At 65.0% G+C, this 230,686-nt stretch carries 165 protein-coding genes (2 of these 165 only partly in view); 85 read left to right on the forward strand and 80 right to left on the reverse strand.

Annotation, left to right across the window (positions count from 1 at the left end; translation table 11 throughout):
- Window positions 1-105 carry the 5' portion of a helix-turn-helix domain-containing protein gene (locus JFU57_RS21065; RefSeq protein ID WP_201130663.1) on the reverse strand. It extends 381 nt beyond the left edge of the window, so 105 of the gene's 486 nt are visible here — the first part of the coding sequence; the start codon lies at window positions 103-105; the stop codon falls past the left edge of the window.
- Between the two features lie 263 nt (window positions 106-368).
- Between JFU57_RS21065 and JFU57_RS21070 the strand changes: the two genes are divergently transcribed.
- The 6 genes from JFU57_RS21070 (at window position 369) to ycaC (ending at window position 5,680) form a co-directional block, all read left to right on the forward strand.
- Window positions 369-713 carry a hypothetical protein gene (locus tag JFU57_RS21070; RefSeq protein ID WP_201130664.1) on the forward strand — a complete coding sequence of 115 codons (345 nt, stop codon included), beginning with the start codon at window positions 369-371 and terminating at the stop codon, window positions 711-713.
- An 89-nt stretch (window positions 714-802) separates the two neighbouring features.
- Window positions 803-1,714, forward strand: a complete 912-nt coding sequence (locus JFU57_RS21075; protein ID WP_201130665.1) for a LysR family transcriptional regulator — start codon at window positions 803-805, stop codon at window positions 1,712-1,714.
- Window positions 1,715-2,017: 303 nt separating this feature from the next.
- Window positions 2,018-2,434 carry a DoxX family protein gene (locus tag JFU57_RS21080; protein ID WP_201130666.1) on the forward strand — a complete coding sequence of 139 codons (417 nt, stop codon included), beginning with the start codon at window positions 2,018-2,020 and terminating at the stop codon, window positions 2,432-2,434.
- The gene (locus tag JFU57_RS21085) at window positions 2,427-3,068 is read left to right on the forward strand and encodes an antibiotic biosynthesis monooxygenase (protein ID WP_201130667.1); all 642 of its coding nucleotides are present in this window, start codon (window positions 2,427-2,429) and stop codon (window positions 3,066-3,068) included. The genes JFU57_RS21080 and JFU57_RS21085 overlap by 8 nt, the downstream gene beginning before the upstream one ends.
- 112 nt (window positions 3,069-3,180) lie before the next feature.
- Complete coding sequence (locus JFU57_RS21090) at window positions 3,181-5,019, forward strand: amidohydrolase (RefSeq protein WP_078471400.1); 1,839 nt, start codon at window positions 3,181-3,183, stop codon at window positions 5,017-5,019.
- Window positions 5,020-5,062: 43 nt separating this feature from the next.
- Window positions 5,063-5,680 (forward strand): isochorismate family cysteine hydrolase YcaC, encoded by a 618-nt coding sequence (gene ycaC / locus JFU57_RS21095; protein WP_078471399.1) that lies wholly within the window; start codon window positions 5,063-5,065, stop codon window positions 5,678-5,680.
- Window positions 5,681-5,837: 157 nt separating this feature from the next.
- Here ycaC and JFU57_RS21100 read toward each other — a convergent pair whose 3' ends face one another.
- Both JFU57_RS21100 and JFU57_RS21105 read right to left on the reverse strand, forming a co-directional pair.
- On the reverse strand, window positions 5,838-7,268 hold the full coding sequence (locus tag JFU57_RS21100; RefSeq protein WP_201130668.1) for a mechanosensitive ion channel family protein: 1,431 nt from the start codon (window positions 7,266-7,268) through the stop codon (window positions 5,838-5,840).
- Window positions 7,269-7,351: 83 nt separating this feature from the next.
- Window positions 7,352-8,371, reverse strand: coding sequence for an alpha/beta hydrolase (locus tag JFU57_RS21105; RefSeq protein WP_201130669.1), 1,020 nt, complete (start codon window positions 8,369-8,371; stop codon window positions 7,352-7,354).
- Window positions 8,372-8,530: 159 nt separating this feature from the next.
- Between JFU57_RS21105 and JFU57_RS21110 the strand changes: the two genes are divergently transcribed.
- Both JFU57_RS21110 and JFU57_RS21115 read left to right on the forward strand, forming a co-directional pair.
- A complete protein-coding gene (locus tag JFU57_RS21110) occupies window positions 8,531-9,412 on the forward strand; it encodes a LysR family transcriptional regulator (protein WP_201130670.1) in 882 nt (293 codons plus the stop codon).
- 176 nt (window positions 9,413-9,588) lie between these two features.
- Window positions 9,589-10,236, forward strand: a complete 648-nt coding sequence (locus JFU57_RS21115) for a hypothetical protein (protein ID WP_078471395.1) — start codon at window positions 9,589-9,591, stop codon at window positions 10,234-10,236.
- A 51-nt stretch (window positions 10,237-10,287) separates the two neighbouring features.
- Here the strand turns inward: JFU57_RS21115 and JFU57_RS21120 are convergent, their stop codons facing one another.
- On the reverse strand, window positions 10,288-11,175 hold the full coding sequence (locus tag JFU57_RS21120) for an NAD(P)/FAD-dependent oxidoreductase (protein WP_201130671.1): 888 nt from the start codon (window positions 11,173-11,175) through the stop codon (window positions 10,288-10,290).
- Between the two features lie 152 nt (window positions 11,176-11,327).
- Between JFU57_RS21120 and JFU57_RS21125 the strand changes: the two genes are divergently transcribed.
- Complete coding sequence (locus JFU57_RS21125) at window positions 11,328-11,792, forward strand: Rrf2 family transcriptional regulator (protein WP_201130672.1); 465 nt, start codon at window positions 11,328-11,330, stop codon at window positions 11,790-11,792.
- Window positions 11,793-11,801: 9 nt separating this feature from the next.
- Here JFU57_RS21125 and JFU57_RS21130 read toward each other — a convergent pair whose 3' ends face one another.
- Complete coding sequence (locus JFU57_RS21130) at window positions 11,802-12,422, reverse strand: LysE family translocator (protein WP_078471392.1); 621 nt, start codon at window positions 12,420-12,422, stop codon at window positions 11,802-11,804.
- A gap of 312 nt (window positions 12,423-12,734) precedes the next feature.
- On the opposite strand from JFU57_RS21130, the gene JFU57_RS21135 reads away from it, so the two are divergent.
- Together JFU57_RS21135 and JFU57_RS21140 are read left to right on the forward strand one after the other, a co-directional pair.
- Window positions 12,735-13,211: a GAF domain-containing protein gene (locus tag JFU57_RS21135; protein WP_421547586.1), complete on the forward strand. Its 477-nt coding sequence runs from the start codon at window positions 12,735-12,737 to the stop codon at window positions 13,209-13,211.
- A 168-nt stretch (window positions 13,212-13,379) separates the two neighbouring features.
- Entirely contained in the window at window positions 13,380-14,000 is a 621-nt protein-coding gene (locus JFU57_RS21140) for a LysE family translocator (protein ID WP_201130673.1), read from the forward strand.
- A gap of 21 nt (window positions 14,001-14,021) precedes the next feature.
- On the opposite strand, the gene JFU57_RS21145 is transcribed toward JFU57_RS21140, so the two are convergent.
- Entirely contained in the window at window positions 14,022-14,918 is an 897-nt protein-coding gene (locus JFU57_RS21145) for a DMT family transporter (protein WP_078471389.1), read from the reverse strand.
- 134 nt (window positions 14,919-15,052) lie between these two features.
- Here JFU57_RS21145 and JFU57_RS21150 point away from each other — a divergent pair, with 134 nt between their 5' ends.
- Window positions 15,053-16,384 (forward strand): aminotransferase-like domain-containing protein, encoded by a 1,332-nt coding sequence (locus JFU57_RS21150; protein WP_078471388.1) that lies wholly within the window; start codon window positions 15,053-15,055, stop codon window positions 16,382-16,384.
- 84 nt (window positions 16,385-16,468) lie between these two features.
- Entirely contained in the window at window positions 16,469-17,668 is a 1,200-nt protein-coding gene (locus JFU57_RS21155; protein WP_201130674.1) for a PrpF domain-containing protein, read from the forward strand.
- Window positions 17,669-17,685: 17 nt separating this feature from the next.
- On the opposite strand, the gene JFU57_RS21160 is transcribed toward JFU57_RS21155, so the two are convergent.
- The 6 genes from JFU57_RS21160 to JFU57_RS21185 form a co-directional block, all read right to left on the reverse strand.
- Window positions 17,686-18,135 (reverse strand): WapI family immunity protein, encoded by a 450-nt coding sequence (locus tag JFU57_RS21160; protein WP_178102964.1) that lies wholly within the window; start codon window positions 18,133-18,135, stop codon window positions 17,686-17,688.
- A 30-nt stretch (window positions 18,136-18,165) separates the two neighbouring features.
- Complete coding sequence (locus JFU57_RS21165) at window positions 18,166-18,492, reverse strand: low molecular weight protein tyrosine phosphatase family protein (RefSeq protein WP_020298306.1); 327 nt, start codon at window positions 18,490-18,492, stop codon at window positions 18,166-18,168.
- A gap of 151 nt (window positions 18,493-18,643) precedes the next feature.
- On the reverse strand, window positions 18,644-19,423 hold the full coding sequence (locus JFU57_RS21170; protein WP_201130675.1) for a DUF4272 domain-containing protein: 780 nt from the start codon (window positions 19,421-19,423) through the stop codon (window positions 18,644-18,646).
- 38 nt (window positions 19,424-19,461) lie between these two features.
- Window positions 19,462-19,749, reverse strand: coding sequence for a barstar family protein (locus JFU57_RS21175; RefSeq protein WP_201130676.1), 288 nt, complete (start codon window positions 19,747-19,749; stop codon window positions 19,462-19,464).
- 46 nt (window positions 19,750-19,795) lie between these two features.
- Complete coding sequence (locus tag JFU57_RS21180; protein WP_201132164.1) at window positions 19,796-20,395, reverse strand: helix-turn-helix domain-containing protein; 600 nt, start codon at window positions 20,393-20,395, stop codon at window positions 19,796-19,798.
- Window positions 20,396-20,487: 92 nt separating this feature from the next.
- A complete protein-coding gene (locus JFU57_RS21185; RefSeq protein ID WP_078471382.1) occupies window positions 20,488-22,449 on the reverse strand; it encodes an oxidoreductase in 1,962 nt (653 codons plus the stop codon).
- A 214-nt stretch (window positions 22,450-22,663) separates the two neighbouring features.
- Between JFU57_RS21185 and JFU57_RS21190 the strand changes: the two genes are divergently transcribed.
- Together JFU57_RS21190 and JFU57_RS21195 are read left to right on the forward strand one after the other, a co-directional pair.
- On the forward strand, window positions 22,664-23,713 hold the full coding sequence (locus JFU57_RS21190) for an ABC transporter substrate-binding protein (RefSeq protein WP_078471381.1): 1,050 nt from the start codon (window positions 22,664-22,666) through the stop codon (window positions 23,711-23,713).
- Between the two features lie 72 nt (window positions 23,714-23,785).
- Window positions 23,786-24,598 carry a class II aldolase/adducin family protein gene (locus JFU57_RS21195; protein WP_446739665.1) on the forward strand — a complete coding sequence of 271 codons (813 nt, stop codon included), beginning with the start codon at window positions 23,786-23,788 and terminating at the stop codon, window positions 24,596-24,598.
- Between the two features lie 130 nt (window positions 24,599-24,728).
- On the opposite strand, the gene JFU57_RS21200 is transcribed toward JFU57_RS21195, so the two are convergent.
- From JFU57_RS21200 to JFU57_RS21230, 7 genes are all read right to left on the reverse strand, one after another.
- Window positions 24,729-25,523 carry a hypothetical protein gene (locus JFU57_RS21200; protein WP_078471380.1) on the reverse strand — a complete coding sequence of 265 codons (795 nt, stop codon included), beginning with the start codon at window positions 25,521-25,523 and terminating at the stop codon, window positions 24,729-24,731.
- A 166-nt stretch (window positions 25,524-25,689) separates the two neighbouring features.
- Window positions 25,690-26,043: a DUF2493 domain-containing protein gene (locus tag JFU57_RS21205; protein WP_078471379.1), complete on the reverse strand. Its 354-nt coding sequence runs from the start codon at window positions 26,041-26,043 to the stop codon at window positions 25,690-25,692.
- Complete coding sequence (locus tag JFU57_RS21210; protein WP_078471378.1) at window positions 26,031-27,734, reverse strand: Na/Pi cotransporter family protein; 1,704 nt, start codon at window positions 27,732-27,734, stop codon at window positions 26,031-26,033. Before JFU57_RS21210 ends, JFU57_RS21205 begins: the two co-directional genes overlap by 13 nt.
- 28 nt (window positions 27,735-27,762) lie before the next feature.
- Window positions 27,763-27,969, reverse strand: a complete 207-nt coding sequence (locus tag JFU57_RS21215; protein WP_078471377.1) for a hypothetical protein — start codon at window positions 27,967-27,969, stop codon at window positions 27,763-27,765.
- An 84-nt stretch (window positions 27,970-28,053) separates the two neighbouring features.
- Window positions 28,054-30,771: a magnesium-translocating P-type ATPase gene (gene mgtA, locus JFU57_RS21220; RefSeq protein ID WP_078471376.1), complete on the reverse strand. Its 2,718-nt coding sequence runs from the start codon at window positions 30,769-30,771 to the stop codon at window positions 28,054-28,056.
- A 284-nt stretch (window positions 30,772-31,055) separates the two neighbouring features.
- Entirely contained in the window at window positions 31,056-31,346 is a 291-nt protein-coding gene (locus tag JFU57_RS21225) for a hypothetical protein (RefSeq protein WP_078471375.1), read from the reverse strand.
- Window positions 31,347-31,758: 412 nt separating this feature from the next.
- The gene (locus tag JFU57_RS21230) at window positions 31,759-32,115 is read right to left on the reverse strand and encodes a hypothetical protein (RefSeq protein WP_201130677.1); all 357 of its coding nucleotides are present in this window, start codon (window positions 32,113-32,115) and stop codon (window positions 31,759-31,761) included.
- 396 nt (window positions 32,116-32,511) lie between these two features.
- Between JFU57_RS21230 and JFU57_RS21235 the strand changes: the two genes are divergently transcribed.
- From JFU57_RS21235 to JFU57_RS21265, 7 genes are all read left to right on the forward strand, one after another.
- Window positions 32,512-32,817, forward strand: a complete 306-nt coding sequence (locus tag JFU57_RS21235) for a hypothetical protein (protein WP_078471373.1) — start codon at window positions 32,512-32,514, stop codon at window positions 32,815-32,817.
- A complete protein-coding gene (ltnD, locus tag JFU57_RS21240) occupies window positions 32,810-33,715 on the forward strand; it encodes an L-threonate dehydrogenase (protein ID WP_020298321.1) in 906 nt (301 codons plus the stop codon). The genes JFU57_RS21235 and ltnD overlap by 8 nt, the downstream gene beginning before the upstream one ends.
- A gap of 10 nt (window positions 33,716-33,725) precedes the next feature.
- The gene (gene otnK, locus JFU57_RS21245; RefSeq protein WP_201130678.1) at window positions 33,726-35,018 is read left to right on the forward strand and encodes a 3-oxo-tetronate kinase; all 1,293 of its coding nucleotides are present in this window, start codon (window positions 33,726-33,728) and stop codon (window positions 35,016-35,018) included.
- Between the two features lie 20 nt (window positions 35,019-35,038).
- Window positions 35,039-35,677 (forward strand): 3-oxo-tetronate 4-phosphate decarboxylase, encoded by a 639-nt coding sequence (gene otnC, locus JFU57_RS21250; protein WP_078471552.1) that lies wholly within the window; start codon window positions 35,039-35,041, stop codon window positions 35,675-35,677.
- Between the two features lie 176 nt (window positions 35,678-35,853).
- A complete protein-coding gene (locus tag JFU57_RS21255; RefSeq protein WP_201130679.1) occupies window positions 35,854-37,314 on the forward strand; it encodes a GntT/GntP/DsdX family permease in 1,461 nt (486 codons plus the stop codon).
- A 21-nt stretch (window positions 37,315-37,335) separates the two neighbouring features.
- Window positions 37,336-38,118, forward strand: a complete 783-nt coding sequence (gene otnI / locus JFU57_RS21260; protein ID WP_201130680.1) for a 2-oxo-tetronate isomerase — start codon at window positions 37,336-37,338, stop codon at window positions 38,116-38,118.
- A gap of 69 nt (window positions 38,119-38,187) precedes the next feature.
- On the forward strand, window positions 38,188-39,264 hold the full coding sequence (locus tag JFU57_RS21265) for an alpha/beta fold hydrolase (protein WP_078471370.1): 1,077 nt from the start codon (window positions 38,188-38,190) through the stop codon (window positions 39,262-39,264).
- Between the two features lie 89 nt (window positions 39,265-39,353).
- On the opposite strand, the gene JFU57_RS21270 is transcribed toward JFU57_RS21265, so the two are convergent.
- Window positions 39,354-40,160: a DeoR/GlpR family DNA-binding transcription regulator gene (locus JFU57_RS21270; protein WP_201130681.1), complete on the reverse strand. Its 807-nt coding sequence runs from the start codon at window positions 40,158-40,160 to the stop codon at window positions 39,354-39,356.
- Window positions 40,161-40,319: 159 nt separating this feature from the next.
- On the opposite strand from JFU57_RS21270, the gene JFU57_RS21275 reads away from it, so the two are divergent.
- Window positions 40,320-40,655, forward strand: a complete 336-nt coding sequence (locus tag JFU57_RS21275) for a hypothetical protein (RefSeq protein ID WP_201130682.1) — start codon at window positions 40,320-40,322, stop codon at window positions 40,653-40,655.
- On the opposite strand, the gene JFU57_RS21280 is transcribed toward JFU57_RS21275, so the two are convergent.
- Both JFU57_RS21280 and JFU57_RS21285 read right to left on the reverse strand, forming a co-directional pair.
- Window positions 40,656-40,979, reverse strand: coding sequence for a hypothetical protein (locus JFU57_RS21280; protein ID WP_201130683.1), 324 nt, complete (start codon window positions 40,977-40,979; stop codon window positions 40,656-40,658).
- Between the two features lie 59 nt (window positions 40,980-41,038).
- Complete coding sequence (locus JFU57_RS21285) at window positions 41,039-41,470, reverse strand: SPOR domain-containing protein (protein ID WP_201130684.1); 432 nt, start codon at window positions 41,468-41,470, stop codon at window positions 41,039-41,041.
- Between the two features lie 360 nt (window positions 41,471-41,830).
- Between JFU57_RS21285 and fabV the strand changes: the two genes are divergently transcribed.
- The 6 genes from fabV (at window position 41,831) to JFU57_RS21315 (ending at window position 49,060) form a co-directional block, all read left to right on the forward strand.
- Window positions 41,831-43,027, forward strand: coding sequence for an enoyl-ACP reductase FabV (fabV, locus tag JFU57_RS21290; RefSeq protein WP_020298331.1), 1,197 nt, complete (start codon window positions 41,831-41,833; stop codon window positions 43,025-43,027).
- Window positions 43,028-43,295: 268 nt separating this feature from the next.
- A complete protein-coding gene (locus JFU57_RS21295; RefSeq protein WP_078471365.1) occupies window positions 43,296-43,994 on the forward strand; it encodes an AzlC family ABC transporter permease in 699 nt (232 codons plus the stop codon).
- Window positions 43,994-44,305, forward strand: a complete 312-nt coding sequence (locus tag JFU57_RS21300; RefSeq protein WP_020298333.1) for an AzlD domain-containing protein — start codon at window positions 43,994-43,996, stop codon at window positions 44,303-44,305. Before JFU57_RS21295 ends, JFU57_RS21300 begins: the two co-directional genes overlap by 1 nt.
- A gap of 53 nt (window positions 44,306-44,358) precedes the next feature.
- Window positions 44,359-45,348, forward strand: coding sequence for an SMI1/KNR4 family protein (locus tag JFU57_RS21305; RefSeq protein ID WP_201130685.1), 990 nt, complete (start codon window positions 44,359-44,361; stop codon window positions 45,346-45,348).
- A complete protein-coding gene (locus JFU57_RS21310; protein WP_201130686.1) occupies window positions 45,345-46,304 on the forward strand; it encodes an NUDIX domain-containing protein in 960 nt (319 codons plus the stop codon). Before JFU57_RS21305 ends, JFU57_RS21310 begins: the two co-directional genes overlap by 4 nt.
- A gap of 179 nt (window positions 46,305-46,483) precedes the next feature.
- Window positions 46,484-49,060, forward strand: coding sequence for a bifunctional diguanylate cyclase/phosphodiesterase (locus tag JFU57_RS21315; RefSeq protein WP_201130687.1), 2,577 nt, complete (start codon window positions 46,484-46,486; stop codon window positions 49,058-49,060).
- Window positions 49,061-49,063: 3 nt separating this feature from the next.
- Here JFU57_RS21315 and JFU57_RS21320 read toward each other — a convergent pair whose 3' ends face one another.
- On the reverse strand, window positions 49,064-50,476 hold the full coding sequence (locus tag JFU57_RS21320) for a DUF2252 domain-containing protein (protein ID WP_201130688.1): 1,413 nt from the start codon (window positions 50,474-50,476) through the stop codon (window positions 49,064-49,066).
- Window positions 50,477-50,637: 161 nt separating this feature from the next.
- Window positions 50,638-51,195: a hypothetical protein gene (locus JFU57_RS21325; protein WP_238596156.1), complete on the reverse strand. Its 558-nt coding sequence runs from the start codon at window positions 51,193-51,195 to the stop codon at window positions 50,638-50,640.
- A 215-nt stretch (window positions 51,196-51,410) separates the two neighbouring features.
- On the opposite strand from JFU57_RS21325, the gene JFU57_RS21330 reads away from it, so the two are divergent.
- Window positions 51,411-52,337, forward strand: a complete 927-nt coding sequence (locus JFU57_RS21330) for a pyridoxal-phosphate dependent enzyme (protein ID WP_201130689.1) — start codon at window positions 51,411-51,413, stop codon at window positions 52,335-52,337.
- Here JFU57_RS21330 and JFU57_RS21335 read toward each other — a convergent pair.
- Entirely contained in the window at window positions 52,331-53,146 is an 816-nt protein-coding gene (locus JFU57_RS21335; RefSeq protein ID WP_078471358.1) for an AraC family transcriptional regulator, read from the reverse strand. The two genes, JFU57_RS21330 and JFU57_RS21335, sit on opposite strands and share 7 nt — an antisense overlap.
- Window positions 53,147-53,246: 100 nt before the next feature.
- A complete protein-coding gene (locus JFU57_RS21340) occupies window positions 53,247-53,648 on the reverse strand; it encodes a hypothetical protein (RefSeq protein WP_078471357.1) in 402 nt (133 codons plus the stop codon).
- Between the two features lie 124 nt (window positions 53,649-53,772).
- Between JFU57_RS21340 and JFU57_RS21345 the strand changes: the two genes are divergently transcribed.
- Both JFU57_RS21345 and JFU57_RS21350 read left to right on the forward strand, forming a co-directional pair.
- Window positions 53,773-54,561, forward strand: a complete 789-nt coding sequence (locus tag JFU57_RS21345; RefSeq protein WP_201130690.1) for a DeoR/GlpR family DNA-binding transcription regulator — start codon at window positions 53,773-53,775, stop codon at window positions 54,559-54,561.
- A gap of 71 nt (window positions 54,562-54,632) precedes the next feature.
- The gene (locus JFU57_RS21350) at window positions 54,633-56,753 is read left to right on the forward strand and encodes a hypothetical protein (RefSeq protein ID WP_201130691.1); all 2,121 of its coding nucleotides are present in this window, start codon (window positions 54,633-54,635) and stop codon (window positions 56,751-56,753) included.
- Here the strand turns inward: JFU57_RS21350 and JFU57_RS21355 are convergent.
- Window positions 56,750-57,622, reverse strand: a complete 873-nt coding sequence (locus JFU57_RS21355) for a LysR substrate-binding domain-containing protein (protein WP_201130692.1) — start codon at window positions 57,620-57,622, stop codon at window positions 56,750-56,752. The genes JFU57_RS21350 and JFU57_RS21355 overlap by 4 nt on opposite strands.
- Before the next feature lie 107 nt (window positions 57,623-57,729).
- On the opposite strand from JFU57_RS21355, the gene JFU57_RS21360 reads away from it, so the two are divergent.
- Both JFU57_RS21360 and JFU57_RS21365 read left to right on the forward strand, forming a co-directional pair.
- The gene (locus tag JFU57_RS21360; protein WP_421547043.1) at window positions 57,730-58,089 is read left to right on the forward strand and encodes a carboxymuconolactone decarboxylase family protein; all 360 of its coding nucleotides are present in this window, start codon (window positions 57,730-57,732) and stop codon (window positions 58,087-58,089) included.
- Window positions 58,090-58,094: 5 nt separating this feature from the next.
- Window positions 58,095-58,472, forward strand: a complete 378-nt coding sequence (locus JFU57_RS21365; protein WP_201130693.1) for a tautomerase family protein — start codon at window positions 58,095-58,097, stop codon at window positions 58,470-58,472.
- A gap of 74 nt (window positions 58,473-58,546) precedes the next feature.
- Here JFU57_RS21365 and JFU57_RS33295 read toward each other — a convergent pair whose 3' ends face one another.
- Together JFU57_RS33295 and JFU57_RS21375 are read right to left on the reverse strand one after the other, a co-directional pair.
- Entirely contained in the window at window positions 58,547-59,560 is a 1,014-nt protein-coding gene (locus tag JFU57_RS33295) for a hypothetical protein (protein WP_242487432.1), read from the reverse strand.
- Between the two features lie 34 nt (window positions 59,561-59,594).
- Window positions 59,595-60,377, reverse strand: a complete 783-nt coding sequence (locus JFU57_RS21375) for a fimbrial biogenesis chaperone (RefSeq protein ID WP_201130694.1) — start codon at window positions 60,375-60,377, stop codon at window positions 59,595-59,597.
- A 430-nt stretch (window positions 60,378-60,807) separates the two neighbouring features.
- Here JFU57_RS21375 and JFU57_RS21380 point away from each other — a divergent pair, with 430 nt between their 5' ends.
- The 12 genes from JFU57_RS21380 to lapD all read left to right on the forward strand — a co-directional run bounded on the left by JFU57_RS21380 (window position 60,808) and on the right by lapD (window position 73,021).
- Window positions 60,808-61,893 (forward strand): methyl-accepting chemotaxis protein, encoded by a 1,086-nt coding sequence (locus JFU57_RS21380; RefSeq protein WP_201130695.1) that lies wholly within the window; start codon window positions 60,808-60,810, stop codon window positions 61,891-61,893.
- 42 nt (window positions 61,894-61,935) lie between these two features.
- Complete coding sequence (locus JFU57_RS21385) at window positions 61,936-62,301, forward strand: response regulator (RefSeq protein ID WP_020294535.1); 366 nt, start codon at window positions 61,936-61,938, stop codon at window positions 62,299-62,301.
- A gap of 4 nt (window positions 62,302-62,305) precedes the next feature.
- Window positions 62,306-62,623, forward strand: coding sequence for an STAS domain-containing protein (locus tag JFU57_RS21390; RefSeq protein ID WP_078471350.1), 318 nt, complete (start codon window positions 62,306-62,308; stop codon window positions 62,621-62,623).
- A 3-nt stretch (window positions 62,624-62,626) separates the two neighbouring features.
- Window positions 62,627-64,660 carry a chemotaxis protein CheA gene (locus JFU57_RS21395; RefSeq protein ID WP_201130696.1) on the forward strand — a complete coding sequence of 678 codons (2,034 nt, stop codon included), beginning with the start codon at window positions 62,627-62,629 and terminating at the stop codon, window positions 64,658-64,660.
- Between the two features lie 18 nt (window positions 64,661-64,678).
- On the forward strand, window positions 64,679-66,313 hold the full coding sequence (locus JFU57_RS21400; protein WP_201130697.1) for a methyl-accepting chemotaxis protein: 1,635 nt from the start codon (window positions 64,679-64,681) through the stop codon (window positions 66,311-66,313).
- Between the two features lie 11 nt (window positions 66,314-66,324).
- On the forward strand, window positions 66,325-66,843 hold the full coding sequence (locus JFU57_RS21405; RefSeq protein WP_201130698.1) for a chemotaxis protein CheW: 519 nt from the start codon (window positions 66,325-66,327) through the stop codon (window positions 66,841-66,843).
- Complete coding sequence (locus tag JFU57_RS21410) at window positions 66,833-67,657, forward strand: CheR family methyltransferase (protein ID WP_078471346.1); 825 nt, start codon at window positions 66,833-66,835, stop codon at window positions 67,655-67,657. The genes JFU57_RS21405 and JFU57_RS21410 overlap by 11 nt, the downstream gene beginning before the upstream one ends.
- Window positions 67,654-68,145, forward strand: a complete 492-nt coding sequence (locus JFU57_RS21415) for a chemotaxis protein CheD (RefSeq protein WP_020294529.1) — start codon at window positions 67,654-67,656, stop codon at window positions 68,143-68,145. The genes JFU57_RS21410 and JFU57_RS21415 overlap by 4 nt, the downstream gene beginning before the upstream one ends.
- Window positions 68,142-69,194: a chemotaxis-specific protein-glutamate methyltransferase CheB gene (locus JFU57_RS21420; RefSeq protein WP_201130699.1), complete on the forward strand. Its 1,053-nt coding sequence runs from the start codon at window positions 68,142-68,144 to the stop codon at window positions 69,192-69,194. The genes JFU57_RS21415 and JFU57_RS21420 overlap by 4 nt, the downstream gene beginning before the upstream one ends.
- A gap of 249 nt (window positions 69,195-69,443) precedes the next feature.
- Window positions 69,444-70,100 (forward strand): response regulator transcription factor, encoded by a 657-nt coding sequence (locus JFU57_RS21425; protein WP_043228240.1) that lies wholly within the window; start codon window positions 69,444-69,446, stop codon window positions 70,098-70,100.
- Between the two features lie 246 nt (window positions 70,101-70,346).
- Window positions 70,347-71,063, forward strand: coding sequence for a cysteine protease LapG (lapG, locus tag JFU57_RS21430; RefSeq protein WP_020294526.1), 717 nt, complete (start codon window positions 70,347-70,349; stop codon window positions 71,061-71,063).
- 11 nt (window positions 71,064-71,074) lie between these two features.
- On the forward strand, window positions 71,075-73,021 hold the full coding sequence (gene lapD, locus JFU57_RS21435; protein WP_078471344.1) for a cyclic di-GMP receptor LapD: 1,947 nt from the start codon (window positions 71,075-71,077) through the stop codon (window positions 73,019-73,021).
- 55 nt (window positions 73,022-73,076) lie between these two features.
- Here lapD and JFU57_RS21440 read toward each other — a convergent pair whose 3' ends face one another.
- Window positions 73,077-73,415, reverse strand: coding sequence for a tryptophan synthase subunit beta (locus JFU57_RS21440; protein ID WP_078471343.1), 339 nt, complete (start codon window positions 73,413-73,415; stop codon window positions 73,077-73,079).
- Between the two features lie 124 nt (window positions 73,416-73,539).
- Window positions 73,540-89,439 carry a retention module-containing protein gene (locus JFU57_RS21445; protein WP_201130700.1) on the reverse strand — a complete coding sequence of 5,300 codons (15,900 nt, stop codon included), beginning with the start codon at window positions 89,437-89,439 and terminating at the stop codon, window positions 73,540-73,542.
- A 344-nt stretch (window positions 89,440-89,783) separates the two neighbouring features.
- Here JFU57_RS21445 and JFU57_RS21450 point away from each other — a divergent pair, with 344 nt between their 5' ends.
- From JFU57_RS21450 to JFU57_RS21460, 3 genes are read left to right on the forward strand one after another with little or no spacing between them, the layout of a single operon-like run.
- Window positions 89,784-91,136 carry a TolC family outer membrane protein gene (locus JFU57_RS21450; protein WP_043228256.1) on the forward strand — a complete coding sequence of 451 codons (1,353 nt, stop codon included), beginning with the start codon at window positions 89,784-89,786 and terminating at the stop codon, window positions 91,134-91,136.
- A gap of 52 nt (window positions 91,137-91,188) precedes the next feature.
- Window positions 91,189-93,342 carry a type I secretion system permease/ATPase gene (locus JFU57_RS21455; RefSeq protein WP_078471341.1) on the forward strand — a complete coding sequence of 718 codons (2,154 nt, stop codon included), beginning with the start codon at window positions 91,189-91,191 and terminating at the stop codon, window positions 93,340-93,342.
- Window positions 93,332-94,708, forward strand: a complete 1,377-nt coding sequence (locus JFU57_RS21460) for an HlyD family type I secretion periplasmic adaptor subunit (RefSeq protein WP_201130701.1) — start codon at window positions 93,332-93,334, stop codon at window positions 94,706-94,708. The genes JFU57_RS21455 and JFU57_RS21460 overlap by 11 nt, the downstream gene beginning before the upstream one ends.
- Before the next feature lie 194 nt (window positions 94,709-94,902).
- Here JFU57_RS21460 and JFU57_RS21465 read toward each other — a convergent pair whose 3' ends face one another.
- The 7 genes from JFU57_RS21465 to JFU57_RS21495 all read right to left on the reverse strand — a co-directional run bounded on the left by JFU57_RS21465 (window position 94,903) and on the right by JFU57_RS21495 (window position 100,601).
- Window positions 94,903-95,850, reverse strand: coding sequence for a sensor domain-containing diguanylate cyclase (locus JFU57_RS21465; protein WP_201130702.1), 948 nt, complete (start codon window positions 95,848-95,850; stop codon window positions 94,903-94,905).
- Window positions 95,851-95,984: 134 nt separating this feature from the next.
- Entirely contained in the window at window positions 95,985-96,887 is a 903-nt protein-coding gene (gene dapA, locus JFU57_RS21470; RefSeq protein ID WP_201130703.1) for a 4-hydroxy-tetrahydrodipicolinate synthase, read from the reverse strand.
- Window positions 96,888-97,190: 303 nt separating this feature from the next.
- Window positions 97,191-97,364, reverse strand: a complete 174-nt coding sequence (locus JFU57_RS21475) for a hypothetical protein (protein ID WP_178102963.1) — start codon at window positions 97,362-97,364, stop codon at window positions 97,191-97,193.
- 28 nt (window positions 97,365-97,392) lie between these two features.
- Complete coding sequence (locus tag JFU57_RS21480) at window positions 97,393-98,442, reverse strand: dihydroorotate dehydrogenase (RefSeq protein WP_201130704.1); 1,050 nt, start codon at window positions 98,440-98,442, stop codon at window positions 97,393-97,395.
- 22 nt (window positions 98,443-98,464) lie between these two features.
- The gene (locus JFU57_RS21485) at window positions 98,465-99,397 is read right to left on the reverse strand and encodes a DUF6282 family protein (RefSeq protein WP_201130705.1); all 933 of its coding nucleotides are present in this window, start codon (window positions 99,395-99,397) and stop codon (window positions 98,465-98,467) included.
- Window positions 99,398-99,429: 32 nt separating this feature from the next.
- Window positions 99,430-100,200 carry an HpcH/HpaI aldolase family protein gene (locus JFU57_RS21490; protein WP_201130706.1) on the reverse strand — a complete coding sequence of 257 codons (771 nt, stop codon included), beginning with the start codon at window positions 100,198-100,200 and terminating at the stop codon, window positions 99,430-99,432.
- A complete protein-coding gene (locus tag JFU57_RS21495; protein ID WP_078471334.1) occupies window positions 100,197-100,601 on the reverse strand; it encodes a cupin domain-containing protein in 405 nt (134 codons plus the stop codon). Before JFU57_RS21495 ends, JFU57_RS21490 begins: the two co-directional genes overlap by 4 nt.
- Before the next feature lie 264 nt (window positions 100,602-100,865).
- Here JFU57_RS21495 and JFU57_RS21500 point away from each other — a divergent pair, with 264 nt between their 5' ends.
- From JFU57_RS21500 to JFU57_RS21515, 4 genes are all read left to right on the forward strand, one after another.
- The gene (locus JFU57_RS21500; protein WP_201130707.1) at window positions 100,866-102,296 is read left to right on the forward strand and encodes an NAD-dependent succinate-semialdehyde dehydrogenase; all 1,431 of its coding nucleotides are present in this window, start codon (window positions 100,866-100,868) and stop codon (window positions 102,294-102,296) included.
- A gap of 30 nt (window positions 102,297-102,326) precedes the next feature.
- Entirely contained in the window at window positions 102,327-103,919 is a 1,593-nt protein-coding gene (locus JFU57_RS21505; RefSeq protein WP_201130708.1) for a GMC family oxidoreductase, read from the forward strand.
- Window positions 103,920-103,978: 59 nt separating this feature from the next.
- Window positions 103,979-105,322: an MFS transporter gene (locus JFU57_RS21510; RefSeq protein WP_078471331.1), complete on the forward strand. Its 1,344-nt coding sequence runs from the start codon at window positions 103,979-103,981 to the stop codon at window positions 105,320-105,322.
- A 191-nt stretch (window positions 105,323-105,513) separates the two neighbouring features.
- Window positions 105,514-106,335, forward strand: coding sequence for an IclR family transcriptional regulator (locus JFU57_RS21515; RefSeq protein WP_078471330.1), 822 nt, complete (start codon window positions 105,514-105,516; stop codon window positions 106,333-106,335).
- Between the two features lie 50 nt (window positions 106,336-106,385).
- Here the strand turns inward: JFU57_RS21515 and JFU57_RS21520 are convergent, their stop codons facing one another.
- From JFU57_RS21520 to JFU57_RS21540, 5 genes are all read right to left on the reverse strand, one after another.
- Entirely contained in the window at window positions 106,386-107,201 is an 816-nt protein-coding gene (locus JFU57_RS21520) for an ABC transporter permease (RefSeq protein WP_201130709.1), read from the reverse strand.
- Entirely contained in the window at window positions 107,201-108,409 is a 1,209-nt protein-coding gene (locus tag JFU57_RS21525; RefSeq protein WP_078471549.1) for an ABC transporter permease, read from the reverse strand. Before JFU57_RS21525 ends, JFU57_RS21520 begins: the two co-directional genes overlap by 1 nt.
- A gap of 17 nt (window positions 108,410-108,426) precedes the next feature.
- The gene (locus tag JFU57_RS21530) at window positions 108,427-109,473 is read right to left on the reverse strand and encodes an ABC transporter substrate-binding protein (protein ID WP_078471328.1); all 1,047 of its coding nucleotides are present in this window, start codon (window positions 109,471-109,473) and stop codon (window positions 108,427-108,429) included.
- Between the two features lie 90 nt (window positions 109,474-109,563).
- Window positions 109,564-110,688, reverse strand: a complete 1,125-nt coding sequence (locus JFU57_RS21535) for an ABC transporter ATP-binding protein (protein WP_020296128.1) — start codon at window positions 110,686-110,688, stop codon at window positions 109,564-109,566.
- A gap of 47 nt (window positions 110,689-110,735) precedes the next feature.
- Window positions 110,736-112,106, reverse strand: coding sequence for an aminotransferase (locus JFU57_RS21540; protein ID WP_201130710.1), 1,371 nt, complete (start codon window positions 112,104-112,106; stop codon window positions 110,736-110,738).
- A 396-nt stretch (window positions 112,107-112,502) separates the two neighbouring features.
- On the opposite strand from JFU57_RS21540, the gene JFU57_RS21545 reads away from it, so the two are divergent.
- Complete coding sequence (locus JFU57_RS21545) at window positions 112,503-113,285, forward strand: IclR family transcriptional regulator (RefSeq protein ID WP_020296126.1); 783 nt, start codon at window positions 112,503-112,505, stop codon at window positions 113,283-113,285.
- On the opposite strand, the gene JFU57_RS21550 is transcribed toward JFU57_RS21545, so the two are convergent.
- From JFU57_RS21550 to JFU57_RS21615, 14 genes are all read right to left on the reverse strand, one after another.
- A complete protein-coding gene (locus JFU57_RS21550; protein ID WP_201130711.1) occupies window positions 113,286-114,005 on the reverse strand; it encodes a class I SAM-dependent methyltransferase in 720 nt (239 codons plus the stop codon).
- A gap of 137 nt (window positions 114,006-114,142) precedes the next feature.
- Window positions 114,143-115,300: a glutathionylspermidine synthase family protein gene (locus JFU57_RS21555; RefSeq protein ID WP_078471324.1), complete on the reverse strand. Its 1,158-nt coding sequence runs from the start codon at window positions 115,298-115,300 to the stop codon at window positions 114,143-114,145.
- A 13-nt stretch (window positions 115,301-115,313) separates the two neighbouring features.
- A complete protein-coding gene (locus JFU57_RS21560; protein WP_078471323.1) occupies window positions 115,314-116,030 on the reverse strand; it encodes a DUF1190 domain-containing protein in 717 nt (238 codons plus the stop codon).
- A 20-nt stretch (window positions 116,031-116,050) separates the two neighbouring features.
- Window positions 116,051-116,479 (reverse strand): DUF350 domain-containing protein, encoded by a 429-nt coding sequence (locus JFU57_RS21565; RefSeq protein WP_078471322.1) that lies wholly within the window; start codon window positions 116,477-116,479, stop codon window positions 116,051-116,053.
- Window positions 116,480-116,494: 15 nt separating this feature from the next.
- The gene (locus JFU57_RS21570; RefSeq protein ID WP_201130712.1) at window positions 116,495-117,145 is read right to left on the reverse strand and encodes a DUF2491 family protein; all 651 of its coding nucleotides are present in this window, start codon (window positions 117,143-117,145) and stop codon (window positions 116,495-116,497) included.
- Between the two features lie 80 nt (window positions 117,146-117,225).
- Entirely contained in the window at window positions 117,226-117,789 is a 564-nt protein-coding gene (locus tag JFU57_RS21575; protein WP_078471320.1) for a rhomboid family intramembrane serine protease, read from the reverse strand.
- Window positions 117,790-117,867: 78 nt separating this feature from the next.
- Complete coding sequence (locus JFU57_RS21580; RefSeq protein ID WP_078471319.1) at window positions 117,868-118,566, reverse strand: PspA/IM30 family protein; 699 nt, start codon at window positions 118,564-118,566, stop codon at window positions 117,868-117,870.
- A gap of 25 nt (window positions 118,567-118,591) precedes the next feature.
- Complete coding sequence (locus JFU57_RS21585) at window positions 118,592-119,281, reverse strand: YjfI family protein (RefSeq protein ID WP_078471318.1); 690 nt, start codon at window positions 119,279-119,281, stop codon at window positions 118,592-118,594.
- Between the two features lie 113 nt (window positions 119,282-119,394).
- Entirely contained in the window at window positions 119,395-120,114 is a 720-nt protein-coding gene (locus tag JFU57_RS21590) for an anti-sigma factor (RefSeq protein WP_201130713.1), read from the reverse strand.
- Complete coding sequence (locus JFU57_RS21595; RefSeq protein ID WP_201130714.1) at window positions 120,111-120,665, reverse strand: sigma-70 family RNA polymerase sigma factor; 555 nt, start codon at window positions 120,663-120,665, stop codon at window positions 120,111-120,113. Before JFU57_RS21595 ends, JFU57_RS21590 begins: the two co-directional genes overlap by 4 nt.
- Before the next feature lie 108 nt (window positions 120,666-120,773).
- Window positions 120,774-121,316, reverse strand: a complete 543-nt coding sequence (locus JFU57_RS21600; RefSeq protein WP_201130715.1) for a DUF3455 domain-containing protein — start codon at window positions 121,314-121,316, stop codon at window positions 120,774-120,776.
- Window positions 121,317-121,426: 110 nt separating this feature from the next.
- Window positions 121,427-121,891, reverse strand: a complete 465-nt coding sequence (locus tag JFU57_RS21605) for a hypothetical protein (RefSeq protein ID WP_201130716.1) — start codon at window positions 121,889-121,891, stop codon at window positions 121,427-121,429.
- Between the two features lie 19 nt (window positions 121,892-121,910).
- On the reverse strand, window positions 121,911-122,402 hold the full coding sequence (locus tag JFU57_RS21610) for a GNAT family N-acetyltransferase (protein WP_201130717.1): 492 nt from the start codon (window positions 122,400-122,402) through the stop codon (window positions 121,911-121,913).
- Window positions 122,402-122,962, reverse strand: a complete 561-nt coding sequence (locus tag JFU57_RS21615) for a GNAT family N-acetyltransferase (protein ID WP_201130718.1) — start codon at window positions 122,960-122,962, stop codon at window positions 122,402-122,404. The genes JFU57_RS21610 and JFU57_RS21615 overlap by 1 nt, the downstream gene beginning before the upstream one ends.
- A gap of 111 nt (window positions 122,963-123,073) precedes the next feature.
- On the opposite strand from JFU57_RS21615, the gene JFU57_RS21620 reads away from it, so the two are divergent.
- Window positions 123,074-123,661 carry a LysE family translocator gene (locus JFU57_RS21620; protein WP_201130719.1) on the forward strand — a complete coding sequence of 196 codons (588 nt, stop codon included), beginning with the start codon at window positions 123,074-123,076 and terminating at the stop codon, window positions 123,659-123,661.
- Window position 123,662: 1 nt separating this feature from the next.
- On the opposite strand, the gene JFU57_RS21625 is transcribed toward JFU57_RS21620, so the two are convergent.
- The 4 genes from JFU57_RS21625 to JFU57_RS21640 all read right to left on the reverse strand — a co-directional run bounded on the left by JFU57_RS21625 (window position 123,663) and on the right by JFU57_RS21640 (window position 128,749).
- Window positions 123,663-124,496 carry an AraC family transcriptional regulator gene (locus JFU57_RS21625; RefSeq protein ID WP_201130720.1) on the reverse strand — a complete coding sequence of 278 codons (834 nt, stop codon included), beginning with the start codon at window positions 124,494-124,496 and terminating at the stop codon, window positions 123,663-123,665.
- A gap of 124 nt (window positions 124,497-124,620) precedes the next feature.
- Complete coding sequence (locus tag JFU57_RS21630) at window positions 124,621-127,101, reverse strand: TonB-dependent siderophore receptor (protein WP_201130721.1); 2,481 nt, start codon at window positions 127,099-127,101, stop codon at window positions 124,621-124,623.
- A gap of 106 nt (window positions 127,102-127,207) precedes the next feature.
- Window positions 127,208-128,203 carry a FecR domain-containing protein gene (locus JFU57_RS21635; protein ID WP_201130722.1) on the reverse strand — a complete coding sequence of 332 codons (996 nt, stop codon included), beginning with the start codon at window positions 128,201-128,203 and terminating at the stop codon, window positions 127,208-127,210.
- Between the two features lie 3 nt (window positions 128,204-128,206).
- Entirely contained in the window at window positions 128,207-128,749 is a 543-nt protein-coding gene (locus JFU57_RS21640) for a sigma-70 family RNA polymerase sigma factor (RefSeq protein ID WP_078471307.1), read from the reverse strand.
- Window positions 128,750-128,917: 168 nt separating this feature from the next.
- Here JFU57_RS21640 and JFU57_RS21645 point away from each other — a divergent pair, with 168 nt between their 5' ends.
- The gene (locus JFU57_RS21645) at window positions 128,918-130,276 is read left to right on the forward strand and encodes an XAC2610-related protein (protein ID WP_201130723.1); all 1,359 of its coding nucleotides are present in this window, start codon (window positions 128,918-128,920) and stop codon (window positions 130,274-130,276) included.
- Window positions 130,277-130,389: 113 nt separating this feature from the next.
- Window positions 130,390-132,489: an EAL domain-containing protein gene (locus JFU57_RS21650; RefSeq protein ID WP_201130724.1), complete on the forward strand. Its 2,100-nt coding sequence runs from the start codon at window positions 130,390-130,392 to the stop codon at window positions 132,487-132,489.
- Between the two features lie 10 nt (window positions 132,490-132,499).
- On the opposite strand, the gene JFU57_RS21655 is transcribed toward JFU57_RS21650, so the two are convergent.
- Window positions 132,500-134,965, reverse strand: coding sequence for a hypothetical protein (locus tag JFU57_RS21655; RefSeq protein WP_207202455.1), 2,466 nt, complete (start codon window positions 134,963-134,965; stop codon window positions 132,500-132,502).
- 257 nt (window positions 134,966-135,222) lie between these two features.
- Here JFU57_RS21655 and JFU57_RS21660 point away from each other — a divergent pair, with 257 nt between their 5' ends.
- The 4 genes from JFU57_RS21660 to JFU57_RS21675 all read left to right on the forward strand — a co-directional run bounded on the left by JFU57_RS21660 (window position 135,223) and on the right by JFU57_RS21675 (window position 138,379).
- Entirely contained in the window at window positions 135,223-135,480 is a 258-nt protein-coding gene (locus JFU57_RS21660; RefSeq protein WP_201132166.1) for a transmembrane sensor/regulator PpyR, read from the forward strand.
- Window positions 135,467-136,639, forward strand: coding sequence for an NnrS family protein (locus JFU57_RS21665; protein WP_201130726.1), 1,173 nt, complete (start codon window positions 135,467-135,469; stop codon window positions 136,637-136,639). The genes JFU57_RS21660 and JFU57_RS21665 overlap by 14 nt, the downstream gene beginning before the upstream one ends.
- Window positions 136,640-136,753: 114 nt before the next feature.
- Window positions 136,754-137,722 carry a GGDEF domain-containing protein gene (locus tag JFU57_RS21670; protein WP_078471302.1) on the forward strand — a complete coding sequence of 323 codons (969 nt, stop codon included), beginning with the start codon at window positions 136,754-136,756 and terminating at the stop codon, window positions 137,720-137,722.
- A 57-nt stretch (window positions 137,723-137,779) separates the two neighbouring features.
- The gene (locus tag JFU57_RS21675; RefSeq protein WP_201130727.1) at window positions 137,780-138,379 is read left to right on the forward strand and encodes a SagB/ThcOx family dehydrogenase; all 600 of its coding nucleotides are present in this window, start codon (window positions 137,780-137,782) and stop codon (window positions 138,377-138,379) included.
- A 209-nt stretch (window positions 138,380-138,588) separates the two neighbouring features.
- Here JFU57_RS21675 and JFU57_RS21680 read toward each other — a convergent pair whose 3' ends face one another.
- From JFU57_RS21680 to gloB, 7 genes are all read right to left on the reverse strand, one after another.
- A complete protein-coding gene (locus tag JFU57_RS21680) occupies window positions 138,589-140,199 on the reverse strand; it encodes an ABC transporter ATP-binding protein (protein ID WP_201130728.1) in 1,611 nt (536 codons plus the stop codon).
- Window position 140,200: 1 nt separating this feature from the next.
- Window positions 140,201-141,220 carry an ABC transporter permease gene (locus tag JFU57_RS21685; protein WP_020296098.1) on the reverse strand — a complete coding sequence of 340 codons (1,020 nt, stop codon included), beginning with the start codon at window positions 141,218-141,220 and terminating at the stop codon, window positions 140,201-140,203.
- A 1-nt stretch (window position 141,221) separates the two neighbouring features.
- Window positions 141,222-142,295, reverse strand: a complete 1,074-nt coding sequence (locus JFU57_RS21690) for a microcin C ABC transporter permease YejB (RefSeq protein WP_078471299.1) — start codon at window positions 142,293-142,295, stop codon at window positions 141,222-141,224.
- A gap of 1 nt (window position 142,296) precedes the next feature.
- A complete protein-coding gene (locus JFU57_RS21695) occupies window positions 142,297-144,147 on the reverse strand; it encodes an extracellular solute-binding protein (protein WP_201130729.1) in 1,851 nt (616 codons plus the stop codon).
- Entirely contained in the window at window positions 144,144-145,973 is a 1,830-nt protein-coding gene (locus tag JFU57_RS21700) for an extracellular solute-binding protein (protein ID WP_201130730.1), read from the reverse strand. Before JFU57_RS21700 ends, JFU57_RS21695 begins: the two co-directional genes overlap by 4 nt.
- Before the next feature lie 331 nt (window positions 145,974-146,304).
- Window positions 146,305-147,738, reverse strand: coding sequence for a transglycosylase SLT domain-containing protein (locus JFU57_RS21705; RefSeq protein ID WP_078471296.1), 1,434 nt, complete (start codon window positions 147,736-147,738; stop codon window positions 146,305-146,307).
- A gap of 99 nt (window positions 147,739-147,837) precedes the next feature.
- Entirely contained in the window at window positions 147,838-148,605 is a 768-nt protein-coding gene (gene gloB, locus JFU57_RS21710; protein ID WP_201130731.1) for a hydroxyacylglutathione hydrolase, read from the reverse strand.
- 65 nt (window positions 148,606-148,670) lie between these two features.
- Between gloB and JFU57_RS21715 the strand changes: the two genes are divergently transcribed.
- From JFU57_RS21715 to JFU57_RS21735, 5 genes are all read left to right on the forward strand, one after another.
- Entirely contained in the window at window positions 148,671-149,429 is a 759-nt protein-coding gene (locus tag JFU57_RS21715) for a class I SAM-dependent methyltransferase (RefSeq protein WP_078471294.1), read from the forward strand.
- A gap of 95 nt (window positions 149,430-149,524) precedes the next feature.
- The gene (rnhA, locus tag JFU57_RS21720) at window positions 149,525-149,977 is read left to right on the forward strand and encodes a ribonuclease HI (protein WP_078471293.1); all 453 of its coding nucleotides are present in this window, start codon (window positions 149,525-149,527) and stop codon (window positions 149,975-149,977) included.
- Between the two features lie 72 nt (window positions 149,978-150,049).
- On the forward strand, window positions 150,050-150,811 hold the full coding sequence (gene dnaQ / locus JFU57_RS21725; protein ID WP_020296090.1) for a DNA polymerase III subunit epsilon: 762 nt from the start codon (window positions 150,050-150,052) through the stop codon (window positions 150,809-150,811).
- 119 nt (window positions 150,812-150,930) lie between these two features.
- The gene (locus JFU57_RS21730; RefSeq protein ID WP_201130732.1) at window positions 150,931-153,186 is read left to right on the forward strand and encodes an Orn/Lys/Arg family decarboxylase; all 2,256 of its coding nucleotides are present in this window, start codon (window positions 150,931-150,933) and stop codon (window positions 153,184-153,186) included.
- A gap of 14 nt (window positions 153,187-153,200) precedes the next feature.
- Window positions 153,201-153,785, forward strand: coding sequence for a GNAT family N-acetyltransferase (locus JFU57_RS21735; protein WP_078471291.1), 585 nt, complete (start codon window positions 153,201-153,203; stop codon window positions 153,783-153,785).
- On the opposite strand, the gene JFU57_RS21740 is transcribed toward JFU57_RS21735, so the two are convergent.
- Together JFU57_RS21740 and JFU57_RS21745 are read right to left on the reverse strand one after the other, a co-directional pair.
- Entirely contained in the window at window positions 153,782-154,675 is an 894-nt protein-coding gene (locus tag JFU57_RS21740) for a LysR substrate-binding domain-containing protein (protein WP_201130733.1), read from the reverse strand. The genes JFU57_RS21735 and JFU57_RS21740 overlap by 4 nt on opposite strands.
- Window positions 154,676-154,764: 89 nt before the next feature.
- Window positions 154,765-155,001, reverse strand: a complete 237-nt coding sequence (locus tag JFU57_RS21745; RefSeq protein ID WP_078471289.1) for a hypothetical protein — start codon at window positions 154,999-155,001, stop codon at window positions 154,765-154,767.
- A 229-nt stretch (window positions 155,002-155,230) separates the two neighbouring features.
- Between JFU57_RS21745 and JFU57_RS21750 the strand changes: the two genes are divergently transcribed.
- Window positions 155,231-155,788 (forward strand): NADPH-dependent FMN reductase, encoded by a 558-nt coding sequence (locus JFU57_RS21750; protein WP_078471288.1) that lies wholly within the window; start codon window positions 155,231-155,233, stop codon window positions 155,786-155,788.
- A gap of 133 nt (window positions 155,789-155,921) precedes the next feature.
- The gene (locus JFU57_RS21755) at window positions 155,922-157,208 is read left to right on the forward strand and encodes an arsenic transporter (RefSeq protein ID WP_201130734.1); all 1,287 of its coding nucleotides are present in this window, start codon (window positions 155,922-155,924) and stop codon (window positions 157,206-157,208) included.
- A 1-nt stretch (window position 157,209) separates the two neighbouring features.
- On the opposite strand, the gene JFU57_RS21760 is transcribed toward JFU57_RS21755, so the two are convergent.
- On the reverse strand, window positions 157,210-158,652 hold the full coding sequence (locus JFU57_RS21760; RefSeq protein WP_201132167.1) for an efflux transporter outer membrane subunit: 1,443 nt from the start codon (window positions 158,650-158,652) through the stop codon (window positions 157,210-157,212).
- Window positions 158,653-158,705: 53 nt separating this feature from the next.
- A complete protein-coding gene (locus JFU57_RS21765; protein ID WP_201130735.1) occupies window positions 158,706-159,515 on the reverse strand; it encodes a helix-turn-helix transcriptional regulator in 810 nt (269 codons plus the stop codon).
- Between the two features lie 587 nt (window positions 159,516-160,102).
- Here JFU57_RS21765 and JFU57_RS21770 point away from each other — a divergent pair.
- The 5 genes from JFU57_RS21770 (at window position 160,103) to JFU57_RS21790 (ending at window position 207,515) form a co-directional block, all read left to right on the forward strand.
- Window positions 160,103-166,516 (forward strand): non-ribosomal peptide synthetase, encoded by a 6,414-nt coding sequence (locus JFU57_RS21770; RefSeq protein ID WP_201130736.1) that lies wholly within the window; start codon window positions 160,103-160,105, stop codon window positions 166,514-166,516.
- 292 nt (window positions 166,517-166,808) lie between these two features.
- Window positions 166,809-189,602, forward strand: coding sequence for a non-ribosomal peptide synthase/polyketide synthase (locus JFU57_RS21775; protein ID WP_201130737.1), 22,794 nt, complete (start codon window positions 166,809-166,811; stop codon window positions 189,600-189,602).
- A complete protein-coding gene (locus tag JFU57_RS21780) occupies window positions 189,599-204,286 on the forward strand; it encodes a non-ribosomal peptide synthetase (RefSeq protein ID WP_201130738.1) in 14,688 nt (4,895 codons plus the stop codon). Before JFU57_RS21775 ends, JFU57_RS21780 begins: the two co-directional genes overlap by 4 nt.
- A 120-nt stretch (window positions 204,287-204,406) precedes the next feature.
- The gene (gene macA / locus JFU57_RS21785; RefSeq protein ID WP_201130739.1) at window positions 204,407-205,555 is read left to right on the forward strand and encodes a macrolide transporter subunit MacA; all 1,149 of its coding nucleotides are present in this window, start codon (window positions 204,407-204,409) and stop codon (window positions 205,553-205,555) included.
- A gap of 1 nt (window position 205,556) precedes the next feature.
- Window positions 205,557-207,515 carry a MacB family efflux pump subunit gene (locus JFU57_RS21790; protein ID WP_201130740.1) on the forward strand — a complete coding sequence of 653 codons (1,959 nt, stop codon included), beginning with the start codon at window positions 205,557-205,559 and terminating at the stop codon, window positions 207,513-207,515.
- Between the two features lie 22 nt (window positions 207,516-207,537).
- Here the strand turns inward: JFU57_RS21790 and JFU57_RS21795 are convergent, their stop codons facing one another.
- A complete protein-coding gene (locus tag JFU57_RS21795) occupies window positions 207,538-208,341 on the reverse strand; it encodes a helix-turn-helix transcriptional regulator (protein WP_201130741.1) in 804 nt (267 codons plus the stop codon).
- Window positions 208,342-208,585: 244 nt separating this feature from the next.
- Window positions 208,586-209,536, reverse strand: a complete 951-nt coding sequence (locus JFU57_RS21800; RefSeq protein ID WP_201130742.1) for a DUF1853 family protein — start codon at window positions 209,534-209,536, stop codon at window positions 208,586-208,588.
- A gap of 104 nt (window positions 209,537-209,640) precedes the next feature.
- Between JFU57_RS21800 and JFU57_RS21805 the strand changes: the two genes are divergently transcribed.
- The 12 genes from JFU57_RS21805 (at window position 209,641) to JFU57_RS33445 (ending at window position 222,450) form a co-directional block, all read left to right on the forward strand.
- Entirely contained in the window at window positions 209,641-210,531 is an 891-nt protein-coding gene (locus tag JFU57_RS21805; protein ID WP_020296082.1) for an NAD(+) kinase, read from the forward strand.
- Window positions 210,528-211,502: a metallophosphoesterase gene (locus tag JFU57_RS21810; protein ID WP_178103002.1), complete on the forward strand. Its 975-nt coding sequence runs from the start codon at window positions 210,528-210,530 to the stop codon at window positions 211,500-211,502. Before JFU57_RS21805 ends, JFU57_RS21810 begins: the two co-directional genes overlap by 4 nt.
- A complete protein-coding gene (locus JFU57_RS21815; protein ID WP_078473743.1) occupies window positions 211,499-212,371 on the forward strand; it encodes a rhomboid family intramembrane serine protease in 873 nt (290 codons plus the stop codon). Before JFU57_RS21810 ends, JFU57_RS21815 begins: the two co-directional genes overlap by 4 nt.
- A gap of 16 nt (window positions 212,372-212,387) precedes the next feature.
- On the forward strand, window positions 212,388-212,648 hold the full coding sequence (locus JFU57_RS21820) for a YeaC family protein (protein ID WP_020296079.1): 261 nt from the start codon (window positions 212,388-212,390) through the stop codon (window positions 212,646-212,648).
- Complete coding sequence (locus JFU57_RS21825) at window positions 212,645-213,475, forward strand: DUF2797 domain-containing protein (protein ID WP_201130743.1); 831 nt, start codon at window positions 212,645-212,647, stop codon at window positions 213,473-213,475. Before JFU57_RS21820 ends, JFU57_RS21825 begins: the two co-directional genes overlap by 4 nt.
- A 13-nt stretch (window positions 213,476-213,488) precedes the next feature.
- A complete protein-coding gene (gene pepN / locus JFU57_RS21830; RefSeq protein WP_201130744.1) occupies window positions 213,489-216,152 on the forward strand; it encodes an aminopeptidase N in 2,664 nt (887 codons plus the stop codon).
- A 467-nt stretch (window positions 216,153-216,619) separates the two neighbouring features.
- On the forward strand, window positions 216,620-217,699 hold the full coding sequence (locus JFU57_RS21835) for a WD40/YVTN/BNR-like repeat-containing protein (RefSeq protein ID WP_201130745.1): 1,080 nt from the start codon (window positions 216,620-216,622) through the stop codon (window positions 217,697-217,699).
- A 31-nt stretch (window positions 217,700-217,730) separates the two neighbouring features.
- Window positions 217,731-220,106 carry an efflux RND transporter permease subunit gene (locus JFU57_RS21840; RefSeq protein ID WP_201130746.1) on the forward strand — a complete coding sequence of 792 codons (2,376 nt, stop codon included), beginning with the start codon at window positions 217,731-217,733 and terminating at the stop codon, window positions 220,104-220,106.
- Window positions 220,107-220,304: 198 nt separating this feature from the next.
- Window positions 220,305-220,598 carry a DUF5629 family protein gene (locus JFU57_RS21845; protein ID WP_078473748.1) on the forward strand — a complete coding sequence of 98 codons (294 nt, stop codon included), beginning with the start codon at window positions 220,305-220,307 and terminating at the stop codon, window positions 220,596-220,598.
- Window positions 220,585-221,760, forward strand: a complete 1,176-nt coding sequence (locus JFU57_RS21850) for a lactonase family protein (RefSeq protein WP_201130747.1) — start codon at window positions 220,585-220,587, stop codon at window positions 221,758-221,760. Before JFU57_RS21845 ends, JFU57_RS21850 begins: the two co-directional genes overlap by 14 nt.
- Before the next feature lie 167 nt (window positions 221,761-221,927).
- Window positions 221,928-222,107, forward strand: a complete 180-nt coding sequence (locus JFU57_RS21855) for a hypothetical protein (RefSeq protein ID WP_078473750.1) — start codon at window positions 221,928-221,930, stop codon at window positions 222,105-222,107.
- 217 nt (window positions 222,108-222,324) lie between these two features.
- Complete coding sequence (locus JFU57_RS33445) at window positions 222,325-222,450, forward strand: hypothetical protein (RefSeq protein ID WP_020296071.1); 126 nt, start codon at window positions 222,325-222,327, stop codon at window positions 222,448-222,450.
- Window positions 222,451-222,502: 52 nt separating this feature from the next.
- On the opposite strand, the gene JFU57_RS21860 is transcribed toward JFU57_RS33445, so the two are convergent.
- The 5 genes in view from JFU57_RS21860 to JFU57_RS21880 are tightly spaced (at most 59 nt apart) and all read right to left on the reverse strand, a layout consistent with a single transcriptional unit that may run on beyond the window.
- Entirely contained in the window at window positions 222,503-223,117 is a 615-nt protein-coding gene (locus JFU57_RS21860; protein ID WP_201130748.1) for a glutathione S-transferase, read from the reverse strand.
- A complete protein-coding gene (locus JFU57_RS21865) occupies window positions 223,114-226,758 on the reverse strand; it encodes an AAA family ATPase (RefSeq protein WP_201130749.1) in 3,645 nt (1,214 codons plus the stop codon). The genes JFU57_RS21860 and JFU57_RS21865 overlap by 4 nt, the downstream gene beginning before the upstream one ends.
- Complete coding sequence (locus tag JFU57_RS21870; protein WP_201130750.1) at window positions 226,755-227,999, reverse strand: exonuclease SbcCD subunit D C-terminal domain-containing protein; 1,245 nt, start codon at window positions 227,997-227,999, stop codon at window positions 226,755-226,757. Before JFU57_RS21870 ends, JFU57_RS21865 begins: the two co-directional genes overlap by 4 nt.
- Before the next feature lie 59 nt (window positions 228,000-228,058).
- Window positions 228,059-229,702 (reverse strand): BatD family protein, encoded by a 1,644-nt coding sequence (locus tag JFU57_RS21875; protein WP_201130751.1) that lies wholly within the window; start codon window positions 229,700-229,702, stop codon window positions 228,059-228,061.
- Window positions 229,699-230,686: the 3' portion of a tetratricopeptide repeat protein gene (locus JFU57_RS21880; protein WP_201132168.1), read on the reverse strand. The gene runs 770 nt beyond the window's last position; 988 of the gene's 1,758 nt are visible here — the last part of the coding sequence; the start codon falls outside the window, past its right edge; it ends in the stop codon at window positions 229,699-229,701. Before JFU57_RS21880 ends, JFU57_RS21875 begins: the two co-directional genes overlap by 4 nt.

Genomic DNA, 230,686 nt, shown 5'->3' on the forward strand with positions numbered 1-230,686 from the left:
CTTGATCAGGCGCTCGCGCCGCGCGCACAGGCCTCCGGTGGCGGGCCTTGGGCTGTTCGGCTGGCCATTGTCGAAGCACAAGGCAGGTTGCTCAAGTCGGGCCATGACAAGTATCCGTGGTCGATGGGAACGCACATGCCGGGTCGGTCGCCTTGCTCGAAAACACGTTCCCGGTGCGGTGGAAAAAAACCGGGGTAGACCTGGGTATTTTTCGCCCCGGGGCGCGGGCTGACGAGTTAAACGTTGTTAATTTCAGGGTTGGCGCGGGCTATCCGTTACTGGCCATGGTGGCTATCGAGAGCAGTGATTTCTGCGGCGCCGGGAGGCTGCCCACAATGGCGCCATTCACTGTCCAGGAGCTTCTCGCCATGTCTCGCCACCCTTTATCCCTGCGTTGCGCTGCAATCACTGGCGCCCTCCTGATGCTAGCCGTGCTGGCGGGCTGCGCCAGTTCCCGGCCGGCGTTACTGATGGATAACAGCCAGGCCCGGCAGATCGAATGCCACGGTGTGTTCGGCAGTTGGGCCGGGTGCCGCAGCGAGGCCGTGGCGGTGTGTGGTGGCGGGGCGTATCAGGTGCTGAGCCGCAATCGCGAGGAGGGCGCCTCGGAGGCGCAAGTCGATGCGCACAACGCCGGGGTCGCCTTCCAGGAGCGCAGCATGCTGGTGCGTTGCGGTGTCGAGGGGCCGGTGCGGGTCGCGCTCAACGGATGACGGCGGGCACAACACAGCACAGGCGTCCAAGGCAAAACCGCTGCGCTGTGTTCAGGTGCGGGTTTGCCCTCCTGTGCCCGGACCGATTTATGAACCGCAATGACCTGCGCCGCGTCGACATGAACCTGCTGGTGATTTTCGAAGCCCTGATGTTCGAGAAGAACCTGACCCGGGTGGCGGAAAAGCTGTTTATGGGCCAGCCGGCGGTAAGCGCTGCCCTGAGCCGCTTGCGCGATCTGTTCGATGATCCATTGCTGTTGCGCAACGGCCGGGGCATGGAACCCACCGCCCGGGCGCTGGCGATTCTGCAGGAGCTGCAACCGGCGATGAACACCATTTCCGGCGCGGTCAGCCGAGCCAAGGCGTTCGACCCGTCCAGCAGCTGCGCGGTGTTTCGCATCGGTTTGTCGGATGACGCCGAGTTCGGCCTGTTTCCACCCTTGCTCAGCCAACTGCGCGAAGAGGCCCCGGGGATCGTCGTGGTGGTACGCCGCGCCAACTACCTGCTGATGTCGTCGTTGCTGGCCAGTGGCGAGATCTCGGTGGGGGTCAGCTACACCACCGACCTGCCGGCCAATGCCAAGCGCAAGAAGCTGCGGGATATTCCGTGCAAGGTCTTGCGCGGCGACAACCGCCCCGAGCCCCTGACGCTGGACGACTACTGTGAACGGCCCCATGCCATGGTCTCGTTCTCCGGTGACCTGAGCGGCAATATCGACCTTGATCTGGCGCGGGTCGGACGTGCACGCCGGGTGGTGCTGGCAGTGCCGCAGTTCAGCGGCCTGCGGGCGCTGCTGGCCGGCACCGAAATGCTCGCCACCGTGCCCGATTACGCCGCCTGCGCCCTGACCGAAGGCAGTGCCCTGCGCGCCGAAGATCCGCCGCTGCCGATCGCTGCCGCCGAACTGTCCATGGTCTGGAGCGGCGTCCACGACAACGACCCCGCCGAACGCTGGCTGCGCTCGCGCATCGCCGAGCACATGTCCCAACCCATGGCCTGAAACCCAGCGCCTGTTCACCGACCCACCCCGAGGCAGGTGCCTGTAGCCGCTGCCACCAGGCTCGGGCGGTGTTCGGACGCTGGCCCTCAAGACCGCCTCACTACACCTGACCTTTCACGGTGCTTGTTGCGGCCAGCGCAGCCTCGTGCCTCGGCAGCGGCTACGGAGGGCGAGGTCATCCTTGCTGATTCAGCCCTCGGAAAGAGAGCACGTACATGCAATTTTTCTGCGGCAACGGGTCGCACACTGGGCGCTCGATCAAACAACGCGGCCCGGGGAGGGGTATCCAATGGTGTTCGAGCAATGACGCGCTCAACCGGCGAGGCGCGGGCCCAGGACTTTGGCCTGTTGTTCCTGCGGGTCAGTGCCGCGCTGTTTCTGCTGTGGGTCCACGGCTTGCCCAAGTGGCTGCACTACAGCGCCGAATTGTCGCGCATCGAGGATCCGTTCCACCTCGGCGCCGACCTGACCCTGTCCCTGGCGATTTTCGCCGAAGTGCTGTGCCCGCTGTTGATCGTGGCCGGTGTCCTGGTGCGCCTGGCCTGCCTGCCGGTGTTGCTGCTGTTGGCGGTGGCGCTGCTGCTGGTGCACCCGGACTGGAGCCTGGAACAGGGCCAGTTCGCCTGGCTGTTGCTGATCCTGTTTACCAGCGTGCTGATCGCCGGCCCCGGGCGTCTGGCGCTCAATTCACGTTTCAGTGGAGTACTGCGCCATGTCTGAGCAAATTGCCGAACCCTCTATGCCCCAGCCGCGGCCGGGCCTGGATGAAGTCGTGACCCTGGTGGTCAAGCACCGGATCAAGGCCGGCCACGAGGCGGACTACGAAGCCTGGCTGCGCGGCATTGTGCGGGTGGCCGGGCAATGGCCGGGGCATTTGGGGGTGGATGTGGTTCGCGGCCGGCTGGGCGGGCTGGCGCACTTCACCTGCGTGCTGCGCTTTTGCTCGACCGAAGCCATGCAGCGCTGGCTCGACTCGCCGCAACGCCTGGCACTGATCAACCAGGCCGCACCGATGCTGGCCGATGGCGACCAGACCGAGGTCGCCGCGCTCAATGAATTCTGGTTCGCCCCCCTGGCCGACGCCGCGACACCGCCGCCGCGCTGGAAGCAGGCGGTGGTGACCCTGTGCGTGATCCTGCCGCTGACCCTGCTGATCCCGCTGCTCTGGGGCCCGGTGCTGCGCCTGCATCCCTGGCTTTCCAATTACCTGGTCAGCACCTTTGTGGTGACCCTGACTATCGTGTTGCTGGTGGTCTACCTGTTGATGCCGGCCGCCACCCGGCTGTTCGCGCCCTGGCTGCAGGCTTCCAGCGCCCATGAACACCTGGAGCCCGAGCATGGCCAGCAAGGATGACCCGAGCGATCCACGGCGGCGCCAGCTACTGGCGGCCGGCTCGTTGCTCAGCGCCGCGGCGGCTTTCTGGCCACGGCTGTCTTTTGCCTCATCACCTTTACAAGGAAACCCGATGAACGCCGATCTGATTCTGTTCAATGGCCAATTCCATACCGTGGACCGCGAAAATCCCCGGGCCAGTGCCGTCGCCATCAGCCAGGGGCGCTTTGTCGCCGTGGGCACCGACGCCCAGGCCATGGCCCTGCGCGGCAGTGGCACCCAGGTCATCGACCTCAAGGGCCGCACGGTCATCCCCGGGCTCAACGACTCGCACCTGCACCTGATTCGCGGCGGCCTCAACTACAACCTGGAGCTGCGCTGGGAAGGCGTGCCGTCCCTGGCCGATGCCTTGCGCATGCTCAAGGACCAGGCCGACCGCACGCCGACCCCGCAGTGGGTGCGGGTGGTGGGCGGCTGGAACGAATTCCAGTTCGCCGAAAAGCGCATGCCGACCCTGGAAGAACTGAACCAGGCCGCCCCCGACACCCCGGTGTTCGTCCTGCACCTGTATGACCGGGCCTTGCTCAACCGCGCCGCCCTGCGCGTCGCGGGCTACACCAAAGACACGCCGAACCCGCCCGGCGGCGAGATCGTGCGCGACAGCAACGGCAATCCCACCGGCATGCTGGTGGCGCGGCCCAATGCGATGATCCTGTATTCGACCCTGGCCAAGGGGCCCAAGCTGCCCCTGGAGTACCAGGTCAACTCGACCCGGCAATTCATGCGCGAGCTCAACCGCCTGGGCCTGACCAGCGCCATCGACGCCGGTGGCGGTTTCCAGAACTACCCCGACGACTACGCGGTGATCGAGCAGTTGGCCAAGGACCAGCAACTGACGGTGCGCATCGCCTACAACCTGTTCACCCAGAAGCCCAAGGAAGAGCTCAGCGACTTCAAGAACTGGACCGGCAGCGTCACCCTGCACCAGGGCGACGACTACCTGCGGCACAACGGCGCCGGCGAGATGCTGGTGTTTTCGGCGGCGGATTTCGAAGACTTCCTCGAACCCCGTCCCGACCTGCCGCTGACCATGGAACAGGAGTTGGAGCCGGTGGTGCGCCATCTGGTGGAGCAGCGCTGGCCGTTCCGCCTGCACGCCACCTATGACGAATCGATCTCGCGCATGCTCGACGTGTTCGAGAAGGTCAATCGCGACATCCCGTTCAACGGCCTGCCCTGGTTTTTCGACCATGCCGAGACCATCACCCCGAACAACATCGAGCGCGTGCGGGCCCTGGGCGGCGGCATTGCGATCCAGGACCGCATGGCGTTCCAGGGCGAATACTTCGTCGAGCGCTACGGGGCCAAGGCCGCCGAGGCCACGCCGCCGATCAAGCGCATGCTGGCCGAAGGCGTGCCGGTGGGTGCGGGCACCGACGCCACCCGGGTCTCCAGCTACAACCCCTGGACCTCGCTGTACTGGATGGTCAGCGGGCGCACCGTCGGCGGCCTGGAGCTGCACGCCGAGGGCCTGCCACGCCTGACTGCCCTGGAACTGTTCACCCACGGCAGCGCCTGGTTTTCCTCGGAGCAGGGCAAGAAAGGCCAGATCAAGGTCGGCCAACTGGCGGACGTGGCAGCGCTGTCGGCGGACTTTTTCAGCGTCGACGAAGAGGCCATCAAGTGGATCGAGTCGGTGCTGACCGTGGTCGGCGGCAAGGTGGTGTACGGCGCCGGTGACTTCGAGGACCTGGCGCCGACCCGCGTGCCGGTGCTGCCGGACTGGTCGCCGGTGGTCAAGGTCCCGGGCCACTGGCGCCCGACCTCGCCGTTGCAGGCTCAGGTGCACCAGTGCAGCGGCCCGTGCGGCGTGCATGCCCACAGCCATGAGCGGGCGCGCCTTTCCAATGTGCCGGTCAGCGACTTCCAGGGTTTCTGGGGCGCGTTCGGCTGCTCGTGCTTTGCCTTTTGAATCCGCTATTCCCCGAACCCAAGCACCCCCAAAGGAGTTACCCATGACTTACAAACGCTTGAACAAAGATGAAGCAGTGGTGCTGTTGGTCGATCACCAGACCGGCCTGATCTCGCTGGTGCAGGATTTCTCGCCCAACGAGTTCAAGAACAACGTGCTGGCCCTGGCGGACCTGGCCAAGTTCTTCAAGCTGCCGACCATCCTCACCACCAGCTTCGAGCAGGGCCCCAACGGCCCGATCGTGCCCGAGCTCAAAGAGATGTTCCCGGATGCGCCATACATTCCGCGCCCTGGCCAGATCAATGCCTGGGACAACGAAGACTTCGTCAAGGCAATCAAGGCCACCGGGCGCAAGCAACTGATCATCGCCGGGGTGGTGACGGACGTCTGCGTGGCGTTCCCGACCCTGTCGGCGCTGGCAGAAGGTTTTGATGTGTTCGTGGTGACCGATGCATCCGGCACCTTCAACGAAACCGTGCAGCAAGCGTCCTGGGCGCGCATGACCGCGGCCGGCGCGCAGATGATGAACTGGTTCTCGGTGGCCTGCGAACTGCACCGCGACTGGCGCAACGACATCGAAGGCCTGGGCAACCTGCTGTCCCAGCGCATCCCCAACTACCGCAACCTGATGAACAGCTACACCGCGCTGACCGCCAAGTAAGCGTCGGACCCCAACCGCTTGCCTACCCCAGGCAAGCGGTTTTTTTGTGCCCGCTGTAGCCGCTGCCGCAGGCTCGGGCCGCGTTCGGACGCTGGCCCTGACAGGCGCCGCGTATGGCAGGTGAACTCCGGTGGTGCGCTCAGCCAGAGCCCCATCCTCAATTGCGTTTTTGCAGCCAGCCGAGAAAGCCGCTTTTGCGGGTGTCGACGGGTTTGCCCAGCAGCACCGAGCGGCTGCTTTGCTGGCGTACGGCCTGGAGTTTGTTCAGGGCGCTGTTCACCTCCTTGCGCTGGGCCATGCAATCGCGGGTCAGGGTTTTGTCCAGGCGGTAGACGATGCAGGAAGTCAGCGCAGTAAAGCGGGCCTGGGATGGGGTGTCGGCGAGGATGCTCTGTTCGCCCATGACCTCGCTGGGCCCCATGCGTCCGGCTTCGACCTGGCGGTTGCCCTCGGTCACGGTGGCACTGACCACGCCGGTGGCGATCACCAGCAGGGCCTCGGGCACTTCGCCCAGTTCCAGGATCACTTCGCCAGCGGCGTACTGCCGGGGCGTCATGGCCTGGGCCATCAGGTCCCGTTCATGGCCATCCAGCGAACGAAAGACCTTCACCTCATCCAGCAACACCCTGGCCCTGGAACTGGGCTCGGCGAAACCTTCGGGCTGGCGCGAAATGCCGGCGGCCTCCAGGTGCCGGTGCGCCAGGTCGAACAACTGATTGCGGACCTGACCCTTCTGCCCCAGTTCGGCGATAAACCCGCTGGCGACATATTCCGACAGGCTCTCGCCGGCCTCCTTCAGCAGCACCTTGGGCGGCGGGTCGAGCAGCAGGCTGTTGCTGCCCTGCAAGGCCCGCTCCAGAGCATCCAGCACCCGCCGTGGACGAATGTGATTAGGCACCTTGATGCTGATCGACACCCCGTGCCGGTTGCTCGGCCGGCTGAGGTTGACCAGCTTGGCCTTGGCCGCCACCGAATTGGGAATCACCGCCGTGGTGCCGACGCTGGTCAGCAGGTGGGTGGCGCGCCAGTCGATGTCCAGCACCTTGCCTTCGACGCCGTCGATCATGATCCAGTCATCCACCTGATACGGCTTGGTGGTGTTGAGCACGATGCCGCTGAACACATCGCTCAAGGTGCTTTGCAGGGCCAGGCCGACAATGATCGCCATGGCCCCGGACGTCGCCAGCAAGCCCTTGACCGGCAGCTCCAGGACATACCCGGCCGCCGCGACAATCGCCACCAGGAACACCAGGGCGCCAATCACGTCCTGCAACAGGCGGCCGCTGTGGCCGATACGGCGGATCAGCACCAGGCCGATCAGTTCGGTCAGCACCCGCGCGGCGTACAGCCACCAGATGATTGCCAGCGCCGTGGCGCCCAGTTGCAGCACGTTGTTGTCGGGCCAGCCTTGTGCCTGCAACGGGCTGACGCCGGCATTGATGATCAGCGCGCTGTACCCCAGAAACAGCGCCAGGCGCAGGGCAACCCGCGGCAGGCGCTGCGCGAAGGGCGCGAGGTGCCACAACAGCGCGTCCACCAGCAGCAGGCAGGCACTCCAGAGCAACAGGTGATGAGCGAGAAAAGTCATGGCGGCACCGCATGGAAGGAGGGCAAAAAGGAGAGGAGTCGGGCAGGCGACCGCGAAGTCGACGGCCCGGCGTCAGGTATGGCTCAGTTGAGGTGCGCCTTGAGTTCGGCGGCGGCCTGGCGGACCGCGGCCTGGACTTCGGGAATGCGGCTCAGCGGGTTGAGCAGGCCGAAGTCGTGGATCATGCCGTTGTAGCGCACCGCCGTGACCGCGACCCCGGCACTGTCCAGCTTGCGTGCATAGGCTTCGCCTTCATCGCGCAGCACGTCGAACTCGGCGGTCTGCACCAGGGCCGGCGGCAGGCCGCGCAGCTGTTCGATGCTGGCCTGCAGCGGCGAGGCGTGGATCTCGGCGCGTTGCTGTGGGTCGCTGGTGTAGCTGTCCCAGAACCAGTTCATCATGCCCCTGGTCAGGAAGTGGCCCTCGGCAAACTGCTGGTACGACGGGCTGTCGAAGCGGGCGTTGGTCACCGGCCACAGCAGCAGTTGGAAGCGCACGTCCGGGGTCTTCTGCTCCTTGGCCATCAGCGCCACCACCGCCGCCATATTGCCGCCGACGCTGTTGCCGGCCACCGCCAGGCGACGGCTGTCGACGCCGATTTCCCGGCCGTGCTCGGCGACCCAGCGGGTGGCGGCGTAGGCCTGATTGATCGCCGTCGGGTACCGGGCTTCAGGCGACGCGGTGTAGTCGACGTAGACCGCCACGGCACCGGAGCCCAGCACCAGGTCGTGGATCAGGCGTTCGTGGGTCGGGTAATCCCCCAGCACCCAGCCGCCACCGTGGAAGAACATGAACACCGGCAGCTCGCCCCGGACCTTGGCCGGGCGCACTATTTTCAGCTGCACCGGCTGCCCGGCTACCTGAATGCTGCGTGAACTGACCTCAACCCCGGACAGGTCGACCTTGACCGAAGCCTGGGCCCCGCTGAGCACTGCGCGGGCGTCCTTGGGGCTCAGGTGTTCCAGCGGCTTGCCGCCCCCGGCGGCCAGGGCGTCGAGGAAGGCCTGGGTCTGGTGCTCCACCCCCGGGCTGCCAGCGGCGAAGGCGCTGTTCACGGACAAGGCGAGGAGGCTGGTAGCGAGGACTTTTTGCAGAGTGTTCATGGGCGGCAATCCTTTCGATCAATTGAGTTTTTAGTTGTTTATTCAATGGGTTGCGCTGTGGTGTGAAGGGTCTCAGCGACAACCTGTGCTCAGATTAATCTGATGCCTAATCGTGAAAAAGCCGCTATAAAGCGTTTGACTGTCAACCGAGGCGTGACAATGAACCCGTTTGAAGACATGCGTATTTTTTGCCAGGTGATGGACTCCGGAAGCTTCACCGCGGCGGCCGACAAGCTGGGGTTGTCCAAGCAGTTCGTCAGTCGCCGCCTGATGCAGCTCGAAGAACGCCTGGGGGTGCGCCTGCTCAACCGCTCCACGCGGCGCCTCGACGTCACGCCCCTGGGCCAGAACTACTACGAGTCGGCGCTGCGCCTGCTGGGCGAGGTCGAGGAGGTGGAGCAGGGCATTGCCGGGCAGAACAGCGAACCGCGCGGCACCCTGCGCCTGAGTGCGCCGCTGTCGTTCGCCCTGGCGCACCTGGGGTGCCTGTTGCCGCTGTTTTTGCAGCGCTACCCCCAGGTGTCGGTGGAGGTCGACCTCAGTGACCGTCCGGTGGACCTGCTCAGCGAAGGTTATGACCTGGTGCTGCGCATCGGCGTGCTTGAAGACTCGACCCTGATCGCACGCCGCATCGCCACCATCCAGCGGGTCTACTGCGCCAGCCCGGGCTACCTGGCCAGCCGTGGCGTGCCGCAACACCCCGAGCAACTCAGTGGCCACGATTGCCTGCCCTATGGTCATGGACGCCAGGTGCAGTGGCGCTTCCAGGTCAAGGGCAAGTCCATGAACATCAACGTCGGCGGGCGTATGCGGGTCAACAATGGCGAGTTGCTCAAGGACGCCGCCGTTGCCGACCTGGGCATCACCTACCTGCCGACCTTTATCGTCGGTCAGGCGCTGCAGGATGGGCGCCTGGTGCGGGTGCTGGAAGACTTCGAGCCCGAGCCCCTGACCTTGTCGGCGGTCTACCCCCAGCATCGCCAGGGTTCTCGACCGGTGCAGGCCTTGATCGAGTTCCTGCGCGAACGGCTGATGGATTGAGCGCGGCCCTCAGCGCCGGGGCAAGGTGCCACGTGCGCATGGCGGCGCCCGCACAAGTGGTTTATATTCCGCGCCGCTCACGCCCGGGCTTTTTTCCGCCTGGGGTGTGGAGTCTCCATTCCCAAGGATTCGGGTGCGCAACGGACCCGTTTCGTTCTGACAAAGAAAGGAAATCAATGTCTTCTCAACTTCTGCGTGCCGCGTTCGTTCTGGGCGCTGTCGCCATTTCTTCCCAGGCCAGCGCTGCCCCTGATTTCGCCGCGTGCTTCAGCCTCAAGCCAGGTGTTTCCTTCGGCGCCGAAGGCACCACGGTCAGCATCGAAAAAGCCAAGTTCATGGGTCAGGACGCGATTGCGGTGACCCAGTCCGAAGGGGGCGTCAGCTCCGCCAGTTTCTACGACGCCAGCGGCCGCAAATTGCTGGGCAACGTGCGCTACGGGATCTCGGCCATGGGCGGCGATGCCAAGGCGCCGCTGATGACCGAGTCCTACAGCAAGGCACCGGAGTTTCCGGGCAAGGCGGCGCCGGGCGCCAAGTTCAAGCTCAGCGGCAGCGGCAAGCTGGAAAATCATGCCGACGAGACCAGCACCCCGCTGGAATACGAAGGGTTCAGCGACTACACCTTTGTCGGCTTCGAAGACCTGCCGACCAAGATCGACTACAAGGACCGCACCTTCAGCAACACCTGCCACCTGAGTGCAGAGTTCGAAGGCGGGCGCATGGAAGCGTGGTACGCCCCGGGTTTTGGTCGGGTCAAGTTCGAGCGCTACTCGGGTGATTCGCTGCTGATGGCCGAAGAAATCGATTCGGTGATCCAGGAGTAAACCCCTGCGCCGCCCACGCCTTGCGGTGTCGGGCGGCGTTGCACCTGGGCCTTAGCGCAGCACCAGCGATTGGTGCGTCGCCGCGCCGGCCCGGGCGCCATCCCCCACGGCGATCGCCACCGAGCCGAACGCCAGCGCCGCATCGCCGCAAGCGAACACCCCGCCAACGCTGGTTTCGCGGCTGGCATCGGTCTTGATGAAACTGCCCATCGCCCCGGCTTCAAGCTCGCAGCCCAGGCGCTCGGCCAAAGGGCTGGCCAGGTGGGTGCGCGGTTGGGTGAACAGGCCCTTGAGGCGAATCACCCGCTGGTCGACCAGCACCACATCGGCCTGATCGCCGCTGATATGGCTCAGCCGTTGCTCCTCCAGAGTCACCCCGCGCTTGGCCAGTTGTGCCCGTTGTTCGGCATCGGGCACGAACACGCCATTGGTAAAGAACGTGGTGGGGCCCCATTCGGGCAGCAGCAAGGCGTGATGCATGGCCAATTCGGAGTTGGCCAGCACGCCGATCGGCCCGCCCTCGAGTTCATAGCCATGGCAGTAGGGGCAGTGGAAGACGCTTTGACCCCAGCGCGATGCCAGGCCTTCGACTGCCGGCAGTTCGTCGACCACGCCACTGGCGAGGATCAGCCGCCGGGCGCTGTAGCGCTGGCCATCGAGGGTGTCGACCTCGAACAACCCGGCTTCCTGGCGCCCATGGCTGGCGGTTGCCGAGACCCAGGTCACCGTGGGGTAGGCCAGCAACTGGTCGCGCGCATCGTTGGCGATGTCGGCGGCGGGGCGTCCGTCCTGGCCAAGAAAGCCGTGGGAGTTGCCGGCAAAACGGTTGCGCCGTTGCGCCGAATCCAGCACCAGCAGCGTTCGTCGCGCCCGCGCCAACTGCAAGCCGGCAGACAGCCCGGCATAGCTGCCGCCCACAATAATCACGTCGTACACCATGCAATACACCTTCAGTGGGGTCCCTTGAAGGGCTTCAAGGATTTCACGACACACCGTAAGTTACGTGAAAGTTGCCTGTCAACACTCTCGTAACTTCACTGGTTGCAAGCGATACTCGGTCCGCCCCGATTCAGGCCGACCACGAGGACAGGATGAGAACCGACACCCGACTTTCCCGCATGCTGCATGTGCTGATCCACATGGACCGCCACCAGCAATGCGCGACTTCCGAGACCATCGCCCGCATGCTCGGAACCAACCCGGTGGTGGTGCGCCGGACCATGGGGCTGCTCAAGGAGCAAGGTTATGTGCGTTCCGAAAAGGGCCATCAGGGCGGCTGGACCCTGACCCGCAGCCTCGCCGACATGACCCTGCTGGACATTCACCAGGCGCTGGGCGCGACCTCGATCTTCTCCATCGGCCTGTCCACCGACCACCCGGAGTGCCTGGTGGAGCAGGCGGTGAATGCAGCCCTCACCGACGCCTTCGATGCGGCCCAGGCGCTGCTGCTCGAGCGCCTGGGGCGGGTGACCCTGGCCGAGCTGGCCGAGGATTTCGACCGGCGCTTTCAAACCACTCCGAGCGACGCCGCCGCACCAGACGCCGACCGGGCTTGAGGCCGCGGCTCAGCGTTTGCTGAAGGCCAGGCGCGCGGCGAACAACAGAAACAGCGTGCCGGTGGTGCGGTCCATCCAGCGCATCACCGGCGCTCGTTGCAGGACGGCACTCAGCGGGCGGGTGGCGCCGATCAACAGCAGCGACCAGGCCAACCCCAGCACCACATGGATGGCCACCAGGCCAAAGGTCCACGGCACCAGTGGGCTGCCCTGGGGGATGAATTGCGGCAGGAATGACACATAGAAGATGCCGATCTTGGGGTTGAGCACATTGCCCAGCATGCCCTTGAGAAACCAGTTGGCGCCGCGCTGGCCCGGGGTCTTGGCTGCCGCCATGGTGCTGCGCGGCGCCAGCAGCATGTTCAGCCCGAGCCAGCACAGATAAGCCGCGCCGCAGTACTTGAGGGCGGTGTAGGCCAGTTCGGAAACCATGATCAACGCGCCCAGGCCAAACGCCACCGCCGCGCCCCACAGCAGGCAGCCGGCGTTGATCCCGAGGGCCGCCTGAATCGCCTGGCGCTTGCCTTCGACCGTGGCCGTGCGCAGCACCAGGGCGGTGTCGAGCCCGGGGGTGATAGTCAGGAGCGTGGCGGCCAGGGTGAAGGCCAGGAGGCTGTCGGCAATGGTCATGGCAAGGTTTCGCGGCGGGATGTGGCGGGCAGATTAGCACCTGGCCAGCCTGAACCTTTTCCCTCGGCCGCTTTCTATCCCAAATCACCGCTCCCCGGCGCCCGGGGTCTTGCACGCAGCCGGTCATTCGTCGCAGCAGGCTCAAGCCGAGGGTGCTGTTGCCGATCATTTCATAGCACTGGCCTGCCATGCCTCGAGCGGTTCGGCACAACCCGCAAGCGGCCGATGGCAACCGCAGGATGTTCAGGGGGGCGCTATGGCGTCCATGCCGGGGGGAGGGTGGTTTTTTAATTATTGTCAGGAGTGTTGGTCATAAAAAATCTTACCGCTGAAGAACGGGCTGCGATTGCTGAAATAGAAGTCACCTCAAATATCCTGAGGCTGACCACCCGTTTGACCCGTATGCGATTCGCCGCGATTTCCAAGATGACCGACACCCATTGGGTCGCCTGCGCGGTGCATGACGAATTGCAGTTCGGCGTGAATGTGGGCGATGAACTCTTGATCGAGGCCACCCTGTGCAATCAGCTGCGCCTGGCCCGCAAGCCGATCGTGATCGAACACGCCAGCCTTGACCCGGTGTTCTCCGAGCACCCGCTGCCCAAGCACCATGGTTTTGAAAGCTATATCTCACTGCCGATCGTTTTCGCCGACGGCACGGTTTTCGGCACCTTATGCGCCCTCGATGCGTTGCCCAGAAAACTGGAAAACCCGGAGACCATGGAGTTGCTGAGTATCTTCACCCGACTGATCGGCACCACGCTGGATCTGCAGCGTAAAACGGTTTGAAGCGCGGTTGGTTAAAACCCACAGGGCGGTCAACGAAACCCTGAATGAGTGATGGGGGGGTGGACTATGGAAGGGTGGCTTGCACTGGCGCTTGCATCGCGCCCGGATGCTCTTTAAGTTTTCCGGTCTTGACTAAAAACCGTCACCCCACCTGCACTTGGAGCTCCCATGAACCTGGCCACCCTGGCGCTGTTCCTCCCGGCCTGCTTCGCCCTGAATATGGCCCCCGGGCCGAATAACCTGCTGTCGGTCAGGAATGCCACGACCTACGGCTTTCGCACGTCGTGCCTGGCTGGCGTGGGTCGGCTGCTGGCGTTTTCGCTGATGATCGCCCTGGCGTCGGCCGGGCTGGCGGTGGTGCTGCAAGCCTCGGAGCTGCTGTTCTACGGGATCAAGATCCTCGGTGCGGGCTACCTGTTGTACCTGGCGTATCAGTTATGGCGTGCCGATACCCGGGTCGAGGCCGAGAGCAACACCGCGTCCCTGGGGTTGCTGGCCCTGGCGCGACAGGAGTTCCTGGTGGCCATCGGCAACCCCAAGGCCATCCTGATCTTCACTGCGTTCCTGCCGCAGTTCGTCGATCCGGCTGCACCGATCTCTGCGCAGTTCCTGGTGCTGGGCGGGTTGTTCCTGGTGCTGGAGTGGATCGCCATCAGTGGCTACGCCTTTATGGGGCTGTACATGCGGCGCTGGTTTGCCCAGCCCGCGGGCAAGCGCATCTTCAATCGCTGCTGCGCCGCCTTGTTGTCGGCGGCGGCCTCGGTGCTGTTGCTGGCGCGCCGCGCCTGAGTCTCGCGAAGGTGCGCCGGGCTAGCGGGAAAACCGCTTGGCCCCGGCCACGCAGGCGATCACGGCCACGGTGACCCCGAGCATGCCCAGGCTGACCTGTTCGTGGAGCAGGGTCGCGGCCAGCGCCAGGCCGAAGAAGGGTTGCAGCAACTGCAACTGGCCGACGGCGGCAATGCCGCCCTGGGCCAGGCCGCGATACCAGAACACGAAGCCGATCAGCATGCTGAACAGCGACACGTAGCCCAGGCTCAGCCAGGCCGGCAGGCTGATGCCGGCAAAGCGGGCCGGGGCCAGCAGCCAGGTGGCCCCGGCCATGACCGGCAAGGCCAGCACCAGCGCCCAGCAGATCACCTGCCAGCCGCCCAGGCTGCGCGATAGGCGGGCGCCTTCGGCGTAACCCAGGCCACAGATCAGCACCGCCAACAGCATCAGGATGTCGCCTTCAGGCGCTGCGCTCAGGCCCTGGGACAGGGCGAAACCCATCACCAGCGCGCTGCCCAGGATCGAGAACAGCCAGAACACCGGACGCGGCCGTTCGCCGCCGCGCAACACGCCGAACACCGCCGTCGCCAGGGGCAGCATGCCGAGAAACACGATGGAGTGGGCGGAGGTCACATATTGCAGGGCCAGGGCGGTCAATAGCGGAAAGCCCAGCACCACGCCGATGGCGACAATCAACAACGGCAGCACCTGGCTGCGGGCAGGGCGCGGCTGCTTGAACGCGAGCAGCATGCACAGCGCCAGGAGGCCGGCGATGGTGGCCCGGGCGACGGTCAGAAACACCGGGTCGAACTCCAGCACCGCGACCCGGGTCGCGGGCAGCGAGCCGCTGAAGATAATCACGCCGATCAATCCGTTGAGCCAGCCGCTGGAGGTTTTTTCCAGAGTCGGGTGGGTTGGGGTCGATGTCTGTTCCATCAGGGGCACACTCGATTGCAGGGAGGGAAAGGGCAGGGCCAGGGTCAGAATTGCAGTGGCATGACGGGTGGCATGAAGCGCATGCTATGACCCGCTCCCGATACAATCAAAAAATTGTCATGGATACATTACTCATGCCTCGCGCCCGCTATAAAGCCCTGGTTGATAGCTTCGCCGCCGACATTCGTGCTGGGCGCCTGGCGCCCGGTACGCGCCTGCCGACCCATCGCCAACTGGCGGCCGAGCACCGGCTGGCCCTGGTCACTGCCAGCCGGGTCTACGCCGAACTGGAGGCCATGGGCCTGGTCAGCGGCGAAACCGGGCGCGGCACCTTTGTCCGGGAGACCGCGCTGCCACCGGGTCAGGGTATCGATCAGCCGGATGTGGTGGCGGGCATGCTCGACCTCAACTTCAACTACCCCTCGGTTCCCGGGCAGGCCGACCTGCTGCGCACGGCCCTGCGCCAGTTGGCGTTGTCCGGTGACCTGGAATCCCTGCTGCGCTACCAGCCCCATGCCGGGCGTTTGCATGAGCGGGCTGGCGTCGCACATCACCTGCTGAGCCGCGGGTTGCAGGTGCAGGCCGAGCAGGTGCTGATCGTCAGCGGCGCCCAGCATGGCTTGGCGGTGGCGCTGATGGCGCTGCTGCAACCGGGGGATGTGATCGCCGCCGACGCGCTGACCTACTCGGGGTTCAAGGTGCTGGCCGAATCCCTGCACCTTGAAGTGCTGCCAATCCCTGCAACGGCCGAGGGGCCGGACCTCGACGCCCTCGACCAACTGTGCCGCCAGCGTTCGGTGCGGGCGGTCTACACCATGCCGACCCTGCACAACCCCATGGGCTGGGTGATGGCGCTGGAACAGCGCCGGCAACTGGTGGCGATTGCGCGCGAGCATGGGCTGTCGATCATCGAGGATGGGGCCTATGCGTTTCTGGCCGCCGAGGCGCCGCCGCCGATTGCTGCCCTGGCGCCGGAAAGAACGCTGTATGTGTCCGGGTTTTCCAAGAGTGTCGCCACCGGCCTGCGGGTTGGTTTTATCGCCGCGCCCCTGCCGCAGGTGCCGGCGCTGGAGCGCAGTATCAGGGCCACCACCTGGAACACCGCAGGGATGCTGACGGCGATTGCCTGTGCCTGGATCGACGATGGCACGGTCGCTCGGCTGGAGGCGCAAAAACGCGCCGACGCCGAGGCCCGGCAGGCCCTGGCCGACCAGGTGCTGGCGGGGTTGCCGGTGGTGCGCCACCCCTCTTCGTACTTTTTGTGGCTGCCCCTGGCCGAAGAGGTCCGCGCGGACCAGATCGCCATGGAGTTGCTGCGTGAGCAGGTGTCGGTGTCCACGGCCGAACCGTTCGCCACCTCGGCCCATGTTCCCCATGCGCTGCGCCTGGCCTTGGGCTCGCTGGAGATGGGGGCGCTGCGCGAGGCCTTGCTCAAGGTGCGGCGGGTGGTGGGTGCCTATTCATGAGCGGCGCCAGCGTAGGGCTGGTCAAAGGCCGGGCAACGGCTTTAGGCTTTGCCCCCTGACTTCGCCAATCGCCCCGAGCCGACCATGAACACAGACCCGCAGCGCTGCACGCTTGACGCCGGCATTCTTCAGTTTCCGGTGTTTCACATGCGCGGCGGCACCTCGACCGGGTTGGTCCTGGCCCGGGAGGCGGTTCCCGAAGACGAAGCGCTGCTGGAGGAGTTGCTGCGCCACATGATGGGCGTGCCGCTGGTGGGGGACTGGCCGGGCAACACCCAGATCACCGGGCTGGGCCGGGGCATCCCCACCAGCAACAAGGTGTTTATCGTCGAGCGCAGGCCCGGCGAGACGCGCATGACCAGCACCCTGGCGCAACTGGCGGCCGGCAAGAGCCACATCGACTGGAGCGTCAACTGCGGCAATATGTCGGCCGCCTTGCCGCTCTATGCCCTGGCCCGGGGCTGGCTGGCACCTGAGGAGCCGACGGCGCAGATCGAAATCTTCAATACCAACACCCGGACCACGCTCTATGCGCGCCTGGGGTTTGCCAACGGCCGTCTGCTCAGCGATACCCGGATCCCTGGGGTCAACGGGGTGTTTCCCGGGGTCGATCTGTTTCTGCACGACCCGGTGGGGGCCAAGACCGGGGCGTTGTTTCCCAGCGGCCTGCGCCGCGACAGGCTCAATGGCATTGCCGCGACCTGCATCGACGTCGCAGTGCCGATGATCATCGTCAACGCCGCCGACCTGGGCAAAAGCGGTTATGAAACGCCAGCGCAGCTGGACGCCGATCCGGTGTTCAAGTCGGCCCTGAGCGATCTGCTGGTCGAAGGCGGCCAGCGCATGCAACTGCGCAATCGCAGCGGCGCCCTGATGAGCGCCGATGAACTGCGGCGCAGCGAGACCCTGCCAAAAATCTGCATCGTCAGCCCGGCACAGGCCGGTGGCCATATCAACACCCGCTACTTCACCCCGCAAAGCGCCCATCCGTCCCTGGCGGTTTCCGGTGGCTGCTGCCTGGCGGCGGCGTGCCTGATCGAGGGCACGGTGGCCCATGACGTGCTCAGCGCGCCCCAGGCCCTGGGCGCCAGCGTGGGTGAATTCCCGCTGTCGATCGAAAACCCTGCCGGCGTGCTCGACACCCTGATCACCGCACGTCTGGACGGCGAGCAGGTGCTGATCGACGCGGCGGCCTATCGGCGCAGCGCCCAGGTGCTGTTGCGCGGCAGGATGGCGCTGTACAACGCCTCGGCGGCCTTGAGTGAGGCCTTGCTGGCGCGCTGATGTCGCTCAGCGGTTCATCAAGGCACAACCGGGAAGCGTGCGATCAATCCCTGGACCCTGGCTTGCAGCACCTCGGGCCTGTTGGTGGACAGCGGCACCTGCAACGACACGCCTTCCAGGCGTTGCTCGGCGCTGGCCCAGGGGGGCGCGGCCTCGTGGGACAACACCAGCTCCAGGACCGGGTGCGGCCCGGGGTTGAAGTGAAACGCCAGGCAAGGCTCGGTGAAGTAGCAGGACTGGATGGCCGGCGCGCCGGGATCCAGGGCCCCCAGCCAACGTTCCAGTTTCAGCAGTTCCTGGGTGGTCAGGCAGGGGTCGACAAAGCTCCAGCTGCCGCGCGGGTCTTCGATCCGGCCGCGAACCTGCAGCCAGTTGGCATCCAGGCGATCCGTGTGCCCGGGGAACTGATAGTTCTCGATCTCCAGCAGCACATGGCAGGTCGGCAGGTCGAACAGTTCCAGGGCCATAGCGGCTCGATCCTTGAGTGACGGTGGGATTCAGTCTGGCAAAAACTGCGGCACCTGCTTGCGCAGGATCTCGATCAACTCCGGGGCCATGAACTCGAAATCATCGGGGATGTTCAGGCAGATGATCTTTTTGTCCCGCAGGTGCGGCTTGAATTTGCTCGACAGTTTGCTGCGGTGCCGGGGTTCCATGACCAGGATCAGGTCCGCCCACTCCAGAAGTTCCGGGCACACCGGCACCTGGGCATCGTGGTTGATCCCGGCCGAGGCGGTCTCGACCCCCGGCCAATCGGCAAACACCTGCTCGGCAGTGGGGCTGCGCAGGCGGTTCTGACTGCAGATAAACAACACATTGACCATCCGATGGCTCCTTGAAAAAAACAGGGTCGTGCGTCAGGCCTATCAGTGGGCAGCCAGCGCTTCAGGTGGGGCGAGGGCGCTGGCTGCTGCTGGGCCGGCCGGCGCTGCGCAGCGGCCAAGTAATGAGGCCGTAGCGCAGGCGGTTTTCCTGTCAGGTATCGGTATTGACGTCGTCCCATTCCTGACCCATGTAGCCCATCAACCAGTTGAATGCGTAGTGGCGTTCATAGGTCACGCTGGCGTCGAGGCCGGCCGGGGGCGCGGTGTTTTTCATGCGGGCTTCGACCACATTCCAGTCATAGCGGTAGGTGCGGTCGGTCTGGTCGAGGACTTCTTGCAGCGGGCGCGGCTTGGCGTCGGCGATAAACTCCTCAGGGGTGCGCTTGAGCATGATGGCCGCGGCGCTGTTGACGTCGCAGACGTTCTGCGGCTTGTCCAGGGTGTCGACATAGCCCAGGGCCCAGAGCAGGACCCAGGCCGATTCGTAGCGCCAGGAGAACTTGATGCGCTGCTCTTCTGAGGGCTGGGGGTTGGCGATAAACAGGCTTTCTTCCGGGGTAAAGCGCGGGGTCAGGTTGTAGCCCTCGACCAGTTTGTCCACCGTCGGCTGGTCCAGGCCGCTGCCCTTGGCCGCGACCACCAGCAAGGCCATGGCGCGGTAGGCGACGGCGTCAGTGCTGCGCGGGTGGGCGTTGGCTTGGGTGGCGATCGCCGGCAGGCCCGCCGGCAGCGGCACACCCTCGGCACGCAGCAGGGCTTCGGAGCGCTCCTTGCGGGCGCTGCCCTCGGCCGAGACCTGTTGGTCCATGGCGTGGATCTGCTGCTTGCGCTCTTCGAAGGACTTGGTCTGGGCCTGAGCCAGCGAACCGTGGAGGGTGGCCGCGACCAGCAGCAGGCCAGCCAGGGTGTTGTTGCGGGAGATAAAGGCCATTCGAGGGATCTTCTTCCTTGTTGGATAAGGGGTGTGGCTTAGCGGTAATGGGTTTGGCAGGCCTGTTCGGGATAGAGCTGCTTGAGTCGCTCCAGGCACTCCTGAATCATCCGCGCCTCGCGGGGCAGGCGTTCGGCGAACCCCGGCCAGTGCTCGAAAACCAGCTGTTCGGGCATCTCCACCAGGGCGCTGATGGCGTCCCAGAAGGCGTCCCAGTTGCAGCCATACCAATGCGGGAAACCCAGGGCATCGCGCAGCAGTGCATGCAGCTGCGGTGCGTCCTGGATGTTGGTCAGGTCGATCTGGAGCGAGGGCAGGCGGCTCATGGGGCGTTGTGCCGGATCAAATGGTGCATGACTTATGGCCTGAAAACTAAAAGGTTGGGGGGGTGATGACCCACAGCACCAGCGCATCGACCTGGCCCGGGTTGCCGTAGCGATGGGGTTCCTGGCTGGAAAAACTGAAGCTGTCGCCCTCGTTGAGCTGGAAGTGCCGTTCACCGACCCACAGCTCAAAGCTGCCGGCCAGCAGGTAGCCGGCTTCTTCGCCTTCGTGGCTGTAGCTGAGCTGGCTGTAGGTGCCCGGAGGAAAACGCGAATGCAGGAACTCCAGCTGCCTTGTCGGCTGCGGGGTCAGCAACTGGTCGACGATGCCGTTTTCGTAATGCACGCTCATGCGGTTTTGCCGGCGCACCACGTAACCCTGGTCTTCAGGCGCGGTATTGGTTTCGCTGGCGAAGAACCACTGGATGGTCACGCCCAGGCTGCGGGCGATGTTGAACAGCGCCGGAATCGACGGATACGCCAGGTTGCGTTCCAACTGGCTGATGTAACCCGCAGTCAGCTCGCTGTTTTGCGCCAGCTCGGTCAGGGTCATGCCGCGGCGTTTGCGCAGGCCGCGGATCCGTGTGCCGAGAAACTGCGGGCCCGCCGCGTTGCCGTCGGGCGGGGGCGCGCTGGTGGCAGGCGGCATCTTGCTGCTGTTGCTCATGGCGTGCTCCGAACCGTGGAGGTGGGCGCGCCGGGGCGCCCGATCCTGGAAAAGGTGCGGAGTATAAAACAGCCTTACAGCTCCCAGGCGACTTTCAAGCCTTCGTAGATCGCTTCTTCGGCGGTGCGCGGCGCCAGGCAGTCGCCGATCCGGCGAAACTCCACCAGCCCCTGCAGCTCGTCGCCCAGGGTGTCGACCACTTGGTGACCCTGGCACAGCACCAGGCTGTCGATGTTTTCCAGGAGCATGGGTTCGCCGCTGGCGGTGTGTTGCAGGTACACCGTGTTGTCGTCGCAGCCGTACAGGCGCGCATAGGGAATGATCGGGATGGCCAGTCGATGCAGCTCGCCGGCCAGTTGGTCGCGCACGTAGAGCGGCAGGTTTTCCCCGCAGTGGGTGCCGTTGACCGCCAGTTGCACCTGATGCCCGGCGCGCACCAGGCGTTCGGCGATGCCGGGGCCGATCCAGTCGCAGCGCCAGTCCACCACCACCACCGAGCGCCCCAGTTGCACCTCGTCGCGCAGCACCTGCCAGGCATCCACCACTTGCAGTTCGCCGCCACGCTCAAAGGCCGGCCAATAGGGCTCGGCGCCGGTGGCAATGATCACCAGGTCCGGGCGCTCGCGTTCCACCAGCGCCCGGTCGACCCGGGTATTGCGCACCACCCGCACCCCGGCCAGTTGCATCTCGCGTTGCAGGTTGGTGCTGGCACCGCCGAACTCGCTGCGCCGTGGCAGCAACTGCGCCAGCAGCACCTGGCCGCCCAGTTGCGCACTGGCCTCGTAGAGCGTGACCTCATGCCCCCGTTGCGCGGCCACCGCGGCGGCCTTCATCCCGGCCGGGCCGCCGCCGGCGACCATGATTCGCTTGGGCCGGGCGCTGCTGTGCAAGGTACCGAATTGCAATTCGCGCCCGGTTTCCGGGTGCTGGATGCAGGAAATCGGCAAGCCTTTATGGAAGTGGCCGATGCAGGCCTGGTTGCAGGCGATGCAGGCGCGCACATCTTCAGCGCGCCCGCTGTCGGTCTTGTTGGGCATTTGCGGGTCGCAGATCAGTGCACGGGTCATGCCGCACACGTCGGCCTGGCCACGGGCCAGGATCAGTTCGGCTTCCTGGGGCTGGTTGATGCGCCCGGTGACAAACAGCGGAATCTGCAGGCCGGCCTTGAAGGTCCCGGCCTCACGGGCCAGGTACGCGGCCTCGATCGCCATCGGCGGCACGATATGCACTGCGCCGCCCAGGGATGCCGAGGTGCCGGCGACGATGTGCACGTAATCCAGCTCCCGTTGCAGGGCCTGCACCGCGGCCAGGGAATCGTCCTCGCTCAGGCCCTCGGGGTCGCGTTCATCGGCGCTGATGCGCAGGCCGATGATGAACTGCTCGTCGGTGCTGGCGCGGATCGCGGCGATCACCTCGCGGACAAATCGCAGGCGTTGCTCCAGGTCGCCGTTGTAGCCATCGCTGCGCTGGTTGACCCGGGGGTTGATGAATTGCGCCGGCAGGTAGCCATGGCTGGCCACCACCTCCACGCCATCCAGCCCGGCCTGGTGCAGGCGCCGGGCGGCACTGGCGTAACCGCGGATGATTTCGTCGATCATCCCCTGGTCCAGGGCCCGGGGCATGACCCGGAACCGTTCATTGGGCACCGCCGAGGCCGAATAGGCCACGGCCAGCAGGCCGTCGCTGGACTCCATGATCTCGCGCCCCGGGTGGAAGATCTGCGACAGCACCAGGGTGCCGTGGGCGTGGCAGGTTTCGGCCAGGCGCCGGTAGCCGTCGATGCAGGCGTCATCGGTGGCCATCAGCACGTGGGAGGTGTAGCGCGCACTGTCATGGACCCCGGCCACCTGCAGCACGATCAACCCGACGCCGCCCTCGGCCCGCGCCCGGTGGTAGGCGATCAACTGCTCGTTGACCAGGTTGTCGGTGGGCATGGAGGTGTCGTGACCGCTGGACATGATGCGGTTCTTCAGGCGTTTGCCACGGATCTGCAACGGCTCGAACAGGTGCGTGAAGGCGGAGGACGGCGTCGACATGGGAAAGCTCCAGGCGGGCCGAAGACGCGAAGGCGGGTATTCGGCATTTTTATTATTGGCCTATAGAAATTTACCCTCAGTAAAAAATCAACTTGTTTTTTTACTTGTGGTTGCAGTAGCTTCGTTTTGTGCCCGCTCCTGGGGCCACCCTCACAACAATAAAAAAGGACCCTGGCGGCGATGACCCAAGGGGGACCTGCACGAGGAACCAATGATGAAATCGAACACGCGCAAACAGGGCCTTTATCCGTTGTTCCTGCTGCTGGCTGCCGGGCTGGGCAGCGCCCAGGCAGCGCCGGACATGGTGGTGGTCGGGTACGGCGGAGCCGGACAAAAAGCCCAGGACGTGGCGATCTTCCAGCCCTTCAGCAAGGCCGACGGCAGCAAGCTGATCCAGAGCGAATACAACGGCGAGATGGCGCGGATCAAAGTCATGGTCGACACCGGCAGCGTCGACTGGGATGTGGTGCAGATCGAAGGCCCGGATTTGATGCGCGGCTGCGAGGAGGGCATGTACGAGCGCCTTGACTGGAAGGTCCTGGGGCATGCCGAGCAGTTGATTCCCGATGCCGCGCAAGACTGTGGCTCAGCGGCCCTGGTCTGGAGCGTGGCGATTGCCTATGACCGCCAGAAGCTGGCCCAGGCGCCAACCTCCTGGGCGGATTTCTGGGACGTGAAGAAAATCCCCGGCAAGCGTGGCCTGCGCAAACGCGCGGTGTACAACCTGGAGTTCGCCCTGATGGCGGACGGGGTCAAGGTCGAGGACGTGTACAAGGTCCTGGCGACCCCCGCCGGTGTCGACCGCGCGTTCGCCAAGCTGGGTGAGCTCAAGCCCTACATCCAGTGGTGGGAGGCCGGCGCGCAACCGGCGCAATGGCTGAGCGCCGGCGATGTGGTGATGACCTCGACCTACAGCGGCCGGATCGCTTCGGCGGCCCAGGGTGGCAGCCCCCTGGCGCTGGTCTGGCCGGGCAGCCTGTATGGCATGGATTACTGGGCGATCATCAAGGGCTCGCGGCATGTCGACCAGGCCAAGCGCTTTATCGCCTTCGCCAACCAGCCTGAAGTGCAGGTCAATTACGTGCAGCAGATCCCCTATGGGCCGACCAATACCCAGGCTGCGGCGCAGCTCGATCCGAAGCTGGCGCAATGGGTGCCGACCTCGGCGCAGAACCTGACGGGGGCGTTGTCGATGAACGTCGAGTTCTGGGTCGACCATGGCGAGGAGCTCGAAGAGCGCTTCAACGCCTGGGCCAGCAAGTAGTGGCGGGGCGGGCTGGACGTCCGTTGGCGTCCAGCCCTATTGTTCGCGCAGCCGATCAGCCTGGAGAACCTGATGATGAACACCCTTGCACCGCCGCTTGGCGCCGTCCCTGCAACTGCCGGCCCCGAGCGCAGCGCCACTGAACAGCGCCTGCGCGAAGAGCTGGCGGCCTGTTACCGGTTGGTTGCGCACTTTCGCATGACCGACCTGATCTTTACCCATATCTCGGTGCGCCTGCCGGGGCCGGAACACCATTTCCTGATCAACCCCTATGGCCTGATGTTCGACGAAATCACCGCGTCGAACCTGGTCAAGATCGGCCTCGACGGGCGTGCGGTGGAGGCCTCGCCGTACCCGGTGAACCCGGCGGGGTTCGTGATTCACAGTGCGATCCACGGCGCCCGCGAGGATGCCCAGTGCGTGCTGCACACCCACACCCGCTCTGGTTGCGCGGTGGCGGCGCTCAAGTGCGGCTTGCTGCCGGTGAACCAGATTTCCATGGAGTTTTACGGGCGCGTGGCCTATCACGATTACGAAGGCGTGGCCCTGGACATGGGCGAGCAGCAACGGTTGGTGGCGGACCTGGGAGACAAACCGGTGCTGATGCTGCGCAACCATGGTCTGTTGACCGTGGGCGAGAGCGTCAGCCAGGCGTTTCTGCGCATGTATTACCTGGAGAAAGCCTGCGAAATCCAGCTCGCGGCCCAGGCTGCAGGAGAGCTGGTGTTGCCACCGGCGGATGTGTGCGAATACACCGAACGCCAGTTCAATGACCCCGCAAGGCCCCTGGAAGAGGGTGAGCTCAACGACCCCGACGCGATGCAATTGGCCTGGTCCGCTCTGCTGCGCCTCCTCGACCGCACCGCCCCCGATTACCGCCAATAACCTTGTAGCCGCTGCCGCAGGCTCGGGCCGCATTCGGACGCTGGCCCTGTAAAACGCCGTATTTCTCTCGGGTGGATTACGGCGCCCATGAGGGCCAGCGCAGCCTTGTGCCTCGGCAGCGGCTACAGGGTTAGAAGCGCAGGGTGGCGCCGGTGCTTAGCCAGCGGTCGCGGGTCTGGTTGAGGTTTTGTCCGAGCACGAGGTCGAGGTCGATGCGTTGACCGACATGCAGCCTGGGCCCGGCTTGCCAGGCGTTATCGCCGCCACGCTGGCCGTAGCGTTCGGCGATCAGGGTCAGGCTCTCGGCCAGGTCGTACTCCAGTCCTGTACCCCAGGTCCAGCGGTGATTGCGCTGGCCGTCATCGTAGGCATGGCTCCAGCCGGCGTTGAGGTTCAGGCGCAGGGCCTGGATGGGCGAGTAGGTCAGGGGCAGGTTGAAGTCGGCGCCGTCAAAGGCGTGGCTGCGGTTCAGGGCCACGTGCGCCGAGGTGGCCAGGGCCAGTTGCAGGCCGAGGTCTTCACGGTCCCACAATTGCGCCTTGAGCTGCGGGCTCAGTTGCGTCTCGGAAGCGCCGTCTTCCCGGCCGTGCTGCACTTCGACGCCCAGTTGGGCCCAGGGCAGGGCCTGGAAGGTGCAGGCCGGCGACAGCACGGTCTGCTGGCTGGAATGGTCATGCCGATTGCTCTGGTGCCAGAGGTCGACGTTGCATTCCCCCGGGGCGTTGATCCCGCCATCGTCCACCACATAGGCACCCCCCGCGGCACGTGCGGTGGAGAACAGGGACAGCAGCACGATCAACACCAGGATCAGGCTGATGAACTGCAGGTTACGCCGCAGCATCCGTACCCGGGACGGCGGCAGGCTGTTGCTGATGGAAGTGAATGGGCCCGGGTTGGGGGCGCTATGACGCTTGGGCTTGAGCATGGTGGAACTCCGTCAGGGTCGGGGCGATGCGCCCTGCGTGCTGGCACGCAGGGGGCGTTCGAAAGGGGACGCAGGTGGTGAGCGGATCAAGGCTCGCAAAGGGGGCACAGCGCCTGCTGGGTTCTTCGTTCATGAGGAAGGCTCGTTGTGGGTGGAAAGGGGTGGGTTATTGCCGGTCAGTGACCGACAGGGTCTGAATGCCCTGGGCCTTGGCCCGGGCCAGCAGCTCTTCGGTGTCCTCGCCGCCGGGCAAGGCAATCACCAGGTCCGGGCGACTGTCCTTGAGCATGAAGGCATTGCGCAGGCGCTCGGCGTGCTTGCCGTGGAGCTGCCAGTTGGGCGGATAGCGCACGATGTCGGCACCGATCTCTCGGGCCCAGTCTTCGATTTCCGCCCCCAGGAACTGGCTGCCGCCGTGAATCAGCACCCGCACTTCGTGCATGCGCTGGAAGGCTTCCAGCACCCGCCGGCACAGGTGGGTGTCGGCGTAGTGGCGCCCGGCGCAGATCAGGATGCGCATTGCTCTGGTTCCTTGCGGTCAATGGTGTCGGGAGCGTCTGCCAGGCCGTCACCGGCCAGGCTGCTGTTGATGTCGCGTTCCCCGGCGCGTTCCAGGGCCGGGTACGCCAGGGCGGCGATGTGGTGATGCACGCGGCGGTAGTCGCGCAGCAGGCGCTGGAAAATATCGCCGGACTCGGCCCAGGCGCTCTTGTCTTCGCGCAAGGTCCGGAAGTGCTCGCGACTGGCCATGGCTTCGAGCCTTCTCACCACTTCCTTGCGGCTGACCAGCTGGTGTGCGGTGGGCAGGTCTTCGCGCAGGAACACGGTCACCGCCAGGCTCAGGCTTTCGAGGACTTCACGGTGCAACGGGTACAGGGTGCCGAGTTCGAAGGCCGAGAAGTGCTCGCCCCGACGCAGGCGCCGCGCCGCCAATTGCGCGAGGCTGGTGGAGAGAATGTCGCCGGCGTGTTCCAGGTTGATCACGAACATCAGGATCTCCTGGGAACGGTCGGCATCCTGGTCGCTGATGCCCTCCTTGCCGATATCCGCCAGGTAGGCGCGGATCGCCGCGCTGAGCAGGTCCAGGGACTGGTCGATGCGCCGCACTTCATCGGCGCTGGCCTGCTCCGAAGTGCGCAGCAGTTGCAGCACCCGGCTGAGCATGCTCGACAGCATGTCGGCCATGCGCAGGGCTTCGCGGGCGGCGTTGGCCAGGCCGATGTTGGCCACTTCCAGGCCGGATTCGTCCAGGTACAGCGGCATCCCGGGGTCGACCACCCGCTCGGGCTCCGGCAGCAGCCGGGTGAGCAGGGCGGCAAGGGGCCCGGTGAGGCCGATGAACAGCAGGGCCAGCACCAGGCTGAAGGCGCTGTGCACACCCACCACCAGCAGTGCCGGCGGCAGTTGGCCGAGAAGTTGGGGCTGGGCCAGCAACGGCACCCAGGGCAACAGCATCAGCACCCCGCTCAGGCGCACCAGAAAATTGCCCAGGGGCAGGCGCCGGGCCACGCTGGAGCCGGCGTTGACCAGCGAAGGCAGGGCGCCGCCGATGTTCACCCCCAGCACCAGGGCCATGCTGGTGGAGGGTGAAAGCAGGCCGGCGCCGGCCAGGGACGCAACCAGCAACACCACCGCGACGCTGGAGTGGCAGACCCAGGCCAGCACCGTGGCCACCAGCAGCGCCAGCAGCAGTTCGCCGTCCAGGCTGCGCATCAGCAGTTGGAATATCGCCGAGCCTTCGACGTCGCCCAGGGTGGCGCCGAGCATGCGCAGGGCCAGCAGCATCAGGCCCAGGCCGATCAGGGCGCAGCCCAGGCTTTCGAAGCGTGAGTCGTCCCGCAGGCGGAACACGATAAAGCCGACCAGCAGCACCAGCGGGGTGACGATCGAGATATCGAAACTCAGCAGTTGCACCACCAGGGTCGAGCCGATATTGGCGCCCAGCATCACTGCCAGCGCCGGCGCCAGGCTCAGGGTCCCGGCGGCGGTAAAAGAGGTGGCCATCAGGCTGACGGCGGTGCTGCTCTGCAGCACCCCAGTGATGCCGATGCCACAGGCCAGGGCCATCCAGCGGTTTGTCAGGTTTTGCCCCAGCCACTGACGCAACTGCGTGCCGAAACCGCGCAGCAGGGCCGAGGAAATCATATGGGTGCCCCACAGCAACAGGGCGATGGAACCAGCGAGATTGATTAGCAGAGTAGTTCCCGACATGAGGACTCTCCTTGAACTGTTTCATTGTCTAGCGGGCCGCAACCCGGATCGAGGTGCGGTTGATGGCGCTGCTGAACGCCAGGAGAAATCGGACTTCAACCGCGCTCAGCCAGCCCCTGGCATAGAGCCGGACGCTGAGGGCGGTGAGTAGCCTGGCGCTGTTCGACAGGCCGATCACCAGCAGTGCACGCAGGGCCCGATCAAGTGGTTGCCACAGGTATTGGATCAGTCGCATTGCTGTTCTCCCCAGGGTGTTGGGAGGAGCCGTTGCCGATCCAGGGTGGCCGCCAAACCGGCCGGCCACCCTGGGCTCAGGTGCTTAGAACCACTGCTTGAAGCGGCGGATGTAGATGGTCTTCATGGTCTGGGCCACGACGCAGTAGCAGAGCAGGGTGCCGACCAGCCACGGGAAGTATTCCCACGGCAGCGGTACCAGGCCGACCATCGCGCCCAGCGGCGAGAACGGTACGTAGATCCCCAGCGCCATCACCAGGCCGGTGGCCAGCATTACCGGCAACGCAGCGGTGCTCTGGATGAACGGGATCTTGCGGGTCCGCAGCATGTGCACCACCAGGGTCTGCGACAGCAGGCCTTCGATGAACCAGCCGGATTGGAACAGGGCGGCCATTTCCACGCTGTTGGCGGCGAACACGAACCACATCAGGGCGAAGGTGGAGATGTCGAAGATCGACGAGGTTGGCCCGATCCACAGCATGAAACGGCCAATGTTGTTGGCGTCCCACTTGCGCGGCTTGCTCAGGTATTCCTTGTCCATCTTGTCCCACGGCAGGGCCAGCTGGGAGAAGTCGTACATCAGGTTTTGCAACAGCAGGTGGATCGCCAGCATCGGCAGGAACGGGATGAAGGCACTGGCCACCAGCACCGAGAACACGTTGCCGAAGTTGGAGCTGGCGGTCATGTTCAGGTACTTCATGATGTTGCCGAAGGTCTCGCGACCCTTGATCACCCCTTCCTCCAGCACCATCAGGCTCTTTTCCAGGAGGATGATATCTGCCGATTCCTTGGCGATATCGGTCCCGCTGTCCACCGAGATACCGACGTCGGCATCGCGCAGCGCCGGAGCATCGTTGATACCGTCGCCGAGGAAGCCCACGGTGTGCCCGTTGGCCTGCAGGGCCTTGAGCACCCGGGATTTCTGCAGTGGGGTCAGCTTGGCAAAGACCGTGCGCTCTTCCACCAGGCGGCTGAGGGACACGTCATCCATTTGCTCGATGTCGCGACCCAGTACCGGCACGCCGACTTCCAGGCCGACTTCGCGGCAGATCTTGGCGGTGACGATCGGGTTGTCGCCGGTCAGGACTTTGACCACTACGCCGTTTTCACGCAGGGCGGCAATGGCCGGACCAGCGGTTTCCTTGGGCGGATCGAGGAAGGTCAGCAGGCCTTCGATGACCAGCTCGCGTTCGTCGCTGGCGTTGTACTGCGTACGGATCGCGTCGGGTGCCAGGTCGCGGGTGCCCACCAGCAGCACGCGGAAACCGTCGCGGTTGTATTCCTCGGCCTGCTCCAGCAGTGCGGCGCGGCGCTCGGCGTCGAGTTCGACGACCTTGCCGTCCTGGCGTACCTGGGTGGCGGTTTCGAGCATTTCCTCGACCGCGCCCTTGCACACCATCAGGTGATGGCCGGTGTCGTCCGCGAGGATCACCGAGAGACGGCGACGCACGAAGTCAAACGGCAGTTCGTCGACCTTGGTCCAGGCCTGGGGCGGGCTGAACTTGGGGTTTTCTTCGGCGAAGCGCACCACGGCGCGGTCCATCAGGTTTTTCATGCCGCTCTGGTGGTAGCTGTTGAGCCAGGCCAGTTGCAGCACCTGGTCGCAGCGCCCGCCGGCAATGTCGACGTGACGTTCGAGGATGATCCGGTCCTGGGTCAGGGTGCCGGTCTTGTCGGTGCAGAGCACGTCCATGGCGCCGAAGTTCTGGATCGCATTCAGGCGCTTGACCACCACCTTGCGCTTGGCCATGGCGGCGGCGCCCTTGGCCAGGTTGGCGCTGACGATCATCGGCAGCATTTCCGGGGTCAGGCCGACGGCCACCGCCAGGGCGAACATGAAGGCTTCGGTCCAGTCACCCTTGGTGAAGCCGTTGATCAGCAGCACGATCGGCACCATCACCAGCATGAAGCGGATCAGCAGCCAGCTGACGCTGTTGACCCCACGGTCGAACGCAGTCTGGGTGCGGGTGCCGACAATGGAGCGGGCCAGAGAACCGAAGTAGGTGCGCGAACCGGTGGCCACCACCACGGCCGTGGCGGTGCCGCTGACCACGTTGGTGCCCATGAAGCAGATGTTCGGCAGGTCGAGCAGGTCCTGCTGGTCGGCGGCGACGCTGCTGGCGGACTTTTCCTGGACCGCGCCCAGGGTGTCGTACTTCTCCACCGGCAAGGCTTCGCCGGTCAGCACGGCCTGGCTGATAAACAGATCACGGGATTCGATCAGGCGGATATCGGCCGGGATCATGTCGCCCGCCGACAGGCGCACGATGTCGCCCACGACCAGGTCGCGCATCGGCACTTCGCGCAGTTGGGCCTGCATGCCCATTTGCTCGCGGCGCAGGACTGCGGCGGTGGTCCGCACCATGGCCTTGAGGGCCTCGGCGGCCTTGGCCGAACGGTGTTCCTGCCAGAAGCGCATCAGGCCGCTGGCCAGGACCATGACCAGGACAATGATGACCCCGGTGAGGTCGGTTTCTTCGCCGTCTTGCAGCGGCAGCCAGAAGTCAGTGATGAAGCTGATGCCGGTCAGGGTCATCAGCACATAGATGAAGGGGTTGTTGAAGGCCTGGAGCAATTGCACCAGGGCGTGGGGTGGGTGGTCGTGGGCCACTTCGTTGAAGCCGTCCCGGTGCAGTCGGCCCTCGGCGTCGAGTTCGGTCAGGCCATTGGTGTTGGATTTGACGTTGCCCAGGGTCACGTCAAGGCTGTTCTGGGCTTCCCGGGCCGCACGCATCGACAGCTTGTTTTCGTCGCTGGACGCGTTGCCGTTGTGGGCCTTGGGTTTTTTTACTGCTGTAGTCATTGCGTGTGCTCCTGCCGCAGTCTTGCGGCACGACACACAAACAACTCACCTGATTAAAGACGAGCGAAAGTATGTCGAGCCGCAAGTAAGCGATCGATTCAGGTAGTTGCGTGTTATTGGTTTTAACGTTCGCTGCATACTCCGTGACAATGGATATACAGCGAACCTACTACTGGCCTCTTCCATAACAGGCTCCCATTGATTTGATTTAAAGCGGGCAACAGTAAGTTGCCGAATTCCTTATATAAGGAAAACGCTCGGGAAGAACACGAAGTGTCTTCGGATCAGTGGAAAGTGCGGGTTCCGAGGTACAGGCTGTAGATCATCCCGGCCTGCTGGAACAGCTGCGCGATACTCCGACTCGGTGGGTCCTGGCTGTCATCGACACACCAGCGTTGCTGGAGCTGACCGGTGGCCGGGCAGACGCGCCAATTGGACCGCAGGTGGGCCTGGGTACGGGCGCAGGGGGTGGAGAAGGGCGAGCGTGCCGCGACGCTGCGCTCACGGCACAGCTTGACGCGCATCGTCGAAGCAAAGGCGCGTACGCCTGGCATTACTGTGGATTTGAAGTTCATAACATTACCTCGCGACCGGACTGGCTCCGGTGGAGGCAAGTTACGATGGAGCATCAAGCTCTAGCGCAGCTCACCCGACCGAAGAGTCGAGTCCCGTCATTGCCTGGGTTAGTGCCTGGTTCTGCGCAGAGGCAGCGGCCAGACAGCGTCTAGATACTGTGTCCATTGGCTTCTTTAGTGAGTTGAAAAATGGCCGGTGTTGCCGGCCCGCGCAATTTACTGGCGAGGGGGGTTGAAGTCAACATTAAAACCACCCGGATGAGTGTATTAATTGGCGTCAGACAGGAAATGTACAGGAAGTCGGCTGATTTATGGCAGTGTGCTATTTGTTGTCGTGGTTCATTGCGCCGTTATTACAAGTCAGTGCTCAGGGACTATATCCGTGAGCACTGTTGTAATTAATGAAGGGAGATTATGGCGCGCTCAATTGCCGGGATATATCCCGATAAGTCTGACTGTCGGTGGCAGCCAGTAATTGCCGACCGTCATTGAAGGTGCCGAGAAACGTCACTTCGGTCTGGGTGCCTGCCATCAGGTAACCGGCAATTGCGCCCACCGGCCCCAGGAGCATTGCCCCGGCGATGCCGAAGCCCAGTGCATCCTTGTTGGCGACGGAATCCTGGGTGGCGATTTCCAGGGTCTTGAAGGCCGAGGCCTTGAGCACCACGCCGGGGGAAGTATTGAAGGCGGTCTTCAGCTTGAAGCTGCCGTTGCGGTATTCGCCATCACCTTGCAGGAAGTCACCTGCGAGAACTTGGATCGTTGCCATGTCGAATCATCCTTATCCAAACATTGCGGGACTCAGCATCAGGCACCAGCCCGGCAAGGGGGTCAACGCCAGTGCGATGAGGGGCGCTACCGTCAGTCGGTGGCCCTGTGTCCTGAGCATTGACCCGGCCCTGGGCGCTTGAACTGATCCAGGTCAGGGTTGCAGGCGCTGTTCGGCCGATGATCGAGGCTGGCCGACGCGCGGTAGAACCGTCGCGCCCCTGACGCCGAGCGGGCGGTATCGGTGGTGGCGGTTGCGCAGCGAGGCAGGTTGGGGAGGGTGGGTGTGTGAGTGGCGATGTTAAAAAATGTTAGATTGAAAAATAACTTCACATAATCCGTTCATTGGTGGATTATCTGTTCCAACCTGACAACAAAACCAAGCAGGATGGCCCTCATGTACGACAAGGCCCCGTTGCACCCGCCGAGCGCCAAGGCTCCTCGGTCGACCCACACCCACTCTTTGCATGCCTCGCTGCGCGTTGCCCGCCCCGAACCCGTCGAGCTGCTGGCCGCCGCCTTTGGCGTCAGCCCCGCGGTAATCCGGCACGCCGTATCGCTGCTCGCAGCTCCCGTCGCCGCACAGGCGCTGCCCGGGAGCGCGCTGATCAGCGCCAACCTCTATTCCCTCGACGCGGCCCGCCGCCTGCGCGCTGCCGCGCAGGGTACGCCGTCGCCTATTTCTGGAGTTGCTCATGAATAACAAAAACGTCGGTGTCGTCGGTCTCGGTGCCATGGGCCTGGGTATCGCCCGCTCGCTATTGCGCAGCGGCTTCAATGTGCATGCCTGCGATGTGCGCGCCGCGGTCACCGAGCAATTCGCCAGTGAAGGCGGGGTGGCTTGTGCCAGCGCCGCGCAGATGGCCGCCGAATGTGACGTGATCATCACCGTGGTGGTGAACGCCGAGCAGACTGAAAGCGTGTTGTTCGGCGACGGTGCGGCGGTTGCGGCCCTGCGCCCCGGCAGCCTGGTGATCGGCTGTGCCACCGTGGCCCCGACCTACGCCGTGGACCTCGGGCAGCGCCTGGCCGAGCAAGGCCTGCTGTACCTCGATGCGCCGATCTCCGGTGGTGCGGCCAAGGCTGCGGCCGGCGAAATGACCATGATGACCTCGGGTCCGGCCGAAGCCTACGCCAAGGCCGAGGCGATCCTGGCCGGCATGGCGGGCAAGGTCTACCGCCTGGGCGATGCCCATGGCCTGGGGTCCAAGGTCAAGATCATCAACCAGTTGCTGGCCGGGGTGCACATTGCCGCCTCCGCCGAAGCCATGGCCCTGGGCCTGCGTGAAGGGGTCGACGCCGACGCCCTGTACGAAGTGATCACCCACAGCGCTGGCAACTCGTGGATGTTTGAAAACCGCGTGCCGCACATCCTCAAGGCCGACTACACGCCGCTGTCCGCGGTGGATATTTTCGTCAAGGACCTGGGCCTGGTCCTGGATACCGCCCGCGCCAGCAAATTCCCGCTGCCGCTGTCGGCCACCGCGCACCAGATGTTCATGCAGGCTTCCAGCGCCGGTTTCGGGCGTGAGGATGACTCGGCCGTGATCAAGATTTTCCCGGGCATCGAGTTGCCGACCGCCAAGCCCGAGTCTGTGTGAGGACCGCCCCATGAGCCCGACCCTTTCCCGCCCGTTGCTGGGCTGCATCGCCGATGACTTCACCGGCGCCACCGACCTGGCCAACATGCTGGTTCGCGGCGGCATGCGCACGGTGCAAAGCATCGGCATCCCCAGTCGCGAAGTGGCGGCGGGGCTGGATGCCGACGCCATCGTCATCGCCCTCAAATCCCGCACCACGCCGGTCAATGACGCGGTGGCCGAGTCCCTCGCCGCACTGAACTGGCTGCGCGAGCAAGGTTGCGAGCAGATCTTCTTCAAGTACTGCTCGACTTTCGATTCCACCGCCGCCGGCAATATCGGCCAGGTCAGCGAGGCCTTGCTCAAGGCCCTGGGCAGTGACTTCACCCTGGCCTGCCCGGCATTTCCGGAGAACGGCCGGACCCTTTTCCGTGGCCACCTGTTTGTCCAGGACCAGTTGCTCAGCGAGTCGGGCATGCAGCATCACCCGTTGACGCCGATGACCGACGCCAACCTGGTGCGCGTACTGCAATCCCAGACCACGCAGAAGGTTGGCCTGTTGCGCTACGACAGCATCGCCCAGGGCGTCGAGGCGGTTCGGACGAGGATCGCCGAACTGCGGGCCCAGGGCGTGGGCATGGCCATCGCCGATGCGCTGTCCGACCAGGACCTCTATACCCTGGGCGCCGCCTGCGCCGACCTGCCGTTGCTGACCGGTGGCTCGGGGTTGGCCCTGGGCCTGCCGGAGAACTTCCGCCGTGCCGGCAAGCTGCGAGACTTCGATGTGTCGAGCCTGCCGACCGTTGCCGGTGGCGAAGTGGTCCTGGCCGGCAGTGCCTCGGTAGCGACCATTGGCCAGGTTGCGGCCTGGCTTGAAGCCGATCGCCCGGCCCTGCGTATCAATCCGATGGCCCTGGCGGCCGGCGAACCGGTGGTGGCGCAAGCCCTGGCCTTTGCCCGCGAGCACCAGCACACCGTGTTGATCTACGCCACCAGCACCCCGGACGAGGTCAAGGCGGTGCAGCAGCAACTGGGTGTCGAGCGTGCCGGGGCCCTGGTGGAAAATGCCCTGGGCGAGATCGCCAAGGGGCTGCGCCAGGCTGGCGTGCGGCGCTTTGTGATTGCCGGTGGCGAAACTTCCGGTGCGGTGGTCAAGGCCCTGGGCGTGCAGCTGTTGCAGATCGGCGCGCAGATCGACCCAGGCGTGCCGGCCACTGTCAGCGGGGGCGACGAGCCGCTGGCCCTGGCCTTGAAATCCGGCAACTTCGGCGGTCGGGATTTCTTCGCCAAGGCCCTCAAGCAACTGGCTGGAGATGCCCAATGAGCACGGCAGTCAAAAGCGCCCTGAGCAAGGAAAACGCCCTGCGCGAAGAGATCTGCGACGTCGGTCGCAGCCTCTATCAGCGCGGCTATACCGTGGGCAGCGCGGGCAATATCAGTGCGCGCCTGGACGATGGCTGGCTGATCACCCCGACCGATGTCTGCCTCGGGCGCCTGGACCCGGCGGCCATCGCCAAGGTCAACCTGGCGGGGGAGTGGGTGTCCGGCGACAAGCCGTCCAAGACCCTGGCCCTGCATCGCCAGGTCTACGATCGCAACCCGGGCGTGGGCGGGGTGGTGCACACCCATTCCACGCACCTGGTGGCACTGACCCTGGCCGGTGTCTGGCAGGCGGATGACATCCTGCCGCCGCTGACCCCGTACCAGGTAATGAAGGTCGGGCACATCCCGTTGATCGGTTACCAGCGCCCCGGTTCGCCGAAGGTCGCCGAGCAGGTTGCGCAACTGGCCAACCGGGTGCGTGGCGTGATGCTTGAGCGCCTGGGCCCGGTGGTCTGGGAAAGCTCGGTGTCCAGGGCCAGCTACGCCCTGGAAGAGCTCGAAGAAACCGCGCGCCTGTGGCTGATGACCCAGCCCCGGCCGGAACCGCTGAGCCAGGCGGCCCTGGACGAGCTGCGCGAGACCTTCGGTGCCGCCTGGTAGGGCACCGGTATTCACTTGACCCAACGTAAATGCAGGCAGGCCATGGGAGACGCGTCGCGACTCCGGTGGAGACCGGTCTGCCTGAAAAACAATAACAACAGGACTTCACCCATGACGTATCCCGACTGCAGTCTCGTTAACACACTACCCCAGGTCTGCGACGGAGGGCTGGCATCATGAGCCCGCTGATCCTGATGCTGATCGCCGGCGTGGGCATCGCCATGCTGTTGTTCCTGGTGCTCAAGTACAAGTTCCAGCCCTTTGTCGCGCTGATGCTGGTGAGCATCCTGGTGGCGCTGGTGGCCGGGGTCAAACCGGCAGACCTGGTGGCCACCATTGAAGGCGGCATGGGCAAGACCCTGGGCCACATCGCGATCATCATTGCCCTGGGCGCGATGATCGGACGCATCATCGAGCTTTCCGGTGGTGCCGAGGCCCTGGCCAAGACCCTGATCGAACGCTTCGGCAACCGCCGTACGCCGCTGGCGCTGACCATTGCCGGCTTCATCATCGGCGTGCCGGTGTTCTTCGAGGTCGGGGTCATCATCCTGATGCCGCTGGCCTATGGCCTGGCCCGCAAGGCGCGCAAGCCGCTGCTGATCTTCGCCCTGCCGATGTGTGCGGCGCTGCTCACCGTGCACGCGTTCCTGCCGCCTCATCCGGGCGCCGTGGCCGCCGCCAGCCAACTGGGCGCGGACCTGGGCCGGGTGCTGATGTTCGGCCTGCCGCTGACCGCTTTCCTGTGCTACGTCGGCTACCGTGTGGCCGGGCGCATGACCCGTCGCTTCTACCCGATGACTGACGATATCCGTGCGGAAGTCTATGGCCCCCACGTTACCAACGCCGACCTCGAAGCCTGGAACAACGGCTCCAGCCAAACCAGCGCCCAGGCCACCGCGGCCGTGTCCCACATGGGCCTGGAAGAGTCCACCAGCAGCATCGTATCCAAGCTGCCGCCGGCGCCACCACCGGGTTTCGGCCTGATCGTCAGCCTGATTCTGCTGCCGATCATACTGATTCTCCTGGGCACCCTGGCCACTTCGCTGTTGCCCCCAGAGTCGACCTTGCGCGGGATCATGACCGTGCTCGGCGCGCCCCTGGTGGCGCTGTTGATCGACACCTTGCTCTGTGCCTGGCTGCTGGGTTCGCGTCGCGGCTGGAGCCGTTCCCAGGTGTCGGATGTGATCGGTTCGGCCCTGCCGGGCGTGGCCATGGTGATCCTGATCGCCGGTGCCGGCGGTGTGTTCGGCAAGGTCCTGGTGGACACCGGGATCGGTGCCGTGGTCTCCGACATGTTGCGCACCACCGGCCTGCCGGTGCTGGCCCTGGGCTTTTTGCTGACCATGTTGCTGCGTGCGGTGCAAGGTTCGACCACCGTGGCCCTGGTGACCACCGCCGGGATCATCGCGCCGCTGATCGCGACCCTCAACCTGACCCCCAACCACATGGCCCTGCTGTGCCTGGCCATGGGCGGTGGCGGGTTGGCGATGTCCCACATCAACGACGCCGGCTACTGGATCTTCACCAAGCTGGCCGGGCTTAATGTCGCCGACGGCCTGCGTACCTGGACCGTGATCACCACCTTGCTCGGCACCTTGGGTTTCTTGATTACCCTGTTGATCTGGCCTTTTGTCTGACCCTTTGTCCCAGGAGTTAACATGCCTCGTTTTGCTGCCAACCTCAGCATGCTTTACCCGGAACACGAGTTTCTCGACCGTTTCGCCGCCGCCGCGGCCGATGGTTTCGAAGCGGTGGAGTACCTGTTTCCGTACGACTACAGCGCCCAGGAACTCAAACAGCGCCTGAGCGACAACGGCCTGGTCCAGGCCTTGTTCAACGCGCCACCGGGCGACTGGGCGGCGGGCGAGCGGGGCACCGTGAGCCTGCCCGGGCGCGAGAGCGAATTCCGCGCCGGTTTCGACCGCGCCCTGGAATACGCCGCCGTGCTGGGCAACTCGCGGATCCACGTGATGGCCGGCTTGCTGCCGTCCGAAAGCGACCGCGCGCGGCACCACGGCGTGTACCTGGAAAACCTGGCCTATGCCAGTGCCCAGGCGGCCAAGGTCGGGATCACGGTATTGCTCGAACCGATCAATACCCGTGACATGCCGGGATTTTTCCTCAATCGCCAGGACCAGGCCCAGGCCATCTGCCGGGAAGTCGGGGCCAGCAACCTCAAGGTGCAGTTCGACTGCTACCACTGCCAGATCGTCGAAGGCGACCTGGCGGTCAAGCTGCGTCGGGATTTTGCCGGCATTGGCCATATCCAGATCGCCGGCGTGCCGGACCGTCACGAGCCGGACCTCGGGGAACTGAACTACCCGTACCTGTTCAACCTCATCGACGAGCTGGGGTATGACGGCTGGATCGGCTGCGAATACCGCCCACGGGGCGACACCTCGGCCGGCCTGCAATGGCTGCGCGACTGGAAGGCCCGCTAAACCCTCGATGCCCCCCCTGTGCGCCGCTCGCGCAGGGGCTCCCAGAACAAAAATAACAGGACTCATCCCATGCAGCGCTTCGCTTCCCGGCCCGCTATCGGGCTGCTGTTTTCCCTGCTTTTCGCCGGCTCCACCCTCAGCGCCGCGCCCTTGCCGGCGGCCACCGAAGGAGACTGGGTAGCCCCCGAGTTCACCTTCCATAGCGGTGAAAAGCTGGCCAACCTGAAACTGCACTACATCACCCTCGGCAATCCGAAAAACCCGGCCATCCTCTACCTGCACGGCACCTACCGCCCTGGCAGCGATGTGCTGAGCAAGGATTTTGGCGGCGAACTGTTCGGCCCCGGCCAGCCGCTGGACGCCAGCAAGTACTACATCATTTCCACCGATGGCATCGGCGTCGGCCAGTCGAGCAAACCCTCGGACGGGCTGCGCACCAAATTCCCCGCGTACAACTACGCGGACATGGTCCAGGCCCAATACCGGCTGGTGACCGAGGGCCTGGGGGTCAAGCACCTGCGGCTGGTCATCGGCAATTCCATGGGTGGCATGCAGACCTGGATGTGGGGCCAGACCTGGCCGCAGATGATGGATGCCCTGGTGCCCATGGCTTCGCAGCCGACCGAGATGTCGTCGCGCAACTGGATGATGCGCCGGCTGCTGGTGGAGTCGATCAAGCAGGACCCGGCCTGGAACAACGGCAACTACAGCGCCCAGCCGCCGTCCCTGCGCCTGGCCAATGCGCTGTTCAGCGTCGGCACCAGCGGCGGCACCCTGGCGTATCAGGCGGCTGCACCGACCCGGGCCCTGGCCGACAAACTGGTGGATGAACGCCTCGCCGCGGCGCAAAGCGCCGACGCCAATGACTTTATCTACCAGTGGCAATCGTCCGCCGACTACAACGCGGCCCCGGGCCTCGGCAAAATCCAGGCCCCGGTGCTGGCGATCAACTCGGCTGATGACGAGCGCAACCCGCCGGAAACCGGAACCCTGGAAGCCTCGCTGCGCCAGCTCAAGAACGCGCGGCTAGTGCTGATCCCGGCCAGCGCCGAGACCCGCGGCCACGGCACCACCGGCATGGCCAGGTTCTACGCCAGGGAGCTGGGCCAGTTCATGCAACAAACCGAAAAAGCCCACCCCCTGTAGCCGCTGCCGAGGCATGAGGCTGCGCTGGCCGGGGCTGTCGTCGTGGTGTGTCAGGTGTATGGATGTCGCGTCAGCGGCTGCAGGGTCGTTTACTCGGGGAGCAGCAGCTCGACGCCTTGTTTGCGAATCCCGTCTGCTGCTGCCGGGGCCAGGGCGGCGTCGCTGATGATGACGTCGAACTGCTCCAGGCCGGCGATGCGGTACATGCTGAAGGTGCCGTATTTCGAACTGCTGGCCACCAGCACCACCTGGGACGCCGACTGCATGGCCACCTGCTTGACCTCGACCTTCAGCGCCGAAGGAGTGGTGATGCCACGGCGCGGATCCCAGGAGCTGGTGGACATAAAGGCAATGTCGGTCACCATCTGGCGCAGGGTGGTCACGGCCAGGCCGCCGACGCAGGAATGGTTGGAGTGGTCGAGCTGGCCACCGGTGTGGATCACCGTCACCTGCGGCGCCTCCATCAACGCTTGCACCACCCCGAAGTCATTGGTGACCACGGTCATGCCCGAGAGCGCCTTGATGTAGGGCACGATTTCCAGGGTGCTGGTGCCTGCATCCAGGTACACCGTCATGTCCGGGCGCAACAGGCGGGCGGCCAATTTGGCCATGGCCTGCTTCTGCGGCAGCTCGACCACCGCCTTGGACTGGTGGCTTGGCTCGCTGTGCAACTGGCTGGCGATGCGCACCCCACCGGTTACCGAATAGGCCCGGCCTTCCTGCTCCAGCAGGGCGATATCGCGGCGCACGGTCATGTGCGAGCAATCGAACATTTCCATCAACTGATGCACGCTCAGCACCTGGTGCTTGCGCAACTGACGCAGGATCTGCTCGCGACGTTGCTCCGGAATCATCGGCGCGCCATTGTCGGTGGCGATGTCCTTGGGATTGGGCATTCGGGCTCCAGGGTGGCTTGACTGCACAGGCAGGAAAACGGGAAGACATAGTAGCGAATCCCACACCTACGGACGAGGGATTGTGCCGTGCCGCTGAGGTTTTTTCAGGGGCCAGGTTATGATCCCCAACCCCTGAAATTGTTCCGAGGACCTGCCCCCATGTGCACCCCGCAAAACTACTGCAACGGCCGCCTGCGCGTCAGCCTGGAACCTCGGGAAATGCGCATGAGCCACTGGCTGTATGGGCCCAAGGTCGAGGACCTGAGCCAGGGCCGGGTGCTGCTGGATCTGAGCGCCGGGCAATGGGACTTGCTGGCGGCGGATGAGTCGGCATTGGGCCTCGATCTGCGCCTGCGCAAGTACCCCGGGGATCGCCGGGAAGTGACCCTGAACATTCACCTGGCCGACCTGAGCCTGTGGCTCGATGGCCAGGCGGTCGCCGAGGCTGAGCTGGAGGCGGCGCTGGATGCCGCCCTCGACCGACCCCAGGGCTAGTCAGCCCGTGGCCGCCTCGATCAGTTGCGCATAGGCCTGGGCTTCCAGTTCGCCGCTGCCGCTGATGGCTTCGCCGGTTTCGTTGTACAGCGCAAAGTCATGCTGTTCGTCGCCGATGCTGGCGGCGCCGTCCAGGCCCAGCAACAGGCTGTACAACTGGTCGGTCAAGGCGCCATCAATCACCGCCAGGACCTGGGCCTTCTGGTGCGCTGTCAGCGCGAGGGCCTGCAACTGCTGGCCGACCTGAGTCTGGTCGTCGTGCAGGCTGTGCAGGTAGTGGTCTTTTTGCTTTTTGCAGTTGGCGACCAGGGTCTTGGCATCCATCGGCGAGGGCTCCTTGTGCTAGCAAGTACGAGGCTGAGGTAGGGGGGAGGTGAGCAAGTTCAGGCGTCTTCCCGAGGCAGGGTTCCCAGCAGTTCGCGGGCGCCAAAAATCGCCGGGCCGCTGACGAACACGCGAAACCGCGGGTCGTCGGGGCCGCCGTAGGGAATCCGGTCCTGGGTGGGATTGAGTCCCGCCGCGTGCAGCTCGGCATACAACTGGTCGGCCCGGGCCTGGCTGCGGAAAAAACCGACGCAGTGGTTGTGGGGCAATTCCAGTATCAGTTGCAGAAAGTAGCGACAGGCCTGGTCTTCATCCTTGGACACATACTCGGGCGGCTCCGCCTGGCCGCGTTCGGTGTAGAACACGCGCCATTGCGGGCCGTGCTTGACCAGGCAGAAGGCGTCGGAGGCGCCCCGGTCGGAGCCAATGCTGTACGAGCGTGGGTTGCAGCCGGCGTCATGCAGCAGTTTTGCCAGTACTTGGGTATCCATGACGCGAGTGTTTTCCTTGGGCTTCATTCGGGGCTGACGCGGGCAAGGCGCGTCAGGCGGGCCATTGTGGCCAATCCGCGATCGGCTCGATAGCCCGGCGTGCTTCGGGATTTTCGCGCGCGGCACCCCGTGGGCGCAGGGTAACTGGTAGAGTTTCGCCGCTTGCGGCTACGCAATCCGGGTCCGGGGCACTAGAATCCCCGGGTTGTACCCACCGTGATCAGTTGAATAACGAGTCTAAATTGGCTGCATTGCCAATCTCGCCGTGACGCGAAGGCGTTCCGAGCGTCTATGAACTTGAACTCGTGACACTGCTACAGCCCGTATTGGCTCTTGGCATATTGAATTTGGAGATTGTGTATGGTCATCAAACCCCGCGTTCGCGGCTTTATCTGTGTGACGACCCACCCGGTCGGCTGCGAGGCCAACGTCAAGCAACAGATCGACTACGTCACTGAACAGGGCGCCATCGACGCTGGGCCAAAGAACGTACTGGTGCTCGGCGCATCCACCGGCTACGGCCTGGCGGCGCGGATTACCGCGGCCTTCGGTTGCGGCGCCAACACCCTGGGGGTGTTCTTCGAGCGCGGCAGCGTTGACGGCAAGCTCGGCACCGCCGGCTGGTACAACACCGCCGCTTTCCACAAATTTGCCGAAGAAAAAGGCCTGTACGCCAAGAGCATCAACGGTGATGCGTTCTCCGATGCGGTCAAGGCCGAGACCATCGAGACCATCAAGCGTGACCTGGGCAAGATCGACCTGGTGGTCTACAGCCTGGCTGCGCCGCGCCGTACCCACCCGAAAACCGGCGAAGTCCTGAGCTCGACCCTCAAGCCGCTGGGCAAGTCGGTGACCCTGCGCGGTGTGGACACCGACAAGGAAATCGTCAAGGAAACCACGCTGCAGCCTGCGACCCAGGAAGAAATCGACGGCACTATCGCGGTCATGGGTGGCGAAGACTGGCAGATGTGGATTGACGCGCTGCACGACGCCGGCGTGCTGGCCGAAGGCGCGAAAACCACCGCCTTCACCTACCTGGGCGAGAAGCTGACCCACGACATCTACTGGAACGGTTCCATTGGCGAAGCCAAGAAGGACCTGGACCACAAGGTCATCGGCATGCGCAAGCAACTGGCAGACCTGCACGGCGACGCCCGCGTATCGGTGCTCAAGGCCGTGGTGACCCAGGCCAGCTCGGCGATCCCGATCATGCCGCTGTACCTGTCGCTGCTGTTCAAAGTCATGAAAGAGCAGGGCAGTCACGAAGGTTGCATCGAACAGGTTTACGGTCTGTATAAAAACAGCCTCTACGCCGAGACTCCGGTGATCGACCAGGAAGGCCGCCTGCGTGCCGACTACAAGGAACTGGAGCCGCAAGTCCAGGACCGGGTCAAGGCGCTGTGGGACCAGGTCACCAGCGAAAACCTCTACGAAATGACCGACTTTGTCGGCTACAAGCAAGAGTTCCTGCGCCTGTTCGGGTTCGAGATCCCGGGTGTCGACTACGAAGCCGACGTCGATCCGGACGTGAAGATCGCCAATCTGGTGCAAATGTAAGCCGCACCGTCTTGCGCGTGACCCCCAACGCCCCTCCCTCGTGAGGGGCGTTGTCATTTGTGGCCGTTGCCTTAACCGGGTTGCCCATGACACCCCACGGCGCCCTTGAGGGCCAAGCAGCGACACGCGTTTTTTGTAGCCGCTGCCGCAGGCAGCGCTGGTCCGACACCGGCGGCGTCCGCCATCACGCGTAAATGCGCAAGATTGTTCAAGCCAATAGCCTCCGGGGCTGGCACAGTCGCTGTCCATTTAGGGAATGCAGGGTTCTATGTCCAGCCAGCTTTTGCCGCGCGCCGCCTTTGTGCGCGGTGCCATTGCCATCATTCCGCTGTCCCTGGCGACCGCGCCCTGGGGGCTGCTCGCCGGGTCCATGGCCATCGAGGCCAATCTCACGCCGCTGCAAGGGCAGGGGCTGTCGGGCATCGTGTTTGCCGGTGCCGCGCAATTGGTGGCGATCGGCATGCTCAAGGGCGGTGCGGGGATTTTCTCGATTCTGCTGACCACCTTGCTCCTGACCTCCCAGCACTTGCTCTACGGCATGAGCCTGCGTTCGGTGATTTCGCCCTTGCCGGGGCGCTGGCGCATGGGGCTGGGCTTTTTGCTTACCGACGAGTTGTTCGCCCTGATCAGCGCCCATGACCGGGAGCAGTTCAACCGCTGGTACGCCCTGGGCGTGGGCCTGACCTTTTACGTGGCCTGGAACCTGTTCACCCTGGCCGGCATCGTCCTCGGCAAGAGCATTCCCGGGCTGGAACACCTGGGCCTGGACTTTTCCATCGCCGCGACCTTTATCGCCCTGATCACGCCCCTGGTACGCAACGTGCCGACCGTGGTCTGTGTCGCCGTCTCGCTGTTCTGCTCGGTGCTCTTCAGCTACTGGCAGTGGGGGTCGGCGCTGGTTCTGTCGGGGCTGGCGGGCATGACCGCAGGCTTTATCTGCAACAAGCTGTATCGGGAGCGCACATGATGGTCTGGGCAGTGATTTTCGGCATGGGGTTCCTGGTCTTCCTCAACCGCTACGTGTTTCTCGAACCGCGCCTGCCACTGCGCCTGGGCAGCAACGCCCGGCAGTTTCTCGGCTTTGCCGTACCGGGCATGCTGACCGCGATCTGCGGGCCGATCGTGTTCATGCCCGACCACCAGTTGAACCTGCAATGGCACAACCCGTACCTGCTCAGCTCGCTGGTGGCCATCGCGCTGGTGGTTTTCACTCGCAACACCTTGCTCAGCATGTTGTTGAGCATGGCGTTCTTTTTTCTGCTGCGCTGGTGGATGTGAAGAGCGGTTGAGGTAGCCTTGGCGCCTGCCTTTTACCGCAAGGGATGCACTGGATGAGCGAGCTGCTGCACGATATCGACCTGGCGAGTTTCTGGGAGCCGAACACAAGCGGCGACAGCCATGACCAGCCTCCGGACGATCAGCTGATCGCCGAGCTGGAACAGGCCCTGGGCTACCGCCTGCCGGCGTCCTATATCGCCTTTATGAAACGCCACAATGGCGGCCGGCCCCAACTGAGCTGCTTCCCCACCGAGGAGTGGACGTCCTGGGCCGAGGACCATTGCGCCATCGACAGCTTCCTCAGCATCGGCCGCCGCCAGCGCTCGTCGTTGGGGGGTGAGCACGGCAGCCGGTTCATGATCGAGGAGTGGGGCTACCCGGACCTCGGCGTCTACATCTGCAACTGCCCCTCGGCCGGGCACGACATGATCGCCCTCGACTACCGCGAGTGCGGCCCGCAAGGTGAGCCGCAGGTGGTGCACGTCGATCAGGAAGGCGATTACCAGGTGACGGTCCTCGCCCGCAACTTCGAGGTATTCGTCCGTGGCCTGGTGGCGCCCGAGGTCTATGACACCTCGGAGCAGGACTATCTCGATGACCGGCTGAAGGTCTGCGAGGCGCCGTTTTCCGAGGTGCTGGGCGAATTGATCAGGCATTTCCACGGGCTGCCCGACACCGGCGCGGCGATCCGCCGGGTGGCGTTGCAGATCGTCGAGCAGAAACGTTACTTCGCCCTGCACGCCGACCCCTTGTCGCAGCTGCTGTACGACCTGCAGTTCTGGCTCTACCAGAGTCGGCATCCGGTGCAGACCCAGGAGCAATACCTGGCCATCTACAGCGAGATGATCGCCTTCGGCAAAGGCTTCGGCACCGGCGGTTATGCCCCCGGGTTTATCACCGACTGGTGGGCCGCCCGGGTTGAGGGCGGGCAACTGCGCCAGGGCGATGCAGGTTTTGCCCTGACCCAGGCTCATATCAACCGCATGCTCGAGCAGTTGGCAGAGGTGCCGAGCCATACCGACCTGAACAAGGACCTTGCATGAGTCAGCCCCGGGTACAGATCACCGACGAACAGTTGCTCTCGGACAACTGGTACATCCTCAAGAAGTACAGTTTCAACCTGCAGCGCCGCGACGGCAGCTGGCAGGCGCAGACCCGCGAGGTGTATGACCGCGGCAATGGCGCGACCATCCTCCTGTACAACCTGGCGCAGCGCACCGTGCTCCTGACCCGCCAGTTCCGCATGCCGGCGTTCGTCAATGAGCACAGCGGGTTTCTGATCGAGGCGGCGGCCGGGTTGCTGGACAACGCCAGCCCCGAGCAGCGGATCCGCCAGGAGGCCGAGGAAGAGACCGGCTACCGGGTGCAGGCGGTGGAAAAAATCTTCCAGGCCTTCATGAGCCCGGGCTCGGTCACCGAGCGTATCCACTTCTTCATCGGCCAGTACCAGGCCCGGGACCGCATCGGCGACGGCGGTGGACTGGAGGAGGAGGGCGAGGACATCGAAGTCCTGGAACTGGGCTTCGAGCAGGCCCTTGCCATGGTCAAGTCCGGCGAGATCGTCGATGGCAAGACCATCATGCTCTTGCAGTATCTGGAGCTGCACCTGATGGCGCCGCGCAGCCTGATGATCCTGGTCGCCGGCCCGTACCGCGCCGGCACCGACGATGACCCGGCACGCCTGGCGGCCAACGTCGAGGCCATGGAACAATGCGCCGCCGACCTGCTCAAGGCCGGGCATTTTCCCGTGCTGGGGGAGTGGGTGGCGTTGCCCATGACCCGTTTGGCGGGTTCCCGCGCGGTGGGCGACGAACTGTACAACGCCCATTTCCACGCTTACGCCGAAGGCCTGTTGCAACGCTGCGACGCGGTGCTGCGCATCGGTGGCGCCTCGGCGGGCGCCGACCGTATGGTGGCCCATGGTGAGCAGTTGGGTTTGCCGATCTACCGTGGGCTGGAGCAGGTCCCGCCATTCGTGGCGGCCACCGCAGAGGCCTGACCCTCATCTTCGCCGGGCTCCGGACGCAAGACCGGGCGTCGGCCAGGGTGGGTCGTGGCCGGGTTTCTGCAATTTGCACACTGGCTCGCGGAAAAAACTGTCTATCGTCAAAGGGCAGGTGAGAGCAGCACCGGGGTCGCCGAGGTTGGCGGCGGTGTCGCGCTCGCACCCGGAGGATTATGGACAATCTCAGCGTCGACCCCGAGCAACGACCCGCGACCCGGACCTCCAACCTGTCCCTGACCCGTGCCACGCTGCTGGGCTGTTCGTTACTGTTGCTGGCGATCTTTCTGCTCACCAGCGGCCTGCTGATCTATATCGCCCTGGGCCAGAACCGCGAGGCCGAGGCGCACAACCGTTTCGATATCGACAAGGCGCTGCAGGTTTTCGATAAATCCGCGCGTTCCACGGTCAAGGACTATGCCTTCTGGGGCGACGCCTACCGACACTTGCACCAGAGCGTCGATACCGACTGGGCATTTGGCCGGCAGAACCTGGGGTCGACGCTGTTCAGCGACCTGGGTTTTGACGGCGTGTTCGTGCTCGACCCAAGCAATCGCCCGGTGTATTCGCTGATCGAGGGCCGGTTGCAGACCGCCGCTCCACCGGATTGGCTCCGCGATATCCCACCGCAGTTGCTGGAGCGCGCACGCCAGAGTGCGTCCAGCGATGAAGCGACGAGTCGCTTTGTCGACCTGCAAGGCACCCCGGCCCTGATGGCTGCCGCGGCCCTGACCCCAGGCACCGATCCAACGGTCGAGGCCGACAACGGGCCGGCCTCGGTGCTGGTGTTCGTCGCGCGCCTGGGGCCTGAGCGCCTGGCGGCCCTGGGTCAGGATTTTGGTGTCGAGCAGTTGCATGTCGGCGGTACGCAGGCCGACCTGCCCGCGCTGCGCCTGCCCGACGCCGCCGGGGTGCTGCAATGGGTGCCGGCGCGGCCCGGGCAGCAGTTGCTGGTGCTGGTTTTGCCGCTGCTCGGCATCGCCGGGCTGGTGTTTGCCCTGATGACCGCCTTCATCCTGCGCCGGGCCACGGCGGCGGCCCGGGCCATGGATGCCCACTACAACTCGTTGCAGGCCAGCCGCTGGGCATTGGCGGCCAGCGAGGAGCGCTTTCGCGATGTGGCCGAGGCGGCTTCCGACTGGATCTGGGAACTCGACGGGCAACTGCGTTTTACCTACCTCTCCGAGCGCTTTGAAACCATCACCGGCCTGTCCCGCACCACCTGCCTGGGGCGTCCGGTGGATGAGGTGCTGACCTCCGACCAGGGGCCCTTGTCGCAATGGTTCAAGGACCATGCGCGGCGGGCCAATGCCATCGTCCAGTGCAACTACTTCGCGGGGGATGGCCAGCCACGGATCTGCCGCCTGTCGGTGCGCGAGATGGAGGGCCGGGGCTATCGCGGCACCGCCAGCGACATCACCGAAGAAGTCGAGGCCCGCAGGCGCATCGAATACCTGTCCCAGCACGATGCCTTGACCGGCCTGGCCAACCGCTCGCGGATGCAGGAGTTCATCGAGGGCAAGCTCAAGGCCACGCCGACCCTGGAGGAACCGCTGCTGATGCTGAGCATCGACCTCGATCGCTTCAAACCGGTCAACGACCTGCTCGGGCATGCCGCCGGGGATCTGGTGCTGAACCAGGTCTCCCAGCGCCTGCAACAGTGCCTGCGCAGCGACGACCTGGTGGCACGCATCGGCGGCGACGAGTTTGTGCTGGTGGTGGCCGGCATGCGTTCCCAGGACGAAGTCGAGAGCCTGTGCCGGCGCCTGATCGAACGCATCGAGGAGCCGTTCCAGATCGCCGAGCACGAAGTGTTTATCAGCGCCAGCATCGGCATCGCCATGGCCCCGGCCGACGCCATCCTGGCCGAGGAGCTGCTGCGCTACGCCGATATCGCGCTGTATGAAGCCAAGGACGCCGGGCGCGCCACCTGGCGCTTTTACGCCGGTGACATGAACGCGCGGATCATCGAGCGCCGCCAGCTCGAAAGCGACCTGCGCCACGCGATCAAGCATGGCGAGCTGCGCCTGGACTTCCAACCGCGCTACCGCATCGAGGGCCAGCGGCTGGCCGGGGCCGAGGCGCTGGTGCGCTGGCAGCATCCGCAGCGCGGGCTGCTGGGGCCGGATCGGTTTATCCATATCGCCGAGGAAACCGGCTTGATCCTGCCCCTGAGCAACTGGGTGCTGCAGCACGCCTGCGAGGCGGCGGCGAGTTGGCCGGAAGAGGTGATGATCTCGGTCAACCTGTCGCCCACCGAATTCCAGCGCGGGCACCTGGTGGCGCGGGTCAAGGCGGTGCTGGCCGAGACCGGGCTGAACCCGGCGCGCCTGGAGCTGGAGCTGACCGAAAGCGTGATGCTCGACGATGCCCAGGGTGCGCTGGTCATCATGCAGGGCCTCAAGGCCCTGGGGGTGCGGCTGCTGATGGACGATTTCGGCACTGGCTACTCGTCCCTGAGTTACCTGCGCTCGTTCCCGTTCGATGGCCTGAAGATCGATCGCAGTTTCGTCGGTGGCCTGACCGCCAGCGGCGGCGACCATTCGATCATCCAGGCGATTGTCGGCCTCGGCCGCGCGCTGTCGCTGACGGTCACCGCCGAGGGCGTGGAAACCATCGACCAGTTGCAGGCGCTGGGCGCCATCCGTTGTGACGAGGCCCAGGGGTTCTACCTCAACCAGCCGATGGATGCCCAGGCCATCAAGGCCCTGCTGGGCGCCCGGGACCCGGCCGCAGACACCACACCCAGCTGAGGTTCAAGGCAGATGGTCGGCGGCAAAGTCCGCCTCTGAACGCGCCTGCAAACGGCCCTTGCGACAGGCTTGCTGGAAGCGTTCGAAGTCGCGCTCGTTTTGCGTGGCATAGGCCTTGGCGTACTGCCACAGGGCCTCGGCCAGGGTCTCGCTCTTGCCGATGTAGCCGCTGATCAGCGGCGCCTGCCCCGAGGCCTTGGCGTGGGCCCGAGCCAGGGCCCGGCCGCAGATCCGCGCGTAGGCGCCGAAGGTTTCGGCGTCGAAGGTTTCCAGTTCCGCCGAGACCTTCATGTCGCGCAGTTGGCGCACGTAGAAATGCCGGCCATTGGGCCCGGTGGTCCAGCCCAGGAACAGGTCGCTGGCCGACTGCATCAGGCGCTGGCCCTCGACCACGCGCTGGCCGTTATGACTGGGGCGCGATTTGCCGCGCACGTAGCCGGCCAGCACCGAACGCCGGGCTTCCTTGAATTGCAGGAACAGCGGCCGCTCCTGGTCGTCGGTCAGCAGCGACACCAGGCAGCGGGTGCCGACGCTGCCCACGCCCACCACCTTGAACGCCAGGTCGCGAGCCTTGAAGCGCGCCAGCAGGTCGCGCCGGTCGGCCTGCAAGGTGCCGCGATAGTCGCGCATCAAGGTCTCGTACAGCGGCCGCCAGTCCCCCAGGCGCATCCAGTCATCGTCAGCGTCAAGCAGGGTGGTGTTCTTGTGCAGGTGGAAGATTTCCGGCAGATCGTCGCGAATCCGCAGGCGGCCACGGGCATTGCGCTCGCTGATCTTGGGCAGCAGCTCGGCGTGGGTGCGCCGCTCGGCCTTGTCCATGGCGCGTTGCACGTGCTCCAGGGTGGCGCGGTTGGACTGCGCCTGTTCCAGCAGGTCTTCATAGGTCAGGGCGTCGTACCAGATATCCAGCGCGCTTTCCCCGGCGCAGTTGGCCATGCTGCGCTGGTAGGCGCCCACCAGTTGCCGGCACAGTTCTTCCTCGACCGCTTCGCCGTGGCGCAGGTCGCGGGCGGCGATCAGAAAACTCGCCACCAGGCGCTTGAGGTCCCACTCCCAGGGCCCGGGGTGGACTTCATCGAAGTCGTTGACGCTGAACAGCAGGTTGCGTTCCGGGGTGGCGAAACCGCCGAAATTCATCAGGTGGCAATCGCCGCAGATGGTCGAGGACAGCCCCATGTCGGGGGTGGTGGAAAGGTCATGGGCCTGGAGCAGGGCATTGCCGCGATAAAAGGTGAAGGGCGAGACCAGCATGCGCCCGTAGCGCAACTCCACCAGCGAGCGCACCCGGCCCTGGCTTGAGGCTTCGATCAGTGGCAGCGGGTCGCGCTTGATCTTGCCGGGGGCGGCCTGGCTGCTGCGCGGGCATTGCTTGCGGGCTTGCTTGCCGAGTTTCAGACGGTCGTCGACGCTGCTCATGGGGGCGGGTTTCCGGGGGCGGGGCAGTTGCCGCTTGGCAGCGCGCCGAGGGCCGACGGCCTTCGGCATCGCTGATAACGGCGGGAGGTTGGATGAAACGCTAGCAGGAATCCGCCGCTTGGCCAGGGCCCCGCGTTGCCCCAGGCGCGACGGGCCAGGGCTTAGCGCGATGGCAGGTCGCGGCGGTAAATCGTCAACTCGTTATTGCTGGCCAGGACCAGGATCGTGCCGCAGGGAGAAAAGCCGAAGGCGCGCATTTCCCGTTCGATCGCCAGTTTGTGCATGACGCCAGGCCGGTCGTGGAGGTTGCCGTACAGCCAGGAGCCCGGCTCCACCAGAAGCAGATGCTGTTCCGGCCAGCACAGGGTCACGCTTTCGACCATCCAGCCATCGCTGGTGCCCAGCAACAGGCCACCGCCGTTGATGCCGCTCATGCGCAGGGTCTTGCCGGCCAGCGGGCCGATGCCTGGGGTTTCCAGGTGCAGGTCGCTGTCGAAACCTTCGCGGTAGTCGCGGGCGATTTTCTCCCCGCTGTGGCAGTCGATCACGCTGCGCCCTGCGCTGGACGTCACCAGCAGCAACGGCAGGTCGCGGTCGAAACCCACTTCCAGCAGACTGCCGGCGGCCATCTCGGTGACGAGCTTCCAGGGCAGCGGCGCGGGGCTGAGCGGCATCTGCGCGACCTTGTGGCGTATGGCATCGAGGGAGTCTTGGGGCATATCGAATAGTCCGCTGGGCAAGAGGGCGATGGTGGTGGCCGGCGCCGGGCCGGTTAGGGGAGCCGGCGCGGGTCAGGGCACCCCGGGGGGCGAAAGCAAGGCCGCCCATGCATTTACCAGACTCGGGGCCGGGCCTGCAATTTTTTACAAGCCGGGGGCGGTATCGACTCAGTAGCCTGGGGGTCTATTTCCTGCTGTCAAAAAAGGCTGATCCGATGCTGCATATCCGCACCCCGTTGATTCTTCACCCCGGCCTTTCGAGCCCGACCCGGCGCATCTGGCTCAAGCTGGAAAACCTGCAACCCAGCGGCTCGTTCAAGATGCGCGGCATGGGCCTGATGTGCAGCCAGGCGGCGGAGCAGGGCAAGCGTCGGGTGATCTGTGCCTCGGGTGGCAATGCCGGGCTGGCCACGGCCGTGGCGGCCACCCGCCTGGGCCTGGGCGCCTGCATCGTGGTGCCCGATACCACCTCGCCGATGACCCGGCAACGGATCGCCGCCATCGGCGCCGAAGTGATCGTCCACGGCTCGGTCTGGGACCAGTCCAACCAACTGGCCCTGGAGCTGGCCGAAGACCCGCACAGCCAGTACGTGCCGGCCTTCGATCACCCGATCCTGTGGCAGGGGCACAGCAGCATGGTCGATGAAATCCTCGAAGACTGCCCCCAGGTCGACACCCTGGTCGCCTCGGTGGGCGGTGGTGGCCTGCTTGCCGGGTTGCTCACCGGGCTCAAGCGCCATGGCCGCACCGATTGCCGCATCGTCGCCTGTGAAACCCAAGGCGCGGCGTCCTTTGCCGCAGCGCTCGCGGCCGGGCATCCGGTGCAGCTGGATGAGGTCAAGACTGTCGCCAGCACCCTGGCCGCACGCCAGGTGGCACTCGGGCCGGTGCAGATGATCGCTGAGTTCCAGCACCGCAGCGTGGTGCTGTCGGATGCCGAGGCGATCATGGGCGTGGTGCGCTACGCCGATGATCTGCGGCAATTGGTCGAACCCTCCTGCGGCGTGTCGCTGGCGGTGGCCTACCTCGATCACCCGGCCCTGGCCGAAGCCCGGGATGTGGTGATTGTGGTGTGCGGCGGGGTGAGTATCAGCGCGCAGCAGGTTGTCGACTGGCAGGTGCCTGCCGCCACCCATCAGTAATCCGACGGCGCGACCTTGTAGGCCAGCTTGAACGCCCGGTTGAAGTGGCTCTGGTCGTAAAAACCGACCTCGGCCGCGACCTGGGCGATGCTCTGGCGCCCGCTGGCGAGCAAGCGGCAGGCGCTTTCCAGGCGCAGCCGCAGCAGCCAGGCGTAGGGCGTGATGCCGGTGGTCTTGGAAAACCGCCGCAGAAACTGAAAGCGGCTCAGCCCGCAGAGACCGGCCAGGTCCTCCAGGCTGATCTTCTGCGCCAGGTGCGCGTGGCAGAAATCCAGCAGCGTGGCCCATTGTCGGTGGCCGAGTTTTTCATCGATCGCCTCCGGCTTGACGCTCTGGGAGTGCTCCAGCAGTGACTTGACCAGGTGCAGTAATTGCTCATCGGTGGCCAGGGCCGACATCGATGAGTTGCCCGCCAGGCTCTGGTGCACCAGGGCCAACTGCTGCCACCACTGGGGCGCGCGAATCAGCGCCGGCCGCAGGTGCAGCGGCTGATCGTCGCCACTGATGTCCCGGACCATGGCCGTCATCAACTCGGCGCTGATGCGAAATGTCTTCAGGGTGTGAATCGCGCCACTGGCGGTATCGCCCGCGCCGTCGTGGATTTCGTGGGCCGGCATGAACGACACCGAACCCCGCTCCAGGCACGCCGACGTGCCGCGATAACCAATCTTCTCCATGCCCCGGGTCACCAGGCCGACGTGAAAGTCGAGGTGGAAGTGGCGCTTGAAACAAAAACCGCCGAGGTCGGCTTCACCCAGCACCAGCCCCGGGGTTTGCGTGACCTGATGGTATTGAACGCGGCCTGGCATGGGGGACTCTGGGGTTTTCTCGGGGCGGGGGAGCGATCATAAACCAGCCGGGGCAGGGCGCGACACCAGCAGATTACGGAGTGCAAGGCAGGGTTTGAAATTACGCGTCACGCAGCAAGTCGCGAGAGTTGAGGAGTTCGTAGGCGATTTCCGGGTTTTTTTCCAGGCCGCGGCGAATGGCGGCGGGGATTGACTGGCGGGTCTTGCGGCACAGGCCCGGCAGCTCGTCGATATGGATGCCGATGCCGCGCATGCTGCGCACCTCGTTGAAGCCCGGGGCGATCTCCAGGCGGATGCCCAATTGCTCGTAGAGCCGGCGTTGCAGGAACTCGAGGTCTTGCAGGCTCTTGAGGTTTTCCAGGCGCTCGAGCAGGCGCTTTTCTTCCTGGCGGGTCAGGCCGAGGATGCGCAGGTCCGCCTCGGGTTGGTCGAGCAGGCGCTCGCGCTCGCAGATGCAGGCACCGGGTGGGCAGGGTTGACGGAGCGGGGGAATGGGCGTCATGGGCCCAATCATAGCCACCTGTTATCGGCTTTGCCCATGGGCAGCGGAGAAAGCCCCGACGACGCATTGTGCTCGGCCCCGGGTTTGGCTAATCTCGCGCAAACCCGCATAAGCAGGCACAAACATGCACAGTGAACATTCCCTCGCCGAACTGCCTTCCCTGCGTCGGCAGAAAATCCTGCTGCTGCTCGAACGCGACGGCAAGGTCATGGCCGCGCAGTTGAGCCAGCATTTCGCCGTGTCCGAAGACACCATCCGCCGCGACCTGGCTGAACTGGCCAGCGCCGGCCTGGTGCAGCGGGTGCATGGCGGCGCGCTGCCGCGTCCGCGGGACACCGGCAAGGACTACCTGACGCGCATGGGGGAAGTCAGCGAGATCAAGCGTCAGCTGGCGCAACACGCGGCGCGACGGGTGGAGGATGGGCAGATCGTGCTGTTCGATTCCGGCACCACCACCCTGATGATCGCCCAGTCCCTGGCGCCCCGGCTGACGATCACCGCTGTCACTGCTTCACCGATGATCGCCATGACCCTGGCCGAACATAGCGGGATCAAAGTGATTCTTGCCGGCGGCCAGCTCAACCCGATTACCATGGCGGCCACCGGGCACGAGGCCCTGCGGCTGATCCAGGGCATCAAGGCCGACCTGCTGTTCACCGGGGTCTGCGCGATCCACCCCCAGGTCGGTATCAGCACGTTGCATTTCGATGAGCTGCCGCTCAAGCAGGCCATGCTCGACAGTGCGTCCCAGGTCATCGCGGTCACCACCGCCGACAAACTGGGTGCCGTCGAGCCCTTTGTCGTCGCGCCCTGCAACCGACTGCACAGCATGATCACCGAGCGCTACCTGGCCTCGGGTGATATCGAGGCGTATCGGCAGCAGGGGATCGAGGTGCTGCAGGTGGATGGCTGAGGGCGTGGCGGTGGAGCCTGGCAGGGCGGTACTCGGGGTCAGCGGATCAAACAGGCAGGGAGCGGGTCAACGTGGTGGCTGACGGCAAGAAATACGCAAGTCCCCAGGCAACGGGCGGCGCGGGAAACAGCTTTGAACATCGGGTCCAGGCCTATTACCTGTTGCTGCTGATAAATGGCCATCCGACCGGCCTGGGCCTTGGGCCGCTGGTGCAGATTCAGTTCCAGAGCCAGATGTCCGGTCTGGCCACCGATGACATCATCTGCACCCATCAGCTTGGAGATACCCGGACCCGGGTCTATATGCAGTGCAAGATCACCTTGCATGCCCGGGCCTCCGATAGCGCTTTCTGCAAGGCGCTGACCGGAGCCTGGGGCGACTTCGCGGGGGGCAGTGATAGCGACGGTGGGTCTTTCACCCGCGGCGTCGATCGGCTGGTGGTGGTCTGTGATCCGGCGACCTCGAGCGAGTCCATGAAAGACGCCGCGCACGTGACCGAACTGGCAAGAGCCTCCGTCGGTGCACAGGATTTCGCGCACAAGTGCACGTACAAAAAAACCAGCAAGATGCTGGACACCATCAGGACCGTGGTCATGCCGCAGGCCCAGGGCGGCGAAGAGGAAGCCACGCAGCTCTGGGCGTTCTTGAAGTCGCTGTGGTTTTACCGTCACGACCTGAACGCCGAAGGCTCAGTGGAAAACAGCGCCATTATGGCGATGATTGCCGGCCACTTCGGCACTAAGCCATCGCCCACATTTATCTGGGCGAGGTTGGTGTTGCTGGCGACGCAATTGAATCGCAATGGCGCAACCGTGGACCGACAGACGATCCTGGAGCATCTCGGCCCCGAGCTGGCCACCCGCACCGAGCCTGACCCAGGCCGGGTGAACGTGCGTGCGGCCAGCCCGTTCCTGCTTCCATCCAGCGCTGGTCTGCCGGGGATTGCGCGCTTCCCATTCAATTCGCCGCTCCAGGCTTTCGAGAAAATACCCGAGCTTCAGGGGTTCGATTTCCATGGGGTGACCACCGAGCCGGTGTCGGCCTTGCTGGCATTGCGCGGGCTGAGGGTGCGCGCCTATTTCGAAGAGGACCGCATCAGCGCGTCCCGGGTGTTCCAGGACGCTTTGCGGCGCAGCCTCTGGGCGCTGGACAGCATGGCCGGCAGTTTTGATGACAAAGCCTGCCTGGCGTTGTTTGTGCTGCTCAATGCCGACAATCCGCAGTTGCAGTATCAGGCGGTGTTGTGGGCGCGGGGTTATCGGATCAGCGACCTGAAAGCGTCGAACGAGGTGGTGGAGTCTCTTGAGAAAGTCGATTTCTACTTCAATCGCGGCGTTTTCGGTCGGGAGTGGCGGTTGCAGGATGCCGAAAGAGCCAGGGTGATCCGGTCTGGGGTTCATAGCCTGCGCTTTCCTGATATTGACCGTGAGCTGCAAGCCAAGTTTTTCAGGGCTATGACCGGACAACCCGAGCCACCTGAGTGTGAGGACCCGCAGGAGTTGGACCGCTTCTGGTCCATGCGCTGGAATGCATTCGATCTCGGCTACGACTATCGCCATCCTGAGCACCACACCGCCTCCCAGGCAGGGATTGCCGGGGTCGTCACATTCGAGGCCCTGATGCGGGTGGTGCAGGGTGGTTGCGTCAGTGAAGCCCTGGGGTGTTACGAACTGTGCACGTCGGAACTGACGTTTGATCGCTTGCTCAGTGCCCGGGTCGATCTGGCGGCCCACGTAGCCAGGGGCATGCAGCGTTTGTCGGGCAATGACTCCCTGGTGCTGGCCGAACTGGACAAACTGCTGGGGGCCTGTCTACCCGGTGCCGAAGCGAGCCTGTCCAGGGGCCGCTTGACGGTATTGCCCGTGCCAAGGGAGTTCCGATTGTTAGCCGATGAGGTGTTTGACCTGGACTTCGAAAACATCAGCCTGCTGCCGGCGTTCGAAGAACAAGCCCGGGCCGCCCATGGGGCCACCCGCAGCGAGCAACTGGAGTTCGTGGCGGAGTCGGTCAGGCATCGCCCGCCGTACACCGCGCCCTATACCCTGATGGGCAGCGGCAGCCTGTATGCCGACCTGATCCTGGCCAGGATGTTGCGCAGCAAGTTGTTCGCCAACAGCCGCAGCGAAGGCGAGGCGGCCAATATGCATGGGCTTGGGGTCGAGCAGTTGCGCATCACCAAGGTCTTTGATTAGTCCACGGCCTGGCGTTCCAGGCTGGCGGCAATCAGCGTCGCCAATTGCTCGACCTCCGGCGCCGGCCGTTGCTGCGCGCGGTGCAGCCTGTAGCCCAGGGTCGGCAGCGGCGGCAGGCCGTCGAGAACCTGCAGATGAGCGGGAAGGCCGATGCGGGTGCGCAGGGTGACGCCCAGCCCGGCGCTGACGGCGGCCCACAGGCCGCTGACGCTGGGGCTGGTCAGGGCGATGCGCCAGGGGATGCGGGCCTGGTCCAGGGCCTGGGTCGCGGCGCTGCGCAGCACGCAGGGTGCATCGAACATCACCAGGGGTAATGGCGACTCCTGTGATGCCGGCAGTTCGGGCAGTTCCCGAGTACCGATCCAGTGCATTTGCGCGGCGCCCAGGGGCTGGCAGTGGGCCGTGCGTGCTCCGCTGTCCCAGGCCAGAGCCAGGTCCAGGCGGGCGCTGTCGACCAGGCTCAGCAGTTCGGTGTTGCGGGCGATGCGCACCTCCAGGGTGACCCGAGGATGGACCTTGGCAAAACGCCGCAGTACATCGCTGAGCAGGTGTTCGCCGAAGTCCTCCTGCAACCCCAGGCGCACGCTGCCTTCGATCTGCGTGGCCTGCAGGTCGGCGAAAATATCGTCATTGAGCTGCAACAGATGCCGGGCCTGACCGAGCAGGCTTTCGCCCACCGGTGTCAGCACCAGGCCACGGCCGGATTTCATCAGCACCGGGCTGCCGACCTGCTCTTCGAGTTTTTTCAGTTGGGCGCTGACGGCCGAGGTCGAGCGGCCGAGGCGGTCGGCGGCTTTGGCGAAGCTGTTGAGCTCGGTGCCGGTGACGAAGGTGCGCAATACATCGAGATCAAAGGTCGGGCGGCGCATGGGATAGTCCAGTAAATCGGGATTGTTGATCTTGAGTAATCTGATATTAGGGATGATCCTGGCTTGATAGTTTGCCTTCGTCAAATTCAATTTCAGGAGTGCCAACCATGAGTTTCGCAATGAGCCCGACCTCAACAGATCGACCTGCGCCAACATTCACCGGGAAGTTCGCCGAACTGACCCAGGACCTATTGTTTGGTGATATCTGGCAGCGCCCCGAGCTGTCGCCACGGGAGCGCAGCCTGGTGACGGTGGCGGCGTTGGTGGCGCTGTATCGGCTGGAGCAGTTGCCCTTTCATCTGCAGCGGGCGCGTGACAACGGTGTGAGCACGGCGCAGTTGAGCGAAGTGATCACCCACTTGGCGTTCTACTCCGGTTGGCCAACAGCGGCTTCGGCCTTGATGCTGCTGGAACAGGCCGCTGGCGAGCAGCAGCCTGTCCCGCAACCCGCCGCAGAACAGGAGTAAGGCCCATGCCATTCGCCCGTATCTCCCTGCATCGGGGCAAATCCCGGGACTACCTGCAACGCCTGTCCGAAGGCGTGCATCAGGCCTTGGTGGAGGCGTTCGAGGTGCCGCCAGACGACTGCTTTCAGGTGATCCACCAACATGAAGCAGGCGAGTTGATTTTCAATGCGCACTACCTGGGCGGACCGCGCACTGACGATTACCTGCTGATTGTGATCACCGCTGGCCGGCCTCGCACGGGCGATACCAAGCGGCGTTTTTACCGGGCGTTGGTCGAGCGCCTGGAGCAATCCCTGGGGCTGGACCCGGAGGATGTGATGGTGGTGATCAGCAGCACCGAGGCACAGGATTGGTCCTTTGCCGGTGGGCGTGGCAACGAGTGACATGGCCAAGCCCCTTGAACAAAGGGGTGCTTTCATTGGCCGTAGGTGTGCTGGATAGGCGCATTGCAAACAGCCTAACGATGGAAGAATTCCATGATCACCCCGCCGGTGAACGTACCGATCCTGGGTTTGTCGGTGCGCCAGATCAAGTTGGCTTCCAGGTCCTGACTACGAGATATGTCCTTGCTGGCGTCGAACATGGGTGATTCCCGGTTGAAAGGGATGCGAATGCCGTTTCTGCGCAGTTCGAAGGCTACCGAGTTGAAGGGCTTGTTATTCACGTCATGGGGGATAAGCAGGTCTTCGCCGGGGCTGATGGTGCTGAAGTTGGCAGGCTTCATATAGGTGCTCATGCTGAAGACGGTGTCGTCGTTACAGCGCCTGGTGGCAGTAAGAGTCAGTTTGCGGTGGCTGGCCACTTTGTTGGGAGTGGCTTGCCCACTGTAGAGGGTTCCGAAGTCGATGTTTTGAGTGGAGAAGCTTACCGTGGCCGGGCACAGAATATAGTTGATGAGGTTCATGTTGCGTACAGTCAGGCTGTAACTTTTTCTAGGGTCCGTCATCCCCGGGCTGTCGCCGCTTATCTGGAATGCCTTGTAGTTTATAAGTTGGGTGATGGGGCCGCTGCTATTGGTGCCGGGTGCGCTCTTTTTTACGAGGAACAGACTGTAAGTCATCGGCACATCATATTCGTGGCAGCCATCGCCCCCGGTATTGCAGTTAATTTTTACATTGGTGTTTATCCGGCAGCCTTGTGTCTGGGAACACCGATAGTCCGTCCCGTTGTAGTTGACCCCCATCTCGACATGTGGGCCCAGGCTGCTGTTACTCGTATCGTCAGGGCTAAGCTTGAGCATTACGTACTGCCATGAGTCGTTTGTGTCCAATCTGCACTTAAGGGTCAGCGAAGTACTGGTGGAGCGCCAAAGAATGGTGCCCGCTGCTGCTTCATTGGGCACGCTGATGGTATTGGGTATGTCGGTATATGCCTGGGTAATACCGTTCGAAGCACAATTCATTGTCGCCTGGCTATTCTCTATAAAGCCGAACAGCAACAGTGTGATCAATAGTAGTTTTAATGGGTTCATGTATAAGCGCCGGTTTCCAGGTTTATTCTCTGGCTCAAGGTTTGACCTCGCCATGGCTACTGCTGCTTGACAGCCTTGCTCGCTGTTCCTTGGAGCTGCCGCCGTCGCTGATGGCCTGGTAGTCGACGCTGGTTGGGGGCTGCTTGCAGTCCAGGGCCAGGGTCTGCTCGGAAAAGGGCGCGAGCATCAGGTGGATCGTGGGCGGTGCACAGGGTTGGTGACGAGCATCGAGGGGCTCGATGTCGGTGAAGGTCACGTGATAAGGCGAAGGGTTGGCCAGCAGGGCCTTGGGTGACCCTTGTTCGGTCAGCAGTTTCCAGCTCACTTCGGCCGCAGCCCTGGCCGGATTCCTTTCCAGCGGCGGCCGGTAGAACACCTTGAAGTGATGCAGCGGTGCAATCTGCAATTGGTTGGTCCCGCTCTCCGCAGCGTCGGGCAGTTTGAGTACATCGAGCAGCAGGTAAGTCTCGCGGTCATCGGGCAGCCCGTGGCCCTGATAAAAGATTTCGATGGATTTGCGTTGCCCGGGTTGGATCAGCAGCAAGGGGTTGGAGATCGCCAGCGGGATGTTCCGGGTGTCTCGCTTATCGCCCCAGTTGAGGCTCAGTTGCATCAGTGCCGGCTCCTTGCCCAGGTTGACGATGTTGACCGGCCAGCGCTGTTGGCGGCCATCGAGAATCAGGCGGGTGCGGCCATCGTTGAACGACAGGTCGGCCTGGACGGTGGGGGGCAGCACCAGTGCGCAAACCAATGCGGCAGCCCGTAACAGACTAGCCAGGGTTGGGTTCAGGTGGCGGTTGGTCAATGGGCGCGTCATGGGGGCGGTAGTCTGCGAATTAGGCGTGTGTTTAACCTGATTAAGCGGTTGGCCGCGTCTTACAAGGTGTGTTTGTAGCGGCGGGCAGGCTAGGTTTTCCTTTGCGCGATGGATATAGGAACAGTCCTAATTGCACAGGCGGGCCCGGCTGCTCGTGGGGTGTCGCGCGGCCGAGTGCAGGCCAAAACCTGCGGCGCCCTTAAGGCGATTCCCTAAGCGGCGACAGTTTTTTGTACGCGGTTTTTTTGGCGCGAGCGGCAAGCGCTTTGGGCTGGACCGATCCGGGCATGGGCGGCGGAATTTTTATGCCCTGGAAGCGTCATGTGCCCAGCAGCCGGGCTGCTGAATGGATTAAGGGTTATCCTTATGTTGATCTCAATGTGCCATCGGTACTATCTGCGCACTTCGACGGGTGCAGTGGATGCCGACAATGCGGATTTATCTAGGGGTTTGGTTGGGGCTCGCGCTCAGTGTCACAGGGCTGATCCTGGCCTCGCCTACGCTTACGATAGCTGCTCTTGTCTTCAGCGCCCTGTTGCTGATTGGTCTGCGCCCGGTGCCACGGCCGTTGTCGCCAGCGACCGAACCGCTGATCGAAGTCGTCGCCGATAACGCCGCGTCACCGTTGCAGAACCTGGTGCAGGCCATTGCTCCCAGCTGGCACGAGAGCCTCGGCCGCAGCCGGGAATTATTGCACTCCAATATCACCGAGCTGTTCCACAGCTTCCACAATATCGCCGCACGCCTGGACGGCAGCCTGAGCAGTTCCGAAGGCGTGCTCGGCAGCGGCGGGGTGGGCGAAAGCCTGCGCGACGCTAACCAGCGGCTGCACGAAGTCAGCGCTTCGTTTCAGGCCAGCAGCCAGCGTCAACAGGAACTGCTCGGCACCATCAGCCACCTCGACACCTACACCAGCCAGTTGCAGCAGATGGCCAAGCGGGTCCAGGACATTGCCAGCCAGACCAACCTTCTGGCCCTCAACGCGGCCATCGAAGCCGCCCGCGCCGGGGAATATGGGCGGGGCTTTTCGGTGGTGGCCGATGAGGTGCGCAAGCTGTCCACGCTGTCGGCGGAAACCGGGCAGGGGATGGACGCCAAGGTCGGTGAAATCAACCACGCGATCCAGGACACGATTGCCGCCGCGGCCGAGCTGGGCAACAGCGAGCAGAGCAACCTGGACTTCCTTAACCGCTCGGTAAGCGACGTCATGGCACGCCTGGGCGACAACCTCAATCAGCTGTCCGACGTCTCCGGGGCGTTGCAGCGCGAGGCTAGGGATACCCAGCACGACATCCAGGCGATCATGGTCAACCTGCAGTTCCAGGACCGCACCGACCAGATGCTCGACCACGTACAGCTGGACCTGCGGCAACTGCTGGCGGCCATCGACCAGGATGACCCGAGTCTGCACGACCCCAAGGCCTGGCTCGAACGCCAGCGCCAGCGATTTACCACCCATGAAGAGCGTCACGGCCAGTCCCAGGGCGCGGCTGTGAACGAGGTGACGTTTTTCTAGGGCCCCGACTTTCAAGCGTTTTCATTTCCCAAGGAGCGGCATATGGCCAAGACAATTCTGATCGTCGACGACTCGCTGTCGATGCGCCAACTGGTAAAGATGAGCCTCACCGGGGCCGGGCATGAGGTGATCGAGGCCTGCGATGGGCGCGATGCCCTGAGCAAGCTGGATGGGCGCAAGGTCAACCTGATCATCAGCGACGTGAACATGCCCAACCTCGACGGCATCGGCCTGGTGAAGGCGGTCAAGGCGCGCAATGAATACCGCTTCACGCCGATCATCATGCTCACCACCGAAAGCGAGCAGGCGAAGAAGGCCGAAGGCCAGGCGGCCGGCGCCAGGGCCTGGATCGTCAAGCCGTTCCAGCCCCAGCAGTTGCTGGCGGCGGTCGACAAGTTGCTGGGTTGAGCCGGTGTTCACGCTGACGCCCTCGGCCTTCGACGGCCCGGCCCGGTTACAGGTGGCCGGCGACCTGACTATCTACCAGGTGGCCGAGGCCCGGGAAGCGCTCCTGCAGTTGCTGCCCTTCGACGCCCCGGCCTGGCAGCTGGACCTGAGTGCGATCGAAGAATTCGACAGCGCCGGCGTGCAGTTGCTGCTGGTGCTGCAACGCAACCTGTCGAGCAACGGCAGCCCGGTCAGCGTGGTCGGCTGCGCGCCGCAGGTGCATGAGCTGATCGAGCTGCTGCGCCTGGAAACCCTGTACCCCGCAGCACCAACCGAGGATTGAGCGATGCTCAGTGGCGACCAGTGGAACCAGTTGCTCCAGGGTTTTCTCAGCGAAGGGCGCGACCTGCTCAAGGACGCTGAAGACAGCCTGCTGTGCCTGGAAAGCGCCCCGCAGGATGACGCGGCGATCAACAGCCTGTTTCGCGCCGTGCATACGCTCAAGGGCTCGGCGGGGATCTTCTCGCTGACGCCCCTGGTCAACCTGACCCATCACCTGGAAAGCCTGCTGATGTCGGTGCGTGACGGCCAGCGCCAACTGACGCCGGCCCTGACCTCGCTGATGCTCAGTTGCATGGATGAGCTCACTGCCATGATCGAGCGAGTCGACCCCGACAGCGGCCTGCTCGACACCGACCAGGGGCAGCAGGCGATCCTGCTGGCGGCCTTGGCCGAAGCCCAGGACCTGGCCCCCCACAGCCCTTCGTTGGAGCAAGCCGACGAGCCCGGCATGGCCCTGGCTGAAGCCGAGGGCGACGCGGTGCTGTGGCAGATCTCCATCGGCTTTGCCCAGGACCTGTTGCGCAATGGCTTCGACCCGGCGGCGTTTTTGCGCTACCTCAAGCGCCTGGGGGACATCGTCACCCTGCAGACCCTGACCCGGCAGTTGCCGGACCTGCACAGCTTCGATCCCGAGAGCTGTTACCTGGGCCTGGAGCTGACCTTGCGCAGCACCGCGAGCGAGGCGCAGATCCGCGAGGTGTTCCAGTTTATCGAGGACTTCTGCAGCCTGGGCATCGTGCCCCTCGAACCGCTGCCAGCCGCCGCAGAACCGGCCGTGGCACCTGTCGCGCCGCCACTGGCCGCGCCCGCCATGACCGTGTCCAATCGCGAGCGCCGGCCCCAGGACACCGCCCTGGTAAAGGTTGCGGCGCACAAGCTCGATGAGTTGATCAACCTGGTGGGGGAGCTGGTGATCAGCACTGCCGGCGCGCAGATGCAGGCCCGGCGCAATGGCGACCCGGCCTGCATCGAAAGCACCCAGGCGCTGTTCCAATACGTGGAGCAGATCCGCGACAGCGCGCTGAAGCTGCGCATGGTCGAGGTCGGCGAGACCTTCAATCGGTTTCACCGCGTGGTGCGCGATGTCAGCCAGGAGCTGGAAAAAAAGATCCAGCTGAGCATCCGCGGCGGCGAGACCGAGCTGGACAAGTCGGTGATCGACAAAATCGCCGACCCCCTGACCCATCTGGTGCGCAACGCCATCGACCACGGCATCGAAACCCCCGAGGAACGCCTGGCGCTGGGCAAGCCTGCCGAGGGCAAGTTGAGCCTCAACGCCTATCACGACTCGGGGATGATCGTGCTGGAAATCAGCGACGACGGACGCGGCCTGAACACTGCACGCATCCTCGAAAAAGCCGTGGCCAGGGGCATGGTCGAGGTCGACGCGCAACTGAGCGAGCAGCAGATCCACCTGCTGATTTTCGAAGCCGGATTCTCCACCGCCGAACAGGTGTCCAACCTCTCCGGACGCGGCGTGGGCATGGACGTGGTGCGCAGCGCCATCGACCAGTTGCGCGGGGTCATCGAGATCGACTCCAGCGCCGGCCAGGGCTGCACCTTTCGTGTGCGCCTGCCGCTGACGCTGGCGATCATCGACGGCTTTCTGGTGGGGGTGGGCGACGACAGTTTCGTGATTCCGCTGGACATGGTCACCGAATGCATGGAAGCCAGCGACAGCGCCTTCGAGGGCGGTTACGGCTACCTCGACCTGCGCGGCAAACCCTTGCCCTGTATCGCCCTGGACCGCCATTTCGGCCTGCCCGACAGTGGCGTGCGGCGGCGCAATATCGTGGTGGTCAGCCAGGGCCGGCAACAGGCCGGGCTGATCGTCGACCACCTGCAGGGCGAGCTGCAGACGGTGATCAAGCCCCTGGGCCAGATGTTTCGCCACCTGCGCGGCATCAGCGGCTCGACCATTCTCGGCTCCGGTCATGTGGCGCTGATTCTTGATATCCCCAGCCTCTTTCGACACCTGCAAACCCGCATCGACGGGGCCCCGCGGCCGGCACTCGGCCTTGCAGAAACCCTTGCCTAGCCTTTCAGGAGAAACACCATGCAGTTCATTCGCAACATGAAGATAGGCATCCGGTTGACCTTGGGGTTCCTGGTGGTGGTGGCCTTGACCGCCGCCATCGGGTTTATCGGCATCCGCAACCTGGAGCAGGTCAATGACTTGTCCGACCGGATGTACGAGCTGGACGTCACCGGCCTGAGCCAGTTGCAGGAGGCCAATATCCAACTGATCACTGCCGGGCGCTCGATGCGCCACAGTCTGTTGGCCACCAGCCAGGCCGGGCGCGAGCAGGCCGCCAGTCAGGCGCGTGCCGCCCTGGAACAGACCGCGAGCCTGATCGCCAAGGCCCGCACCAGCTTTATCACCAAGGAAGGCCAGGCCAAGATCGACCAGCTGCAAGGCCCGCTCAAGGAGTACCAGGAGCTGGTGCAGCAGGTGCTGGGCATGCATCAGCAATCCGGGCAGTTGCAGGAGACCAGCGACATCACCGACCTGCTGCCCAAGGCTGTGGTCAGTGGCGACGCGGTGGACCAGATGATCGGCCAGGTGACCCGGCACAAGCAGGAGCGGGCCAGCGAAGCCAACCAGCAGATCAGCGACATTGCCGCCAACTCCCGGGTGCAGATGATCTCGCTGGTGGCGGTGGCCACCTTGATGGGCATGCTGATCGGGGTGTTGGTCACCCGCAGCATCACCCGTCCGCTCAACGGCGCAGTGGCGGCGGCCAACCGCATGGCCGCCGGCGACCTGAGCCAGGATCTGGCAGTCACCAGCAAGGATGAAACCGGGCAATTGCTCAGCGCCATGCAGAACATGACCCTGCGCCTGCGCAGCATCCTCGGCGATGTGCGCAGCGCAGCCGATGCGTTGTCTTCGGCGTCGGAGCAAGTCAGCTCGACTTCGCAATCCCTGAGCCAGGCCGCCAACGAGCAGGCGGCCAGCGTCGAGCAGACCAGTGCCTCGGTGGAGCAGATGTCGGCCTCCATCACCCAGAACACCGAGAGCGCCAAGATCACCGACGGCATTGCCGGCAAGGCCGCCAACGATGCGGTGCAGGGCGGTGGCGCGGTGAGCGACACGGTGCTGGCGATGAAGCAGATTGCCGACAAGATCAGCATCATCGACGACATCGCCTACCAGACCAATCTGCTGGCGCTCAACGCCGCCATCGAAGCGGCCCGCGCCGGTGACCATGGCAAGGGCTTCGCGGTGGTTGCCGCCGAGGTGCGCAAACTCGCCGAGCGCAGCCAGGTCGCGGCCCAGGAGATCGGCCAGGTGGCCAGCAGCAGCGTGCACCTGGCGGAACAGGCCGGGCGCCTGCTGGGGGAGATCGTGCCCAATATCCAGCGCACCTCGGACCTGGTGCAGGAAATCACCGCTGCCTCCCAGGAGCAGAACGGCGCGGCCGGGCAGATCAACATTGCCATGGGCCAGATGAACCAGATCACCCAGCAGAACGCCGCGGCCTCGGAAGAGCTGGCCGCCACCGCCGAAGAAATGAACGCCCAGGCCGGGCAATTGCAGGAGTTGATCGGCTTCTTCCGCTTCGAGCAGGACGCCCTCGGTGCCCAGCGCCCTCAAGCCCGTGGCCCGGAGCCTTTCAAGAGTGCGCCGGCAAGCTGGAGCAAAAGCAGGACGGCGGTCGATGAAGGCCAGTTCGTCAGCTTCAACTGAGTGACCTGCCCATGACCTCACTGCACTCCAGCGCTGTCGCGGACAGCGCCCTGGCCACCCGGATCCAGCACCTGTCGTTTCGCGTGCGCGAGGCGGCCTATGCCTTGCCCATCGAACTGGTGCGGGAAATCATCGAATACGCCCATGTCACCGCGGTACCGATGATGCCGGCTTTTATCCATGGCGTGATCAACCTGCGCGGCAACGTGGTGCCGGTGCTCGACCTGGCCGCGCGCTTTGGTTTCGAGCTGACCCGGCCGGACAATCGCACCTGCATCGTGATCATCGAGCTGGCCCTGGGCGAGAGCGTGCAACGCATCGGTCTGGTGGTGGACGCGGTGGACGCGGTGCTGGATATCGACCCGTCCCAAGTGGTGCCGGCACCGCCGTTCGGTGTTGGCATCCGCACTGATTTCATCGCCGGCATGGCCCGGGGCGAAGAGGGCTTCACCATCATCCTGGCGATCGCCCAGGTGCTGTCCCTCGACGACATTTCCCAACTGAGCCTTGCGGTGCTCAATGGCCGCTGAGCCCGTGCCGGGCCTGCGGCTGCCGGAGTTGGCCGACAGCCAGTTTCGCCTGCTGCAACGCCTGATGCTCGAGGCTTCGGGCATCGCCCTGGCGGCCAATAAGCGGCCGCTGGTGGCCGGGCGCCTGATGAAGCGCCTGCGCCATTACCAGTTGCCGGGCTACGAGCAGTACCTGCAGTTGCTGGAGCAGCCGCAACACCTGGCCGAGCGCCGGCTGGTGGTGGACCTGCTGACCACCAACGAGACCTACTTCTTTCGCGAACCGGCGCATTTCGCTTTTTTTGGCCAGTGGCTGGCCAAGCGCAAAGGCGCGCTGCGGATCTGGAGCGCGGCCTGTTCCTCCGGTGAAGAGCCCTACAGCCTGGCGATGGCGGTCAGTGAGCACGGGACCACCCAGGACTGGTCGATCCTGGCCAGCGACCTGAGCCTGAGCATGCTGGAACGCGCCGCCAGCGGTATCTACGACCTGGCCCAGGCCCGGCATTTCCCCGAGGGCTGGCTGCACCGTTATTGCCTGAATGGCGTCGGGGCCATGCACGGGCGCTTTCGGGTCCAGGCCGCGCTGCGCCAGCGGGTCAGCCTGCGCGAGGTGAATCTGGTACAGCCCCTGCCCGAGGGCGTGGGGCCGTTCGAGGTGATCTTCCTGCGCAATGTGCTGATCTATTTCGACAACGACGAGAAGCAGCGCATCGTACGCCGCCTGGTGGAGCAACTGGTGCCCGGCGGCCTGTTGTTTATCGGCCACGCCGAAAGCATTCATGGCTTCGGCCTGCCGCTGCGCCTGCTCAGTCCTTCGGTGTACCAGCATTTATGAAACCGGCCTTGTTCCTCAACCCTGGCGAGTATTTCTTCGGCCGTCACGAGGGCACCGTCAGCACCCTGCTCGGCAGTTGCGTGTCGGTGGTCCTGTGGCACCCGCGCTGGCGCCTGCTGGCGGTCTCGCACTACCTGCTGCCGAGCGATCCGCAGGCGCGCAACGGCCTCGACACGCGCTACGGCGAGGCGGTGTTCAAGCGTATCCATGCCGATATGCTGCGCCACGGCACGCGCCCCTGCGAGTACCGCAAGGGGCTGTTCGGCGGTGGCAGCCTGGTGCGCTTCGAACCGGCGGGCGGGCGCAAGGTCGGCCACAGCAACAGCGCCTTCGCCCGGGAGCAATTCAGCCTGCGCAACTGGTCGCTCGATTACTGCGACCTCAATGGCGAGCACTACCGGCGCCTGCAGGTCGACGGCCGCAGCGGCGTCGTGGCCTGCCAGCGCAATGCCTCGGGCGCGCTGCCGGCACGGGCGGGTGGGCGGTGATCAAGGTGTTTATCGTCGATGATTCGGCCTTGGTGCGTCAGGTCCTCAGCACCTGCCTGGGCAACCACCCGGGGATCGAGGTGATCGGCCTGGCCGCCGACCCGCTGTACGCCATCGACAAGATGCGCCGCGACTGGCCGGACGTGCTGATCCTCGATATCGAGATGCCGCGCATGGATGGCCTGACGTTTTTGCGGAAGATCATGAGCGAGCGCCCGACCCCGACCATCATCTGCTCGACCCTCACCGAGCAGGGCAACAGTGTCGCGGTCGAGGCCCTGGCTGCCGGCGCGGTCGGGGTGTTCACCAAGGCCCAGCTGGGGCTCAAGCAAAGCCTGGAGCAACTGGCCAGCGAGCTGATCCGCAAGGTCGAGGAGGGCGCCCGCAGTCGTCCCCGGGTCTTGCCCAGCGCTCCTCGGGTGGCGCCGCCAAGCCCCGCCGTGGCGCCCATCAGCCTGTTGCGCACCACCGAACGCATCGTCGCCCTGGGCTGTTCCACCGGCGGCACCCAGGCCCTGGAGTTTGTCTTGCGCCAGTTGCCGCGTGACTGTCCCGGGATTGTGATCGTTCAACATATGCCGGAGAAGTTCACCGCCGATTTTGCCCGGCGTCTGAACAGCCTGTGTCAGATCGAAGTACGCGAGGCCAGGCACCTGGATCGCGTGCACGATGGCCTGGCGCTGCTGGCGCCAGGTGGCCTGCACATGCAGCTCAAGCGTAGCGGGGCGCATTACCAGGTCGAGGTGCTCGACGGGCCGCCGGTCAACCGGCACAAGCCCGCGGTGGATGTGTTGTTCCGCTCGGTGGCGCGGCAGGCCGGGCCCAACAGCCTGGGGATCATCATGACCGGGATGGGCGACGACGGCGCGCGGGGCTTGCTCGCCATGCGCGAAAATGGCGCCCATACCGTGGCCCAGGACGAGGCCAGCTGCGTGATTTTCGGCATGCCCAGGGAGGCCATTCGCATGGGCGCCGCGCAACAGGTCGAACCGTTGTCCCATGTGCCGAAACTGATCCAGCAATTCGCCGGCAGCCCGCGCCACACCTGAGGCTGGCCTGGCCGGGTGCGGCCCCCCGCGCGGATAACCGGGCGGCGCAGCGGGATCATCGACGACGCCTGGGTCGCCGCGCTCGGCCTGGCCGGTGTGTTGCATTGCACAGCGGTCAGGGGCGCAGGCTGGCCCACTGCCTGACCCCGGCTTTGGCAGTCTGCAATTCATCAAGGCGATCACGCCGGCTATAAAAATACTGCAACGCCTTGGCGTTGTGCCCTTATCCATGTGACTGGGCTGAAGCCTATGCTGTGTCGAATTTTGCTTGCCAACGATTACCCGGTGGTCCGTGCCGGAATGAGGGCCTTGCTGGAGAAGAAAACCGAATATGAAGTCATCGCCGAAGCCGGCGACAGCCACAGCGCCATCGAGCTGGCCTCACGCCTGTTGCCGGAAATCGTGCTGCTGGACCTGGTCCTGGAGCGCCACGCCTGTATCGACCTGCTGAAGACCTTGTCCCTGAGTTCGCCTGCCAGCCGGGTGCTGGTGCTGTCGATGCACACCGACAGTCCCTTCGTCATGCAGTGCCTGCAACTGGGGGCCCACGGCTACCTGCTGCGCAGTGCCAGCGTGATCGAGCTGGAGCTGGCCCTGGAGACCCTGCGCCAGGCCGGGCAGTACCTGTCCTCGGCGGTGGTGCCCCTGGTGATCAACCACGCCATCAAGCGCCAGCATGAACCCAGCCTCAAGGCGCCGAACAAGGTGCTCACGGCGCGCCAGCTGGAGATCCTGCGCCTGATCGCCCGGGGCGAAAGCACGCGCAATATCGCCCAGGGCCTGGGCTTGAGCGTGAAGACCATCGAGGCCCATCGCTCGCAGATGATGCATCGCCTGCGGATCCACGATATCGCCGGGCTGGTGATGTTTGCCGTGCGCAAGGGCATCGTCCAGCTCAACGATTAGCCGTCGCGGCAAGCCGTCACCCGACAATGGCCAGCGCACCTCCCCTGTAGCCGCTGCCGCAGGCTGTGCTGGCCCGTCCAAATAACCCACCTTACTCGGCGTTCATGCCAGCCAGCGCAGCCTCGTGCCTCGGCAGCGGCTACAGGGTGTTTTGCTGGGGCGGTGAGGGGGCGGACCGTTGGCGGAAGTGATTTCACTGTGCCATTGTTTTTTGCCCGGCATACCCGCAACATGGCCGCACCTTCAATGCTGCAAGCTTGGATAATCGCAGTGGCGATACGCTTTAAACTCCCTCGGATCCTGTATGGTCTTGCCATCGCCCTGTTACTGGGTGGCAGCCTGCTGGGCGACTTGCTTGCCGATTGGGATTTCAGCCAGATCAGCCGCCGCGCCGAGGCGCTCTATGGGCCGCTGGGCCCGGGGCGGCAACGGATCGATGCCTGGCAGCAACTGCTCGCGACGCAGAAACAGGTCAGCGAGACGGAGCAACTCAAGGTGGTCAACCTGTTCTTCAACCGTCAACTGCGCTACGAGGAAGACATCGACCTGTGGCACGAGACGGATTACTGGGCCACGCCCATCCAGTCCCTGTGGAAAGGGGCCGGCGACTGTGAAGACTACGCCATCGCCAAGTATTTCAGCCTGCGCCACCTTGGTGTCGCGGCCGACAAGTTGCGCATCACCTACGTCAAGGCCTTGCGCCAGAACCGCGCGCATATGGTCCTGACCTATTATTCCAGCCCCGAAGCCATGCCTCTGGTGCTGGACAGCCTGATGGACCCCATTCTGCCCGCCAGCCAGCGCCCCGACCTGCTGCCCGTCTACGCCTTCAACGGCGAGGGGCTGTGGTTGACGGGGGCGGCGGGCAACAAGAAAGTCGGTGACACCAAGCGCCTGTCGCGTTGGCAGGATGTCTTGAAGAAAATGACCGCCGAAGGGTTTCCGGCCAGTTCGGATAATTAACAGGAGCCACGATGTCACTGTTCAAACAATTGCTGATCGCTATCTGTGTGTTTCTCGTGGTCGCGTTCAGCGGTAGCTTCATGGTCAGCCTGGAAAGTTCACGGGCGCAGTACGTCAATCAGTTGCGCTCCCACGCCCAGGACGCGGCCACCGCGCTGGCGCTGTCGCTGACGCCGAACATCGATGACCCGGCGATGACCGAGTTGATGGTCAGCTCGATTTTCGACAGCGGCTACTACGCCAGCATCCGTGTGATCGACCTGAGCAATAACCAGGTGCTGGTGGAGCGTGCCGCCGAGCCGGATGCCAGTGGCGTGCCGGCCTGGTTCGTGAACATGATCGGCCTCGCGCCGGCGGGCGGCGATGCCATCGTCAGCCGAGGCTGGCAGCAGGCCGCCCGGGTCGAGGTGGTCAGCCACCCGATGTTCGCCCTGGCCAAGCTCTGGCAGAGCGCATTGGGCAGCCTGGGCTGGCTGCTGGTCTGCGGCGCCCTGAGCGCGGTCCTGGGGGCCTTGCTGCTGCGCCGTCAGCTCAAGCCGCTGGACTATATGGTCGAGCAGTCCCATGCCATCGCCCGGCGCGAGTTTCTCAGCCTGCCCGACCTGCCGCGCACCCCCGAGTTGCGCCGGGTGGTACAGGCCATGAACCAGATGGTGGAGAAGCTCAAGGCGTTGTTCATCGAACAGACCGAGCGCAGCGAGAAGCTGCGGGTGGAGTCTTACCAGGACAGCCTGACCGGGTTGGCCAACCGACGTTATTTCGAAATGCAGCTGCACTCCCGGGTCAGCAACCAGGAGGAGGCCAGCTCCGGCTACCTGCTGATGTTGCGGGTCAATGACCTGGCCGGCCTCAACCAGCGCCTGGGCGGCCAACGCACCGACCAGTTGCTGCAGGCGGTGGGCCAGCAACTGGTGCGGACCTGCGCCAAGTACCCGGAAACCCACAACCTGATCACCCGCAGCCGTGGCGGCGAGTTCGCGGTGCTGGCACCCGGCCTGGTGCGCGACGAAGCGCTGCAACTGGCCCAGGAACTGGAAAGCACCCTGCAGAGCCTGCGCGAAACCGGCGCCACCGATATGCCGATCGTGGCTCACATCGGGCTTGCGCCCTACAACCCGGGCGATGCCTCGGCGGACCTGCTGAAGCTGGCCGATCAAGCCCTGACCCAGGCCGAAGGCAGTGGCGAGCAGAGCTGGGTGTGCCTGGAGCACAGCACCCCGGGCACGGTCAGCGATGACTCCCACAGCTGGCATACCCTGCTGGATGCGGCGCTGGACCAAGGGCGCTTCCAGTTGTTTTTCCAACCGGTGGTCAGCAGCAGCGACACCCATCAGGTGCTGCACTACAAGGTCCTGTCACGGCTGCTGGACAACCAGGGCCAGGCCATTGCCGCCGGCCGCTTCCTGCCGTGGATGGAACGCTTCGGCTGGTCGACGCGGCTTGACCGACTGATGCTGGAGCTGGTGCTCAAGCATCTGGCGCACCACGACCAAGCCCTGGCCCTGAACCTCTCGGCCGCCACCCTGAATGACCCGCAGGCCCTGGAGCGGGTGTTCGAGCTGCTGGCCCAGCACCCGGCACTGGGGCCACGCCTGACCCTGGAAATCGGCGAAGAACAAGTGCCCGAGCAAGCCCAACTGGAGCACCTGAACCGGCGGATCCACAGCCTGGGCTACAGCCTCAGCCTGCAGCGCTTCGGTGGCCGTTTCAGCATGATCGGCAACCTTGCGCACCTGGGCCTGGCCTACCTGAAAATCGACGGCAGCTACATCCGCGCCATCGACCAGGAAAGCCACAAGCGTCTGTTTATCGAAGCCATCCAGCGCGCCGCCCACAGCATTGACCTGCCGCTGATTGCCGAGCGCGTGGAAACCGAGGGTGAATTGCGGGTGATCCGCGAGATGGGCATAGAAGGGGTGCAAGGCCAGCTGTTCGGTGAACCAGCGCCCTGGAAGTGAAGCCTTGAAGGTCACGCCTCCTTGACGGGCAAGCCGTGAAGGAGGCGCGAGGCAATCAGATCAAACCGGTTTCGTCATCGTCGATCAGATGATTCAACCCGCCCAGCGCCGTCCGTGCCTGGGTCCGATCCATCAACTTGGCCTGGGCCGCTGGCGGCAGGTCAGTGACGCGGATCACGCCTTTGCTGGTCAGCACCTGGATCAAGTCATCAAGTACCCGAATCATCTCAAGGTCACTGTGCTTGAGCTGCTTGAGGCTGGTCTCGATCACGTCATTGGCAAACCACGACTGGATCTCATGGTGGTCAGCCGGCAGCGTCTCGGTGGCTTCGGCATAGGCCACCGCCTCGACGCGCACCAGTGCGCCTTGTTGATCACGTTGCACGTAGAACATCAGCGTTCTCCCAATAAAAAAATCCCTGCGGGCGCTGCACGCAGCACCCGCAGAGATTACACACATTTGCCCGAGGCTGATGCCAACCGGTCGCCAGTCCCGAAAGATTGGCGACCCCTGGCGATCAGTCGTGGTGCTTGACGGTCAGGTCACCACCGGCGATCAGGTTGTTGATCGCGCTGCTGCCACTGCCCCAGCTGGCGCCCTCGACCTTGATCGTGACGTCCGCAGTGCCGCCGCCATTGGCGGTGAACGACCCGGTGCTGCTGACTTGCAGGGTTGAAGTCCCCGACGAGTCGGTGGTCAGCTTCAGGTAGCTGGACAGGTTGTTGTCGTTATTGCCTTGCAGCAGGTCGGACAGGTCCAGCTTGTCGCCCTCGGAGTGCTTGAAGTCAGTGATGACGTCGTTGCCGGTATCCCCTTTGAGCCAGACGAAGGTATCGGCCCCTGCGCCGCCGGAGAGGATGTCATCACCCTTGCCGCCGACCAGGATGTCGTTGCCCGCGCCGCCATAGAGCTTGTCGTTGCCGCCCTGGCCGAACAGGATGTCGTCGCCGGCATTGCCGATCAGGGTGTCAGCGCCGTCCTTGGTGCCGTAGATGTTCGAGGCACTGGCCAGCGCACCGACGTCAGCGACGTGCTCGGTGATGAACTGATGCAGGGCACGGTCGTCGATCTGATCCACCGGCTTGGACAGTTGGTCAGCTGCAAATTGCTTGAGTGCGGAACCGCCCTCGAGGTTTTTGTAGCTGATCAGGTCACCGAACAGAATGTCGTTGCCCGAGCCGCCGTTGATGGTGTCGGCGCCGGCATCGGCGGTGTGGCCGGTGATGGCGTCGGTCAGCTTGGCGGTGTCGATGGTGGTGACGACTTTGTCGGTGTCGAACTGCTGCAGCACGCTTTTGTTGATGTCGGAGCCCAGGCCGATGGCTTCCACCACGACTTTGTCGGTGACCGCGTTGGACAGGTCGTTATAGGCCGTCTTGGCCAGGTTGAGCGCCGTGTTGCCACCGCTGGCATACCCGGCGATGTCGAAGCCGCCGTTGCTGCCGGCCACCACATAACCCTCAAAGGTCTGCGTACCGCGGTAGTCATACGAGTAGACCTTGCCATCGGCATCGACAATGACCTGGGTGCTGCCATTGATCGTTGCGGTGACCACGATGCCTTTGTTCAGGGCATAGGTCGAGTTGTTGACCTTGTCATCGAAGTAGACGTTGTTGCCACCGCCCCAGTACCGGGTCGTGCCCAGGTTCGCGTCGCCATACGTCGCGTTGTAGATGTTCGGCGCGCCATCGGTAATGAAGTACGTCAGGTTTTTTGCGCCCGCGTTGCTGGTGGCTTCGCTGCTCTTGAACCAGGCCGCCGCACTGTTGAACGCATCCTGATAGTTGGTCAGGTCGTTCGGGTTCGACGACATCTGGTTCAGCACCGCCTGCAGGGCAGCCTTGGCGGCAGCCTGGTCGGCGAGGTTGACCGAGACCTGGGCCTCGACCTTGGTATCGAAGTCGATCAGCAGCACCTTGACGATGCCGGAGTCGCTTTTGTTGGCATTGCTGATCAAGGTGTCGAACAGGGTCGAGAGCTGGGTCTTGATCGAGTTCATGGACTTGTCGCCGATACTGCCCGAGGTGTCGACGATAAACGCGATGTTGTAGTTGCTGCCCGGGGTGACGATGCCGCCTTTGTCGCCCACCACCATGTTGTTGACGTTGGAGCTGCTCAGGTTGATGACATCGTCGCTGCCGCCGCCTTCGGTAATCACGTAGGGCTGTGGCGCCACGGTGATGGTGCTGGTGGCCACGTTCGAGTTCAGGCTGTCGGCACCGGCGTTGTCCTTGACCGAGATCTCGATGGTGCGATCGCCGGTGGTTGGGTACTTGCTGCCGTTGGAGAACTGGAACGACTCGATCAGCGTCTTGTAGCTGCTCGAATCGGCCGCGCCCGACAGGGTCAGCACAATTTTACCGCTGGTGTCGGTGCCGACCTTGGTCACGGTGATGCCGTTGTAAGTGCCACCAACGTTGACCAGGCTCGAGGTGAGCTGATCGCCCACGCTGGCATTCTTCAGGGTGATGGTCGCGCTTTGCATCTGGCTGTTGTCGACATCGGCGATGTTGACGCTGCCGGTAATCGCCACGCCGCCGCTCGCACGCTCGGTGAGGGCGCCGTTGTAGCCGGTTTTGGTTGCGCCGTCAGCAGTGTTGAGGTCCAGGGTCGGCGCGTCGTTGACCGGGGTCACGGTAATGGCGCCGCCAACGGCTGGCGAGGTCAACGGGTTGCTGCCATCGGCGTTGCCGCTGTCGGTGGCGGTGTAGGTGAAGTTCGCCGTGCCGTTGAAGTTCAGGTTCGGCTTGAAGTACAGCGTCGCCTCGCCGTTGGTTGCGTTGATGGTGCCGGTGAACGGCTTGGTCATCGCGGCGTCGGTGAAGAACGTACCGTTGGTAGGGGTGCTGACGGTGAACGACTTGACGTTGGCCAGGCCGTCGACATCGGTGGCGCTCAACTTGACGGCGATCCCCGAGGTCGGGTCTTCGGCACCGGTCGCCGTGGTCGCAATGGCCACAGGCGCATCGTTGACCGGGGTCACGGTAATAGCACCGCCGACCGCTGGCGAGGTCAGTGGGTTGCTGCCATCGGCGTTGCCGCTGTCGGTGGCGGTGTAAGTGAAGTTCGCCGTGCCGTTGAAGTTCAGGTTCGGCTTGAAGTACAGCGTGGCCTCGCCATTGGTCGCGTTGATGCTGCCGGTGAACGGCTTGGTCATCGCGGCGTCGGTGAAGAACGTACCGTTGGTAGGCGTGCTGACGGTGAAGGACTTGACGTTGGCCAGGCCATCCACATCGGTCGCGCTCAACTTGACGGCGATCCCCGAGGTCGGATCTTCGGCACCGGTCGCGGTGGTGGCGATGGCCACAGGCGCATCGTTGACCGGGGTCACGGTGATGCTGCCGCCAACGGCTGGGGAGGTCAGCGGGTTGCTGCCGTCCGCATTGCCACTGTCGGTCGCGGTGTAGGTGAAGTTCGCCGTGCCGTTGAAATTCAGGTTTGGCTTGAAGTACAGCGTCGCCTCGCCGTTGGTGGCGTTAATGCTGCCGGTGAACGGTTTGGTCATTGCGGCGTCGGTGAAGAACGTACCGTTGGTAGGCGTACCCACAGTGAACGACTTGACGTTGGCCAGGCCGTCGACATCGGTGGCGCTCAACTTGACCGGGATACCCGAGGTCGGGTCTTCGGCACCGGTCGCGGTCGTTGCGATAGCCACAGGTGCGTCATTGACCGGGGTCACGGTGATGGTGCCACCGACCGCAGGCGAGGTCAGTACACCACTGCCATCAGCGTTGCCGCTGTCGGTCGCGGTGTAAGTGAAGTTCGCCGTGCCGTTGAAGTTCAGGTTCGGCTTGAAGTACAGGGTCGCCGAACCGTTGCTGGCATCGATGCTGCCAGTGAACGGCTTGGTCATCGCCGCATCGGTGAAGAAGGTGCCGTTGGTAGGCGTGCTGACGGTGAAGGATTTGACGTTAGCCAGACCATCCACATCGGTCGCGCTCAACTTGACTTCGATACCCGAACTCGGGTCTTCAGCACCCGTTGCGGTGGTGGCAATGGCCACCGGTGCATCGTTGACCGGGGTCACGGTAATGCTGCCGCCAACCGGTGCCGAGGTCAGTACGCCGCTGCCGTCAGCGTTGCCGCTGTCGGTGGCGGTGTAGGTGAAGTTGGCCGTGCCGTTGAAGTTCAGGTTCGGCTTGAAGTACAGCGTGGCTTCGCCGTTGGTGGCGTTGATGGAGCCAGTGAATGGCTTGGTCATCGCGGCGTCGGTGAAGAATGTACCGTTGCTTGGCGTGCCCACCGTGAACGACTTGACGTTGGCCAGGCCATCCACATCGGTTGCGCTCAACTTGACTTCGATACCCGAAGACGGATCTTCAGTACCGGTCGCCGTGGTCGCAATGGCCACTGGCGCATCGTTGACCGGGGTCACGGTGATGGTGCCGCCGACCGCAGGCGAGGTCAGTACGCCGCTGCCATCAGCGTTGCCGCTGTCGGTAGCGGTGTAGGTGAAGTTGGCGGTGCCGTTGAAGTTCAGGTTCGGCTTGAAGTACAGCGTGGCCTCGCCGTTGGTCGCGTTGACAGTGCCAGTGAAGGCCTTGGTCATCGCGGCATCGGTGAAGAACGTACCGTTGGTAGGCGTGCTGACCGCGAAGGATTTGACGTTGGCCAAACCATCGACATCGGTGGCGCTCAACTTGACGGCGATGCCCGAGGTCGGGTCTTCGGCACCGGTTGCGGTGGTGGCGATGGCCACCGGTGCATCATTAACCGGGGTCACGGTGATGGTGCCGCCGACCGCAGGCGAGGTCAGTACGCCGCTGCCGTCAGCGTTGCCGCTGTCGGTCGCGGTGTAGGTGAAGCTCGCCGTGCCGTTGAAATTCAGATTCGGCTTGAAGTACAGCGTGGCCTCGCCGTTGCTGGCGTTGATGGTGCCAGTGAACGCCTGGGTCATCGCCGCGTCGGTGAAGAAGGTACCGTTGGTAGGCGTGCTGACGGTGAAGGATTTGACGTTAGCCAGACCGTCCACATCGGTGGCGCTCAACTTGACTTCGATACCCGAAGACGGATCTTCAGCACCGGTCGCGGTGGTGGCGATGGCCACAGGTGCGTCGTTGACCGGGGTCACGGTGATGCTGCCGCCTACCGGTGCCGAGGTCAGTGGGTTGCTGCCGTCCGCGTTGCCGCTGTCGGTGGCGGTGTAAGTGAAGTTGGCGGTGCCGTTGAAGTTCAAGTTTGGCTTGAAGTACAGGGTCGCCGAACCGTTGCTGGCATCGATGCTGCCAGTGAACGGCTTGGTCATCGCCGCATCGGTGAAGAAGGTGCCATTGGTAGGCGTGCTGACGGTGAACGACTTGACGTTAGCCAGGCCATCCACATCGGTCGCGCTCAGCTTGACGGCAATGCCCGACGTCGGGTCTTCGGCACCGGTCGCCGTGGTCGCAATGGCCACTGGCGCATCATTGACCGGGGTCACAGTGATGGTGCCGCCGACCGCAGGCGAAGTCAGTGGGTTGCTGCCGTCCGCGTTGCCGCTGTCGGTCGCGGTGTAGGTGAAGCTCGCCGTGCCGTTGAAGTTCAGGTTCGGCTTGAAGTACAGCGTCGCCTCGCCATTGGTGGCGTTGATGCTACCGGTAAACGGTTTGGTCATCGCCGCGTCGGTGAAGAAGGTGCCATTGCTTGGCGTACCGACCGTGAACGACTTGACGTTGGCCAGGCCATCCACATCCGTGGCGCTCAACTTGACTTCGATACCCGAAGCCGGGTCTTCAGCACCCGTTGCGGTGGTCGCGATAGCCACCGGTGCATCGTTGACCGGAGTCACGGTGATGCTGCCGCCAACCGCTGCCGAGGTCAGCGGGTTGCTGCCGTCCGCATTGCCGCTGTCGGTCGCGGTGTAGGTGAAGCTGGCAGTACCGTTGAAGTTCAGGTTCGGCTTGAAGTACAGCGTGGCCTCGCCATTGGTCGCGTTGATGCTACCGGTAAACGGTTTGGTCATCGCCGCATCGGTGAAGAACGTGCCGTTGGTAGGCGTGCCGACGGTGAACGACTTGACGTTGGCCAGGCCATCCACATCGGTCGCGCTCAACTTGACTGGAATACCCGAGGTCGGGTCTTCGGCACCGGTCGCCGTGGTCGCAATGGCCACTGGCGCATCGTTGACCGGGGTCACGGTGATGCTGCCGCCAACCGCTGGCGAGGTCAGTGGGTTGCTGCCGTCCGCATTGCCGCTGTCGGTGGCGGTGTAGGTGAAGTTCGCCGTGCCGTTGAAGTTCAGGTTCGGCTTGAAGTACAGCGTCGCCTCGCCATTGGTGGCGTTGATGGTGCCGGTGAACGGCTTGGTCATCGCGGCGTCGGTGAAGAACGAACCGTTGCTTGGCGTGCCCACGGTGAACGACTTGACGTTGGCCAGGCCGTCGACATCGGTCGCGCTCAACTTGACCGGGATACCCGAAGTCGGGTCTTCCGCGCCGGTCGCGGTGGTGGCGATGGCCACAGGGGCATCGTTGACCGGGGTCACGGTGATGCTGCCGCCGACCGGTGCCGAGGTCAGCGGGTTGCTACCGTCGGCGTTGCCGCTGTCGGTAGCGGTGTAGGTGAAGTTGGCGGTGCCGTTGAAGTTCAGGTTCGGCTTGAAGTACAGCGTCGCCTCACCGTTGTTGGCGTTGATGGTGCCGGTAAAGGGCTTGGTCATCGCCGCGTCGGTGAAGAATGTGCCGTTGCTTGGCGTACCGACCGTGAACGACTTGACGTTGCTCAGGCCATCCACGTCGGTAGCGGAGAGCTTGACTGCAATGCCCACGGTCGTGTCTTCGGCACCGGTCGCGGTGGTCGCGATCGCTACAGGCGCGTCGTTGACCGCCGTGACCACGATGCTCACTTTGCCGGTGGTGACTTCTTCAACCTGGGTGCTCAGCTCTTTGGACGTGGCGGTCACGGTCAGGTCGAAGCTGGCGGTGGCGTCCTTGGCCGGGGTCACGGTCAGGGTGCCCAGGTTCCAGTTGCTGACATCGTACTGGGTGGTCGCACCGGTCGAGGTGTAGCTGTGGCCGGTGGTGCCGTCGGTGATCACGGTGCCTTTTGGCAAGCCGCTGATTTCCACCTTGTGGGATTCCGAGCCATCGTTGTCGACGAAGGTGGTGGTGATCGGGCTGACCTTGATGCTGCTGTCTTCCAGGCCGTGGTTGTACACGTAGCCGGTGTAATAGCCTTCGCCATTGACCACGTGGGCGTCGTTGAACACCGCGCCGGCGTCTTTCAGCGCCTCGAGGCTGGTGTAGGTCTGCACGCCGCTGCTGCCCAGCGCCATCGAAGGACCGTTGTCGATCGAGACGTTGACGTTGTAGTTGCCCGGACCGTTCTGGTTGTAGTGGTAGACGTCGAGGGTGTAGTAGCCCGACTCGGACGGAACGAACGGGGTCGCGTTGATCCCGGCGCCGTGGCTCCAGGTCTCGGTGGAGACCAGTTTGCCGCCCACGGTGACCGCCAGGCTGTCATCGGCAGTGCCGGTGAAGCTGTAGCTCTTGCCGGCTTCCAGGTAAATCAGGCCGGACACCTTGGTCGCGGTGAACTGGGACACATCGCCATTGCTTACGTTGCTGATTACGCCAGTGGAGGTGGCGCTGTCAGCGGTCTTGGCGTTGATGACCCGGATCAGGTCGCTGGATTGAGCGACGCCACTGCCGTCCCGGCCCAGTGCATCCGGCAGGTTCTGGCCGTTCCAGGTCTGAATGATCAGGCCGGTAGGCACGTTGCCATATTGGCCGATGGTCACCACCGGCACGTCGGTCACCGGGTGGATATCCACGGTGATGGTCTTGGTGTCGCTGTAGGCGCTGCCGTCGGTGGCCTGGAACTTCAGTTCGGTGTAGTCACCCTGTTTGTTGCCGACGCCGCTGGTGCCGAAACTGTTATCGCCCGACTCGTTGGCTGCGGGGGTGTAGCGCACGTTGTGACTGTCGAAGTCGGCCTGGCTGAAGGCCTTGCCGGCTGAAGTGTCGGTTTTCAGGTCGGCTGCGGTGAGCGTGACCCAGGCACCGTCGACTTTGTATTCAATGGAGCCGTTTGGCAGGCTGGTGAAGACCACTTTCGGGTCTGTCGAGTCGATGTCCTGGACGCCAAAGGTGTTCCAGCTCAGCTCGATCGAGGTGTCTTCATTACCGGCGATGGCGCCATCGACTGCGGTCGGCGCGTCGTTGACCGGGGTCACAGTGATGACACCGCCCACCGCTGTCGATGTCAGCGGGTTGCTGCCATCGGCGTTGCCGCTGTCGGTGGCGGTGTAGGTGAAGTTCACCTGGCCGTTGAAGTTGGCGTCCGGCTTGAAGTACAGGGTGGCCGAACCGTTGTTCGCCGCGATGCTGCCAGTAAAGGCCTGGGTCATCGCCGCATCGGTGTAGAAGGTGCCATGGGCCGGTGCGCTGACGTTGAACGAAGCAACGTTGGCGATGCCATCGACGTCGGTGGCATTGAGGTGGACTTCAATGCCGCCCACTTGATCTTCGGCGCCGGTGGCGCTGGTAGCGATGGCCACTGGCGCATCGTTGACCGGGGTGACGGTGATGGTGCCGCCGACCGCAGCCGAGGTCAGCACGCCGCTGCCGTCAGCGTTGCCGCTGTCAGTGGCGGTGTAGGTGAAGTTCACCTGGCCGTTGAAGTTGGTATCCGGCTTGAAGTACAGGGTCGCTGCACCGTTGTTCGCGGCAATGCTGCCGGTGAAGGCCTGGGTCATTGCAGCGTCGGTGTAGAAGGTGCCGTGGGTTGGCGCACTGACGTTGAACGAGGCGACGTTGGTGATGCCGTCGACATCGGTGGCGCTCAGCTTGACTTCGATGCCGGTCGCTTGATCTTCCGCACCGGTGGCGCTGGTGGCGATGGCCACTGGAGCGTCGTTGACCGGGGTCACGGTGATGGTGCCGCCGACCGCAGGGGAGGTCAGTACGCCACTGCCATCAGCGTTGCCGCTGTCGGTGGCGGTGTAGGTGAAGTTCACCTGGCCATTGAAGTTGGCGTCCGGCTTGAAGTACAGGGTCGCTGCGCCGTTGTTGGCTGCGATGCTGCCAGTGAAGGCCTGGGTCATCGCCGCGTCGGTGTAGAAGGTGCCATGGGCCGGTGCGCTGACGTTGAACGAAGCAACGTTGGCCAGACCATCGACGTCGGTGGCGTTGAGGTGAACCTGGATGCCACCCACTTGGTCTTCGGCGCCGGTGGCGCTGGTGGCGATGGCCACAGGAGCATCGTTCACCGGGGTGACGGTGATCACGCCGCCCACGGCAGGCGAAGTCAGTACGCCGCTGCCATCAGCGTTGCCGCTGTCGGTGGCGGTGTAGGTGAAGTTCACCTGGCCGTTGAAGTTGGCGTCAGGCTTGAAGTACAGAGTCGCCGAACCGTTGTTGGCTGCAATGCTGCCTGTGAAGGCTTGAGTCATGGCGGCGTCGGTGTAGAAGGTGCCATGGGTTGGCGCGCTGACGTTGAACGAAGCAACGTTGGCAAGGCCATCGACATCGGTGGCATTGAGGTGGACTTCGATGCCGTCCACCTGGTCTTCAGCACCGCTTGCAGTGGTGGCGATGGCGACTGGAGCGTCGTTGACCGGGGTGACGGTGATCACGCCGCCCACGGCAGGCGAGGTCAACACGCCACTGCCATCGGCATTGCCGCTGTCGGTGGCGGTGTAGGTGAAGTTCACCTGGCCGTTGAAGTTGGCGTCCGGCTTGAAGTACAGAGTCGCTGTACCGTTATTGGCTGCGACGCTGCCGGTAAAGGCCTGGGTCATCGCGGCATCGGTGTAGAACGTACCGTTGTTCGGTGCGCTGACGTTGAACGAAGCAACGTTGGCGATGCCATCGACATCGGTGGCATTGAGGTGGACTTCAATGCCGCCCACTTGGTCTTCAGCACCGGTGGCGCTGGTCGCGATGGCGACCGGCGCATCGTTGACTGGCGTGACGGTGATGGTGCCGCCGACCGCAGGGGAGGTCAGTACACCGCTGCCATCGGCATTGCCGCTGTCAGTGGCGGTGTAGGTGAAATTCACCTGGCCGTTGAAGTTGGCGTCCGGCTTGAAGTACAGAGTCGCCGAACCGTTGCTCGCCGCGATGCTGCCGGTAAAGGCCTGGGTCATCGCCGCGTCGGTGTAGAAGGTGCCGTTGTTCGGCGTGCTGACGTTGAACGAAGCAACGTTGGCAAGGCCATCGACGTCGGTGGCATTGAGGTGGACTTCGATGCCGCCCACCTGGTCTTCCTGGCCCACAGCCGTAGTGGCGATGGCCACCGGTGCGTCGTTGACCGCTGCCACGGTGATGCTGCCGTTGACCGCAGGCGAAGTCAGCGGGTTGCTGCCATCGGCATTGCCGCTGTCGGTGGCGGTGTAGGTGAAGTTCACCTGGCCGTTGAAGTTGGCGTCCGGCTTGAAGTACAGGGTGGCTGCGCCATTGCTGGCCGCAACGCTGCCGGTGAAGACCTGGGTCATCGCCGCGTCGGTGTAGAAGGTGCCGTTGTTCGGCGTGCTGACGTTGAACGAAGCAACGTTGGCAATGCCATCGACATCGGTGGCGGACAGATGGACTTCGATGCCCGTTGGCTGGTCTTCGGTCCCTGCAGCGGTGGTGGCGATGGCCACCGGCGCGTCATTGACCGCAATCACGTTGATTGGCAGGTTGATCGACTCGGACTTCGGATCGGCTGTGCCGTCCTGCGCCGTGGCGGTGACGGTGAGGTTGACCACGCCATTGGCGTTCGGCGCCGGGTTGTAGACCAGGGTCGTCTTGTTCCAGGTGCTGATGTCGACGCTTTGATTGCCCGCCGTCGCGGTAAAGGTGTGGACGCCATCGGTGATGGTCGAGTTCACCGGTACGCCGCTGATTTCCAGCTTGAGCGACTCGGAGCCGTCCTTGTCGGTGGCATAGGCGTCGATGGTCGACAGCTTGATCGCATGGTCTTCCAGACCCACGTTCAGCACCTGGGTGACGTTGATGTTGTCCATCACGCCGCCCAGCGAGTTGTTGGTGTCGCCGGCCGGAGCCTTGAACTCGAGCTTGGCATCACCGTCGGTGGTGACCGGTACCACGAAGGTGTAGGTCTTCATGCCAACGGTGGTGGTGTCCAGGGTGCCGACTTTGACGCCGCCCCAGAACACGTCGATCACCGAGTTGTTTTCAGCGCCGGCACGCGGCGAGTAATCAACCGAGATGCTGTAAGCCGTGCCTGCTTCGGCCTTGATGATGGTGTACAGGCTGGCATCGTCGCCGGCGTCTTTCTCCAGCTCGATGACCTTGCTGTTGCCTGGGGTCTCGACCCCGTAAATGCTGCTTTGGCCGATTTCGACCTTGCCATCGGCGTTGCCGGTGAGCCACTGGGTAGTCGGGCCGCCATTGCCGGCCGCGTTGTTGGCGTCGCCTACGGCAATCGTGCCCCAGGAACCGTTGAGGTTGGCGCTGTCGAAGTTGATCGAGGTTACGCTGCCGCCGCCGATCAGGCCCAGGTGCGGGGTGTCGGTAACCGGGTTGACAGTAATGTCGGCGGTGGTCACTGGGCTCGGTTTGCCGTCATTGTCCACGGCAGTGAAAGTCAGATGGGTGCTGCCACTCCAGTCGCCAGTCGGGTCGAAGTACACCGCGGCCTTGCCGTCGGCGCCAGCCGGCACCGAATCGCCCACTTTGAGCTCGGTGGTCAGGGTCGCGTCGCTGTACAGCTTGCCGTTCTCCGGCAGGGCGGTGATGACGAACTTGGCGACGGTGCCGTCCACATCGCTGCCGCTCAATACGATGGTGGCCGCATGGTCTTCGTCGGTGGTGGTGGCCGCAGCCGACGCCGTCGGGGCATCGTTGACCAGGTCGATAGTGACCTTGCCGGTGGCGGTGCCGGTTTCCGGTTTTTCAACGGCCGGGTTGCTGCCGCCGTTGTCGGTCACTTCGATGGTCACGCCACGATCAGTGCCCACCGGGTTGTTGCCCGGGCTCTGGAAGGTGATGGCTTCAACCAGCTTGATGAAGTCGGCGGCGCTGCTGCCGGTTTTCGCATCGCTGGTGAGGGTGTAGACGACTTTGCCGTCGGCGGCGCTGCCGCTTTGGGTGATGGTGATCCCGGCAACCGCCAGCGCCTTGAGGGCGTCGGCATTGCTCAGCAGGTCGCCCACCGCCAGATGATCGACCGTGACCACGACTTTGCTGAAGGTGGTGTTGTCGACGTCATTGATGGTCAGGTTTTCGACCAGGGCCACCGGGTCTTTCTGCTCGGTGAAGGTGGTGCTGCTGAACTCCACTTTAGGCGCGTCGTTCACCGCGGTTATGGTGATCACGCCGCCGACCGCAGGGGAGGTCAGTACACCGCTGCCATCGGCATTGCCGCTGTCGGTGGCGGTGTAGGTGAAGTTCACCTGGCCGTTGAAGTTGGCGTCAGGCTTGAAGTACAGGGTCGCCGTGCCGTTGTTGGCTGCGATGCTGCCGGTGAAGGCCTGAGTCATTGCGGCGTCGGTGTAGAACGTACCGTTGTTCGGCGCGCTGACGTTGAACGAGGCGACGTTGTCGATGCCATCGACATCGGTGGCATTGAGGTGGACTTCGATGCCGCTGGTTTGATCTTCCTCACCGCTCGCGCTGGTGGCGATGGCCACTGGAGCGTCGTTCACTGGCGTGACGGTGATTACGCCGCCCACGGCAGGCGAGGTCAGTACGCCGCTGCCATCAGCGTTGCCGCTGTCGGTAGCGGTGTAAGTGAAGTTCACTTGGCCGTTGAAGTTGGTGTCCGGCTTGAAGTACAGGGTTGCCGAGCCATTGTTCGCTGCAATGCTGCCGGTAAAGGCCTGAGTCATTGCGGCATCGGTGTAGAACGTACCGTTGTTCGGTGTAGTGACATTGAACGACGCGACGTTGTCGATGCCGTCGACATCGGTGGCGTTGAGGTGGACTTCGATGCCGCCTACTTGATCCTCAGCACCGGTGGCGCTGGTAGCAATGGCCACTGGAGCGTCGTTGACCGGAGTGACGGTGATCACGCCGCCTACGGCAGGCGAAGTCAGTACACCGCTGCCATCGGCATTGCCGCTGTCGGTGGCGGTGTAAGTGAAGTTCACTTGGCCGTTGAAGTTGGTGTCCGGCTTGAAGTACAGCGTCGCCGCACCGTTGTTGGCTGCGATGCTGCCGGTAAAGACCTGGGTCATCGCGGCATCGGTGTAGAACGTGCCGTTGTTTGGCGTAGTGACATTGAACGAGGCAACGTTGTCGATGCCGTCGATATCGGTGGCCGACAGATGGACTTCAATCCCGCCCACCTGGTCTTCGGCACCGGTGGCGCTGGTGGCGATGGCGACTGGCGCGTCGTTGACCGCATTCACGGTGATCACACCGTCTACCGCCGGTGAGGTCAGCACACCGCTGCCATCGGCATTGCCGCTGTCAGTGGCGGTGTAGGTGAAGTTCACCTGGCCGTTGAAGTTGGCGTCCGGCTTGAAGTACAGGGTCGCCGAGCCGTTGTTGGCGGCGATGCTGCCGGTGAAGACTTGGGTCATCGCCGCGTCGGTGTAGAACGTACCGTTGTTCGGCGTGGTGACGTTGAACGAGGCAACGTTGTCGATGCCGTCGACGTCAGTGGCCGAGAGATGGACTTCGATACCGGTAGTCTGGTCTTCATCGCCGGTGGCGCTGGTGGCAGTCGCTACTGGAGCGTCGTTGACCGGGGTCACGGTGATCACGCCGCCAACCGCAGGCGAAGTCAGTACGCCGCTGCCGTCAGCATTGCCACTGTCAGTGGCGGTGTAAGTGAAGTTCACCTGGCCATTGAAGTTGGCGTCCGGCTTGAAGTACAGGGTCGCCGTGCCGTTGTTGGCAGCAATGCTGCCGGTAAAGGCCTGAGTCATCGCCGCGTCGGTGTAGAACGTACCGTTGTTCGGCGCGGTGACATTGAACGAGGCAACGTTGTCGATGCCATCGATATCGGTGGCATTGAGGTGGACTTCAATGCCGCCCACTTGATCTTCAGCACCGCTGGCACTGGTAGCGATAGCGACGGGCGCGTCGTTCACCGGGGTCACGGTGATGGTGCCGTCGACGGCTGGCGAGGTCAGCACGCCGCTGCCATCAGCGTTGCCGCTGTCGGTGGCGGTGTAGGTGAAGTTCACCTGGCCGTTGAAGTTGGCATCCGGCTTGAAGTACAGGGTCGCCGTGCCGTTGTTGGCGGCAATGCTGCCCGTGAAGGCTTGAGTCATTGCGGCGTCGGTGTAGAAGGTGCCGTTGTTCGGCGTGCTGACGTTGAACGAGGCAACGTTGGCCAGGCCATCGACATCGGTGGCATTAAGGTGGACTTCGATGCCGCCCACTTGATCTTCAGCGCCAGTGGCATTGGTAGCAATGGCTACTGGAGCGTCATTCACCGGGGTCACGGTGATCACGCCGCCGACGGCAGGCGAAGTCAGTACGCCGCTGCCGTCAGCGTTGCCGCTGTCGGTGGCGGTGTAAGTGAAATTCACCTGGCCGTTGAAGTTGGCGTCCGGCTTGAAGTACAGAGTCGCCGCGCCATTATTGGCCGCAACGCTGCCGGTGAAGACCTGGGTCATCGCCGCGTCGGTGTAGAAGGTGCCGTTGTTCGGTGCGCTGACGTTGAACGACGCGACGTTGTCGATGCCGTCGATATCGGTGGCCGACAGATGGACCTCAATACCGCCCACCTGGTCTTCGGTACCGGTGGCGCTGGTGGCGATGGCGACTGGCGCGTCGTTGACCGCATTCACGGTAATCACGCCGCCGACCGCAGGGGAGGTCAGCACGCCGCTGCCGTCAGCATTGCCGCTGTCGGTGGCGGTGTAAGTGAAGTTCACCTGGCCGTTGAAGTTGGTATCCGGCTTGAAGTACAGGGTCGCGGCGCCGTTGTTGGCGGCGATGCTGCCGGTGAAGACCTGGGTCATCGCCGCGTCGGTGTAGAACGTACCGTTGTTGGGCGCAGTGACATTGAACGAGGCGACGTTGCCGATGCCGTCGACATCAGTGGCCGACAGATGGACCTCGATGCCGGTGGCCTGGTCTTCATCGCCGGTGGCGCTGGTGGCGATGGCGATTGGCGCGTCGTTGACCGGGGTGACGGTCAGGTCCAGGGTGCTGCTCGAACCGGTGTTGGTGGTGTAGCCGATTTGCGGCACATCACCGTTGTAGTCTTTGACCGGGGTGAAGGTGTAGTCGCCATTGGCGGCGATGCTGATGCTGCCGACGCCCGCGATGGTGGCGATCTGGCCCGCGTTATAGGTGGCACTGCCCACGTTGAAGGTGGCCACGCTCAAGGTGTTGTCGATGTCGCTGTCGTTGGTCAGGACGTTGCCATAGGCAATGCCGTCCTCGGCAATGGTCTGGCGGTCGGCAACCAGCACGCTCGGGTCGTCGACGGCGACCACGGTGGTTTCGGCCGCCTTGGGGTTGATGGCCAGGTCTTCGTAGTTGCCGCCGGTGGCGCCGGTGATGGTGGTGCTGAGGTGCAGGTCTTTGCCGTCGGCCAGGTTGGCGGGCGTATCGACGCTGACGGTGCCGGTGGTATCACCGGCTTTGATGGTGATGGTGGTGTTGTTCGACAGGGTGATGGTGACGTCAGTCTGCGCCGCGTTGGTCACGGTGGCGGTGTAGGTGATTTTGTCGCCTTCATCGACCGACGCATTCGCGCTCAACGACACGGTGGTGGTGTCGATGGTGTCGGTGATCTGGGTCACGGCCGGAGCCGGATCGGTGGTGATGATCAGGTTGCCGCCGCCGGAGGTGCCGGCAATGGTGGCCGAGACCGTCGAAGCATCCAGATAAGGCGTGTCGTTGCTGGCATAGGTCACGTTCAGCACGCCAGCGGTCTGGCCGGCTGCGATTACCACGGACAGGCCGTTGGACAGCGTCACGGTCAGGTCGCTGGTGGGCGCCTGGGTGATGAATACGGTGTAGGAGATGACCCCGCCGGCTTCAGTAATAGTCGGCGTGGCGGTCAGGGTAATGGTGACGTCGCGCGGGGTGCTGCCGTTATTGTCGATGTTGCCGACAGTGAAATCGTTGCCGATGGCCGCCGCGGCGTTCAGGCCGGTGGTCGGGTAGCCGATGGTAGGGTCGACTTCGCCTGCGGTGGCTTCGAGCAGGATAAAGCTGTGGCCGCCGCCGGCGGCACCGTCTCCACCTGCGGCGGTTGGGCCGGCAGCGGTGGCTTCGAGGTCTTGGGTCGGGTCGGCACCGGCAGCGATGGCTTGCTGCAGTTCGGCGACCGAAGGGGCGGCCTGGGCGGTGGCTTCACTCAGGTTGGTCGTGGAGTCAGGAGCGTTAGCGCTCCACTGACTGTCGCGACCCAGATCGAGAACGCGGCCATCGGCCAGCTCCAGCGACACGGCGCCTTCAGGTCCGGTCTGGACTTGTTCCCCGGCAAACAGACGATCCCCTTCTACCAGCAGACGGCGAATCCCTTCTGGGGACACTGCGAATACTTGACCGACAATGCTTTTGACGACGGCAACGCTGCTCATTAAAGGACTCTCCGTGTATTACCGTGTGGGTATCCATCATGCCGACCGGCTTTTTTCGTTAGTGCCGATTCAATTGCTGGAGTACGTTTGATTCTAAGAATTAATATTGGCGTCAATAATTTGTTGAGATGTTGACTAAATTACTTTTCCGTCAAGGTATTGACCTATTTGGCGTCATCCTAAACAATCTGTTCGGTAATGTCACATTGATATTTAAGCGGCATCGCGACTTTCTGTTTGTGTCCTCCAGTTCCCACGACAAACGGTCATTTCGATTGCCATTCCAATGCAGTAGGTCAATGTTTGCTGCATTTTTAAGCAAAAATTTCCGGGAAATAATCAGAATGCGTTTGCACTTATTCAAGGCTCTTCCTTTCGCTCTAGCCGCAAGTTTCGTCCAAGCACAAACCCTGCCAGAGGCCATGCAAAAAGCACTGGATGTTCACCCGGAGATCCAGGCAGGCATCAATGCGCGTATCGCCGCCGATTACCAGCTGCGTGCCGCCAAGGGCGGATACCTGCCTAAAGTCGACGTACTGGGCGGCTACGGTCGCGAACGCTCGGACAACACCTCGACTCGTGCCGAAAGCAACAGCCATGAATGGAAGTCCTTGAATCGCGGCGAATCGACTATTCGCCTGCAACAAAATCTGTTTGACGGTTTTGCCACGCAAAGTGAAGTAGGGCGCCAACAAGCCACCGCCAACTCCCGTGGTTATTCGTTGCTCAATACTTCCGAGCGCACCGCGCTGACTGTTGCCCAGGTTTATCTGGATGTCCTGTCCCGTCGCGAGATGGTGCAGTTGGCAGAAGACAACTTGAAGAGCCACGAACGCATCTTTGATCAGATCCAACTGCGCACTAGTCGCGGCGTCGGCAGAATGGCGGACATGGACCAGGCAGAAGCCCGTCTGGCTCAGGCGCGTAATAACTTGCTGACTGAACAGACCAACTTGGCGGATGCGCAAACCAACTACTTGAGCGCCGTGGGCCAGATGCCCGACGAGCTGGTGGCCCCCCAGGGTTTTGTTGCCCTGATGCCCGCCAGCCTCGAAGAAGCACGGCGCCAGATGATCGAGGACAGCCCGGTCCTGCGCTCCGCCGAGTCCGATATCGCCGCTGCCGAGAAGCAGTACGAAGCCGCCAAGTCGACCTTCTACCCACGTTTCGACGCCGAGCTGGCGCGTTCTGCCAACAACAACCTTGGCGGTGAAGAAGGGCACGACAACAGCTACTCCGCCATGCTGCGCATGCAGTTCAACCTGTACTCGGGCGGCAGCAACAAGGCCGATCTGCAATCCAAGGCGTCCCAGGCTACCCAGGCCCTGGACATCCGCAACAACGCCCTGCGTGAGCTGACCCAGGAGCTGGGCCTGGCCTGGAACGCCTACAACAACGCCACCGCCCAGGTGCCGATCGCTCAGCAATACGTGGACCGCAGCACCAAGGTGCGCACCTCGTACCAGCAGCAGTTCAGCCTCGGCGAGCGGACCCTGCTCGACCTGCTCGACAGCGAAAACGAGCTGTTCAGCGCTCAGCAGCGCCTGGTGCAGATCCGCAACCTGCAGCTTTACACCCAATATCGGATCAAAGCCGACATGGGTCAGTTGCTGAAAAGTCAGGGCGTAGTCGCACCGATGGCATCAGTTGTGCAGAATGATATTAAACCGATGGTAAACCTGCCGCGGATGGACTGATTCTTGACGGAGTTGGGCCATTCACCTGCTTAAGCGTTAAGAGAGTGTCAGCTTGGATTCTGAAATAGGTTCGGTGCAACTTACCCATGACCCGCGCAGTCAGCATGATGATCCATTGCTCGACGGCTTGTTGACACTCTGTTCGCTGCATCACAAGCCCGCCAGTCGGGCGATGCTCACCACCGGCCTGCCCTTGGCCGCCCAGCGCCTGGGCGCCGAGTTGCTGCCCCGCGCAGCGGCTCGGGCCGGCCTGCAGGGGCGCCTGCTGCAGCGCAAGCTGGAGCAGATCCCCTCCATCGCACTGCCAGCCATGCTCCTGCTTAAGGAAGGGCGGTGTGCGGTATTGCTCGGCTGGGAAGGCGACACCGCGCGTCTGCTGCTCAGTGAAAGCGACGGCGGCGAAGTGCGGGTTGACCGCGAATTGCTGAGTCAAGATTACAGCGGTCGGGTTTTCTTCGCCCAACCGCAACATAAATTTGACGTTACCAACGGCACGCTGATCCCGCGTGCCCATTCCTGGTTTCGTGAAACCCTCAAGCGCTCGCGTTGGCTGTATGCCGACGCCATCGCGGCGAGCCTGGTAATCAACCTGATTGCCCTGGCGGCGCCACTGTTCGTGATGAACGTGTATGACCGTGTGGTGCCGAACCAGGCCACTGCCACCCTGTGGGTGCTGGCCATTGGTATCTGCGGTGCCTACCTGTTCGACCTGCTGCTCAAGGGCCTGCGCAGCCTGTGCCTGGACCTGGCCGGTAAAAAGACCGACCTGATCATTTCGGCGACGCTGTTCGAGCGCATTGTCGGCATGGCCATGAAAGTGCGTCCGGCGCGGGTCGGCAGCTTCGCGCAGAACATCCATGAGTTCCAGGGGATGCGCGACTTCCTGACCTCGCTGACCCTGGCCAGCCTGATCGACTTGCCCTTTACCCTGATTATCCTGCTGGTGATCGCGCTGCTCGGTGGCCACCTGGTGTGGATCCCGATCGTCGCCTTCCCACTGGCCCTGGGTATTGGCCACCTGCTGCAAAAGCCGTTGACCGCGACCCTGGAGCGGACCATGGCCCTGGGCGCCGAGCGGCAGTCGAGCCTGATTGAAACCCTCGCCGGGCTGGATGCGGTAAAGGTCAACAACGCCGAGAGCGAGCGCCAGTACCAGTGGGAACAGACCATTGGCACCCTCAGTCGCCTGGAGCTGCGAGTCAAAGTTCTGTCGGGCCTGGCCATGAACATCACCCTGCTGATTCAGCAGCTGGCCGGCGTGGCGATGATCATCTTCGGCGTGTACCAGATTATTGACGGCACCCTCAGCATGGGCGGCCTGGTGGCCTGCTACATGCTCAGCGGTCGCGCCCTGGGGCCGCTGGCCCAGCTGTCGGGCCTGTTGACCCGTTACCAGCAAGCCAAAGTGACCATGGTCTCGGTCGACCAGATGATGGAGTTGCCGCAAGAGCGCAACTTCGACGAGCGCCCCCTCAGCCGCCAGGTGCTGCAAGGTGCGATGGAATTTCGCGCGGTCGATTTCACCTACCCGAACCAGCAGACCCTGGCCCTGCGTGGGGTCAACCTCAACGTTCGGCCGGGGGAAAAGATCGGCATCATCGGCCGCAGTGGCTCGGGCAAGAGCTCGCTGGCCAAGTTGCTGGTCGGCCTGTACCAGCCGGACTCGGGTTCGTTGCTGGTGGACGGCGTGGACATCCGCCAGATCGATGTCAGCGAGCTGCGTCATAACATTGGCTATGTGGCCCAGGACATCCAGCTGCTGGCCGGTACCCTGCGCGACAACCTGGTGTCGGGTGCGCGTTACGTGGATGACGAAATGGTCCTGCAGGCCGCAGAGCTGGCCGGCGTCCATGAGTTCGCCCGGTTGCATCCGCAGGGTTATGAGCTGCAGGTCGGTGAACGCGGACAGAACCTTTCCGGTGGCCAGCGGCAGAACGTGGCCCTGGCCCGTGCGCTGCTGCTCAACCCGCCGATCCTGTTGCTCGATGAGCCGACCAGCGCCATGGACAACACCGGCGAAGAGCGCCTCAAGCAGCGGCTGCAGGCCGTGATCGAAAACAAGACGGTGATTCTGGTGACCCACCGTGCCTCGCTGTTGAGCCTGGTGGATCGCCTGCTGGTGATCGACCGTGGCCAGATACTCGCGGATGGCCCGAAAGCCGCCGTCATGGAAGCGCTGAAAAAGGGGCAGATCAGTGTTGCTTAAATCAGGCCCAGGCCGCTTCAAGGATGCAATCCTCGGTTACTTCAAGGGCGGCGACGCGCTTGACGATCAGCCGTTACCCGAGGTCGAAAAGGCCCTGATCGACGATGCACCACGCATCGTGCGCCTGACCATCTGGGGGGTGATCGGCTTCTTCGTGTTCCTGCTGCTGTGGGCGCATTTTGCGATTATCGACGAAGTCACCAAGGGCGAAGGCAAGGCCATCCCCTCGTCGCGGATCCAGAAAATCCAGAACCTGGAAGGCGGCATCGTCGCCCAGATCTACGTGCACGAAGGGCAGATCGTCGAGGCCGGTGCCCCCCTGGTGCGCCTGGACGACACGCGCTTTGCCTCCAACGTCGGTGAAACCGAAGCCGACCGGGTGGCCATGGAGCTGCGGGTCGAGCGCCTCAGCGCAGAAATCGACAACCGCCCGCTGAACATCACCGACGCTGCACGCAAAGCCGTGCCTAATCAGGTGTCCAACGAAGAGTCGCTGTACCAGAGCCGACGCCAGCAACTGTCGGATGAAATCGGCGGCCTGCAGCAGCAACTGGTGCAGCGTCAGCAGGAGTTGCGCGAGTTCGGTTCCAAGCAGGAGCAGTACCGCAACAGCTTGAACTTGCTGCGTCAGGAAATCGGCATGTCCGAGCCCCTGGTGCAGCAGGGCGCGATTTCGCCGGTGGAAGTGTTGCGCCTCAAGCGGTCCGAGGTGGAAACCCGCGGCATGCTCGATGGCACCACCCTGGCCATTCCCCGTGCCCAGGCCGCGATCAATGAAGTACAGCGCAAGATCGACGAAACCCGCGGCAAGTTCCGCAGTGAAGCCCTGGCGCAGTTGAATGAGGCGCGCACCAACCTGAGCAAGGCCCAGGCCACCTCCAAGGGCCTGGAAGACCGCGTCAGCCGGACCATGGTGTCCTCGCCGGTGCGTGGCATCGTCAAGCAGATGCTGGTCAACACCGTGGGCGGGGTGATCCAGCCCGGCAGCGATATTGCCGAGGTGGTGCCGCTGGACGACACCCTGCTGGTGGAAGCCAAGATCCGCCCGCAAGACATCGCCTTCCTGCATCCGGGCCAGGAAGCGATGATCAAGTTCACCGCCTACGACTACACCATCTACGGTGGCCTCAAGGGCAAGCTGGAGCAGATTGGTGCCGACACCGTGCAGGATGAAGATAAGAAGAACACCTTCTACATCATCAAACTGCGCACCGACCGCAGCCACCTGGGTACCGATGAAAAGCCGTTGCTGATCATCCCGGGCATGGTTGCGTCGGTTGACATCATCACCGGCAAGAAAAGCATCCTGAGCTACCTGCTCAAGCCCATCATCAAGTCTCGCGCAGAAGCCATGCACGAACGCTGATCCCGCCGTAGCCGCTGCCGAGCACCGCGAGGCTGCGCTGTCCATAACAGACGCCGAATTACCCTGAGTGAATCGCGTTGGCCTTCCGGGCCAGCGCAGCCTCGCGGGCTCGGCAGCGGCTACAGGGCATCATTCAGCCCAATGCCGCTGGCCGGAACAGACGCCGACATCACCAAGGCAACCGGCATTCGGTGCTACTTGCCAAATGCGGCGTATACCGCGCCCATGCGCCCCTGATCCTTGGCCTGGTACAGCAGGCGGTCGACCTGTTCGACGAAGTCCAGGGCCGAGGTGTCCGGGGCGGCGAGGGTGGTGCCGACGCCAAGGCTCAGGCTCAGCAGGTCGCTGACGCTGGAGGCGGCGTGCGGGATCTGTTGCTGGCGCACCAGGTGCAGGCATTTATCGGCCACCCGTTGCGCCGCCAGGGCGTCGGTTTCCGGCAGCAGCCAGACAAACTCCTCACCGCCGATACGCGCCACGAAATCCCGCGGGCGGTTGGTTGCCAGGGCCAGGGTCTGGGCCACGCGGCGCAGGCAGTCGTCGCCCTGGATATGGCCGTAGTGGTCGTTGTACTGCTTGAAGTAATCGATATCGAGAATGATCAGGCTCAGCGGCAGTTGGCTGCGCTGGGCACTGGCCCATTCACGTTCCAGCACGGTGTCGAACATGCGCCGATTGGCGATCCCGGTCAGGCCGTCCTGGAAGGAATATTCTTCGAGCTGCTTCTGCAATCGCAGCAGATGCTCTTCGGTTTTCTTGCGCTCGCTGATGTCGAACATAAACCCCACCAGCGCCTCGACTTCGCCGTCCTTGCGCACCACATGCACCACGTCGCGGATCCACACATAGTCGCCGCTCTGGGTCAGGGCCCGGTAATCGGCTTCGTGGTCGACCCCGGCGCGGGATTGAGACACGCAGAACTCCACCACATAGTCGCGATCGTCCGGGTGCATGCGCTCCACCCAGTCATTGACCCCGACCCAGCTGCCCTGGGGCCAGCCCAGCAGGCGTTCGATCTGCGGGCCGATGTAGCTGAAGGTCATGGTCTGCCAATCGATGCGCCAGGGAATGGCCTGGGTCGATTCCAGCAGGGTCTTGTAGACATCGCTATCGGTTGCGGCGGGCACGTGGCTTGAGGTCATGGCGGGCGAGATCTCGGCGAGGAAAAACCAGCGGCAGCATGCTGGCGATTCTCGCCGTGAATCAAGGCCTATCGCTGCTAGGGCGATGGAAGGTGCGGCGTGTTCGCCGCTCCCTTCATCACCCGCCGTCGATCCTACAGGGCGAGGCTGGCCGCTGCCGGTTTTGCCCCGGCGTTCTGCAGCGCCGCGAGCCGCTCGCGCAGTTGCAGAACGGTGTCGGCGCTGCTGTTGTGCATGGGCGCTCGCAGTTCGTCATTGATCAGGCCCTGCAACGCCAGGGCGCTTTTGACCGGCGCCGGGTTGGGCTCGACGAACAGGTTCTGAATCAGCGGCAGCAAGCGGAAAAACGTCTCCCGGGCTTCAGCCAGCCGACTGTCAGCCACCTGTTGATGCAGCTGCACGAACAGCTCCGGGTGAATATGCGCCGACGCGGCGATGGCCCCGGTGGCCCCCAGGCACAGTGCGCTGAAGATCTGCGGGTCTTCGCCGCACAGCAGGTCGACATCGCCGCTGGCCAGCAGCGCCAGGGTGGTCTGCAGGTTGCCGCCACAGTCCTTGATCGCCACGATCCGTGGGTGCTTGATGATCGCCAGCAGCGTGTCCTGGTGCAGGGTCACGCCGGTGCGATAGGGAATGTCGTAGAGAATGATCGGCACGCTGCTGGCGTCGGCCACGGTGCTGAAGAAGGTGTGCAGCGCGGCCTGGGACGGGCGGATGTAGTAGGGCGCCGGCACCAGCAGGCCGGCGACCGGGCGTTGCAGGATCTGCTGTTGCTGGTGCAGCAGCTCCGCCAGGTTGTTGCCCGCCAGGCCCATCATCACCTGATGCCCGGGCGCCAGTTCCAGCACCGCGTCGAGCACCGCCAGTTGCTCGGTCTTGCTCAAGGCCGCCGCCTCGCCGGTGGTGCCGCACACCACCAGCCCGGCGACGCCGCTGCGCAGCAGGTGCAGGGTCAGGCGGCGCAGCGCGACAAAATCGATGGCGCCCTGGTTGAAGGGCGTGACGATGGGGACCCAGATTCCTTGAAACGATGACATGCGTGTTCTCCTGATGGTTGACCGTTGGGTCGCCGCCAGAAGAGTAGAGGGGAATCAAGCAAGGGCAGGGTGTGCGTAGCGCTCGTGTCCGGTCAGCTCATCTGACGGGACACAGCGCCCCGGTCACATGAGCGACTGTTTCTTCGATTTAGAGGTGCAAGCCAGGCGAACCCCGGCCTTGGCAGTCAAGCCAATGGCGCAAAAATGGGGGTTGCAGGCTGGGGACATGAATACACACTCGTTAATCAGGCGCACATTTTTAAAAGCTGGCACCGGGTTTGTCAATTGCCGATTGGCGCGGGTTCACACCAGCATCAGTCGCCAGGACTCGACGATCTCATGGGCGATGCGCCGCCACCGCGAGCGCGGCCCGGCCCGCTGCCCGCAGCGGTCCACGGTGAGCGTGCCGCGCAACTGCCGCGCCGCCTCGGGTGACAACCAGTGCCAGCGCTGGCCGGCGGGCAGGTGGGATGGCATGTCGTTGCTCCTGATTGGATGAAGGCGTTCAGTCGGTGCTCGGGGCGAAACCCTGCCAATAGTCCGGTCGGTCGTCCTGCTGCTGATAGCTTTGCACCTCATCGGCCGCGCGCCCCAGCAGCTCGCCGGCGCTGCAGCCGTGGCGGGTCAGGTAGGCGTCGAGTTCGTCGATGGCCCGGCGCAACACGTCGTAGCCGCCGGTGAACACCGCCGAGGTCAGCTCGGTGGCACAGGCGCCGGCCAGCAGAAAACGCGCCACGTCCAGGCCGCTGCGGGCGCCATTGGTGGCGATCAGCGGGAAGTCGCGGCCCAGTCGCTGGCGGGTCAGCATCAGCCAGCGTGCGGTCAGCGGCAGGCCCCAGCTGCCACCGATCGCGGCCGAGGTGCCGAGCAGGGGGCGCTGGCTGTCCAGGTCCGGAATGAAGCCCATGAAGCGCCCCATCATCACCACGCTGTCGGCACCGCCGCGGCGCGCAGCCTCGGCCAGGCCGACCACGTCTTCGCTTTGCCCGGTGAGCTTGATCCACAGCGGCAGGCGCGTGGCCTGGCGGATCCTGGCGACGATCTGCTCGATCCGCGCGCTGCCGCGCTCCAGGACAATCGCGCCTTTGGCGGCTTCTTCGCCGTGGGGTGCACCGATGTTCAGCTCCAGGGCGCGCAGGCCGGCCTGTTCGATCTGCACGGCAAACTGCGCGCAGCGTTCCAGGTCGCCGAGGATCAGGCTCGGGATGACATAGGCGTCCTGCTGGCGGGCCTGTTGATCGAGCCCGGCCAGTTCATCCAGCCAGCCGTCGAAGTCTCGCTGGACCAGGCCCGAGCGGCCGAACAGGCTGGCCTCGGGAGGCGGCTGGAAATTCCACGGCAGGCGATTCCATTGGGCATCGAGCAAGGTGTAGTCGGTCTTGTCCAGTTGCTGCTTGGCGGCGGTCGATTCGTTGGTCGACTTGGCGATCACCGCCCCGGCCCCGGTGGCCAGGGCACGCTTGATCGCCGCCGCATTCATGGTGTGTTCCCCGGCGCCACAGATCACCGGGTTCTTCAGGGCCAGGGCCCCGATGTGCGTCGTCAGACGGCTCATGTTCGCTCCTCGAAAGCCCGGCTCAGATGTTCATCAGGCGGGCGGCGTTGAGGGAGGTCATCTTGCGCACGTCGTCGTCGCTGTAGCCCAGGTCGAGGACGCTGGCGATCACGCTGCGAAAGCCGTCGACGATTTTTGGGTTGCCCTGCTGGCCGAGGTCCGAGCCGAGGATGGTCAGGTCCACGGTGCCGGCCTCGATCACCTGGGCCAGAAACTCACCGTCGTAGAATTTGAACTTCGACCCGGGCACCCACATGCACATGGAGTGCTCCATGTACACGCCCTCGCTGGCCAGTTGGCGCATGTCGTCCAGGGTTGCGTCGACCACGTAGGTCGGGTGGTTGACCAACAGGCGCTTGACCCCGCGCTTGCGTGCCTCCTCGAACAGCGGCCAGATTTCCCGGATATTCAGGTGCCCGGCAGACAGCACCACGTCTTCGGCGGCGATCAGGTCGAGGATGCCTTTGACCTCTTCGCGCAGCTTGCCGTCGTCGTCCAGCACCGTGAGCGGGATCGGCTGCAGCATGCGCTGGGTGGTCTGGGGGAATTTGTCGACGAACTTCACGTCCTGGTGATGGTGGGCAATGTGGTTGGCCGAAGAAAAGGTCGGCATCCACACCAGCTTGGCGCCGAGTTTCAGGCCGTGTTCCACCGCGTGGATATTCAGCCCGCCCACCGAGTTGTTCAGTGGCACGCCGGACAGCATCTGCACGTTCAGCTCGCTGAAGTGTTTGTTCAGCAGGCTGGTGACGGGCGTGCAGGAGTAGTAGTGGTCCTTGAGCAGCACGGCCTTGAGGCCGGCGGCGGAGGCTTCCTGCATGGCTTCGATATGGTCGCAGTAGCGGGGCATCACCGAGGGGCCGCTGTGGCAATGCAGGTCGATGGCGCCGCGTACCAGGCTGTCGATCCGGGCTTCGCGTTCAGGGTTGTCGAGGGGCTTGAGGGTGGCGTTCATGATCGGGGCACCTGTGGGTAAGGGGGCTGTGTTCAGCGTGCGAATAACGGGCGAAAGGCCTGGGCCTGCGCGGTCCAGCCGGTGCGCAGTACGGCCTGGTCCGAGCCGAGGATGAAAAAGCTCGCGCCGTGGGCGGCGTAGCGCGGGACGTCTTTGAGGTCGGCGACGAACAGCCCGGCGGCCTTGCCGGCGCGCCGCGCCACCTGCAGGGTGTGCAGGGTCGCCTGTTCCACCTCCGGGTGGTCGAGGTCGAAACGGCGCAGGGACACCGCCAGGTCGGCGCGCCCGACGAACAGGCAGTCCACCCCGTCGACAGCGGCAATCTGCTCCAGCTGCGACAGGGCGCTGGCGTCCTCGATCTGGCAGATCAGCGCGGCGCGACCGTCGTGAAAGTCCACGTGCCGGGCCAGGGGCAGGGCGCCGTAACCACCGGCGCGGGGCGAGTTGGAAAAACCGCGATTGCCGTCCCGGTAGCGGGTGGCGGCGACGATTTCCCGGGCCTGGTCGGCCTGGGTGATGTGCGGCAACACCAGCCCGGCGGCGCCCAGGTCCAGGGCCTGGAGCAGGGTCCCCGGACGGCTGTCGGGTACGCGCACCAGACCGGCGACCGCCGCGGCCCGGCAGGCCAGCAAGGCGATGTCGAGGCTGCTGCCGGTGAAGGCCGCATGCTCGGCGTCCAGCACCACCGCATCGAGGCCGGCGCCCCCGGCAATCTCAATGCCGGCATGGGCCGGAGTCTTGATGAAACTGCTCAGTAACGGCTCGCCGTCGAGCAACCGCTGACGCCAGGTCGGGCTGCTCATAGGGCACCGGACTCACGGGGCTCAGGGGCGCTGAATTCCGCCGCCTGATACTCCACCAGGTGCTGGTAGTCGTCGCGCAATGGCGAGAAAACGTCGAGGTTCATCACCACCTCGTCGCCCAGGGGCTCGGCGTAGTGCACCACGTGGGGCGGGATGCGCAGCATGCTGCCCGGGCCGCCTTCGACCACTTCGTCACCCAGGTGAAAACGCACCCGGCCCTGCACGATGATCACCAGTTGCTCGAAGGTGTGGCTGTGGGGGAACACGTCCATCCCCGGGGTCAGCCAATTCATTACGCAAAGGGTGTCGTCGCCGCGGAAGCCAACGCGCTCCACCCCCTTGCGCACGGTTTCGCGGGGCAGGTCATTCCAGTTGTGCAGCAGGGCCTGGGCCAGGTTCATGGTGCATCTCCTCAGTCTTCGGGGCAGCGCAGGCGGGCTGTCCGATTTTGTTTTTGTTTCTTTCTGAAGAATGGTGTTTCTTCTGTCGATAAAAGCTACTCCCGAAAAACCAGCCCCGTCAACTGCCCGCCAATAACTTTTAAAGCCCAATGCAATGACTTGACAGGGGCAAAAGCTGCGCCCTAGGATTGTGTCATTCAAAAAAACAGCGTTTCGCACAGAAAAATACAAGGCGAAACCTTTCCAGCAGCGCGAGGAGCCACGATGCGTGTTATCCAATCCATCCTGATCGACGGCCACTGGTCCAGCGGCAGCCATGAACAACAAGGGGCCGTGTTCAACCCGGCCACGGGCGAGCAGATCGCCAGCCTGGGTTTCGCCAGCCCGGCGGACCTCGACCTGGCCCTGGCCGCAGCCGCCAGGGGCTTTGAGGTCTGGCGCAAGACATCGGCCTATGAGCGTTCGAAAATCCTGCGCCGGGCCGCCGACCTGGTGCGCGAGCGCTCCCAGGCCATTGCCGAACTGATCACCCTGGAACAAGGCAAGCCCCTGGCCGAAGCACAGATGGAGGCCTTTGGTGCCGGCGACCATATCGACTGGTACGCCGAAGAAGGGCGCCGAGCCTATGGGCGGGTGATTCCGCCGCGCCAGCGCGGTGCCCGGCAGATCGTGCTGCGCGAGCCGATCGGCCCGGTGGCGGCCTTCAGTCCGTGGAATTTCCCGGTCAGCCAACTGGTGCGCAAGATTGCCGGTGCCCTGGCTGCCGGCTGCTCGATCATCGCCAAGGGGCCGGAAGAAACCCCTTCGTCCTGTATCGAACTGTGCCGGGCGTTCCAGGATGCCGGGGTGCCGCCCGGGGTGTTGAACCTGGTGTTTGGGGTGCCGGCGCAGATTTCCGAGTACCTGATCCACTCGCCGGTGATCCGCAAGATCTCTTTCACCGGTTCGGTGCCGGTGGGGCGTGCCCTCGGTGCCCTGGCCGGGCAGCAGCTCAAGCGTTGCACCCTGGAGCTGGGCGGGCATGCGCCGTTCATTGTCTGCGACGACGTGGATGTCGAGGCCGTGGCGGCCTTGGGCGCCGGCTTGAAGTTCCGCAATGCCGGGCAGATCTGCGCCTCGCCGACCCGCTTTTTTGTCCAGCGCAGTGTCTATCCGCAGTTTGTCAGCGCCTTCAGCAAGGCTGGCGCGGCCTTGAGGGTGGGCGCCGGCAACCTGGCCGACAGCCAGATGGGGCCCCTGGCCAATCCGCGTCGGGTGGCGGCAATGCAGGCCTATGTCGACGATGCCCTGGCCGTGGGCGCAACCCTGGCCGCAGGTGGGCGCCCGTCCGAGGCGCCGGGTTTCTACTTTGCGCCCACGGTCTTGACGGATGTGCCGGACAACGCCCGGGTGATGCACGAAGAACCCTTTGGCCCAATTGCCTCGATCGTGCCGTTCGATGACCTGCAACAGGTGATCGACCAGGCCAACGCCTTGCCCTTCGGCCTTGCAGCCTTTGCCTTCACCCGCTCGATCGCCCGCGCCACCCTGCTTGCCGACGAGCTGCAAAGCGGCATGGTCTCGATCAACCACTTCGGCATCGCCGCGCCGGAAACCCCCTTCGGCGGGATCAAGGACAGTGGTTATGGCAGCGAGGGCGGTAGCGAAGGCCTGGACGCCTACCTGACCACCAAGTTCGTCAGCCAGGTCGGCTGAGGACGTTCGCGATGTATCAGGAGTGTTGCCATGGACACCCATGACTTTATCGTCATCGGCGCGGGCTCGGCCGGCTGCGCGCTGGCGGCCCGGCTGGTGCAGGCCGGCAAGCGCGTGCTGTTGCTGGAGGCCGGCCCGGCGGACAACCATCCGTACATCCACATCCCGGGGACCTTTGTCCGGGTCCACGGCACGTGCCGCACCTGGATGTACAAGACCGAGGCCGAGCCCTTCGTCAACGGACGTCAGGTCTACATTCCCCAGGGGCGAACCCTGGGCGGTGGCAGCTCGGTCAACGCGATGATCTATATCCGTGGCCAGGCCGAGGACTATGAGCAGTGGCGCGACGCCGGGTGCCCGGGCTGGGGCTGGCAGGATGTGTTGCCGGTGTTTCGCCGCTCCGAGGCCAATGCCCGACTGGGCGGCGAGTTGCACGGCCAGGGCGGGCCCTTGAAGGTCAGCGACCCGCGCCATCGCCACCCCTTGAGCGAGGCGTTCGTCAGCGCCGCGCAGCAGGCCGGGGTGCCGCTGAGCCAGGATTTCAATGGGGCGCGGCAGGAGGGGGTGGGGTTCTATCAGACCACCACCGCCGACGGGCGCCGGGCCAGTTCCGCCGCGACCTATTTGCGCGGGGTGCGCCACAGCCCGCTGCTCAAGGTGCTGACCGGGATGCACGTCACCCGCCTGCTGCTGGAGGGGCGACGCGTGGTGGGCGTCGAAGCCCGCAGCCAGGCGGGCGCCTTGCAGCGTTTTGCCTGCAACGCAGAGGTCATCCTCAGTGCCGGGGCCATTGCCTCGCCGAAAATCCTCCTGCTGTCGGGCATCGGTCCGTTGCAGCATTTGCACGACATGGGCATCTCGCCGGTGCTCGACCTGGACGGCGTGGGGCGCAACTTCCAGGACCACTTGAGCGCCTCGGTCTACGGCCAGACCCGTGAGCCCATCAGCCTGCTGGGCCATGACAAAGGGCTCAAGGCGCTGAATCACGGCTGGCAGTACCTGACCCGGCGCCAGGGCCTGCTGGCGTCCAACGTGGTGGAGAGCGGCGGCTTCGTCGACACCCGTGGCTGTGGCCGGCCCGACGTGCAATACCACGTGGTGCCGGCCCTGGTCGGGGATGTCGATCGCTTGCCGCCGGCGGGCCACGGCATCTCGGTCAACCCCTGTGCGCTGCGCCCAAAATCCCGGGGCCGGCTGCTGTTGCGCAGCCGCGATCCGTTCGTCCCGGTGTCACTGCGGGCCAATTACCTCAGCGACCCGGATGACATGCTGACCCTGATTGCCGGGGTCAGGCTGGCGCAGAAGATCATGCGCGCGCCGGCCCTGGCGCGCCTGCTCAGCGGCCCGTTGCTGCTGGCCGATCGCGACGATTTGCCGGAGCAGGACTACGCCGACTATGTGCGCAGCGTGGCCAAGACCGTGTTCCACCCGGCAGGCACTTGCAAGATGGGCAGCGACGCGCAGGCGGTGGTCGCTGCCGATCTGCGGGTGCGCGGCATCGACGGCCTGCGGGTCGCCGATGCCTCGGTGATGCCGAGCATCGTCAGCGGCAACACCAATGCGCCGAGCATCATGATCGGCGAGCGCTGCGCCGACTTTATCCTGCAGCGCCCGGCCGCCTGATTCCCCGGGATGCCGGGGCGCGGCAGCGATTCTCTACAACAACAATAAAGAGAGCCTCGATGAACCTACTTTCGCGTAGCACCTTCGACAACGAGCCCGACTGGCGGCTGTACAACAGGATTGCCTGGCGCATCCTGCCGTTTCTGTTTGTGTTGTACGTGGTGGCGTTTCTCGACCGGGTCAATGTGGGGTTCGCCAAGTTGCAGATGGCCGCCGACATCGGCCTCAGCGATCTGGCGTTCGGCTTTGGCGCCGGGGTGTTTTTCATCGGCTACTGCCTGTGCGAGATCCCCAGCAACATGCTCCTGCAAAAGCTCGGTGCACGCTTCTGGATCGCGCGGATCATGGTGGTGTGGGGGCTGCTGTCGATCTCCATGATGTTTATCCAGACCCCCACCGCCTTCTACGTGCTGCGCTTTTTGCTGGGCATGGCCGAGGCCGGGTTCTACCCCGGGGTGGTGCTGTACATGACCTACTGGTTCCCGTCCTGTGCGCGCTCCCAGGGCATGGCCTATTTCAATCTGGGCATTGCCATGGCCGGGGTGCTGGGCAGCCCGCTGTCGGGCTGGATCATGCAGAACTTTGCCGGCGACCTGGGGCTGGCCGGCTGGCAATGGCTGTTTTTGCTGGAGGGCTTGCCGGCGGTGATCCTGGGGTTTGTGGTGTTCTTCTACCTGGATAACGGGCCCGGCCAGGTCAAGTGGCTGAGCCCGGCGCAAAACCTGCGGGTCCAGGAGCAATTGCGTGAAGAGCGCCAGCGCAACCAGGGCCAGGGGGCCGACCACCGTTTTCGCGCGGCCTTCGTCAACAAGGGCATCTGGTGCCTGATCGTCACCAACTTCACCTTGCTCTGCGGCACCTACGGCGTGTCGTTCTGGATGCCGCAGATCGTCAGGAACCTGGGGGTGCAGAGCCTGTTCGATACCGGCCTGATCGCGGCGATTCCGTTTGCCGTGGCCTCGGTGTGCATGATTGTGGTCAGCAAGCATTCGGACAAGACCCGCGAACGGCGCTGGCACGGCACCCTGTGCGTGGTGGCGTCGGCCTGCGGACTGATCTTCAGCGGGTTGTTCCATGACAACGCCTACCTGTCCCTGGCCGGGTTGAGCCTGGCAATGGCCGGTGGTTTGTCGGCGTTCTGCGTGCTGTGGGCGCTGCCCGGGGTCTTGCTGACCGGCACCGCCGCTGCGGCGGGGATCGCCCTGATCGCCACCGTCGGCAACCTCGGCGGTTATGCCAGCCCGTTCATGATGGGCTGGGTCAAGGACAGCACCGGGCACCTGGAGTACGGCCTGTATGTGTTGGCGGCCATTACCCTGCTGGGGGCGGTGAGCATGTTCGCCGTGCCGCAGTTACGAGGCGGGGCACGGCTGGCGCCGGGGGGCAGGGCACTCAAAGTCTGAATCGACGGCGTCGGCCAGGCCACACCCGGAGCGCGTTTTCCCCAGGGAAACCGCGCTCCGGGTGTTGTGCGTTGTGCAATCAGCTGTTTCTTCAGGCGATACAATCGGCAAGAATAGCGAAATGCTTTTTCGGCGAAGAGCGGCGCAGGAACGGGGTTCCTGCCCCCATGCGACACAAATAGAGGTGAACAGTGAAGGCAGAAGATAAGGATGGCAAGGAAGGCACCAGCAGTGGCCCGGTGCTGCTGGAGTCGGTGGAAATGGTGTTCCGCCTGCTCGACGAACTGACCGCTGCCCGGCGTCCGCTGGGTGTGACCGAACTGGCGCAGCTGTTGCAGACCGCCAAGCCGCGCACCTATCGCCACCTGGCCTCGATGCGCCAACTGGGGATTCTGGAGCAGGACCCCAGCACTGAAAAATACCTCCTGGGTTCACGCCTGGTGGCCTACGGCGAGGCCGCCAGCGAGCAGTTCGACCTGCGGGCCCTGGCCGACCCTTACCTGACCCGGATCCGTGACAACACCGGGCAGAGTGCGCTGCTGGCGGTGGCCACCCATGATTCGGCGCTGGTGGTGTCCTGCGTGGAGTCCAAGGCCAATGTGTGCATCTCGGTCAAGCCGGGCAACCGCGTCTTGCCCTACTGCTCGGCCCAGGGCCGCACAGTGCTGGCGTTTTCCGATGCGGCGACCCAGCAGCGGGTGATGCGGCGCAAGATGCCGCGCCTGACCGAGAACACCATGTGCGACCCCGAGGCGCTGGCCGAGCGCCTGGCACTGATTCGCGAGCGGCTGTACGACGATGCCGACGGCGAAATCACCGTCGGCATCAATGCCCTGTGCTGTCCGTTGTTTCGCGAGAATGACGTGATTGTCGGCACCATCGGCATCGTCGGCCCCAGCTCGGCGATCCCGGTGCCGCCCCCGGCCAATATGCTCAAGGAATTGCAGGCCGCTGCCGCGGAAATCAGCGAACGCCTGCACGCCGCGACCTACACCCGCAAACCGGCGCGCTAGGCCCGAGGTTCCAGGCTCCTACAGATCGGGCCTGGAACCGGGGCCGGGCTTCAGGCAGGGTCTTTTGCGGGTTGGCTCAGGCGCCGCGACAGCATCAGCAGCAAGGTGGCGAACAGCACCATGATGGTCGCCGCCGCCAGCAACACCGGGCTCAGGGATTCGCGGGCCGTGGTGAACATTTCCCGGGGCAGGGTGCGCTGGTCGGGGCCGGCCAGGAACAGGGTGACTACCACCTCATCCAGGGACGTGGCGAAGGCGAACAACCCGCCGGAAATCAGCCCGGGGGCAATCAGTGGCAGGGTGATCTTGCGCAAGCAGATCCAGGGTGTTGCGCCCATGCTGGCCGCTGCCCAGAGCAGGCGCTGGTTGAGCCCGACCAGTGCCGAGCCGACGTTGATCACCACGAAGGGCACGGCCAGGGTGGTGTGGGCCAGGACCAGGCCGGTAAAGGTCCGGGTCAGGCCCAGGCTGGCAAACACGAAGTACATCCCGACCCCGACAATCACGGCCGGCACGATCATCGGCGCAATCAATAGCACCTCGATAAACCGTCGCCCCGGCAGCCGGTCATGGCTCAGCCCGAGGGCCGCGAGGCCGCCGAGCACCACCGCGAGCAAGGTGCTGAGGCAGGCGATGGCAAAGCTGTTGAACAACGCCCCCAGCCATTGGCTGGAACCGAAGAACGCCTGGTACCAATGCAGGGTCAGGCCGCTGATGGGCAGCGACATATAGCGGCTGTCGCTGAACGACAGGGGCAGCACGATCAGGATCGGCAGCACCAGGAAAGCCAGCACCAGCCAGCCGCTCAGGGACAGGCTGAAAAAGCCGAACACGCTCAGAGCGCCGGCGTTAGGGTTCTTGACCATCAGTGTCTCCCCTGGGAGCGGCCACGGGCGAGCCGGGCCTGGATCAGATAGAGCAGGGTGGTGACCGTCAACAGGACGATGCCCAGTGCGGACGCCAGGCCCCAGTTCAAGGTGCCAGTGGTGAATTGGGCGATGTAGTAGCTGATCATCTGGTCGCCGGGGCCGCCGATCAGCGCCGGGGTGATGTAAAAGCCCAGGGTCACGATAAACACCATCAGCGCCCCCGCCGCCAGGCCCGGCAGGACCTGGGGCAGGTACACCCGGAAGAAGGTGAACAACGGCCGTGCGCCCATGGAATAAGCGGCCTGGACCAGCAGCCGGTTGCTCGACTGCATGGCTGCCAGCAACGGAAACACCATGAACGGCAGCATCACGTGGACCAGCGCCAGGATCACCCCGAAGCGGTTGTACAGCAGGCGCAGCGGGCTATCGATCAACCCCAGGTACAGCAACGAGGTATTGACCACGCCCTGGTCCTGCAACAGCACCATCCAGGCCGTGGTGCGCACCAGAATCGAGGTCCAGAACGGCAGCAGGATCAACAGCAGCAACAGGTTGCGCGTGCGCGGCGTGCGCCGGTCGAGGTAGGCGCACAGCGGGAATGCCAGCAGCACGCAGATCAGCGTGGTGGCCGCGGCAATGGCGAAGGTGCGCAGCAGTATCGAGCGGTACAGGCCTTCTTCACCCTTGCCGACGATGCCCTGGTTGTAGTCGTGCTTGAGGTCCAGCGCTGACAGCAAGTGGTAACTGCCGACCGGTCCGCTGGCGCGCTTGAAGCTTTGCCAGGTTTCGTTTTCCAGCCAGCGCGGGTCGAGGGCCGCGAACCCCTGGGCGCTGCCATCCAGGCTGGCGGCGCCGCGCTTGGCGGTGGCGAGCATGGCGCGCAACTGCGGTGCCTCATAGGACAGGCGGCGGGCGAGCCCCGCCAGGTCCTTGGCCGACACCTGTTGCAGATCGGCACTGAACGGGCGCAGCAGGCGCTCATCAGGCGCCGAGCGGCCATCCCATTGCTTGAGCGCCAGGGCGGTTTGCGGCAGTGCGTCGGGCAGCTCGCTGTCGGCCACGCCCCGCCACAGCAGAGTGGCGATCGGGCCGACGAAGGTCAGCAGTAAAAACAGCACCAGGGGCGCGAGCAGGGCATAGGCGCGCCACAGCGCGCGATGATTTCTGCGTGCCACGACCGGCAGTGCAACAGCGAAGGTGGTCATCTCGAGGCCTCGGATAGTTACTTGGCCGACCAGGCGGTCCACTTGGCATTCAACTCATCGACCCGGTCGACCCAGAACTTGTCGTCGATCTGCAGCACGTTGGCGCTGTTCTGCGGCGCGCTGGGCATGTCCGCGAGGACCTTGGGGTCAACCTGGGCGATGCCCTTGATCGTGGTAATACCGGTCGGTTGCAGGGCCGGCCAGAGCTTTTGCTGGTCGGGGTTGCCCATTTCCTTGAGCAGGCCGTAGGCGGCTTCCGGGTTCGGCGAATTGCGCAGGATCACCCAGCTGTCCATGGTCTGCAGCGACTGGTTCCACACCAGGCCAAAGGGCTTGTGATCCTGGTTGATGGCATTGGTCACCCGGCCGTTGTACGAGGTGGTCATCGCCACTTCACCGGAGGCCAGCAGCTGCATGGGCTGGCCGCCGGATTTCCAGAACAGCAACTGATCCTTGATCTGGTCCAGCTTGGCGAAGGCGCGGCTGACCCCGGCCGGGGTGTTGAGCACTTTGTAGACCTCGGCCACCGGCACGCCGTCGGCCATCAGGGCGATTTCCAGATTGCCCTTGGGGCCCTGGCGCAGTGCGCGTTTGCCCGGGTACTTCTTCAGGTCGAAGAAGTCGCCCCAGCCCTGGGGTGTGCCGGCCAGTTTCGATTTGTCATAACCCAGGACGAAGTTGTAGACCGCGGCGCCGACCCCGCACTCGCTGATCGCCGAGGGGATGTAGGTGTCCTTGCCGCCGATGCGCGCAAAGTCCAGGGGCAGGAACAGGTCCTCGCTGCACCCCAGTTGCAGGTCTTCGCCCTCGACCTGGACCACGTCCCAGCCGCTGTCCGGGCCTTCGGCCTTGGTCCGCAGGATGCCGATGCCGCTGTCCCAGGAGTCTTCCTGGACCTTGTTGCCCGAGGCCTTGGCGTAGGGCGCAAAAAAGATCTGCCGTTGCACGTCCTGGTAGCTGCCGCCCCAGGACACCACGGTCAGGTCGCGGGCCTGTGCGGCGGCTGAGACCAGGCCGAGGCAAAGCAGGGTGGAACAGGTGAAAAGCGATCTGCGGTTGAACATGATTTGACTCCAGAGCTGGTTTTTAATCGTTCTTGTGGCAGCAATAGAAAGGCGTGATGCAGCTGTTTGTTGTTATGCAAGGCCGGTGTTTCAGGGCAGGATCAGCGCGTGCTCCCGTGGCAGCGCCAGCCCTACACGCTCGCCCGGCAGGGGCAGGGCGCGCTGCAGGCTGCCGGGGTTGAGCTTGAGCATCAGCGGTGCGCCGCTGGGCAGGACCAAGTGCAGGCTGCAATGGGCGCCGTGGAAGATGCTGTCCACCAACTGCGCGTGCAGGGCCGGTTCGCCGGGGTTGGCCAGGCGCACGTTTTCCGGGCGAATCGCCAGGGCGGCCGGGTCGCCGACCGCCAGGGTCGCGCTGGCGCACGGCACTTCGTGCAGCGAGCCGTCTTCCTTGAGGCGGATACCCGCGCTGCCGTTGCCCAGGTGGCTGATCCGGCCCTCGAGGAGGTTGGTCTCACCCAGGAAGTTGGCCACGAAACGGCTGCTGGGGCGGTTGTAGATCGCTTCCGGCCTGTCGATCTGGGCGATTTTGCCTTCATGGAACACCGCGACCCGGTCGGACAGGGTCATGGCTTCGTCCTGGTCATGGGTGACGTAGACAAAGGTGATGCCGAGCTGGCGATGGATGCTCTTGAGCTCCAGCTGCATGCGTTCGCGCAGGGCCTTGTCCAGGGCGCCCAGGGGTTCGTCCATTAGCAACATGCGCGGGCGATAGACCAGGGCCCTGGCCAGCGCCACCCGTTGCTGCTGCCCGCCCGACAACTGAGCCGGGCTGCGCGAGGCAAAGCCACCCAGTTGCGCCAGCTCCAGGGCTTCGCCGACGCGCTGGGTGCGTTCTGCGGCCGGAACATTGCGCAGGTTGAGGGGGAAGGCCACGTTCTGTTCCACGGTCATGTGCGGAAACAGGGCGTAACTCTGGAACACCACGCCCATGTCGCGCTTGTAGGCCGGCAGTCGGCTGATGTCCTGGCCATCCATGAGGATCCGCCCGCGATCCGGTGCGTCGAAGCCGGCCAGCATCATCAGCGTGGTGGTCTTGCCCGAGCCGCTGGGGCCCAGCAGCGAGAGGAATTCGCCCTGGGCAATCTGCAGGTTCAGGTCGTTGACCACCCAGCTGCGCTCGTCGTAGGTCTTGTGCACGTTTTCAAAGCGCACCAGGGCCGTATCACCCGTTGCGGGGGCTGCCGTCGAGGCCTGGGGGGACGCTGCGTTCATGGGCTCGGCTCGTTGTCTGATGGGTTCTTTGAGCAGGGGCGCGGCGCTCATTGCGCCAGCTCCGCGTACACCTCGTCCAGGGACTCGGCGACGGCCGTGAGGATGACCTCGACCTGGGCCGCGTCGATGATCAGCGGTGGCGCCATGACCAGGGTGTCGCCCAGGGCTCGCAGCAGCACACCGCGCCGTTGCAGGGCTTCGGCGACCCGGGCCGCGACTTTGAGGTGCGCGGGGAAGGGTTCGCGGCTGTCCTTGTCGGCGACGAACTCCAGGGCCGCCATCAGGCCGATGCCGCGGGCTTCACCGATCAACGGATGGTCGGCAAAGGCCCGGACGCCCGCCTGGAACCGCGGCGCCACGGCGGCGACATTGCCCAGGATATCCAGCTCGTCGTACAGGGCCAGGGTTTCCAGGGCCACCGCCGCCGCCACCGGGTGGCCGCCGTAGGTGTAGCCATGGCCGAAGCCGCCCAGGACGTTGCTCTGGTCGGCAATGGCTTGGTAGATCGTGTCGCTGATCAGTAAAGCAGAAATGGGTTGGAAGGCCGCCGACAGGCCCTTGGCGCAGGTCAGCATGTCCGGTTTCAGGCCCATGGCCTGGGAGCCCCAATAGTGCCCGGTACGGCCGAAGCCGCAGATCACCTCGTCGGCCACCAGCAGGATGTCGTACTTGCGCAGCACGGCCTGGATCTTGGCGAAGTAACCGGTGGGCGGGACGATGACGCCGCCGGTGCCCATCACCGGTTCGGCGAAGAACGCGCCGATGGTTTCCGGGCCGTGCTTGAGGATGGTCTGTTCCAGCTCGGCGGCCAGGCGCGTGCTGAAGGCTTCTTCGCTCTCCCCGGGCTGACCCTGGCGATACAGGTGCGGGCAGCGCACGTGGATCACATCGGCCAGCGGGTCGCCCCAGCCTTTATGCATGTTCGGCAGGCCGGTGAGGCTGGCGGCGGCCAGCGTGGTGCCGTGGTAGCCGCGCTGGCGGGCGATCAGCCTGTGCTTCTGCGGCTGGCCGATGGCCGTGTGGTAATAGCGCACCAGCTTGATCGCGCTGTCGATGGCTTCCGAGCCCGAGCTCTGGAAGATCACTTTGCTCAAGGTCGAGGGCGCCCGTTCGATCAGCGCGGTGGCCAGGTCAATCACCGGTTGGGTGGTGCGGTGGGCGAAGGTCTGCTGATAGGGCAGGGTCAATAACTGCTGATAGGCGGCCTGGGCCAGGCGTGGCTGGCTGAAACCCAGGGTCGCGCACCACAGGCCCGACATCCCTTCGATAAAGCGTTGGCCTTGGGTATCGAATACGTAGATCCCCTCGCCACGCTCCATGACCAGGGGGCCGACCTGTTCGTGCAGCCGCAGGTTGGTCTGGGGGTGCAGGTGGTGGGCGATGTCCTTGCGGGCAAGGGCTGAATCGAGCGCCGTCATAATCTGTTCCTCGTGCATGAATCGTAAGCGTATGCGTGACGTGGTTTCATATTTACGAGGATTTATACTGAGCGTCAAACGATATTTTATTTCTTACAGAAAAATACTATTTCTCTGAGTGAGCGTTTTTTTGGTTTTCTTTGATAGCGGTTGCAGCCGGGTTTTGGCTTTTCCAATCAGATCAATGGCTTATTTCATTGGTTGGCCGCGTTGCGCCTGCCCAGGTTAGGCGTTCGCTTTAACCGTTCGCGGGCTTGGCCGGCAATCTCTTGCTTTTCAGCCTGTGGCGTGAGAAATAACCGAGATCAAGAAACGTGCGTACCGCCTGGCGAAACGAATCAGGTTGCAGGAAACTTGCCAGCAAGGGCCACCACACGACTTTTTCAGGGAGCGGTAATGAGCGACGAAACAGGCAAGGGCGGAGTGCGCTCCGTGCAATTGGCGCTGGACGTGCTGGAGCAGGTCGCTGCGGCATCGGGCGAGATCGGCGTCAGTGAGCTGGCGCTGAAGCTGTCCACCACCAAGGGCTCGGTGTTCCGGCACCTGAAAACCCTGGTGGAACGCGGTTACTTGAGCCAGAACCCGGCGACTTCGCGCTACCGCCTGGGGATTCGCGCCTATGTCCTGGGTCAGGCGGCGGCCTCGGGTATTGATCTGCTGAGTGCCTCGGCCGATGCAATGCGTGATTTGCGCGAGGAGCTGGGGCTGTCGGTGGTGCTGTCGGTGCTCGAAGGCGGGCGCCTGACGGTGGTCACCACCAGCCTGGGCAAGGCGTCGCTGGAGATCGGCGTGCGCCCGGGCACCGAGTTGTCCATGCACTGCAATGCCCAGGGCAAGCTGGCACTGGCGCACTCGGACAAGTTGCTGGCGCAGTTGGTCCATGGCGCGCCGTTGCAGCGCTTTACCGAGCACACGGTGGTGGAGGTCGCCGAGCTCCAGCGCCAGGTGCACGAAGCCCGGGCCCGGGGCTACGCGCTGGCCATCGAGGAAGAGACCCTGGGCATCTGCGCCCTGGCGGCGCCGATCTTTGGTGCCACCCATGAGCTGACCGGAACCCTGGCGCTGGTCGGCACCTTGCAGCACATTCCCCGGGTGCCGCCCGCGCCCTATGTCGAAGCTGTGCGCCGGGCGGCCCTGAGGATTTCCTGGAACCTGGGCTACAAGGGCGCGCTCGGCTGATCAGTCGACGTTGCGTTCGGCCAGCCAGGCGCCCCAGAACAGGCTCGAGAAAAACCGCGTCGGCGCACCGAAGCCGGCGTCAGCCAGCAGTTGCGCGATGGCCGCTTCCGAGGCCGGCGGGTCGGCACCCTGGAGGATTTTGCCAAGCTTGGCCTGCACCTGCTCGGCGCTGGCCCCCTGTTGCCGCCAGCGCTGGCCCCAGGCCGCGAGCAGCAGGGGCTGGCTGGCGTAGGGTTGCTGGTTGCCGGCCAGAATCAACGGCGCCCCCGGTTTCAGGCGCTGAGCGAGCTGGGCGAGGATCTTCTGTTTCGCGGCTTCACCCGGCAGGTGATGGAGGACCCCGACCAGCGTCGCGGCGTCATAGGCTTCGCCCTCGGCCAAGTCGTCGAGGGTGCCCAGGTGCACGTCGGTGCGTTCCAGCAAGTCACGGGCCTGGAGTTGGCTGACGGCAAGTTCGAGCATCGCCGCCGACGGGTCCACGGCACAGAACTGCCACAACGGCTCCAGCGCCGCGCAAGCTAGAATCTCCTGAGCGGTGCCGCCAGCCCCCACCACCAGGATCCGCGCCGGCTGCCCGGATCCCAGATGCGCCGCCAGCATGCACGCCAGCAGGTCATGGCAGGCGTCGTAACCAGCCAGGGCGATGCGGCTCTGTTGGGCGTATTCATCGGCGCGCGAGGCGTCGAACTTATCCACGGACGGATTGGGCGAGTTGGGCATGTGCAGCTCCTTGGGTTCAGGTGCTGCTTACCTTAAATGCCCTATTCGGATAAATGAAATTCATGTTTCGACTGGGATGCATTCCTGGCTGGAATGCCTGCTCCGGGCGGAGCAGGGAAGGCAAAGGGCGAGTTGCGTCAGTCGAGAATCAGGTGCGGCAGGAAGCGGCTGGAGTCCTTGGTGATCAGGCTGTTGTCTTCACGCACGCCAATGCCAGCGGCCTGGTCGCCAATCACCCAGGAGCCGATCAGGGTGTAGCTGTCATCAAAACGCGGCAGCGGGGCCAGGGCCTGGAGGATAAAGGGCGCGTCGGTGTAAGGCCCGTCTTCCTTGACCACCTGATCGTCGGCGGTGCGCAGTTCGATATTGGCCCCCTCGCGGGAGAAGAACGGCTTGCGCACCCAGCCCTTGGGCACCGCACTGTTGGGGTGCGGGTCGAGGTAGCTTTCCAGCAGGTTCGGGTGGCCCTGGTTGAACTCCCAAAGCAGCGGCAGGATGCCCTTGTTGGAGATGATCGCCTTCCAGGCCGGCTCGAAGAACTGCGTGTCGCACTGGGCGATGGCGGCGCCGAAGGGTTCGTGGAAGATGAACTCCCAGGCATGCAGCTTGAACAGGTGTGGGATCCAGCGTTCTTCCAGGTCGACGAAGCGTCCTTCGGCGTTGAGGCCGATGTCTTCGATGTCGATATGGCGCGATTCGATGCCGACCTGTTCCGCCACCAGCCGCAGGTAGTCGGTGGTGGCCTTGTCTTCCACCGACTCTTTCATCGAGGCGAAGTAGAACGGGCGCTTGATCCCCAGCTGGGCGAAGGCCTGGTGCAGGCGGGTGTCGATGCTGTTGAACTGGTCGGCATGCCGCGGCAGCAGGCCACGCTCGATATTCTGCTCCAGCCAGCCCCACTGGAACGCGGCGGTTTCATAGAGGCTGGTGGGGGTGTCGTAGTTCAGCTCCAGCAGCTTGGCCGGTCCCGTGCCGGCATAGGAAAAGTCCAGGCGGCCGTACAGGTGCGGGTGGCCTTCGAGCCAGGAGTTGCACACCAGGTCGTGAAACGCCGGCGGGATGCTCAGGCGTTCCAGCAACTCTTCGCTGCGCGCCACCTTGTTCGCCAGGTCCATGCACATTTCATGGATCTCGGTGGTCGGGTCCTCAAGGTCGTTTTCGATCTGCTTGAGGCTGAACTGGTAGTAGGCGCTCTCGTCCCAATAGGCTTCGCCATCGATGGTATGGAACATGAAGCCGAGCTTTTCTGCGGTCTGCCGCCAGTCCGGGCGTTCCTTGAAGGGGATCTTCTGCATCGCCGTAGTTTCCTTAGCTGCTGGAGCGCCCCGAGCTTTTGCTCGATCCGCCCCAACCGCTGCGGGCGCTGGCCTGGCTGCCGAAACCGCCGCGCGAGGTGGAGGAGGCGACGGAGATCGGCCGCGTGTTCTTGAAGCTGTTGCCCATCTGCGCCTGGCGCGACCGGCTGAAGGTCGAGCCGGAGTCGATGCGTTGGTTCAGCGTCGAGTTGGCGTAACCGCCGCGGTCGTCGCGGTAGCGGTACACCGGTTCGGAGTAGTAGCTGCGATTGCCGCCGCTGAGCATATTGCCGATCAGCAGCCCGGTCAGCAGGCCGTTGGTCGAGCCGCCGGAACCGCCGGAGTTGCCCGAGTTGCCGGCGTCCATGCCCGCAGCCTTGGCCCGGTCGAGGTCGGCCTGGGTGAAGGTGCCGTCGGCGGAGATCTGGAAGCCGCCGAGTTTGGGGATGAACTTGCCGTTGGACTCCTGCTGGCACCAGTTCTCGACGAAATCGGCGTCGCAATCGGCCTGGTTGTCATACAGCGGCGCGCGGCTGCGGTGTTCGGCCATGGCCTTGATATAGGCGTCGGAGCAGATGTCGACCGGGAGCTTGCCGTCGACGCATTCCTGCACCGACTGGAAGTTGAATTTCTGTTGCACGGAAATGGTATCCGGCTCGGAATTGCAGCCGGAAATCGCCAGGGCCACCGAGGTCGCCAGGGACAGCTGAACGTATTGACTTCGTTTCATCACGGACTCCGTTCAGGCCATCAGTTCTGGGAAGGGGTCATGCAAGCGGCATTGAGCAGGCCGACGCTGATGGCCACTGCTGCCACGTAGATGCCGGCGGCGACTTCACCCCGGCGGATGCGTTCCGAGGTGCCCTTGAGCACCAGGCTGGTCATGAAGAAAGCGAGCATCTGCACCACGGCGGCGATCAGCGCCCAGACCACGAAGTCCAGCAGGCTGATGGAGTAGGCGATGACATTGCTGGCCGGGATCGCGAAGCCGATGATCGCGCCACCCAGGGCAATGGCGGCGGCGACGTTGCCTTCGCGGATCAGCTCGAATTCCTTGTGCGGCGTCAGGCGGGTGTAGACGAACTGGAACAGGCCGAACAGCACCGCGGCGCCGAGGATGTAGGTGACAAAGCCGATCACGGCGAATTTGTTCAGGGAAATCGAAAGTGCTTCAAGCATGGGCCTGGTCCTTGGTCAGAGAGGTTGCAAGTCGGTCATGTACAGCGAGATGCCGAGGGAAGTGCTGAGGCTGATGCTGCCTTCGGCGTCTTCTTCCACGGAAAACAGCAGGAACTCGCGGCGATCGGTGAGGCCGGTGTCCCGCGCATAGAGCATGGAGCGGTGTTCGACGACATAGGACTGGTCCGGGTTGCTGACCCGTTCGCTGAAGGCCACCAGTTCGGTCTGACCGGCTTCGGTGCCCCATTCGCGACTGTATTCGGCGCCGTCATGGCTGTAGCCGGGCAGCCCGATCAGGCTGTCGGGGCCGGCCAGGCGGCGCAACTCGGCTTCGCTGCTGATGGTCACGTAGCTCAGGTAGTTGAACAGGATCACCGATTCGACCTGGCCGTCGACCGCGCCGCTGGTGTGGATCTGCAGCCAGTAGTCTTCGTCGTTCATGTAAAAGCGCGACAGCCAGTTGGACTGGCCGAGGTCGACCACGCCCTGGCTCCAGATCTGCTGGGTGTCGGGAATCACCACCGCGCTCTTGCCGTCGAGCAGCAGCTTGAGGGTTGGGTCGAAGCTGACGGCCAGCCCTTGGGCCAGGCCCAGGGGACCGACGGCGGGTAGGCTCGCCTGGGCTTTCGGGGCTTCAAAACCGAGGAATTGTTTAAACCATCCCATTGCTGATGTCCTTGAGGCGAGTGGGGCGATGCAACGCTCAGCGCTGCCGGGCATGGCGCGCGGCAAGTGTGAGCGAGGGGTTACCGGGGCGCATTAGACATCGCCCGCGGGCGCGAGAAAAGGCTTTTCGCGGCGACGAAGCCGGCGAAGGCACCGGCGATATGCCCTTCGAAGGACACGCCGGCGCGGGGGATAAAGCCGAAAATCAGCCCCGAATACAGGAACATCACCACGCTGGCGGCCAGCAGGCTGCCCCAGCTGCGCAGGAACCAGGCACGGGCCAGGATGTAGGCCCACAAACCGAAGACCCAGCCGCTGGCGCCCACGTGGATGCCCCTGAAACCGAACAACCAGACCAGGGCGCCGCCGAGCAGGATGATGGTCAGGCTGACGCTGACAAAGCGCTTCAGGCCTTCGGTCATCACCAGGGCACCGAGCAGCAGGAAGGGCACCAGGTTGGCCGCCAGATGGCCGAATGAACCGTGCAGGAAGGGCGACAGGACAATCCCCGGCAACCCCTGCAGGGTACGGGGGATCAGGCCGAAAATATTCAGGCTATAGCCAAGGGCGCTGTTGAGCACCTGTACCGCCAGCATCAGCAACGCCAACCCGGCCAGCGTCTTGAAGCCTTTCACTGCATCCATCCTGGCCCTCCTGAAGGCCGTTCTGCCAAGACCTGTAGCCGCTGCCGAAGACTCGGGCAGCGGCTACAGGTGGGCTGATTACTCGGCCGACTGTTTTTTCAGACGGTCGAGAATCGCGTTGGCGCTGCCCTGGTTGGGGATGATGTTGGCTTCCTGCAGGCGGCGCTCCAGGTCGTTGCCATTGGCGGAATCGGCCAATTCTTCATGGGCTTCGAGCTCGGCGGCGCGCTGGTCCTGCTTGGCTTGCAGGCGGCTCAGGGTGCCGACTGCGGTTTCCAGCTTGCCATTGGCCCCGCCGCTGGCGATGGAGGCACTGACCTGGGCTTTCTGCACGCTTTCCCGGGCCTTGGCCATGTCCACTTGCTGGCGCAGGCTCTTGATCCGGGCTTCGGCCTTGGCAATGTCCTTGCGCATCTTCTCGGCATAGGTGCCGAATTCGGCAGACTGCTTCTGCTCGGCGTCGAGGCTGGTGGTCAGGCCGGAGATGGCTTCAGCCACTTCCAGGGCCAGGTCTTCGCGGTTGGCCTGCAAGGCGGCCATGGCCTTGGATTCCAGGTCGGCGATCTTGGCGTTGTACTCGGCAACGCGCTCGGACGACAGCTTGTGCTTGGCCATGATGGTCACCAGCTCGCGCTTGGCGTTGGCCAGGGCGCTGTCGGCGTCGCGGATTTCCTGGTCGAGGATACGCAGGGCCTGTTGGTCGGCAATGGCTTCGCCGACTTCGTTGGCGCCGCCGCGCAGGGCGGTAAAGAGTTTGTTCCAGATGGACTGAGTCATGGTGAAGGCTCCAGGTTCGGGAAAATCAGTTGAAGAAGCTTTCGAAGGCTTCAGTGGCGCGTTGTACGTTGTCGATCAGGGTGCGCACTTCGGTCACCACGTTGGTCAGGTTGGAACCCGAGCTCAGCGCGCCGAACATGTTGTAGACCGTCTGGCCATTGGGCATCGACTCGATGCCGATCGACGACAGCGGGAACATTTCCCGGCTGCGCAGCACGGCGTCGTTGAAGCGGACCACGTCGTTGATCGATTCCAGATCCACCAGCACGGTGTCGACGATGATCTGCTCGCCCACCACCGCGATGTAAATCGGCAGGCCGCCGTATTCGTTCATCTGCAACTTGATGCTCTGCTCGGAGCCTTGCATCAGGGTCAGGGTGATTTCCCGCGAGGTCACCTCATCGAGTGCCTGCAAGGCGCTGAAGAGACGATCGATGGACCAGTTTTCACCTGCAATCATGTTGTTCTCCAATACCGGTGAGCCAGCCATCAGCGGCTGGCGCAGCTTCTTCTCGAGTTCCTTGAGTACGCTGCGGTTTTCCGGCAGCACCCAAGTTTCGTGTTTCACATAACCCGCGGCGCTGAGGCCGGCACGCATCTGCTTCATATAGAAGCTGGATGGTTTCTTGCTGGAGGCCTTTGCGGGCTCTCCTGGTCGGCTCTCTGAATCCGCCGTTGAATCGTCGGGCGGGCTTGCGGGGAGGCGGGTTTTCATTGGGGTGTCTCCGTGTCTCAGGTATCACGCGTGAGAACACTACAGATCAATTCGCTGATTCTCAATAGCTCACGCGTGAGATTTTGTTACGGCGGGAAATACCCGTTCGCGGCCTAGATGACTTTCACTGCGCGGCCAATGAATTGCACCGGGCCTGTGGGTTTGCCGATGGCTGAGCCGGTGCTTTGTTCCAGGGTCAGCTCGAACAACTGGTTGGCTTCCAGAGGGGGCAGTTTGTCCAGGGGCACGTGCAGGGTCTGCCCGGGCTTGACCAGGCCCAGGGAAACCGGGCCTTGCCAGTCGTCGCCCTTGGTCCAGAATTCCAGGGCCTTGTCCGCCGGAACTTGGGCAATTCCCAGGGGGATCAGCTGGATTTCCCGTGGGTTGCTGGCCTGGACCACCCAGCCGGGGGCCTGGTTTTGCGGTGCCACCAGCACCACCAGGTAGGTCGGTGTGCTGACCGGCACGGCCCGGGTCAATAGCAGGCTGCCCAGAATCAGGCTGACGGCCAGCCCGGTCGCCGCCAGCCCGCGCCACAGAGGCAGTAGATTCCACCAGGCGGATACCGAGGCGCGGGGAGGGGCATGTGATCGGGGTTGGCTGTCGCCGAGGCTGCGTTCGATCCGGCTCCACAAATGCGCCGAAGGTGGGTGCGGCGCAGCCAGTTGGGTCAAGGGATGCAGGCGCTGTTCCCAGGCATCCACCGCAGCGCGCAGCCGCGGTTCGCTGGCCAGACGACGTTGCAGGGCGTCGCGCTGTTTGCCCTCCAGGGTACCCAGCACGTATTCGCCGGCCAGTTGCTCCAGGGTGTCGTCTGTCGGCTCGCGGTTCATCCCATGCACTCCCGCAGTGCCGTGAGGCTGCGCTTGATCCAGGCTTTGACGGTGCCCAACGGGGTGCCCAGTTTGTGTGAAATCTGCGCGTGGGAGTAACCGTCGACATAGGCCTTGAGAATGCACTCGCGGCGCGCCGGTTCCAGTTGCTCCAGGCAGTGCAGGATGCGCCCGCCCTGGGCCAGCTGTTCGCCGTGGGGCTCGGCCGGCCACTCATGCAAGGCGTGCAGGGCCTCGACTGCGGCCTCGTCGACCTGCACTTCGCGGCCCTGGCGCCGCAGGAAATTCAAAGCCAGGTGCCGGGTAATGCTGAAGATCCAGCCCCGGGCATCGCCGCGCAGTGGATCGAAGCTGGCGGCGCCGGTCCAGATCTTGATGAAAGCGTCGTGCACGATGTCTTCGGCCAGCGCGGTATCGTGCACCAGGCGCCTGGCCACGCCCAGCAGGCGCGGGCCTTCCTGCTGGTACAACGCCTGCAGCGCCTGACGCTCGCCGCGGGCGCAGGCGGCGAGGCTGGCTTCATAGTCGAACAGCGTCTCGGGCAAGGACACAGGTTTTGGCCGTCTACAGGTGGTCAGCGCCCCGGCCGGGTGGCCGGGGCTCGCGAAAGGCAGCGTAGACGAGTTCAGGTCCGGCCATTTCGCTGTTTGTGTTACCGCTTATTTGGCGGCCCAGAAAATATAGTCAGCCTGGTATTGCACCTGCTCGCGCTGGCCCTTGTTGGCGCTGGTGCAGGCCGCGCTCGGCGCCACGCCGCCCTTGAGCGCCACCCGCTGGACATAGCTGACGCCGGTCATGGCGCCCTTGCCGTCGGCCGGGTTGGCCTTGACCAGTTGATAGGGCAGGTTGCCTGCGCTGGAGGGGGCGACCGCCACCTGGGTGCCGGTGATTGTCGAGCCGTCCTTGGCCTGCCATGTGGCGGGTGGGCCGAAGTAGCTGCCGACCGGCTTGCCGCTGCGATCATTGAGCACCGCCTTGGGACCGACGAAAAACCATTCGGTCTGGCCGGCGGCGTTGGCCTTGTCCCGGCATTCATAGGTGATCTCGCCGACGCCGACGGTTTCCAGGGCGATGGTGTGCCCGGCAGGCACCCGCACGCTTTCCGGCAGCTCGGTCTGGGCCTGGGCGGCGGGCATCGCCAGGAGCCAGGCGCTGGCGGCAAGGGGAGTGGCGACAAGGCTGAACAAGTGTTTGGCATTCATGGGTAGCGCTCCAGAAAGGGGGGTAGCCGGGCAGCATCAGGGGGCTGCTGTCAGTACTACCCGCCAGGCGGCGATCTGGATGCAGGGTGCGGAAAATAAATATCCGGGCCTTAACGGCTGCTCGCATCAGGCGCCGGCAAGTCCCGCGCGCAGTGCCGCAGGCGCGCCGCCTCGTCCGCTTGCAGCACCCGCTCGGCCGGGGTCAGGGCCCGTTCGGCATAGACCCGGCTGACAAACAGGATGGCATCGTTGCCGTCCGGCTCGGTGGGGTAGTCCGGGTGGGCGCTGATTTGCCCGAGCAGCGCCTGGGTCACCGGCAGTACATGAAAGTGCACGCTGAAGCCCTTGGAGAACCCCAGTTTGTAGAACACCACCTTGACGGGCGCGTATTGCGTCTGCAGCAGGCTCTCGGTCCAGGCCAGTGCCGGGCCGAGGGCGAGCAGCGCCTGGGGCGCGAGGTCAACGATGTCGCTGGCCTCGGCGACCGAGGAAACGATCAAACTGCCCGGATAGCGGGCGTCACGACGATAACTGACCTGCCAGTGTTCGCTCGACAGGATGTGCAGCGGGTCCATGCAGATGGCTCTCTTTCGTCTAGGGGTGATTGAAACTGTACAGGGTGCAGGGGTAGCCATCGGCGCTGATGGCTTGGCAATCGAAGGTACCACCGCTGAGGATGGGCATGACCCTGGCCCAGAACATCCGTGCCGGCTGGTTGGCGTCGATATGGACGATTTGCCAGGCGCCCGGCAGTTGCTCGAGCAATCGGGCGCTGACCGCGCGCCCCAGGCCCAGGCCGCGAAACCTGCGGCTGATGAACAGGTAGCCCAGGTTGTAGCGGGTGCTTGCCGCATGCACCCGGTCATCGACGCAGGCCATACCGGCCAGCTCACCGTCGACACGGATCAGCCATGGGCGGGTATGGGGCGAGCGCCAGTAGTCGTCCTGGGACTGGATCTCGTACAGGCCGTGGCGCCCGAGTTTGAGGGGCAGCCAGGCGCTGAGTTCATAAAGGTAGAACTGCAACAGATGGTCGAGGATATCCAGTTCGTCGCGCTGGGCCGGGCAGAGTTCGAAGGCCGGCATCAGGCGCCACCGGGCCGTGGGTGGTGGGCCAGGTAGTCCTCGGCGTCCAGGCGATACAGCAGGCTGGGCGCGAGCTCGGGGAAATCCTCGAGTTCGCCGTACAGGCTCAGCCCCAGGCGTTCCAGGGCGCGCCGCGAAGGCAGGTTGTCGGGGCGCACCAGGCCGATCACGGCCGGGCGCTGCAGGCGGTGGAACGCCAGTTCCAGGGCGGCGGTCGCCATCTCGTTGGCATAGCCCTGGCCCCAGGCGGGCACCGCCAGGCGGAAGTACAGGTTGAGCCCGGTGCGTTCGCCAAAGCGCGAATCCATGATCCCGCCAAACCCCAGGATCTCTTCAGGGCGTTCGCGCCGGCACAGCGCCCAGTAACCAAACCCCTGTTGTCGCCAGTGTTCGATCCAGCCCTGCACCTTGTCCCGACAGGCATCGCGGCTGGCTGCGCCATTGGGGTTGAAGCGGTTGGTTTCGGGGTCGCCATGGATCGAATGGACCGCATCCAGGTCGCTCAGGGTCGGCATGCGCAACAGCAGGCGTGGGGTGTACAGCGGCGGGACGGGGCGCATCGGCTTATTCCATGGGCGCGGCTTGGGGCCGGGGGCAGTTTTCTTCAATACAGGGGCCGGGCCGGGCATCTACCGTGCTGGCCAGACATTGTGATGGGGAGAAGGTAGGTGATGAGCGTTATATTTTCCATGGCGGCCTTTGCCCTGGCCTGTTCGATTACCCCCGGCCCGGTGAATATCGTGGCCTTGAGTGCGGGTGCCCGGTTCGGTTTGCGGGCCAGCCTGCGGCATGTGACCGGCGCGACCCTGGGCTTCATTCTGTTGCTGGTGCTGATCGGCCTGGGGCTGCATGAGCTGTTGTTGCGCTGGCCGTGGCTGACCCGGGGGATCCAGCTGTTTGGCGTGGGCTTTTTGCTGTTCATGGCCTACAAGCTGGCGCGGGACAGTGGCCAGATCGACAGCCAGGGCAACGGTCGGGCGCCGTCGATGCTGTATGGCGCGCTGATGCAGTGGCTCAACCCCAAGGCCTGGCTGGCCTGCGTGGCCGGGATGGGGGCCTTTGCCGCCAATGGCGAGGCTCGGCTGGTGTGGCTGTTTGCGGCGGTGTACCTGGTGATCTGCTACCTGTCGGTGGCCTGCTGGGCCTACGCCGGCACCTTCTTGCGCCAGTACCTGGAACACCCCGGGGGCGTGCGCCGTTTCAACCGCAGCATGGCTGCATTGCTGGTGCTGAGTGCCGGCTACCTGTTGCTGCCCTGAGTCAGGCGCGGTACTGCCCGGGCGTCGCCGACAGGTGCTGCTTGAACGCGCGTTGCAGGTGGGCCTGATCGGCAAAGCCGGCTTCGGCGGCCACTTCGGCGATCGCCGCGCCCTGGCGCAGCCGCAGGCAGGCGAGCTGCACCCGCTGGTTGACCAGGAAGGCGTGGGGCGTCATGCCGTAGTGCTGCTTGAACGCACGGTTCAGGTAAGACGCCGACAGCTCCGCGGCCTGGCAGATATCGTGCATTTTCAGGGCGCGGGTACAGTTGTCGCGGATGTAGTCGGCGGCGCGTTCCAGCTTGTGCCTGGGCTCGGGCAGCGGCGCGCAACCGGGCTCGAGGTGCTGGTGCAAGGTGCGGAAAAAATCTGCGACCTGCTGCTGTTTGTCCAGGCTCGACAGCTGTTCATCCAACAGCACGGCATAGAGCTGGTTGCCCCGGGCAAACAGCTGCGGGTCGTTGCTCAACGGCGTGGAATAGGGCTGGAAACCCGGGCCCTGGCTGAACCCTGTCTGTTGCTGCAAGGCCGTCAGCCAGGAGGTGTCGACATACAGCATGCGGTACGACCAGGGCTGGTCCTCGATCGGGTTGCAGGCGTGCACCACGCCTGGGTTGATCAGCACCACGCTACCGGTGCTGACGTGAAAGGTGCGGTGCTCATGCACGTAGGTGCTGTGCCCGGCGGTGATGGTGCCGAAGGAGAATTGTTCGTGGGAGTGCCGGGCATAGCAGGCCTTGCGGCCATCGGCGATGGCCCGGGCCTCGATAAAAGGCAAGGCTGCATCGCGCCAGAAATGGGGTGCCTGGTCGAAGTGCTGGGCGCCTGACGGCTTCATCGCGGGGCTTCCTTGGGGCGGGCCGGGGTGAACGAGTGTCAGGCGCCGGCCCGGCCGATTCAAGTGTTTTCAAACCTGTAGCCGCTGCCGAGCTTCGCCGGCTTGGCAGCGGCTACAGGTCAGGTCAGAAATCCCATTTGGTGGTCAGTTGCAGGCTGCGGGGTTCGCCATAGAAGCCGGTGCTGAAGTTGCCAATGCCGGTGTAGTACTTCTTGTCGAAGAGGTTCTTCACGTTGAGGGTCGAGCTCAGGTGCTGGTTGAACTGGTAGCGGGCCATGGCGTCGACCAGGAAGTAGCCGTCCTGGGTAAGGCGTGAGTCATGGCCGCCGTTGACCGTGTCGTTCGGGTCGGGTTGGAACACATTGCCGTAGAACTCGCTCTGCCAGTTGACGCCGCCGCCGATGGTAAGTTTCTGCAGGGCGCCGGGCAACCGGTAGCTGCTGAACACCCGGGCCACCTGCTGCGGCGCGGTGCTGCGCAGAACCGAGCCATAGACATAGTCGTTGTTGACGTCGCGGGTGTGGTTATAGCTGTAGCCGGCGCTGAGGTTCCAGCCTTCCAGCAGCTCGCCGGCCAGTTCCAGTTCGAAGCCCTTGGTGGTGGCGCCCTCGGCGGCGCGGTAGATGGCGTCGGTGCCGAAGCCGCTGACGATCTGCGCCACGTTGTCCTGCTCGATCCTGAACACGGCGAAGCTGGCATTGACCCGGCCGTCCAGGTACTCGGCCTTGATCCCGGCCTCGTAGCTGTCGCCTTCGATGGGGTCGAGGACCTGCCCGCTGGCGTCCTTGCTCATTTGCGGTTGATAGATATTGGTGTAGCTGGTGTACACCGAGTACGTGTCGTTGAGGGCATAGACCACGCCCGCGTAAGGCGTCACTACCCCGGTCTGGTGGTAGCCGGTGCGCATGTCGGCCTGGGCCGGGTCGTCGAAGTCGGTGAAGTCCGAGGCTTTGAAGTCACTGACCCGCCCGCCCAGGATCAGCGACAGGTCGTCGGTGGGTTTCAGCCGGGTGGCGAGGTAGGCGCCGGTCTGGCGTTTGCTGATCTTGTCGCTGCCGGCGCGGGGAATATCCGGCTTGGCGAACTTGCCGTTCCAGTCGTAAATGCTGCTGCCGAGCAGCGGGTACACCGAACCATAGACCGGGTCGTTCTGGCGCGCGTTCATCGAGGTGAAACCTGCGATCAGCTCATGTTCGCGGCCGAGCAGGGTGAAGGGGCCGCTGAGGTTGATGTCGATATTGTCCTGGGTCTGGTCACCGACGAACTTGCCCATGTACATGAACATGCCGTCACCGGTGGCCGCATCCGGGTTGCCGCCGCTGGCCGAGCCGAGCAGGGTGTCGTGCTCGCGGTGTTTGCGGTCGTAGCTGACTTTGAGTTTCCAGTCGTTGGCCAGCTTCTGTTCCAGGGACGCGAACAGGGTCTGGGTCTGGAAGTCGCGGCGGCTCCAGTCGGTGCCGGGGTTGAAGGAGCGCGAGAAACGGGTGCGCGAGCCGTCGCTGTTGTACATCGGGAAGCCGGTCCAGCTGGCACCGCGAGAGCGGGTGTTCTGCTGGTCCATGCCGAAGGTCAGCAGGGTGTCGGGGGTCAGGTCCATTTCCAGGATGCCGTAGGCGATGTCCTTGGTGTTCTGGTAGTGGTCGAGGTTGGATTGGCGTTCCTGATAGACCCCGACAAAGCGCCCGCGCACGTTGCCGCTTTCGGTCAGCGGGCCGGAGATATCGCCCTCGCTGCGGTAATTGTCCCAGGAGCCGACGGTACCGGTGACCGAGGCCTTGAAGTCCCGGGTCGGGCGTTTGCGGATCAGGTTGACCGTGGCCGATGGGTCGCCCGAGCCGGTCATCAGGCCGCTGGCGCCCTTGATGATTTCGACCCGGTCGAAGGTCGCCATATCGGTGCTGGTGGTGCCGTAGTCGTAGACCCCGTCGTAGGTCGAGTTGACCCCGTCGTACTGGAAGTTGGTGATGGGCATGCCCCGGGTCGAGAACTCCCAGCGCTCGCTGTCGTAGTTCTGCACGCTGACCCCGGGGGCGCGACGCAGCGTGTCGGCAATGCTGGTGGCGCCCTGGTCATCCATTTGCTGGCGGGTGATCACGGTCACCGACTGCGGCGTTTCGCGCAGGGACAGGGCCAGGCCGGTGGCCGACGACGTGGCGCCGGTGGTGTAGGACTGGGTGCCCTCGGTGGTGGCGCCCAGGCCCTGGGCCGAGACAGTGGTGGCCCCCAGTTCCACGCGACCGCTGCCCTCGGGCAGGCTCTGCAGCACATAGCCGCCGCTGCTCAGGGGCTGGGCCTGCAGGCCGGAGCCCTGGAGCAGGCGCTGCAAGCCTTCAGCGACGCTGTAGTTGCCGCTGAGCCCGGCGCTGCGCTTGCCCTGTGCCAACTCGTTCTGCCCGGCGAGGAAGATCCCGGCCTGTTCGCAGAAGCTGTTGAGTGCCGTCACCAGCGAACCCGGGGCAATGTTGAAGGCGCGGGTCTGGTGTTCACTGGCGGGCGCTTCGGCGGCCTGGGCCGGCAGGGGTGCCAGGCACAGCAGGGCGGCGGGGATGGCCAGGGCCAGGGGGCGCAACGGGAAGCGCAAACGCAGGGTGGTGGGTGACGGCATGGGGGTCCCTTTGGATCAATTCGATCGGCAATGTGAGTGCTGCTAAGGGGTTAACCGAAGCAAACATCGAAAAGGGAACCGCAGGTCAAAAAAAATCTTCAGGGGCTCATGCCCTGGCTTCGAGGCTGACCCACCAGGGCGCCAGGCGCCGGACCCGGACCGGCAGCGCGGCCTCCAGCAGACGCAGGGCCTGGTCGCTGTCGTGCAGCGGGAACGAGCCCATCACCGACAGGTGCGCAATGCCCGGATCGCAGCCCAGGTGCCCGCTGCGGTAATGCCCAAGCTCCTGCACCAGTTGCCCCAGGGCCAGGTTGTCGGCCAGCAGCAGGCCTCGGCTCCAGGCTTCGCGGGCGGCGCTGGCGTGCTGACTCGGGCCCAGGCTGTAGCGGTCGAAGGCCAGTTGCCGGCCGGCCTCGACCACCTGCACCTGGCCACCGTCGGCGGTGCGCACCTCGACCGCCCCGGCATACACATTGAGCAGGGTGCGTTGCGGCTCCCGGCGCACGCTGAAGCGCGTACCGAGCGCGCGCATCTGCCCGTGTTCGCTGTGCACCAGGAAGGGCCGTTGCAGCGCATCCCGGGCGGTGTCGATCAGCACTTCACCCAGGTGCAGGCGCAGCAGGCGTTGCTGCGGGTCGTAGCGCACGTCCAGGGCGCTCAAGGCATTGAGCCAGATCCGGCTGCCGTCGCTGAGCAGCGCTTCGCGGGTTTCGCCGGTGCCGGTGGCGTAGTCCGAACTCCAGCGGCTCAGGGCATCGGGCAGCGCGGTGCCGCGCCAGGTGCCCCAGCCCAGCAGGCTGGCGCCGCCGAGCAAGAGCAGGCCCCGCATACTCTGCCGGCGTGACAGCCCCGCGCGGGCGCCGTGGCGCAGGGCCTGGCTGGCGGCCTGTTGTTCGCCGGCGACCTGCAGTGGCGCAAAACGCTGGCTGACCCGCTCCACGTAACACCAGGCCTGCTGGTGTTCCGGGTTCTGTTCGATCCACTGCTGCCAGCGCTGGCGCTCGTGCTCGGTGGCCTGCGGATCGTGCAGCTGCACGAACCATTGCGCGGCCTGTTGCAGGCTGGCGTGGCTGAGGGTGCCGCGCCTGGCTTCATTGGCCATGGGTCATTGCACCAGCAGGCCGTCGAGCTCGGCTTCGAGCATCGCGCAGTGCATCAGGGCCTGGGCCAGGTATTTCTTGACCATGCGTTCGCTGACGCCGATTTCCACGGCGATGGCCTTGTAGGGCATGCCGTGCAGTTGCGCGAGGACAAAGGCGGCGCTGACCCGCTGCGGCAGGCGCGCGAGCATGGCATCCACTTCGTACAGGGTCTCGATGATAATCGCCCGCTGCTCCGGCGACGGTTGCAGTGGTTCGGGGCGCGCGGCAAGGGCCTGCAACCAGGCCTGTTCCAGTTGCCGGCGGCGCCAGTGATCGATGCACAGGCCACGGGCAATGGTTGCCAGGTACGAACGCTGGTGCACCACACAGGCCAGCACCGGCGGGCGCTTGAGCACCCGGACGAAAATGTCGTGAGCCAGGTCGGCGGCGTCGCAGGCGTTACTCAGGCGACGGCGCAGCAACTCGTACAGCCAGCGATGGTGGGTGCTGTAGAGGGTCTGGACCAGGGCGGTATCGGGGGGCAGGGGTGAAAGCACGATGTCCATCCGGCGTGGGGGGCGCCTTGGGTGCAAATAGGAATTGATCGCGATTTAAGCAAAAGGGTCAGTCCGGTGCAAATGATATTGGTTTGCTTTTGCATCGGGTGCGTTTCAGTAACCGGTGCTTGCCGTTAAACTGCGCGCCCCGATTGTTTTGCAAGGATGCCGCTCCCCATGTCTATCCGCCCCGTGCTGGTGGTTGCCGGCCTGCTGCTGGCCACTGCGGCCGCCGCCGAGCCGCTGGTGTATCAGTTGACTGACCCGGCGCAGAAATACCGCGTCGAACTGCGCTTTGCCCAGCCCCCGGTCGACAGCTACGAATCGGCGCCGGCCACCGTCAGCCTGCGTGACAAAACCAGTGACGAACTCCTGCAAACCCTGGATTCGCCTGCCGCTTATGCCACCCTCAGGCAGGACGGCAGCCTGTCCACCGGGCAGGCGCCGATGTACGGCGACCAGAGCGCGTTGTTTTTCGATGACTTCAACTTTGATGGCGAACAGGACCTGGCCCTGCGCAATGGCAGCGAGGGCGGTTATGGCGGGCCGTCCTACGATGTCTACCTGTTCGACCCCGGCACCCGGCGCCTGCAACTGAGCCCGGCGTTTTCCGACCTGACCCGTAATGGGCAGTTGGGCATGTTCGACACCGATCGCCAGGCCCAGCGCCTGCACACCTGGTCCAAAAGCGGCTGCTGCTGGCATCAGGACGCCAGCTGGAAGGTGGAAAACAACCTGCCGCTGATGGTCGAGGAGCGGATCGAGCAGGGCTACACCCCAACGCCCGAGGAGGGCTTCATGCCCCGGGGTTATTTCAACGTCACCTACCGTGCCCTGGTCGACGGTCAGTGGCAGGAGCATTCACGACTCGAGAGCCCGGTCAGCGAGGCGCCGCAAGTGTTCAAGGGCACCCTCGAGGGCAAGATCCCGGTCGAGCTCTGGTGGCAGCGCCAGGGCGAAGTGCTGGTGGGCGAAGTGCGTTATCCCAGAGGCGGCAGCGGCCAGCCGATCCTTCTGGTGGGGGGCGACTATGAGACCGGCAGCGTGACCCTGGTGGAGTCCGGCAGCCATGGCGAGATCACCGGCACCTGGTATGTGCAGACCGAAAACAACCCGCAGGGCAAGCGTGAGGCGGTCTGGGTCCAGGGTGCGAAGCGCTTTAACGGGATGCTGCAGGAAACCCCTGGCAAGGTGGCCGAGGACAAGCTCGGGCCGGTGGCCGATGAGCAGCGCGGTGGACGCTACCTGATGCGTGACGCTGCCGAGCAGCGCAGCGCCGAGTTGATCCTGACCCTGGTGCCCGGCACCGAGCCCCATGCCCTGGGCACTGTCGATGTGAGCATGCGCCTTGAACGCCCCGGCGTGGCGCCGCTGCTGATGCAGCAACGGGTGCCGCTGACCGCCAGCAATCTGGCTATAGTCTGGGACCCGCAAACCCGGCGCGGCTACCGCTTGCAGTTGCTCAAGGGCGCGCTGCTGATGTCGGGCAACTACGAGTACCGCGACTTGCGCGGGACCTACGTCAAGCAGCCCTGAGCCACGAGGAAAATAGCCCTTGCGGGTCGGTGTTTCTTCAGTGTTAGCTTCACTCTCGTCAGCTTTCGAGCAGGCCAGCGCTTGTCCGGGTGTTGCAAGGGAGGGGTAACCAGATGCCGAAAACCCTGTTCAGGCTGTTCTTCACCCATCGCCTGGCGGCCCTGGCGGGCGCCGAGTCGTTGCGGGCGATTCGTGAAGGGTTGTTGTGGTTGCTGCCTTGCCTGCTGGTCTCGGCCAGTTTTCTGATCCTGGCCCAATGTGCCCGCGCCCTGGGCCTGCCGGTGCAGGTGTCGGAGATGTTCGCCGGCCTGCATACCCAGATCAACTCGGTGCTACCGCTGCTGGTGGCAACGTCCATCGGCTACATGTTGGCCATCCGCTACCGCTTGCCGCAATTGCCCGTGGCCCTGCTGTGCCTGGCCCATGTGGTGATCGCCAGCTACCTGTTGCGTGATTACCCGTTAGCGGCGGCGACCTTCGTCCTGTTCATCGCCATCGCGTCGCCCCTGGTCACGGTGCCGATCATTGCCTGGCTGCACCGTCGGCGCTGGACCCGCCTGGTGCACGAAGACCTGGTGGGCTACAACCTCAAGGGCACCATCAATATGGTGCTGCCGGGGGCGGTGACCGTGCTGCTGCTGGTGTGCGTGCTGCAATTGCTGCTGCAGATTCCGCAGATCGCCTACATGCAGCAGCCCATGAGTCTCGGCTCGCTGGACAGCCCCTACCGCAGTGCGGCCTTGCTGACCTCGGCCAATTCGATCCTGTGGTTTTTCGGGATTCATGGCTCTTACGCCATGCAGCCGCTGTTCGACGTGATGGACCAGGCCGTGGCGATGAATGCCAGCGACCTGGCCGCCGGGCAACCGGTGCGCTTCGCCCTCAACAGCGGCCTGTTGGGTTGCTTCGCCTTTATCGGGGGCTCGGGCGGATCGCTGGCCCTGGTGCTGGCCATCCTGCTGTTTTCGCGCAATCAGTCGATGCGCCTGCTGGCGGTGGCGAGCCTGCCGCTGTCGCTGTTCAACGTCAACGAACTGTTGCTGTTCGGCTTGCCGATCATCCTCAATCCGCGCCTGCTGGTGCCTTTTGTGCTGGTGCCGATGGTCAACGCCACCCTGGCGCTGGGCGCGGTGCAACTGGGCTGGGTGGCGCCGTCGGTGGCCACGGTGCCGTTCACTGCACCGGTGCTGCTCAATGCCTACCTGAGTACTCAGGGCGACTGGGGCGCGGTGTTGCTGCAGGTGGTGCTGCTGGGCCTGGGCACCGTGATTTATGTGCCCTATGTACGCGCGATTCAGCGCCAGAGCGCGGAGAACGCCAAGGTCTACCTGAGGACCTTCGACACCACCTTTCACGGCCTGGAAGAAAAGGGCCGGCTGTTCGAACTCGATCCGGTGGTGGCCTCCTATAAGGCCGCGGCCCTGCGCGCCCATGCGTTCTCCCGGGTGCAGCAGCTCAGCGAGTACGAGTTCCACCTCGAGTACCAGCCCCAGGTGTCCCAGCGCACGGGGCTCTGCACCGGCTGCGAGGCGTTGCTGCGGGCGCGGGATCGCGGCGGCAGCGAGCAGTCGCCCTGGGAACTGTTGCAGTGGCTGGGCCAGGCCAAGCTGATGGCGGATGTGGACTTCTGGGTCGCCTCCCAGGCGGTGCGCCAGCACCTGAGTTGGCAGAAAAGCGGTTTCGAACTGCCGATCACGATCAATATTTCCGGCGCGACCCTGGCCTCCGCCGAGCACAGCGAACGCCTCCTGGAAATCCTCGCCCGGGCCCAGGGCCGGGTCTCGGTGGAGGTCACCGAAGATGCGCTGGTGGGCGATGTGCTGATCACCCAGCGCCTGATCAGCAAGCTGCATGCCATGGGTGCGCGGTTTTATATCGACGATTTCGGCACCGGCTTTTCCGCCTTGAGTTACCTGCATCAGTTTGCCGTGGACAGCATCAAGATCGACCGCAGTTTTGTCCTCGCCCAGCACGAAGCCAAGGGCGCCCAGGTGCTCAATGGCCTGTTGCGGTTCTGCGAGACCCTGGACCTGGGAGTGGTGGTCGAAGGCGTCGAAACCCGCGAGCAACTGGACTTTCTACAGTCCAGCTCGGAGCTGATCATCCAGGGCTGGTACTTCAGCAAGGCCTTGCCGGCGGCGCAGATCCCCCAATTTGTGATCGACACTGCGCAGCGCGTGCAGGCCACGCGCCGACCGTTGACCGAAGGCTGAGGAAGCGGCCTCAGCGCCGGGCGGCGGGGCCGGTAAAGTCGATGCAGTCCGGGCGCGGCAACGCTTGCCAGGCCTCCAGGTCGGCCTGATCGGCGGCGCGCAGCCACAGGCCGTGATGCTCGATCAGCGGCTCGGCGGGCAGGCTCAGCAACTGGGCCAGGTCGAGCTTCAGCAGGTGGCCGGAATCGCCATCGCGCTCGGGCTGCCAGTCCCGTTCAAACAGGCGGACACTCAGGCGGTCGCCGACAAACGTTTCGAACTGCGGGCGGTTGTGCAACGGCTGCGCCGCGATGCGCAGGCTGCGCTCGCGCACATCGAGCAGCAGCAACTGCCAGCCCCGGCCGTTTTGATCGCGTCCCTGGGTCTCGCTCAGCAGGCGGGTCAGTGCCAGGTAGCGCCCGTCCCCGGACCAGATCATCGACGGCGCCAGGTCCTTCAGCGCGCAACCCGAGGCCGTCAGCAGGTGCCCGCCGAGGCGCGGCATGCTCGGCCGCAGCCAGCTGTCGGCGTACTCGGTCTGGCAGCCGAACAGCCAGGCGGCATCCTCCCCGCCAGGGCTGGGCTGGATGAAATCGCCATCGGCCACTGCGGCTTGCGGGCGCTGCACCCGGCGCCAGTCCGGCAGGCGCCGCAGGTGTCCAGCTTCGATCTGCAAGGTCGCGACCTGGTAGTACAGGCGTGAGTCCTCGCGGTAACGGCAGAACGACGCGGCGGTTTCGGCAGGGCCTGCCGGCTGGTTGCAGCGCTGTAACGGGTGGCTGTGCAGCGACTGGTCAAGGCGTCCGGCAATCAGCGCCAGGCTCAGGCGGGCATCGCGAAAATCGAGGATTCGCGCCGCGAGCATGGGCGGACCTGGGATCAGCCGACGCTGTTGCACATCCGCCACCAGCACCTGGCCGGCCACCGCTGGGGCCTGGGTAAAGGGCAGCAGGGCCAGGTAGCGCTGGCAGGTGGATACCCGGTGGTCGAGCAGCCAACTGCCCGGCAGGCTCCAGTCGCCGATCTGGCACTGGTAGCCGCCGAGGCCGTCCGGGTTGTCGCTGAGCCAACTGAAGCGAGCCCGCACCTCGTCGAGCAAGGGCTGGGATTCGATCTGGGCGCTGCCGCGCTGGCCCTGGCTGTCCAGCGGCAGCACCAGGCGGATCCGCGCCAGGGGCAGGTCGGCGACCTGGACCCGGCCCTGGGCGTCATGGCCGACCTGGGTCTGGGTGTCGCTGTGGATGCTCTGCAGTTGGTAGCCGTAGGTCCCGTAGTCCGGCTGGGCGCAGTCGAGGTAGGCGTCGAAGCGCAGGTGCTGATGGTCCAGGGCCGGCAGGCTGTACCAGTAGAAGGACGGCTCCTGCGGGCTCGCCTGCCAGGGCTCGGGCAGCGCCCGCCAGCCCCGGTCGAGTTGCCACAGCCAATAGCCGCGGGTGTCGCTGGCCGGGTCGTCCGCCAGGCAGGCAAACCCGTCGCCGGTCGCGCTCCACACCCGCGGGCTGTCGGCCCCGAGCAGCAGGCCGGAAGGCTGGCCGTCGAGGCTCAGGTGATAGCGGGGGCTGCGCAATGGCTCCAGGGGTCGCTCCAACGTGCGCAGGCTGTCAGGCAGGGCAATCTGCCCCGTCAGGCAGTGCTTGCCCTCGGGGCTGTGTTCCTCCAGCCCGACCCGGGCCACGGCCTGCTGCCAGGCGCCGGGCTCGAGCCACAGGTCGGCGATCGGCACCAGGTCCACCGCCCGCGCGCCCTGCAGCAAATCTTGCAGCGGGTCCTGGCGCGTGCCGTTGTCCACCAGCGGGCTGTAGCGACCGCCGAGGCCCGCTGCATCGAAGCGATCGAGTTCCCAGAACTCACTGTGGGCGCAGTGATAGACCCGGCGCTGCTGGCGGTCGAGTATCACCAGCCCCCAGTTTTGGCGCGACGGCACTGGGGCTGCGAAGTAGCGCCCGTCCTCGCTGAAGCGCGCCGAGGCGCCCAGGCCCTCCAGCAGCACACCATCGGGGAACAGGTAGTCGCAATAGGTCGGGCCGCCCATGGCGATTTCACCCTGGTTGAACACCCGGATCGGCTCGCCTTCCGGGGTCACTTGCGGTTCGTTGCCGCCCCAGGCGCTGGGGCCGGAGGCGTCGCCTTGGGTGACGCGGGCCAGGCCCAGGCGCCGCTCCAGACTGCTGATAGCCGCCATCCCGGCAACGATGCTGACAAACGCCGCGGCAATGTCCCAGTACGCCGGGAGCGCCCGGCCCAAGCTGAACCCCAGGCCGAACACCGCGCTGATCAGCAGACGGATCCAGCCCCGGGCCAGGGTGCTCCAGCCCAGGCGCGCGCTGAGCCAGGCCAGCAGTGCGCAGCTGGCGACCACCAGCAACGCCAGGGGCGGCGGCAGCAGGGTGACGAAAAAGATCGGCAGCAGCAGTGCCAGCAATTGCCAGAGCAGCTCCAGCAACAGGCGGCCCAGGCTTTTTTCGGCACTGACGGGAGCGGGACGGTTAGCCACCAGGAGTCATCCTTGTGTGCAAGAGGGGACGGCGCCCAAGGGGGCGGGCGCGAATCGGGCAAATCTACGCCTTTGGCGCAGAAAAAGGCAGCCTGGCTTTATGCGTCATTATGACTGCGTAGATAGTCATAAGGACTTCGAAAATAAGATGTCATTATGACTCGAATGATTTTATCTAGCTGAATTTAAAGGCGTTATTGGTTGGCATGAATACTGATACTACAAGGCTATATCCGAAGCGCTGTCGAGGAGTATCCATGATGATCCGTGACTTCAGTTCACCGCAGCAGGTCCTGCAACTGTCGAGCAAGGTGCTGGCCCTGGGCGCGTTGTTATTGGCGGTGGGCGTGTATGGCGCCTATTTCTATTCGGGGCCGGCGCCGATTGGCGCATTGGTGTCCCTGCACACCCTGGTGATTCTCGGGCCGACCTTGCTCAAGGTCGGTTATGTCATGCGTTTACTGGCTCAGCGCCGGTTGTACGCAGAGCAGGGGAGTGCAGCCTGTGTCATGGCGTAAGTCTTACCTGAGCTGGACCGGTCGACCGCTGTGGAGCCTGGGCTTTCGCCCGTTTTTTCTCGCCGGGGCCGGCTTTGGCTGCGTCGCCCTGGCGCTCTGGGGGATGTGGCTGTACGGGCGTTTGCCCGGCGTGCAGCCGGTGGGTGGGATGCTGGCCTGGCATCGACACGAGATGCCCTTTGGTTTCGCCACGGCGATCATTGCCGGTTTTCTACTGACCGCGGTGCCGAACTGGACCGGGCGCCCCGGCATCAGCGGCGGGCCGTTGTTCGGGCTGTGGCTGATCTGGCTGGTGGCGCGCCTGGCGTGGTGGCTGCCGTTGCCGGCTCCGCTGCTGCTCGGGCTGCAAGGGCTGTTTTTACCGCTGCTGGCGTGGGTCCTGGGCCGTGAACTGGTGGCCGCCGGCAAACGCGACAATTACCCGATCGTCGCGGTGCTGGGGCTGTTGGCGCTGTGCCAGGGCCTGACCCTGTGGGGCATCGCCGAGAATGACCTGGCCTATCAGCGGCGCGGCGTGCTGGCGGCCCTGTGGCTGGTGGCGGCGCTGCTCAGTTTGATTGGCGGGCGGGTGATTCCGTTCTTTATCCAGCGCGGCCTGAACCGCCCGGCCAGCCCGGCGGACCGCCCCTGGACCACGCGCCTGCTGTTGATCACCACGTTGCTGCTGGCGCTGTCCATCGGCCTGGGCCTGGGTGAGCTGCCGACGCCCTGGCTGGTGCTGCCCTATGGTTTGCTCCTGGTCTTGCACGTGCGGCGGCTGTGGCGTTGGCATGACCGCGGCCTGTGGCGCGTGCCGCTGTTGTGGTCGCTGTACCTGGCCTATGCCTGGCTGGCCCTGGCGGCGCTGGCGATGGGGCTCTGGCACCTCGGTGTATTGCCGTACCAAAGCCTGGCCAGCCATGCCCTGGCGGTGGGCGGGTTGGGCGGTCTGGTGCTGGCGATGATCGCCCGGGTCAGCCTGGGGCATACCGGGCGCCCCCTGCGCGCGCCGATAACGGTGGTGATCGGCTTTGGCCTGATGCTGCTGGCGGCCTTGTGTCGGGTGCTGCTGGTGCCGTTCAACGGCTGGGCGCTGGGGTTGTCGGCGGCCTTGTGGTGCGCGGCCCTGGCTTTGTTTCTGCTGAGTTACAGCGGGTTGTTGCTCAAGCCCAGGCTTTGAGCCTTGAGGTGCCTGGAGGGCGGACGTCGGCGGCGGATCGGTAAAACGGTCGGGAGTGAAAAGGGGCGGTGGTCTACGCTAAGCAAAAAAGTTAGCCGCCCAATGGAGTTCGCGATGTTGTCCCCAGCCAAGCCCGCCAATGAAGCTGCGCGGGTGAAGACCCTACATGCATTGAAGCTGCTCGATACCGAGGCCGAAGAACGTTTCGACCGGCTGACCCGCCTGGCCAAGCGCTTGTTCGGCGTGCCCATTGCTCTGGTCAGTCTGGTGGACAGCGAGCGGCAGTGGTTCAAGTCCTGCATGGGCCTGGAGGCCAGCGAAACCTCGCGGGATATCTCATTCTGCGGGCATGCGATTCTCGGCGAGCAGATCCTTTTGGTCAGCGATGCCGAGCTCGACGACCGTTTCCATGACAACCCACTGGTGGTCGGCGAGCCGGGGATTCGCTTCTACGCCGGCTGTCCGCTGACCGTGGCCGATGGCAGCAAGCTCGGCACCCTGTGCCTGATCGACGTCAAGCCACGGGATCTCGACGACGAGGAGCGCGGGCTCCTGCGCGACCTGGGACGCATGGCCGAGCAGGAACTGGCGGCGGTGCAGATGGCGAGCATGGATGAGCTGACCCTGCTGTCCAACCGCCGTGGTTTCGTGGCCCTGGCCCGCTATGGCCTGGCGGCATGCCAGCGCCTGGCCAAACCCGCGACCCTGCTGTTTTTCGACCTCAACGACTTCAAACAGATCAACGACACCTACGGCCATGCCGAAGGCGACATGGCACTCAAGACTTTCGCCGATGTGCTGCGCATCGCCTTTCGCGAAAGCGACGTGATCGGCCGCCTGGGTGGCGACGAGTTCGTGGCGCTGCTGACCGGTTCCAACCATATCGAGACCTCGGCGATCATGGCCCGCCTGCAAGAGATCCTCGACGAGCGCAACACGACCCTGCAGCGCGGCTACGACTTGCGCTTCAGCGTCGGCCTGGTGGAGTACGACCCCGAGAGCCAGCAGAGCGTCGAAGACCTGCTGGCCGAGGCGGACAAGGCGATGTACGTGCACAAGCAGGCGCTGCGCAAAAAACTTTGATCGGGGCCTTGGCGAAGCTGTTAACGTCAGGCTCTTTTTCAGCCTGGAAGACGCCCCATGGATGCCCGCGCCAGTGACCTGCTGCACAGCCTGTTGTCGAACCGACGCAGCCAGCGCGATTTCAGTGACCAGGGCCTGGCCCTGGCACAACTGAACTCGATCCTGCTGGCCGGCCAGGGCCACACCTCGCCCGACGGCAAGCGCGGCGCACCTTCGGCGCATGCCTTGCACCCTCTGCGCCTGCGGGTGATTGCCCGGCGCGTGGAGGGCCTCGCCCCCGGTGTCCACGACTTCGACAGTGCCTTGGCCACCCTGCATCAGGTCGGCCCGGCGTTGAGCCCGGGCAGCCTCAACGCCGCGGCCCTGGGCGATGAAACCTGGCTGGAGCAGGCCGCCGCCGTGGTGGTGATCATCGCTGACCGCGAGTTGGCGATCCGGCATTTTGCCGAGCAGCAGGCCGATGGCCTCCGGGGTGCGCGCTACGTGGATTTCGAGGCCGGCGCGGTGACCCAGAACATGTACCTGGCCGTGACGGCCGTCGGATTGGGCGCGGTGGTGGTGATGGGCTTCGATGACCTGTCGATGAACGCCACCCTGGGCCTCACGGGCAGCGAGGCGGCCGTGGCGTTGTTTTGTGTTGGGCAGCCTCGGCGCTAGGTGAATAGCCACCCAGGGGCGAGGGAGCAAGCTCGCGTTCGGCCGCTTAGCGGTTGCAAGGGGGTGCACTGCGTCGGGTCAGATGCGTCGAGGTGGTAGGGATTGGGCCCGCTGCGCGGGCCAGCGGGAGCAAGCTCCCTCGCCACACAAGGGCAGGATTGCACCACCCACTAACGGGTTTCGCTTAACGCTGTGGCGAGGGCGGGGCCTTATTCGGCTTCCTCGGGCACCAGAAACGCGGCTTCCAGCAACTGCCGGGTGTAGGGGTGTTGCGGCGCGGCGAAGATGTCCTTGGCGTCGCCCTGTTCCACCACCTGGCCGTGCTTGATCACCATCAGTTGATGACTCAGGGCCTTGACCACTGCCAGGTCGTGGCTGATGAACAGGTAGGTCAGGTTGTACTTGCTTTGCAGCTTGCGCAGCAGCTCCACCACCTGGCGTTGCACGGTGCGGTCCAGGGCCGAGGTCGGTTCGTCGAGCAGGATCAGCCGTGGCTTGAGCACCAGAGCCCGGGCAATGGCGATGCGCTGGCGCTGGCCGCCGGAGAACTCATGGGGGTAGCGATTGCGGGTCTCGGGGTCGAGGCCGACTTCCTTGAGGGCGTCGATGATTGCCTGTTCCTGCTCGGCCTCGGTGCCGATCTTGTGGATGCGCAGGCCTTCGCCAACGATCTGGCTGACGCTCATGCGCGGGCTGAGGCTGCCGAACGGGTCCTGGAACACCACCTGCATTTCCCGACGCAGCGGGCGCACCTGTTGCTGCGACAGGCTGTCCAGCGCCTGGCCTTCGAAGCGAATCCCGCCCTTGCTGCCGATCAGCCGCAGGATGGCCAGGCCCAGGGTCGATTTGCCCGAGCCGCTTTCGCCGACGATGCCCAGGGTCTGGCCCTGGGGCAGGCTGAAATTGATGCCGTCCACGGCCTTGACGTAGTCCACGGTGTTGCGCAGAAAGCCTTTCTTGATCGGGAACCAGACTTTCAGGTCGTCGACCTCCAGCAGTGGCGGCCCGACTTCGTTGCCGGCCGGGATGCCGCTGGGTTCCGCCGCCAGCAACTCCTGGGTGTAAGGGTGCTGCGGCGAGCGGAACAGCTCGGCGCACGACGCCTGCTCGACAATCCGCCCGCGCTGCATCACGCACACCCGGTGGGCGATGCGCCGCACCAGGTTCAAATCGTGGCTGATCAGCAGCAGCGCCATGCCCAGGCGGGCCTGCAATTCCTTGAGCAGTTCGAGGATCTTCAACTGCACGGTGACGTCCAGCGCGGTGGTCGGTTCGTCGGCGATCAGCAGCTCCGGCTCGTTGGCCAGGGCCATGGCGATCATCACCCGCTGCCGCTGGCCGCCGGAAAGCTCGTGGGGCAGGGCCTTGAGCCGCTTGTGCGGTTCAGGGATGCCCACCAGCTCCAGCAGTTCCAGGGTGCGTCGGGTCGCGACCTTGCCGCTCAGGCCCTTGTGCAGGCCGAGCACTTCATTGATCTGCTTCTCGATGCTGTGCAGCGGGTTGAGGGAGGTCATGGGCTCCTGGAAGATCATCGCGATCCGGTTGCCTCGGATATGGCGGAGGGTCTTCTCTTTCAGGGTCAGCAGGTCCTGGCCGGAATAAGTGATGGTGCCGGAGGGGTGGCGTGCCAGGGGGTAGGGCAGCAGGCGCAGGATCGAGTGCGCGGTCACCGACTTGCCGGAGCCGCTTTCGCCCACCAGGGCCAGGGTTTCGCCGCGCTTGATGTCGAAGCTGATGCCTTCGACCACCCGTTGCTGTTGCTCGCCGACCACAAATTCGACGGCGAGGTCGCGGACTTCGATCAGATTGTCCTGATTCATCTCATTTCCTCGGGTCGAAGGCGTCGCGAGCGGACTCGCCGATAAACACCAGCAGGCTGAGCATGATCGCCAGCACGGCAAAGGCACTGATGCCCAGCCACGGAGCCTGCAGGTTGGATTTGCCCTGGGCCACCAGCTCGCCCAGGGACGGTGCGCCCGGGGGCAGGCCGAAGCCGAGGAAGTCGAGGGCGGTCAGGGTGCCGATGGCACCGGTGAGTATGAACGGCATGAAGGTCATGGTTGAGACCATGGCGTTGGGCAGGATATGGCGGAACATGATCGCGCCGTTCTGCATCCCCAGGGCCCTGGCCGCGCGCACGTATTCCAGGTTGCGCCCGCGCAGGAACTCGGCGCGCACCACGTCCACCAGGCTCATCCAGGAAAACAGCAGCATGATCCCCAGCAGCCACCAGAAGTTGGGCTGCACGAAACTGGCAAGGATAATCAGCAGGTACAGCACCGGCAGCCCGGACCAGATCTCCAGGAAACGCTGCCCCACCAGGTCGACCCAGCCGCCGTAGAAGCCCTGCAGGGCGCCGGCGATCACGCCGATGATGGAACTGAGCACGGTCAGGGTCAGGGCGAACAGCACCGAAATCCGGAAGCCGTAGATCACCCGGGCCAGCACATCACGGCCCTGGTCATCGGTGCCCAGCAGGTTGTCCGCCGAGGGCGGCGCCGGGGCCGGGACCCGCAGGTCGTAGTTGATGCTCTGGTAGCTGAACGGGATGGGCGCCCAGAGCACCCAGGCATCCTTGGCCGCCAGCAGCTCGCGGATATACGGGCTCTTGTAGTTGGCTTCCAGAGGGAATTCACCGCCGAAGGTGGTTTCCGGGTAGCGCTTGAGCGCCGGGAAGTACCAGCTGTCGTCGTAATGCACCACCAGCGGCTTGTCGTTGGCGATCAGCTCGGCGCCCAGGCTCGCGCCAAACAGGATCAGGAACAGCCACAGCGACCACCAGCCACGCTTGTTGGCCTTGAAACGCTCGAAGCGCCGACGATTGAGGGGGGACAGTTTCATCTCAATGCTCCCGGCTTTCGAAGTCGATGCGCGGATCGACCAGGGTGTAGGTGAGGTCGCCGATCAGTTTCACCACCAGCCCCAGCAGGGTGAAGATGAACAGGGTGCCGAACACCACCGGGTAATCGCGGTTGATCGCCGCTTCAAAACTCATCAGGCCCAGGCCGTCGAGGGAGAAGATCACTTCCACCAGCAACGAACCGGTGAAGAAAATCCCGATAAAGGCCGAGGGGAAGCCGGCGATCACCAGCAGCATGGCGTTGCGGAACACATGGCCGTACAGCACTTTGCGCTGGGTCAGGCCCTTGGCCTTGGCGGTGATTACGTACTGCTTGTTGATCTCGTCGAGGAAGCTGTTCTTGGTGAGCAGGGTCATGGTCGCGAAGTTGCCGATCACCAGGGCCGTCACCGGCAGGGCCAGGTGCCAGAAGTAGTCGAGGATCTTGCCGCCCCAGCTCAACTGGTCGAAATTGTTGGAGGTCAGCCCGCGCAAGGGAAACCAGTCGAAGTAACTGCCGCCGGCGAACACCACGATCAGCAGGATGGCGAACAGGAACGCCGGGATCGCGTAGCCGACGATGATCGCCGAGCTGGTCCAGACATCGAAGTGGCTGCCGTGGCGGGTGGCCTTGGCGATCCCCAGGGGGATCGACACCAGGTACATGATCAAAGTGCTCCAGAGCCCGAGGGAGATGGACACCGGCATCTTTTCCTTGATCAGGTCCACCACCTTGGCATCGCGAAAGAAGCTGTCGCCGAAATCCAGGGTCGCGTAGTTCTTGATCATGATCCACAGGCGTTCCGGCGCCGACTTGTCGAAGCCGTACATCTTCTCGATTTCCTTGACCAGGGCCGGGTCCAGGCCCTGGGCGCCGCGGTAGCTGGAACCGGCCACCGAGACTTCGGCGCCGCCGCCGGCAATGCGGCTGGTGGCGCCTTCGAAACCTTCGAGCTTGGCGATCATCTGCTCCACCGGCCCGCCGGGCGCGGCCTGGATGATGACGAAGTTGATCAGCAGGATACCCAGCAGGGTGGGGATGATCAGCAGCAGTCGACGAACAATGTAGGCCAGCATCTTATTGCTCCACGCCGGCCGGTTGGGCCGGGTCCTGGCTGCTTGAGGTCACGGCGGGCTTGGCGTCGGGCTTGATCCACCAGGTGGCGGTGCCGATGTCGTACTTGGGCGAGACCTTGGGGTGGCCGATATGGTCCCAGTAGGCCACGCGCCAGGTCTTGATGTGCCAGTTGGGGATCACGTAGTAGCCCCATTGCAACACCCGGTCCAGGGCGCGGGCATGGGCCACCAGGCTCTGTCGCGAGTCGGCGTTGATCAGGTCTTCGACCAGGGCGTCGATGGTCGGGTCCTTGAGGCCGATGAAGTTGCGGCTGCCCGGCTTGTCGGCGCTGGAGGACTGCCAGAACTCGCGCTGCTCGTTACCCGGCGAGTTGGACTGGGGGAAGCTGCCGACCACCATGTCGAAATCCCGCGAGCGCAGGCGGGTGATGTACTGGGAAACGTCGACCCGGCGGATCACCAGGTCAATCCCCAGGTCGCTGAGGTTGCGCTTGAACGGCAGCAGCACCCGTTCGAACTCGGTCTGTGCCAGCAGGAATTCGATCACCACCGGCTTGCCCTGGGCGTCGACCATCTTGTCGTCGACGATACGCCAGCCGGCTTCCTGCAGCAGCTGGTAAGCCTGGCGTTGCTGGGCGCGGATCATGCCGCTGCCGTCGCACACCGACGGCTCGAAGGCTTCGCTGAAGACCTGGGCCGGCAGCTTGCTGCGCAGCGGGCCGAGGACTTTCAGCTCTTCGGCATCGGGCAGGCCGGTGGCCGCCATCTCGGAGTTTTCAAAGTAGCTGCGGGTGCGGGTGTAGGCGCCGTTGAACAGCTGCTTGTTGGTCCATTCGAAGTCCAGCAGCAGGCTCAGGGCCTGACGCACCCGCACGTCCTGGAACACCGGGCGGCGGATGTTGTAGACAAAACCCTGCATGCCGGTGGGGTTGCCGTTGGCGATCTGCTCCTTGATCAGCCGGCCGGCGGCGACGGCGGGGGTGTTGTAGGCGGTGGCCCAGTTCTTCGCGCTCATCTCCAGCCAGAAGTCGAATTGCCCGGCCTTGAGCGCCTCCAGGGCCACGGTGTTGTCGCGGTAGTAGTCGGTGGCCATGACATCGAAGTTGTAGAACCCCCGGTTGATCGGCAGGTCCTTGCCCCAGTAATCCTTGACCCGCTCGTAGCGGATCGAACGCCCGGCCTTGACCTCGGACACCTTGTACGGGCCGCTGCCCAGGGGGATCTCCAGATTGCCCTTGGCGAAATCGCGATTTTCCCACCAGTGCTTGGGCAGGACGGGCAACTGGCCGAGGATCAGCGGCAACTCGCGGTTGTTGTTGTGCTTGAACTTGAACAGCACCCGCAGCGGGTCCTCGGCCACCACTTCGGCGACGTCGGCGTAATAGCCCCGGTACAGCGGAGCGCCGGATTTGATCAGGGTCTGGAAGGTGAACACCACGTCCTCGGCACGTACCGGATGGCCGTCATGGAAGCGCGCCTCGGGGCGCAGGTAGAAGCGCACCCAGCTGTTGTCCGGGGCCTTTTCGATCTTGCCGGCGATCAGCCCGTACTCGGTGAAGGGCTCATCCAGGCTCTGGCGCATCAGGGTGTCGTAGATCAGGCCGATATTGTCCGCCGGCACGCCTTTGTTGATAAACGGGTTGAGGCTGTCGAACGCGCCGAAGCCGGCTTCGCGGAAGGTGCCGCCCTTGGGCGCGTCCGGGTTGACGAAGTCGAAGTGCTTGAAGTCGGCGGGGTATTTCGGCGGTTCGCTGTACAGGGTCAGGGCGTGTTGCGGGGCGGCCTGGGCCAGGCAGGCCAGAGTCGAGAGCAACAGGCCGCTGGCCTGCAGCAGTGCGCGCATGGTCATCATTGGGCTTTCTCCGAAGACTTCAGCCACCACGCGCTCAGGCCCAATTGGTAGGGCGGCGTGGTGACGAAGGCGAACCGGTTGCGGTACGCCAGGCGATGATAATTGAGGTACCAGTTGGGAATGATGTAGTGCTGCCACAGCAGCACTCGATCCAGGGCCCGGCCGGCGGCCAGTTGTTCGTCGCGGGTCTGGGCGGCGAGCAGTTGTTCCAGCAGGTGATCGACGATTGGATTGGCGATGCCCGCGTAGTTCTTGCTGCCCTTGACCCCGACCTGGCTCGAATGGAAGTACTGCCATTGCTCAAGGCCGGGGCTCAGGGTCTGGTTGAGGGTCATGAGGATCATGTCGAAATCGAACTGGTCCAGGCGCTGCTTGTACTGCGCCCGATCCACCGTGCGCAGGCGTGCATCGATGCCGATGCTGGCGAGGTTCTCGATATAGGGCTGCAGGATCCGCTCCAGGTTCGGATTGACCAGCAGCAACTCGAACCGCAGCGGCTGGCCCTGGCTATTGACCAGGCGCTGGCCATTGAGCTTCCAGCCGGCTTCGCCGAGCAGGCTCAGGGCGCGGCGCAGGGTGTCCCGGGGAATGCCGCGGCCGTCGGTCTGGGGCAGGCTGAAGGGCTGGGTGAAGAGCTTGGCCGGCAATTGCTCGCGGTACGGTGAAAGCATCAGCCACTCATGGCCGACCGGCAGGCCGCTGGCCGAGAACTCGCTGTTGGGGTAGTAGCTCATGGCGCGCTTGTAGGCGCCGCTGAACAGGGTGCGGTTGGTCCATTCGAAGTCGAACATCAGCCCCAGGGCTTCGCGCACCTTGACCTCGGCGAAGGTGGCACGCCGGGTATTCATGAACAGGCCCTGGGTCTGGGTCGGAATCTGGTGCGCAACCTGGGCCTTGATCACATCGCCGCGATTGACCGCCGGGAAGTTGTAGCCGTTGGCCCAGTTCTTGGCCTGGTGCTCAATGTAGATGTCGAACTCGCCGGCCTTGAAGGCTTCGAAGGCCACGTCACTGTCGCGGTAGAACTCGACTTCGACCCGGTCGAAGTTATTGAAGCCCCGGTTCACCGGCAGGTTCTCGCCCCAGTAGTCCTTGACCCGCTCGAACACCAGTTGGCGGCCGGGCTGGACCCGGGTGATGCGATACGGCCCGCTGCCCAGGGGCGGCTCGAAGGTGGTGGCCTTGAAGTCCCGGCCCTTCCAGTAGTGCTGGGGCAGCACCGGCAGCTCGCCCATGCGCAGGATCAGCAAGGGGTTGCCGGCGCGCTTGAACACAAAGCGGATCCGCAGCGGGCCGAGGATGTCGACCCGTTGCACTTCCTGCAGGTTGGTGCGGTATTGCGGATGGCCTTCCTTGAGCAGGACCCGGTAGGAAAACGCCACGTCCCGGGCGGTGATGGGCGTGCCGTCGTGGAAGCGCGCTTCGGGCCGCAGGTTGAACACCACCCAGCTGCGGTCCTCGCTGTATTCGATGGAGCGCGCGATCAGGCCGTAGCTGGAAGTGGGTTCGTCGCCGGAAGGGGCATACAGGCCGGTGCCGACCATCAACGGCTCATTCAGCTCGTTGACCCCGTATTGCAGGAAGTTGGGGGTGGTGACCGGGCTGGTGCCCTTGAAGGTGTAGGGGTTGAGGGTGTCGAAGGTGCCAAAGGCCATGACCCGCAAGGTGCCGCCTTTGGGCGCTGCGGGGTTCACCCAATCGTAATGGGTGAATTTGGCCGGGTACTTGAGCGTGCCGAACTGCGCATAACCATGACTTTCGGTGATCGTTGCGCTTGCGGGAAAGCTCAAGGCCAGACTGATTAGGAGCAGGAGGAGGGGACGCATCAAGTCAGAGATCCGATCCAGGCGGCTTGGGCTTTGTGCTCGGTACAGTAACAGCTTGTATCAGCAGGAAAAAGGCCGTTGTAGCGGGCTTTCTAAGGCTTGGACAGGGGGATGGGGCGAGTGAGGCTTTCTGTTGCCGGGGAACCTGCTCGCGCAGGCTGCTGAAGCCGCTGCCGAGGCACGAGGCTGCGCTGGTCGCCATGAGCGCCGTGCAGCCTCAGACAGATGAGGTCAGGGGGAAAGGCTTGCCAGCGCTGCGCACTGGAGCGGGAGCAAGCTCCCTCGCCACAGCCGTCTTCCTGCTCAGCGCAAGCCCTTTGAGCGTCATCTATCAGTGCGGCAGGTAAACCGTCAGCATCTGCCCAGGCTTGAGGGCCTGGCCGGCGCGCGGGTTCCAGCGCTTGAGGTGCTGCATCTCGACGTTGAAGCGCTTGGCGACCATGTACAGCGAGTCGCCTTGCTTGACCTTGTACTGGGTCGACTTCTTGTTGTTGGCTGCGACCACCGTGGTGGTGCGGCCTGAAGTACGCCGGGTCTTGTCCTGCATGACCAGGGTCTGGCCGACCTTGAGGTTCTTGCCGGTCAGCTGGTTCCAGCGTTGCAGGTCCTTGACCTCGACCTTGTTGGCCTTGGCGATGGTGCCCAGGTTGTCGCCGCGCTTGACCCGATAGGTGCGCTTGACGCCCGCGATCTCGGCGCGGGTTGCGCCTTCGAACACCGGCTTGAGCGGACGCTGGCTGATCAGCTCTTCAGGACGCATGGTCGACAGGCTGGTGGTCAGCAACTGCGCCTTGGACGTTGGCACCAGCAGGTGTTGCGGGCCGTCGATGGTGGTGCGCTGCTTGAATGCCGGGTTGAGCTGGAACAGTTCGTCCTCGTCGATATTGGCCACCGCCGCGACCTTGGACAGGTCCATGCGCTGGTTGATCTCGACCACCTGGAAGTACGGTTCGTTGGCGATCGGGTTGAGGTTGACCCCGTACGCCTCGGGGGACAGCACCACCTGAGACAGGGCCAGCAGCTTGGGCACGTAGGCCTGGGTTTCTGCCGGCAGCGGCAGGTTCCAGTAATCGGTGGGCAGGCCGAGCTTTTCATTGCGCTCGATGGCCCGGCTGACCGTGCCTTCGCCGGCGTTGTAGGCCGCCAGGGCCAGCAGCCAGTCGCCGTTGAACATGTCGTGCAGGCGGGTCAGGTAGTCCATGGCCGCGGTGGTCGAGGCGGTGATATCGCGCCGGCCATCGTAGAAACGGGTCTGGCGCAGGTTGAAGTAGCGACCGGTGGAAGGAATGAACTGCCACAAGCCCACCGCATCGGCCCGGGAATAGGCCATGGGGTTGTAGGCGCTTTCAATCACGGGCAGCAGGGCCAGTTCCAGCGGCATGTTGCGTTCTTCAAGGCGCTCGACGATGTAGTGGATGTAGAGGCTGCCGCGCTCGCCGGCGTTTTCCAGGAACGATGGGTTACTGGCAAACCACAGGCGCTGTTGTTCGATGCGAGGGTTGACGCCCAGGCCGTCCTGCAACTGGAAGCCCTGGCGCATGCGTTCCCAGACATCCTGGGGTACTTGCGGGCTGGGTTTTTCACTGAGCCAGATCGGCTTCTGCTTGATCCGGGCGTTGAAATTCTGGGTATGGCTGGCTTCGGTCTGGGGGACGTGGCTGGTGCTTTGGCAGCCCGCCAGGGTGGCGGACACAGCCACCGCGATAGCTTGAGCCAATCGCGTCAATGCGTCTGAATTGATGGTTTTACGAATAGATGACGACATTGGCTGGAAGTAAGTTCCGGGCAAAAATGTCGGGCGATTCTAGGAACCGCCCGAGGTTCGGTCAACCATTCAGAATTTTTGTACCAAGCAGCGGGGGTCTTAGAACTTATCTTTCCATGCCCTCAAGGCCGCAAAAACCGCACTCTGCGACGGGTTATCCCGGCCATTCCGTTCGTCAGCTTTTTGTTTAACGGATGTTTCCGCGGTGCGTAGAAAAGGGTTGGTGAGTTTTTCCAGGGCCAGGGTCGAGGGCAGGGTCATGCGCCCGTCCTCGCGCAGTTGGATGACCTTCGCCAGGCGCTCGGCGATGTCCGGGTTATGCGGCTCCACGGCCTGGGCGAACTTGAGGTTGCTCAGGGTGTACTCATGGGTGCAGTACACCCGGGTCTCGGCCGGCAGCGCGGCCAGGCTGGCGAGGGACTGGTGCATCTGCTCCGGGGTGCCTTCGAACAGCCGTCCGCAGCCGGCGGCGAACAGCGTATCGCCGCAGAACAGCAGGCCGTCGTGGTAATAGGCGATATGCCCCAGGGTGTGCCCGGGTACGCTCATGACCCGAAATTCGCAGCCGAGTACGCTGACCCGGTCCTGGTCATCGAGCGCCACGTCGCGCCCGGGGATGTTTTCCCGGGCCGGGCCGTAGACCGTGGCGCCGCTCAACTGCTTGAGCTGCTCCACGCCGCCGACGTGATCGTGGTGGTGATGAGTGATCAGGATGTCGCTGAGGACCCAGCCGGGGTGCTGTTGCAGCCAGGCCACCACGGGCGCCGCATCACCCGGATCGACCACCGCGCAACGTTGGTGGTGCTGATCTTGTAACAACCAGATGTAGTTATCGGTGAAGGCGGGCAGGGCACTGATCTGTATCATCGTCGGATTCGCCAAGCGGAAAACAATGGCGCATCTTAGAACTTCTTGGCGGGTTGGAGAATGCAATGACCGATAAAGCGTTCGCTCAGGCCGATCCTGACTGGCTGGCTTTGATCAGCGCGGCCCGTGACTGGCTGTCCGGCCCACTGGGCCAATTTTTGCTCGATGAAGAACGGCGCATGCTCGATGACGAGCTGGGGCGTTTCTTTGGCGGTTACCTGGTGCATTACGGGCCTTCGGCGCAAACCCCGCCTGCAGCCCCTCAAGTGCAGCGCAACGTGCGCCTGGGCGCGCCCCTGCCCGGGGTGGAGATTGTCTGCGAAGAGCAGGCCTGGCCCCTGAGCGAGCACGCCGCCGACGTGGTGGTGTTGCAGCACGGCCTGGATTTCTGCCTGTCGCCCCATGGCCTGCTGCGCGAGGCGGCCAGCGCGGTGCGCCCGGGTGGCCATTTGCTGATTGTCGGGATCAACCCCTGGAGCAGCTGGGGCTTGCGCCATGTCTTTGCCCACGATGCCTTGCGCCAGGCGCGCTGCATTTCCCCGTCACGGGTCGGCGACTGGCTGAATCTGCTGGGCTTCGCGCTGGAGAAACGCCGCTTCGGGTGCTATCGTCCGCCGCTTGCTTCCCCGGCGTGGCAGGCCCGCCTGGCCGGCTGGGAACGCAAGGCCGGTGACTGGCAACTGTCGGGCGGCGGCTTCTATCTGTTGGTGGCGCGCAAGATCGTGGTCGGCCTGCGCCCGGTGCGCCAGGTGCGGCGCGAGCCGATGGGCAAGCTGGTGCCGATGCCGATGGCCAAGGTCAACCGCCGTAACGTCGAACCCTGAAACTTTCTTTTTATTGCAGGCCGGGCTTTCCGGTCGCGGACTGCGTCGCCCGATCAGCGGCCGGCCGCACGGCATTCTTGATGGATAGGTTGTAAATGAGCGATAGCGTAGAACTCTTTACCGATGGCGCCTGCAAGGGCAATCCGGGCCCTGGCGGCTGGGGTGCGTTGCTGGTGTGCAAGGGCGTTGAAAAGGAGTTGTGGGGCGGCGAAGCCAATACCACCAACAATCGCATGGAACTGCTGGGCGCCATCCGTGGCCTTGAAGAGCTCAAGCGGCCCTGCGAAGTGACCCTGGTGACCGACTCGCAGTACGTGATGAAAGGCATCACCGAGTGGATGGTCAACTGGAAGAAACGCGGCTGGAAAACCGCAGCCAAGGAACCGGTCAAAAACGCCGACCTGTGGAAACTCCTGGACGAGCAAGTCAACCGCCACACCGTGACCTGGAAATGGGTCCGCGGGCATATCGGCCACCACGGCAACGAACGGGCCGACCAACTGGCCAACCGTGGCGTCGATGAAGTGCGCGGCTACAAACAGTCCTGATCCCCTCACGCGCGTCATCCGCCCCGGGCATGCTAAAATCGCGCCTTTTGAAACATTGAGACCTGAGCACTGATGGCCAACAGATCTGTTGTACTCGATACCGAAACCACCGGCATGCCGGTGACCGACGGCCACCGGATCATTGAAATCGGCTGCGTCGAGTTGATGGGTCGACGCCTGACCGGGCGTCACTTCCACGTGTACCTGCAACCGGATCGCGAGAGTGACGAAGGCGCCATCGGCGTCCACGGCATCACCAACGAATTCCTGGTGGGCAAGCCGCGTTTTGCCGAGGTCGCCGACGAGTTCTTCGAGTTCATCAAAGGCGCACAGCTGATCATCCACAACGCGGCGTTCGACGTTGGTTTCATCAACAACGAATTCGCCTTGATGGGCCAGCACGAACGAGCTGACATCACCCAGCACTGCACCATCCTCGACACCCTGATGATGGCCCGTGAGCGTCACCCGGGGCAGCGCAACAGCCTTGATGCCCTGTGCAAACGCTACGGCGTCGACAACTCCGGCCGTGAATTGCACGGCGCCTTGCTCGACTCGGAGATTCTCGCCGACGTCTACCTGACCATGACCGGCGGCCAGACCAGCCTGTCCCTGGCGGGCAACGCCTCGGACGGCAACGGCTCCGGCGAAGGATCGGGCAACCGCGCCAGTGAAATCCGCCGCTTGCCGGCAGACCGCCAGCCGGCGCGAATCATTCGGGCCAGCGAAGCGGAGCTCGCCGAGCACCAGGTACGCCTGGAAATCATCGCCAAATCCGCCGGCGCGCCGGCACTCTGGACCCAGTTGGCCGAGGCCAAGGCCCAGCAGCAGTAGTTGTGCTCGCGCGACCTTTTATTGTCGAAGGTCGCAGCGGGGCTTACACCCAGCGGCTCAAGCCTCTACCCTGAGGTGATTGGCGGGCCAAGGTCCGCCGCCTCAGGACACCCCGCCCCATGTACAAAGACCTGAAATTCCCGGTGCTGATCGTGCACCGCGACATCAAGGCTGACACCGTTGCCGGTGGTCGGGTGCGCGGTATCGCCCGGGAACTGGAGCAGGAAGGCTTCAGCATCTTTTCCGCCGTGGATTACGCCGAAGGCCGCCTGGTGGCCTCGACTCACCACGGCCTGGCCTGCATGTTGATTGCTGCCGAAGGCGCGGGCGAAAACACCCACCTGTTGCAGAACATGGTCGAGCTGATTCGCCTGGCCCGGGTGCGTGCGCCCCATCTGCCGATCTTCGCCCTGGGCGAGCAGGTGACCCTGGAGAATGCCCCGGCCGACGCCATGAGCGAACTCAACCAGTTGCGGGGCATCCTTTACCTGTTCGAAGACACCGTGCCTTTCCTCGCCCGACAGGTGGCCCGCGCCGCGCGCAATTACCTGGATGGCCTGCTGCCACCGTTTTTCAAGGCCCTGGTGCAACACACCGCCGACTCCAACTACTCCTGGCACACCCCGGGCCATGGCGGCGGCGTGGCTTATCGCAAGAGCCCGGTGGGGCAGGCGTTTCATCAGTTCTTTGGCGAGAACACCCTGCGCTCGGACTTGTCGGTCTCGGTCCCGGAGCTGGGTTCACTGCTGGATCACACCGGGCCCCTGGCCGAAGCCGAAGCCCGCGCTGCGCGCAATTTCGGCGCCGATCACACGTTTTTCGTGATCAATGGCACCTCCACCGCGAACAAGATCGTCTGGCATTCCATGGTCGGTCGCGATGACCTGGTGCTGGTGGACCGCAACTGCCACAAGTCGGTGTTGCACTCGATCATCATGACCGGGGCCATCCCCCTGTACCTGTGCCCGGAGCGCAACGAGCTGGGGATTATCGGGCCGATTCCCTTGAGCGAGTTCAGCCGCGAGTCGATCCAGGCCAAGATCGACGCCAGCCCGTTGACCCGGGGCCGGCCGCCCAAGGTCAAGCTGGCGGTGATCACCAACTCGACCTATGACGGCCTGTGCTATAACGCCGAGCTGATCAAGCAGAGCCTGGGCAACAGTGTCGAGGTCCTGCATTTCGACGAAGCCTGGTACGCCTACGCGGCGTTCCACGAATTCTTTGCCGGGCGCTACGGCATGGGCACCACGCGCTCCGCCGACAGCCCGCTGGTGTTCACCACCCATTCGACCCACAAGCTGCTGGCGGCCTTCAGCCAGGCCTCGATGATCCACGTGCAGGACGGCGGCGCGCGGCAACTGGATCGCGATCGCTTCAACGAAGCCTTCATGATGCACATCTCCACCTCGCCGCAGTACAGCATCATCGCCTCGCTGGATGTGGCCTCGGCCATGATGGAAGGCCCGGCCGGGCGTTCGCTGTTGCAGGAAATGTTCGACGAAGCCCTGAGCTTTCGTCGCGCCCTGGCCAACCTGAGGCTGCACATCGCCGCCGATGACTGGTGGTTTTCCATCTGGCAGCCGCCCCGGGTCGAGGGCATCGACCAGGTCCACACCCAGGACTGGCTGCTGGAGCCCGAAGGCGAGTGGCACGGCTTTGCCGGGGTCACCGACGACTATGTGCTGCTGGACCCGATCAAGGTCACCCTGGTGATGCCCGGCCTGACGGCGGGCGGTGCCCTGAGCGACAAGGGGATCCCGGCGGCGGTGGTCAGCAAGTTCCTCTGGGAGCGCGGCCTGGTGGTCGAGAAGACCGGGCTCTATTCGTTCCTGGTGCTGTTCTCCATGGGCATCACCAAGGGCAAGTGGAGCACCTTGCTCACCGAACTGCTGGAGTTCAAGCGCAATTACGACGCCAATGTCAGCCTCGGCAACTGCCTGCCGAGCGTGGCGCAGATCAACCCGGCGCGTTACCAGGGCATGGGCCTGCGCGACCTGTGCGATCAGCTCCATGCCTGTTACCGCAGCAACGCCACGGCCAAGCACCTCAAGCGCATGTACACCGTGCTGCCCGAAGTGGCGCTGAAACCGGCCGACGCCTATGACCACCTGGTGCGTGGCGAAGTCGAGGCGGTGTCGATCGACGCCCTGCAGGGACGGGTCGCTGCCGTGATGCTGGTGCCGTACCCACCGGGGATTCCGCTGATCATGCCCGGCGAGCGGTTTACCGAGCAGACCCGGTCGATCATCGATTACCTGGCGTTCGCCCGTACGTTCGACAGCAGTTTCCCTGGCTTCGTCGCCGACGTGCACGGCTTGCAACATGAAGATCAGGGCAATGGACGGCACTACACTGTCGATTGCATCAAGGTTTGAGGACGTTCCCCGCTATGCAGCCAGCCATGAATCCCAAGTACCCCGGCCTGTCGGTGCGGGTCGCCGACGACGGGTTTTCCGCCTATATCTGGGGCAGTGACTTCAGTTTCGAAGTCACGGCCTACGCCCAGGCTGAAACCGGCAAGGCGGTGGCGCAGTGGCCGCTCACGTCCATCGATCCATACCGCAAGTGCTACGGCATCGACCCGGAGGAGTTCAGCAGCTACCGCGACGCGGCCGACAGCGCGATTTTCATGGCCTACCTGGACGATCAGCCGGTGGGGCATGTGGTGGTCAGCACCAACTGGAACGGTTACGCCCATATCGACGAGCTGGCAGTGCATGCACCGGCGCGGCGCCACGGGGTGGCCAAGGCGCTGCTGGATGTGGCGCAGTTCTGGAGTCGCAAGAAGAAACTCCCGGGCATCATGCTCGAAACCCAGAACAACAACATCGGTGCCTGCCGCCTGTATGAACGCTGCGGCTACGTGATTGGCGGGGTCGATCACCTGCGTTATCGCGGCATCGATCCGCAGACCTCGGAAGTGGCGATTTTCTGGTACCGACTGTTCGCCGACGAGTTCGCCGCCCAGGGTTAGCCGGCGAGCAGGACTTCGGCCTTCTCCGTCAACAGTTCGAGCAGGGCGCTGATCACGCTGGACGGCTCGCGCTGGTGCAGGCTCAAGGCATACAGCGTCACGCTGATCGGTGGCGACAGCGGGCACACGTCAAGGCCGCCGCTGCGTGCGCCGAGGGCCGTGAAGGGGTCGACAATCGCCAGGCCTTCGCCGGCTTCGACCATGCTGCGCATCATCTGATAGGTCTGGACCCGGGTCTGGATCACCGGGCTGGGGCGAATATTCTGCAGCTTGCTGTCCAGGGTCACGCTGAGCGGGTCCTGGCCCTCCAGGCCGACCATCGCCTGGCCGGCGAGGTCTTGCAGGGCAATGTACTTCTGCTTGGGCTGCAGCCAGCCGTGGGGCGCGAGCAATTGCAGCTTGCCCTGGGCCAGGGGTTGGCAGTGGATATCGCGGTGTTCGGGGTTGTGCAGGCTCAGGCCCAGGTCGCAGTCGCGCAGCAACAGGCGTTTGACGATCTGGCGGGTGCCGTGGCTGGCCAGGCTGCAGGGGGTGTCGGGAAAGCGCCGGCGCAGGGCGGCGATGCTTTGCGGCAGCAGTTGCTGGGCCAGGGGCGGGGTGCCGTCGACCCGCAGCGGGGGTGCCTGATACTGCTTGAGGCTGTCAGCCAGGCGTTGCACGGGTTCGAAGGCGTCGTAGATGCCACTGATCCCGGCCTGCAACTCACGGGCTTCGCGAGTGGCCTGCAGACGTCCGCGGACGCTGGCGAAGAGCATGAAGCCCAGCTGGCTTTCGGCATCGCGCAAAAGCGCCTCGACCTCGGCCACCGACAATTGCAACAGCTCGGCGGCGGTGCCCAGGTGCCCGGTTTGCAGGAGCGCCTGAATCACTTCGATATGACGTAAACGCATGCTTGAAGTCCATGTCCAGCCAGTGAGGGATTCAATCGCTTGAATCCTAACTCAAGTCCGCGCATATGACTTCTGCTCATGACACCGGGTTATGAGGCAATGAAGGTCTCGGGTTCGCGAATGATGGTGATGTCCGATTGCACCAGCAGAAACTGGTTGTCGTCGAGTTTTTTGACGCGGTCGCCAATGGCCAGACGGTAGGTGGTAACAGGCTCGGAGCCGGTGAGACCGTCTGCCGACGGGGTGGATTCCTGGAATTCATGCACCGAATAGACGCGGCCTTCTGCGTCTCTTGCATGAAACTGTCCGACGAGTACTGCTGCCATCTTTTAGAGCCTCTGGAGATAAATCACTCAATTTGCGGTTCTGTAGACCGTGCTTGGGCGAGGTAAGTTTTGTACCGGTAAAAAAATAGTCCGCCGCCACAAAGGGCGGTGCCGGGCCGGGCTGAAACAGGCTCTGGGGCACCATCAATTTGTGCAGACGGGGTGGCAGGATCGACCCGCGGTCATTTATAACTAGCGTCTTGTTCAACCAGATAGTCAGGAAGCAACCATGAGCAACGTTTACACGATTGCAGTGCTGGTCGGTAGTTTGAGAAAAGCCTCTATCAACCGCAAAGTGGCACTGGCGCTGGCTGAACTGGCGCCTGCCAACCTCAAATTGAACATCGTCGAGATCGGCGACCTGCCGCTCTACAACGAAGACATCGATGCTGCACCGCCGGCAGCCTACAGTACTTTTCGGCAACAAGTGAGCGCATCCGACGCGGTGTTGTTCGTGACCCCGGAATACAACCGCTCGGTGCCCGCGCCCTTGAAGAATGCGATTGACGTCGGTTCGCGGCCATATGGCCAGAGCGCCTGGAGCGGCAAGCCGGGTGCGGTGATCAGTGTTTCCCCCGGTGCCATCGGCGGCTTTGGCGCCAACCACCACCTGCGCCAGTCCCTGGTGTTTCTCAACGTGCCCTGCATGCAACAGCCGGAAGCCTACCTGGGCGGCGCGGGGTCGGCGTTCGATGACAACGGCAAGTTGTCCGAGGCCACCCGGCCATTCCTGCAGAGCTTTATCAATGCCTACGCGCAGTGGGTCGAACAGCACAAAAAAGCCTGACCCGCAGTCGCCGGCTTCCACGGAAGTCGGCTCGCGGGGCTTATGCGCGTCATGTCCGCTGAACCGATCGATCCCCTGATCTCCCCATTCCATGGGTCCGTCTAGCTGTCGGGCCCACTCAAGGCTGTTGCCCATGTTGACTGCTGGACTGATTTTTCTGCTGACCATCACCCTGGTGATCTGGCAACCCAAGGGCCTTGGCGTCGGCTGGAGCGCGGTGCTGGGCGCGGTCCTGGCCCTGTTGCTCGGGGTGGTGCACCTGAGCGATATCCCGCTGGTGTGGCAGATCATCTGGAACGCCACCGGCACCTTTGTCGCACTGATCATCATCAGCCTGCTGCTGGATGAAGCCGGCTTTTTTGCCTGGGCCGCGCTGCATGTGGCGCGCTGGGGGCGGGGCAGTGGACGACGCCTGTTCGCCTTTATGGTGCTGCTGGGGGCGCTGGTGTCGGCGCTGTTCGCCAATGACGGGGCGGCGTTGATCCTGACCCCGATCGTGATTTCCATGCTCCTGGCCCTGCGTTTTTCCAAGGCCGCGACCCTGGCCTTCGTCATGGGCGCGGGCTTTATCGCCGACACCGCCAGCCTGCCGCTAGTGGTCTCGAACCTGGTGAACATCGTCTCGGCGGACTTTTTCAAAATCGGTTTCAACCGTTACGCGGCGGTGATGGTGCCGGTCAACCTGGTCAGCGTGGCGGCCACACTGGGGGTGCTGATGTGGTTTTTCCGCCGCGACATCCCCCGTGCCTACGACCCCGAACAGTTGGAGCCGGCGCACAGCGCGATCCACGATAAACCGACCTTTATCGCCGGCTGGTGCGTGCTGCTGATCCTGTTGCTCGGCTGTTTTGCCCTGGAGCCCCTGGGCATTCCCATCAGTGCCATCTCGGCGGTGTGTGCCGCCTTGCTGCTGGCGGTGGCTGCCCGCGGGCATCGGATTTCCACGCGCAAGGTGCTCAAGGACGCGCCATGGCAGATCGTGATTTTCTCCCTGGGTATGTACCTGGTGGTCTACGGCCTGCGCAATGCCGGGCTGACCCAATACCTGGCCGGCTGGCTGGACAGCTTCGCGACCTGGGGCATTTGGGGCGCAGCCATGGGCACCGGGTTGTTGAGTGCCTTGCTGTCGTCGATCATGAACAACCTGCCGACCGTGCTGATCGGCGCGCTGTCGATCGATGCCAGCCAGGCGCAGGGGGTGGTCAAGGAGGCGATGGTCTACGCCAACGTGATCGGCAGCGACCTGGGGCCGAAAATCACCCCGATCGGCAGCCTGGCCACCTTGCTCTGGCTGCACGTGCTGGACCGCAAGGGCATCCATATCGGCTGGGGTTATTACTTCAAGGTCGGCATCGTCCTGACCTTGCCGGTGTTGCTGCTGACCCTGGCGGCGCTGGCCCTGCGCTTGTCGCTGGGCTGAACTAGCCGCCGGCGCCGTGCCGCGGCGCCGGCAGCCTGGCCAGTTCGGGGGACTCCTGCCAGCCGCCGCCCAGGGCGGTGTACAGGTTCACCTCGGCCATCAGTTGCGCCAGCCGGTCATTGATCAGGTCCTGCTGTGAGCTGAACAGCGAACGTTGTGCGTCGAGGAACACCAGGTTGCTGTCCAGGCCCATGCGGTAGCGGTGTTCGGCCATGTTGTAGTAGTCCTGGGTCGCCTCCACCAGGCGTCGCTGGGCATCGAGCTGCTGCTGGTAGGTGCTGCGAGCGGCAAGGCCGTTGGACACTTCCTGGAACGCGGTCTGGATCGACTTTTCATACTGGGCGACCCGGATGTCCCTTTGCAGCCGGGAGTAATCCAGGCTGGCCCGCAGGCTGCCGGCATTGAAGATCGGCAGGTTGATCTGCGGCTGGAAGGTCCAGCCCCCTGAGCCACCCTTGAATAACCCGGACAGTTCCAGGCTGGAAGAGCCGGCGTTGGCAGTCAGGCTGACACTGGGGAAAAACGCCGCGCGGGCCGCACCGATATTGGCGTTGGCGGCCATCAACTGGTACTCGGCCTGGAGGATATCCGGGCGCCGTTGCAGCAGGTCAGAGGGCAGGCCGGCCGGCACGGCGACTATCAGATCGTTGGCCAGGGGCTGACCGGGCAGCGCCGGGGAGACCTCGGCCCCCACCAGCAGGCTCAGGCTGTTCAGGTCCTGGGCCACCTGGCGTTGATAGCGGGCCAGGCTGGCCCGGGCGCTTTCGACGCTGGTGCGCGCTTGCAGCACATCGAGGTTGGACAGCTTGCCGGCGGTGCCGCTGCGCGCGGTCAGGCGCAGGCTTTCCAGGTTGGCCTCCAGGGTCTTGCCGCTCAGCACCAGCAGCTCCTGGTCGGCGCGCCAGGTCAGGTAGGCGTTGGCCACGTTCGCCACCAGGCTGATCTGGGCGCTGCGTTGCGCCTCTTCGGTGGCCAGGTAGCTGAGCATCGCCTGCTCGCTCAGGCTGCGCACGCGGCCGAAGAAGTCCAGCTCGTAGGCGCTGATGCCCAGGGTCGCGGAATAGGACGACTTGATCAGCGGCTTGCCGGTGCCTGTGATGGCGGGCGGCAGGCGCTGGCGGCTGCCGCTGCCGTTGGCGCTCACGGCAGGGAACAGGTCGGCGCGCTGGATCCGGTACTGCGCCTGGAACGCCTCGACATTCAAGGCCGCCACCCGCAGGTCGCGGTTGTTGTCCAACGCGCTCTGGATCAACTGCTGCAAGGTCGGGTCACGAAACAGCTGATGCCAGTCGGTGCTGCTCGCCAGGGCGCGCGACCCCGTGTCGCCGGGCGCCTGGGGGTAGAGCGCGGGCGCCGGTGAAGGCGGTTGCTGGTAGTCCGGGATCAGCGAGCAGCCGCCCAGCAGCCACGTCAACAGCACCAGGGACAGGGCTGACCTGGGCAGTGAGCGACTTTCCCCAAGGGTGAAGCAGTTGCCTGATGCCGAAGTGCGGCGGATCACGCGCCGACCATCCACTTGGCCAATCCATGGCGGCCGCTTACCCCCAGCTTGGCGGCGGCACGCTTGAGGTAGGTTTCGATGGAGCTGTTCTTGAGGCTGAGTTTTTCCGCCAGTTGCGGCACCGTGCCGCCGCTCAGCAGCCCCAGGCACACCTCTTTTTCCCGGGCCGAGAGGGTGATGTCATTGCGCGACAGGCGCTCGTCGAACTCGCGTTGCAACAGCGCCTGCTCCGGCAGCGCCGGCAACCCGCCGGCCCAGGCCTGGCCCAGGGCAGCATTGCGGTTGGCCTGGGCGTGACGTTCGATCAGCGGCAGCAGGGTCTGCGACAGGCTCTTGAGAAACGACAGTTCGGACAGGGAAAACACCCCCTGGTGGCGCGGTCGGTAAAAGGAAATGACGCACCGCCGATTGGACGTGCGCGACACCAGGCTGCACTGATGGGAGGTTTCGCGGACCGTATGACGGCTTGCAGGGTCGCCGGCCCGGGCGTTCACCTGGATCAGCAGCGCGTCGTCCATTTCGAGCATTTTTTCCAGCAGGGGCTGGGCGTTGCGTTGCCAGGAGGCGGGGCAGGGGCTGTCCTCGCGCAGGGTGGCGCTGCCCAGGGGCTTGATGTCCAGCAGGGAGGCGAGTTCTTCATCGAGGGTCCATTCGCTGAGTTCGACTCGGGTTACCGGAACGCGTTTTTCCACCAGGTGCAGCATGTTGGCGGCGAATCGGTCGTTGCCGGTGCTGGAGATCAGCTCGCCCAGTTCGAAGTAGAACGGCGGGCTTTCGATGGTTCCGATACTGCTGGTCAGACTCATATCCTTATCATCCTTGATGTAGACAGATCGTCGAACGTTGAACGGGGGCAGTGCGGGGCTGATCAGTTCTCCATGAAGCTGAGCCAGCACCCGACATTTCATTAAATCCCATGGAATTGTCTGAGGTCTGTACGGGAACACCGGGACAAACGCTGCCATGAAAACCACGGGATTAATTTGACGCTTGCGCTGATTGGCCGCCTTATTGTTCTGGAAAGTGTTCGTAACCTGCTGAAAGTAATGGGTTTGTTCTTTTGACCTGATGACGCCCAGGCGAGCGGCGCGCCTGAGCTATGGCAGATTTCCTACAGCCATATAAGCCAAGCTTCTGGAACTTTCTGCTTGCGCCCGATCCAGGCACCCGAGCTGTCCCGACTGGCGCCCAACTGCTTCCTTCCCGGGGCGTAGGCAGCGCGGCAGGTTGTCCGGGTTTCGGGTGTCACGCGGGTGTTGGGGCTGATGCTTAAATCCGGCGATACCCCCCATCGTCGGCGCCGCGCTTGAGGCCAGCACTTCGCGCGCGCTGCGGGGCCATCACATGAGAAGGATCTTATGACGCTTTTTTCTGCCGCCTCGGGTGCCCGTCCATGAACCCGGACCCAGCGACTCCGCACACCTTTGCCCTGACCGTCGCCCAAAGCGATATCTGGCTCGACCAACTGAGCCGGGCGGATTCGCCGCGTTACAACATCGGCGGCTATGTCGAGCTGGAGGGGCCGGTGGATCCCGGGCTGATGCAGCGCGCCGTCGAGCTCCTGGTGCACAAGCATGACGCCCTGCGCACCGTGCTGCTGGCCGATACCGGCCCCGACGGCCTGCCGTTGCAGACCTTCGCCCGCGAAGTGCCGGTGCACATGCCGCTGCATGATGTTTCCCGGCACACCGAACCGATGGTTCAGGCCCAGGCCCTGATGCAGCAGCAAATGGCCCGGGTCTATGGGCTGTATGGCGCGCCCCTGTTCCGTTTCTTCCTGGTCAAGCTCAGTGCCAACCATTACTTGCTGGGCACCCAGGCCCATCACCTGATTCTCGATGGCTGGGGCTTCGGCCAGATGCTGGATTCCCTGGGCGGAATCTACAGCGCCCTGGTCCAGGGCCAAGCCCCGGAGCTTGAGGCCGCGTCCTATATCGACTTTATCCACGACGACGCGCGCTACCACGGCTCGCCGCGCTACGCCCGTGATCGTGCCTACTGGCTGGACAAATACCGCAGCCTGCCCGAGCCGCTGCTGGTGCCGCGCTATCGCGAGCGTTACCCGCGCCATGGGGCGCCGGGCGGGAGCATGGTCCGGGCTTTCCCCGGGGCCCTGCATGAGCGCATGCAACAGCAGGCGAAAACCTGGCAGGCCTCGGTCTTTCATGTGCTGCTGGCGGCGCTGTATGTCTACTTCACCCGCACCGGCGAGCGTGACGAGTGGGTGGTCGGCTTGCCGATTCTCAACCGCTCCAACGCACGATTCAGGTCGACCCTGGGTCTGTTCACCCAGGTCAGTGCAGTGCGCCTGGCCTTTGGCCAGGAGCTGACCTTTGCCGAGCTGGTGGCGGCGATCCGCGATGGGCTGAAACAGGATTTTCGCCACCAGCGGTTTTCCCTGAGTGAAATGAATCGCGCGCTGGGCCTGTGGCGCGAGGACCGTGGCCAGGTGTTCGACCTTTCGGTGTCCTATGAGCAGGACGACCATGATTACCGTTACGGCGAGGCCCGGGCCCAGGCGATCAAGGTGCCGAACAACCACGAGCCGATGCCGCTGGTGATCCATCTGCGCAGCAACCGTTACAACGACCAGGCGTGGATTCACTACGTCTACAACCAGGCCTATTTTCAGGAGAACGACGTCGAGGCCCTGGCCGAGCGTTTTATCCATGTGCTGGAACAGGGGCTGGCTGACGGCGCGCGGAGGATTGACGAGTTTTCCCTGGTCACCGCGCACGAGGCGGCGCAGATCCGGCAATGGAACGCCACAGAGCGTCACTACCCGGACCGCCAGACCCTGCACGGCCTGTTCGAGACCCAGGCGCGGCTGAGCCCGAAAGCGCCGGCGGCGGTGCACGGTTCGCAGTCCGTCAGCTACGCCGAGCTGAATCGCCGCGCCAATCAGTTGGCCCACCTCCTGCTGAGTCAGGGAGTGCAGCCGGGAGACCGGGTGGCGGTCCTGCTGCCACGTTCCCTGCCGTTGCTGGTCAGCCAGTTGGCCATCAACAAATGCGCGGCGGTCTATGTGCCGCTGGATATTCAGGCCCCTGGCCAGCGCCAGGGTTTTATTCTCGAAGACAGCCGGGCGCGGTTGCTGCTCAGCCATGGCGACCTGGCCCTGGAGTGCCGGACCCCGCGCATCGATCTGGAGCAACTTGGCCTTGAACGCCAGCCGGCGCACAACCCGGAGCTGGCGCAGTCGTCGCAAAGTGTCGCCTACCTGATGTACACCTCCGGCTCCACCGGCGTGCCCAAGGGGGTGCTGGTGCCGCATCGCGCCGTCAGCCGATTGGTGCTGAACAACGGTTACGCCGAGTTCAACCGCCATGACCGGGTGGCGTTCGCTTCCAACCCGGCGTTCGACGCCAGCACCCTGGAAGTCTGGGCGCCCTTGCTCAATGGGGGCTGCGTGGTGGTGGTCGAGCAAGAGGTGCTGCTGTCCAGCCAGGCCCTGGCGAAGTTGCTGCTGGAGCAGAACGTCAGCGTGCTGTGGATGACCGCCGGGCTGTTTCATCAGCACGCCGATGGCCTGATGCCGGTCCTGCATCGCTTGCGCTACCTGATAGTCGGCGGCGATGTGCTGGACCCGAACGTGATTGCCCGGGTGCTGGAGCAGGGGGCGCCGCAGCATCTGCTCAACGGCTATGGCCCGACCGAGGCCACGACCTTTTCCACCACCTTCGAGATCCGCCAGGTCGGGGCCGGGGGCATTCCCATTGGCCGGCCCATCGGCAACAGCCACGCCTATGTGCTCGATGCCCGCCAGCAGCCGGTGGCCGTGGGCGTGGTCGGCGAGCTGTATATCGGCGGCGCCGGGGTCGCTCAGGGTTACCTGAACCAGCCGCAGCTGACGGCGGAAAAGTTTCTCGCCGATCCCTTTGCCAGCGATCCCCAAGGGCGGATGTACCGCACCGGCGACCTGGCCTGCTGGCGCGCCGACGGCGTCTTGCTGTACCAGGGGCGCAATGACCAGCAGGTCAAGCTGCGGGGCTTTCGCATCGAGCTGGGGGAGATCGAAAGCTGCCTGGCGACGTGTGCCGGGATCAAGGACGCCGCCGTGCTGCTGCGCGAAGACAGTCCGGGCAACAAGCGTCTGGTGGCTTACTTCACGGTCCATGCCGGCGCTGGCGAGGTGTCGATCAAGAGCCTGCACGCCAGCCTGCAAGGCCGGTTGCCGGAGTACATGCTGCCCTCGGCCTACGTGCAATTGCCGGCGCTGCCGCTGACCGCCAACGGCAAGCTCGACCGCAAGGCACTGCCGCTGCCGGCGGCCTCGGCCGTGCTCAGCCGCGACTACGAAGCGCCCCGGGGCGAGGTCGAAATCACCCTGGCGCAGATCTGGGCTGAGGTGCTCCAGGTCGAGCGGGTAGGGCGCCACGATCACTTCTTCGAGCTGGGCGGGCATTCGCTGCTGGCGGTGAACCTGATCGAGCGCATGCGCCAGGCCGGTCTTGGCGCCGATGTGCGGGTGCTGTTCAGCGAGCCGACCCTGGCGGCGCTGGCGGCGGCGGTGGGCAACAGCCGGGAAGTCCAGGTGCCGGCCAACCGCATTGCCCCGGATTGCACCCACATCACCCCGCAGATGCTGGCCCTGGTCAGCCTCCAGACGCAGGATATCCAGCGCATCGTCGCCGGTATCCCCGGCGGCGCGGCCAATGTGCAGGAGATCTACCCCCTGGCGCCCTTGCAGGAGGGCCTGCTGTACCACCACATCAGCGCCGAGCACGGCGACCCTTATCAGCAACACGCGATGTTCGCCTTCGCCAGCCGCGAACGCCTTGAGGCCTTTGCCCAGGCGCTGCAACAGGTGGTGGAGCGCCATGACATCCTGCGCACCAGCCTGGCCTGGGACGGCCTGGAGCAACCCATGCAAGTGGTGTGGCGCGAGGCGCGGCTGACGCTGGAGGAGGTGCGGCTGGAACCGCAGTCGGGGGATATCCTCGGACAGTTGGCCGCACGCTTCACACCCGCGCTGCGCCCGCTGGATATCCGCCAGGCGCCGATGATGGCCATGGCCTGGGCCGAAGACCCGCTGCAACAGCGCTGGATCGGCATGTTGCGCTTCCATCACCTGATCAACGACGCCACCTCGACGGCGGTGCTGATCGCGGAAATCCAGGCCCACCTGCGGGGTCAGCAAGGCCGATTGGCGCCTGCGGTCGCCTATCGCAACTACGTGGCCCAAGCCCGCCAGGCCAGTCGCCAGGCCGAGCACGAAGCCTTTTTTACCGCCTTGCTCGGCGACATCGACGAACCAACCCTGGCCTTCGGCCTGCAGGCGTATCAAGTGGAGCGCGACGACCAGGAGCAGGTGCAGTGCCTGCTCGACACCGGGCTGGGGCGCCGCCTGCGGCGCCAGGCACGGCAACGGGGGGTGAGTGCGGCGAGCCTCTACCACCTGGCCTGGGCCCAGGTCCTGGGGTGTCTGTCCGGGCGCGATGACCTGGTGTTCGGCACGGTGCTGCTCGGCAGGCTGCAGGCCGGAGAGGGCGCGGACCGGGCCCTGGGCATGTTTATCAATACCCTGCCGCTGCGGGTCAAGCTGGCGGGGCGCAGTGTCCAGCAGGCGCTGCGCGAGACCCATGACGGCCTGAGCGCGCTGCTGGTCCACGAGCATGCGGCCCTGGCCCTAGCGCAGCGCTGCAGTGGCGTGGTGGCGCCGACGCCGCTGTTCAACAGCCTGCTCAATTACCGGCATGCCCCGGCCGCCGTGGCCTTGGCCGGGCTGGCGGGTATCGAGCTGTTGAGCAGTGAAGAAATTGTCAGTTACCCGCTGAGCCTGGCGGTGGATGACCTGGGCGCGGGCTTTCGCCTGTCTGCCCGGGCCCCGCGCGCGGTTGGCGCGCAACGTCTGCTGGATTACCTGCAGAGCGCCCTCGACGGCCTGGTGCAGGCCCTGGAACAGACGCCGCAGCAGCCCCTGGCGCAGGTGCCGATCCTGCCGCAGGCCGAACGTCGGCAGCTGTTGCAGGAGTTCAACGCCACCGTCGAGGCCTACCCCCATGACCAGACCCTGCATGCCCTGATCGAGGCCCAGGTCCGACGCACACCCCAGGCGGTGGCCCTGGTGGCCGGCGAGCAGCAGCTGACTTACCACGAGCTCAATGCCCGGGCCAACCAGCTGGCCCATCACCTGCGCGAGCAAGGGGTGCAGCCCGATTCCCGGGTGGCGATCTGCGTCGAGCGCGGGCTGGAACTGCTGGTCGGCCTGCTGGGCATTCTCAAGGCCGGCGGCGCCTATGTGCCGCTGGACCCGGGTTATCCGCCGGAACGCCTGCACTACATGTTGCACGACAGCACGCCGGTCGCGGTGCTGGTCCATGGCGCAACGCGGGCGCTGATGGAAGGCACTCGGGTGCCGCTGATCGACTTCGACCGCTGCACCTGGCAGCACCAGCCTCACAGTGATCCCCAGGTGCCGGGGCTTGGGGTTTCGCACCTGGCCTATGTGATCTACACCTCGGGTTCCACCGGCACCCCCAAGGGGGTCATGATCGAGCACCGCGGCCTGGGCAACCTGCTGCACTGGAGTTCGGGCCTGTGCCCGGGGGCGGCCAGCGGCAGCCTGTTGCAGAAGGCCCCGTTCAGTTTCGACGGCTCGGTGTGGGAGCTGTTCTGGCCGTTGAGCATCGGCATGCGCCTGGTGCTGGCGCGCCCCGATGGGCACCGGGATCCGGCGTACCTGGCGCGGCTGATCCGCGAACAGGGGATCACCCTGGTGAAGTTTGTGCCGGCGATGCTGCAGCAGTTCCTCGAGCTGGATGAAGTCAGCCAGTGCCGGAGCCTGACCGACGTCTTCGCCGGCGGCGGCGAGCTGACCGCGGCCATGGCCCGGCGCTTCCAGCAACTGTTGCCCCAGGCTCGCCTGCACAACGTCTACGGGCCCACTGAGGCCACCGTCGACAGCAGCGCCTGGACCCTCGAACCCGGGGCCGAAGTGCCGCCGATCCAGCTGCCGATCGGCCGTCCCATCAGCAATACCCGGCTGTATGTGCTGGATGCCCATGACGCGCCGGTGCCCCTGGGTGTCAGCGGTCAGTTGCACATCGGCGGGGTCGGCGTGGCCCGGGGCTACCTGGGCCTGCCCGAGTTGATGGCCGAGCGTTTTATCGACAGCCCATTCGTGGCCGGCGACCGCCTGTATCGCACCGGCGACCTGGTGCGCTACCGCGCCGACGGCAACCTGGAGTTCCTCGGGCGCAACGACTTCCAGGTCAAGCTGCACGGGCTGCGGGTCGAGCTCGGGGAGATCGAGGCGCGACTGGCCAGCCACCCGGCGTTGCGTGAAGTGGTGGTGCTGATGCGCGACGAGCGCCTGGTGAGTTACTACACCCTGCGCGGCGCGACACCGGCGCCGACGGTCGAAGCCTTGCGCGCCCATGTGCTGGCGCAATTACCGGAGTACATGGTGCCTTCGGCCTTTGTCCAACTGGCGGCGTTGCCCCTGAGCCCCAACGGCAAGCTGGACCGCCAGGCGCTGCCGGCACCGGGCCTGGATGCGGTGGTAAACCGGGGTTACGAGGCGCCCGAAGGAGCAGTGGAAATCACCCTGGCGCAGATCTGGGCCGAGGTCCTGAAGATCGAGCGGGTCGGGCGTCATGATCACTTCTTCGAGCTGGGTGGCCACTCGCTGCTGGCCGTGAGCCTGGTGGCGCGCATGCGCCAGGCAGGGCTGGAGGCCGATGCGCGGATGCTGTTCAACCAGCCGACCCTGGCGGCGCTGGCGGCACGGATCCTGGTGCCGGTGCAGCAGGTGGACGTACCGCAGACCACCATTCCCCAGCTCAACCGCAAGCGGCGCCTGTAAGCCGCGCAGACCACCGTCAGGCCCCGCAGTTCGGGCCTGGCGGCCCGGCCGGGGGGCTTGTCCCGGCTTCCCATGTCATGTCCGCAGACGTCGATGGTTTAGTTTTTCGAGCCTGCGGGGTGCCCCGTCGGGCCCGATGTCCCTGTCACTTTTACAGACCACGGCCCACGCGTATCCCAGGTCGGCACCGAGTGCCGGGTGCTTCGGCGCGGCGGTTCGCCGGCGGGGCACAGGTTGCAGCTGAACATGGACTTTCTCGACAACCGTTTCCGAATTCAAAGCAGGTTACCCAATGCACTTCAGCGAATTGATGGCAGTTCTTTCCACCCTGGCGATCCGTCTGCAAATGGAGGACGGCGATCTGGTTATCCTGGGTGATGACGCCGCGCTGGATGATGAGCTGTGGGACAGCCTGGTCCGGCACAAGGCGCAGTTGCTGGAGCTGGTGGCCGAGCATGCCGGCGACTGGTCGAGCCCGGCCTTTCGCATCACCCCGGACATGCTGCCGCTGGTGGACCTGGACCAGGCCGCCATCAAGCGTATCGTCGCCACTGTGCCGGGCGGTGCGGCCAACGTGCAGGACATCTACCCCCTGGCGCCGTTGCAGGAAGGCATGCTCTACCATCACCTGTCGGCGCAGCAGGGCGACCCCTACGTGCTGCAGACGCGCTTCGCCTTTGACTGCCGTGCGCGTTTCGAGGCCTTTGCCCAGGCGTTGCAATGGACCATCGACCGCCACGACATCCTGCGCACCGCCATGGCCTGGGAAAGTCTGGACTCGCCGTTGCAAGTGGTCTGGCGCCAGGCGCGCCTGGTGTGCGAGGAGATCGTCTGCGATCCCCTGGCCGGTGAGGTACTGAGCCAGTTACAGGCGCGCCACGATGCCCGCCACTACCGCCTGGACCTGCAACAGGCGCCTCTGTTGCGCCTGGTGTTTGCCGAAGACCCGGCCCGGCAGCGGGTCGTCGCGCTGCTGTTGTCGCACCACACCATCCTCGATCACAGCGCACTGGACGTGGTGCGCGAAGAGATCCTGGCCCATATGCAGGGCCGCGCCGGGGAGGTTCCGGTGGCGGTGCCGTTTCGCAATTACCTGGCCAAGGCGCGCATGGGCCAGAGCGATCAGGTGCACGAAGCGTTCTTCCGCGACATGCTCGGCGACATCGACGAGCCGACCCTGCCATTCGGCCTGCGGGACGTGCAGGGCGACAGCCACATCATCGACCACCTGCGGGCGCCGCTGGACAGCGCCCTGAGCCTGCGCCTGCGGGATCAGGCGCGGCAGCTCGGGGTCAGTGCGGCGAGCCTGATGCACCTGGCCTGGGCTCTGGTCCTGGGCCAGCTCTGCGGGCGCGACGTAGTGGTGTTCGGCACCGTGCTGCTCGGCAGGATGCAGGCCGGCGAGGGCGCGGATCGGGCCCTGGGGATGTTTATCAATACCCTGCCACTGCGGGTCGACCTTGGCCACCTCGACGTGCGCGCCGGGGTGCGCGCCACCCACGCTCGCCTGAGCACCATGCTCAACCATGAGCACGCGTCCCTGGCGCTGGCCCAGCGTTGCAGTGGGGTCACCGCCTCGACGCCGCTGTTCAACGCCATTCTCAACTACCGCCACAGCGCCGCCGCCGACCTGGCCGAGGTTATCGAGCTGGCCGAAGGCGTGCAGGTGCTGGGCTCCGATGAAGGCAGCAACTACCCGCTGACGTTCAACGTCGATGACCTGGGCGAAGGTTTCACCCTGACCCTGATGGTCGAGCGTTCGATTGGCGTGCAGCGCATCACCGACTACCTGCACACCACCCTGCAGCATGTGGTGGAGGCCCTGGAACAGACTCCGAGTCTGGCCTTGCGCGAGCTGTCGATGGTGCCCGAGGCTGAGCGCGAAAGCCTGTTGCGCGGGTTCAATGCCCACCAGTTGCCGTTCCCCAAGAGCCAGGCCGTGCACCGCCTGTTCGAAGCCCGGGTGGCGAGCCAGCCCGACGCCGTGGCGCTGACCCAGGGCGGGCAGGGCCTGAGTTATGGCGCATTGAATGCCCAGGCCAACCAGCTGGCCCACCACCTGCTGGACATGGGGGTGAAACCTGATGACCGGGTGGCGCTCTGCGTGCAGCGCGGCCCGGCGATGCTGGTGGGGATGCTGGGTATTCTCAAGGCCGGCGCAGGTTATGTGCCGCTGGACCCGGGGTTGCCGGAGGAGCGCCTGCGCTACCTGCTCGAAGACAGCGCGCCCCGGGCGCTGCTGACCCAGGGCGCGCTGCTGGGGCAGTTGCCGACGCTGGACGTGGCGCTGATCGACCTCGACCACCCGCTGTGGCGCGAGCGACCGTCCACCGATCTGCCGCTGCCGGCCCTGACTTCGGCACACCTGGCCTATGTGATCTACACCTCGGGCTCCACCGGCCTGCCCAAGGGGGTGATGGTCGAGCACCGGACCCTGGAAAACCTGGTGCACTGGCACAACCAGGCCTTTGACCAGCGCCCGGGCAGCCAGGTCTCCAGCGTTGCCGGTTTCGGCTTTGATGCCATGGCCTGGGAGGTCTGGCCGAGCCTGTGCGCGGGGGCGACCCTGCACCTGCCGCCCCGGGAGATCGGCAATGAAGATATCCAGCAACTGCTGGCCTGGTGGCAGGCGCAGCCGCTGGAGGTGAGCTTTTTGCCGACCCCGGTGGCCGAGTACGCCTTCAGCCAGCACCTGCAACACCCGACCCTGAAGACCCTGCTGATCGGCGGCGATCGCCTGCGCCAGTTCAACCAGGGCCAGACCTTCGCCGTGATCAACAACTACGGCCCCACCGAAGCCACGGTGGTCGCCACTTCGGGCACGGTCCAGGTCGGCCAGGCGCTGCATATCGGCCGGCCGATTGCCAATGCTCAGGTCTACCTGCTGGATGAGCAGTTGCGCCCGGTGCCGGTCGGGGTTGCCGGCGAGCTGTACATCGGCGGCGCCGGGGTGGCCCGGGGTTACCTGAACCGGCCGCAGATGACCGCGGAGCGTTTCCTCGACGATCCGTTCAGCAACCAGCCCCGGGCGCGCATGTACCGCACCGGCGACCTGGCGCGCTGGCTGGCGGACGGCACGCTGGACTACCTGGGGCGCAATGACGACCAGGTGAAAATCCGCGGCATGCGCATCGAACTGGCCGAAATCGAGGCGCGGCTGGCCCTGCACCCCGAGGTCGAAAGCGCAGTGGTCCTGGCCCGGGAAGATGGGCCGGGGCATAAGCGCCTGGTGGCCTACTATCGGCCGCAGCTGGCGCCGTCCGACCTGGATAACGAGGCCCTGCGGGCCTGGCTCCACGAGCAGTTGCCGGAATACATGCTGCCGGTGGCCTATGTCGCGCTGGCCGACTGGCCCCTGACCGCCAACGGCAAGCTCGACCGCAAGGCCTTGCCGGCCCCGGGGCTCGAATCCTTTATCAGCCGCGATTTCGAAGCGCCCCTGGGGCCGGTGGAAACGGCCCTGGCGCAGATCTGGAAGGAGGTGCTCAAGGTCGAACAGGTCGGGCGGCATGACAACTTCTTTGAACTGGGCGGGCATTCACTGCTGGCGGTGAGCCTGATCGAGCGCATGCGCCAGGTCGGCCTGGGCGCCGATGTGCGGATCCTGTTCAGCCAGCCGACCCTGGCGGCCCTGGCGACGGCGGTGGGCAGCGGGCGCGAGGTCGAGGTTCCGGCCAACCGCATTGCCCTCGACTGCCAGCGCATCACCCCGGACCTGCTGCCGCTGCTGGAACTGAGCCAGGAGGGCATCGACCTGATCGTCGCCAGCGTGCCCGGCGGTGCGGCCAATGTGCAGGACATCTACCCCTTGGCGCCCTTGCAGGAGGGCATTGTGTATCACCACCTGGCTGCCGGGGAGGGTGACCCCTACCTGTTGCAGACCCGTCTGGCGTTTGACAGCCACGAGCGCTTGCAGGTGTTCGCCGGGGTCTTGCAACAGGTGATCGGGCGCCACGATATCCTGCGCACTAGCGTGCTCTGGGAAAACCTGGAACACCCGCTGCAAGTGGTCTGGCGCCATGCCGAGCTGGTGCTGCAAGAGCTGACGCCGGACCCGGCGAGCGGGGATGTGCTGGAGCAGTTGCAACAGCGCTTCGATGCCCGCCATTACCGCCTGGATATCACCCGTGCACCGCTGATCCGTCTGGTGCACGCCTGGGATGCGGCGCAGCAGCGGGTGGTGGCGATTCTGCTGTTCCATCACCTGGCCATGGACCACGCCGCCCTCGAGGTGGTGAGCCAGGAGATGCAAGCCCTGATCAGCGGCCAGGGTGCCAGCCTGGGGGCCGCTGCGCCTTATCGCAACTACGTGGCCCAGGCGCGCCTGGGGGTGAGCCAGGCCGAGCATGAGGCGTTCTTCCGGCAGATGCTCGGCGATATCGACGAGCCGACCCTGCCGTTTGGCCTGCAGGATGTGCAGGGCGACGGGCAGCCTATCGAGGAGGCCGCGCGCGCCCTGGAGCCGGCCCTGAACCGACGCCTGCGGGAACAGGCGCGAAGCCTGGGGGTGAGTGTGGCGAGCCTGATGCACCTGGCCTGGGCCCAGGTCCTGGGGCAACTCGGCAACCGCCGGGATGTGGTGTTCGGCACCGTGCTCCTGGGGCGGATGCAGGGCGGCGAGGGCGCCGACCGGGCCCTGGGCATGTACATCAACACCTTGCCGCTGCGGGTCGAAGTCGGCGCCGTGGCGCCACGGGCTGCGGTCAAGGCCATCCACGCCCGGCTCAGCGCGCTGCTGGGGCATGAACACGCGTCCCTGGCTCTGGCCCAGCGGTGCAGCGGGGTGACGGGGGCGGCGCCGCTGTTCAGTGCCTTGCTCAACTACCGCCATAGCCAGGCCGGCACCCAGCCCCAGGCCGGACCGCAGCTGTGGGACGGGATCGATGTCCTGGGGGGCGAAGAGCACAGCAACTACCCGCTGACCCTGAGCGTCAACGACCGTGGCGACAGCTTTGGCCTGAGCGTGCTGAGCCAGGCGCCGATTGATCCGCAGCGCATCTGCGGCTACATGCACACCGCCCTGGAACACTTGGTGCAGGCCCTGGAGCAGGGTTCGGCGGTCACCCTCGACCAGCTGTCGATCCTGCCGGTGGAAGAGCGCCAACAGCTGTTGCACCAGTTCAACCCGAGCCCTGCGCACTACCCGCGCGGGCAGACCATTCATGGCCTGTTCGAAGCCTGCGCGGCCGCCATGCCCGAGGCCCCGGCCGTGATCCAGGGCGCGCACAGCCTGAGCTATGGCCAGCTCAACCAGAGTGCCAATCAACTGGCCCACCAACTGCTGGCGCTGGGAGTGCAGCCTGATGATCGGGTGGCGATCAGTGTGCGCCGTGGCCCGGACATGCTCCTGGGCCTGCTGGCGATTCTCAAGGCCGGCGCCGCCTATGTACCGATCGACCCGGCGCTGCCGGACGAGCGCCAGCACTACCTGCTGCAGGACAGCGCCCCGGTGGCGCTGTTGACCCAGGGCGAATGGCTCGGGCGCTGGGCAGCGACCGCGTTGCCACTGATCGACCTCGACCAGCGGCACTGGCTCGGCCAGCCCCGCAGCAATCCGCAACTTGCCGGGCTGACCCCGGCGCACCTGGCCTATGTGATCTACACCTCGGGTTCCACCGGCCTGCCCAAGGGGGTGATGGTGGAGCACCGGACCCTGGAAAACCTGGTGCACTGGCACAACCTGACCTTCGACCAACACCCGGGCAGCCAGGTCTCCAGCGTCGCCGGTTTCGGCTTCGACGCCATGGCCTGGGAGGTCTGGCCGGCCTTGTGCGTCGGTGCGACCCTGCACCTGCCGCCGGCCGAGGTCGGCAATGACAACCTCGAACTGCTGCTGGCCTGGTGGCAGGCGCAGCCGCTGGAGGTCAGCTTCTTGCCGACCCCGGTGGCCGAGTACGCCTTCAGCCGCCAACTGCAACACCCGACCCTGAAGACCCTGCTGATCGGCGGCGACCGCCTGCGCCAGTTCAGCACGGCCCAGACCTTCGCCGTGATCAACAACTACGGCCCCACCGAAGCCACGGTGGTCGCCACCTCGGGCGCGGTCCAGGTCGGCCAGGCGCTGCATATCGGCCAGCCGGTGGGCAATGCCCGGGTTTACCTGCTGGATGAACAGCAGCGCCCGGTGCCCCAAGGCGTGGTCGGCGAGCTGTATATCGGGGGCGCTGGGGTGGCGCGGGGTTACCTGAACCGTCCGCAGATGAGCGCCGAGCGCTTTATGGCCGACCCTTTCAGCGCTGAACCCGAGGGCCGCATGTACCGCAGCGGTGACCTGGCGCGCTGGCGCGCGGACGGCAACCTTGATTACCTGGGGCGCAACGACGACCAGGTCAAGGTGCGTGGGGTGCGCATCGAACTGGGCGAAGTCGAGAGCGCCCTGGCCAGCCACGCCGGGGTCAAGGAGGCGGTGGCGCTGGTGCGTGACGCGCGGCTGGTGGTCTATTTCACCGAGCAGGCCGAACAGCTGGATATCGAGCAACTGCACGCCCATCTGCAAGGCCGCCTGCCGGACGCCATGGTGCCGGCAGCCTACGTTCGGCTCGACGCGCTGCCGTTGACCGCCAATGGCAAGATCGACCGCAAGGCCTTGCCCGAGCCGGGAGCGGATGCGCTGCTCAGCCGTGGCTTCGAGGCGCCCGAGGGCGCGGTGGAAATGGCCTTGGCGCAGATCTGGAAGGAGGTGCTCAAGGTCGAACAGGTCGGCCGCCATGACCACTTCTTCGAGCTGGGCGGGCATTCGCTGCTGGCGGTGAGCCTGATCGAGCGCATGCGCCAGGTCGGCCTCGGCGCCGATGTACGCATTCTGTTCAGCCAGCCGACCCTGGCCGCCCTGGCGGCTGCCGTGGGCAGTGGGCGTGAGGTCGAGGTCCCGGCCAACCGCATTGCGCCCGGTTGCCGGCACATCACCCCGGACCTGCTGCCACTGCTGGACCTGGACCAGGCCGCCATCGAGCGGATCGTCGCCGCCGTGCCGGGAGGTGCGGCCAATGTGCAGGACATCTACCCCCTGGCGCCGTTGCAGGAAGGCATCCTCTACCACCACATCACCGCGCAGCAGGGCGACCCCTATCTGCTGCAAACCCGCCTGGCCTTTGACAGCCTGCAACGCCTGCAAACTTTCGCCGGTGCCTTGCAGCAGGTGATCGAACGCCACGACATTCTGCGCAGCGCGGTGTTCTGGGAGGGCCTGGACACCCCGGTGCAGGTGGTGCTGCGCGAGGCCCGGCTGGTGGTGGAAGAGGTGGTGCCGCAGGTGGCGGACGCTGATGTGCTGCAACAGCTCGGCGCGCGATTCGACGCCCGCCACCATCGCCTGGACCTGAGCCGTGCGCCGCTGATCCGCCTGGCCTACGCCCAGGACCCGGCACAGCAGCGGGTGGTGGTGCTGCTGATGTTCCATCACATCGTTCTCGACCACACCGCCTTCGACGTGGTGCGCCAGGAAATGCAGGCCTGCCTTCTGGGCCAGGCCCGGGAGCTGGGGCCGGCGATGCCTTATCGCAACTACGTGGCCCAGGCGCGCCTGGGCGTCAGTGACGAGGAACATGAAGCGTTCTTCCGCGAGATGCTTGGCGATATCGACGCGCCGAGCCTGCCGTTCGGTTTGCAGGATGTGCAAGGCGATGGGCTTGCCATGGAAGAGGTGCGGCACCGGCTGCCCGCCACCCTGAGCCAGGGCTTGAGGCGCCAGGCGCGTCTGCTCGGAGTCAGTGTCGCGAGCCTGATGCACCTGGCCTGGGCCCGGGTGCTGGCGGTGGCCAGCGGCAACCAGCAGGTGGTGTTCGGCACCGTGCTGGTGGGGCGCATGCAGGGCGGTGAGGGGGCCGACCGGGCGCTGGGGATCTTTATCAATACCTTGCCGCTGCGGGTCGATGTCGGTGAGCAGGATGCCCGCGCCGGGGTGCGCGCGGTGCACGCGCGGTTGAGCGCGCTGCTCGGTCACGAGCACGCGTCCCTGGCTTTGGCCCAGCGTTGCAGCGCAGTGGCCGCGCCGCTGCCGCTGTTCAGCGCGATTCTCAACTACCGGCACAGTGCCGGCGCGGCAGCGCCGCTCGACGCGCACCCGGCCTGGCAAGGCATGCAGACCCTGGCCCATGACGGGCGCAGTAACTATCCCTTGAGCCTGAACGTCGATGACCTGGGCGACGACTTGCAACTGGGCGCCATGACCGTGCAGCAGATCGGCGCGCAACGGGTCTGCGGGTACATGCAGACCGCCCTGGAATCCCTGTTGCAGGCCTTGGAGCAACGCTCGCCCATGGCCCTCAAGCGCCTGCCGATCCTGGCACCGGCGGAGCACGCGCAGTTGCTGCACGGCTTCAACGGCAGCGCGCTTGAATGCAACCTGGAACAGACGGTGCACGGCCTGTTCGAAGCCCAGGTGCAACGCACCCCGGATGCGCCGGCCCTGCAATCGGGCGCGCAATGCCTGACCTACGCTGGGCTCAATGCCCGGGCCAATCAGTTGGCCCGGCATCTGCGTGACATCGGGGTCGGCCCGGATGTGCCGGTGGCGATCTGCATCGAGCGCAGCCTGGAGCTGGTGGTCGGCCTGCTGGCGATCCTCAAGGCCGGCGGTGCCTATGTGCCGCTGGACCCGGCCTATCCGCCGGAGCGCCTGGGCTACATGCTGCACGACAGTGCGCCCGCGGCGCTGCTGGTACACGGCGCGACCCGGGGCTTGGTGCAGTGGGCTGAGGGGCCGCTGATCGACCTCGAGCAAGCGGCCTGGCAGGCGCCTGCGCCAAGCCACCCGGACAGCGCCGATCTCCAGGTGCCGGGCCTGACTGCACGGCACCTGGCGTATGTGATCTACACCTCCGGCTCCACCGGCACGCCCAAGGGGGTGATGGTGGAGCACCGCGGGCTGGTCAACCTGCTGCACTGGAGCTCGGGGCTGTGCCCTGGCGCGGCGCAGGGCAGCCTGTTGCAGAAAACCCCACTGAGCTTCGACGCTTCGGTCTGGGAGGTGTTCTGGCCGCTGACCTCGGGCATGCGCCTGGTGCTGGCGCGCCCGGACGGGCACCGCGAGCCGCGCTACCTGGCGCAGTTGATTCGCGAGCAACGGATCTCGGTGATCCAGTTCGTGCCGGCCATGTTGCAGCTGTTCCTGGAACTGGACGAGGTCAGCCAGTGCAGCAGCCTGACCGATGTGTTCTGTGGCGGCGGCGAGCTGGGCGCGACCCTGGCCCGGCGCTTCCAGGCACGCCTGCCGGGGGCGCGGTTGCATAACGTCTACGGCCCGACCGAGGCCACGGTGGACAGCACGGTCTGGACCCTGGAGCCCGGGGCTACGGTGCCGGCGCTGCAACTGCCGATCGGCCGGCCGATTGCCAATACCCGCCTGTACGTACTGGACGCCGAGGACCAGCCGGTGCCGGTCGGCGCCAGTGGTCAGTTGCACATCGGCGGCGCCGGCGTGGCCCGGGGTTACCTGGGGCTGCCGGGGCTGTTGGCCGAGCGATTCATCGACAGCCCGTTCGTGGCCGGCGACCGCCTGTACCGCACCGGCGACCTGGTGCGCTACCACGCCGACGGCAACCTGGAGTTCCTCGGGCGCAACGATTTCCAGGTCAAGCTGCATGGCTTGCGTATCGAGCTGGGGGAAATCCAGGAACACCTGGAGCGCTACCCGGGGATCAGGCAAGCGGTGGCGCTGGTGCGCGAAGACGTGCCCGGCGACAAGCGTCTGGTGGCCTACTTCAGCACCCACCCCGAGAGCACCGTGCCCGAGGTCGAGGCCCTGCGCCAACACCTGTTGCAGCAGTTGCCGGAGTACATGGTGCCGGGGCTGCTGGTGCCGCTGCCGGCATTGCCGCTGACGCCCAACGGCAAGCTGGATCGCCAGGCACTGCCGGTGCCGGATTCGTCGGCGCTGCTCAGTCGCGCCTATGAAGCGCCCCAGGGCGAGATCGAAACCGTCCTGGCGCGGATCTGGGCTGAAGTGCTCAAGGTCGAGCAGGTGGGACGCCACGATCACTTCTTCGAATTGGGCGGGCATTCACTGCTGGCGGTGAGCCTGATCGAGCGCATGCGCCAGGTCGGCCTCAGCGCCGATGTGCGCATTCTGTTCAGCCAGCCGACCCTGGCCGCCCTGGCGGCTGCGGTGGGCAGCGGGCGCGAGGTCGAGGTCCCGGCCAACCGCATTGCCCTCGGCTGCCAGCGCATCACCCCGGACCTGCTGCCGCTGCTGGAGCTGGACCAGGACGCCATCGACCTGATCGTCGCCAGCGTCCCCGGCGGTGCGGCCAATGTGCAGGACATCTATCCCCTGGCGCCCTTGCAGGAAGGCATCCTCTATCACCACCTGATGGCCGAGCAGGGCGATCCGTACCTGTTGCAGTCGCAGATGGCCTTCGACAGCGTCGAGCGCCTGCAGCTGTTCGCCCGGGCCCTGCAACACGTCATCGAGCGTCACGATATCCTGCGCACCAGTGTGCTCTGGCAAGGCCTGGAACAACCACTGCAGGTGGTCTGGCGTCACGCCGAGCTGCACCCGCAGGAAGTGGTGCTGGACGCGGCGGATGGCGATGTACTGGGTCAGTTGCAGCAGCGCTTCGATGCCCGGCACTACCGCCTGGACATGACGCGCGCGCCGCTGATCCAGCTGCTGTTCGCCAAGGACCCGCAACAGCGGAGGGTGGTCGCCACGCTGTTGTTCCACCACCTGGCCATGGACCACACCGCGCTGGAAGTGGTGGGCCATGAACTGAGCGCATTTCTCGCCGGGCAAGGCGCGACCCTGGGCGCGGCGGTGCCTTATCGCAATTACGTGGCCCAGGCACGGCTGGGGGCCAGCGAGCAGGAACACGAGGCGTTTTTCCGCGACATGCTGGGGGACGTCGACGAGCCGACCCTGCCATTCGGCCTGCAGGATGTGCAGGGCGACGGGCGTGATATCGAGGAAGTCAGCCAGCGGCTGGAGGCCGACCTCAGCGGGCGTATCCGCAGCCAGGCGCGGGGGCTCGGGGTGAGTGCCGCGAGCCTGTTCCACCTGGCCTGGGCCCGGGTGTTGAGCGTGACCAGCGGCCAGCGGCACCCGGTGTTCGGCACCGTGCTGATGGGCCGCATGCAGGGCGGCGAGGGCGCCGATCGGGCCCTGGGGATGTTTATCAATACCTTGCCGCTGCGGGTGGATATCGACGCCACCTCGGTGCGCGACGGGGTGCGGGCGACCCATGCCCGGCTCAGCGCACTGCTCGGCCACGAGCATGCGTCCCTGGCCCTGGCCCAGCGCTGCAGCCAGGTGGCGGCGCCGCTGCCGCTGTTCAGCGCCATGCTCAACTACCGCCACAGTGCCCAAGCGCAGTCGGTTGCCCAGGCGCCGTGGCAGGGCATCCACACCCTGGCCAGCGAAGAGCGCAGCAACTACCCGCTGAGCCTGAACATCGATGACCTGGGGCAAGACTTCCGCCTGAACGTGATGACCCCGGCGCGAATCGGCGCCGAGCGCGTGTGCGGTTATATGCGCACCGCCCTGGAAAGCCTGGTCCAGGCCCTGGAGCAGGCACCGCACAGCGCCGTAGAGCAGCTGTCGATCCTGCCGGCCGCCGAGCGCCGGCAACTGCTGGGTGCCGGCCATGGCAGCCGCGAGCACTATGCCGTCGAGCAGACCCTGCATGGCCTGTTCGAGACCCAGGTGCTGCGTACGCCGGACGCGGTGGCGGTGCGCGTCGACGCGCTGCAACTGAGTTATCGCCAGCTCAACGCCCGGGCCAATCAGGTGGCCCATCGCCTGTTGGGCCTGGGCGTACAGCCGGATGATCGGGTGGCGATCTGCGTCGAGCGCGGGCTGGAGATGATCGTCGGCCTGCTGGGGATCCTCAAGGCCGGCGCCGGTTATGTGCCGATCGATCCGGGCTACCCCGGAGAACGCATCGCCTACACCCTGGCTGACAGCGCTCCGCTGGCGCTGCTGGTGCAGGGCGCGACCCAGGCCCTGGTTGGCGAGTGCCCGGTGCCCCGGATCGACCTCGACAGCCATGCCCTGCGCGACGAGCCGCAGCACAACCCGCAGCTGCCGGGGCTCAAGGTCGAGCACCTGGCGTATGTGATCTACACCTCGGGCTCCACCGGCCTGCCCAAGGGGGTGATGGTCGAGCACCGCCAGGTGACCCGGTTGTTCGCGGCGACCCAAGGCTGGTTCGGCTTCAACCGCCGTGATGTGTGGGCGCTGTTCCACTCCTTTGCCTTCGACTTCTCGGTCTGGGAAATCTACGGCGCGCTGCTGCACGGCGGGCAGTTGCTGGTGGTGCCGCAACGGATCAGCCGCTCACCGGACGAGTGCTATGAACTGCTGTGCGACGCGGGGGTGAGCATCCTCAACCAGACCCCGAGCGCGTTCCGCCAGTTGATCGCGGCCCAGGGTCGCAGCGACCGCAAGCATTCCCTGCGCCAGGTGATTTTCGGTGGCGAAGCCCTGGACCCGGGCATGCTCAAGCCCTGGTACGAGCGCGTCGGCAACGCCGGCACGCGCCTGGTGAACATGTACGGCATCACCGAGACCACGGTGCACGTGACCTATCGCGCCCTGGAAGCCGCCGATGCCCTGGTGCCGGGTGTCAGCCCGATAGGTGGACCGATCCCCGACCTGCAGCTGTACCTGCTCGACCCGCAGCGCGAACCGGTGCCGGTGGGGGTGGTCGGCGAGCTCTATGTCGGCGGCGCCGGGGTGGCCCGCGGGTACCTGAACCGCGAGGCCTTGAGCGCCGAGCGCTTTATCGCCGACCCGTTCCACGCAGGCTCCGGCACGGTTGCGGGGCGCCTGTACAAGACCGGTGACCTGGGCCGCTGGCTGGCCGATGGCAGCCTTGAATACCTGGGACGCAACGACGACCAGGTGAAGATCCGCGGCTTCCGCATCGAGCTGGGGGAAATCCAGGCCCAGTTGGCGGCCTGCGAGGGCGTGCGCGAGGCCCTGGTCATCGCCCGCGAGGACGAACCCGGCGAACGACGCCTGGTGGCCTACCTGATTGCCGAGGACGGCCATGGGCCGAGCGCCGCGCACTTGCGTGAGCAACTGCTGGGCACCCTGGCCGAATACATGCTGCCCAGTGCCTTTGTCCTGCTGCCGGCCTGGCCCCTGACTGGCAACGGCAAGCTGGACCGCAAGGCGTTGCCGATGCCCGATGACGCGGCACTGGCCCGACGCGGCTACCAGGCCCCCCAAGGCGAGGTGGAGCAGCGGATTGCCAGCCTGTGGCAAGACCTGCTCAAGGTCGAGCGGGTCGGGCGGCATGACAACTTTTTCGAGCTGGGCGGCCATTCGCTGCTGGCGGTCAAGCTGATGGAACGCATGCGCCAGGCGCAGTTGCGGGCCGATATCCGGGTACTGTTCAGCCAGCCGACCCTGGCGGCCCTGGCGGCGGCCGTGGGCGGGGAGCCCGAGGTGCAGGTGCCGGCCAACCTGATCGGCGCCACCTGCACCGCGATCACCCCCGATATGCTGCCCCTGGCCGACCTCGACCCGGCGGCCATCGAACGTGTGCTGGAGCGGGTGCCGGGCGGTGTCGACAACGTGCAGGATATCTACGCCCTGGCGCCGCTGCAGGCGGGGATCCTCTATCACCACCTGAGCAGTCAGGCCGGCGATCCGTACCTGCTGCAGTTGCAGCTCGGCTTCAGCGGCCTGGCGCAGGTCAAGGCCTTTATCGACGCCCTGCAAGGGGCGATTGCCCGGCATGACATCCTGCGCACCAGCCTGGTCTGGGACTGCCTCGACGAGCCGGTGCAGGTGGTCTGGCGCCAGGCGCCGCTGGCTGTGGAGCGGGTCGCGAGCGACCCGCAGGACGCCGATGTGCTGGGCCAGTTGCAGCAGCGCTTCGACCCCCGGCATTACCGCCTCGACCTGGGGCAGGCTTCGATGATGCGCTTTGCCTACGCCCGGGACGAAGCCCATGACCGGTGGCTGGGCGTGTTGCTGCTGCACCATATCTTGCTCGACCACACCTCGTTGGCGGTGCTGGTGCAGGAAATGAGCGCCAGCCTCGGCGGCCAGGCTGGGCACTTGGCGCCGCCGGTGCAGTACCGCAACTACGTGGCCCAGGCACGCCTGGGCGTCAGCCAGCACGCCCATGAAGCGTTCTTCCAGCAGATGCTCGGCGATATCCATGAGCCGACCCTGCCGTTCGGCCTGCAGGACGTGCAGGGCGACGGCAGTGGTGTCCAGGAGTCGCACCTGGCCCTGGAACCGGCCCTGTGCCGGGCCCTGCGCGAGCAGGCAAGGCGGCTCGGGGTGAGCGCCGCCAGCCTGGTGCACCTGGCCTGGGCCCAGGTGCTGGGTCAGGTTTCCGGTCAGGACGAGGTGGTGTTCGGCACCGTGCTCCTGGGGCGGATGCAGGGCGGCGAGGGCGCCGACCGGGCCCTGGGCATGTTTATCAATACCTTGCCGCTGCGGGTCAGCGTCGGTGCGCTGACGGTGCTCGACGGCGTGCGCGCGACCCATGAACGGCTGGCGCAATTGCTTGGCCACGAGCACGCGCCCCTGTCCCTGGCCCAGCGTTGCAGCGGGGTGCCAGCGTCCACGCCGCTGTTCAGCACCTTGCTCAACTATCGCCACAGTGCGCCGGGCGCGGAGGTCGGCAACGGCCCTTCGATGTGGGACGGGATCGAGGTGCTCAACGCCCGTGAGCGCAGCAACTACCCGCTGGTGCTTAACGTCGATGACCTCGGCGAACTGTTCGAACTGACGGTCCAGGCCCTGGCCGAGGTGGAAGGTGCGCGGATCGGCGAGTACATGCGCTGTGCCTTGCACAACCTGGTGCACGCCCTGGAGCAGGCCCCGGCCACGCCGTTGCAGCAGTTGTCGATTGTCGCCCCCGCCGAGCGCGAGCGGGTGCTGCACGGCTTCAATGCCACGGCCCGGGCCTACCCGGCGCAGCAGACCGTGCACGGGCTGTTCGAGGCCCAGGTGCAGGCCAGCCCGCAAGCGGTGGCCGCGGTGCACGGCGAGCAGGTGCTCAGTTATGCCGAATTGAACCGGCGGGCCAACCGCCTGGCCCATGGGTTGTTGCAGATGGGCGTGCAGGCGGGGGACCGCGTGGCGATGCTATTGCCGCGTTCGGTGGGGTTGCTGGTCAGCCAGTTGGCCATCAGCAAATGCGCGGCGGTCTATGTGCCGCTGGACGTCAACGCCCCGGCCGAGCGCCAGCTGTTTATCCTGGCGGACAGCGCGGCGCGGCTGTTGCTGACCCAGAGCACTGAAGCCCTGGCGTGCCCGACGCAGCGTATCGACCTGGACCGCCTCGACCTCGAACACCTGCCAAGCCACAACCCGGACCTGGCGCAGTCGTCCGAAAGCGCGGTGTACCTCATGTACACCTCGGGTTCCACCGGCACTCCCAAGGGCGTGCTGGTGCCGCACCGCGCGGTCAGCCGCCTGGTGCTGAACAACGGCTATGCCGACTTCACCCCGCAGGACCGAGTGGCCTTTGCCTCGAACCCGGCCTTTGACGCCAGCACCCTGGAAGTCTGGGCACCCTTGCTCAATGGCGGGCGAGTGGTGGTGGTCGACCAGGACGTGGTGCTGTCCAGCCAGGCCCTGGGAGCGCTGCTGCAACAGCAGAAAGTCAGCGTGTTGTGGATGACCGCCGGCCTGTTCCAGCAGCATGCCGATGGCTTGCTCGGCGCGTTCCGCCAACTGCGCTACCTGATGGTCGGTGGCGATGTGCTGGACCCGAGCGTGATTGCCCGGGTGCTGGAACACGGCGCGCCCCGGCACCTGCTCAATGGCTACGGTCCGACCGAGGCCACGACTTTCTCCACCACCTTCGAGATCAAGGCCGTCGCCGCCGGTGGCATTCCCATTGGCCGGCCGATCGGCAACAGCCGCGCCTATGTACTGGATGCCCGGCAGCAGCCGGTGGCGGTGGGCGTGGTCGGCGAGCTGTATATCGGTGGAGCGGGGGTGGCCCTGGGTTACCTCAACCAGCCGCAACTGACGGCGCAGATGTTTATCGTCGACCCCTTTGCCGACGCCCCTCAAGGCTTGATGTACCGCACCGGCGACCTGGCCTGCTGGCGCGCCGACGGCGTGCTGCTGTACCAGGGACGCAACGACCAGCAGGTCAAGCTGCGGGGCTTTCGCATCGAACTGGGAGAAATCGAAACCCGGATCGCGGCTTGTACCGGGGTCCGGGAGGCGGCGTTGCTGGTGCGCGAAGACGCCCCGGGCGACAAGCGCCTGGTGGCGTACTGCACGCCGCAGGTGGCCGGCGAGGCCCTGGATATCGAGGCCTTGCACGGTGCCCTGCAAGGCCAGTTGCCGGACTACATGCTGCCGGCGGCCTATGTCCAGCTGGAACGGTTGCCGCTGACCGCCAACGGCAAGCTCGACCGCAAGGCCCTGCCGGCACCGGACGCTTCGGCGCTGCTTAGCCGGGCCTATGAAGCACCACTGGGTGAGGTCGAAATCACCCTGGCGCGGATCTGGGCCGAGGTGCTCAAGGTCGAGCAGGTGGGGCGCCATGATCACTTCTTCGAGCTGGGCGGGCATTCGCTGCTGGCGGTGAGCCTGATCGAACGCATGCGCCAGGTCGGCCTCAGCGCCGATGTGCGGGTGCTGTTCAACCAGCCGACCCTGGCCGCCCTGGCGGCTGCGGTGGGCAGTGGGCGCGAGATCGAAGTCCCGGCCAACCGCATTGCCCTCGGTTGCCAGCGCATCACCCCGGACCTGCTGCCGCTGCTGGAACTGAGCCAGGAGGCCATCGACCTGATTGTCGCCAGCGTGCCCGGCGGTGCGGCCAATGTGCAGGACATCTACCCCCTGGCGCCCTTGCAGGAAGGGATTCTCTACCACCACATCAGCGCCGGGCAGGGTGACCCCTACCTGCTGCAATCGCGCCTGAGCTTCGACAGCCTGGAGCGCTTGCAGGCTTTTGCCGAGGCCTTGCAGCAGGTGATCGCGCGCCACGACATCCTGCGCACCAGCGTGCTCTGGGAAGGCCTGGAGCACCCCGTTCAGGTGGTCTGGCGCCATGCCGAGCTGCATGTGCAGGCGCAGCAGCTGGACCCGGCGGCGGGGGATATCGTCGAGCAATTGCAGGCGCGCTTCGATGCCCGGCACCACCGGCTGGACCTGGCCCAGGCGCCGCTGATGCGCCTGATTCATGCCGAGGACCCGCAGCATGGACGGGTGGTCAGCCTGCTGCTGTTCCACCACCTGGCCCTGGACCATACGGCGATGGAAGTGGTGGGCGCGGAAATGCGCGCGCTGCTGCTCAAGCAGCCCGGCGAGCTGGGCACGCCCATGCCGTACCGCAACTATGTGGCCCAGGCCCTGCTGGGGGCTGGGGAGCACGAACATGAGGCGTTTTTCCGCGACATGCTGGGGGACGTCGAAGAGCCGACCCTGCCATTTGGCCTGCAGGATGTGCAGGGCGATGGCCTGGATATCGACGAGGCGCACTGGCCATTGCCGGCGGCGCTGAGCCAGCGTCTGCGGGAGCAGGCGCGCACGCTGGGGGTGAGCGCCGCCAGCCTGATGCACCTGGCCTGGGCCCAGGTCCTGGGCCGGCTTTGCGACCGCGAGGACGTGGTGTTCGGCACCGTGCTGATGGGCCGCATGCAGGGCGGCGAGGGCGCTGACCGCGCCCTGGGGGTGTTTATCAATACCTTGCCGCTGCGGGTGACATTGGGCGAAACCGGCGTCCGTGACGGCGTGCGCGCCGTGCACCGGCGCTTGAGCGCACTGCTCGGTCACGAGCACGCGTCCCTGGCCCTGGCCCAGCGTTGCAGCCGGGTGGCGGTGAGTGCGCCGCTGTTCAGTGCCTTGCTCAACTACCGCCACAGCGCCCACGACGGGCTGCATGACGAGCAGGCGCCCTGGGCCGGCATCGAGCTGCTGGGGGGCGAAGAGCGCAGCAACTACCCCCTGAGCCTGAGTGTCGATGACCTGGGCCAGGGCTTTGCCTTGAGCGTGCTGGCGGTGGCGCACCTGGAGCCACAACGCATCTGCGGCTATATGCACACGGCATTGGAGCACCTGGCCCAGGCCCTGGAGCAAAACCCGGGGCTGGCGCTGAACCGCCTGCCGATTCTGCCTGAGGCCGAGCGCCGGCAGTTGCTGGAAACCTTCAACGCCAATCGCCGGCATTACCCGCGCGGGCAGACCCTTCATGGCCTGTTCGAAGCCCGGGTCGCCGAGACACCCGATGCGTTGGCCATGATCCAGGGCCCGCAGCAATTGAGCTATCGCCAATTGAACCAGCAGGCCAATCAACTGGCCCGGCATCTGCTGGAGCTGGGGGTGCAGCCGGACGATCGGGTGGCGATCTGCGTGCGGCGCGGCCCGGCGATGCTGGTGGGGATGCTGGGGATTCTCAAGGCCGGCGCCGCTTATGTGCCCCTGGACCCGGCGCTGCCGAGGGAGCGCCTGCGCTACCTGCTGGAAGACAGCGCGCCCCTGGCGTTAGTGACTCAGGGCGCACTGCTTGGGCAATTGCCGACCCTGGAGCTGCCGCTGATCGATCTGGACCAGTCGGCCTGGCACAACCCGGCGCTGGCCAATCCGCAGCTGGCACAACTGACCCCGGCGCACCTGGCCTATGTCATCTACACCTCGGGTTCCACCGGTTTGCCCAAGGGCGTGATGGTGGAGCACCGGACCCTGGAAAACCTCGTGCACTGGCATAACCAGGCCTTTGACCAGCACTCGGGCAGCCAGGTGTCCAGCGTCGCCGGCTTCGGTTTCGATGCCATGGCCTGGGAAGTCTGGCCGGCCCTGTGCGTCGGCGCGACCCTGCACCTGCCGCCGCCGGACGTCGGCAATGAAAACATCGAGCAGTTGCTGGCCTGGTGGCAGGCGCAGCCGCTGACGGTGAGCTTTCTGCCGACGCCGGTGGCCGAATACGCCTTCAGCCAGCACCTGCACCATCCGACCCTGAAGACCCTGCTGATCGGCGGCGACCGCCTGCGCCAATTCCCCCGGACCCAGAGCTTTGCGGTGATCAACAACTACGGCCCCACCGAAGCCACGGTGGTTGCCACCTCGGGCGCGGTGCAGGTGGGGCAGGCGTTGCATATCGGCACGCCCATGGCCAACGCCCGGGTCTACCTGCTGGACCGTCAGCAGCGGCCGGTGCCGGTGGGCGTAGCCGGCGAGCTGTATGTCGGCGGCGCCGGGGTTGCCCGGGGCTACCTGAACCGTCCGCAAATGACCGCCGAACGCTTCCTCGCCGACCCCTTCAGCCGCGAGCCCCAGGCGCGCATGTACCGCACCGGCGACCTGGCGCGCTGGCAGGCCGACGGGACCCTCGACTACCTGGGACGCAACGATGACCAGGTGAAAATCCGCGGTATGCGCATCGAGCTGGGGGAAATCGAAAGCGCCCTGGCGCGTCACCCTGGCCTCAACGAAGCGGTGGTGCTGGCGCGCCAGGATGAGTCGGGGCAGAGCCGACTGGTGGCGTATTTCACCGCCGCCGAGGGCCTGGATATCGAAGCACTGCGGAGCGGGCTGCAAGCCAGCCTGCCCGGGCATATGGTGCCGCTGGCCTATGTGCAGTTGCCGGCCCTGCCGCTGACGGCCAACGGCAAACTGGACCGCAAGGCATTGCCGGAGCCGGCTGCGCAGCATCTGCTGAGCCGTGAGTACCAGGCTCCCCAGGGCGCCGTGGAAATGGCCCTGGCGCAGATCTGGCAGGAGGTGCTCAAGGTCGAGCAAGTGGGGCGTCATGACCACTTCTTCGAGCTGGGCGGGCATTCGCTGCTGGCGGTGAGCCTGATCGAGCGCATGCGCCAGGCCGGCCTCGGCGCCGATGTGCGAGTGCTGTTCAGCCAGCCGACCCTGGCCGCCCTGGCGGCTGCGGTGGGCAGCGGGCGCGAGGTGCAAGTGCCGGACAACCTGATCCCGGGCGCTTGCCCGCGCATCACCCCGGACATGCTGCCCCTGGTCGAACTCGACCAGGCCACCCTCGATGGCTTGCTGGAGCGGGTCCCGGGCGGCGCCGCGAATGTGCAGGACATCTACCCCCTGGCGCCGTTGCAAGAAGGCATTCTCTACCACCACATCACTGCCCGGCAGGGCGATCCGTACCTGTTGCAATCCCATATGGCGTTTGCCGACCGGGCGCTGTTCACGGCCTTTACCCAGGCCCTGCAACAGGTGATCGCGCGGCACGATATCTTGCGCACCGGGGTGTTCTGGGAAGGCTTGCAGCAACCGCTGCAAGTGGTGCTGCGCAATGCCGAGCTGGTGGTGCACGAGGAACGGCTGGACCCGTCCGCCGGGGATATTCTTGGCCAGTTGCACGGGCTTTGCGATGCGCGCCATCACCGTATGGACATCACCCGGGCGCCGCTGATGCGGGTGCATATGGCCCAGGACCCGGTCCAGGGACGAATCGTCGCGGTGGTGCTGTTCCATCACCTGGCCCTGGACCACACCGCCATGGACGTGGTCGGCCATGAGCTGCGGGCCTTCCTGCAGGGCCAGGGCCAGAACCTGGGGACGCCGGTGCCGTATCGCAACTATGTGGCCCAGGCGCGCCTGGGTGTCAGCGAGCAGGAACACGAGGCGTTCTTCCGCGACATGCTGGGGGACGTCGACGAGCCAACCCTGCCGTTCGACCTGCAGGACGTGCAGGGCGACGGCGGCGGTATCGAAGAGCGCAGCCAGGCCCTGCCCAGTGCCCTCAGCGCCCGTCTGCGGCATCAGGCGCGGTTGCTCGGGGTCAGTGCCGCGAGCCTGTTCCACCTGGCCTGGGCCCGGGTGCTGGGCGCCACGTCCGGCAAGCAGGCGGTGGTCTTCGGCACGGTGCTGCTGGGACGGATGCAGGGCGGCGAGGGCGCGGACCGGGCCCTGGGCATGTTTATCAATACCCTGCCGCTGCGGGTCGAGATCGACGCTACCGGGGTGCGTGACGGGGTTCGCGCCACCCATCGCCGGCTCAGTGCCTTGCTTGGCCATGAACACGCGTCCCTGGCCCTGGCCCAGCGGTGCAGCGGGGTGGCGGCGCCGTTGCCGCTGTTCAGCGCCATGCTCAACTACCGCCATAGCCAGGACAGCAGTGCGCCCACGGCGCCACCGGCATCGGCCCACGGGATCGAGACCCTGGCCGGCGAGGAGCGCACCAACTACCCCCTGAGCCTGAACGTGGATGATCGCGGCGAAGGCTTCAGCCTGACCGCCATGACCCCGGCGCGGATCGGCGCGCAACGCATCTGCGGTTATATGCAAACGGCCCTCGAATCCCTGGCCGATGCCTTGGAGCGGGCGCCGGACATGGCCCTGAACCGCTTGCCGATCCTCACCGGCGCCGAGCGTCAGCACCTGCTGCTGGAGCTCAACGCCACCGAGGTCGCCTATCCCCTGAACCAGACCCTGCACGGGCTGTTCGAGGCCCAGGTCGAGCGCAGCCCGCAGGCCCCGGCGCTGCTGGCCGGCGGGCAACAGTTGAGCTATCGCCAGCTCAACCTGCGGGCCAATCAGCTGGCCCATCATCTGCGGCGCCAGGGCGTGGGCCCGGACACCCGGGTGGCGATCTGCGTCGAGCGCGGGCTGGAAATGGTCATCGGCCTGCTGGCGATTCTCAAGGCCGGCGGCGCCTATGTGCCGATCGACCCGAGCTACCCGGCAGAACGTATCGCCTACATGCTCGAAGACAGCGCGCCGGTGGTGGTACTGGTGCAAGCCGCGACGCAGCCGCTGGTGACGGCAGGGCTCGCTCCGTTGCTGGTCCTGGACCAGCCGCTGTGGCCGGCCGAGGCCCTGGACAACCCGCAGCTGCCTGAGCTGCACGCCGGGCACCTGGCCTACGTGATCTACACCTCGGGCTCCACCGGGCAACCCAAGGGGGTGATGAACGAGCACGGGGCGGTGGTCAATCGCCTGCTGTGGATGCAGCAGGCCTATGGCCTGACGGCGGCGGACGCGGTGTTGCAGAAGACTCCGTTCAGCTTCGACGTCTCGGTCTGGGAGTTCTTCTGGCCGCTGCTGACCGGCGCGCGCCTGGTGATGGCGCGCCCTGAGGGGCACAAGGACCCGGCCTACCTGTGTCAGGTGATCCAGGCCGAGGGCATCAGCACCGTGCATTTTGTGCCGTCGATGCTCGACCTGTTCCTGGCCCACGGCGCGGCGCAGTCGTGCCGCGCCCTGGTCCGGGTGCTGTGCAGCGGCGAGGCGCTGCCGGGGAGCCTGGTGCGGCGCTTCAAGCAGCAGTTGCCGGGCAGCGAGTTGCACAACCTCTACGGGCCGACCGAAGCCGCCGTGGATGTGACGGCCTGGAACTGCGCCGGTCCCCTGGAGCAGACCCCGGACAACACGCCGATCGGCAAGCCGATCGCCAACACCCGCCTGTACCTGCTCGACGAGCAGATGCAGCCGGTGCCCCAGGGCGTGGTGGGCGAGCTGTATATCGGCGGGGTGCAGGTGGCCCGGGGTTATCTGAACCGTGGGCAGTTGAACGCCGAACGGTTCCTGGTGGACCCGTTCAGCCCCCTGGACAACGCCCGGATGTACCGCACCGGCGATGTGGCCCGCTACCGCGCCGACGGCAATATCGAGTACCTGGGGCGCAACGATGATCAGGTCAAGTTGCGGGGCCTGCGCATCGAACTCGGGGAGATCCAGGCCCGCCTGACCCAGTTGCCCGAGGTCAGGGAGGCCGTGGTCCTGGCCCGGGAAGACGTGCCGGGGGACAAGCGTCTGGTGGCCTATTACAGCACCCACGAGACCGGCTCGCGGCTGGAGGTCGAGGCCCTGCGCGGGGAGCTGTTGCAGCACCTGCCGGAGTACATGGTACCGGCGCTGTATGTGCATCTACAGGCCTTGCCCCTGAGCCCCAACGGCAAGCTAGACCGTAAGGCGCTGCCGGCCCCGGGGCTGGAGGCGGCCATCGTCCGTGAGTACGAGGCACCCCAGGGCGACACCGAAATCCTCCTCGCCAGGCTCTGGGCGCAATTGCTCAACGTGGAACGGGTGGGGCGCCACGACAACTTCTTCGAGTTGGGTGGGCACTCGCTATTGGCCGTGAGCCTGATCGGCCGGCTGCATCAGGAAGGCATGGAAGCCGATGTCAGGGCCTTGTTCGAACATCCGACCCTGGCCGGGTACGCGGCAATTACCGAAAGAATGGAGATCGTCCTGTGAGCGTGATCGAACTGTTGGCAACACTGAAGGCAAAAGACATCCAGCTCGCGGTGCGCGATGAGCAACTGATTGTCCAGGGCAATCGCCAGGCGCTGACCGAACCTGCGGTGATCGCCCAGTTGCGCGAGTACAAGCCGCTGCTGATCGAGATGATCCGCTCGGGGCAGTACTCGGCGCCCAGGTCCGGCCAGGTCGAGGTGCCGCCGAACGGCATTCTGCCCGGTAGCCGCCATATCACGCCGGACATGCTGACCCTGGTGCAGCTGGACCCGGCGACCCTGGAGCGGGTGCTCGCCAGTGTCCCGGGCGGTGCGGCCAACGTGCAGGACATCTACCCCCTGGCGCCCTTGCAGGAGGGCATTCTCTACCACCATGCCAGTGCCGGGCAGGGCGACCCCTATGTGATGCAGGCGCACTTCGCCTTTGACCACCTGCAACGCTTGCAGGACTTTGCCCAGGCCTTGCAGGGGGTGATCGAACGCCATGACATCCTGCGCACGGCGGTGCTCTGGGAAGGCCTGGAAACGCCGCTGCAAGTGGTCTGGCGCCAGGCCACGCTGGCGTTGCAGGCCGTGCCGCTGGCGGCAGCCGACGGCGATATTCTCCAGCAGTTGCACCAGCGCTTCGACGCCCGTCACTACCGCCTGGACGTGACCCAGGCGCCACTGATCCGCCTGGCCTATGCCGAAGACCCGGCCAACCGGCGGATCGTCGCCGTGCTGCTGTTTCACCATATGGCCCTGGACCACAGCGCCCTCGACGTGGTGCGCCAGGAAATGTGTGCCTTGCTCCTGGGCCAGGGCCATGTGCTGGGCCCGGCGGTGCCGTTTCGCAACTACGTGGCCCAGGCCCGGCTGGGCATGAGCGAGGAGGAGCACGAGGCATTCTTCCGCCAGATGCTCGGCGATATCGACGAGCCGACCCTGCCGTTCGGCCTGCACGATGTACAGGGCGATGGCAGTGCCATCGACGAATTCAGCCTGCCCCTGGAACCGGCCCTGTGCCAGCGCCTGCGAACCCAGGCGCGGTTGCTAGGGGTGAGCACCGCGAGCCTGTTCCACACCGCCTGGGCCCAGGTGCTGGGGGCGCTGTCGGGCAAGCGCAAGGTGGTGTTCGGCACGGTGCTGATGGGGCGCATGCAGGGCGGTGGCGACAACGACCGGGCCCTGGGCATGTTTATCAATACCTTGCCGTTCCGCTTCGACCTGGACGCCAGCGCCGTGCAGGACGCCGTCAAGGCGGCCCACGGACGGCTCACCACCTTGCTCCGGCATGAACATGCGCCACTGGCCCTGGCCCAGCGTTGTAGCGCGGTCGCGGCCCCGGCGCCGCTGTTCAGCAGCCTGCTCAACTACCGCCACAGCGCGCCGCCCAGCGCCAATCTGGTCGCTGCGTGGCAGGGCATCTCCAGCCTCGACTCCGAGGAACGCACCAACTACCCCCTGACCATGAGCGTCGATGACCTGGGCCAGGGCTTTGCCCTGACCTTGCTGGCCAGCCGCGAGGTCGATCCGCAGCGGGTTTGCGATTACTTGCGCACGGCCTTGGAAAACCTCGCGCAGGCCCTGGAGCAGGCGCCGCAGGGGGCACTGAACCTGTTGTCGGTCCTGCCTGGCGCCGAGCGCGAGCACCTGCTGCAAGGCTTGAATGGCAGCCGGGTCGACTACCCGCTAGGGCTGAGCATCGGCCAGCGGGTCGCGGCCCGCGCTGCCGAGCAGGCGGATGCCGTGGCGGCGCTGTACCAGGGGCAGCCACTGACCTATGGCGAACTCAATCGCCGGGCCAATACCCTGGCCCGGCGCCTGCTGGACCTGGGTGTGCAGCCCGATGACCGGGTGGCGGTGATCGCCCGGCGCGGCCTCGACACCCTGGCCGGCCTGCTGGCGGTGCTCAAGGCCGGAGCCTGTTATGTGCCGATCGACCCGGCCCAGCCCCTGGAACGCCTGAGCTACCTGCTCGATGACTGCACCCCGGTGGCGGTGCTGACCCAGGCCGGGCTGCGGCAGCGTTTGCCGGCCCTGTCCGTGCCGCTGATCGAGCTTGAGGACGGCGCCGCGGCAGGGGTGGCGTTCGCCGATCCGTCACTGGCGAATTTGACCGCGCAGCACCTGGCCTATGTGATCTACACCTCCGGTTCCACCGGCCTGCCCAAGGGGGTGATGGTCGAGCATCGGACCCTGGGCAACCTGGTGGACTGGCACAACCAGGCCTTCGACCTGGGCCCTGGGCGGCATACGTCGAGCCTGGCCGGCTTTGGTTTTGATGCCATGGCCTGGGAAATCTGGCCGGCGCTGTGTGCCGGCGCGACCCTGCATCTGCCGCCCGCCCGGGACGGCAACGAAGACCTGGACGAGCTGCTGGCCTGGTGGCGCGCCCAGCCGCTGGACGTGAGCTTTCTGCCGACCCCGGTGGCCGAGTACGCCTTCAGCCAGAACCTGGGGCACCCGACCCTGCGCACCCTGTTGATCGGTGGCGACCGCCTGCGGCATTTCTCCAGGGACCCGGGGTTTGCAGTGATCAATAACTACGGCCCGACCGAAGCCACGGTGGTGGCGACCTCGGGTCGGATCGAACCGGGCCAGGTCCTGCCGATCGGCAAGCCCATGACCAATGCCCGGGTCTACCTGTTGGACGAGCAGCAACGCCCGGTGCCCCTGGGGGTGGCGGGGGAGCTGTATGTGGGCGGGGCTGGGGTCGCCCGGGGTTACCTCAACCGCCCCGAATTGAGCGCCGAGCGCTTTATGCACGACCCCTTCAGCCGCGAGCCCCAGGCGCGCATGTACCGCAGCGGCGACCTGGCGCGCTGGCTGGCGGATGGCAGCCTGGAGTACCTGGGGCGTAACGACGATCAGGTCAAGGTGCGCGGCATGCGCATCGAGCTGGGGGAAATCGAAAACCGCCTCAACCAATTGCCCGGGGTACGCGAAGCGGTGGTGCTGGCCCGGGAAGATGAACCCGGCCAGCCACGGCTGGTGGCCTACTTCACCGAGCAGCCGGCAGTCGAGGCGCTGGTGCCGGCCGAGTTGCGCAGCCACCTGCTGGCGCACCTGCCGGAGTACATGGTGCCGGTGGCCTACGTCAGGCTCGACGCATTGCCGCTGACCGCCAACGGCAAGCTGGACCGCCGGGCCCTGCCCAAACCCGACCGGGCGGCGACCTTCAGCCGCGGGTATGAGGCGCCCCAGGGCGAGCTCGAAACCACCCTGGCGCAGATCTGGGCCGAGGTCCTGCAGGTGGAGCAGGTGGGACGCGGCGATCACTTTTTCGAGCTGGGCGGCCATTCATTGCTGGCGATGCGCATGGTGTCCCAGGTGCGCCTGCAACTGGGCGTGGAGCTGGCCCTGGGCGAGCTGTTTGCCAACCCCGAACTGGCGGCCGTGGCCCAGGTCCTGGCCCGGGCCGGACGCAGCGCGCTGCCACCGATACTGGCGGTGCCTCGGGACGCGCCGCTGCCGCTGTCCTTTGCCCAGCAACGGCTGTGGTTTATCGGGCAGATGCAGGGGCTGGCGAGCGCCTACAACATTCCGGTGGCCCTGGGCCTGCGTGGGCGCCTGGATGCCGATGCGCTGCAACGGGCCCTGGCGCGGATCGTCGCGCGCCATGAAAGCCTGCGCAGCCGCTTTATCCTGGAACACGATGAGCCCCGGGTGCAGATCACCCCGGCCGAGGCCGGTTTCCAGTTGCATTACCAGGACCTGCGCGGCCAGCCGGCGGCGGCGTTGCAGGAGCAGGTGCGGGGCCACGGCGCGCAGGCCTTCGACCTGCAGCAGGGGCCACTGATTCGTGGGCAACTGCTGCACCTGGCAGACGAGCATCACGTGCTGCTGTTGGCCCTGCACCATATCGTCGCCGATGGCTGGTCGATGGGCGTGCTGACCCGGGAGCTGGTGGCGCTGTATGCGGCCTTCAGCCAGGGCCGGGACGACCCGTTGCCGCCCCTGGCCTTGCAGTACGGCGATTTTGCCCTGTGGCAACGGCGCTGGCTCAGCGGCGAGTTGCTGCTCAGGCAAAGTGCCTACTGGCAGCAGGCCCTGGCCGGCGCCCCGGCCTTGTTGCTGCTGCCCACCGACCGGCCCCGTCCGCCGCAGCAGGCGTATGCCGGGGGCTGTGTCGAGGTCGCGCTGGACCCGCAGTTGAGCGCCGGGATGCAAGCCCTGAGCCAGCGCCATGGCTGCACCCTGTACATGACCCTGCTGGCAGGCTGGAGCCTGCTGCTGAGCAAGCTCTCGGGGCAGGACGACCTGGTGATCGGTTCGCCGGTGGCCAACCGCACACGGGCCGAGGTCGAAGGCCTGATCGGCCTGTTCGTCAACACCCTGGCGCTGCGCATCGAGGTGGCGCCGGAGCACAGCGTCGAGACGCTGCTGGCCCAGGTCAGGGATGTGACCCTGCAGGCCCAGGCCCATCAGGACCTGCCGTTCGAACAGGTGGTGGAGTTGACCCGGCCGCAGCGCAGCCTGTCCCACAGCCCGTTGTTCCAGAACATGCTGGCCTGGGACAGCGGCTCGGGCCCGGGCCTGGCCCAGGCCATGAGTGAATTGCATCTGCAGTTGGAAGCGGTCAGCGGCGGCGAGCACGTGGCCAAGTTCGACCTGAGCCTGACCCTGGGCCTGAGCGAGGGGCGGATTTGCGGTTCCCTGGTGTACGCCACGGCCTTGTTCGAACACCGGACCCTTGAGCGTTACCTGGGGTATTTCGAGGTTGTGTTGCAGGCCATGGTGGCCAACGACCAGCGCCCCCTCGGGCAGATCAGCCTGCTCGACCCCGAGGCCCGGGCGCAGGTGCTGCAAGGATTCAACCCGGCACCGGTGGCGTTTGCCCAGGGGCAGACCCTGCATGGGCGGTTCGAGGCCCAGGCGGCACGCACCCCGCAAGCGCTGGCGTTGCAGGTCGGCGAGCAGCAACTGAGCTACCGCGAACTCAACGAGCGCGCCAACCAGTTGGCCCATCACCTGCGCGAACAGGGCGTGGGGCCGGATTCGCGGGTGGCGATCTGCGTCGAACGCGGGCTGGGCATGGTCGTCGGTCTGTTGGCGATCCTCAAGGCTGGTGGCGCTTACGTGCCCCTCGACCCGAGCCATCCCGGGCAACGCCTGGCCTGGCTGCTGGAGGATTGCGCGCCGGCGGCGGTGCTGGTCGAGCCCGCCACGCTCGGCTTGCTGGGGCAGATGGCGCTGCCGCTGATCAATCTCGATCAGCGCTGGCTGCAACCCTCGACCAACCCCCAGGTACCCGGGCTGACCGCGCAGCACCTGGTGTATGTGATCTACACCTCGGGTTCCACCGGCTTGCCCAAGGGCGTGATGCTTGAGCACCACAGCCTGCTCAACCTGGTGGACTGGCATAACCAGGCTTTCGCCCAGGGCCCGGGCAGCCACACCAGCAGCGTCGCCGGTTTCGGCTTTGACGCCATGGCCTGGGAGGTCTGGCCGGCGCTGTGCGTCGGCGCCACCCTGCACCTGCCGCCGGCCGGGATAGGCAGCGGCAACCTCGATCAACTGCTGGACTGGTGGCGCGGGCAGCCGCTGGACGTCAGCTTCCTGCCGACCCCGGTGGCGGAATACGCCTTCGCCCAGGCGCTGGGCCACCCGACCCTGCGCACCCTGTTGATCGGCGGTGACCGCCTGCGCCAGTTCACCCGGGACCAGCGCTTCAAGGTGATCAACAACTACGGGCCGACCGAAGCCGCAGTGGTGGCGACCTCCGGCCCGATCGAGGCCGGAGGGCCCTTGCACATTGGCACGCCCATCGCCAACGCCCGGGTGTACCTGCTGGATGAACAGCGGCGGCCGGTGCCGGTCGGCGTGGCCGGTGAGCTGTACGTCGGCGGGGCCGGGGTGGCGCGGGGTTACCTGCACCGTCCCGAGCTGACGGCCGAGCGCTTTGTCGACGACCCGTTCACGGCCACGCCCGGCGCGCGCATGTACCGCAGCGGTGACCTGGCGCGCTGGCTGGCCGATGGCAGCCTCGACTACCTGGGGCGCAACGACGATCAGGTGAAGATCCGCGGGGTGCGCATCGAACTGGGCGAGATCGAAACCCGCCTCAACGCTTACCCGGGGGTCAAGGAAGCGCTGCTGCTGGCCCGTGAAGACCAGCCCGGGCAGGCCCGGCTGGTGGCGTATTTCACCGCCCTCGACCCCAGCGCCGCGCCGCAGCCGGGTGAGTTGCGCGGCCACCTGCTAAGCCATTTGCCGGAGTACATGGTGCCGGTGGCCTATGTGCGCCTGGACGCACTGCCGCTGACCGCCAACGGCAAGCTCGACCGGCGGGCCTTGCCGGCGCCGGACCTGGCGGCGCTGTTCAGCCGCGACTACGAGGCGCCGCAAGGCCCCCTGGAAACCGGGCTGGCGCAGATCTGGGCCGACTTGCTGCAGGTCGAGCGGGTCGGACGTCGCGATCACTTCTTCGAGCTGGGCGGGCATTCGCTGCTGGCGATGCGCATGGTGTCCCAGGTGCGCCTGCAACTGGGCCTGGAACTGGCCCTGAGCAACCTGTTTGCCAACCCGGAACTGGCCGCCGTGGCCCAGGCCCTGGCCCAGGCGCGCCCCGACAGCCTGCCGCCGATTGTGGCGCAGAGCGCCGAGGGGCATTTGCCGTTGTCGTTCGCTCAGCAGCGCCTGTGGTTCCTGGCCCAGATCGAGGGCGCCGGCAGCGCCTACAACATTCCCCTGGGCCTGAGGCTGCGCGGGCCGCTGGACGTGGCCGCGCTGACTCAGGCCCTGGAAGGCATCGTGCGGCGCCACGAGGTCCTGCGCAGCCGCTTTGTGCAGGTCGAGGATCAGCCGCAGGTGTTGATTGCCGCCGCCGAGGGCCTGTTGAGCCTCGGCCGGCACGACCTGAGTGCGGATCCCCAGGCCTTGCAGGCCCTGGTGCAAGGCGAGGCGGCACAGCCATTTGACCTGGCCCGGGGGCCGCTGATTCGCGGGCACCTGGCGCAGCTCGGCGCCGAGCACCATGTGCTGCTGCTGACCCTGCACCACAGCGTCGCCGATGGCTGGTCGATGGGGGTGCTGACCCGTGAGCTGATGGCGTTGTACGCCGCCTTCAGCCAGGGCCAGGGCGACCCGTTGCCGCCTCTGGCGGTGCAGTACAGCGACTTTGCGCTCTGGCAGCGGCGCTGGCTCGGCGGTGAGCGCCTGCAGCAACAAAGCGCCTATTGGCAGCAGGCCCTGGCCGGTGCCCCGGCCTTGCTCAGCCTGCCCACTGACCGCCCGCGCCCTGCGCAGCAAAACTATGCCGGGGGCAGTGTCGAGTTGCGCCTCGACCCGAGCCTGACCGAGCAACTCAAGGCCCTGAGCCGACGCCACGGCAGCACCCTGTACATGACCTTGCTGGCCGGCTGGGGCGCCTTGCTCGGTCGCCTGGCCGGGCAGGCCGAGGTGGTGATCGGGTCCCCGGTGGCCAACCGCACGCGGGCCGAGGTCGAAGGGCTGATCGGGCTGTTCGTCAACACCCTGGCCCTGCGCATCGAGCTGCCGCCCGGGTTGAGCGTCGCGACCTTGCTGGCCCAGGTCAGGGACCGGGTCGTGCAAGCCCAGGAACACCAGGACCTGCCGTTCGAGCAGGTGGTGGAGATCAGCCGGCCGCAGCGCAGCCTGTCCCACAGCCCGCTGTTCCAGAGCATGTTGTCCTGGGACGGCCAGCCCGGTGCCGCCCTGGCGCTGGATGCCCTGCAACTGGAGGTGCTGGAGGGCGGCGAGGCCTTCGCCAAGTTCGACCTGGCCTTGAACCTGGGTGAAGCCCAGGGGCAGATTGTCGGCTCCCTGGTGTATGCCTCGGCCTTGTTCGATGGGAGCACCATCGAGCGCTATGCCGGTTACTTCCAGCGCCTGCTGCGGGCGATGGTCGCCGATGACCAGGGGCTGCTGGAGCAATTGCCGCTGCTTGAGCCGCACCAGCGCGAGCAATTGCTGGTGGGGTTCAACGCGACCCAGGTAGCGTTCGACCTGGAACAGAGTATCCACGGCCTGTTCGAGGCCCAGGTGCAACGCAGCCCCGATGCGCCGGCCCTGGTGACCGAGGGCGGGCAGCTGAGCTATCGCCAGCTCAATGCCCGGGCCAACCAGTTGGCCCGGCACCTGCGCGAGCAAGGTGTGGGCCCGGATACGCGGGTGGCGATCTGCGTCGAGCGCGGGCTGGAGATGGTCATCGGCCTGCTGGCAATCCTCAAGGCCGGCGGCGGTTACGTGCCGATCGACCCGGGTTACCCGGCGGAACGCATCGCCTACATGCTTGCAGACAGCGCGCCGGTGGCCCTGTTGCTGCACGGCGCGACTAGGCACCTGCTGCCTGAGGTGGCGGCGCCGCTGATCGACCTCGATCAGCCACTGTGGCATCACCAACCGCACGATGATCTAGCGGTGCCCGGGTCGAGCCCGCGCAACCTGGCGTACGTGATCTACACCTCCGGCTCCACCGGCCAACCCAAGGGCGTGATCAACGAACACCGGGCCCTGGTCAACCGCCTGCTGTGGATGCAGCAGGCCTACGGCCTGACGGCGGCGGACGCGGTGTTGCAGAAAACCCCGTTCAGCTTCGACGTCTCGGTGTGGGAGTTCTTCTGGCCGCTGATGACCGGTGCGCGGCTGGTCATGGCGCGCCCGGACGGGCACAAGGATCCGCTGTACCTGAGCCAGGTGATCCAGGCCGAGGGCATCAGCACCGTGCATTTTGTGCCGTCGATGCTCGATGTGTTCCTGGCCCAGGGCCAGGCCGCCCGTTGCACTGGACTGCTGCGGGTGATCTGCAGTGGCGAGGCGCTGCCGGGGAGCCTGGTGCGGCGCTTCAAGGGTCAGTTGCCGGGCAGTGAGTTGCATAACCTGTATGGCCCGACCGAGGCTGCGGTAGACGTTAGCGCCTGGAACTGCGCCGGCCCCCTGGAGCAGACCCCGGACAACACGCCGATTGGCAAGCCGATCGCCAACACCTGCCTGTATGTGCTCGATGGGCAGTTGCAGCCGGTGCCGCTGGGGGTTACCGGTGAGCTGTATATCGGCGGGGTGCAGGTGGCGCGGGGTTACCTGAATCGGCCGCAACTCAATGCCGAGCGCTTTGTGCACGATCCTTTCAGCCGCGAACTCGAGGCGCGCCTGTACCGCACCGGGGATGTGGCCCGTTACCTGGCCGACGGCAACCTGGAGTACCTGGGGCGTAACGATGACCAGGTGAAAATCCGCGGCCTGCGCATCGAACTGGGGGAAATTCAGGCGCGCCTGACCCAGTTGCCCGGGATCAAGGAGGCGGTGGTTCTGGCTCGGGAGGACGTGCCGGGAAATAAGCGCCTGGTGGCTTATTGCACCACCGCTGACGCCAGCCAGCGGCTGGACATCGAACAACTGCGCAGCCAGTTGCTGCTGCACCTGCCGGAGTACATGGTGCCGGCGCTGTTCGTGCACCTGCAGGCCTTGCCCCTGAGCCCCAACGGCAAGCTTGAGCGCAAGGCCCTGCCGGCGCCGGGCCTGGAGTCGATGCAGGCGCGGCCTTATGAAGCGCCCATCGGCGCTACCGAAACCCTGTTGGCCGGGCTCTGGGCCGAGCTGCTGAATGTGCAGCGGGTCGGGCGCCATGACCACTTCTTCGAACTGGGCGGGCATTCGCTGCTGGCGATCACCCTGATCGGGCGCATGCGCCGGGCCGGGCTGACGGCGGATGTGCGGGTGCTGTTCGGCCAGCCGACCCTGGCGGCCCTGGCCGCGGCCGTGGGCGAAGGCCGCGAAGTCGAGGTGCCGGCCAACCTGATTGGCCCCGATTGCCCACGCATCACTCCACAATTGCTGCCGCTGTTGAACCTGGAGCAGGAGGCGATTGACCGGATCGTCGCCAACATCCCGGGCGGCGTGGCCAACGTGCAGGACATCTACCCCCTGGCGCCGCTCCAGGCGGGGATCCTGTATCACCATATCCTCTCCAACCAGGGTGATCCGTACCTGCTGCAGGCGCAGTTCGCCTTTGACAGTCAGGAGCGGCTGCAGGCCTTTACCCAGGCCTTGCAGGCGGTGATCGAGCGCAACGATATCCTGCGCACCGCGGTGTTCTGGGACGGGCTCGAAGAACCGGTGCAAGTGGTGCTGCGCCAGGCCGGGCTGCAGGTGCAGGAACTGCGGGTCAGGGCCAGCGGCGGCGAGGTGCTGGAGCAATTGCTGACCCGCTTCGACCCGCGGCATTTCCGCCTGGACCTGGCCCAGGCGCCGCTGCTGCGCCTGTACCACGCCTGGGACAAGCGTCAGCAGCGGGTGGTGGCCTTGCTGCTGTTTCATCACTTGGTCATGGACCATGTGGGCCTTGAGGTGTTGCAGCAGGAAGTCCAGGCCTGCCTGCTCGACCAGCGCGAGCAACTGGCGCCGGCGGTGCCGTACCGCAACTACGTGGCCCAGACCCGCCTGGGCATGGGCGAGCAGGAACACGAGGCGTTCTTTCGCGACATGCTCGGCGATATCGACGAACCGACCCTGCCGTTCGGCCTGGCCCAGGTCCAGGGTGACGGCCGGGATATCGAAGAAGCTCGCCTGGCCTTGGGCGCACCCTTGAACCAGCGCCTGCGCAACCAGGCCCGGCAGTTGGGGGTGAGCGCCGCGAGCCTGGTGCACCTGGCCTGGGCCCAGGTGCTGGGCGCGGTCTCGGGCCAGGAGCACGCGGTGTTCGGCAGCGTGCTGTTTGGCCGGATGCAGGGCGGCGAGGGCGCCGAGCGGGCCCTGGGGGTGTTTATCAATACCTTGCCGCTGCGGGTCGACCTTGGCGAGCAAGGCGTACGTGCCGCGGTGCTGGCGACCCATGCCCGGCTCGCGCGGTTGCTGGCCCATGAGCACGCGCCCCTGGCCCTGGCCCAGCGTTGCAGCGGGGTGGCGCCGCCGACCCCGTTGTTCAGCGCGCTGCTCAACTACCGCCACAGCGCGGTGGCGACGGCGCCATCGGCGGCGGCCGGGGCGGCCTGGCACGGCATGCATCTGCTCAAGGCCGAGGAGCGCAGCAACTACCTGCTGACCCTGAGCGTGGACGACCTGGGCAGTGACTTTGTACTCAGCGCCATGGCGGCTGCCGGCATCGGCGCGCAGCGGGTCTGCACCTATATGCAGACCGCCCTGGACAACCTGGTGCAGGCCCTGGAGCAGACGCCGCAGCAGGCCATCGGCCAGCTGTCGATTCTCTCGGCGCAGGAGCGCCAACAATTGCTGGTGCAGTTCAACGCCAGCGACCGCGACGTGCACCACGACCAGACCGTGCACCGGCTGTTCGAGGCCCAGGCCCAGACCAGTCCGCAGGCAGTGGCGGCGGTGCAGGGCGGGCAATCCATGAGCTACCACGAGCTCAACCGGCGGGCCAACCAGTTGGCGCACCGCTTGCTCGACCTGGGTGTGCAGCCGGGGGACAACGTGGCGCTGCTGCTGCCGCGTTCGTTTGAACTGTTGCTCGGCCAGTTGGCGATCAACAAGTGCGCGGCGGTCTATGTGCCGCTGGACATCAACGCTCCGGCCGAGCGCCTGAGTTTTATGCTCGACGACTGCCAGGCGGTGCTGTTGCTGACCCGGGGCGAGCCGCTGCTGCAACACCCGGTGCCGCGCCTGGACCTGCTGCAAGCGGGCCTCGATGGCTGGCCGAGCCAGGACCCGCAGTTGCCGCAATCGTCCGAAGCGGTGGCGTACATCATGTACACCTCCGGCTCCACTGGCACCCCCAAGGGCGTGCTGGTGCCGCACCGCGCCATCGTGCGCCTGGTGCGCGACAACGGTTACGCCGATTTCAACCCCCTGGACCGGCTGGCATTTGTCTCCAACCCGGCGTTCGACGCCAGCACCATGGAGGTCTGGGGCGCCTTGCTCAACGGTGGCCAGGTGCTGGTGATCGAGCATCAGACCCTGCTCGAACCCGAGGTCTTCGGCCGGGCCCTGGTGGACTCGGGGGCGACCGTGCTGTTTCTCACCACGTCGTTGTTCAACCAGTATGTGCAACTGATTCCCGAGGCCCTCAAGGGCCTGCGCATGCTGTTGTGCGGCGGTGAGCGCGCCGATCCGGGGGCCTTTCGCCGCTTGCTGGAGCAGGCCCCGGACCTGCGTCTGGTGCACTGCTACGGTCCTACCGAAACCACCACTTTTGCCACCACCTTCGAGGTCCGGGCGCTGGCGGCGGATGCCGACAGCGTGGCCGTGGGCGGGCCGATCGCCAACACCCGGGTGTATGTCCTGGATCGCAGCCGGCAACCGGTGCCGCTGGGGGCGGTAGGGGAGATCTACATCGGCGGCCAGGGCGTGGCCAGGGGTTACCTGAACCGCCCGCAACTGACCGCCGAAAAGTTTGTGCACGACCCTTTTGTCGAGCAGCCCGGGCGCCTGATGTACCGCACCGGCGACCTGGGTCGCTGGCTGGGCGAGGGGCGGCTGGAGTGCATCGGTCGCACCGACGACCAGGTCAAGCTGCGGGGTTTCCGCATCGAACTGGGCGAAATCGAAACCCGGCTCGCCGCATGCCCCGGGGTCAGGGAAGCGGCGGTGCTGGTGCGCGAGGTCGGCCCGGGGGACAAGCGCCTGGTGGCCTATTACACCCGTCACGCCACGGCCGCCACGGCGGACAGCGAAGGGTTGCGCGTCGCATTGCAGAGCCAGCTGCCGGACTACATGGTGCCCGCGGCCTATGTGCTGCTCGAGCACCTGCCGCTGACCGCCAACGGCAAGCTGGACCGCAAGGCCCTGCCTGCGCCCGAGCTGCAAACCCTGGCCGGACGGGCCTATGAGGCGCCGATCACGGCCCTGGAGCAGAGCCTGGCGCGGGTCTGGGCCGAGGTCCTGCACGTGCCGCAGGTCGGTCGCCATGACAGCTTTTTCGAGCTGGGCGGGCACTCGCTGCTGGCGATCCGCCTGCTCAATCGCATGCAGCAGGAAGGGTTGAAAGTGACCCTGGCCGAGTTGTTCCAGCATGCCAGCGTCGAGTCGATTGCCACCTTGCTCGGCCAGCGCACGGCAGTGCCGGACGACCAGCAGAGCGTGATCGAAGTGCGTGCCGGTGGCAGCCAGCCGCCGTTGTTCCTGGTGCATGAGTTCAGCGGCATGGACCTGTACTTCCCGGTACTGGGGCGGCATATCGAGGGCGATTTCCCGATCTACGGCTTGCCCGGGATCGCCTTGCAGCACCCGCAATTGCACACCCTGGAGGGCCTGGCCGCGCGCCTGGTACGGCTGATCCGCTCGGTGCAGGCCGAGGGGCCGTACCGCCTGGCCGGTTGGTCGTTTGGCGGGGTGCTGGCGTATGAGGTCGCCCTGCAATTGCAGGGGCAGGACCAGGTGGTGCAGTTCCTTGGCCTGATCGACAGCTACATGCCGCGCCTGACCGATCAGGGCAAGGCCCGCTGGAATGGGCCGCACGCCCTCAAGCGTCACCTGCTGCTGCAATGCGAAAGCCACTGGACGGTCCAGGGCGTGCCCGGCGAGGCGGCCCTGGATCGGGTCCGACAGTTGGGCATGGAGCTTGAACAGCATGACTTTGCTTCACTGCTCCAGGCCTGCCGTGAGCGCCAGGTGCTCAACCCGCAGTTGCTGGAAACCCCGGCCAGCGACCTGGAACGCTTCCTGGCGCGGGAAGTGGCCCACGGGCATGCCATGGCCCATTACGCCCTGCATCCGATCGCGCTGCCGGTGCATCTGTTCTGTGCCCGGGAACGCCCGACCGAGCTGGCGCGGCGCAGTACCAGCCTGGGCTGGGGCGACGTCCTGGGGCCGCGCTTGCAGGCGGTCAGTGTGCCGGGGGATCACCTGAGCATGATGCAGGCGCCCCATGTCCAGACCCTGGGGCAGGCGATCAGTGCGGCCATGGCGGCCGCGGCCCCCGAGGCTTTGGCGCCGCACCAGCCGCTGCTGAGTATCCAGACCGGTCGCCCCGGGCAGGCGCCGATTTTCTGCGTGCCGGGGGCAGGCGATAGCGTGACCGGATTTATCGGCCTGACCGATGCCCTGGGGCCGGACTGGCCGCTGTTCGGCCTGCAGCCACGGGGCCTGGATGGGCAATGGCCGCCCCACAGTCAGGTGGAAAGCGCTGCCGAGCACGGGCTGTCGGCGCTGGAGCAAGTGTGTCCGGAGGGGCCGCTGCATCTGGTCGGCCATTCCTTCGGCGGCTGGGTGGCCTATGCCCTGGCCGCCCGCCTGCAGGCCCGCGGGCGCACGGTGGCGTCCCTGACCCTGATCGACAGCGAAGCGCCCGGCGGCAATGGCGGGGTGGCCAGACCCTACACCGCGACGGCGGTCCTGGAGCGCCTGATCGAGGCCTTGCAGCTGGCGTCGGGCAAATCCCTGGGCATCGAGCCGGTGGCGTTTGCCGCCGCAGACGACCCGACCCAACTGCGCCTGCTGCACGCGGGCATGGTGCGGGTCGGCCAGCTGTCGCCCCGTTCAACCCCCGAGGCGATCTACGGCACGGTGCGCACCTTTGGCGCGGCGCTGCGCACGGTCTATCAGCCACAGCTGTTGTACCGGGGGCCGGTGCGCCTGGTGCTGGCCGAGGACCCGGCCCTGGACAGCGCCGGCAACCTGCTGGAGCAGGAGGCGATGATCCGCGGCTGGCGCCAGTACGTCGAACCGCTGTCGGTGTGGCATGGCCCGGGCAACCATTTCAGCATCCTCAAGGCGCCCGACGTCTACAGCCTTGCGGCCTGGTGGCAGGAAGGGCTGGCGCTGGCGGTGGGCGAGGGTGTGTCGTGAGGCGCTGACCCGGGACCGGCGCGGAGCCGGTTGATTGATCGGGGGCGGCACGCAGGGTCGCCCCCTTGGACAAGGCCCCGGCTACGGCCGGATCTGCCCTCAACGCATTTGTGGTCATCTATGGAAAAGTCGAAGTTGCGTAACGTGGGCCTGGGACTGGCGCTGGTGGTGGCGGCCGGGTTGGTGTTCTACACCGTGCAGGCGCCGGCCGAACCGCCGCAGTACCTGGTGGCCAAGGTCGAGCGCGGGGATATTGAAAACGCGGTGCTGGCCACCGGGTTGCTCGAAGGCATCAAGCAGGTGGATGTCGGGGCCCAGGTCTCCGGGCAGTTGAAGTCGCTCAAGGTCAAGCTCGGGGACAAGGTGAAAAAGGGCCAGTGGCTGGCAGAAATCGACCCGCTGGTGTTGCAGAACACCCTGCGCCAGGCCCTGGTCGACGAGGAGAACCTGCAAGCCCAGCGTCGGGCCACGGCGGCCCAGCTCAAGCAGACCAAGTCGATCTACGAGCGCTACAAAGACTTGCAGGCCGACGCCTCGATCTCGCGCCAGGACTTCGAGACCGCCGAGTCCAACTACGAGGTCCAGCGCGCCAACCTGCTGTCGCTGGACGCGCAGATCAAGAGTGCGCATATCCAGATCGACACGGCCCGGGTCAACCTGGCCTATACCCGGATCGTCGCGCCCATCGACGGCGACGTGGTGGGCATCGTCACCCAGGAAGGCCAGACCGTGATCGCCCAGCAACTGGCGCCGGTCCTGCTCAAACTGGCGGACCTGGACACCATGACGGTCAAGGCCCAGGTCTCGGAAGCCGATGTGATCCACATCACCCCGGGGCAAAAGGTCTACTTCACCATCCTCGGTGAAGATCGGCGTTACTACGGCGAGCTGCGCGGCACGGAACCGGCGCCGCAGAACTTCCTCGACACCCAGGCCGCGGGCACCGCGAAGCAGAGCAGCGCGGTGTTCTACAACGCACTGTTCGACGTGCCTAACCCCGACCACCGCCTGCGCATTGCGATGACCGCCCAGGTGCGCATCGTGCTCGACACTGCCCAGGCGGTGCTGATGGTGCCGGTGGCGGCCCTGGGCCCGCGCAACGCCGATGGCAGCTTTCCGGTACGGGTGCTGGACGCCAAGGGCCATGCCCAGCAACGCAACGTGCAGACCGGGATCAACAACAACGTCAAGGTGCAGATCAGGGACGGGCTGGTCGAAGGTGACAAGGTGGTGATCGGCGATCCGGTATCCGCTGTGGCGGGGGCCTGACATGAGCCAGCCACTGTTGCAGCTCAAGGGCATCACCCGCAGTTTCGTGGCCGGTGAAAAAGCCTTTGTCGCCCTGAAGAACATCGACCTGACCATCAACGCCGGGGAAATGGTGGCCATTACCGGCGCCTCGGGCTCGGGCAAGTCGACCCTGATGAACATCCTCGGCTGCCTGGACTACGCCACGGCCGGCAGCTACCAGGTCAACGGCCGGGAAACCCGCGACCTGGACAACCAGGAGCTGGCCGAACTGCGGCGTGACTACTTCGGCTTTATCTTCCAGCGCTACCACCTGCTGCCGCACCTGAGCGCCCTGCACAACGTCGAGATGCCGGCGATCTACGCCGGCACCCCGGAGAGCCAGCGTCATCAGCGGGCCACCGAGTTGCTCGGGCGCCTGGGCCTGTCGGGGCATTTGCTGCATCGCCCGAACCAGCTGTCCGGCGGCCAGCAACAGCGGGTGAGTATTGCCCGGGCCCTGATGAACGGCGGCGAGGTCATCCTGGCCGACGAACCCACCGGTGCCCTCGATACCACCAGCGGCAAGGAGGTGATGAACATCCTGCTGGAGCTGCATGCCGCCGGGCACACGGTGATCATCGTCACCCATGACCCCAAGGTGGCGGCCAACGCCGAGCGCATCATCGAGGTCCGCGATGGCGAGATCATCAGCGATTGCAGGCACCCGCGCCCCGGGCCGGAGCTGCCGGAAGTACCGGCACTGCGCCGCAAGCCGGCGGGCACCCGGCGCCTGGTGGCCAGCCTCGGCCTGTTCAAGGAAGCCTTCGGCATGGCCTGGGTGGCGCTGGTGTCGCACCGCATGCGGACCTTGCTGACCATGCTCGGGATCATCATCGGCATCACCTCGGTGGTCTCCATCGTCGCCATCGGTGAAGGCGCCAAGCGCTATGTGCTCAAGGACATCCAGGCCATCGGCAGCAACACCATCGATGTGTTTCCCGGGGCCAGTTTCGGCGACAGCCGCGCCGCTGCCATCGAAACCCTGATGCCGGCCGATGCGACGGCCCTCAACCAGTTGTATTACGTCGACAGCGCGACCCCGGTGGTGGGGCGCAACCTGCTGCTGCGCTATCGCAATGTGGATGTCAACGCCACGGTCAATGGCGTCAGCGACCGCTATTTCCAGGTGCGTGGCCTGAAGATGCAGGCCGGCATCGCCTTCAGCGAAAGCGATGCGCGGCGCCAGGCCCAGGTGGTGGTGATCGACGACAACACCCGCAGTCGCCTGTTCGGCGCCGGGGTCGACCCCCTGGGTCAGGTGATCCTGGTGGGTTCGCTGCCGTGCACGGTGATCGGGGTGACGGCGGCGACCAAGAACATCTTCTCCGCGGCCAACACCCTGAGCGTCTGGGTGCCCTATGAAACCGCCGCCGGACGCCTGCTGGGCCAGCGCCACCTGGACAGCATCAGCGTGCGGATCAAGGACGGCCAGCCGAGCAAAGTAGTGGAGGACAACGTGACTCAGGTCATGTTGCAGCGTCACGGCACCAAGGACTTCTTCACCAACAACCTGGACAGCATCATGAAGACCGTGGACAAGACCAGCCGCTCCCTGGCCTTGCTGCTGTCGCTGATTGCCTTGATTTCGCTGCTGGTGGGCGGCATCGGGGTGATGAACATCATGCTGGTGTCGGTGACCGAACGGACCCGGGAAATCGGCATTCGCATGGCGGTGGGGGCGCGGCAGTCGGACATTCGCCAGCAGTTCCTGGTGGAGGCGGTGATGGTCTGCCTGATAGGCGGGGCGATCGGCATCGGTCTGTCGTTCGCCATCGGCTACCTGTTTTCACTGTTGGTCAAGGAATGGCAGATGGTGTTTTCCCTGGGCTCGATCGTCACCGCGTTTGCCTGTTCCACGCTGATCGGCATCGTCTTCGGCTTTGTGCCGGCCCGCAATGCCGCGCGCCTGGACCCCATCGAGGCCCTGGCGCGGGATTGAGCCGAAGCGGCCCGGCCTGATCCTAGGCCAGGCCGCGAGCGGCGCAGGGGGCCGTGGCCTCATCGCCGGAGTACATCCAGCGCAGCAGCGAATTGCGGCCACTGATGCCCATCTTGATCGAGGCGCGCTTGAGGTAGCTTTCCACGGTGTTGACCTTGAGCCTGAACTGTTCCGCCAACTCCGGCGCGGTACGCCCGGCGAGCAGGCCGATGCAGACTTCCGTTTCCCGGTTCGACAGGCTCAGGCCCGATTGCTCCAGGCGTTCGGCAAAGCGCTGGCGCAGGTTTTCCAGGCCCTGGACCGTGGTCGTCGTTACCGGGCCCGCCTGGCAGGTGCTGCTGACGGGTTGCAGGGCGCTGATATGGGTTTCCACCATGGGCAGCAGCAGTGACGAGAAATCCTGGAGGATGATGCGTTCCTGGGCGGAAAAGTTCGGCGCATGGGCGCAGCGGTACACCGAGATCACGTAGCGGTAGGCGTCGCGGTGACTGCTCAGGTGCATCTGTGCACTGGCCACCCCGGGCCGGGCAGGCGCGGCCTCGCGGTGCGCCGCTGCGGCGAAACTGTCGCAGAGGGGCTGGTGGCTGCGTCGGTCGTACACCGTCGCGGCCAGCCACCCGGGCTCGCAGGTGTCGCGGGCGTCATTGGCGGCGCTGGCGTTGCGGCCGTGGGAAGGCGCTTCAGAGGCCAGCGGCAGGCGCCGGATGTGGGTCGCGTCCACCGCCAGCTGAGTCAATATCAGGGCATGCAGCATGCGGGGGAAGTTGCGGCTGCCGGTGCTGGCGATGACCTTGCCAATGTGGGGGAACAGCAGTTGTGAGTTCATTGGTTCATCCATGAGTCCAGGTGGCGGCGTCATTGCCTTTATAACCATGAGTTTTAAGAGGATGTCCTGACCCCTTGATCGAGCACGATAGTGAGTGCAGCCCTCGTATCCTAGTACAGGGTTTCGCGGTCGTTTGCTGCTGCAGCATAAATATGGACGAATGACCTGAGGCGGGCGTTAAGCCCCACTCAGCCTGGGGCGGGCGTGGGCCAGAGGGGGTGATCAATGGACGGGTGGCCGCCGCTCAAGCCTGCCCCGGCACGTTTGGCCACAGGTCGGCCACCAGGAACAGGCGCTCGGCTTCTTCCCAATGGGCCGGGGCTTTCTGCGTCAGGCGCACCAGCAATTGCGCCGGAGCATGGGGGTCGAGCTCGGCCAGCCAGTGTTCGAGCTGGGCCGGGCTCCAGGTCTGCTCGTCGGGGTAATGGGCCGGCGCCAGCCAGGCATGGCGCGGCAAGGGTTGCCAGCGCCCGGGTGGGCTCTGGGCCAGGAATGCCGGCCAGTCATGTTGGTGCAGCCAGCGCCCGTTCAGGTGCCGGGGGTGGGCGCCCAGCGGCGGATGGGCATGGCCGGGCCAGGGGTAGAGCAGGTAGCCGCCCAGCCACAGGTGGGCGCTGAAATGGGTGATGTCCAGGGCGGTCAGTACATCGAGGCTTTCCGGGCGGGCTGAAATCGGCAACTGGTGTTCGCACAAATGGGCCAGCTTGCGGTCCAGGCGGTCATGGCAGCCCGGGCCCAGCCACTGGGCGCTGTCTTCGCCGTTGCCGGCCTGCGGCCCGAGGTACAGCTTGATCGCCAGTTCCAGGTGATGCACGCCGTCGCGGTCGCGCAGCAGCATGTCCAGCTCGCCCAGGGTGTGCCCGGCACGGCGGATCGGCAGGTTGGCCGCGAGCAGCTCGACCCCCGGGGCATGGCGCACCGCGAATTGCCACAAGCGTTCGTAGTACAGGCCCAGGCGCCGGGTGGTGGCCAGGGCCAGCCAATGTTCCAGGGCGCGGTGGTCCTGGTCGAGTTGGCGCAGCCAGTGGGCCAGCAGTTCGGGCGCCTGCACCCAGTCGCTGCCGGCCAGTGGATGACGCTGGGGCCAGGGCGTGTGTTCGAGCATGGGCGGGGCGAGGATGACCCAGGCCAGGTCGCGCACCGCGGGGTGGCGCAACTGGCGGGGGAGGTCGAGCAAGCCGGGAAACAGGATCATTCTGCGAGCATAGCTCCTCGGAGGGTGGCTGAAAGGATTTTGTCTATGGCCGGCTTTCGCCCATAATCCCTCTTTTGCCCGCCCCAGAACCCTGCAGGAGCCCCATGGAGCAATTTCGCAATATCGGCATTATCGGTCGCCTGGGCAGTTCGCAGGTGCTTGACACAGTTCGCCGACTGAAAAGGTTTCTGCTCGAACGCCACCTGCACGTGATCCTCGAGGACACCATCGCCGACGTGCTGCCAGGCCACGGCCTGCAGACCTCGTCGCGCAAAATGCTCGGTGAAGTCTGCGACATGGTGATCGTGGTCGGCGGCGACGGCAGCCTGCTTGGCGCCGCCCGCGCCCTGGCCCGGCACAACACGCCGGTGCTGGGGATCAACCGCGGCAGCCTGGGCTTTTTGACCGATATTCGCCCGGACGAGTTGGAGATCAAGGTCGCCGAGGTGCTGGACGGCCACTACCTGGTGGAAAACCGCTTCCTGCTTCAGGCCGAAGTCCGCCGTCACGCCGAGGCCATCGGTCAGGGCGACGCGCTGAATGACGTGGTGCTGCACCCGGGCAAGTCGACGCGGATGATCGAATTCGAAATCTACATCGATGGCCAGTTCGTCTGCAGCCAGAAGGCCGACGGCCTGATCGTCGCCACGCCGACCGGTTCCACGGCCTATGCGCTGTCGGCCGGCGGGCCGATCATGCATCCCAAGCTCGATGCCATTGTGATTGTGCCGATGTACCCCCATACCTTGTCAGGCCGGCCAATTGTGGTCGATGGCAACAGTGAGCTGAAAATCGTCGTGTCCAAAGATATGCAGATCTATCCGCAAGTCTCCTGTGACGGGCAGAACCACTTTACCTGTGCGCCCGGCGACACCGTCACGGTCAGCAAGAAGGCGCAGAAGCTGCGCCTTATCCATCCGCTGGACCACAACTACTACGAGGTTTGCCGGACCAAACTCGGCTGGGGCAGCCGGCTGGGTGGTGGAGGCGACTGATGCTCGATCCCGCGCGAAGTTACGACCTGATCGGCGACGTGCACGGGTGCGCCCTGACCCTTGAGCACTTGCTCGACCGGCTCGGTTACCACAGGCAGGGTGGCGTCTGGCGGCACCCGTCACGCATGGCGGTGTTCCTCGGCGACATCATCGACCGCGGCCCGCGAATCCGCGAAGCGCTGCATATCGTCCACGACATGGTCGAGGCCGGCCAGGCGTTGTGCATCATGGGCAACCATGAATTCAACGCCCTGGGCTGGAGCACCCCGGCGCCTGCGGGCAGCGGCAAGCAGTTCGTGCGCGAGCACACGCCGCGCCACGCGCGCCTGCTCAGCGAGACCCTGAACCAGTTCGAGCAGCACCCCGGCGACTGGCATGACTTCCTCGGCTGGTTTTACAAGCTGCCGCTGTTCGTCGATGCCGGGCGTTTTCGCGTGGTGCACGCCTGCTGGGATGCGGGGCTGATTGCGCCCCTGCGCGCGCAGTACCCCAACGGCTGCATCGACGAGGTGTTCCTCCAGGCCTCGGCGCTCCCCGACAGCTTCGCCAGCCTGGCCTTCGACCGCCTGCTGCGTGGCACCGACATGCGCCTGCCCCATGGCCAGACCATGACCAGCGGCGATGGCCTGACCCGTTCGTTCTTTCGCACCAAGTTCTGGGAAGACGACCCGCAGACCTACGGCGACATCGTGTTCCAGCCCGATGCGCTGCCGGAGCCGGTGGCCTGCATGCCGCTGTCCTCCAGTGAAAAAAGCAACCTGTTGCGCTACGCCAGCGACGAGCCGTTGCTGTTCGTCGGCCACTACTGGCGCAGCGGCAAACCGGCGCCGTTGCGCGCCAACCTGGCGTGCCTGGACTACAGTGCCGTGCTCTACGGCAAGCTGGTGGCCTATCGCCTGGACCAGGAAACCCGCCTGGATCCACATAAATTCGTCTGGGTCGATGTTGAGCGGCCGGAGGCTCTGGGATGAGTGCTGTTGCAGTATTGCGTCTGCCGCTGGCGGTGGATTTGAGTGGTTTTGTCACCTTGCTTCAGCGTATGCAGGTGCCGCACCGGGTCAGCGAAGAGGCGGGCGAGCAGGTGCTGTGGGTGCCAGATTCGATCAGTGCTGATGTGCGTGCGTTGTACGAGCGCTTTCCCGGCGGCGACCCCGAGCAGCAGCTGGACCTGCCGCAAGTGCCGACCGCTGGCGCGCGCCCGGGCTTCAAGGAACAGTTGCGCCGCAGCCCGATGACCGCCCTGGTGCTGCTGGCGAGCCTGATCGTGTGCGCGGTGACCCTGTTGGGCGACAACCTGGACACCCTGCGCTGGCTGACCTTTCTCGAGTTTCGCGTCACCGGCGACTACATCCAGTTCACGCCTCTGGCCGACAGCCTGGCAGCGGGGCAGTGGTGGCGTCTGGTGACGCCGATGCTGATCCACTTCGGTTTCCTGCACATCGCCATGAACGGCATGTGGTACTGGGAGCTGGGGCGGCGCATCGAGTTGCGCCAGGGCAGCATCAACCTGCTGGGCCTGACCCTGCTGTTCAGCCTGGTGTCGAACTTCGCCCAATACTATTTCAGCGGCCCGACCCTGTTCGGCGGCCTGTCCGGGGTCCTGTACGGCCTGCTCGGGCATTGCTGGATCTATCAATTGCTGGCGCCCAACCCGATCTATCGCCTGCCGCGCGGCGTGCTGGTGATGATGCTGGTGTGGTTGCTGCTGTGTCTGTCCGGGCTGGTCTCGATGATCGGTTTCGGGGAAATCGCCAATGCCGCCCACGTCGGCGGGTTGCTCGTCGGATGCCTCACAGGTTTGTTGGGTGGCTTGTATGGCCGCCGTAAACTGGCCCTTTAATGCTGGAGACCGTTGCATGTCCTCTTTTGTAGAAATGATCGAAAACATCACCCCGGAGATCTACCAGAGCCTCAAGCTCGCGGTGGAAATCGGCAAATGGTCCGACGGCCGCAAGCTCACCGCCGAGCAGCGTGAACTGTCGTTGCAGGCGGTCATCGCCTGGGAAATGCAGAACCTGCCCGAGGAAGAGCGCACCGGCTACATGGGGCCGCAGGAATGCTCCTCGAAGTCGGCGCCGGTGCCGAACATCCTGTTCAAGTCGGATGCCATCCATTGATTGAGATTGGCCGCGGTGCAATCAGCAAGATGTCGGCGCGCCTTGACGGGCCGAACGTTCAATACGCCTTTCGCCTGGGCGAGCAGGAGGTGCCGGTCAACCCGATGATAGGCACCCAGGTCCGCCTGGAGTTCCTCGGGGCGATCCACTGCTCCCATTGCGGACGCAAGACCAAGACCAGTTTCAGCCAGGGTTACTGCTACCCGTGCATGACCCAGCTGGCCCAGTGCGACCTGTGCATCATGAGCCCGGAGCGTTGCCACTACGACGCCGGCACCTGCCGCGATCCGTCCTGGGGCGAGCAATTCTGCATGACCGACCACGTGGTCTATCTGGCCAACTCCTCGGGGGTCAAGGTCGGCATCACCCGCGCCACCCAGCTGCCGACCCGCTGGCTGGACCAGGGCGCGAGCCAGGCGCTGCCGATCATGCGCGTAGCCACCCGCCAGCAATCGGGCTTCGTCGAAGACCTGCTGCGCAGCCAGGTGGCCGACAAGACCAACTGGCGCGCCCTGCTCAAGGGCGACGCACCCGCCGTCGACCTGGTGGCCGTGCGCGAACAGTTGTTCGCCTCCTGCGCCGAGGGCCTGCAAGGTTTGCAGGAACGCTTCGGGCTGCAGGCGATCCAAGCGCTGAGCGATGTACAGCCGTTGGAAATCCGTTACCCGGTCGAGCAGTACCCGGCCAAGATCGTCAGCTTCAACCTGGACAAGAACCCGATTGCCGAAGGCACGTTGCTGGGGATCAAGGGCCAATACCTGATCTTCGACACGGGCGTGATCAATATTCGTAAATACACGGCCTATCAGCTCGCCGTGCATCAGTAGAAGGATTCGAACCATGCGCACCGATCAACCGAAGATGATTTACCTGAAGGACTATCAGGCGCCCGAGTACCTGATCGACGAGACGCACCTGACCTTCGAGTTGTTCGAGGACCACAGCCTGGTCCATGCGCAACTGGTGATGCGGCGCAACCCGGCACGCGGCGCCGGTCTGCCGCCGCTGGTGCTGGACGGCCAGTTGCTGGAGTTGCTGTCGGTCAGCCTGGGCGATCGCGAACTGAGCGCCGCCGACTACCAGCTCGACGACAGCCACCTGACCCTGCAACCGACGGCCGAGCGCTTCACTGTCGACACCAGCGTGCGCATTCATCCGGAAACCAACACTGCCCTGGAAGGCCTGTACAAATCCAGCGGCATGTTCTGCACCCAGTGCGAGGCCGAAGGCTTTCGCAAGATCACCTATTACCTCGATCGCCCGGACGTGATGAGCAGGTTCACCACCACCGTGTCGGCCGAGCAGCACAGCTACCCGGTGCTGCTGTCCAACGGCAACCCGATTGCCAGTGGCCCCGGCGAAGACGGCCGGCACTGGGCGACCTGGGAAGACCCGTTCATGAAGCCGGCCTACCTGTTCGCCCTGGTGGCCGGTGACCTGTGGTGCGTCGAAGACAGCTTCACCACCATGAGCCAGCGCAACGTGGCGCTGCGCATTTATGTCGAGCCGGAAAACATCGACAAGTGCCAGCACGCCATGAACAGCCTGAAGAAATCCATGCGCTGGGATGAAGAGACCTACGGTCGCGAGTACGACCTCGACATCTTCATGATCGTGGCGGTCAATGACTTCAACATGGGCGCCATGGAGAACAAGGGCCTCAATATCTTCAACTCCAGCGCCGTGCTGGCCCGCGCCGAAACCGCGACCGACGCTGCGCACCAGCGGGTCGAGGCGATCGTCGCCCACGAATACTTCCACAACTGGTCGGGCAACCGCGTGACCTGCCGCGACTGGTTCCAGCTGTCGCTCAAGGAAGGTTTTACCGTGTTCCGCGATGCCGGGTTCTCCTCGGACATGAACTCGCCGACGGTCAAGCGCATCCAGGATGTGGCGTACCTGCGGACCCACCAGTTCGCCGAAGACGGCGGCCCCATGGCCCATGCCGTGCGCCCGGAAAGCTTTATCGAGATTTCCAACTTCTACACCCTGACCGTGTACGAGAAGGGCTCGGAAGTCGTCGGCATGATCCGCACCTTGGTGGGCGCCGAGGGCTTTCGCAAGGGCAGCGACCTGTATTTCGAGCGCCACGATGGCCAAGCCGTGACCTGCGACGACTTCATCAAGGCCATGGAAGATGCCAACGGCGTCGACCTGACCCAGTTCAAGCGCTGGTACAGCCAGGCCGGCACACCACGCCTGGCCGTCAGCGAAGCCTATGACCCGGCGGCCAAGACCTACAGCCTGACCTTCCGCCAGAGCTGCCCGGCGACCCCGGACAAGGTCGAGAAACTGCCGTTTGTGATTCCCGTGGCCCTGGGCCTGCTCGATAGCACCGGTGCCGACATCGCCCTGCGCCTGGTCGGTGAAGCCACCGCCCAGGGCACGTCCCGTGTGTTGTCGGTGACCGAGGCCGAGCAGACTTTTACCTTCGTCGACATCGCCGAACAGCCGTTGCCGTCGCTGCTGCGGGGATTCTCGGCCCCGGTGAAGCTGAGCTTCCCCTACAGCCGCGACCAGTTGATGTTCCTCATGCAGCACGACAGCGACGGTTTCAACCGTTGGGACGCCGGCCAGCAATTGTCGGTGCAGGTGTTGCAGGAGCTGATCGCTCAGCAGCAGAAGGGCGAAGCCCTGGCGATGGACCCGCGCCTGGTCACGGCGCTGCGCAGCGTATTGACCGACGACAGCCTGGATCAGGCCATGGTCGCGGAAATGCTCTCGCTGCCGGGCGAGGCCTACCTCACCGAAATCAGCGAAGTGGCCGACGTCGAGGCCATCCACGCCGCCCGCGAATTTGCCCGCCGGCAGTTGGCCGATGAGCTGTTCGAACCTTTGTGGCAGCGTTATCAGACCAATCGCGAAGTGTCCAAACGCACGCCTTATGTGGCCGAGGCGGAACATTTCGCCCGACGTGCATTGCAGAACATTGCCCTGTCGTACGTGATGGTCAGCCGCAAGCCGGAGTTCCTGGTGCCGGCGGCGGCCAAGGAGCAGTTCGAGCACGCCGATAACATGACCGAACGCCTGACCGCACTGGCGGTGCTGGTCAATTCCCCTTACGAGGAAGAAAAGGCCTGGGCCCTGGAACTGTTCGCCGAGAACTTCAAGGACAACCCGCTGGTCATGGATCAATGGTTCAGCGTCCAGGCCGCCAGCGGTCTGCCGGGTGGCCTGGCGCGGGTCAAGGCGCTGATGCAGCACCCGGCGTTCAACATCAAGAACCCGAACAAGGTGCGGGCGCTGATCGGTGCTTTCGCCGGGCAGAACCTGATCAACTTCCATGCGGCGGATGGCTCCGGCTACCGCTTCCTGGCGGACCTGGTGATCGAGCTCAACGCCTTTAACCCGCAGATCGCCTCGCGCCAGCTGGCGCCGCTGACCCGCTGGCGAAAATACGACAGTGCCCGCCAGGCACTGATGAAAGCCGAACTGGAGCGCATCCGCGCCTCGGGCGAACTGTCCAGCGACGTGTTTGAAGTCGTGAGCAAAAGCCTGGCCTGATCGGTTGATACCGCAAGCCCCGCCCGGTCGCCCCGGGCGGGGCTTTTTCATGCCGCAAGATCCAAGCCCGCCGTCGCCGCTGCCGAGGCACGAGGCTGCGCTGGCCCTGATGAGCGCCGCTGTTCACCAGGCATATCAACAGTGCTGCAGATGACCAGCGTCTGAACGCGGCCCGAGCCTGGCGGCAGCGGCTACAGATAACCTCTGCAAATTATCCGGCGGCTTGTGTTTATCAGGGCGACGAATGGCAGGCCATTCAGCTATCGTCTCATCGCCTCGAGTTAACAAAAGATAACGCGGTGTCGATTGTCAGACCTTTCCAAAGCCCGATAGGATAGATCTGCTTCCGAAGGGGCTCTAGATTGCAGGTTTCAGGACGGTATCCGGGATCAGTCAATCGTCAGGCACGCCCTGCGCGGCGCCCTTAAAGGTTGAATGACCTAACAATAATAATGGGGGAAAGGTCTATGAGTGAGCCTGTCATGGGTGTGGGTTGTTGCCGCCCGCCGGCCTTACGCAGATTCGCGTTGCTGGCTACAGCGCTCTCGCTGTTGGGGGTTGCCGCGTTGTCGGTCCCCGTCCAGGCTGCCGATACGGCGGCAGTCGCTGTTGCGACAACCGATGCCGCCGCTGCTGCGGTCTATTCCACCGAGTCGGGCAAGGCTGCTAAAAGCCTGATGCTCGACGTCGTGCACGCCGGCAAACGCCTGGTGGCGGTCGGCGACCGTGGGCACATTCTCTATTCCGACGACCAGGGCCAGACCTGGACCCAGGCCAAGGTGCCGACCCGGCAACTGCTGACGGCGGTGTACTTCGTCGACGACAAGCTGGGCTGGGCCGTCGGCCACGATGCGCAGATCCTCGCCAGCACAGACGGTGGCGCCACCTGGATCAAACAATTCGAAGACCTCAAGCGTGAAGCGCCGTTGCTCGACGTCTGGTTCAAGGACGCCAGCACCGGCTTTGCCGTGGGTGCCTACGGCGCCTTGCTGGAAACCACCGATGGCGGCCAGCACTGGGAAGACGCCAGCGACCGCCTGGACAACGAAGACCAGTACCACCTCAACGCGATTGCCGCGGTGAAGGACGCGGGGCTGGTGATTGTCGGCGAGCAGGGCAGCCTGTTTCGTTCCGCCGACTGGGGCCAGACCTGGGAGCGCCTCGAAGGCCCGTACCACGGCTCGCTGTTCGGCGTGATCGGCACCGCCGAAGCCAATACCCTGCTGATCTACGGCTTGCGCGGCAACCTGTACCGTTCCACCGATTTCGGCAGCACCTGGGACCAGGTCGAGCTCAACGCCGCCCGTGGCGCCCTGGAGTTCGGCCTGTCGGGCGCGACCCTGCTCGACGACGGCACCCTGGTGATCGTCGGCAACGGCGGCAGTGTGGTGCAAAGCCATGACCACGGCCTGACCTTCAGCGTCTTCAACCGTCCCGACCGCATCTCCTTGTCGGCGGTGACGGCCGCGGGCGACGGCAATTTGATTCTGGTGGGGCAGGGTGGCGTACGCACGACCTCGCCGACAGGCGCTGAGCTGAGCAAATGAGCCGGGCACATAATAAGAAGGCGGGGACATCATGAGCAGTCATCATCAAGACAAGGCGACGTTTCTCGAGCGCCTGATTTTCAACAACCGCCCGGCAGTGATCCTGATTTGCCTGGTGGTGAGTATTTTCCTGTTCTGGCAGGCGACGCTGATCCGGCCGTCCACCAGCTTTGAAAAAATGATCCCGCTCAAGCATCCCTTCATTGAAAAAATGATGGAGCACCGCAACGACCTGGCGAACCTGGGCAACACCGTGCGCATTTCGGTGGAGGCCAAGGACGGTGACATCTTCAGCAAGGAGTACATGGAGACCCTGCGGCAGATCAACGACGAGGTGTTCTACATCTCCGGCGTCGATCGCTCGGGCCTCAAGTCGCTGTGGAGCCCCAGCGTGCGCTGGACCGAAGTCACCGAAGAGGGGTTTGCCGGCGGTGAGGTGATCCCGCAGAGCTACGACGGTTCGGCCGACAGCCTGGAGCAGTTGCGCAATAACGTGCTCAAGTCCGGCCAGGTCGGGCGCCTGGTGTCCAACGACTTCAAGTCGAGCATCGTCGACATTCCGCTGCTGGAGTCCTACCCGGACCCGCAGGACCAGGGCAAGTTGCTGGCCCTGGACTACCAGAAGTTCTCCCACGAACTGGAAGACAAGATCCGCAACAAGTTCGAGGCGCAGAACCCCAATGTGAAGATCCACATCGTCGGTTTCGCCAAGAAAGTCGGCGACCTGATCGATGGCCTGATCATGGTGGTGATGTTCTTCGGTATCGCCTTCGTCATCACCCTGGTGCTGCTGTACTGGTTCACCTGGTGCATCCGCAGCACCATCGCGGTACTGATCACCACCCTGGTGGCGGTGGTCTGGCAGTTGGGGTTGATGCACGCCTTCGGTTTCGGGCTGGACCCGTATTCGATGCTGGTGCCGTTCCTGATCTTCGCCATCGGCATTTCCCACGGGGTGCAGAAGATCAACGGCATCGCCCTGCAATCCAGCGGGGCGGATAACGCCCTGACGGCGGCCAGGCGAACGTTCCGCCAACTGTTCCTGCCGGGGATGATCGCGATCCTGGCCGACGCGGTGGGCTTTATCACGTTGCTGATCATCGATATCGGGGTGATCCGCGAGCTGGCCATCGGCGCGTCGATCGGCGTGGCGGTGATTGTGTTCACCAACCTGATTCTGTTGCCGGTGGCGATTTCTTATGTCGGCATCAGTAAGCGGGCGATCGAACGCAGCAAGAAAGACGCGACCCGCGAGCATTCGTTCTGGCGCCTGCTGTCAAACTTCGCCAGCCCGAAAGTCGCACCGGTGTCCATCGCCCTGGCCCTGGTGGCCTTCGGTGGCGGCCTCTGGTACAGCCAGAACCTGAAGATCGGCGACCTCGACCAGGGCGCGCCGGAACTGCGTCCGGACTCGCGCTACAACAAAGACAACAGCTTCATCATCAATAATTACTCCACCAGCTCCGACGTCCTGGTGGTGATGGTCAAGACCGCCGCCGAAGGCTGTTCGCGCTACGAGGCCATGGCGCCGATCGACGAGCTGATGTGGAAGATGCAGAACACCGAGGGCGTGCAGTCGGCGATCTCCCTGGTGACCGTGTCCAAGCAGATGATCAAGGGCATGAACGAAGGCAACCTGAAATGGGAAACCCTGTCGCGCAACCCGGACGTACTCAACAACTCCATCTCCCGTGCCGATGGTCTGTACAACAACAACTGCTCATTGGCGCCGGTCCTGATCTTCCTCAATGACCACAAGGCCGCGACCCTCGACCGGGCGGTGCATGCGGTGCAGGTGTTCGCCAACGAGCACAACAAGGACGGCCTGGAGTTCCTGCTGGCTGCGGGGAACGCCGGTATCGAAGCCGCGACCAACGAAGTGATCAAGGAGTCGGAGCTGATCATCCTGATCCTGGTGTACATCTGCGTCGCCACCATGTGCATGATCACCTTCCGTTCCTGGGCGGCGACCCTGTGCATCGTGCTGCCACTGGTGCTGACCTCGGTGCTGGGCAACGCGCTGATGGCGTTCATGGGCATCGGGGTCAAGGTGGCGACCCTGCCGGTGGTAGCGCTCGGGGTGGGGATCGGGGTCGACTACGGCATCTATATCTACAGCCGCCTGGAAAGCTTCCTGCGCGCCGGCCTGCCGCTGCAAGAGGCCTACTACCAGACGCTGAAATCCACCGGCAAGGCCGTGCTCTTCACCGGCCTGTGCCTGGCCATTGGCGTGGCGACCTGGATCTTCTCGGCAATCAAGTTTCAGGCCGACATGGGCTTGATGCTGACCTTCATGCTGCTGTGGAACATGTTCGGCGCGCTGTGGCTGCTGCCAGCGCTGGCACGCTTCCTGATCAAACCGGAGAAACTGGCCGGGCAGAAGGGCAACTCGCTGTTCGCCCACTGACGGCCCGCCGTCCAACAAGCCGCAACCCAGGTTGCGGCTTTTTTATGCCCCCAGTGCGGCCCATGTCCACCTGACACGCCACGGCGTTCATTCCAGCCAGCGCAGCCTCGCGGGCTCGGCAGCGACTACAGCTTCGCGCGACTCTTTTAGGTCGGCCGGGGTCTGAGCAGCTATCATTGCGGCTTTCCCTTTTGATGATTGACTGCCATGACCGCTACCTTGCTCACCGCCCTTGAAACCTGCGACATGCTGGAGATCGACGGCCTGCATGCCTTTGATTTCTCCCTCGACGACCAGCAGTTGCTGATCGAATGCATGGACGGCCGGGCGGCCAAGCGCTGGAACTTCAGCCTGGCCCAGGTGCAGGCCGCAACCTTCGATGAGACCTTGCAAAGCTGGACCATCCTTGGCGATTCCGGCGAGCACCGCCTGGTGTGCATGAGCGCGTTCACTGCCCGCGATGATGAGGAAGAGCACGATGAAGATGCGTAATTTCTGGCCTCTGCTGATGGCCGGCAGTGTCGGCGCCATGGGCGTCCAGGCGGAGCCTGTGGACAGCCACGAACTGTTGGTCGGTTCCTACACCCAGGGCACCAGCGAAGGGATCTACCGCCTGCAGTTCGACAGCAGCACCGGGCAGATCGCGGCCAAGGCGCTGCAAGTGGTGAAGAGCGCCAACCCGTCCTGGCTGACACTGTCCCGGGACCAGAAACTGCTGTTTGCGGTCAATGAAAACGGCCCCGGCCAGGCCGATCCGGTGGGCCGGGTCAGCAGCTTTCGCCTCGACCCCAAGAGCCACCAGCTGCGCCTGATCAATCAGGTGCAAAGCCTGGGCAATGAACCCACCCATTCCAGCCTCAGCGCCGATGGCCGCTATCTGTTCGTCGGCAACTACTCGGTGAGCGAAGACCCGGGCGGCAGCCTGGCGGTATTGCCGGTCAGCCCCGAGGGCAAGCTGTCGCCGCCGGTGCAACTGAGCAGCCACCCGGCGAGTCGGGTCAATCCGGAGCGTCAGGTTTCGGCCCACGTGCATTCCGTGGTGTCAGCCCCTGACGGGCAATTTGTCTTCGCCAATGACCTGGGCGCCGACAAGATCTTCGTCTACCGCTACGACCCCAAGGCCAACCCCGAGCTGCCGCTGACCGCCGCCAAGCCGGCCTTCGTCAGCCTGCCGCCGGGCAGCGGCCCGCGCCATCTGCTGTTCAGCGCCGATGGCAAGCACGCTTACCTGAGCATGGAAATGAGTGCCCAGGTCGCGGTGTTCGATTACCAGGCCGGGCAGTTGACCCAGCGCCAACTGGTCGACCTGGCCGCCGAGCAGCCGCCTGAGAAGCGCGCCGGTGCAGCCCTGCATGCTTCGGCGGACGGCAAGTTCCTGTATGTCAGCAATCGCGGCACCGCCAACGAGTTGCTGGTATTCGCCATCGACCCGGCCAGCGGCCAGCTCAAGGAACTGCAACGGCGCTCGGTCGAGGGCGACCATCCACGGGAGTTCAGCCTCGACCCCAGCGGCAAGTTCGTCTTGATCGCCAACCAGAAAAGCAACCAGATCGTGGTCGTCGAGCGCGACCCGAACACCGGCCTGCTGGGTAAAACCGTGCAGAAACTGGCGTTCGATGCCCCCAGCGACATCAAGTTCCTGGTGCGTCAATAGGCCGCAGGCCCCGGTTTACGGGGCCTGCCTCCTTGTATTAATCCCACTGATATCCGCTACTTGTGCAATGAATTTCAACGCGCCCACCCTCGGGCGTAGTTTTGCTTCACCGCCCGGGCTCAACCGCCATACGGGAAGTCAACCAACTGCATCCGAGGGTTACCGCCATGAACTTCAATCTCTTCTCCGTGATCGCCGCTTCCGCCATCTCCGCCACCGTGGCCTTGCCTGCCAGCGCCAGCTCCGAGGTCAGCAGCAAACAGTCGCGCACCAACACCTACACCCAGAAATACCTGCAACAGAGCGCCAACTTCTACGCCGCCCTGGACCACAAGACCCAGCACTGAGCGTTCAACCACCCCTGTTTTCAAGCAGCGTATGCAGGAGCGAAGTCATTGGCTCCCCCCTCGGTCACTCGGCGGGGTCAGCAGTGATGTCGCTCCTGCATCACGTGTTTGCGACACGCGAGCCCGGGGCCGGGAAATAGTCTTGGTAATGTCATATCGCCATATGTTTAAATTTGACGCTAACTTTTTGACTCTTTCCCAGCAAAGGATCGACAGCATGGTCATGCGTCTGGCAGTGGTACTTCTGTTTCTCTATTCCACCCCGATCGTCTCGGCGGCGCAGCCGGTCGAAGGCGAACCGGAAGCCTCACGCGAGCGCATGCTGAGTCTGTTGCAGGACTGAGTCTGCGCCGGACCTGCCAGGGCGCCCGTGATATCACCGGCGCCGGGGTCAATCAGCTTGGCTTGGCCATCACCGCCACGAACAGTTCCGAGTCCAGGATCCGCCGCAGCCAATCCTGCAGGCGCGGGTAGGGCGCCTGGGCAAACCATTCGCGGTCGACATGGGCGAACTGGCGCACAAAAGGCACCAGGGCTGCGTCTGCCAGGCTCATGTGCTCGGCCAGCAGGTAATCGCGCTCGCTCAATAAACGTTCCAGCCGTTGCAAAAACAGTTCGCCCTGGGCGCGGTAGTGCGCCATGGACTCCTGCGGATGGCGCTCGGGGTATTTGTAGCGATTGAGCCAGTACTTGAAGCCCTGATCGTTGTCGCTGATCAGCGCCGCCATGGCCTCCTGTGCCGCCGGGTCCTGGCGTAGCAACCAGTCCTGCGGGTCGTGCCGGGCCAGGGCCCAGCGCATGATGTCCAGGCTCTCATCGATCACCTGGCCTTGCACATCCAGCACCGGCACCGTGCCTTTGCTCGACAGCGCGAGCATCTGCGCCGGCTTGGCCTTGAGGCTGACTTCGACGATGTCCACCGTCACTGCGCAGTAACGCAGCGCCAGGCGGGCACGCATGGCGTAGGGGCAGCGGCGAAAGGAGTAGAGGGTCGCGGCGGCCTGACTCATTTGACCTCCAGGGTGCTCAGGCCGTTGCCTTGTCGGCGGACCTGGATCTGCACCGGAATTCGTTCGTGCATTTCCTGTACATGGGAAATCACCGCCACCTTGCGCCCCTGGGCCTGCAAGCCATCCAGGGCGTCCATCGCCAGTTGCAGGGATTCCGGGTCGAGGCTGCCGAAGCCCTCGTCGATAAACAGCGATTCGATCTTCAGCGTGCTCGACGCCATGGACGCCAGGCCCAGGGCCAGTGCCAGGGACACCAGAAAGGTCTCGCCACCGGACAGCGAGTGCACCGAGCGCAGTTCATCGCCCATTTCCGTGTCCAGCACCAGCAGGCCAAGCATGCTGCCACCGCGTTTCAGGCGGTAGCGGCGCACCAGTTGCCGCAGCTGGGCATTGGCGTGGTGCACCAGCAGGTCGAGGTTGTAGGCCTGGGCGATCTTGCGGAAGGTGTCGCCGGTGGCCGAGCCGATCAGGGCGTTGAGGCGCGCCCAGCGCTGCCATTCGTTGTAGGCGTCGCTGATGCGCTGGCCCAGGGCCTGGTTGGCATCCTGGCGGCGCTGGTCTTCGCTCTGTTGCGCGCGCAGTTCCGCCACCTGCTGTTCGCTGGCCAGGGCTTCCTGCTGCAAGGCCTCCAGGGCCTGGGTCAGTTCCTCGGCCGCGAGGTTGCCGTTGTGCTGGGCCTGATGCTGTTCCAGACGCTGCTGACGTTCCTGCAGCAATACCCTGGCCTGCTCGATGGCCTTGTCATTGGCTTGCAGGCGCTGACGCAACTGCTGGACCTGTGGTTCATCCAGAGCCAGCAGTTGCTGTAACCCCTCGTCATCGAGTTCGGGATGCCCGGCGCGCCAGTGTTGGATGCTGGCAGCCAGTTGTTGCTGTTCATCCTCCAGAGCCAGTCGCCGTTCCTCGCGGGCCTTGAGTTCGGCGCCGAGCTGGATCAGTTGCTGATGCAGGTCCTGGAGTTGCTGCTGGGCTGTGGCCTGGGCGCTGCGAGCCTGCTCCACGGCCTGATCCACGTGTTGTTGCCAGTGCTCGGCGCTGCTGTGTTGGCCCAGCAGCTCAGCGAGTTTGTGCTGGCAAGCCTGCTGCTGGGCGCTGAGCCCGGCGAACTGCTGCTGGGCGTCTGCCAGTTGCTGCTGACGGGTCAACTGGCGGTCCTGTTCTTTCTCCAGGGTCAGTTGGCGCTGTTGCTGTTCCTCGGCCTCGTCCTTGTGCTCGCGCAACTGCTCGATGCGTTGCAGCACCTGCTGGTCCAGCTGCACAAAGGTGTTGGCCGGGTCGCGGCGCAGGCCGTCGAGGACCTCGGCCGGCAGCAACTGATTGAAACTGGCCAGTTCTTCTTCCAGGCGCTGTTGGTCGGCGCCCAGTTGCTCCTGCTGTTTGTGCAGGTGCTGGGTCGCCTGCTGGCTGGCTTCGACGGCGAGCTGCAATTGCTGTTGCAGACGTGCTGCGTCTTTTTGCAGGGTCAGCAGGGCACCCTGGCGGCTTTCATCCTGGGTGATGCTCTGCTGCAACTGCTCCAGTTGCTGATGCAGCCAGGCGTCCCGTCTGGCCGGGTCCTGGTCCAGCAGGCTGGCGCTCTGCGGGTGGGCTTGCAGGCTTGGGGCCAGGGCCTGTTGCTGGACCGCCAGTTGCTCCTGCTGCTGCAGAAACTCTTTCTGCTGGGCGATCAGGCCCTGGACCTGGGCCCGCAGTTCGTTGAGTTGCTCCTTGAGGCCATCCACGGTCTTGCGCGCGTTGGCCTCTTCGCTTTCGTCGTGGCGACCGAGGCTCTGCAACAGGGCTTCGGGCTGGTGATAGGGGTGTTCGGCGCTGCCGCACACCGGGCACGGCTGGTCATCCTGCAACTGCCCGCGCAGCTCTTCGACACTGGCGCTGCGGGCCAGCCGCTGGCGCTCGAGCAGGGCCTGGGTGACGCTCAGGGTCTGCTCAGCCACCGTCAGCTCGGCCTTGGCCTGCAAGCCGACCTTGTTCAGTTCTTCGCGCTGGGTGGCCACCGCCTGCTGCTTGTCCAGCAGGGCCTGGCCGCGCTGGTCCAGTTCCTGCTGCTGGGCCCAGAGCCGTGCCAGGTCCTCGATGGCGCGCTGTTGCTTGCGGTTGTCCTTGAGCAGGCCGTCCAGCAGTTCGATCTGCTCGGCCACGGCCTGGGGTTCGGCGCCGGCTTCGCGGTAGAGCAGTTCCAGGTGCGCACGCTGCTCGCTCAAGTGTTGGGCGGCGGTATTGGATTGCTGTTCCAGGGCCGGCAGTTCTGCTCGGCCCTGGTTCAGGCGATTGCCGATCAGCATCAGTTGCTGCAAGCGTTCGCGGTAGACATTCCAGGCCTCGCCCAGGGGCGCGAGGGCGGCGCTTTGCGCCAGTTGCCCGGCGATTCGCTCCAGGCGCTCGCCCACCAGGCGCTGTTGTTCCAGCAGGTGCACAATGCTCTGCTGGCCTTCCACGCTTGCCGTTTCGGCGCGGCTCTGCTGTTGCCCGGCATCCTCCAGGCTCTGGCTCAGGCGGCTCAGGTTGCCCTGTTCGGCAAAGGCTTCACGCAGCAACGGCACGCTGTCGCTGTGCTGGCTCTGGGCCTGGGCCAGGGCGGCGCCGGCATCCAGCAGCTGCTGTTGCAGCTGTTCGTGGCGCTGTTGCAGGTCGATCTGCTGCGCGGCCTGTTGCCCGATCTGCTGGCGCAGCGGTTCCAGGGCCTGGCTCAGTTCAGCCTGACGCAGAAACTGATGCCGCTGCGGCGCCAGGTGTTCCAGGCGCTGCAGGCGCAGGCGTTCCGGGGCCAGGGTTTGCCCCTCGTGCTCGGCGGCTTGCAACTGCTCGCTGGCGCTGTGCTGCGCCTCTTGCCACTGCCGCAGTTCCTTGAGCCAGGTGTTCTGCTGTTCTAACTGCCTGAGTTGGGCCTGCTGGGTTTTGAGCTGTTGCTGGGCGTCGTTGAAGCGCCGATCCAGCTCGGCCCGGGCCTCGGGCTCCAGGGGGACGATGCCGCTGGCCTGGGCCTTGAGCTCATTGTGTACCTCTTCAGCTTCTTTGCTTTTGCTGTAGGCGCGCCGCCCCAGTTGGCTGTAGATCGCGGTGTTGGTGAGCTTCTCCAGCAGTTCGCTGCGGTCCTTGTCATCGGCCTTGAGGAAGGCGCTGAACTCGCTCTGGGCCAGCATCACCGCGCGGGTGAATTGCTCGAAGTTGAGCCCGAGCTTGGCTTCGATCAGTTGCTTGTATTCGCTTTTGCTCTGGTTGCTCAGCAGCTGTTCCTGGTCCAGGTCCGTCAGGCTCTGGCGGCTGCCCTGCAACTTGCCGTTGGCCTTGTCCCGGGCGCGGTTGGCTTCCCAGCGCGCGCGGTAGCGACGGCCGTCGATGCCGACAAAGTCGACCTCGGCATAACCGCTGCCGGTGCCACGGCGCAGCAGGGTACGCGGGTCGCTGGTGAGGATCTCGCTGTCGACCTCCGGGACCTTGGTCTCGCGCCCGATATTGCTCAGGCGCGGCACGGCGCCGAACAGGGCCAGGCACAGGGCGTCGAGCAGGGTGCTCTTGCCGGCACCGGTAGGGCCGGTGATGGCGAACAGGCCGGCGCTGGCCAGGGGCTCGGCGGTGAAGTCGATCTCGAACGGGCCGGCCAGGGAGGCCAGGTTTTTCAGGCGGATGGCAAGAATCTTCATGGTTGTTCGGTCTCCATCTGCACGTCCTGCAGCAGCACCGCGAAGTCCTTGAGGGTCTGTTCGTCGACCTCGCTGCCGTAGCTGTCGTGCCAGGCGCGGCTGAACAGCTCCTGGGGGCTGAGCTGGTCGAGTTCGATCAGTTGCGCGCCGTCCTCGCTGCTGTCGCCAGTACGGTTGCCGGCGTATTCGGCGGCGATCCGCACCAGGCGCACGGCCTTGTTCTGCAGGGCGGTTTCCACTTGCTGGCGCAGGTCGGGCTGGGGTTCGTCGAGCCGTATCCGCACTTCCAGCCAGGGCTGGCGCTGTTCGTCGGCCAGCAGGTCGATGTCCGGCAGTTGCCCCAGTTGCAGCAGGATCTCGGCCAGTGGCGCCGGGCCCAGGCGTTGCAGGTGCACGGCGCGGGGAATCAGCCTGGGTTCGACGCTGACCAGGGTCTCGCCGTCCAGGCGCACGTCGAGGATCTGGTGCTTGTAGTCGATCTCCGAGAACGACAGCGGGATCGGCGAACCGCTGTAGCGGATGCGCTCTTCGCCGTTGACCTTTTGCGGCTTGTGCAAATGGCCGAGGGCGACGTAGCTGATGCTTGGGCCGAACAGGCTGGCGGGCAGGGCTTCGGCGTTGCCGATGATCAGGCTGCGCTCGGAGTCTTCCGAGATCGAGCCGCCGGCCATGTGCGCGTGGCTGATGGCGATCAAGGCCTGGCCCGGCTCGCGCTTGGCCTCGGCGGCGGCGATCAGGCGTGCATGCACCTGGCCGATGCCCTTGAGGTAGTCGTCGCCCAGTTGTGCGCCGGTGACTTCGGCCGGGCGTAAAAAAGGCAGCGCCAGGCACCAGCCGCCAATCGCGCCGCTGGCGTCGGGCAATGGCAGCAGCAGGCGTTCGGCGTCGAGCTGGCCGTCATCCAGCCACAGCACCCGGCCCAGGGCGTGGGTGCGCAGGCGCCGCATCAAGGGCGCAGGCAGTTCGATGCGAGCCCCGGAGTCGTGGTTGCCGGCGATCATCACGATGGTCAGCAGCGGCTGCTGTTCGTGGGCGCTGACGATAAAGTCGTACAGGCCTTCCTGGGCTTTGACCGGCGGGTTGACGGTGTCGAAGATATCGCCGGCGATCAGCAGCACATCGGGCTGCTCCTGCTTGAGCTGGCGCAGCAGCCAGTCGAGAAAGCTGGAATGTTCGAAGTCGCGTTCCTGGCCGTGGAGGTTCTGCCCCAGGTGCCAGTCGGAGGTGTGGAACAGTCGCAAAATAAGCTCCAGAAAGCAGCGGCAAGCTTGTAGCTAGAAGCTCAAAGCTTGCCGCGGCCCTACTTAGGGTAAAGGGGCGGCAGGCTGCTGGTGTCGGCCACCGGGGCCTGGACCCGCTCATTGATGGGGATGGTGCGAATCGCGCGCCACAGTTCCTCGCCTTGCCAGTATTGGCCGGTTTCGCTGTAGAGCGCGCCGTTGAGGCCGTCGAGGGCGTCGGACAGCGGCACGAAGCGTGCGGCCATGTCGGCCAGGGTTTCCGGTTGCTGGCGAGCCCAGGCATCCAGGGCCTGGCGGGTGGCCTGGGGGTCGTTGGCCAGGCTCGCGCGTTTCAGGTCGTCGAGCAGCGTGCGCGGGCTGGGCCCGGTTTGCGCCGCCCGCAGGATCGCCGGTTGCCAGCGGGCGCGCCACCACAGGCCGAAGCCGATCAGGGTGGTGCAGGCCAGCAGCAGCGTGCTCAGTTGCCAGGCCCAGAGGCCGGAGTTGTCGACGTTGCTGCTCGGTGTCGGGTTGCCGGCCGGGGTGTCGACCACCAGGCTCGGGTTGTTCGCCACGTGCAGGGTACGGGCGGGCAGGGTGCTGCGTTCCAGGTGGTCTTCGAAGGTGTTCCACCACACCACTTCCACCGCCGGCAGTTCAATGCTGCCGCTGCGGTTGGGCACCAGGGCCTGGCTGTCTTCGCGAATGCCGATCAGCCCGCGCTCGCTGTTTTGGTTGCTCAACTGCGGCTGGTCCGGGTAGCTGCGCAGGCCGCTGACTTCACTGCTGGGCAGGGGCGGCAGTTGCGAGCTGGACAGGCCTTCGGCGCGCAGGGTCAGGCTGCGGGTCACCGAGTCGCCGACCTGCAGATTGTCCGGCTCCGGGTTCCAGCTTTCGCTCAGGCTCAGGCTGCGGGCCGGCAACCAGGGAGCGTCGGCCGGGTAGGCGGCGGGCTTGGCCTTGACCGATAGCGGCATTTCGGCGGAGCTGACGTGGATCAGCTTGCCCGGCTTGGGCCCCAAGGGCGCCGGCTCCTGGCTTGGCTTGACGTCGACCATGGTCGCGCTGAAGGTCTGCGCCGGGATCAGTAGCGCGCCGCTGTGTTGCGGGTAGATGGCGTAGCGCATCTCGATCACGCCGTGGCGCACGCCATTGATGACCTTCTCGAAGGTGCGCTGCTCGCCCAGCTGTTCGACTCGGGCGTCGCCGATCTGCAACGGGGTCAGGCTGCTGTCGTCGTACAGCGCCACCGAATGGTAGATGTGCAGGGTCAACAGGGCCTGGGCCTGCACGTAGACGCTGTCCTGGTCGAGGCTGACGTCGATGAACACCGGCTCCATGCGGCTGTCGGGCAGTTGCGCAGCACTCTCGATCACCTGCAGGGTGATCGGCTGGCTCTGCACCTCGCCCAGTTGCAGGGCCGGGATCAGCACGGTGCCGGTCTGGCGTGGCAGCAGGGTGATGATCCAGCGTGTGGTGGCGCGGCTTTCATCGCTCAGGGTGGTCAACTGGTTGACCTGGCGCGTGCCACGCACCTCGAACGACGGCTCCAGCGGCGCCAGGTCGGGTTTGCCGAACAGGGTGACGTCGTTGGACTCCAGGGTCAGCTCCACGGTTTCTCCGGAGTTCACCCGGCTGCGGTCGACACTGGCGACCAGCCCGGCGCCCTGGGCCAGGGAGGCCCAGAGAAAGAAGGTGAGCAAGAGGGCGGTGAAGCGGGTCATCGAGTTTTTCCCTGATCCTGATGTTGTTGCTGTTCGTACCAGAATTTGCGCCGCAGCAATTCGCCGGGGTCGTCCGGAATCTTGCGCAGCCATTGCTCCAATGCCTGCCTGCGCTCGCCGTCCAGGGTCTCTGCACCGGCGCGCAGGGGTGGTGTGGTGGTGCGCTCGTCACCCAGTTCGGAACCCGGCACATCGGACTGCCCGGACTGGGCCTGGGTGTCCGCAGGTTGCTCTTCGTCTCCCTGGCCATTGCCCGCAGGCGGGTTCTGCCCCTGGTTTTCGTGCTCGCCGGGTGCCTGGGAGCCCTGGTTGGCAGCGCCCGATTGCGCCGAGGTGCCGGCTTCTTCGCCGTCGCCAGGCTGCTCCTTGTCCGGGACCTCGGGCGTGGTCACCTGTTGTTCTTGCAGCAGGCTTTCGACCAGGGCCTTGTTCTGCAGCGCCGGTTGCAGGTCGGGCTGCAACTCCAGGGCCTGTTCGTAGGCGTCCACTGCGGCCTCCAGCTCACCGCTGCGGGCCAGGGCGTTGCCACGATTGTAGTGGGCGCGGGCGTCGCTGCCTTCGGCAAAGCGCTGAGCGGCAGCGGCGTAGTCGCCGGCCTCATACAGGGCCACGCCTTGCCATTGCAGGTCCTGGAAGTGCCGCGCCGCGTCGGCGGGGCGTTGCTGTTGCAACAGGCGCTGGCCTTGCTGGTCGGGCCGCAGCCACAGGTCGTTGAACTCGAAGGCGTAGCTGGGCTGCGGCAGCATGAACAGCAGCGGCAGGCAGAACAGCCAGCCACGGCGCCCGGCGCAGGCCGCCAGCAACAACAGCGGCAACAGCAGCCAGTAACCCTGGTCGGCCCAGGTGTCGAGTTGCAGGGTCTGGCCGTCGTCGCGCAGGTTGCGCGGGCCACCCAGCAGGCCCAGGCCGCGCAAGTCATTGTCATCCAGGCGCACCTGGCGATAACGCCCGCCGAGGTCGCCGAGGAAGCTTTTCAGACTCGGG

Source organism: Pseudomonas sp. TH07 (assembly GCF_016651285.1).
Taxonomy (GTDB): Bacteria; Pseudomonadota; Gammaproteobacteria; order Pseudomonadales; family Pseudomonadaceae; genus Aquipseudomonas.

What these genes read in the sequence shown, in the direction of transcription:
- JFU57_RS21070 (WP_201130664.1), top strand. Translation starts at nt 369, where the DNA reads ATGTCTCGCCACCCTTTATCCCTGCGTTGCGCTGCAATCACTGGCGCC.
- JFU57_RS21075 (WP_201130665.1), top strand. Translation starts at nt 803, where the DNA reads ATGAACCGCAATGACCTGCGCCGCGTCGACATGAACCTGCTGGTGATT.
- JFU57_RS21080 (WP_201130666.1), top strand. Translation starts at nt 2,018, where the DNA reads ATGACGCGCTCAACCGGCGAGGCGCGGGCCCAGGACTTTGGCCTGTTG.
- JFU57_RS21085 (WP_201130667.1), top strand. Translation starts at nt 2,427, where the DNA reads ATGTCTGAGCAAATTGCCGAACCCTCTATGCCCCAGCCGCGGCCGGGC.
- JFU57_RS21090 (WP_078471400.1), top strand. Translation starts at nt 3,181, where the DNA reads ATGAACGCCGATCTGATTCTGTTCAATGGCCAATTCCATACCGTGGAC.
- ycaC (WP_078471399.1), top strand. Translation starts at nt 5,063, where the DNA reads ATGACTTACAAACGCTTGAACAAAGATGAAGCAGTGGTGCTGTTGGTC.
- JFU57_RS21100 (WP_201130668.1), bottom strand. Translation starts at nt 7,268, where the DNA reads ATGACTTTTCTCGCTCATCACCTGTTGCTCTGGAGTGCCTGCCTGCTG.
- JFU57_RS21105 (WP_201130669.1), bottom strand. Translation starts at nt 8,371, where the DNA reads ATGAACACTCTGCAAAAAGTCCTCGCTACCAGCCTCCTCGCCTTGTCC.
- JFU57_RS21110 (WP_201130670.1), top strand. Translation starts at nt 8,531, where the DNA reads ATGAACCCGTTTGAAGACATGCGTATTTTTTGCCAGGTGATGGACTCC.
- JFU57_RS21115 (WP_078471395.1), top strand. Translation starts at nt 9,589, where the DNA reads ATGTCTTCTCAACTTCTGCGTGCCGCGTTCGTTCTGGGCGCTGTCGCC.
- JFU57_RS21120 (WP_201130671.1), bottom strand. Translation starts at nt 11,175, where the DNA reads ATGGTGTACGACGTGATTATTGTGGGCGGCAGCTATGCCGGGCTGTCT.
- JFU57_RS21125 (WP_201130672.1), top strand. Translation starts at nt 11,328, where the DNA reads ATGAGAACCGACACCCGACTTTCCCGCATGCTGCATGTGCTGATCCAC.
- JFU57_RS21130 (WP_078471392.1), bottom strand. Translation starts at nt 12,422, where the DNA reads ATGACCATTGCCGACAGCCTCCTGGCCTTCACCCTGGCCGCCACGCTC.
- JFU57_RS21140 (WP_201130673.1), top strand. Translation starts at nt 13,380, where the DNA reads ATGAACCTGGCCACCCTGGCGCTGTTCCTCCCGGCCTGCTTCGCCCTG.
- JFU57_RS21145 (WP_078471389.1), bottom strand. Translation starts at nt 14,918, where the DNA reads ATGGAACAGACATCGACCCCAACCCACCCGACTCTGGAAAAAACCTCC.
- JFU57_RS21150 (WP_078471388.1), top strand. Translation starts at nt 15,053, where the DNA reads ATGCCTCGCGCCCGCTATAAAGCCCTGGTTGATAGCTTCGCCGCCGAC.
- JFU57_RS21155 (WP_201130674.1), top strand. Translation starts at nt 16,469, where the DNA reads ATGAACACAGACCCGCAGCGCTGCACGCTTGACGCCGGCATTCTTCAG.
- JFU57_RS21160 (WP_178102964.1), bottom strand. Translation starts at nt 18,135, where the DNA reads ATGGCCCTGGAACTGTTCGACCTGCCGACCTGCCATGTGCTGCTGGAG.
- JFU57_RS21165 (WP_020298306.1), bottom strand. Translation starts at nt 18,492, where the DNA reads ATGGTCAATGTGTTGTTTATCTGCAGTCAGAACCGCCTGCGCAGCCCC.
- JFU57_RS21170 (WP_201130675.1), bottom strand. Translation starts at nt 19,423, where the DNA reads ATGGCCTTTATCTCCCGCAACAACACCCTGGCTGGCCTGCTGCTGGTC.
- JFU57_RS21175 (WP_201130676.1), bottom strand. Translation starts at nt 19,749, where the DNA reads ATGAGCCGCCTGCCCTCGCTCCAGATCGACCTGACCAACATCCAGGAC.
- JFU57_RS21180 (WP_201132164.1), bottom strand. Translation starts at nt 20,395, where the DNA reads ATGCCGCCTGCCACCAGCGCGCCCCCGCCCGACGGCAACGCGGCGGGC.
- JFU57_RS21185 (WP_078471382.1), bottom strand. Translation starts at nt 22,449, where the DNA reads ATGTCGACGCCGTCCTCCGCCTTCACGCACCTGTTCGAGCCGTTGCAG.
- JFU57_RS21190 (WP_078471381.1), top strand. Translation starts at nt 22,664, where the DNA reads ATGAAATCGAACACGCGCAAACAGGGCCTTTATCCGTTGTTCCTGCTG.
- JFU57_RS21195 (WP_446739665.1), top strand. Translation starts at nt 23,786, where the DNA reads ATGATGAACACCCTTGCACCGCCGCTTGGCGCCGTCCCTGCAACTGCC.
- JFU57_RS21200 (WP_078471380.1), bottom strand. Translation starts at nt 25,523, where the DNA reads ATGCTCAAGCCCAAGCGTCATAGCGCCCCCAACCCGGGCCCATTCACT.
- JFU57_RS21205 (WP_078471379.1), bottom strand. Translation starts at nt 26,043, where the DNA reads ATGCGCATCCTGATCTGCGCCGGGCGCCACTACGCCGACACCCACCTG.
- JFU57_RS21210 (WP_078471378.1), bottom strand. Translation starts at nt 27,734, where the DNA reads ATGTCGGGAACTACTCTGCTAATCAATCTCGCTGGTTCCATCGCCCTG.
- JFU57_RS21215 (WP_078471377.1), bottom strand. Translation starts at nt 27,969, where the DNA reads ATGCGACTGATCCAATACCTGTGGCAACCACTTGATCGGGCCCTGCGT.
- mgtA (WP_078471376.1), bottom strand. Translation starts at nt 30,771, where the DNA reads ATGACTACAGCAGTAAAAAAACCCAAGGCCCACAACGGCAACGCGTCC.
- JFU57_RS21225 (WP_078471375.1), bottom strand. Translation starts at nt 31,346, where the DNA reads ATGAACTTCAAATCCACAGTAATGCCAGGCGTACGCGCCTTTGCTTCG.
- JFU57_RS21230 (WP_201130677.1), bottom strand. Translation starts at nt 32,115, where the DNA reads ATGGCAACGATCCAAGTTCTCGCAGGTGACTTCCTGCAAGGTGATGGC.
- JFU57_RS21235 (WP_078471373.1), top strand. Translation starts at nt 32,512, where the DNA reads ATGTACGACAAGGCCCCGTTGCACCCGCCGAGCGCCAAGGCTCCTCGG.
- ltnD (WP_020298321.1), top strand. Translation starts at nt 32,810, where the DNA reads ATGAATAACAAAAACGTCGGTGTCGTCGGTCTCGGTGCCATGGGCCTG.
- otnK (WP_201130678.1), top strand. Translation starts at nt 33,726, where the DNA reads ATGAGCCCGACCCTTTCCCGCCCGTTGCTGGGCTGCATCGCCGATGAC.
- JFU57_RS21255 (WP_201130679.1), top strand. Translation starts at nt 35,854, where the DNA reads ATGAGCCCGCTGATCCTGATGCTGATCGCCGGCGTGGGCATCGCCATG.
- otnI (WP_201130680.1), top strand. Translation starts at nt 37,336, where the DNA reads ATGCCTCGTTTTGCTGCCAACCTCAGCATGCTTTACCCGGAACACGAG.
- JFU57_RS21265 (WP_078471370.1), top strand. Translation starts at nt 38,188, where the DNA reads ATGCAGCGCTTCGCTTCCCGGCCCGCTATCGGGCTGCTGTTTTCCCTG.
- JFU57_RS21270 (WP_201130681.1), bottom strand. Translation starts at nt 40,160, where the DNA reads ATGCCCAATCCCAAGGACATCGCCACCGACAATGGCGCGCCGATGATT.
- JFU57_RS21275 (WP_201130682.1), top strand. Translation starts at nt 40,320, where the DNA reads ATGTGCACCCCGCAAAACTACTGCAACGGCCGCCTGCGCGTCAGCCTG.
- JFU57_RS21280 (WP_201130683.1), bottom strand. Translation starts at nt 40,979, where the DNA reads ATGGATGCCAAGACCCTGGTCGCCAACTGCAAAAAGCAAAAAGACCAC.
- JFU57_RS21285 (WP_201130684.1), bottom strand. Translation starts at nt 41,470, where the DNA reads ATGGATACCCAAGTACTGGCAAAACTGCTGCATGACGCCGGCTGCAAC.
- fabV (WP_020298331.1), top strand. Translation starts at nt 41,831, where the DNA reads ATGGTCATCAAACCCCGCGTTCGCGGCTTTATCTGTGTGACGACCCAC.
- JFU57_RS21295 (WP_078471365.1), top strand. Translation starts at nt 43,296, where the DNA reads ATGTCCAGCCAGCTTTTGCCGCGCGCCGCCTTTGTGCGCGGTGCCATT.
- JFU57_RS21300 (WP_020298333.1), top strand. Translation starts at nt 43,994, where the DNA reads ATGGTCTGGGCAGTGATTTTCGGCATGGGGTTCCTGGTCTTCCTCAAC.
- JFU57_RS21305 (WP_201130685.1), top strand. Translation starts at nt 44,359, where the DNA reads ATGAGCGAGCTGCTGCACGATATCGACCTGGCGAGTTTCTGGGAGCCG.
- JFU57_RS21310 (WP_201130686.1), top strand. Translation starts at nt 45,345, where the DNA reads ATGAGTCAGCCCCGGGTACAGATCACCGACGAACAGTTGCTCTCGGAC.
- JFU57_RS21315 (WP_201130687.1), top strand. Translation starts at nt 46,484, where the DNA reads ATGGACAATCTCAGCGTCGACCCCGAGCAACGACCCGCGACCCGGACC.
- JFU57_RS21320 (WP_201130688.1), bottom strand. Translation starts at nt 50,476, where the DNA reads ATGAGCAGCGTCGACGACCGTCTGAAACTCGGCAAGCAAGCCCGCAAG.
- JFU57_RS21325 (WP_238596156.1), bottom strand. Translation starts at nt 51,195, where the DNA reads ATGCCCCAAGACTCCCTCGATGCCATACGCCACAAGGTCGCGCAGATG.
- JFU57_RS21330 (WP_201130689.1), top strand. Translation starts at nt 51,411, where the DNA reads ATGCTGCATATCCGCACCCCGTTGATTCTTCACCCCGGCCTTTCGAGC.
- JFU57_RS21335 (WP_078471358.1), bottom strand. Translation starts at nt 53,146, where the DNA reads ATGCCAGGCCGCGTTCAATACCATCAGGTCACGCAAACCCCGGGGCTG.
- JFU57_RS21340 (WP_078471357.1), bottom strand. Translation starts at nt 53,648, where the DNA reads ATGACGCCCATTCCCCCGCTCCGTCAACCCTGCCCACCCGGTGCCTGC.
- JFU57_RS21345 (WP_201130690.1), top strand. Translation starts at nt 53,773, where the DNA reads ATGCACAGTGAACATTCCCTCGCCGAACTGCCTTCCCTGCGTCGGCAG.
- JFU57_RS21355 (WP_201130692.1), bottom strand. Translation starts at nt 57,622, where the DNA reads ATGCGCCGCCCGACCTTTGATCTCGATGTATTGCGCACCTTCGTCACC.
- JFU57_RS21360 (WP_421547043.1), top strand. Translation starts at nt 57,730, where the DNA reads ATGAGTTTCGCAATGAGCCCGACCTCAACAGATCGACCTGCGCCAACA.
- JFU57_RS21365 (WP_201130693.1), top strand. Translation starts at nt 58,095, where the DNA reads ATGCCATTCGCCCGTATCTCCCTGCATCGGGGCAAATCCCGGGACTAC.
- JFU57_RS33295 (WP_242487432.1), bottom strand. Translation starts at nt 59,560, where the DNA reads ATGAACCCATTAAAACTACTATTGATCACACTGTTGCTGTTCGGCTTT.
- JFU57_RS21375 (WP_201130694.1), bottom strand. Translation starts at nt 60,377, where the DNA reads ATGACGCGCCCATTGACCAACCGCCACCTGAACCCAACCCTGGCTAGT.
- JFU57_RS21380 (WP_201130695.1), top strand. Translation starts at nt 60,808, where the DNA reads ATGCGGATTTATCTAGGGGTTTGGTTGGGGCTCGCGCTCAGTGTCACA.
- JFU57_RS21385 (WP_020294535.1), top strand. Translation starts at nt 61,936, where the DNA reads ATGGCCAAGACAATTCTGATCGTCGACGACTCGCTGTCGATGCGCCAA.
- JFU57_RS21395 (WP_201130696.1), top strand. Translation starts at nt 62,627, where the DNA reads ATGCTCAGTGGCGACCAGTGGAACCAGTTGCTCCAGGGTTTTCTCAGC.
- JFU57_RS21400 (WP_201130697.1), top strand. Translation starts at nt 64,679, where the DNA reads ATGCAGTTCATTCGCAACATGAAGATAGGCATCCGGTTGACCTTGGGG.
- JFU57_RS21405 (WP_201130698.1), top strand. Translation starts at nt 66,325, where the DNA reads ATGACCTCACTGCACTCCAGCGCTGTCGCGGACAGCGCCCTGGCCACC.
- JFU57_RS21410 (WP_078471346.1), top strand. Translation starts at nt 66,833, where the DNA reads ATGGCCGCTGAGCCCGTGCCGGGCCTGCGGCTGCCGGAGTTGGCCGAC.
- JFU57_RS21415 (WP_020294529.1), top strand. Translation starts at nt 67,654, where the DNA reads ATGAAACCGGCCTTGTTCCTCAACCCTGGCGAGTATTTCTTCGGCCGT.
- JFU57_RS21425 (WP_043228240.1), top strand. Translation starts at nt 69,444, where the DNA reads ATGCTGTGTCGAATTTTGCTTGCCAACGATTACCCGGTGGTCCGTGCC.
- lapG (WP_020294526.1), top strand. Translation starts at nt 70,347, where the DNA reads ATGCTGCAAGCTTGGATAATCGCAGTGGCGATACGCTTTAAACTCCCT.
- lapD (WP_078471344.1), top strand. Translation starts at nt 71,075, where the DNA reads ATGTCACTGTTCAAACAATTGCTGATCGCTATCTGTGTGTTTCTCGTG.
- JFU57_RS21440 (WP_078471343.1), bottom strand. Translation starts at nt 73,415, where the DNA reads ATGTTCTACGTGCAACGTGATCAACAAGGCGCACTGGTGCGCGTCGAG.
- JFU57_RS21445 (WP_201130700.1), bottom strand. Translation starts at nt 89,439, where the DNA reads ATGAGCAGCGTTGCCGTCGTCAAAAGCATTGTCGGTCAAGTATTCGCA.
- JFU57_RS21450 (WP_043228256.1), top strand. Translation starts at nt 89,784, where the DNA reads ATGCGTTTGCACTTATTCAAGGCTCTTCCTTTCGCTCTAGCCGCAAGT.
- JFU57_RS21465 (WP_201130702.1), bottom strand. Translation starts at nt 95,850, where the DNA reads ATGACCTCAAGCCACGTGCCCGCCGCAACCGATAGCGATGTCTACAAG.
- dapA (WP_201130703.1), bottom strand. Translation starts at nt 96,887, where the DNA reads ATGTCATCGTTTCAAGGAATCTGGGTCCCCATCGTCACGCCCTTCAAC.
- JFU57_RS21475 (WP_178102963.1), bottom strand. Translation starts at nt 97,364, where the DNA reads ATGCCATCCCACCTGCCCGCCGGCCAGCGCTGGCACTGGTTGTCACCC.
- JFU57_RS21480 (WP_201130704.1), bottom strand. Translation starts at nt 98,442, where the DNA reads ATGAGCCGTCTGACGACGCACATCGGGGCCCTGGCCCTGAAGAACCCG.
- JFU57_RS21485 (WP_201130705.1), bottom strand. Translation starts at nt 99,397, where the DNA reads ATGAACGCCACCCTCAAGCCCCTCGACAACCCTGAACGCGAAGCCCGG.
- JFU57_RS21490 (WP_201130706.1), bottom strand. Translation starts at nt 100,200, where the DNA reads ATGAGCAGCCCGACCTGGCGTCAGCGGTTGCTCGACGGCGAGCCGTTA.
- JFU57_RS21495 (WP_078471334.1), bottom strand. Translation starts at nt 100,601, where the DNA reads ATGAACCTGGCCCAGGCCCTGCTGCACAACTGGAATGACCTGCCCCGC.
- JFU57_RS21500 (WP_201130707.1), top strand. Translation starts at nt 100,866, where the DNA reads ATGCGTGTTATCCAATCCATCCTGATCGACGGCCACTGGTCCAGCGGC.
- JFU57_RS21505 (WP_201130708.1), top strand. Translation starts at nt 102,327, where the DNA reads ATGGACACCCATGACTTTATCGTCATCGGCGCGGGCTCGGCCGGCTGC.
- JFU57_RS21510 (WP_078471331.1), top strand. Translation starts at nt 103,979, where the DNA reads ATGAACCTACTTTCGCGTAGCACCTTCGACAACGAGCCCGACTGGCGG.
- JFU57_RS21520 (WP_201130709.1), bottom strand. Translation starts at nt 107,201, where the DNA reads ATGGTCAAGAACCCTAACGCCGGCGCTCTGAGCGTGTTCGGCTTTTTC.
- JFU57_RS21525 (WP_078471549.1), bottom strand. Translation starts at nt 108,409, where the DNA reads ATGACCACCTTCGCTGTTGCACTGCCGGTCGTGGCACGCAGAAATCAT.
- JFU57_RS21530 (WP_078471328.1), bottom strand. Translation starts at nt 109,473, where the DNA reads ATGTTCAACCGCAGATCGCTTTTCACCTGTTCCACCCTGCTTTGCCTC.
- JFU57_RS21535 (WP_020296128.1), bottom strand. Translation starts at nt 110,688, where the DNA reads ATGAACGCAGCGTCCCCCCAGGCCTCGACGGCAGCCCCCGCAACGGGT.
- JFU57_RS21540 (WP_201130710.1), bottom strand. Translation starts at nt 112,106, where the DNA reads ATGACGGCGCTCGATTCAGCCCTTGCCCGCAAGGACATCGCCCACCAC.
- JFU57_RS21545 (WP_020296126.1), top strand. Translation starts at nt 112,503, where the DNA reads ATGAGCGACGAAACAGGCAAGGGCGGAGTGCGCTCCGTGCAATTGGCG.
- JFU57_RS21550 (WP_201130711.1), bottom strand. Translation starts at nt 114,005, where the DNA reads ATGCCCAACTCGCCCAATCCGTCCGTGGATAAGTTCGACGCCTCGCGC.
- JFU57_RS21555 (WP_078471324.1), bottom strand. Translation starts at nt 115,300, where the DNA reads ATGCAGAAGATCCCCTTCAAGGAACGCCCGGACTGGCGGCAGACCGCA.
- JFU57_RS21560 (WP_078471323.1), bottom strand. Translation starts at nt 116,030, where the DNA reads ATGAAACGAAGTCAATACGTTCAGCTGTCCCTGGCGACCTCGGTGGCC.
- JFU57_RS21565 (WP_078471322.1), bottom strand. Translation starts at nt 116,479, where the DNA reads ATGCTTGAAGCACTTTCGATTTCCCTGAACAAATTCGCCGTGATCGGC.
- JFU57_RS21570 (WP_201130712.1), bottom strand. Translation starts at nt 117,145, where the DNA reads ATGGGATGGTTTAAACAATTCCTCGGTTTTGAAGCCCCGAAAGCCCAG.
- JFU57_RS21575 (WP_078471320.1), bottom strand. Translation starts at nt 117,789, where the DNA reads ATGGATGCAGTGAAAGGCTTCAAGACGCTGGCCGGGTTGGCGTTGCTG.
- JFU57_RS21580 (WP_078471319.1), bottom strand. Translation starts at nt 118,566, where the DNA reads ATGACTCAGTCCATCTGGAACAAACTCTTTACCGCCCTGCGCGGCGGC.
- JFU57_RS21585 (WP_078471318.1), bottom strand. Translation starts at nt 119,281, where the DNA reads ATGAAAACCCGCCTCCCCGCAAGCCCGCCCGACGATTCAACGGCGGAT.
- JFU57_RS21590 (WP_201130713.1), bottom strand. Translation starts at nt 120,114, where the DNA reads ATGAACCGCGAGCCGACAGACGACACCCTGGAGCAACTGGCCGGCGAA.
- JFU57_RS21600 (WP_201130715.1), bottom strand. Translation starts at nt 121,316, where the DNA reads ATGAATGCCAAACACTTGTTCAGCCTTGTCGCCACTCCCCTTGCCGCC.
- JFU57_RS21605 (WP_201130716.1), bottom strand. Translation starts at nt 121,891, where the DNA reads ATGGACCCGCTGCACATCCTGTCGAGCGAACACTGGCAGGTCAGTTAT.
- JFU57_RS21610 (WP_201130717.1), bottom strand. Translation starts at nt 122,402, where the DNA reads ATGCCGGCCTTCGAACTCTGCCCGGCCCAGCGCGACGAACTGGATATC.
- JFU57_RS21615 (WP_201130718.1), bottom strand. Translation starts at nt 122,962, where the DNA reads ATGCGCCCCGTCCCGCCGCTGTACACCCCACGCCTGCTGTTGCGCATG.
- JFU57_RS21620 (WP_201130719.1), top strand. Translation starts at nt 123,074, where the DNA reads ATGAGCGTTATATTTTCCATGGCGGCCTTTGCCCTGGCCTGTTCGATT.
- JFU57_RS21625 (WP_201130720.1), bottom strand. Translation starts at nt 124,496, where the DNA reads ATGAAGCCGTCAGGCGCCCAGCACTTCGACCAGGCACCCCATTTCTGG.
- JFU57_RS21630 (WP_201130721.1), bottom strand. Translation starts at nt 127,101, where the DNA reads ATGCCGTCACCCACCACCCTGCGTTTGCGCTTCCCGTTGCGCCCCCTG.
- JFU57_RS21635 (WP_201130722.1), bottom strand. Translation starts at nt 128,203, where the DNA reads ATGGCCAATGAAGCCAGGCGCGGCACCCTCAGCCACGCCAGCCTGCAA.
- JFU57_RS21640 (WP_078471307.1), bottom strand. Translation starts at nt 128,749, where the DNA reads ATGGACATCGTGCTTTCACCCCTGCCCCCCGATACCGCCCTGGTCCAG.
- JFU57_RS21645 (WP_201130723.1), top strand. Translation starts at nt 128,918, where the DNA reads ATGTCTATCCGCCCCGTGCTGGTGGTTGCCGGCCTGCTGCTGGCCACT.
- JFU57_RS21650 (WP_201130724.1), top strand. Translation starts at nt 130,390, where the DNA reads ATGCCGAAAACCCTGTTCAGGCTGTTCTTCACCCATCGCCTGGCGGCC.
- JFU57_RS21660 (WP_201132166.1), top strand. Translation starts at nt 135,223, where the DNA reads ATGATCCGTGACTTCAGTTCACCGCAGCAGGTCCTGCAACTGTCGAGC.
- JFU57_RS21670 (WP_078471302.1), top strand. Translation starts at nt 136,754, where the DNA reads ATGTTGTCCCCAGCCAAGCCCGCCAATGAAGCTGCGCGGGTGAAGACC.
- JFU57_RS21675 (WP_201130727.1), top strand. Translation starts at nt 137,780, where the DNA reads ATGGATGCCCGCGCCAGTGACCTGCTGCACAGCCTGTTGTCGAACCGA.
- JFU57_RS21680 (WP_201130728.1), bottom strand. Translation starts at nt 140,199, where the DNA reads ATGAATCAGGACAATCTGATCGAAGTCCGCGACCTCGCCGTCGAATTT.
- JFU57_RS21685 (WP_020296098.1), bottom strand. Translation starts at nt 141,220, where the DNA reads ATGAAACTGTCCCCCCTCAATCGTCGGCGCTTCGAGCGTTTCAAGGCC.
- JFU57_RS21690 (WP_078471299.1), bottom strand. Translation starts at nt 142,295, where the DNA reads ATGCTGGCCTACATTGTTCGTCGACTGCTGCTGATCATCCCCACCCTG.
- JFU57_RS21695 (WP_201130729.1), bottom strand. Translation starts at nt 144,147, where the DNA reads ATGATGACCATGCGCGCACTGCTGCAGGCCAGCGGCCTGTTGCTCTCG.
- JFU57_RS21700 (WP_201130730.1), bottom strand. Translation starts at nt 145,973, where the DNA reads ATGCGTCCCCTCCTCCTGCTCCTAATCAGTCTGGCCTTGAGCTTTCCC.
- JFU57_RS21705 (WP_078471296.1), bottom strand. Translation starts at nt 147,738, where the DNA reads ATGTCGTCATCTATTCGTAAAACCATCAATTCAGACGCATTGACGCGA.
- gloB (WP_201130731.1), bottom strand. Translation starts at nt 148,605, where the DNA reads ATGATACAGATCAGTGCCCTGCCCGCCTTCACCGATAACTACATCTGG.
- JFU57_RS21715 (WP_078471294.1), top strand. Translation starts at nt 148,671, where the DNA reads ATGACCGATAAAGCGTTCGCTCAGGCCGATCCTGACTGGCTGGCTTTG.
- rnhA (WP_078471293.1), top strand. Translation starts at nt 149,525, where the DNA reads ATGAGCGATAGCGTAGAACTCTTTACCGATGGCGCCTGCAAGGGCAAT.
- dnaQ (WP_020296090.1), top strand. Translation starts at nt 150,050, where the DNA reads ATGGCCAACAGATCTGTTGTACTCGATACCGAAACCACCGGCATGCCG.
- JFU57_RS21730 (WP_201130732.1), top strand. Translation starts at nt 150,931, where the DNA reads ATGTACAAAGACCTGAAATTCCCGGTGCTGATCGTGCACCGCGACATC.
- JFU57_RS21735 (WP_078471291.1), top strand. Translation starts at nt 153,201, where the DNA reads ATGCAGCCAGCCATGAATCCCAAGTACCCCGGCCTGTCGGTGCGGGTC.
- JFU57_RS21740 (WP_201130733.1), bottom strand. Translation starts at nt 154,675, where the DNA reads ATGCGTTTACGTCATATCGAAGTGATTCAGGCGCTCCTGCAAACCGGG.
- JFU57_RS21745 (WP_078471289.1), bottom strand. Translation starts at nt 155,001, where the DNA reads ATGGCAGCAGTACTCGTCGGACAGTTTCATGCAAGAGACGCAGAAGGC.
- JFU57_RS21750 (WP_078471288.1), top strand. Translation starts at nt 155,231, where the DNA reads ATGAGCAACGTTTACACGATTGCAGTGCTGGTCGGTAGTTTGAGAAAA.
- JFU57_RS21755 (WP_201130734.1), top strand. Translation starts at nt 155,922, where the DNA reads ATGTTGACTGCTGGACTGATTTTTCTGCTGACCATCACCCTGGTGATC.
- JFU57_RS21765 (WP_201130735.1), bottom strand. Translation starts at nt 159,515, where the DNA reads ATGAGTCTGACCAGCAGTATCGGAACCATCGAAAGCCCGCCGTTCTAC.
- JFU57_RS21770 (WP_201130736.1), top strand. Translation starts at nt 160,103, where the DNA reads ATGAACCCGGACCCAGCGACTCCGCACACCTTTGCCCTGACCGTCGCC.
- JFU57_RS21775 (WP_201130737.1), top strand. Translation starts at nt 166,809, where the DNA reads ATGCACTTCAGCGAATTGATGGCAGTTCTTTCCACCCTGGCGATCCGT.
- macA (WP_201130739.1), top strand. Translation starts at nt 204,407, where the DNA reads ATGGAAAAGTCGAAGTTGCGTAACGTGGGCCTGGGACTGGCGCTGGTG.
- JFU57_RS21790 (WP_201130740.1), top strand. Translation starts at nt 205,557, where the DNA reads ATGAGCCAGCCACTGTTGCAGCTCAAGGGCATCACCCGCAGTTTCGTG.
- JFU57_RS21795 (WP_201130741.1), bottom strand. Translation starts at nt 208,341, where the DNA reads ATGAACTCACAACTGCTGTTCCCCCACATTGGCAAGGTCATCGCCAGC.
- JFU57_RS21800 (WP_201130742.1), bottom strand. Translation starts at nt 209,536, where the DNA reads ATGATCCTGTTTCCCGGCTTGCTCGACCTCCCCCGCCAGTTGCGCCAC.
- JFU57_RS21805 (WP_020296082.1), top strand. Translation starts at nt 209,641, where the DNA reads ATGGAGCAATTTCGCAATATCGGCATTATCGGTCGCCTGGGCAGTTCG.
- JFU57_RS21815 (WP_078473743.1), top strand. Translation starts at nt 211,499, where the DNA reads ATGAGTGCTGTTGCAGTATTGCGTCTGCCGCTGGCGGTGGATTTGAGT.
- JFU57_RS21820 (WP_020296079.1), top strand. Translation starts at nt 212,388, where the DNA reads ATGTCCTCTTTTGTAGAAATGATCGAAAACATCACCCCGGAGATCTAC.
- pepN (WP_201130744.1), top strand. Translation starts at nt 213,489, where the DNA reads ATGCGCACCGATCAACCGAAGATGATTTACCTGAAGGACTATCAGGCG.
- JFU57_RS21835 (WP_201130745.1), top strand. Translation starts at nt 216,620, where the DNA reads ATGAGTGAGCCTGTCATGGGTGTGGGTTGTTGCCGCCCGCCGGCCTTA.
- JFU57_RS21840 (WP_201130746.1), top strand. Translation starts at nt 217,731, where the DNA reads ATGAGCAGTCATCATCAAGACAAGGCGACGTTTCTCGAGCGCCTGATT.
- JFU57_RS21850 (WP_201130747.1), top strand. Translation starts at nt 220,585, where the DNA reads ATGAAGATGCGTAATTTCTGGCCTCTGCTGATGGCCGGCAGTGTCGGC.
- JFU57_RS21855 (WP_078473750.1), top strand. Translation starts at nt 221,928, where the DNA reads ATGAACTTCAATCTCTTCTCCGTGATCGCCGCTTCCGCCATCTCCGCC.
- JFU57_RS33445 (WP_020296071.1), top strand. Translation starts at nt 222,325, where the DNA reads ATGGTCATGCGTCTGGCAGTGGTACTTCTGTTTCTCTATTCCACCCCG.
- JFU57_RS21860 (WP_201130748.1), bottom strand. Translation starts at nt 223,117, where the DNA reads ATGAGTCAGGCCGCCGCGACCCTCTACTCCTTTCGCCGCTGCCCCTAC.
- JFU57_RS21865 (WP_201130749.1), bottom strand. Translation starts at nt 226,758, where the DNA reads ATGAAGATTCTTGCCATCCGCCTGAAAAACCTGGCCTCCCTGGCCGGC.
- JFU57_RS21875 (WP_201130751.1), bottom strand. Translation starts at nt 229,702, where the DNA reads ATGACCCGCTTCACCGCCCTCTTGCTCACCTTCTTTCTCTGGGCCTCC.